The sequence below is a fragment of the Clostridioides sp. LIBA-7678 genome, from assembly GCF_056716065.1.
In genome coordinates this window covers 634,386-865,071 of the sequence record NZ_CP196987.1, presented here as the reverse complement: position 1 = coordinate 865,071, position 230,686 = coordinate 634,386, and the positions used below count along the sequence as shown (strand labels likewise).

Annotated in this window: 202 protein-coding genes, 1 tRNA gene, 2 pseudogenes and 2 other annotated features (2 of these 207 only partly in view); of the genes and pseudogenes, 56 read left to right on the top strand and 149 right to left on the bottom strand. The window is 29.0% G+C overall.

Going from position 1 to position 230,686, the window contains the following annotated elements; translation table 11 throughout:
* From ACTG46_RS04280 to ACTG46_RS04235, 10 genes and pseudogenes are all read right to left on the bottom strand, one after another.
* Positions 1–1,598, bottom strand: the 5' portion of a protein-coding gene (locus ACTG46_RS04280; RefSeq protein WP_479923671.1) for a molybdopterin-dependent oxidoreductase. 490 nt of this gene lie to the left of the window's left edge; only the first 1,598 of its 2,088 coding nucleotides appear in the window; the start codon lies at positions 1,596–1,598; its stop codon lies beyond the left edge, outside the window.
* Between the two features lie 266 nt (positions 1,599–1,864).
* Positions 1,865–2,638, bottom strand: coding sequence for a sorbitol-6-phosphate dehydrogenase (gene srlD, locus ACTG46_RS04275; protein WP_479923670.1), 774 nt, complete (start codon positions 2,636–2,638; stop codon positions 1,865–1,867).
* Between the two features lie 100 nt (positions 2,639–2,738).
* Entirely contained in the window at positions 2,739–3,104 is a 366-nt protein-coding gene (locus ACTG46_RS04270) for a PTS glucitol/sorbitol transporter subunit IIA (RefSeq protein WP_054269410.1), read from the bottom strand.
* 40 nt (positions 3,105–3,144) lie between these two features.
* Positions 3,145–3,564 carry a PTS glucitol/sorbitol transporter subunit IIB gene (locus tag ACTG46_RS04265; RefSeq protein WP_407813854.1) on the bottom strand — a complete coding sequence of 140 codons (420 nt, stop codon included), beginning with the start codon at positions 3,562–3,564 and terminating at the stop codon, positions 3,145–3,147.
* 39 nt (positions 3,565–3,603) lie between these two features.
* Positions 3,604–4,104: pseudogene (locus tag ACTG46_RS04260) on the bottom strand (PTS glucitol/sorbitol transporter subunit IIB); the annotation flags it as partial.
* 258 nt (positions 4,105–4,362) lie between these two features.
* Entirely contained in the window at positions 4,363–4,923 is a 561-nt protein-coding gene (gene srlA, locus ACTG46_RS04255; protein ID WP_054269409.1) for a PTS glucitol/sorbitol transporter subunit IIC, read from the bottom strand.
* 28 nt (positions 4,924–4,951) lie between these two features.
* The gene (locus ACTG46_RS04250; RefSeq protein WP_054269408.1) at positions 4,952–5,386 is read right to left on the bottom strand and encodes a transcriptional regulator GutM; all 435 of its coding nucleotides are present in this window, start codon (positions 5,384–5,386) and stop codon (positions 4,952–4,954) included.
* 4 nt (positions 5,387–5,390) lie between these two features.
* A complete protein-coding gene (locus ACTG46_RS04245) occupies positions 5,391–7,376 on the bottom strand; it encodes a BglG family transcription antiterminator (RefSeq protein WP_479923669.1) in 1,986 nt (661 codons plus the stop codon).
* A gap of 401 nt (positions 7,377–7,777) precedes the next feature.
* Positions 7,778–9,400: a DEAD/DEAH box helicase gene (locus ACTG46_RS04240; protein ID WP_054269406.1), complete on the bottom strand. Its 1,623-nt coding sequence runs from the start codon at positions 9,398–9,400 to the stop codon at positions 7,778–7,780.
* 90 nt (positions 9,401–9,490) lie between these two features.
* Positions 9,491–10,483, bottom strand: a complete 993-nt coding sequence (locus tag ACTG46_RS04235; RefSeq protein ID WP_054269405.1) for a calcium/sodium antiporter — start codon at positions 10,481–10,483, stop codon at positions 9,491–9,493.
* Positions 10,484–10,843: 360 nt separating this feature from the next.
* On the opposite strand from ACTG46_RS04235, the gene pflB reads away from it, so the two are divergent.
* Both pflB and pflA read left to right on the top strand, forming a co-directional pair.
* On the top strand, positions 10,844–13,075 hold the full coding sequence (pflB, locus tag ACTG46_RS04230; protein ID WP_407963459.1) for a formate C-acetyltransferase: 2,232 nt from the start codon (positions 10,844–10,846) through the stop codon (positions 13,073–13,075).
* Positions 13,076–13,234: 159 nt separating this feature from the next.
* Positions 13,235–13,969: a pyruvate formate-lyase-activating protein gene (gene pflA / locus ACTG46_RS04225; protein WP_407963458.1), complete on the top strand. Its 735-nt coding sequence runs from the start codon at positions 13,235–13,237 to the stop codon at positions 13,967–13,969.
* A 111-nt stretch (positions 13,970–14,080) separates the two neighbouring features.
* On the opposite strand, the gene ACTG46_RS04220 is transcribed toward pflA, so the two are convergent.
* The 16 genes from ACTG46_RS04220 to ACTG46_RS04145 form a co-directional block, all read right to left on the bottom strand.
* Positions 14,081–15,751, bottom strand: coding sequence for a bifunctional diguanylate cyclase/phosphodiesterase (locus tag ACTG46_RS04220; protein ID WP_054269402.1), 1,671 nt, complete (start codon positions 15,749–15,751; stop codon positions 14,081–14,083).
* Positions 15,752–16,578: 827 nt separating this feature from the next.
* Positions 16,579–17,217 (bottom strand): nitroreductase, encoded by a 639-nt coding sequence (locus tag ACTG46_RS04215; RefSeq protein WP_407813847.1) that lies wholly within the window; start codon positions 17,215–17,217, stop codon positions 16,579–16,581.
* A 242-nt stretch (positions 17,218–17,459) separates the two neighbouring features.
* Positions 17,460–18,242 carry a prepilin-type N-terminal cleavage/methylation domain-containing protein gene (locus ACTG46_RS04210; protein WP_054276068.1) on the bottom strand — a complete coding sequence of 261 codons (783 nt, stop codon included), beginning with the start codon at positions 18,240–18,242 and terminating at the stop codon, positions 17,460–17,462.
* Positions 18,243–18,288: 46 nt separating this feature from the next.
* Entirely contained in the window at positions 18,289–18,663 is a 375-nt protein-coding gene (gene crcB, locus ACTG46_RS04205) for a fluoride efflux transporter CrcB (RefSeq protein WP_054276067.1), read from the bottom strand.
* A gap of 39 nt (positions 18,664–18,702) precedes the next feature.
* Positions 18,703–19,875: a tRNA uracil 4-sulfurtransferase ThiI gene (gene thiI, locus ACTG46_RS04200; RefSeq protein ID WP_479923668.1), complete on the bottom strand. Its 1,173-nt coding sequence runs from the start codon at positions 19,873–19,875 to the stop codon at positions 18,703–18,705.
* 48 nt (positions 19,876–19,923) lie between these two features.
* Positions 19,924–21,075, bottom strand: coding sequence for a cysteine desulfurase family protein (locus tag ACTG46_RS04195; RefSeq protein WP_167640374.1), 1,152 nt, complete (start codon positions 21,073–21,075; stop codon positions 19,924–19,926).
* Between the two features lie 631 nt (positions 21,076–21,706).
* Positions 21,707–22,429: an amino acid ABC transporter ATP-binding protein gene (locus tag ACTG46_RS04190; RefSeq protein ID WP_054269277.1), complete on the bottom strand. Its 723-nt coding sequence runs from the start codon at positions 22,427–22,429 to the stop codon at positions 21,707–21,709.
* 58 nt (positions 22,430–22,487) lie between these two features.
* Positions 22,488–23,165 (bottom strand): amino acid ABC transporter permease, encoded by a 678-nt coding sequence (locus ACTG46_RS04185; protein ID WP_054269276.1) that lies wholly within the window; start codon positions 23,163–23,165, stop codon positions 22,488–22,490.
* Between the two features lie 27 nt (positions 23,166–23,192).
* A complete protein-coding gene (locus tag ACTG46_RS04180) occupies positions 23,193–24,008 on the bottom strand; it encodes a transporter substrate-binding domain-containing protein (RefSeq protein WP_054269275.1) in 816 nt (271 codons plus the stop codon).
* 225 nt (positions 24,009–24,233) lie between these two features.
* Positions 24,234–24,446 (bottom strand) — a binding site (T-box leader).
* 319 nt (positions 24,447–24,765) lie between these two features.
* Positions 24,766–26,832 (bottom strand): ATP-dependent helicase, encoded by a 2,067-nt coding sequence (locus tag ACTG46_RS04175; RefSeq protein WP_479923667.1) that lies wholly within the window; start codon positions 26,830–26,832, stop codon positions 24,766–24,768.
* A 76-nt stretch (positions 26,833–26,908) separates the two neighbouring features.
* A complete protein-coding gene (locus ACTG46_RS04170; RefSeq protein WP_479923666.1) occupies positions 26,909–29,938 on the bottom strand; it encodes an EAL domain-containing protein in 3,030 nt (1,009 codons plus the stop codon).
* A gap of 52 nt (positions 29,939–29,990) precedes the next feature.
* A complete protein-coding gene (locus tag ACTG46_RS04165) occupies positions 29,991–31,451 on the bottom strand; it encodes an extracellular solute-binding protein (protein WP_054269273.1) in 1,461 nt (486 codons plus the stop codon).
* Positions 31,452–31,543: 92 nt separating this feature from the next.
* Entirely contained in the window at positions 31,544–31,918 is a 375-nt protein-coding gene (locus ACTG46_RS04160; protein WP_054276063.1) for a hypothetical protein, read from the bottom strand.
* A 177-nt stretch (positions 31,919–32,095) separates the two neighbouring features.
* Complete coding sequence (locus tag ACTG46_RS04155) at positions 32,096–32,836, bottom strand: flagellar motor protein MotB (RefSeq protein WP_054269271.1); 741 nt, start codon at positions 32,834–32,836, stop codon at positions 32,096–32,098.
* Positions 32,837–32,857: 21 nt separating this feature from the next.
* Entirely contained in the window at positions 32,858–33,646 is a 789-nt protein-coding gene (locus ACTG46_RS04150; RefSeq protein WP_054269270.1) for a flagellar motor protein, read from the bottom strand.
* A 94-nt stretch (positions 33,647–33,740) separates the two neighbouring features.
* A tRNA-Ser gene (locus ACTG46_RS04145) sits at positions 33,741–33,831 on the bottom strand.
* Positions 33,832–34,091: 260 nt separating this feature from the next.
* Between ACTG46_RS04145 and ACTG46_RS04140 the strand changes: the two genes are divergently transcribed.
* A complete protein-coding gene (locus ACTG46_RS04140; RefSeq protein ID WP_054269269.1) occupies positions 34,092–34,856 on the top strand; it encodes a DeoR/GlpR family DNA-binding transcription regulator in 765 nt (254 codons plus the stop codon).
* A gap of 253 nt (positions 34,857–35,109) precedes the next feature.
* Here the strand turns inward: ACTG46_RS04140 and ACTG46_RS04135 are convergent, their stop codons facing one another.
* Together ACTG46_RS04135 and glpK are read right to left on the bottom strand one after the other, a co-directional pair.
* On the bottom strand, positions 35,110–36,225 hold the full coding sequence (locus ACTG46_RS04135) for an ethanolamine utilization protein EutH (protein ID WP_074179182.1): 1,116 nt from the start codon (positions 36,223–36,225) through the stop codon (positions 35,110–35,112).
* Between the two features lie 40 nt (positions 36,226–36,265).
* Positions 36,266–37,792, bottom strand: a complete 1,527-nt coding sequence (gene glpK, locus ACTG46_RS04130; RefSeq protein ID WP_054269267.1) for a glycerol kinase GlpK — start codon at positions 37,790–37,792, stop codon at positions 36,266–36,268.
* A gap of 290 nt (positions 37,793–38,082) precedes the next feature.
* On the opposite strand from glpK, the gene ACTG46_RS04125 reads away from it, so the two are divergent.
* Complete coding sequence (locus tag ACTG46_RS04125; RefSeq protein ID WP_479923665.1) at positions 38,083–39,180, top strand: pyridoxal-phosphate-dependent aminotransferase family protein; 1,098 nt, start codon at positions 38,083–38,085, stop codon at positions 39,178–39,180.
* 425 nt (positions 39,181–39,605) lie between these two features.
* Here the strand turns inward: ACTG46_RS04125 and ACTG46_RS04120 are convergent, their stop codons facing one another.
* A complete protein-coding gene (locus tag ACTG46_RS04120) occupies positions 39,606–40,118 on the bottom strand; it encodes a hypothetical protein (protein ID WP_479923664.1) in 513 nt (170 codons plus the stop codon).
* A gap of 544 nt (positions 40,119–40,662) precedes the next feature.
* Between ACTG46_RS04120 and ACTG46_RS04115 the strand changes: the two genes are divergently transcribed.
* Complete coding sequence (locus ACTG46_RS04115) at positions 40,663–41,529, top strand: DUF4300 family protein (protein WP_479923663.1); 867 nt, start codon at positions 40,663–40,665, stop codon at positions 41,527–41,529.
* 170 nt (positions 41,530–41,699) lie between these two features.
* Here ACTG46_RS04115 and hisJ read toward each other — a convergent pair whose 3' ends face one another.
* The 24 genes from hisJ to ACTG46_RS03995 all read right to left on the bottom strand — a co-directional run bounded on the left by hisJ (position 41,700) and on the right by ACTG46_RS03995 (position 67,229).
* Positions 41,700–42,479 (bottom strand): histidinol-phosphatase HisJ, encoded by a 780-nt coding sequence (gene hisJ / locus ACTG46_RS04110; protein ID WP_054269263.1) that lies wholly within the window; start codon positions 42,477–42,479, stop codon positions 41,700–41,702.
* Positions 42,480–42,790: 311 nt separating this feature from the next.
* Complete coding sequence (locus ACTG46_RS04105) at positions 42,791–43,141, bottom strand: DUF8180 domain-containing protein (RefSeq protein WP_054269262.1); 351 nt, start codon at positions 43,139–43,141, stop codon at positions 42,791–42,793.
* Positions 43,142–43,156: 15 nt separating this feature from the next.
* Positions 43,157–43,573 carry a DUF3842 family protein gene (locus ACTG46_RS04100; RefSeq protein ID WP_054269261.1) on the bottom strand — a complete coding sequence of 139 codons (417 nt, stop codon included), beginning with the start codon at positions 43,571–43,573 and terminating at the stop codon, positions 43,157–43,159.
* Between the two features lie 18 nt (positions 43,574–43,591).
* On the bottom strand, positions 43,592–43,783 hold the full coding sequence (locus ACTG46_RS04095; RefSeq protein WP_003418375.1) for a CooT family nickel-binding protein: 192 nt from the start codon (positions 43,781–43,783) through the stop codon (positions 43,592–43,594).
* A gap of 150 nt (positions 43,784–43,933) precedes the next feature.
* A complete protein-coding gene (locus tag ACTG46_RS04090; protein ID WP_054269260.1) occupies positions 43,934–44,749 on the bottom strand; it encodes a lipoate--protein ligase family protein in 816 nt (271 codons plus the stop codon).
* Between the two features lie 46 nt (positions 44,750–44,795).
* Complete coding sequence (lipS2, locus tag ACTG46_RS04085) at positions 44,796–45,734, bottom strand: LipS2 family lipoyl synthase (RefSeq protein WP_479923662.1); 939 nt, start codon at positions 45,732–45,734, stop codon at positions 44,796–44,798.
* Entirely contained in the window at positions 45,731–46,603 is an 873-nt protein-coding gene (gene lipS1, locus ACTG46_RS04080; RefSeq protein ID WP_407813841.1) for a LipS1 family lipoyl synthase, read from the bottom strand. Before lipS1 ends, lipS2 begins: the two co-directional genes overlap by 4 nt.
* A gap of 24 nt (positions 46,604–46,627) precedes the next feature.
* Entirely contained in the window at positions 46,628–48,556 is a 1,929-nt protein-coding gene (gene acsV / locus ACTG46_RS04075) for a corrinoid activation/regeneration protein AcsV (protein WP_054269257.1), read from the bottom strand.
* Between the two features lie 111 nt (positions 48,557–48,667).
* The gene (gene gcvH, locus ACTG46_RS04070) at positions 48,668–49,045 is read right to left on the bottom strand and encodes a glycine cleavage system protein GcvH (protein ID WP_003418363.1); all 378 of its coding nucleotides are present in this window, start codon (positions 49,043–49,045) and stop codon (positions 48,668–48,670) included.
* A gap of 86 nt (positions 49,046–49,131) precedes the next feature.
* On the bottom strand, positions 49,132–51,258 hold the full coding sequence (gene acsB / locus ACTG46_RS04065) for an acetyl-CoA decarbonylase/synthase complex subunit alpha/beta (protein ID WP_054269256.1): 2,127 nt from the start codon (positions 51,256–51,258) through the stop codon (positions 49,132–49,134).
* 56 nt (positions 51,259–51,314) lie between these two features.
* Positions 51,315–52,121, bottom strand: coding sequence for a carbon monoxide dehydrogenase/acetyl-CoA synthase methytransferase subunit (gene acsE, locus ACTG46_RS04060; protein ID WP_021383485.1), 807 nt, complete (start codon positions 52,119–52,121; stop codon positions 51,315–51,317).
* A gap of 49 nt (positions 52,122–52,170) precedes the next feature.
* On the bottom strand, positions 52,171–53,538 hold the full coding sequence (gene acsC / locus ACTG46_RS04055) for an acetyl-CoA decarbonylase/synthase complex subunit gamma (RefSeq protein ID WP_054269255.1): 1,368 nt from the start codon (positions 53,536–53,538) through the stop codon (positions 52,171–52,173).
* A 30-nt stretch (positions 53,539–53,568) separates the two neighbouring features.
* Positions 53,569–54,513 carry an acetyl-CoA decarbonylase/synthase complex subunit delta gene (acsD, locus tag ACTG46_RS04050; protein WP_054269254.1) on the bottom strand — a complete coding sequence of 315 codons (945 nt, stop codon included), beginning with the start codon at positions 54,511–54,513 and terminating at the stop codon, positions 53,569–53,571.
* A gap of 19 nt (positions 54,514–54,532) precedes the next feature.
* Positions 54,533–55,303: a carbon monoxide dehydrogenase accessory protein CooC gene (locus ACTG46_RS04045; protein ID WP_021383511.1), complete on the bottom strand. Its 771-nt coding sequence runs from the start codon at positions 55,301–55,303 to the stop codon at positions 54,533–54,535.
* Positions 55,304–55,357: 54 nt separating this feature from the next.
* Entirely contained in the window at positions 55,358–56,743 is a 1,386-nt protein-coding gene (lpdA, locus tag ACTG46_RS04040) for a dihydrolipoyl dehydrogenase (protein ID WP_021383534.1), read from the bottom strand.
* A gap of 43 nt (positions 56,744–56,786) precedes the next feature.
* On the bottom strand, positions 56,787–57,668 hold the full coding sequence (locus ACTG46_RS04035) for a methylenetetrahydrofolate reductase (RefSeq protein ID WP_021383473.1): 882 nt from the start codon (positions 57,666–57,668) through the stop codon (positions 56,787–56,789).
* A gap of 35 nt (positions 57,669–57,703) precedes the next feature.
* Positions 57,704–58,378, bottom strand: coding sequence for a methylenetetrahydrofolate reductase C-terminal domain-containing protein (locus tag ACTG46_RS04030; RefSeq protein WP_479923661.1), 675 nt, complete (start codon positions 58,376–58,378; stop codon positions 57,704–57,706).
* A 36-nt stretch (positions 58,379–58,414) separates the two neighbouring features.
* On the bottom strand, positions 58,415–59,287 hold the full coding sequence (locus ACTG46_RS04025) for a bifunctional 5,10-methylenetetrahydrofolate dehydrogenase/5,10-methenyltetrahydrofolate cyclohydrolase (protein ID WP_054276053.1): 873 nt from the start codon (positions 59,285–59,287) through the stop codon (positions 58,415–58,417).
* 91 nt (positions 59,288–59,378) lie between these two features.
* On the bottom strand, positions 59,379–60,011 hold the full coding sequence (locus ACTG46_RS04020; protein ID WP_054269252.1) for a cyclodeaminase/cyclohydrolase family protein: 633 nt from the start codon (positions 60,009–60,011) through the stop codon (positions 59,379–59,381).
* A gap of 104 nt (positions 60,012–60,115) precedes the next feature.
* Complete coding sequence (locus tag ACTG46_RS04015) at positions 60,116–61,792, bottom strand: formate--tetrahydrofolate ligase (RefSeq protein ID WP_021383446.1); 1,677 nt, start codon at positions 61,790–61,792, stop codon at positions 60,116–60,118.
* A 239-nt stretch (positions 61,793–62,031) separates the two neighbouring features.
* On the bottom strand, positions 62,032–62,811 hold the full coding sequence (locus tag ACTG46_RS04010) for an ATP-binding protein (protein WP_054269251.1): 780 nt from the start codon (positions 62,809–62,811) through the stop codon (positions 62,032–62,034).
* Positions 62,812–63,098: 287 nt separating this feature from the next.
* Entirely contained in the window at positions 63,099–65,018 is a 1,920-nt protein-coding gene (cooS, locus tag ACTG46_RS04005; protein WP_021383498.1) for an anaerobic carbon-monoxide dehydrogenase catalytic subunit, read from the bottom strand.
* A gap of 605 nt (positions 65,019–65,623) precedes the next feature.
* The gene (locus ACTG46_RS04000) at positions 65,624–66,535 is read right to left on the bottom strand and encodes a bifunctional enoyl-CoA hydratase/phosphate acetyltransferase (protein ID WP_479923660.1); all 912 of its coding nucleotides are present in this window, start codon (positions 66,533–66,535) and stop codon (positions 65,624–65,626) included.
* Positions 66,536–66,662: 127 nt separating this feature from the next.
* Positions 66,663–67,229, bottom strand: a complete 567-nt coding sequence (locus ACTG46_RS03995; protein ID WP_054269248.1) for a DapH/DapD/GlmU-related protein — start codon at positions 67,227–67,229, stop codon at positions 66,663–66,665.
* A 223-nt stretch (positions 67,230–67,452) separates the two neighbouring features.
* Between ACTG46_RS03995 and ACTG46_RS03990 the strand changes: the two genes are divergently transcribed.
* Positions 67,453–68,361: a LysR family transcriptional regulator gene (locus ACTG46_RS03990; protein ID WP_479923659.1), complete on the top strand. Its 909-nt coding sequence runs from the start codon at positions 67,453–67,455 to the stop codon at positions 68,359–68,361.
* A gap of 79 nt (positions 68,362–68,440) precedes the next feature.
* Here the strand turns inward: ACTG46_RS03990 and ACTG46_RS03985 are convergent, their stop codons facing one another.
* Both ACTG46_RS03985 and ACTG46_RS03980 read right to left on the bottom strand, forming a co-directional pair.
* The gene (locus tag ACTG46_RS03985) at positions 68,441–69,583 is read right to left on the bottom strand and encodes a tetratricopeptide repeat protein (protein WP_074179175.1); all 1,143 of its coding nucleotides are present in this window, start codon (positions 69,581–69,583) and stop codon (positions 68,441–68,443) included.
* A gap of 17 nt (positions 69,584–69,600) precedes the next feature.
* Positions 69,601–71,355 (bottom strand): B12-binding domain-containing radical SAM protein, encoded by a 1,755-nt coding sequence (locus tag ACTG46_RS03980; RefSeq protein WP_054276049.1) that lies wholly within the window; start codon positions 71,353–71,355, stop codon positions 69,601–69,603.
* A 135-nt stretch (positions 71,356–71,490) separates the two neighbouring features.
* On the opposite strand from ACTG46_RS03980, the gene ACTG46_RS03975 reads away from it, so the two are divergent.
* Positions 71,491–71,697: a hypothetical protein gene (locus ACTG46_RS03975; protein WP_003418305.1), complete on the top strand. Its 207-nt coding sequence runs from the start codon at positions 71,491–71,493 to the stop codon at positions 71,695–71,697.
* Positions 71,698–71,701: 4 nt separating this feature from the next.
* Here the strand turns inward: ACTG46_RS03975 and ACTG46_RS03970 are convergent, their stop codons facing one another.
* The 4 genes from ACTG46_RS03970 to ACTG46_RS03955 form a co-directional block, all read right to left on the bottom strand.
* On the bottom strand, positions 71,702–72,625 hold the full coding sequence (locus ACTG46_RS03970; protein ID WP_054276048.1) for a hypothetical protein: 924 nt from the start codon (positions 72,623–72,625) through the stop codon (positions 71,702–71,704).
* Positions 72,626–72,878: 253 nt separating this feature from the next.
* On the bottom strand, positions 72,879–74,579 hold the full coding sequence (gene argS, locus ACTG46_RS03965; RefSeq protein WP_074179173.1) for an arginine--tRNA ligase: 1,701 nt from the start codon (positions 74,577–74,579) through the stop codon (positions 72,879–72,881).
* 189 nt (positions 74,580–74,768) lie between these two features.
* Positions 74,769–75,182: a 2-thiouracil desulfurase family protein gene (locus ACTG46_RS03960; RefSeq protein ID WP_054269242.1), complete on the bottom strand. Its 414-nt coding sequence runs from the start codon at positions 75,180–75,182 to the stop codon at positions 74,769–74,771.
* 21 nt (positions 75,183–75,203) lie between these two features.
* A complete protein-coding gene (locus ACTG46_RS03955; RefSeq protein WP_054269241.1) occupies positions 75,204–77,582 on the bottom strand; it encodes an endonuclease MutS2 in 2,379 nt (792 codons plus the stop codon).
* A 319-nt stretch (positions 77,583–77,901) separates the two neighbouring features.
* Between ACTG46_RS03955 and ACTG46_RS03950 the strand changes: the two genes are divergently transcribed.
* On the top strand, positions 77,902–79,353 hold the full coding sequence (locus tag ACTG46_RS03950) for an aminoacyl-histidine dipeptidase (protein ID WP_074179172.1): 1,452 nt from the start codon (positions 77,902–77,904) through the stop codon (positions 79,351–79,353).
* 336 nt (positions 79,354–79,689) lie between these two features.
* On the opposite strand, the gene ACTG46_RS03945 is transcribed toward ACTG46_RS03950, so the two are convergent.
* The 12 genes from ACTG46_RS03945 to ACTG46_RS03890 form a co-directional block, all read right to left on the bottom strand.
* Entirely contained in the window at positions 79,690–82,164 is a 2,475-nt protein-coding gene (locus ACTG46_RS03945; protein WP_479923658.1) for a diguanylate cyclase domain-containing protein, read from the bottom strand.
* Positions 82,165–82,396: 232 nt separating this feature from the next.
* Entirely contained in the window at positions 82,397–83,218 is an 822-nt protein-coding gene (locus ACTG46_RS03940; RefSeq protein WP_479923657.1) for a nitroreductase family protein, read from the bottom strand.
* A 124-nt stretch (positions 83,219–83,342) separates the two neighbouring features.
* Positions 83,343–83,819, bottom strand: coding sequence for an NUDIX hydrolase (locus ACTG46_RS03935; protein WP_479923656.1), 477 nt, complete (start codon positions 83,817–83,819; stop codon positions 83,343–83,345).
* Positions 83,820–83,869: 50 nt separating this feature from the next.
* Entirely contained in the window at positions 83,870–84,448 is a 579-nt protein-coding gene (locus tag ACTG46_RS03930) for an HD domain-containing protein (RefSeq protein WP_074179169.1), read from the bottom strand.
* A 103-nt stretch (positions 84,449–84,551) separates the two neighbouring features.
* Positions 84,552–87,053 (bottom strand): U32 family peptidase, encoded by a 2,502-nt coding sequence (locus ACTG46_RS03925; RefSeq protein ID WP_479923655.1) that lies wholly within the window; start codon positions 87,051–87,053, stop codon positions 84,552–84,554.
* Between the two features lie 125 nt (positions 87,054–87,178).
* Positions 87,179–87,859, bottom strand: coding sequence for a YoaK family protein (locus ACTG46_RS03920; protein WP_054269235.1), 681 nt, complete (start codon positions 87,857–87,859; stop codon positions 87,179–87,181).
* Between the two features lie 161 nt (positions 87,860–88,020).
* On the bottom strand, positions 88,021–88,611 hold the full coding sequence (locus ACTG46_RS03915; RefSeq protein ID WP_070442131.1) for a cell division protein ZapA: 591 nt from the start codon (positions 88,609–88,611) through the stop codon (positions 88,021–88,023).
* 23 nt (positions 88,612–88,634) lie between these two features.
* Positions 88,635–91,028, bottom strand: a complete 2,394-nt coding sequence (gene pheT, locus ACTG46_RS03910; protein WP_479923654.1) for a phenylalanine--tRNA ligase subunit beta — start codon at positions 91,026–91,028, stop codon at positions 88,635–88,637.
* Positions 91,029–91,044: 16 nt separating this feature from the next.
* Positions 91,045–92,064, bottom strand: coding sequence for a phenylalanine--tRNA ligase subunit alpha (gene pheS, locus ACTG46_RS03905; RefSeq protein WP_054276039.1), 1,020 nt, complete (start codon positions 92,062–92,064; stop codon positions 91,045–91,047).
* 49 nt (positions 92,065–92,113) lie between these two features.
* Positions 92,114–92,348: a binding site (T-box leader), on the bottom strand.
* A gap of 174 nt (positions 92,349–92,522) precedes the next feature.
* Positions 92,523–93,320 (bottom strand): TrmH family RNA methyltransferase, encoded by a 798-nt coding sequence (locus ACTG46_RS03900; protein WP_054276038.1) that lies wholly within the window; start codon positions 93,318–93,320, stop codon positions 92,523–92,525.
* A 171-nt stretch (positions 93,321–93,491) separates the two neighbouring features.
* Positions 93,492–94,163, bottom strand: coding sequence for a potassium channel family protein (locus ACTG46_RS03895; protein ID WP_054269231.1), 672 nt, complete (start codon positions 94,161–94,163; stop codon positions 93,492–93,494).
* Between the two features lie 211 nt (positions 94,164–94,374).
* The gene (locus tag ACTG46_RS03890; protein WP_054269230.1) at positions 94,375–95,751 is read right to left on the bottom strand and encodes a TrkH family potassium uptake protein; all 1,377 of its coding nucleotides are present in this window, start codon (positions 95,749–95,751) and stop codon (positions 94,375–94,377) included.
* Between the two features lie 428 nt (positions 95,752–96,179).
* Between ACTG46_RS03890 and ACTG46_RS03885 the strand changes: the two genes are divergently transcribed.
* Positions 96,180–97,922, top strand: coding sequence for a gluzincin family metallopeptidase (locus tag ACTG46_RS03885; protein WP_223152679.1), 1,743 nt, complete (start codon positions 96,180–96,182; stop codon positions 97,920–97,922).
* Positions 97,923–98,158: 236 nt separating this feature from the next.
* Here the strand turns inward: ACTG46_RS03885 and ACTG46_RS03880 are convergent, their stop codons facing one another.
* Both ACTG46_RS03880 and ACTG46_RS03875 read right to left on the bottom strand, forming a co-directional pair.
* Positions 98,159–98,353, bottom strand: coding sequence for a hypothetical protein (locus ACTG46_RS03880; protein ID WP_054269228.1), 195 nt, complete (start codon positions 98,351–98,353; stop codon positions 98,159–98,161).
* Positions 98,350–98,931, bottom strand: a complete 582-nt coding sequence (locus tag ACTG46_RS03875) for a TetR/AcrR family transcriptional regulator (RefSeq protein ID WP_074179165.1) — start codon at positions 98,929–98,931, stop codon at positions 98,350–98,352. The genes ACTG46_RS03880 and ACTG46_RS03875 overlap by 4 nt, the downstream gene beginning before the upstream one ends.
* A 156-nt stretch (positions 98,932–99,087) precedes the next feature.
* Between ACTG46_RS03875 and ACTG46_RS03870 the strand changes: the two genes are divergently transcribed.
* Entirely contained in the window at positions 99,088–99,906 is an 819-nt protein-coding gene (locus tag ACTG46_RS03870; protein ID WP_479923653.1) for a MerR family transcriptional regulator, read from the top strand.
* Positions 99,907–99,948: 42 nt separating this feature from the next.
* Here the strand turns inward: ACTG46_RS03870 and ACTG46_RS03865 are convergent, their stop codons facing one another.
* On the bottom strand, positions 99,949–100,728 hold the full coding sequence (locus ACTG46_RS03865; RefSeq protein ID WP_479923652.1) for an SDR family NAD(P)-dependent oxidoreductase: 780 nt from the start codon (positions 100,726–100,728) through the stop codon (positions 99,949–99,951).
* A 194-nt stretch (positions 100,729–100,922) separates the two neighbouring features.
* On the opposite strand from ACTG46_RS03865, the gene ACTG46_RS03860 reads away from it, so the two are divergent.
* Together ACTG46_RS03860 and ACTG46_RS03855 are read left to right on the top strand one after the other, a co-directional pair.
* Positions 100,923–101,114 carry a DUF4177 domain-containing protein gene (locus ACTG46_RS03860; protein ID WP_054276032.1) on the top strand — a complete coding sequence of 64 codons (192 nt, stop codon included), beginning with the start codon at positions 100,923–100,925 and terminating at the stop codon, positions 101,112–101,114.
* 60 nt (positions 101,115–101,174) lie between these two features.
* A complete protein-coding gene (locus tag ACTG46_RS03855; protein ID WP_479923651.1) occupies positions 101,175–102,311 on the top strand; it encodes a Fic family protein in 1,137 nt (378 codons plus the stop codon).
* Between the two features lie 79 nt (positions 102,312–102,390).
* Here ACTG46_RS03855 and ACTG46_RS03850 read toward each other — a convergent pair whose 3' ends face one another.
* The 6 genes from ACTG46_RS03850 to ACTG46_RS03825 form a co-directional block, all read right to left on the bottom strand.
* Positions 102,391–103,797: a glycoside hydrolase family 55 protein gene (locus tag ACTG46_RS03850; RefSeq protein ID WP_479923650.1), complete on the bottom strand. Its 1,407-nt coding sequence runs from the start codon at positions 103,795–103,797 to the stop codon at positions 102,391–102,393.
* Between the two features lie 127 nt (positions 103,798–103,924).
* Positions 103,925–105,352 (bottom strand): glycoside hydrolase family 55 protein, encoded by a 1,428-nt coding sequence (locus ACTG46_RS03845; RefSeq protein ID WP_479923649.1) that lies wholly within the window; start codon positions 105,350–105,352, stop codon positions 103,925–103,927.
* Between the two features lie 25 nt (positions 105,353–105,377).
* Complete coding sequence (locus ACTG46_RS03840) at positions 105,378–106,721, bottom strand: glycosyl hydrolase family 28-related protein (RefSeq protein WP_479923648.1); 1,344 nt, start codon at positions 106,719–106,721, stop codon at positions 105,378–105,380.
* Between the two features lie 929 nt (positions 106,722–107,650).
* A complete protein-coding gene (locus ACTG46_RS03835; RefSeq protein ID WP_479923647.1) occupies positions 107,651–108,097 on the bottom strand; it encodes a hypothetical protein in 447 nt (148 codons plus the stop codon).
* Between the two features lie 516 nt (positions 108,098–108,613).
* Entirely contained in the window at positions 108,614–110,473 is a 1,860-nt protein-coding gene (locus ACTG46_RS03830; RefSeq protein WP_479923646.1) for an ABC transporter ATP-binding protein, read from the bottom strand.
* Positions 110,473–112,209: an ABC transporter ATP-binding protein gene (locus ACTG46_RS03825; RefSeq protein ID WP_054269216.1), complete on the bottom strand. Its 1,737-nt coding sequence runs from the start codon at positions 112,207–112,209 to the stop codon at positions 110,473–110,475. Before ACTG46_RS03825 ends, ACTG46_RS03830 begins: the two co-directional genes overlap by 1 nt.
* Before the next feature lie 267 nt (positions 112,210–112,476).
* Here ACTG46_RS03825 and ACTG46_RS03820 point away from each other — a divergent pair, with 267 nt between their 5' ends.
* Entirely contained in the window at positions 112,477–113,355 is an 879-nt protein-coding gene (locus ACTG46_RS03820; RefSeq protein ID WP_479923645.1) for a LysR family transcriptional regulator, read from the top strand.
* Between the two features lie 75 nt (positions 113,356–113,430).
* Here the strand turns inward: ACTG46_RS03820 and ACTG46_RS03815 are convergent, their stop codons facing one another.
* The 7 genes from ACTG46_RS03815 to infC all read right to left on the bottom strand — a co-directional run bounded on the left by ACTG46_RS03815 (position 113,431) and on the right by infC (position 121,548).
* Entirely contained in the window at positions 113,431–115,329 is a 1,899-nt protein-coding gene (locus ACTG46_RS03815; protein WP_479923644.1) for a metallophosphoesterase, read from the bottom strand.
* 306 nt (positions 115,330–115,635) lie between these two features.
* Positions 115,636–117,558, bottom strand: a complete 1,923-nt coding sequence (locus ACTG46_RS03810; protein WP_054269213.1) for a bifunctional metallophosphatase/5'-nucleotidase — start codon at positions 117,556–117,558, stop codon at positions 115,636–115,638.
* A gap of 1,009 nt (positions 117,559–118,567) precedes the next feature.
* Complete coding sequence (locus ACTG46_RS03805; protein ID WP_054269212.1) at positions 118,568–119,485, bottom strand: DHH family phosphoesterase; 918 nt, start codon at positions 119,483–119,485, stop codon at positions 118,568–118,570.
* Between the two features lie 172 nt (positions 119,486–119,657).
* Entirely contained in the window at positions 119,658–120,203 is a 546-nt protein-coding gene (locus ACTG46_RS03800; protein ID WP_054275921.1) for a helix-turn-helix domain-containing protein, read from the bottom strand.
* 220 nt (positions 120,204–120,423) lie between these two features.
* Positions 120,424–120,780 carry a 50S ribosomal protein L20 gene (gene rplT, locus ACTG46_RS03795; RefSeq protein WP_003423569.1) on the bottom strand — a complete coding sequence of 119 codons (357 nt, stop codon included), beginning with the start codon at positions 120,778–120,780 and terminating at the stop codon, positions 120,424–120,426.
* Between the two features lie 54 nt (positions 120,781–120,834).
* The gene (rpmI, locus tag ACTG46_RS03790) at positions 120,835–121,029 is read right to left on the bottom strand and encodes a 50S ribosomal protein L35 (protein WP_003418222.1); all 195 of its coding nucleotides are present in this window, start codon (positions 121,027–121,029) and stop codon (positions 120,835–120,837) included.
* A 27-nt stretch (positions 121,030–121,056) separates the two neighbouring features.
* Complete coding sequence (gene infC, locus ACTG46_RS03785; RefSeq protein WP_479924057.1) at positions 121,057–121,548, bottom strand: translation initiation factor IF-3; 492 nt, start codon at positions 121,546–121,548, stop codon at positions 121,057–121,059.
* 645 nt (positions 121,549–122,193) lie between these two features.
* Here infC and ACTG46_RS03780 point away from each other — a divergent pair.
* A complete protein-coding gene (locus ACTG46_RS03780) occupies positions 122,194–123,597 on the top strand; it encodes an ATP-dependent metallopeptidase FtsH/Yme1/Tma family protein (RefSeq protein WP_054269209.1) in 1,404 nt (467 codons plus the stop codon).
* Between the two features lie 380 nt (positions 123,598–123,977).
* On the opposite strand, the gene ACTG46_RS03775 is transcribed toward ACTG46_RS03780, so the two are convergent.
* Complete coding sequence (locus ACTG46_RS03775; RefSeq protein WP_479923643.1) at positions 123,978–124,952, bottom strand: hypothetical protein; 975 nt, start codon at positions 124,950–124,952, stop codon at positions 123,978–123,980.
* Positions 124,953–125,194: 242 nt separating this feature from the next.
* Between ACTG46_RS03775 and ACTG46_RS03770 the strand changes: the two genes are divergently transcribed.
* Positions 125,195–125,674, top strand: a complete 480-nt coding sequence (locus tag ACTG46_RS03770) for an RNA polymerase sigma factor (protein WP_479923642.1) — start codon at positions 125,195–125,197, stop codon at positions 125,672–125,674.
* The gene (locus ACTG46_RS03765) at positions 125,671–126,438 is read left to right on the top strand and encodes a hypothetical protein (RefSeq protein ID WP_479923641.1); all 768 of its coding nucleotides are present in this window, start codon (positions 125,671–125,673) and stop codon (positions 126,436–126,438) included. Before ACTG46_RS03770 ends, ACTG46_RS03765 begins: the two co-directional genes overlap by 4 nt.
* Positions 126,439–126,941: 503 nt before the next feature.
* Here the strand turns inward: ACTG46_RS03765 and helD are convergent.
* From helD to ACTG46_RS03720, 9 genes are all read right to left on the bottom strand, one after another.
* Positions 126,942–129,179 (bottom strand): RNA polymerase recycling motor HelD, encoded by a 2,238-nt coding sequence (helD, locus tag ACTG46_RS03760; protein WP_479923640.1) that lies wholly within the window; start codon positions 129,177–129,179, stop codon positions 126,942–126,944.
* Between the two features lie 238 nt (positions 129,180–129,417).
* The gene (locus ACTG46_RS03755; RefSeq protein WP_231300981.1) at positions 129,418–129,915 is read right to left on the bottom strand and encodes a GNAT family N-acetyltransferase; all 498 of its coding nucleotides are present in this window, start codon (positions 129,913–129,915) and stop codon (positions 129,418–129,420) included.
* Positions 129,916–130,191: 276 nt separating this feature from the next.
* Positions 130,192–130,929, bottom strand: coding sequence for a MarR family winged helix-turn-helix transcriptional regulator (locus ACTG46_RS03750; protein ID WP_479923639.1), 738 nt, complete (start codon positions 130,927–130,929; stop codon positions 130,192–130,194).
* A gap of 356 nt (positions 130,930–131,285) precedes the next feature.
* On the bottom strand, positions 131,286–132,005 hold the full coding sequence (locus ACTG46_RS03745) for an SAM-dependent methyltransferase (protein ID WP_479923638.1): 720 nt from the start codon (positions 132,003–132,005) through the stop codon (positions 131,286–131,288).
* Positions 132,006–132,693: 688 nt separating this feature from the next.
* A complete protein-coding gene (locus ACTG46_RS03740; RefSeq protein ID WP_479923637.1) occupies positions 132,694–133,563 on the bottom strand; it encodes a Nif3-like dinuclear metal center hexameric protein in 870 nt (289 codons plus the stop codon).
* A 99-nt stretch (positions 133,564–133,662) separates the two neighbouring features.
* Positions 133,663–134,130 (bottom strand): VOC family protein, encoded by a 468-nt coding sequence (locus ACTG46_RS03735; RefSeq protein WP_167640573.1) that lies wholly within the window; start codon positions 134,128–134,130, stop codon positions 133,663–133,665.
* A 351-nt stretch (positions 134,131–134,481) separates the two neighbouring features.
* Entirely contained in the window at positions 134,482–134,871 is a 390-nt protein-coding gene (locus ACTG46_RS03730; protein ID WP_167640574.1) for a BlaI/MecI/CopY family transcriptional regulator, read from the bottom strand.
* A 1,055-nt stretch (positions 134,872–135,926) separates the two neighbouring features.
* Positions 135,927–137,333 carry a sensor histidine kinase gene (locus tag ACTG46_RS03725; RefSeq protein WP_479923636.1) on the bottom strand — a complete coding sequence of 469 codons (1,407 nt, stop codon included), beginning with the start codon at positions 137,331–137,333 and terminating at the stop codon, positions 135,927–135,929.
* Between the two features lie 42 nt (positions 137,334–137,375).
* Complete coding sequence (locus ACTG46_RS03720) at positions 137,376–138,083, bottom strand: response regulator transcription factor (protein WP_479923635.1); 708 nt, start codon at positions 138,081–138,083, stop codon at positions 137,376–137,378.
* 172 nt (positions 138,084–138,255) lie between these two features.
* On the opposite strand from ACTG46_RS03720, the gene ACTG46_RS03715 reads away from it, so the two are divergent.
* The 11 genes from ACTG46_RS03715 (at position 138,256) to ACTG46_RS03665 (ending at position 148,552) form a co-directional block, all read left to right on the top strand.
* Entirely contained in the window at positions 138,256–139,170 is a 915-nt protein-coding gene (locus tag ACTG46_RS03715; protein ID WP_054269198.1) for an ABC transporter ATP-binding protein, read from the top strand.
* Positions 139,170–139,931: an ABC transporter permease gene (locus ACTG46_RS03710; protein WP_479923634.1), complete on the top strand. Its 762-nt coding sequence runs from the start codon at positions 139,170–139,172 to the stop codon at positions 139,929–139,931. The genes ACTG46_RS03715 and ACTG46_RS03710 overlap by 1 nt, the downstream gene beginning before the upstream one ends.
* Positions 139,932–139,942: 11 nt before the next feature.
* Positions 139,943–140,680: an ABC transporter permease gene (locus tag ACTG46_RS03705; protein ID WP_407811867.1), complete on the top strand. Its 738-nt coding sequence runs from the start codon at positions 139,943–139,945 to the stop codon at positions 140,678–140,680.
* Between the two features lie 320 nt (positions 140,681–141,000).
* The gene (locus ACTG46_RS03700; protein ID WP_153885125.1) at positions 141,001–141,177 is read left to right on the top strand and encodes a hypothetical protein; all 177 of its coding nucleotides are present in this window, start codon (positions 141,001–141,003) and stop codon (positions 141,175–141,177) included.
* A gap of 78 nt (positions 141,178–141,255) precedes the next feature.
* The gene (locus tag ACTG46_RS03695) at positions 141,256–141,963 is read left to right on the top strand and encodes a hypothetical protein (RefSeq protein ID WP_479923633.1); all 708 of its coding nucleotides are present in this window, start codon (positions 141,256–141,258) and stop codon (positions 141,961–141,963) included.
* Positions 141,964–142,311: 348 nt separating this feature from the next.
* On the top strand, positions 142,312–142,824 hold the full coding sequence (locus ACTG46_RS03690; protein WP_243194005.1) for a GNAT family N-acetyltransferase: 513 nt from the start codon (positions 142,312–142,314) through the stop codon (positions 142,822–142,824).
* 131 nt (positions 142,825–142,955) lie between these two features.
* Entirely contained in the window at positions 142,956–143,225 is a 270-nt protein-coding gene (locus ACTG46_RS03685) for a DUF3795 domain-containing protein (protein ID WP_054269193.1), read from the top strand.
* A 1,008-nt stretch (positions 143,226–144,233) separates the two neighbouring features.
* The gene (locus ACTG46_RS03680; protein ID WP_167640581.1) at positions 144,234–145,646 is read left to right on the top strand and encodes a DASS family sodium-coupled anion symporter; all 1,413 of its coding nucleotides are present in this window, start codon (positions 144,234–144,236) and stop codon (positions 145,644–145,646) included.
* Between the two features lie 36 nt (positions 145,647–145,682).
* Complete coding sequence (locus ACTG46_RS03675) at positions 145,683–146,822, top strand: amidohydrolase family protein (protein ID WP_074179135.1); 1,140 nt, start codon at positions 145,683–145,685, stop codon at positions 146,820–146,822.
* 14 nt (positions 146,823–146,836) lie between these two features.
* The gene (locus ACTG46_RS03670) at positions 146,837–147,820 is read left to right on the top strand and encodes a hydroxyacid dehydrogenase (RefSeq protein WP_054275905.1); all 984 of its coding nucleotides are present in this window, start codon (positions 146,837–146,839) and stop codon (positions 147,818–147,820) included.
* A gap of 33 nt (positions 147,821–147,853) precedes the next feature.
* Positions 147,854–148,552, top strand: coding sequence for an RraA family protein (locus ACTG46_RS03665; RefSeq protein WP_054269188.1), 699 nt, complete (start codon positions 147,854–147,856; stop codon positions 148,550–148,552).
* Between the two features lie 147 nt (positions 148,553–148,699).
* On the opposite strand, the gene ACTG46_RS03660 is transcribed toward ACTG46_RS03665, so the two are convergent.
* Both ACTG46_RS03660 and ACTG46_RS03655 read right to left on the bottom strand, forming a co-directional pair.
* A complete protein-coding gene (locus tag ACTG46_RS03660; RefSeq protein WP_479923632.1) occupies positions 148,700–150,589 on the bottom strand; it encodes a sigma 54-interacting transcriptional regulator in 1,890 nt (629 codons plus the stop codon).
* Between the two features lie 117 nt (positions 150,590–150,706).
* The gene (locus ACTG46_RS03655) at positions 150,707–151,087 is read right to left on the bottom strand and encodes a BlaI/MecI/CopY family transcriptional regulator (RefSeq protein ID WP_479923631.1); all 381 of its coding nucleotides are present in this window, start codon (positions 151,085–151,087) and stop codon (positions 150,707–150,709) included.
* A gap of 341 nt (positions 151,088–151,428) precedes the next feature.
* On the opposite strand from ACTG46_RS03655, the gene ACTG46_RS03650 reads away from it, so the two are divergent.
* From ACTG46_RS03650 to ACTG46_RS03635, 4 genes are all read left to right on the top strand, one after another.
* Positions 151,429–152,007 carry a hypothetical protein gene (locus ACTG46_RS03650; RefSeq protein WP_479923630.1) on the top strand — a complete coding sequence of 193 codons (579 nt, stop codon included), beginning with the start codon at positions 151,429–151,431 and terminating at the stop codon, positions 152,005–152,007.
* A gap of 72 nt (positions 152,008–152,079) precedes the next feature.
* Positions 152,080–152,757 (top strand): cysteine hydrolase family protein, encoded by a 678-nt coding sequence (locus tag ACTG46_RS03645; RefSeq protein WP_054275901.1) that lies wholly within the window; start codon positions 152,080–152,082, stop codon positions 152,755–152,757.
* Between the two features lie 351 nt (positions 152,758–153,108).
* The gene (locus ACTG46_RS03640) at positions 153,109–153,402 is read left to right on the top strand and encodes a YciI family protein (protein ID WP_054269183.1); all 294 of its coding nucleotides are present in this window, start codon (positions 153,109–153,111) and stop codon (positions 153,400–153,402) included.
* 369 nt (positions 153,403–153,771) lie between these two features.
* Positions 153,772–154,107 (top strand): arsenic resistance protein, encoded by a 336-nt coding sequence (locus ACTG46_RS03635; protein WP_479923629.1) that lies wholly within the window; start codon positions 153,772–153,774, stop codon positions 154,105–154,107.
* A gap of 256 nt (positions 154,108–154,363) precedes the next feature.
* Here ACTG46_RS03635 and ACTG46_RS03630 read toward each other — a convergent pair whose 3' ends face one another.
* From ACTG46_RS03630 to ACTG46_RS03605, 6 genes are all read right to left on the bottom strand, one after another.
* Entirely contained in the window at positions 154,364–155,098 is a 735-nt protein-coding gene (locus tag ACTG46_RS03630) for an MBL fold metallo-hydrolase (RefSeq protein ID WP_243194010.1), read from the bottom strand.
* A 415-nt stretch (positions 155,099–155,513) separates the two neighbouring features.
* On the bottom strand, positions 155,514–156,215 hold the full coding sequence (locus ACTG46_RS03625; RefSeq protein WP_479923628.1) for a DUF4405 domain-containing protein: 702 nt from the start codon (positions 156,213–156,215) through the stop codon (positions 155,514–155,516).
* 29 nt (positions 156,216–156,244) lie between these two features.
* Positions 156,245–156,820, bottom strand: a complete 576-nt coding sequence (locus ACTG46_RS03620; RefSeq protein ID WP_479923627.1) for a cyclophilin-like fold protein — start codon at positions 156,818–156,820, stop codon at positions 156,245–156,247.
* Between the two features lie 93 nt (positions 156,821–156,913).
* Entirely contained in the window at positions 156,914–157,456 is a 543-nt protein-coding gene (locus tag ACTG46_RS03615) for a flavodoxin family protein (RefSeq protein ID WP_243194012.1), read from the bottom strand.
* Positions 157,457–157,491: 35 nt separating this feature from the next.
* Positions 157,492–158,211 carry a flavodoxin gene (locus ACTG46_RS03610; protein WP_479923626.1) on the bottom strand — a complete coding sequence of 240 codons (720 nt, stop codon included), beginning with the start codon at positions 158,209–158,211 and terminating at the stop codon, positions 157,492–157,494.
* Between the two features lie 14 nt (positions 158,212–158,225).
* Positions 158,226–159,404: an iron-containing alcohol dehydrogenase gene (locus ACTG46_RS03605; RefSeq protein ID WP_479923625.1), complete on the bottom strand. Its 1,179-nt coding sequence runs from the start codon at positions 159,402–159,404 to the stop codon at positions 158,226–158,228.
* A 570-nt stretch (positions 159,405–159,974) separates the two neighbouring features.
* Between ACTG46_RS03605 and ACTG46_RS03600 the strand changes: the two genes are divergently transcribed.
* Both ACTG46_RS03600 and ACTG46_RS03595 read left to right on the top strand, forming a co-directional pair.
* Positions 159,975–160,145, top strand: coding sequence for a hypothetical protein (locus tag ACTG46_RS03600; RefSeq protein ID WP_479923624.1), 171 nt, complete (start codon positions 159,975–159,977; stop codon positions 160,143–160,145).
* Between the two features lie 3 nt (positions 160,146–160,148).
* On the top strand, positions 160,149–160,661 hold the full coding sequence (locus tag ACTG46_RS03595) for an adenylate kinase family protein (protein WP_074179123.1): 513 nt from the start codon (positions 160,149–160,151) through the stop codon (positions 160,659–160,661).
* A gap of 127 nt (positions 160,662–160,788) precedes the next feature.
* Here ACTG46_RS03595 and ACTG46_RS03590 read toward each other — a convergent pair whose 3' ends face one another.
* From ACTG46_RS03590 to ACTG46_RS03575, 4 genes are all read right to left on the bottom strand, one after another.
* A complete protein-coding gene (locus ACTG46_RS03590) occupies positions 160,789–161,979 on the bottom strand; it encodes a hypothetical protein (protein WP_054275892.1) in 1,191 nt (396 codons plus the stop codon).
* Positions 161,980–161,991: 12 nt separating this feature from the next.
* Complete coding sequence (locus ACTG46_RS03585; RefSeq protein ID WP_479923623.1) at positions 161,992–163,947, bottom strand: S9 family peptidase; 1,956 nt, start codon at positions 163,945–163,947, stop codon at positions 161,992–161,994.
* 146 nt (positions 163,948–164,093) lie between these two features.
* Complete coding sequence (locus ACTG46_RS03580) at positions 164,094–166,124, bottom strand: alpha/beta hydrolase family protein (protein ID WP_479923622.1); 2,031 nt, start codon at positions 166,122–166,124, stop codon at positions 164,094–164,096.
* A gap of 136 nt (positions 166,125–166,260) precedes the next feature.
* A complete protein-coding gene (locus tag ACTG46_RS03575; RefSeq protein ID WP_054269171.1) occupies positions 166,261–166,911 on the bottom strand; it encodes a GntR family transcriptional regulator in 651 nt (216 codons plus the stop codon).
* A 499-nt stretch (positions 166,912–167,410) separates the two neighbouring features.
* Here ACTG46_RS03575 and ACTG46_RS03570 point away from each other — a divergent pair, with 499 nt between their 5' ends.
* On the top strand, positions 167,411–167,875 hold the full coding sequence (locus ACTG46_RS03570; RefSeq protein ID WP_284181661.1) for a GNAT family N-acetyltransferase: 465 nt from the start codon (positions 167,411–167,413) through the stop codon (positions 167,873–167,875).
* 370 nt (positions 167,876–168,245) lie between these two features.
* Here the strand turns inward: ACTG46_RS03570 and ACTG46_RS03565 are convergent, their stop codons facing one another.
* From ACTG46_RS03565 to ACTG46_RS03540, 6 genes are all read right to left on the bottom strand, one after another.
* The gene (locus ACTG46_RS03565) at positions 168,246–168,704 is read right to left on the bottom strand and encodes a hypothetical protein (RefSeq protein WP_054275887.1); all 459 of its coding nucleotides are present in this window, start codon (positions 168,702–168,704) and stop codon (positions 168,246–168,248) included.
* Between the two features lie 928 nt (positions 168,705–169,632).
* The gene (locus tag ACTG46_RS03560) at positions 169,633–169,938 is read right to left on the bottom strand and encodes a hypothetical protein (RefSeq protein ID WP_479923621.1); all 306 of its coding nucleotides are present in this window, start codon (positions 169,936–169,938) and stop codon (positions 169,633–169,635) included.
* 232 nt (positions 169,939–170,170) lie between these two features.
* Entirely contained in the window at positions 170,171–170,389 is a 219-nt protein-coding gene (locus ACTG46_RS03555; protein WP_074179116.1) for a helix-turn-helix transcriptional regulator, read from the bottom strand.
* Positions 170,390–170,797: a DUF2178 domain-containing protein gene (locus ACTG46_RS03550; RefSeq protein ID WP_219673768.1), complete on the bottom strand. Its 408-nt coding sequence runs from the start codon at positions 170,795–170,797 to the stop codon at positions 170,390–170,392.
* A 99-nt stretch (positions 170,798–170,896) separates the two neighbouring features.
* A complete protein-coding gene (locus ACTG46_RS03545; protein WP_219673767.1) occupies positions 170,897–171,385 on the bottom strand; it encodes a DUF3841 domain-containing protein in 489 nt (162 codons plus the stop codon).
* A gap of 128 nt (positions 171,386–171,513) precedes the next feature.
* Positions 171,514–171,696, bottom strand: coding sequence for a hypothetical protein (locus tag ACTG46_RS03540; RefSeq protein ID WP_054269164.1), 183 nt, complete (start codon positions 171,694–171,696; stop codon positions 171,514–171,516).
* Positions 171,697–172,331: 635 nt separating this feature from the next.
* Here ACTG46_RS03540 and ACTG46_RS03535 point away from each other — a divergent pair.
* On the top strand, positions 172,332–173,027 hold the full coding sequence (locus ACTG46_RS03535) for a Crp/Fnr family transcriptional regulator (RefSeq protein WP_074179113.1): 696 nt from the start codon (positions 172,332–172,334) through the stop codon (positions 173,025–173,027).
* A 152-nt stretch (positions 173,028–173,179) separates the two neighbouring features.
* Here the strand turns inward: ACTG46_RS03535 and ACTG46_RS03530 are convergent, their stop codons facing one another.
* Genes ACTG46_RS03530 through ACTG46_RS03520 form a run of 3 tightly spaced genes read right to left on the bottom strand, consistent with a single transcriptional unit; the run spans position 173,180 to position 174,570 of the window.
* On the bottom strand, positions 173,180–173,734 hold the full coding sequence (locus ACTG46_RS03530; RefSeq protein ID WP_167641062.1) for a hemerythrin domain-containing protein: 555 nt from the start codon (positions 173,732–173,734) through the stop codon (positions 173,180–173,182).
* Positions 173,735–173,739: 5 nt separating this feature from the next.
* Positions 173,740–174,363: a hypothetical protein gene (locus ACTG46_RS03525; RefSeq protein ID WP_054269161.1), complete on the bottom strand. Its 624-nt coding sequence runs from the start codon at positions 174,361–174,363 to the stop codon at positions 173,740–173,742.
* Positions 174,364–174,375: 12 nt separating this feature from the next.
* Positions 174,376–174,570: a DUF1858 domain-containing protein gene (locus ACTG46_RS03520; protein WP_054269160.1), complete on the bottom strand. Its 195-nt coding sequence runs from the start codon at positions 174,568–174,570 to the stop codon at positions 174,376–174,378.
* Between the two features lie 258 nt (positions 174,571–174,828).
* On the opposite strand from ACTG46_RS03520, the gene ric reads away from it, so the two are divergent.
* The 3 genes from ric to hcp all read left to right on the top strand — a co-directional run bounded on the left by ric (position 174,829) and on the right by hcp (position 177,899).
* Complete coding sequence (ric, locus tag ACTG46_RS03515) at positions 174,829–175,524, top strand: iron-sulfur cluster repair di-iron protein (RefSeq protein WP_167641061.1); 696 nt, start codon at positions 174,829–174,831, stop codon at positions 175,522–175,524.
* Positions 175,525–175,892: 368 nt separating this feature from the next.
* Positions 175,893–176,204, top strand: coding sequence for a cupin domain-containing protein (locus tag ACTG46_RS03510; protein WP_054269158.1), 312 nt, complete (start codon positions 175,893–175,895; stop codon positions 176,202–176,204).
* A gap of 63 nt (positions 176,205–176,267) precedes the next feature.
* Positions 176,268–177,899, top strand: coding sequence for a hydroxylamine reductase (hcp, locus tag ACTG46_RS03505; protein ID WP_054269157.1), 1,632 nt, complete (start codon positions 176,268–176,270; stop codon positions 177,897–177,899).
* Positions 177,900–178,280: 381 nt separating this feature from the next.
* Here the strand turns inward: hcp and ACTG46_RS03500 are convergent, their stop codons facing one another.
* From ACTG46_RS03500 to ACTG46_RS03480, 5 genes are all read right to left on the bottom strand, one after another.
* Positions 178,281–178,898, bottom strand: coding sequence for a class I SAM-dependent methyltransferase (locus tag ACTG46_RS03500; protein WP_219673765.1), 618 nt, complete (start codon positions 178,896–178,898; stop codon positions 178,281–178,283).
* 399 nt (positions 178,899–179,297) lie between these two features.
* A complete protein-coding gene (locus tag ACTG46_RS03495) occupies positions 179,298–179,741 on the bottom strand; it encodes a GNAT family N-acetyltransferase (RefSeq protein WP_479923620.1) in 444 nt (147 codons plus the stop codon).
* A gap of 70 nt (positions 179,742–179,811) precedes the next feature.
* On the bottom strand, positions 179,812–180,702 hold the full coding sequence (locus tag ACTG46_RS03490; RefSeq protein ID WP_479923619.1) for an SPL family radical SAM protein: 891 nt from the start codon (positions 180,700–180,702) through the stop codon (positions 179,812–179,814).
* Between the two features lie 144 nt (positions 180,703–180,846).
* Positions 180,847–181,926 carry a DNA alkylation repair protein gene (locus ACTG46_RS03485; RefSeq protein WP_479923618.1) on the bottom strand — a complete coding sequence of 360 codons (1,080 nt, stop codon included), beginning with the start codon at positions 181,924–181,926 and terminating at the stop codon, positions 180,847–180,849.
* 295 nt (positions 181,927–182,221) lie between these two features.
* Complete coding sequence (locus ACTG46_RS03480; protein WP_074179107.1) at positions 182,222–182,746, bottom strand: PadR family transcriptional regulator; 525 nt, start codon at positions 182,744–182,746, stop codon at positions 182,222–182,224.
* Positions 182,747–182,871: 125 nt separating this feature from the next.
* Here ACTG46_RS03480 and ACTG46_RS03475 point away from each other — a divergent pair, with 125 nt between their 5' ends.
* Both ACTG46_RS03475 and ACTG46_RS03470 read left to right on the top strand, forming a co-directional pair.
* Entirely contained in the window at positions 182,872–184,236 is a 1,365-nt protein-coding gene (locus ACTG46_RS03475; protein WP_479923617.1) for an MATE family efflux transporter, read from the top strand.
* A 430-nt stretch (positions 184,237–184,666) separates the two neighbouring features.
* On the top strand, positions 184,667–185,344 hold the full coding sequence (locus tag ACTG46_RS03470) for a Crp/Fnr family transcriptional regulator (RefSeq protein WP_167640311.1): 678 nt from the start codon (positions 184,667–184,669) through the stop codon (positions 185,342–185,344).
* 410 nt (positions 185,345–185,754) lie between these two features.
* Here the strand turns inward: ACTG46_RS03470 and ACTG46_RS03465 are convergent, their stop codons facing one another.
* The 7 genes and pseudogenes from ACTG46_RS03465 to ACTG46_RS03435 all read right to left on the bottom strand — a co-directional run bounded on the left by ACTG46_RS03465 (position 185,755) and on the right by ACTG46_RS03435 (position 191,069).
* Positions 185,755–185,976 (bottom strand): hypothetical protein, encoded by a 222-nt coding sequence (locus ACTG46_RS03465; protein WP_479924056.1) that lies wholly within the window; start codon positions 185,974–185,976, stop codon positions 185,755–185,757.
* Between the two features lie 171 nt (positions 185,977–186,147).
* Positions 186,148–186,336 (bottom strand): annotated as a pseudogene (locus tag ACTG46_RS03460) (4Fe-4S binding protein); the annotation flags it as partial.
* Positions 186,329–186,559 (bottom strand): ATP-binding protein, encoded by a 231-nt coding sequence (locus tag ACTG46_RS03455; RefSeq protein ID WP_074179103.1) that lies wholly within the window; start codon positions 186,557–186,559, stop codon positions 186,329–186,331. The gene ACTG46_RS03455 and the pseudogene ACTG46_RS03460, both read right to left, overlap by 8 nt.
* 638 nt (positions 186,560–187,197) lie before the next feature.
* Positions 187,198–187,473, bottom strand: coding sequence for a Mor transcription activator family protein (locus tag ACTG46_RS03450; protein WP_167640313.1), 276 nt, complete (start codon positions 187,471–187,473; stop codon positions 187,198–187,200).
* A 75-nt stretch (positions 187,474–187,548) separates the two neighbouring features.
* Entirely contained in the window at positions 187,549–188,847 is a 1,299-nt protein-coding gene (locus tag ACTG46_RS03445) for a replicative DNA helicase (RefSeq protein ID WP_479923616.1), read from the bottom strand.
* A gap of 283 nt (positions 188,848–189,130) precedes the next feature.
* Positions 189,131–190,369, bottom strand: a complete 1,239-nt coding sequence (locus tag ACTG46_RS03440; protein ID WP_479923615.1) for a conserved phage C-terminal domain-containing protein — start codon at positions 190,367–190,369, stop codon at positions 189,131–189,133.
* Between the two features lie 442 nt (positions 190,370–190,811).
* On the bottom strand, positions 190,812–191,069 hold the full coding sequence (locus ACTG46_RS03435) for a Mor transcription activator family protein (protein WP_054269144.1): 258 nt from the start codon (positions 191,067–191,069) through the stop codon (positions 190,812–190,814).
* Positions 191,070–191,772: 703 nt separating this feature from the next.
* Between ACTG46_RS03435 and ACTG46_RS03430 the strand changes: the two genes are divergently transcribed.
* The 14 genes from ACTG46_RS03430 to ACTG46_RS03365 all read left to right on the top strand — a co-directional run bounded on the left by ACTG46_RS03430 (position 191,773) and on the right by ACTG46_RS03365 (position 204,687).
* Positions 191,773–191,994 carry a DUF1659 domain-containing protein gene (locus tag ACTG46_RS03430; RefSeq protein ID WP_054269143.1) on the top strand — a complete coding sequence of 74 codons (222 nt, stop codon included), beginning with the start codon at positions 191,773–191,775 and terminating at the stop codon, positions 191,992–191,994.
* 86 nt (positions 191,995–192,080) lie between these two features.
* Positions 192,081–192,311: a DUF2922 domain-containing protein gene (locus tag ACTG46_RS03425; RefSeq protein ID WP_054269142.1), complete on the top strand. Its 231-nt coding sequence runs from the start codon at positions 192,081–192,083 to the stop codon at positions 192,309–192,311.
* Positions 192,312–192,323: 12 nt separating this feature from the next.
* The gene (locus tag ACTG46_RS03420; protein WP_054269141.1) at positions 192,324–192,473 is read left to right on the top strand and encodes a YvrJ family protein; all 150 of its coding nucleotides are present in this window, start codon (positions 192,324–192,326) and stop codon (positions 192,471–192,473) included.
* 256 nt (positions 192,474–192,729) lie between these two features.
* Positions 192,730–193,167: a LytTR family DNA-binding domain-containing protein gene (locus ACTG46_RS03415; RefSeq protein ID WP_054269140.1), complete on the top strand. Its 438-nt coding sequence runs from the start codon at positions 192,730–192,732 to the stop codon at positions 193,165–193,167.
* Positions 193,168–193,416: 249 nt separating this feature from the next.
* On the top strand, positions 193,417–194,316 hold the full coding sequence (locus ACTG46_RS03410; protein ID WP_479923614.1) for a CPBP family intramembrane glutamic endopeptidase: 900 nt from the start codon (positions 193,417–193,419) through the stop codon (positions 194,314–194,316).
* Positions 194,317–194,392: 76 nt separating this feature from the next.
* The gene (locus ACTG46_RS03405) at positions 194,393–195,217 is read left to right on the top strand and encodes a MerR family transcriptional regulator (RefSeq protein ID WP_054275873.1); all 825 of its coding nucleotides are present in this window, start codon (positions 194,393–194,395) and stop codon (positions 195,215–195,217) included.
* A gap of 94 nt (positions 195,218–195,311) precedes the next feature.
* A complete protein-coding gene (locus ACTG46_RS03400; RefSeq protein ID WP_479923613.1) occupies positions 195,312–195,893 on the top strand; it encodes a TetR/AcrR family transcriptional regulator in 582 nt (193 codons plus the stop codon).
* Between the two features lie 95 nt (positions 195,894–195,988).
* The gene (locus ACTG46_RS03395) at positions 195,989–196,165 is read left to right on the top strand and encodes a hypothetical protein (RefSeq protein WP_054269136.1); all 177 of its coding nucleotides are present in this window, start codon (positions 195,989–195,991) and stop codon (positions 196,163–196,165) included.
* Positions 196,166–196,730: 565 nt separating this feature from the next.
* The gene (locus ACTG46_RS03390; protein WP_479923612.1) at positions 196,731–197,483 is read left to right on the top strand and encodes an ABC transporter ATP-binding protein; all 753 of its coding nucleotides are present in this window, start codon (positions 196,731–196,733) and stop codon (positions 197,481–197,483) included.
* Complete coding sequence (locus ACTG46_RS03385; RefSeq protein WP_479923611.1) at positions 197,473–199,593, top strand: FtsX-like permease family protein; 2,121 nt, start codon at positions 197,473–197,475, stop codon at positions 199,591–199,593. Before ACTG46_RS03390 ends, ACTG46_RS03385 begins: the two co-directional genes overlap by 11 nt.
* 179 nt (positions 199,594–199,772) lie before the next feature.
* On the top strand, positions 199,773–200,483 hold the full coding sequence (locus ACTG46_RS03380; protein WP_479923610.1) for a LytR/AlgR family response regulator transcription factor: 711 nt from the start codon (positions 199,773–199,775) through the stop codon (positions 200,481–200,483).
* 375 nt (positions 200,484–200,858) lie between these two features.
* Positions 200,859–201,968 (top strand): sensor histidine kinase, encoded by a 1,110-nt coding sequence (locus tag ACTG46_RS03375; RefSeq protein ID WP_479923609.1) that lies wholly within the window; start codon positions 200,859–200,861, stop codon positions 201,966–201,968.
* A gap of 625 nt (positions 201,969–202,593) precedes the next feature.
* Positions 202,594–202,968 carry a BlaI/MecI/CopY family transcriptional regulator gene (locus ACTG46_RS03370; protein WP_219673757.1) on the top strand — a complete coding sequence of 125 codons (375 nt, stop codon included), beginning with the start codon at positions 202,594–202,596 and terminating at the stop codon, positions 202,966–202,968.
* On the top strand, positions 202,969–204,687 hold the full coding sequence (locus tag ACTG46_RS03365; protein ID WP_479923608.1) for a M56 family metallopeptidase: 1,719 nt from the start codon (positions 202,969–202,971) through the stop codon (positions 204,685–204,687).
* Between the two features lie 223 nt (positions 204,688–204,910).
* On the opposite strand, the gene ACTG46_RS03360 is transcribed toward ACTG46_RS03365, so the two are convergent.
* The 16 genes from ACTG46_RS03360 to ACTG46_RS03285 all read right to left on the bottom strand — a co-directional run bounded on the left by ACTG46_RS03360 (position 204,911) and on the right by ACTG46_RS03285 (position 222,867).
* Positions 204,911–205,933 (bottom strand): LacI family DNA-binding transcriptional regulator, encoded by a 1,023-nt coding sequence (locus tag ACTG46_RS03360; protein ID WP_054269131.1) that lies wholly within the window; start codon positions 205,931–205,933, stop codon positions 204,911–204,913.
* A 34-nt stretch (positions 205,934–205,967) separates the two neighbouring features.
* On the bottom strand, positions 205,968–207,566 hold the full coding sequence (locus tag ACTG46_RS03355) for a sodium:solute symporter family protein (protein WP_054269130.1): 1,599 nt from the start codon (positions 207,564–207,566) through the stop codon (positions 205,968–205,970).
* 44 nt (positions 207,567–207,610) lie between these two features.
* The gene (locus ACTG46_RS03350; RefSeq protein WP_479923607.1) at positions 207,611–208,873 is read right to left on the bottom strand and encodes an MFS transporter; all 1,263 of its coding nucleotides are present in this window, start codon (positions 208,871–208,873) and stop codon (positions 207,611–207,613) included.
* 223 nt (positions 208,874–209,096) lie between these two features.
* Positions 209,097–210,557 (bottom strand): ester cyclase, encoded by a 1,461-nt coding sequence (locus ACTG46_RS03345; RefSeq protein WP_479923606.1) that lies wholly within the window; start codon positions 210,555–210,557, stop codon positions 209,097–209,099.
* Positions 210,558–210,596: 39 nt separating this feature from the next.
* Positions 210,597–211,604, bottom strand: coding sequence for a nuclear transport factor 2 family protein (locus ACTG46_RS03340; protein ID WP_054269128.1), 1,008 nt, complete (start codon positions 211,602–211,604; stop codon positions 210,597–210,599).
* 641 nt (positions 211,605–212,245) lie between these two features.
* Complete coding sequence (locus ACTG46_RS03335) at positions 212,246–212,815, bottom strand: GrpB family protein (protein ID WP_054275862.1); 570 nt, start codon at positions 212,813–212,815, stop codon at positions 212,246–212,248.
* Between the two features lie 292 nt (positions 212,816–213,107).
* Positions 213,108–214,118: a M56 family metallopeptidase gene (locus tag ACTG46_RS03330; RefSeq protein WP_479923605.1), complete on the bottom strand. Its 1,011-nt coding sequence runs from the start codon at positions 214,116–214,118 to the stop codon at positions 213,108–213,110.
* A gap of 276 nt (positions 214,119–214,394) precedes the next feature.
* Positions 214,395–215,144, bottom strand: a complete 750-nt coding sequence (locus ACTG46_RS03325) for a GNAT family N-acetyltransferase (protein ID WP_479923604.1) — start codon at positions 215,142–215,144, stop codon at positions 214,395–214,397.
* Positions 215,145–215,338: 194 nt separating this feature from the next.
* Positions 215,339–216,913, bottom strand: a complete 1,575-nt coding sequence (locus ACTG46_RS03320) for a ClC family H(+)/Cl(-) exchange transporter (protein WP_479923603.1) — start codon at positions 216,911–216,913, stop codon at positions 215,339–215,341.
* Between the two features lie 242 nt (positions 216,914–217,155).
* Positions 217,156–218,391 carry a beta-ketoacyl-ACP synthase II gene (gene fabF, locus ACTG46_RS03315; protein WP_054269124.1) on the bottom strand — a complete coding sequence of 412 codons (1,236 nt, stop codon included), beginning with the start codon at positions 218,389–218,391 and terminating at the stop codon, positions 217,156–217,158.
* Positions 218,384–218,722 carry a winged helix-turn-helix transcriptional regulator gene (locus tag ACTG46_RS03310; RefSeq protein ID WP_219673752.1) on the bottom strand — a complete coding sequence of 113 codons (339 nt, stop codon included), beginning with the start codon at positions 218,720–218,722 and terminating at the stop codon, positions 218,384–218,386. The genes fabF and ACTG46_RS03310 overlap by 8 nt, the downstream gene beginning before the upstream one ends.
* A 232-nt stretch (positions 218,723–218,954) precedes the next feature.
* The gene (locus ACTG46_RS03305) at positions 218,955–219,527 is read right to left on the bottom strand and encodes a manganese catalase family protein (RefSeq protein ID WP_054269122.1); all 573 of its coding nucleotides are present in this window, start codon (positions 219,525–219,527) and stop codon (positions 218,955–218,957) included.
* A 59-nt stretch (positions 219,528–219,586) separates the two neighbouring features.
* The gene (locus tag ACTG46_RS03300; RefSeq protein ID WP_054269121.1) at positions 219,587–219,850 is read right to left on the bottom strand and encodes a spore coat protein CotJB; all 264 of its coding nucleotides are present in this window, start codon (positions 219,848–219,850) and stop codon (positions 219,587–219,589) included.
* A complete protein-coding gene (locus tag ACTG46_RS03295) occupies positions 219,850–220,071 on the bottom strand; it encodes a spore coat associated protein CotJA (RefSeq protein WP_479923602.1) in 222 nt (73 codons plus the stop codon). Before ACTG46_RS03295 ends, ACTG46_RS03300 begins: the two co-directional genes overlap by 1 nt.
* A gap of 937 nt (positions 220,072–221,008) precedes the next feature.
* Positions 221,009–221,536 carry an IbrB-like domain-containing protein gene (locus ACTG46_RS03290; protein WP_074179088.1) on the bottom strand — a complete coding sequence of 176 codons (528 nt, stop codon included), beginning with the start codon at positions 221,534–221,536 and terminating at the stop codon, positions 221,009–221,011.
* Positions 221,533–222,867 (bottom strand): phosphoadenosine phosphosulfate reductase, encoded by a 1,335-nt coding sequence (locus ACTG46_RS03285; RefSeq protein ID WP_223152721.1) that lies wholly within the window; start codon positions 222,865–222,867, stop codon positions 221,533–221,535. Before ACTG46_RS03285 ends, ACTG46_RS03290 begins: the two co-directional genes overlap by 4 nt.
* A gap of 1,010 nt (positions 222,868–223,877) precedes the next feature.
* Here ACTG46_RS03285 and ACTG46_RS03280 point away from each other — a divergent pair.
* Both ACTG46_RS03280 and ACTG46_RS03275 read left to right on the top strand, forming a co-directional pair.
* Positions 223,878–224,507 (top strand): TetR/AcrR family transcriptional regulator, encoded by a 630-nt coding sequence (locus ACTG46_RS03280; RefSeq protein WP_479923601.1) that lies wholly within the window; start codon positions 223,878–223,880, stop codon positions 224,505–224,507.
* Between the two features lie 81 nt (positions 224,508–224,588).
* Positions 224,589–224,999, top strand: a complete 411-nt coding sequence (locus tag ACTG46_RS03275; protein ID WP_054269115.1) for an FMN-binding protein — start codon at positions 224,589–224,591, stop codon at positions 224,997–224,999.
* Between the two features lie 484 nt (positions 225,000–225,483).
* Here the strand turns inward: ACTG46_RS03275 and ACTG46_RS03270 are convergent, their stop codons facing one another.
* The 3 genes from ACTG46_RS03270 to ACTG46_RS03260 form a co-directional block, all read right to left on the bottom strand.
* A complete protein-coding gene (locus ACTG46_RS03270) occupies positions 225,484–226,824 on the bottom strand; it encodes a hypothetical protein (RefSeq protein ID WP_479923600.1) in 1,341 nt (446 codons plus the stop codon).
* A 177-nt stretch (positions 226,825–227,001) separates the two neighbouring features.
* A complete protein-coding gene (tnpB, locus tag ACTG46_RS03265; RefSeq protein WP_479923599.1) occupies positions 227,002–228,111 on the bottom strand; it encodes an IS200/IS605 family element RNA-guided endonuclease TnpB in 1,110 nt (369 codons plus the stop codon).
* A gap of 588 nt (positions 228,112–228,699) precedes the next feature.
* Positions 228,700–230,686 carry the 3' portion of a GTPase domain-containing protein gene (locus tag ACTG46_RS03260; protein WP_479923598.1) on the bottom strand. 1,826 nt of this gene lie beyond the right edge of the window, so only the last 1,987 of its 3,813 coding nucleotides appear in the window; the start codon falls outside the window, past its right edge — the gene reads right to left on this strand; its stop codon occupies positions 228,700–228,702.

Genomic DNA, 230,686 nt, shown 5'->3' with positions numbered 1-230,686 from the left:
GTGAAGTAGCTATTTTTAAGTTTTTCTATATTTAGATTTTTATCAAATTTTCTAAGTGGTTCAATTACTTTCTCTAGATATTCGCTCTTTCTAACAAATGGATAATCTTTAATCCCCATCTTTTTAGCTAACTCCATAAAGAAATAGTATTCATCCATCAATTTATGTTTTGGTTTTACTGCTATTTCATTATAAGTTATATATGGATTAGTCATTGAACTATAGATTATATCTTCACTTTCTAGTGTATTTGTACAAGGTATAAACAAGTCGCATAACGTGGCTGTATCAGTCATAAACATATCAAAACACACTTTAAATTCAATCTTTGAAAATACTTTCTCTAGCTTTACTAAATCTGGCAATTGATTCATCAGATTACTTTTGGTTATAATAGCCATCTTTATTGGAACATTAGTTTTTATTGATTTATTTGATAAGTTATTTAATTCACTTGATACAAGATTTGCTTTACTATCTTTATCATCAGACTCATTTAATGTATCTTTTAAAGATTTCTCTATAAATTCACTAATATTACTTACATAAAACTCCCTATCTTCTCCATATGACTGGCTATTATAAGGGTCAGAGTTTAGAATATTTGGATAAACCTTATTGGCATAGTTTATACCTCCACCACTAAAACCGATTTGACCTGTTATAGCTCCTAAAGCATCTATAGCTCTTATTGTATTTCCTCCACTTTTATATTTCTGAAGTCCATACCCAAGATTTATAGTTGAATATTTGTTGGTATATAAATCAACTAGTTCTCTTATATCCTTCTCTTTAACTCCACATTCATTAATTAAAAAACTTAATTCCAATGAATGCAAATATTCTTTGTACTCCTCAAAACCAATAACATATGAATTTATATATTCTTCATCATATAATTTATCTTCTACTATAACTTTTGCCATAGCTATAGCTAAAGCTCCATCTGTTCCAGGATTTACTTTTATGTACTTATCTGCTATTTGAGCTGTTTTTGTATATATGGGGTCAATTACTACTATCTGTATTCCTTTATCTTTAGCCTTTTTAATTATTTGCATAGTATGAATTGTAGTATATGCTGGATTTTTTCCCCATACAAATATGCTTTTACTATTTAACATGTCTTCTATGGCATTACTTTTAGCTTCTCCAAAATCATACTTTTGAGCATGCATTCCTGCACTCCAACATGGACCACCCTTGTGCCTACTAACTCCTCCATAAAAGTTAAAAAATATATCTCCTATGTATTTTAATACAGACCCACTTCCATATTGGTCATAATGCATAACAGACTTTGATGTGTACTTTTCTTTATAGTCTATAAGCTTTTCTGCCATTATCTCTATAGCTTCATCAAAAGAGATTTTCTTCCATACTCCATCAACTTTAAGCATTGGAGTCTCTATCCTCTCTTTATGATTTAGTCTATCTAAATGAGCCAATCCTTTTTTACATATAAATCCTTTTGTGTAAGGATGGTTTTTATCTCCTTCAATTTTTATTATGTTATTTCCTTTAATATAAACATTAAATTTGCAACAATCATGGCAATCTAGTGTACAGCCATGACTTAATTTTTTTATTGTATCCATAAAGTATCCTTCTTTCCTTATTAAGAACTATCATATTTCCTGTAATTTATTAAATTTTATATACTCAAAACTACTTTATATAAAACATAAATATATTTTATCAAATTAAATTTAAAAATACTTCATAAATATAATATTATTGAAAAATTCACTTCTAAAAACTGACTGACTTCTAATTTCGCTTGAAAACTATAGTTGTTAATAATAAAAATAACCTTTCAATTAATATATCTCTGATATACATAAATTGAAAGGTTATAAAAATTTTACATAACTTGTCCACCAGTAATATTTATAGATTGACCTGTACAATATTCAGCTTCCTTAGAAGCGTAAAATGTAAGCATATTTGCAACATCTATAAATCTACAACCTCTTTTTAGAGGTACTTTATCTATATAAACTTGCTTAACTTCTGATTCAGGTATCCCCAATTTTACTGCATATTGAGGAATTAAACTTTCAAACATGTCAGAATCAAGTAAATTTCCAAGCATCAACGCATTTACAGTTATCTTATGCTCTGCTAAATCTAATGCCAAACTTTGAGTAAGACCAACTCCAGCAAATTTACCTGCTGAATATCCTGAATTATGCTTGCTACCTACTCTACCTGATTTTGAATTTATCTGTATTATTCTACCTTCAATGCCTTTTGATATCATGACCTTAGATACTTCTCTTGCAAATAGAAAATACCCATTTAAATTTACATCTACAATAAATTTAAAATCTCTATATCCAAAATCAGTTATTTTTTTACTTACAGCCACTCCTGCATTGTATACCAATAAATCAATCCTATCAAAATCACTTTCAATCTTTTCAACAGTACTTATAACCTGTTCTTCATCAGTGGCATTACAGCCATATCCTATGGATTTACAATCAAACTCTTTTTCTATTTCTTCAGCTACTTTTTTTGCATTATCTTCATTTAAGTCCGCAACAGCAACATCATAACCTACTTTAGCTAGATGTTTAGATAAAAATTCACCTAAACTTCTTCCTCCTCCAACTACTAAAGCTACTTTTCTCATTTTCATTTCCCCTTTTATATCACATTAGAAGCTAACTTGATTAGTTAAATTGACTTTTATCTATAATTTACTTATAATATGATTAGATTAGTTTTAAATTTTATTTTCTAATTATTTTTAGTATAGTACCTACGCCAATAGGTGCTATTTCTTTTTTTTCAAGATATAAGGTCCCTCCAATTGCTCCATCTTTTTCACCTGTAAACTTAAATGTTATATGACCTAATTCTGAAAGATTTTGATTTACTAACTCACCAACAGAAGTAATTTTATAATCAACATTATTTATTGATAACACATCATTCGTAAGTATTTCTTTTACTAAATTATTTTCAGAATGTATATAACAGTAATTTTCTAATTCTTGAGGAGCATTATCCTTGAAAGTTACAAACATGTTATGTTCTAAAAATTCATTTGCATTATCTCCTATTTTATTTATTTGGGTACTGTATATTAATTCCATATCAACTGAACCTTTCTCTAATTATTTATAAAGTATTCTTTTATTTATATAATCCAAAGCTTGCTAACCATGCTAGTAGAACAGTTGGTGCACCTGTTAAAAATCTAGAATATAAAACTGATGGAACTCCTACTTGAACTGTATCAGGTTCAGCTTCTGCAAGACCAAGCCCTACTGGTATAAAGTCACATGCTGCTTGTGAATTTATTGCAAACAATGCTGGCAATGCTAAACTTGGTGGAATATTTCCTTTTCCTATTTCTGTCCCAACTAATACCCCTACTATCTGAGCTATAACGGCTCCTGGTCCAAGAAATGGAGACAACAATGGAAATGAACATATTATTGATAAAACAACCAGCCCTCCAACATTTCCTATTAATGGAGTAAGCAAGTTGGCTACCCAATTTCCTACACCTGATTGATTTATTATACCTATTAGGACTGCAACGAAAGCCATAAAAGGCAATATAGTGTGTATTAATGTATCTATAGTATCTCTACCAGCTTGAAAAAGAGTACTTGTCACATTACCTAGTGCTATACCTATTTTTGCGACAATTCCTTGACTCTGTTCACTTATCTTCTTTTTAGTATCATAAGCCATATTTTTTTCCTCCTACATCCACAATTATAATTGCTCTACATTGTTTGGTTTTACCCCTGAAACATATATATCTTCTTTTATAAACATTGCTAATGGTCCACTTTTACCTGTCTTCATTATATTTATAGTTGGTATTTTCTTTTGAGGATATATACCACATCTTAATGTACCACCACAATTTATTATTACACATGCTATTTCATCATCTTTAACTCCTTGCGAAAATCCATCTATTAATTCACATCCTGTAAGTTCAGCTATTCTTACTGCAGTTTCTGGTTTTGCTCCTCCAGTTACATATACTACCTTATTTTTCTTTTCTGTTGGCTCTATTATCAATGGTCCTCCCCATCCTCCAGAACCTTTTACTATTTTAACTTTATTAAATGACATACAAATGCTCCTCCTATATACACTATTTTTTTATTTAAGTTATTCTCTTAATCCTAATTCTATCCATTTCTTTCTTAGTTATCTTATTTTAAATCCTTTAATACTATTATTTATTTTCTTACATCTCATGTTAACTTTCTGCTATCTTATATGTAACCTTCTTATATTAATTTATTTAATTACTATTCAAAACAATCTACTTATTATATAAAACAATTTACTTTCACTTAGAATAAATTTAATTATATCTTAAAATAATTATCCAATATTTATATCTGAATTTAATGATATTCCTTGTTGCTTCTCTACAAATTTTGTCGTATAGTCAGTAACCACACCTTTAATAAAGTTTGCAATTATACCAACTAGTAAATATCTAACTGCTAAATCTGCTGTTGAAAATCCTAAAGTTGTTATACCATTTGCAATTCCTAGATATATAAATAGCTCTCCTGGATTAATGTGTGGAAATAATCCATTCATTGTATGGCATGAAAAACTTGCTGCTGCAAAATAACTAGGTTTAAATTTTTCTGGCAAAAATCTTCCAAGTGATAATGTCATTGGATTTGCAAATACGAATGTACCAAGTACTGGTAATATTAAATATCTAGTAAATATATTTGCAGAACATTTTTTTGCAAGCCTCTCGACTCTATCTGTACCTATAAAATTGATAATTGCATTCATCGTAACCAATAAAGCTACTAAAAGTGGAACTATATCTGTTACAAAACCTACAAATTGTTGACCTCCTGCCCTAAATAAATTCATAAAACTGTCTGCACCACTTGCTAATACTTGAAAAAATTGCGTCATATTAACTCCTCCTTATAAATATATATTTTTAAACTACTTCTGCATTGCATTCTTCATCAGTACTAGTACTATTTGTACTCTCACATCTATTTTTTTCAAATGTTATGTACTGTTTGACTGCATCTAGTATTGCTTTTTTTAGTAGTTTATTATACTCAGCTAAATCTGATTTTGTTATGTCCCCTAAGTCTTTTCCTACTAGCCCTTCAAACACTTTTACTCTTGCTAATACTGTAACACCTTGCATTTTCCTAGTTTCAACAATTGCACCATCCTCATCTATGAGTATTAGCACAATTGTACCTGATGATATTCTTCCTTTTTTTCTGCCTATTGCAACTCTCCCTTTTCTTTTTAATTCAATATAATTTTTATTAAAATCTTTAAGTTGTAAGTATCCAAGAAAAATATTTAATAAATAAACTGCAATAAGTGATACTATAATAAAAATTACTGGGTCCATATTATTACCTCCTCTTGGTAATTATTTTATAAAATTCATCAAATGATTTTACTTTAGCAAGTGCTTCTACCATTTTTTTATCTCTTCCTATTTCAAGTACCTCTTCATAGCTTTTTATTATCAAATCTGTACTTTCTACATTCTTATCTGGAATTATCATTAATATTATTATTCTAATTTCTTTTGTATCCCAAATTACTGGATTTTCTAATATACCAAATGCCAGATAAAGATTTTCTCCTTTAGAGCTAACTGAATGGGGTAATGCTATGTAATTATCTAGTGCTGTAGAAGATTTCTGTTCCCTTTTTAATACATTTTCCTTAAACTCCAAATCAATAATTCCTTTATGTACTAGCTTTACTAACATTTCTTCTAAATTTTCCATGAATGTGTCATTATTCAGTATAAAAAACTTATCTTCCTCAACTAATTTACCTATAAAAGGAATATTCTTTTCAATATGCTTTATAGATTTAAGATTTATACTATTTTTCAATAGTATGGCATTTTCTATTTCTTTTTTTATACTTTCTTCATTAAATAAGGCATTTACTCTAAATATTGGAACATCTAAGTCTGTCTTAAAGTCTACTGTTGTAAACACTAGGTCATAGTACTTTAATAACTCCAAATTAGCCTTGGCTTCTATATCAGAAAAAGTATTTACTTCAACACTTTCTCCAAGAATTTTTCCTATTTTTATCCTGATGAGTTGTGCAGTCCCAAGACCAGTTCCACAAACAACTGCCACTCTGTTTACATTTAGAATCTTTCTTGAACTTTTTTCGAAATAACTTCCAAAATGTAATGCTATATATCCTATTTCGTGTTCACATATCTTTAGGTCAAACTTTTCTTCAATTATCATTGCAGCTATCTTTGCTACACTGTATGGAAATGTATATCTCTCCTTTATTTCTTGCAATAATGGATTTTTTACCCTTATGTTAAACCTCATTCTATTAAGTGCAAAATACAAATGATATTCTAGGTTTTCTATGAGCTTCTTATCTTCTTTAAAATCAATCCCAGATGTCTCCAATAGAAAACTAGTTACTTCATCTACAACTTCTTTTACACTATCATTTATCTTTATGCTACTAAGTGCTAACTTTGTACTAGGAGCTTTTCTGCCTATTAATGGCATTGTCAAAAATATGGTTTCTTTTTCATTTAAAACTATATTAAATATCTTTTCCAACAAAGATTTAAGTTTTAATCCTAAAATATATTCATCTGAACATCTTATGACTTCAAATCTCTTATCTATCTTTTCAAATTTATATCCATTTAGATTTCTTAAAACAGATATTATTATATATCTTTCAACATCCATTAAGACCTGCTCTGTTATATAGAGTTCTTCTTGATTAAATAACTTCTTTAATTCGTCTCTAAGACATTCAATATCACCCTTTTTAATAACTCTTATGTGATTAACGTTTTCCAGTATATCAATATAATTTTCATATAACCTATCAAGGACTAATAACCTTATATCCATTTCTTCGCCAACTAAAATCATACCTATATTTGGTTTTCTTTTTAACTCCAAGTCGTAATCTGCTAAAATCTTATCTGCCTTTTTTAAATCTTTTATTAACGTTGTTCTTCCTATACATATCTCTTCAGCCAAATCATCTATAGTAATTGGATTGTTAGTCATAGTTAAAATATCAAGAACATAATTTACCCTTTCATCAGGTGAATTTAAATTTATAAAATTTGATGCTTTTCCTCTATTGAAATTTACAATTTCAATTAATTTACTTTCATCTTCAATTCTTATACTATATGTACCTTTTTCATTCTTAACTATTTTAGCAATACCATCTTTTAATTCTCGATTAATCTGGTTTATATAATTTCTGATAGTCCTAGTACTGACACCTAGAACACTTGAAAACTGTTCTAAAGTGTTTGTGTCTTCTTTTAACACCATTTCTAAAATCAAAAAAACCCTAGGGTCCATATAAGTCATTGACATCTTTTTCTCCCCTTTGTTATCTTACATTTTTTATTATAATCCAAACTGTATATATAATTAATATTCTCTTTTTCAAATAAGATTTGAAAAAGAGGAACTAATATACATTTTTTCACAACACACTGGAAAAATGTATATTAACATATTAAATCGTATTCTCAAATGAAAATCATATATTAATTTTTATTTTGTTATAGATTTTAATTTTTTTTACATCTACTAAGTCAAATTATAAATTATTTTTAAAATGCTCCTCATAATAATATTATATAAAACAATAAAAGCCTTATGTTGTTAACTATTACAGATTCTACACATCTGTTTTGAAAACACATTAGGCTTTTTAAATATTCAATATATTATTTTATATATTTTCTAATTATATTTTTACATGCTATAAATTATTTTTTCTTTTTATTCGCTTTTTCTATATTAATCTTATTACCTTTTATCTTAATATCTTTCATCTTTTCAATTACTGTCTTAGCATCTTTTTTAGGTATTTCAACAAAAGTATACTTATCATATATATCTATAGTTCCTACTACTTTACCTGGTATTCCAACCTCTCCAGCTATAGCACCAACTATATCCTTAGCTTGTACTCTTTGATTTCTACCAATATTGATAAATAATCTAATCATACCATCTTTAGCTCCAGTACTACCTTTTCTATCTCCACGTTCTCCACGCTCTCTTCTAGGTTTTTCTTCTATTATTTCTTCTTTCATTTCTTCACCTAGAGATAACTTCACAAGTGCAGCAGCTATATCAACCATTGCATAGTCTTCATCATTACAGAAGCTTTCTAACCATTGTAATTGTTTAGTTAAGTGTCCTTCTTCAATAGTTTGCTTAACTTGTGCGAAGAAAGTACCTACTTTTTTCTCTTCAACATCAGTTATTGTTGGTATGTTATGTTTTATCAATTTAGATTTAGTATATCTTTCTATATCTTTCATCTTTCTCATTTCTTTTCCAAATACAAAAGTAAATGACATACCTTCTCTACCAGCACGACCAGTTCTACCAATTCTGTGAACATAATACTCTTCATCTTGTGGTAAATCATAATTGAATACACATTCAACATCATCAACATCTATACCTCTAGCTGCAACATCAGTAGCAACAAGTATATCTATTGTACCATTTCTAAACTTATCCATTACTATATCCCTTTGAGTCTGCTTTAAATCACCATGTAAAGCATCTGCAAAGTATCCTCTTGCTTGTAAATCTCCTACTAATTCATCTGCTTTTCTTTTAGTGTTACAGAAAACAACAGATAACTTAGGGTCATATACATCAACTAATCTACATAATACTTCTAATTTATTTGATGACCTAGTTTCTATATAGTATTGCTTTGTATTTGAAACTGTAAGTTCTTTTCTAACAACTTTTATATGTTCTGGGTCTTTTTGATATCTCTTAGTTAATTCCAAAATTCCTTTTGGCATAGTAGCTGAAAAGAAAGTTGTTTGTCTTTCCTCAGGAATCTTGCTTAAAATCATTTCTATATCTTCTCTAAATCCCATATCTAGCATTTCGTCTGCTTCATCTAATATAATCATTTTTACATTATCCATTTTTAATGTTTTACGATTGATATGGTCTATTGTACGTCCTGGTGTACCTATTACAACTTGTACTCCACTCTTTAGAGATTTTATTTGTCTATCTATTGGTTGACCACCATATATAGGTAATGTCTTTATTCCGTGCGAATATTTAGCTAGCTTTCTTATTTCTGTTGATACTTGTATTGCAAGCTCTCTTGTTGGACAAAGTACTACAGCTTGTAAACTTCTATTATTTGGGTCTATTGTTTCTAGTATAGGTATACTAAAAGCTGCTGTTTTCCCCGTACCAGTTTGTGCTTGTCCTATAACGTCTTTACCTGACAAAATCGCAGGTATAGACTGTGCTTGTATAGGAGATGGCTCTTCAAACCCCATTTCAGCTATAGCTTTTTTTATTCCTTCACTTATTGGTAAATCTTCAAACTTTGTTATATTCATATATTATTCCTCTCCGTTATCAATTAATCTTAACCTATCCATTATATACTTTTTTAGGATATTCTGCAATTAATATTTTTAACAGTATAGTTAAATAATATACATGAAATACAAAATTGATATGTATAGAAAATATGTAAATAACATCAATATCCCTTGTATTCTGCTAAGTCTGTTTGATTTAAGCGTTGGTACTATGACTATTAATAATAATAATATCATAAATGGTATATCCAATTGCCTATTTTGGGATAATATTGGTATGTTATTTGGTATTGCTGATACGGCTATTACTGATACTATATTCAATATGTTTGCACCTAAAATATTTCCTACTGATATTTCATGATGATTTTTTCTTATAGCAGTAATCGACGAAACTATCTCTGGCAGAGAAGTTCCAAGTGCTATTATAGTTAAACTTACTATACCTTGAGGTATATTTAAAAAACTAGCTATTCTTACTCCACTCTCTATAAGAATCTGTGAACCAATTATCATCATTATCAAACCTGTAGCAAAAAGTGCTAGTATTTTTAAAATTTCTACTACAGAAAAACCTCTAAAATTCTTACTCTTTTTAGTAGGTATATCTTTAATAGTACTATTTTTAATATTTCTATTTTTAGTAGATTTTCCAACTACACTTCTATAATTATTAACCATATAAAAGATTAATATTATTATAAGTAATAACGAATCCCCTCTTGTTATAACTCCATCTAAACCCAATAAAATTAAAACTATAACAGATACTATTAATAGTAAAGACTTAGAAAAAAACATTTTTTTATCTACATTATATGGACTTATAAAAACAACTAATCCTAATGCTAACCCTGTATTACATATTATAGAACCAACTGCATTTCCTAAACTCATTGTAGTATGACCATCAATAGAAGCAAGTAAAGACACTGTAAATTCAGGTAATGTTGTCGCAAAACTAACGATAGTTGCTCCAAGTATGATTTCTGATATGTTTGTTTTTCTACCTATCTCTACAGTACAATTTATAAAGATATCTGCGCCTTTAGTAATTAATAGGAAACCTACTAAAAATAATATCACTGTGATAAACAATATATCACCTCCCCCTATTAAATAAATATTCAATTTATGAAGATGTATGCTTTTCTTTTTTTCATAATAAAATTTATTTATTTCAAGTTTAGGATTTAAAAAATATATTATTGTTAATTAATCATTTATCTGTTTCATTTTATTTATATATGGGTATAATTTCATCACATTAATAACATATAATTTGTTTTATACTTTAAAACGACAATTTTTTATTTTTTTGTGTATACAGGATACTGATAATATGTTATTATTATATTAGAAAATATATTTTTTAAAAAATATATAAAACAAATTAAGTATATAAAAATTAATTTTAATAGTATTATTTATCATTTAAATCTAAGGAGGAAATACTTAATGAATGCATGGCAAGGATTTAAAACAGGAAGATGGACTAAAGAAGTAAATGTTAGAGAGTTTATACAATTAAACTATTCTCCATATGAAGGAAATGACTCTTTCTTAGCTGGTGCTACTGAAAACACTAAAAAGCTATGGGACAAAGCTATGGTCTTATTTAAAAAAGAAAGAGAAAATGGTGGTACTTTAGATGTTGATACAAAAACTGTTTCTGGAATAGCTGCATATGCTCCAGGATATTTAGATAAAGGATTAGAAACAATAGTTGGGTTACAAACGGATGCCCCTTTAAAAAGAGCTGTTATGCCATATGGTGGTATAAAAATGGTTGAAAACTCATGTGATGCTTTTGGATATGAATTAGACTCAGAAATAAAAGATATATTCACTAAATACAGAAAAACACACAACCAAGGAGTTTTTGATGTTTACACTCCAGAAATGAGAGCTGCTAGAAAATCTGGTATAATAACAGGTCTTCCAGATGCTTATGGTAGAGGTAGAATAATTGGTGACTATAGAAGAGTTGCTTTATACGGTGTTGATGCCTTAATAGAAGATAAAAATAAGCAAAAGGAATCATTAGAAGTTTCTTGCATGGATGAGGAAGTTATCAGACTAAGAGAAGAAATAGCTGAGCAAATATCAGCTTTAAATGAACTTAAAAAGATGGCTCAGTCTTATGGATTTGATATATCAAAACCAGCGACTAACTCAAAAGAAGCTGTACAGTGGTTATACTTTGGTTATTTAGGTGCTGTTAAAGACCAAAATGGTGCTGCGATGTCTTTAGGTAGAACATCTACTTTCTTAGACATATACTTTGAAAGAGACTTAAAAGCAGGAATAGTAACAGAAGAAGAATTACAAGAATATATGGACCACTTTGTTATGAAATTAAGAATGGTTAAATTCCTAAGAACTCCTGATTACAATAACCTATTCTCTGGAGACCCAACTTGGGTAACTGAGTGTATAGGAGGTATGGGAATAGATGGTAGAACATTAGTTACTAAAAACTCATTTAGAATGTTAAATACTCTATATACATTAGGACCTTCTCCAGAACCAAACTTAACAGTTCTATGGTCAACTAAATTACCTCAAGGATTCAAAGATTTCTGTTCTAAAGTATCTATAGATACAAGTTCAGTACAGTATGAAAATGATGATTTAATGAGAGCATACTGGGGAGATGACTATGGTATAGCTTGTTGTGTATCTGCAATGAAAATTGGTAAGCAAATGCAGTTCTTTGGAGCTAGAGTTAACTTAGCAAAAACTTTATTATATGCTATAAATGGTGGTATAGATGAGAAATCTGGCGTTCAAGTTGGACCAAGATTTGAGCCTATAACTTCTGAGTACTTAGATTATGATGAAGTTATAAGTAAATTTGAACCATTCACTGATTGGTTAGCAACATTATATGTAAATACTTTAAATGTAATACATTACATGCATGATAAATATTCTTATGAAGCATTAGAAATGGCATTACATGATAGAGATATATTCAGAACTATGGCTTGTGGTATGGCTGGATTATCAGTTTGTGCAGACTCATTATCTGCTATAAAACATGCCAAAGTTAAAACTATTAGAAATGAACAAGGAATAGCTGTTGATTTTGAAATAGAAGGAGACTATCCAAAATACGGAAACAATGATGACAGAGTTGATAGTATAGCTGTAGAGTTAGTTGAAAGCTTTATGAATAAAATAAGAAAAAATAAAACTTATAGAAATTCTTATCCAACTCAATCTATACTTACAATAACTTCAAATGTTGTTTATGGTAAGAAAACTGGTAATACACCAGATGGTAGAAGAGCTGGTGCTCCATTTGCTCCTGGTGCTAACCCAATGCATGGTAGAGATACTAATGGTGCCTTAGCTTCATTATCTTCAGTTGCTAAATTACCATATGAGCATGCTCAAGATGGTATATCTAATACTTTCTCTATAGTACCAGCTGCTTTAGGAAAAGATATGAATGAAAGAATAAACAATCTTTCTGCAATGATGGATGGATACTTCTCTCAAAATGCTCATCACTTAAATGTAAATGTATTTGATAGAGCTACTTTAGAAGATGCTATGGAACATCCAGAAGAATATCCACAATTAACTATAAGAGTATCTGGATATGCTGTTAACTTCATAAAATTAACAAAAGAACAACAATTAGATGTTATAAACAGAACATTCCACGGTAAAATGGCTTAGTCTTTAAATTTTTATACTTTAGCTAAGATTACTACTGTGTAGAAAATAAAAATAAAAGGCCATCTTATATTTGAATTATTTCTGGTATAGGATGGCCTTTTTTAGACAAATATTATAACTATTAATAAAGTCATTAAAATATATTGTGAGGTGAACTCTATGATTAAGGGAAAGATACACTCTATAGAAACGTTTGGTACTGTAGATGGACCAGGAATAAGATATATATTATTTTTTCAGGGATGTCCACTTAGATGCAAGTACTGCCATAACAGAGATACATGGGATACTAAGTCAGGGAAAGAATATACAGTTGATGAGATAATAACTGATGCTCTTAAGTATACTTCTTTTATGAAGTTTTCTGGTGGTGGTATAACTGCTTCTGGTGGAGAATCTACTCTTCAGCCAGAATTTTTGAGTGAATTATTTAAAAAAGCAAAAGAAAATGATATACACACTTGTTTGGATACATCTGGATTTGTAGATATAAAAACCATAGACCCAATTCTAGATAATACTGATTTAGTTTTGCTTGATTTAAAACATATGGTTGAAGAGAAATCTATTGATTTGACTGGTGTTGGTATGGATAAAGCTCTAAAACTTGCTAGATACTTAGACTCAAGAAATATCCCTGTGTGGATAAGACATGTTTTAGTTCCTGGTATTACTGATGATACAGATAACCTAGAAAAACTAGGTCAATTTGTAGCTACATTAAAAAATGTAGAAAGATTTGAATTACTACCATACCATTCTATGGGAATACACAAATGGGAGAATCTAGGAATAGATTATGAACTAAAAGATGTCCCTGATGCTAGTAAAGAAGATATTAAAAAAGCTAGTGAAATAATATCTAAATTTGGGGTAAAAGTATATAATAGTTAATATATATTTGCACAATGAAATAGGGTAAAGTATAAGCTTTTTAAAAACTTGTACTTTACCCTATTTTAATATACTACTACATTATCTTCTATACCTAGCATTTTTATATATTTACTTTGACAATTGAAGTTTATAAAACTCAGATGCGCTCACAGGTCTTCCAAATAAAAATCCTTGAATAATATCTACACCTAGACTCTTTACTATATCATATTCTTCATAAGACTCTATACCTTCAACACAAACTTTTAAGTTGATGATGTGAGCCAATTTAATGATATATTCAAGGAAAGTATGTTCATAGCTATTATATGTAATATTCTTAACAAAACTTCTTTCAATTTTTATTATATTAACAGACAGTTCTTTAAGGTAATTTAAAGATGAATATCCTGTACCAAAATCATCTATTGCAATATGTACTCCTATACCCTTTAAGCTAATAAACTTATCATTCAGTAAATTTATATCTGGTATCCAACAATTCTCTGTTAACTCCAAAATTAAAAATTCAGGTCTTAATTGATACTCTATTAAACATTCAACTATAAAATCTCTAAAAAAATCTTCTTTTAATTGAATGTACGATACGTTTACAGATATCTTGAAGTCTGGATTTATTTTATGCCATTCTTTACACTGTTTTACAGCTTCTTTTATAATCCACTTCCCCACTGGTATAATCAAATTGCTTTGCTCCAAGATTGGTATAAATTCAATAGGAGATACTTCTCCATAAGTACTTGAATGCCATCTTAGAAGTGCCTCGGCTCCTATTACTTCTCTTGTGGCCGCATCTATTTGTGGCTGAAAAAATAGTTCAAGGTCATTAAAGTTATTTTCAATACTTTCTCTTAGCTTATGTTGCATTGAAATTACCTTTAGTTTGTTTTCGTATAATTCTGGTGAAAAAAACTTAATTCTATTCTTTCCATTTATTTTTGCTATATCTAGTGCAATATCGGCATGTTTGAATAAGTCCAAATAAGTATCTCCATCCTGTGGATACATAGCAACCCCCGCAGTTACTGTGCAATAATACTTATTCGATTCAATCTCATGTTGGGTATTGGTATACATCTGTATCTTTTCATAGATTTTATTTATAGTCTCTTTAGTACACATAGGGTAAAAAAATGCAAATTCATCTCCATCTAATCTATACAATCGAACATCTTTTGGTAAATATTCTAACACTTCGGTGGCAATTGCACGCAAGACCTTGTCACCATAAGAGTGACCATATTTTTCATTTATATTTTTGAAATTGTCTATATCCATAATAAATATAGCTCCACTTTCATAGGTCTTTTCTTTTATGATATAATTCATCCAGTACTCGAACTGTTCTCTATTCCATGTTCCAGTGATAGAATCAAACTTATTTTTTTCACCAATATTCTTTATCCTTCCAACCAAAACTATAGTTTTTTTATCTTCTGATATATAAGCCTTCCCTCTACAAGAAATCCATACTACTTCCCCATATTTATTAATTAATCGATATTCTAGATTATGTTCATCTTTTTTTCCATCTATCAACGCTTGTATATCATCTTCCCACACTTGAACATCATCTGGATAAATAATTTTACTCCAACAATTTACTACATCAGAATCTACATCTTTACTTAAGTTAAATTCATCAAAAACTGCTGAAGAAATTTTAAATTTATTCCTGTTTATGTCCCAAAAAAATATATAGTCTTCTGTACTTTGAGACAAAAGTTCAAAGAAAATTTCTATATGATTTAAATTTAAAGAGTTCGATTCTTCTCTCATCTTTTCCCCCTACAATATAATTAATATAGTAATATTATAACCCTACTTATAATAAAAATAATTTTAAAGTAGGGTTATAGTTTACAGTTGGTGTAATTTATCAATAAAATATTATTATCTAAATTATTCTATTTTACTATTTCTTTTATCTTCATTATTTCTAAGCCACTTACTCTTAATTATTATTTGTCCTTATTGATTTGATAGAAATATTTAAATGTATAATTATATAATATACTTAATCCATTAATATTTTTTAATTAAAAAGATATTTTTATTATAATTATCATTATTTTTCACTTCCAATAGTTTCCATTTGTTATAAAAAAGTTACTATTCAAAAAATTGGAACTTTTCTTCAATTTTATACATAATTTTTCAAAGAAAATGCACTTAATTAACAATCAAATTTATAAATATTTTACTGTTTTTAGGTTTAATTTTATTTTATTGATGTGTACTTGTTTATTAGAAATGAAAAATTTTTTAGATTGGTTTTTAAGTGTAATATTTTTAGATTTTTATAGGTATAAAAAAAAGCCCTTTTATAACTAAGGGTTACTTTCATTTTATTTTAACATTCTTTTTTCTTCATTTCAATGTTTTGCTATTTATTTCCAAAATATTATAAAGTGCTTATTTATACTTCTCAACTTTATAATTTTTATTTTATATACTTAGACTAACAAATCTACTTCACTTTTTTTTCATTTATAAATATAAAATAATAAAAAATAAGACTAAAAATAAACAAATTTTTATTTTCAGTCTTATGTTATCTTTTTTAATCATATAAATTTATATAGTCATTTGATTAATCTGATATTCTAAGCTCTAGAAACTTTATAAACAACATCTCTAGCTTTTGGTAGATTTCCATCTGGGACACCTATAGCAATACCAAAAGGTACAGAATACCCTTCTGGTATATTCAACAATTCTCTATATTTTTTATTTGTATCAAACATCATCTTTATTGAATCTGATTCTTTTACATCATTGTCATCTAATACACTCACAAGACCTGCTATATCCCCTTGTTCAACAGGTGTAAATAAGCCCCTAACCATTCCTATTATGCAACTTCCTAATCCTAATGCTTGTGCAGCTGTAGTTACATTTCCTGTAAGTATTCCTACATCATATGGAGCCCATGAATTTTCTTCATCATAAGAAATAAATAAAACAGTTGGTGCACCATAAAATAATTTAAAATTCTTATTTATCTCAACATTACTAACTTCATGAATTCTGGATAAGGTATCATCACTAATCTCTTTTAAAAGTTTCTGGTCTTGCACAACACTTATATGCCAAGGTTGTTTATTACATCCCGAAGGTGCTGCAAATGCACAGTGTAACAATGTATCTAGTTGCTCGTTTGTAATTTGCTCCGTTGTAAATTTTCGTATACTTCTACGACTTTGTATTAAGTTTATTGTTTGATTATCTTGTAAATTATTCATATATCTATTCCCCTTTTATGTATTACTTAGTATAAATACTAAATTTGATAAAAATTTAGTATTTAACTAATATTCTTTATATTCTTATTATAGTTATTTTTAGTTTATATGTGAAGACTTTAAAATAGTAAATATTCAATAATCATACTGCACCAATAAAATATTCAAAATAAAATCTGGTATTAATTAACTATAGAGAATATTATTCTATAGTCTAATCAATACCAGTAATATATATCATATTAATTTAAAGGACCCCAACCAGATTTAGTATGGATTTCTTCTTTTAAAACTTCCCATGTTTTATTTGCTACAGAAATACCACTTTTACCTTTATACCATTTAGCTTCATCGTAATCATAAATTAAAGAAGCATACCAATTACCTTTAGTTGAAGTGTTTGCAAATACAACTACATTAGCTTCATTTGTATTAGGCTTATTTGCATATGGTTGTATATACAATGGCTCTTTTCCTAAATCATACTTTTTCTTAAATTCCTCTGGAATTTTAGGCCAACCATTTTTATACTTATTATCCAACAAATAATTTCTAAAATCATCATTATTTTTTGAATTTCCTGGTATTATAGAAGGGTCTTGTGCAAATGATGCAATTAAATCTGTCATACTTTGATATACATCTCTAGCCATCTCAACACCATCTGGATGTTCTGTACAAGTAACATACACTTTTGCTATACTTTCTTCTCCAGTTATTCCATCATAACCATTATCAAATTCTGCTGAATATGTTCCACCTGATTTACACTTTGGCTCTGTTTCAAAGTATTTTCCATCTTTATTTTTTAATACATCTTTTATAAGTTCCTTCTTGTCTTTACTTGTTTCCTCAGCCATTGCAATAACAATTTGAGTCTTTATATTCTCCCTATTTGAAAGACATGTAACTGCTTTACTTTTTTCTATATTTCTAAATAGTGCTGGAACTGCGACTATAACTAAAATTCCTATTATAGATATAACTACCAATAATTCAATTAGTGTAAAACCCTTTTTATTCATAATAATCATTCCCATTAAATAAAATTATAGTACTTACTTTAAAATACTACATATTAACAAATTGTCTACATAGAGTTCTTCCAATAAAAACTCCTAAAATACTTAACGTTAAATTTAAGAATATATTTAACGCAAATAACATATAATTGCCACTATCAAAAAACTTTACATTTTCAAAACTAAATGTGGAAAATGTAGTAAGACCTCCCATTAGACCAGTTACTAAAAATAATTTCAAATTATCAGAAATATAATTTGTTCTTGTACTCATTTCCATGATAAAACCAATCAAAACTCCACCCATAACATTGACGATTAGAGTTCCAAATGGAAACTTAGCTTCTGCAAATCTTAAAGATATTAAATATCTTAATATAGCACCAGAAAATCCTCCAATACCAACACACAATATATGAATCACATATAACACCTCCCCCGAGAGGCTAAAATCACTTGTATATTAGAATTCTATATCTTCAACCTCTATTCTATCAATTGCATCTTGTACTAATCCATCAATATCAAGTGCTGTTTCAGATTTTTCTATCTTTTCTAACCTAGGTTTAGTAACAGGCTTTCTAGGAGAAAATACGCTACAACAATCTTCTTCAGGAATTATAGATGTTTCAAAAGTTCCTATTTTTTTGGCTATATCAACTATATCTGATTTATCCATTGCTATAAGTGGTCTAAATACTGGTAAATCTACAACAGCATTAGTACAAGTAAGACCTTGTATTGTTTGAGATGCAACCTGGCCGATACTTTCACCTGTAACTAAAGCATCACAATGTCTTTTTTCAGAAAGTTTCTGTGCTATTCTCATCATGAATCTTCTTGAAAGAATAGTAGCTTCTTCTTCATTACAATTCTCGCCAATTGCTTTTTGTATTTCTAATATGTTAACTTTATGAAGTCTTACTCTTCCACAATACTTTGCCAATATCTTAGCTAAGTCTTTAACTTTTTCTTGTGACCTTTCGCTTGTAAACGGATAACTATGGAAGTGTACTGCCTCTACTTCCATACCTCTTTTTGCAACCATCCATGTTGCTACTGGACTATCTATACCTCCTGATAAAAGAGACATAGCTCTACCATTTGTTCCAAGTGGTAATCCACCATATCCAGGTATAGTATCACTATAGACCATAGTATGGAATTCTCTGTATTCACATTTTATTTTAATTTCTGGATTTCTTACATCAACATCAATCTTATCTCCTACCTTTGATAATAAGTATCCACCTATATCCATACTCATTTCTTGAGAAGTCAATCTAAAAGATTTATCTCCTCTTCTTGACTCTACTTTGAACGTTTTATAACCAGCTTCTATTTTTTCCTCTAACATTTTTAAAGCTATTTCTTTTAATGTATCATAATCTTTTTTAGCTCTTACTCCAGGGCATACACCCACTATTCCAAATACTTTTCTAACTTCTTCAATTACTTCTTCATAATCATAATCTTCTAAATCAACATATATTCTTCCATATTCTTTATATACATTAAATTTACCAATTGGTTTTAACATATTTCTTATATTTCTTATAAGTCTATTTTCAAATATATATCTATTTTTCCCTTTTACTCCAATTTCTCCATACTTTACTATTAATATATTATACACCATTTCACCTCTTAAACTAATTTATTCTCATTATTTATACTGTATTCTTTATTTCCTTCTCATTATTGACCTTAAGTCGCAAATTGATTCTTTCAATACTTCTACAACTTCTGATATTTCTTCTTCTGTATTCATATCAGATAAACTAAATCTTATTGTTCCATTTATTTCTTCATTTGTAAGACCTATAGCATTTAAAACATGGCTACCCTTCTTCTTAGAAGAACATGCAGAGCCAGTTGATACATAAATACCTTTTTGTTCTAAGTAATGAAGTAATACCTCTCCTTTTGTACCTCTAAATGATATATTTAATATATGACATACACCATCTTCTGGAGAATTAACTTTTATATCTTCTATATTATCAATTATTTTATTTTTAAATGTATCTTTTAAATTATTTACTTTTGAAATAACTGCATCTAAATCTTTATTTAGTATTCTGACAGCTTCTCCAAGCCCATATATACCAGGTACATTTTCTGTTCCAGACCTAATTCCTATTTCCTGTCCTCCACCTGTTAACATAGGCTTAAGACGATTATTTTCTTTTATATACATAAATCCAATTCCTTTTGGTCCATGAAATTTATGTGCACTCACGCTCATAAAATCTATATTGTATTTAGATGGTCTAAAATTAATTTTTCCATATGATTGAATAGCATCCACATGAAAATATATCTTTTCTTTTAAAGACTTCAAATACTTTCCGACTTCGTCGATTGGCTGTATAGTTCCTATTTCGTTATTAACATGCATCATACTTACTAAACATGTAGTTGACTTTATTGCATTCTTTAAATCTTCTATATTTATCTTTCCATCTTTTCCGACCTCTAAGTAAGTTACTTCAAAACCATCTTCTTCTAAATCCTTCAATGTATTTAAAACAGAAGGATGTTCTATGTTAGTAGATATTATATGATTTTTTCGCTTTTTATTTAAGTTTGCAACTCCTCTTATTATAGTATTATTGCATTCTGTACCACCTGATGTAAAATAAATCTCCTTTTCTTTCGCTCCTAGAGATTTAGCTATAACCTGTCTTACTTCTTTTATTCCTTTTTCAACGTCTACACCTTTTCTGTGAACAGAAGAAGGATTTCCATAATCCGTACTAAGTGCATACACCATTTTATCTATAACTTCTTGATAAGGTTTTGTAGTTGCGCTATTGTCTAAGTATATTTCCAACTTAATTACACCTACCTTTATTTAAAATTTCAGCTCTAACTATTATACCACTAATTATAGTATTTTTTTTGTTAATCTTTATTAAAAAGACAATCTTAAATTTACAAAATATTCTTTCATAAAAAATTAGTTTTTTCACTTTATTATAAAGTTTTATAGTAAAATATAATATGCTTATATTATATCCTACAAAAATACGTTATAAAATACAATATATGATAAAATAATATATTATATAAAATAAATATATTATATTATACATATGCTTATTTTTACTATAAAAGTTATTTTTATAAGCTTACTTGTTATAAAAATAACTTTTATAATTTATATCAAAAAAAATATTGATTTTTGTGTCGCATTTTGTTATAATAAATTAAGGTTATCCCCCTGGTAACCCTAGTTAGTTAATATATCTATTCCCAATACCCTTTCATAAGGATATATTTTATATTTATTAAAAATCGGATTGATAACGGAAATTGATTCGGTGGAAAAAAAGAGCTTACCCCGAGCTCTTTTTTTCTGCAAAAATTTAGCAAAATAAGATTAATATAATTTTAAATTATATTAATCATCATAAAAAAAGGATGTATTGAATTTCTAATATCAATAACATCCTTTTTACATATTATAATACTTTTGCTAAGAATGATTTAGTTCTTTCATGTTTTGGGTTTCCAAAAACTTCTTCTGGAGTATTGTCTTCTAGTACACTTCCTCCATCTATAAAAATAACTCTATCTGCTACTTCTTTCGCAAATCCCATCTCATGAGTTACAATTGCCATTGTCATCCCTTCTTTTGCAAGTTCCTTTATAACATCAAGAACCTCGTTTACCATTTCTGGGTCAAGAGCGGATGTTGGCTCATCGAACAACATCATATCGGGTTCCATAGCAAGCGCTCTAGCTATTGCTATTCTCTGCTTCTGACCTCCAGATAATTGTGATGGATAAGAATCTTTTTTATCTAAAAGACCAACTCTACTTAACAAAACTTCTGCTTTTTTTTCTGCTTCTTCTTTAGTCATCTTTTTTAATTTAATTGGTGCTAATGTTATATTATCTAAAATAGTCTTATGTGGGAATAAATTAAAGTTTTGAAACACCATACCTATATTTTGTCTAATTTCATCAATATTAGTTTTTTTATCAACCAAATTTTTTCCTTCAAATATTATATCTCCACCTGTAGGTATTTCTAGTAAATTCATACATCTAAGAAGTGTACTTTTACCAGAACCACTAGGACCTACTATAACCATTATTTCGCCTTTAGCGATTTCTAAGTCTATATTTTTTAATACATTTAAATCTCCAAAAGATTTACTTAAATTTTTTATTGTAATCATATTATCACTTTCCTTTTTACTATTCTATGTTTTCCCTAAATGCTAAACACGCTCTCATCTAGTTAGACACAGACAGTTTCTTTTCTAATAATCCAACTAATCTTGATAGAGTAAATGTTATAACAAAGTAAATTGCTGCTGCTACTATTAATGGCTCTAATGCTTTGAATGCTGCATTTTTTACTATATCAGCAGTACGCATTATTTCAACAACTCCTATTACAGAGATTATTGAAGATTCTTTTACAAGTGTAATAAACTCATTTGCTAATGAAGGTAGTATATTTTTTATAGCCTGAGGTATTATTATATATCTCATAGTTGACCAGTAATTTAATCCTAGTGATCTACTTGCTTCCATTTGTCCATTATCAACTGATTGTATACCTGATCTAAGTATCTCTGCCACATATGCTCCAGAGTTTACTGATAATGCAAATGCACTAGCTATAAATTCACTTGGTATACCAAATAACATAGGGAATCTTATTCCTAATTGAGGTAATCCAAACCATACTATATATATCTGTACTAATAATGGTGTTCCTCTTAAAATCTCAATATAGATTGATGATATTGCTCTTAATACTTTACTCTTGGATATTCTTGCCATACAGATGATTATACCTATTATAAATCCAAAGCATAATGCCACAAGAGAAATTCCTACTGTCACACCTGTTCCTTCCAGAAAAGAAGTTCCAAATCTACTTAAAAAACTAAAATCTAAACTCATAATTTCATCTCCCACATAACTTTCTTACTAATTTGAAGCAGCTTCAGTAGATGCTTCATTTAAAAATTCTTCTATTTTTTTACCATCTTGTAATTCTTTTATCTTTTTATTCAATAATTCTATAAAGTCTTTGTTGTTATCAGCTTTTTTGATTGCTGCTGCCATACCTTCTGTTACATCTTTACCAACTTCAGTATTTGCCATTTTGATTCCATCATATTTTTTAACATTTATTAAAGAAACTGCTTCATTAGTAACAACAGCATCTATGTTTCCATTTTTTAATTCTGTAATTAAATCAGGTATTGCTTTTAAAGATTTAGTAGTTGTCATTTTTAGAGTATTAACTACATATTCTTCTTGGATACTTCCTGCTTGTACTCCAACTTTAAGTTTCTTTAAATCATCTTCAGTCTTTACTTTATCTATATCTGCATCTTTAACTATAACTGCATTTCTACTTAAATAATATAACTCTGAGAAATCAACACTCTTTTCTCTTTCTGGTGTTGGTGACATACCTGCAAGAACTATGTCAACTTGGTCTGCATTTAAAGCACCTATTAATCCATCAAATGACATATCTTTAATTTCAACTTTTACACCAAGCTCCTTTGCAAATTCTTCAGCTAACATTACATCGAATCCTTTTATTGAATCTTTACCATCTACTACTTTATGAAATTCAAATGGTGGGAATTCTGCACTAGTACCTACAACTAATTTTCCATTTTCTTTTATTTGCTCTAATTTTGTTTTTTCTTCTCCACCACTACATCCTACTAGTGATAAAGTTAATCCTAATACTAATCCTAAACTTAATAATTTTTTAAATACTTTCATTTTTATTACCCCTCTCTTTTAATTATAATTTCCCTCAAATTTTAATACTTTCATGTTTCAAGTTACAAAAAAAGTCTCTCAGTCTTTAATGACTAAGAGACGACTTTACCGCGTTACCACTCTTATTGATAAATACTCTTACAACTTTCAAAATTTGTGAATTTTAGCTTTTAAGCTATGTGGATATTTTAATTTTAAAATCAAAAAAGTCCCTTAGCTTTACAGCTAAGAGACGAATTATATCCGCGTTACCACTCTTTTTGATAAGTAAGTACTTATCCTCTCAATCCCTTAAGGCGGGCAGACCAATTATCATACTAAAAAACTTCTGATAATCTCCTCCAGAGCTCTCTTCACATAGACTTCATTGCTAGGCTTACACCAAACCCTAACTCGCTGTAAATCCATATATGCTACTTTCTCTATCACTGGATTTGTTTCCTTAAATTGTTAATACAATTGTACTTCCTTATAATATTTTTGTCAATAAGTTTTTTATTTTTTTAATAATTTTATTTGTAAATTATTTAAACACTACGATGTATATTTGGCTCTACTCTTTAGATAATCATACATAGAATCTTTTAGATTTATTTATATTCTTTGGATATTAATAAATAATATTTTTCATATTTTGAGCTATTTTTTTAATAATACATTTTATATCTATATCTTTGCCCTAAATATCATACATAAATAATATAATTCTTTCTTACCTATAAAATAATACATTTTATATCTAATTTTGCTTTCTAAATTAAATAATATAAATTATATTCTTCAATAAGCAAGTTTTCAGGTCTAAAATTCGCTCCCTATCTTTAAACTTTATTGTAAACATAATTCCATCTTTTTTAATTATTTCTCCTTCATGAAATTTTTTATGGTATACCTTATCACCTACACCAATACTATCAATTTCTTTTTTGGTTGGAGATTTTATGTCATTAATAAACAGTGATTTATCAACTTTTTTACCATATTTATTTAACGTAGAACTTATACACAATTTTTCTTCAGCTCTTGTAATAGCAACATACATAAGTCGTCTTTCTTCTTCTAATTGTTCTTCTTTTTTCTCTTCCTTACAAATATCATATGACTTTTCATGAGGTATTGTTCCTTCATTTACGCCTATAATATAAACATTTCTAAATTCTAATCCTTTTGCACTATGCATAGTTGTAAATATGACACCATCAGTCTGTTTATTCTTATTGTTTTCCATTAACTCAGTATTTACTCTCTCAATATGCTCTAAAAACTCTGTCACAGTATTAAAGTTTGTCGCTGAACTCTCAAGCTCATTTAATATCTCTACAAGACCATTAGTCTTTATTTTTCTGTTACTACAATAATCTAAGACATATCTATCATAATCAAGACTAGTTCTAATATAAGATATTGCATTTTTAGGATTTAAAGTGTTTAAATAACTTAAATCTATTTCCAAATCAGTTATTGTTTTGATTTGTTTAGGATGAAGATTACATTTGTTTATTAATGCTGTTATAAAATCATTTTCATCTTTAGCCATACTTACACTATCCTTAGATATATATCTAAATGGCTTATTTATGATTCTTAACCAATCTTTATTTGACTTTGGATTAATGCCTATTCTTAAATACGATAGTATATCTTGACTCGCCCAATGATCATATATTGTGATTACTGAATCTTTTACCACAAATGGAATTCTCATATCCATAAATACATCCACCAATGCTCTTGACTGTATATTGGTTCTATAAATCACTGCAAAGTCTGAATACTCTACATAATCTTTTTTTATTTCGTCAATTATTTCCTTGGCAATATGTAAAGCTTCCTCCTCTGAATCATGTGGACAAATATAACTCACACTTCCTCCAGTACCCTGACTACATTTAATGTTTTTTTCATATCTATTTTTATTTTTTTCTATAAGCCTGTTTGCAGTATGTACTATCTCACTTTTAGACCTATAATTTACATCTAATATTATTTTTTTAGTATTATTGAAATACTTTTCAAATTCAAGCAAAAAGTCTGGTCTTGCTCCTCTAAAACCATATATACTTTGGTCTTCATCTCCAACAGCAAATATGTTATTTAAAGGATTTGAGATTAATTTTAAAACTTCAAATTGTACTTTATTTATATCCTGAAATTCATCTATCAATATATATTTATATACATTTCTAACCATTTCTAATGCAGACTTATTGTTCAAAAGTAAATAATAAGTTTTTATAAGCATATCATCAAAGTCAATTTTATTAACTTTAGATTTTTGTTCTTCATATAAATTATATACCTTCAAAAACTCATCTTTTGTCAATACCTCTGAATTAAAGTCGTTCTTATCCATAAGTTCATTTTTTACATAAGAAATTTCATTTATAACTTGTCCTACATTCTCATCATCATCAGCATTTTCTATATTTAAGCTCTTTAGTATTGCCTTGATTGTTATTCGCTTTGATTTCTCATCAAATATACTATCTAGATTATACCTTTCAAAGTATCTTAGGATTTTAAAAAATACAGAGTGAAAAGTACCATAAGTTACCTTATTGAGTCTTATATCATCACTTAAACTTAAAGCTCTATTTTTCATTTCTATTGAAGATGCCTTTGTAAAGCTTATTGCTAAGATTCTTGTTGGCGCTATATTTTTATTTACTACCATATTAGCTATTCTATATGTAATTACTCTTGTCTTACCTGAACCAGGCCCTGCAAGTATCATGCAAGGCCCATCTATATGTTCAACTGCTTCTAATTGATTTTCATTTAACTTTCTTATATCTATATTTGTTGTGATTATTAGCTCCACCACCCTAATTTATAATTATATTATTTTCTTTTTAATTATAAACCAAAAGTTCATAAAAATACATGTAATTTTTCCTCTATTAAATCACATCATTCCTATTTTCATGACACATCTTGAGCTCTTTCTTAATTTTATCACTTACATCTTCAGGGATAAATGATGGTTTACTAATATAATACCCCTGCATATAATCTATTCCAAGATTAATTAATGTTTCCATCTCACTTTTAGTCTCTACACCTTCTGCTATTACTTTAATATCTCTTTCATTAGAATATGAAATAAGGTTTTTTAATATTTTCTGTCTGTCTTCATCTTTATCAATACCTCTTACAATGGACATATCAATCTTTACGTAATTTGGCATTATATATAACAGTACAGCATCTCCATTGTAACCTGTTCCAAAATCATCCAAAGCAATCTCTATATTCCAATGGCTTATATAAGATTTCTTTTTCTCAATAAAATCTTCATTAATTTTATCATTTTCTGTTATTTCTAATACAACTCTATTTAAATATCTACCATATAAATCTTCAATTTCTTCAAAATCAACTCTTGATAAGTTATTATTTGGAATAGAATTTAAAAACAATTTACAATCTCCAAACTTATCTCTGTATTTTTTAAAGGATTTAAGTGCTTTGAACCATGTAATACGCTCAATTTGATAGAGTTTAGATTGTGAACGAGCCAATCTAATAACATCTACTGGAGAACTGAAAGTCTTTATTTTAGGTCTCATAAGCGCCTCATATGCAAAAACTTCTCCTTTACAATCTACAATAGCTTGAAATGCATATTCAACAAGTTGTCCATCAATCAATTTATTTAACTCTTCTCTATTACTCAGTAAGAATGAATCTTTATTATATACATTAATATCAAACTCACTCACTTCGCCCTTGATTGTATTTTTAATTTGATACATAGCAAAATCTGCATATCTCATTAATTCATCATAATTACATGAGTCATAAGGATACCAAGAAACCCCAGCTGATGCCCTTATTTTAAATTCTGTTCCATCATGAAGTTTTAGTAATGTATTGCTCATCTGTATCTTAACAGAATTGATAATATCTCTTATACTCTCTTTACTCTCATATCCATATATAAACACATAAAACTCATCACCTGAAAGCCTAGAAACTATACCATTCCATGATATAAACTTTTTAAGTATACCTGCTGCACATCTAATGTATTCATCACCAGCATCATGTCCATATGTATCATTGATATATTTTAAATTATCTAAGTCCCACATAATAAAGGCTGCTACCTTAAGTTCATCTTTATTTTTAAATTTCTCTTGAATCTGTGAGTAAAATGCTCTTCTATTTAAAAGATTAGTTAAAATATCAAAATCTCTTTCATATTCTATCTTCCTTTTCTCAATGAACTCTTTGGTTACATCTACAACAACACCAAGAACCTTTAGCTCATCTTCAACAATATTTAGTCTTACCCACTTAGACCTTTTATCTTCAGATTCAAATTTATATATGTACGTATTTTCTGTTTCATAACTTTCTTGTAAATATTCATCTAGCTCTTTTAGTTTTTTAAGAAACTTATCTTTTCTCACATAACCATATTCTTGAAATTCTTTTTCTGTAATAAATACATTAAAAAATTCTTTTGTACAAAAAACGCTCTCTGTATTTTTATACAATTCAAAAGCCCCAATAGGCATATCTACCATCTCAATAATCTGTGATAATTTTGAAGAAGAGTCTGCAACATTTGCACTAAGTATCTCTATAGCCGAAGATAATTCATCTATTTCAGATATATTTATCTTATCAAGATTTACTGGTTTTGATGGGTTACTATTTCTAACTTTTTTAGCTAGAAGAACAATTGGTTTTGTAAATAATCTTGATGCTATATAAATACCTACAAGTCCTATTGCTAAAGAAATTGCAATAGAAATTATAACTAACCTCTCAACTCTTTTTGAAAAAGACAAAAGACTTTTTTCCTCAATAATACCCAAAAGTGCCCAACGTTCATTTTCAAATGGAGTATTAGAGTTGTATAAATCTATATATTGTACACTAGCATAAATATTACCACAACTATAATCATCCTCTTCATTTTTAATCTTATATACATTCTTATAAGATTCTTTCTGTTCTAAATTAGAATGTAAACCATCCCAAAATTTTTCTTTTAGTGAATATCCATTTGAAACTACATTTTCAAATGCCATATCATCATTCCTGTCTACACCTAAAATGTAATTACCTTTTTTATTACTATGTATCTCTGTATATGGCAGTAATTCACTTAAATAGTTTATACTTAAATCTATTCCAAGCACTCCATATACAGTTCCATCTTCATAAATAAGAGGAACTGAATATGTCATTACCTTATCTCCTGCATTTGTCAATAGAAACTGGCTTCCCCAGTAACCTAAATTAGAACTTGATACATTTGGGTTATCAATCGCCGCTCTAAATGGCTTGTAAAAAAAATTATCTCCCTTTCGTGTATTTTCACCTTTAAATGAAAATTTTGGAGCCCAATAACTATCCATAGATATTCCAAAGTTTCTTGCTATATCTGATGAACCTCTCTCAATTAACAAATCAGAATTGTCATTTGGGTTAAATTTAGGGTCTAAATCTCTTATGTACAATCCAGTCTTGCTTACTTCACCTTTATTATTCATAGAATCATTTTCAATATTTTTATTACTTAAGATTATAAAAGAACCTGTCACAGAGTTTTTTCTCAAAAGATATATCAAATTGCTTGATATATTTTTTATAATCTCTTTGTTAATTTCTTCATTGTCACCCACATCCTTGATTGAAGCATTATTTTCATCCAAGATCTTCTTTACAGATGAATTAATTGCGGATTCTGTTTCACTTGTTTTTGACCATCTTTGCAACATCTCATTTTGTATATAGTTTTTGCGATTAATTACTCTTTCATTTAAAATATCAAATGAGTTGTCATTTAACTTCTGAATAGTTCCTCCCCATAAAATTGTGGCACAAAATAAACTTGTTTGAATTAGCATAACAATAATTAGGGGAAATATCATCTTTTTCATTATTGAATTATTTTTTCTTAGATTGTTTTCCATACTTATTCCACCTATACCTTTGTGCATGTCGACACATTAACCGCCAATTCACCTACTCTTTTGTAGCATTTTCAAGCTCAGCCTTAAAATTTTTGAACCAAGTTTCAAAATTCTTGTCATTATTAAATTGTGTTACTGCATCCTTTTTAGAAGTTCCATTTTTTATTAATTCATTTATTTTATTTAAATCTTCTTTAGCTTTATCAAGCATTGAATATTCAAGAACTTGTCTAGCTTTAGTTCCACCATCAAAGGCTTTATTCGTATATAAATTACAACTATTAATTTGTTCAATAGATGAGACTAATGAGCCCTCAACTTTATCTGATACCTTTAAATCATCTTTTTTCATAACTTCTTTTATAACATCTAAATCATTTGTTTTTTTCTTCACTGGTAAGTATCCAGAAGAAATAGAGAATTTTATATTAGGTTCTTTATCTGTAAACCATTTTAAGAATTCTACTGATGCAAATTCTTCTTCTTTAGTGGATTTTGTTACAGCCATTCCTGCACCTTGTTGTACCGCATATTTTTCTTTTCCTTTAAAACGTGGAGCTTGAAAAACAGATGTTTCAATCTTATAACTCTCATTGTCATTTAACATTACTCTATCTGGGAAGTATGCTGCTCCTGAGCTAGAACCCACAAGAGCTAATATATCTCCTGTTTTTGCATCATCAGAACGAAACTTACCATAAGATGCGAAATACCCATTTATATATGGGACATAAAAATTATCCCATAATTTTCTCATAACTTTTTCATCAATATTTAATGTAACTTTTCCATCTTTAACAGAAAAAAGTTCTACTCCTAATTGTTTACTTCCTATAATAATATAATTTGCTAAAGCATCTCTTCCAAAAAATGCTTTACCATCATTAGGTTCTTTTGTTAAACTATCTGTCCATTCATAATATTTTTTTGATATTTCTGTTAATCCCTCTATTGTTTTTATATCATCTATATTTGAATTTGTAGCTTTGGCAAATTTATCCCAATCAGTCTTATTTATCATCAAAACCTCAGTCGATTTTGCAATTGGAAAAAGTTTAAATTCATCATTAGAATTTATTCTACCCTCTTCTACATATTCTTCTATATATTCATTTAATTCCTCTTTACTTATATACTTGTCCATGTCCACTAGTAATCCTAATTTGTCCATTTCATAGGCAGTATCTGAGTATGCTGCAAATATATTTGGTACATCTTCAGAACCAACTTTTTTATTTGCAGAATCTAAAACCTTTTCTGATAAATCAACTACATTACCTTGACTAAACGCTTCAATAATAATTCCTTTTTCAGCACCTACAGTATCATTAAATTCCTTAACAAGCTTATCAAAAGCCATTTTTTGCTGTCCATTATAATAATGCCAAATTTCTATCGATGTCGGATTCTCTGGATCTAGCTTATAATTATCTTCCTTTTTCAAACTACACCCTGTAAGTAATAAAACAATCATTGATGTGATAATTAATTTCGCAAACTTACGCCTATTCATAAAATCTACTCCTTCAAATTTATAAAATTTATAATAGCATTAAAACTGCAACTTCACTATTTATATTAATTATAGAACGTTTACTGATATATTTAAACAGGATTAACAACATATTTAAAAGCAATTAAGAAACATATAATTACAAATATTGAAAATAAAGCTTTTACATAATTTTTATTTCTAAATGCCCCAAACGATACTAAACCTTGTTGAATAGCTACTGTAATCACTAAAAGTATCATTATTACATTAAGTTGAACTAACTTAAACAAATAAAGTAAAGAAAATATTACTAAAAGGACACATAACACAATACTAGACTTATTGATAATATCATCAATTTTATCTACCTTTTTAGAATTTTTATTAGTTTCCTTTAATTTTTCTTTATTTAAAGTCTCAACTTTTTTATTATACCTTTGTCTCGTTTTATCTTTATACTTTGTGTTTTTATTCTTATTACTCATTTGTTTCCTCACCCTCTATAAAATTTTTTAAATTGAGTTTTTATTGTTTAAACATTATATATTTAAGATACCATATATTCTTCAAAAAAGGTAACTTACTGTTCATCTATTTTTAATTTTAACACAAAAAAACTATCTCTTTTTAGAAATAATTCTATATTGAGATAGTTTGTTTAACTATTTATTTTCACCAACATTTTCTACATTATCATATTTACTATCAACTAAGACTATATCAACTCTCCTATTTTTTGACCTACCATCTTGAGATGAATTTTCTGCTATTGGTCTAAATTCGCCATATCCTACAGCAGACAACTTATCTGGTGCTATACCTGCACTATCAATAAGAAGTTGAACAACATTAGTTGCTCTCATAACTGATAAATCCCAATTCGACTTAAATTCAGAATTTTTTATAGACATATTGTCCGTGTGACCTTCTACTCTTATGTAACTGTTCATTTCATTTAGCATCTTACCTATTTGGATAATCTTATCTCTAGAATTACTCTTTACAATTGCTTTTCCAGTATCAAATAATATAGTATCTTTAAGACTTATTACCAACCCTCTATCTTGAGCTTTTAATGATACTGAATTTGCCATACCATTTTCGTTTAAATACTTTTGAATTTCCTCTCCTACTTTTTTAAACTCAGCATTTTGTAAACTATCTAAATTACTACTACCTGGTTCAACTACTGGTTCCATTTGGCTTTTACCACCTTCAATAACTCCTGAAGAACCACCAAAAGCAGAATTTAGAGATTCAGATAATTGTTTATATTTCTCTGCATCAACATTACTCATAGAATACATTATGACAAAGAAAATCATAAGTAGTGTTATGAGGTCTGAATAAGTTAAAAGCCATCGCTCATTGTTTTCTTCTTTTTCATCTTCATCATGTAACATAAATATTCCATCCTTATTATATTATTCAGTTCTACCATCAGTTTCTTCAAGTTCAATTAATTCTTTTGAATTTAAAAATATTTTTAATTTTTCTGTCATTAAATTAGAATTATCACCCTCAAGTATAGATAATATTGCTTCTATTACCAAAAGTCTTTCATTTATTTCTTGTTGATTTATAGCCTTAAGTTTTGATGCTACTGGTATCCATATTAAATTGGCAGAACCAACACCATACAATGTAGCTAGAAATGCAACAGATATTTGAGGTCCCAGTGCATCTGGGTTACTCGAAAGATTACCTAAAATATGTACTAATCCCATAACTGTACCTATTATCCCCAGTGTAGGTGCAAATCCCCCTGCTGAATCAAATATTGATATACCTTCTTTATGTCGTTTTGATGTTACTTGTATCTGCGATTCCAAGATATTTCTTATAGTAGCTGAATCGACTCCATCTACCATAAGTTCAAGCCCCTTTCTAATAAAAGGGTCTAAGTCATCATTCTCACTTATTTCTTTATCAATGCTAAGAAGCCCCTCTTTTCTAGCTTTAATTGCAATTTCTTTAAAATAGATTATATTTTCTACATTATTAGGTTTTTTATTTTTAAAAGCTAATAACATTATCTTTATGGACTTTTTAAATACAGGGAATGGTGTTGAGGCTCCAACGGCACCTATAGTTCCACCAAAAACAACAAGTGCTGATGAAAATACAAATAGTGCTCCAACGTGTCCTCCATCAATAACAAAAGCAACCACTAAAGACGCTATTCCCACTATGAAAAAAATTAAAGTTGTCATCTATTTCCTCCTTTCTTTAGTTTTACTTGATAAATTACTTTTATTAATAGACACTACAAAAAGACTACCTTTAACAAGAATAGCCTTTAATAATTGGCGGAGAAGGAGGGATTCGAACCCTCGCACCGGTTACCCAGCCTAATCCCTTAGCAGGGGATCCTCTTGAGCCACTTGAGTACTTCTCCAGATTGTCTGTACTAGTAAATTATATAATAAAATTATATTTTAGTCAATTATTTTGTAAAATTTAAGTTATTTTGAATTATTAAATATCTATTTTTACTTTTTTGCTTAAATGTAAGTTTCAAATATGGTAAAATTATCTTGCATAATACTTATAATATTATTTGATAACTATACATACATTAATAAATATACATAAATCCTGACTTAATCATAAGTTATGCCAAAATCTAAAATAATATTAACCCAAGGAGGATATTCCATGCTACCACAAGAAAGATACGAGAAGATTTTAAGTATTCTCGAATCAGATAATATAATTAAAATAAATGACATCGTTCAAATGTTTGACATATCAATAGAAACTGCACGAAGAGATTTAGCTCATATGGAAAGTATCGGGCTTTTAAAAAGAGTCTATGGTGGTGCTATACCAGTTATAGCAAGTAGTGTAGAACTCAACTATGTTAAAAGAAAAAAAATAAACTCAAATGATAAAAAACAAATTGCCATAAAATGCAGTGAGTTTATAAATACAAATGATACTATTTTTATGGATACTGGAACTACTGTCCTTGAAGTTTCAAAAAATTTAAAAGATAAAAAAAATCTAACTGTAATAACCAACTCAATTTTAGTGGCAAATGAACTTATGAATACTAATATAAAAGTATACGTGCTTGGTGGTTATCTTAGAGAAACTGAAGGTTCTTTTTCTGGTCCACTTACACTGTCAGCTATTGAACAGTTTAATGTTGATAAAGCTATTTTAGGTGCTGGAGGTATCACTCTTGAAAATGGTATTTCTGACTATCATTTAGAAGAGGCACTTGTTAGAAAAAAAATGATTGAAAGGTCTAGAAAATCCATAGTGGTTGTTGAACCTCCTAAGTTTGGTATAAATTCATTTGCATCAGTTGCTCCTATAGAACATATAGATACTATTATTACATCTTCTAGTATAGACCATGATATAATAATAGAATTTTCTCAGAGAGGAATACCTTTAGTCATAGCTGATAATTAGTTCATATGATTGGTTTTTGATTCCTTGATATAATAGATTAAAGTTAAGGAGCCAAATAATTATTTATTTAGCTCCATTTATATCTAAACAATACTTTATGTTTTTTATTATGTTACTATTTTGAGATTAGTTTAATACTTTCAATTACTTCAATGTTTATGCTACTTTATTATTTTGAACTATTTAATTATGTTATTAGTCATTTGATTTTTTAATTTAAAGTGACTTAAATTCTGTTTAAGTACTACTCGTTTCATACAACATCTTTCTTCACTCTAATATTTTGTTCTTCTTCTAAAGTTAAATCTTTTGTCATCACCATAGCAAGTGCAATTGCCAATACTCCACCAATCAACTTTCCAATTACGACAGGTGTAATCATCTCTGGTACTACTCCTGCTGTAAATCCTAAATGGTCTCCTAGAGCTGCTGTAGCACAAACCAACCATGCAGTATTTACTACTTTCCCTTTTGGACTCATATCCTTCATCATTTTATATACTGGAATACTATTAGCTAAAGTAAACACTAATCCTGCTGCACTAGTTGCATCCATGCCTAATTTTTCACCCACCATTGTAAGTGGTTTATTAAGAACTTTAACTAACAAATGCAATATTGGAAAAGTACCTAATAATACTATTGCAATACTTCCAATAACTTGAATCCCTTCTCTTATTGGTGTCATTCCTTTTATGAGTACTATACCTGTTATTTCTTGAAATGCAGCTGCTCCCAATCCTACTGTTATCAATATTGATATAAACTTCCCAAAGACTAATGACCCATTTATCATGAGTGTAGAATTAAATTTTAATCCTATAGCTAGTACCATTGCCAATATTATCACTGGTATCATATTTATAATTACCATTGATAAATTAAACCCTGCTATTAATCCTCCTACAACACCTCCAAAAGGTATTGTTATTAACCCTATTAGTAATCCTTTTGCAAAAAAGGGTCTATCTTCATATTCTATAAGACCTAATCCTACTGGGATTGAAAATACCAAAGTACATCCAAGCATAGATGACACAACTAATCCCGCAAGCATTCCTGCCTCTTTATTATGTGCAAGTTCCATAGCTAATGGATACCCTCCCATATCATTTGCTAAAATAGTAGCAAACATAGATGGGTCTGCTCCACAAAGGTTGAAGATTGGTATTATCATAGGACCTAACACATCTGAAATGACTGGAGCTAAACAAACTATACCAACCATTCCTAAAGCTAATGGCCCCATTGAATTAAATCCTTCTTCAAATTGCTCTCCAAGCCCAAACTTATTCCCAATTATTCTATCTAACGCTCCTAAAAGCACACCCACAGCCATTATGTATAATATAATTTTATCAAAGGGCATATTTAGTTCCTCCTGTATATGTAAAATTTTCTGTTGCGCCTTAATTAGCACACAATCTTTTGGTATCGTTTTCCCAATTCATAGCTCTTTTTACTGCCTGATTCCAGCCAATTAATATTTCTTCTCTTTTTTGTTCAGTCATATTTGGTATATATTTTTTACTTATTGTAAATTCGCTTCTAATCTCATCAATACTATTCCAAACACCACATGAAAGACCTGCCATATAGCCTACACCAAGTACTGTTGTTTCAGTGTTTTCTGCAATTTCAATTGGTATATCTAATATGTCAGATTGAAATTGCATGGTAAAATTATTCTTAGTAATTCCACCATCTACTCTCAACATTTTTATATTTTTACCTGAAGCTAAATTCATGGAATCAACAACATCCTTAACTTGAAGTGCAACAGATTCAAGAGTTGCCCTTACTATATGCTCTTTTTTAGTACTTCCTGTTATTCCAACCATTGTACCTCTAGCATATTGGTCCCAATAAGGTGCTGCAATACCTGCAAACGCTGGCACAAAATATACACCACCAGTACTTGTGATTGAATTTGCCATATCATCAGTTTCAGAATAATTTTTTATGACTCCAATTCCATCTCTAAGCCATTGTATCGCCGCACCTGCTATATATACACCTCCATCATAAGCATATGTAACTTTATCACCTATCTTCCAAGCAACAGTTGTCAATATACCATTACCTGCTATATTTAACTCCTCACCTATATTCATATATAAGAAACATCCTGTGCCATAAGTATTTTTTACCATACCTGGTTCAAAACATCCATTACCAAATAAAGCTGCTGGTTGGTCAACCATTGATGCAGTGATTTTTATAGAGACACCACAAAATGCCTCCTTATTTGTAGTTCCAAAATCTCCACTGGTAGGCATTATATCTGCTAAAATATTTCTAGGTATCCCTATAATATCAAGTAACTCTCTATCCCAATCCATATCTCTTATATTAAAAAGCATTGTTCTTGCTGCTGTGGATACATCAGTTAAAAAAGATTTTCCTCCTGTCATTTTCCAAATTAGCCAACTATCTAATGTTCCTGCAAGCACTTCTCCATTTTTTATTTTTTCCTTTACACCTTTTACATTGTCTATTACCCATCTAATTTTTGTGCCTGAGAAATATGGGTCTATAATTAGCCCAGTCTTATCTATTATTTTATTTTCTAGACCTGGCACCCTCTTTAAATTTTCCACATAATCATAAGTTCTCCTACACTGCCATACAATAGCATTATAAAGAGGCATACCTGTATTTTTATCCCATAGCATTACTGTTTCACCTTGATTATCTATACCAATTCCTTTTATGTCACTTTCATTGATTCCACTTTTAAAAGCTTGCTGTAATACATTATTACTTACAGTCTTTGTATTATTCCAAATTTCTATAGGGTCATGTTCGACGTATCCAGATTGTGGATATATTTGAGTATGTTCCATATAATCACTAAAAACAAACTCTGATTTTTCATTTATTAATACTGCTCTTGTTCCTGTTGTTCCTTGGTCAATTGCTAATACATATTTCACTTTAAACGTCCCCCTTATTTTTCAGAATTAATAAATTCTTTTTTATTTTTTGAATATAAAATCTATTCAAGTTATTTATATTTTATATCATTCTGTGGATTTATACAATATTTATTACAATATTTTTTGTATTTTTTAATTAAAATGATTTTAAAAGTATTTTAATTAAAATATTATTGCAATATTTACTATTTTATTCTATAATCTAGTTAAATTAACACATAAACTTATAACATATACACACAAACAGTCATAAAGAAATTAAAATTAAACTTTGAGGAGGATTTACAATGAAAAAAACATATCTATTTAGTCCTGGACCAGTAATGGTTACAGATAGGGTTAGAAATTCACTTCTTCACTATGATATATGCCATAGAGGGGATGAGTTTATGGATTTATTCAAGGATACGCAGAAGAAAATCAATAAATTATATAACGCAACTTCTGATTACTACTCATTAGTTGTATCTGGCTCTGGAACATCTGTAAATGAATGTGTATTGTCTTCTATATTCAATAAAGAAGATGCTGTTTTATTAGTTAGCAATGGTGTTTTTGGGGAAAGACTAGAAGAAATATTATCTGCTTATAATGTCAAAACATATAAGCCAAAATTTGAATGGGCAGAATATCCAGATATAGATATTTTAGAAAAATACATAATTGAGAACCCTGATATAAAAGTAATTGCCATGGTATTTCATGAAACTAGCTCAGGTATGATAAATCCAGTTCCTGAACTAGGAAAACTTGCTAAAAAGTACAATAAAATATTCTTTGTGGATGCAATAAGTGCTTCTGCAGGAGAATATATTGATGTGGATGAGTTCAATATAGATATAATAACTGGTGTTGGTGGTAAAGCCCTTGGTGCATTTCCAGGATCTGCATACATTTGTGCTAAAGAAAACATTTTACAAAATATTAAAGAATATCAATGTAAAAATGTGTACCTTAGTCTTTATAAACACTACAAACTTGCAAAATCATCCTCTCAAACACCAAATACACCTAATGTCACTTTAATATTTGCTCTTAATGAAGCTTTAACTGAGTTTTTAGAAGATGACAATAAAATAGAAAGATATAGAGAATGTTCTGCTATTTTAAGAAATGGAATGGAAGAACTAGGTCTAACATTTTTACTTCCAGATAAGTATATGTCTAATACAGTTACCTCTGTGTTTTTGCCTAAAGAAATAGATATAAATAAGTTTATATTGGATTTAGAAAGGGAAAATGGTTATGTAGTATATCCTGGAAAAGGCAAATTCTTAGATGCTAATATCTTCCAAGTCGCAAACATGGGAGAAATATATCCAGAAGATTGTTACAAATTTTTAGATGTCTTAAAATCAAAACTAGAAATTAAAAAAGCTATGTAAATATTTATAAAATTGACTTATATTACTGTTTAGAATTATTGCAAAATCCTGTTTTATCATAATAGAAAAATTTATTTCAGCATGGAGTAAACATTTAATACCATTTCGTTTTAATGCTCTTTAATCTTTACTGATTAAATTCTATAGGATATCAGTACGAATCAAATAGACTTACTTTTTTAAATTTTCATTTAATAAATTAGATTTTATATTTTCTATAAGGGTGAACTCTAAATATATAAAGTTCACCCTCATATTAAATTTTATATTGATGCAATTTTATATTTTTAATACAATCATTTTTAGATTTAGTTATCTTATGTTTTTAATACAATCGTTTTAGATTTGGTTATCCTATATTTTTGATACAACATTTTTACATTTAACTATTTTATATTTTAATATAATCGTGTTTACATTTAATGTTATTTTTCAAGCTCATCAAAGTAATTATATACAACAACTTCACCTGTTTCTTTATCTGTTGTCTTTATAATTCCTTTCGCTCCATTTACTTCTTCTTTTGTAAATTCATCATCTAACACAACTTTAAATTTATCTTCCTTCCCATATCCTTGTTGGAATTCGTCTCTTAAAATTGCATTTTTTTCTTCTTTTGGCTTCAATTCAAATTCGATTCCAGATTTCATCTCATCGAAATAGTTTAATACTACTACTTCATTATTCACTTTATTAGTAGTCTTTATAATCCCTTTTGCTCCATTCACTTCTTCTTTTGTAAATTCATCATCTAATGTTATATTGAATTTGTCTTCTTTTCCATACTCCTCTTGAAAATCTCTTTTCATCTCATTGTATTTAGTCTCAAATTCCTTATTATCATTTAATTCCATAGCTGATACATTTGTCAATGATACTCCTATCATCATAATTGTTAATGCTGAGACTACACCAGTTTTAAATTTTTTTACTTTCATATCTTACCTCCTAAATTAAATATTCTCAATGCAATTATATAAAGAAAGTCATAAGTTTTACAGTTTCATTCTTGTAACTAAAATTACTATTATGTAACCAAACTTTTCATTTCAACTATTCCTTAAAAATCACTTTTTTGAGGAATAGTTGAAATGAAATAATAAGATTTTTATGTTTATTAATAGCCTTAAAATTAGATTAATCAAATATCTTTTTAATAAAATAAAAAGTTTGTATATACTTCAAGCCAACTTATTTACTTAAAATCTTATAATAATCAACTCTAAAATATCTATCTATTCTGGCAACAGTTCATTTATTTTTACTATACAAAATATATCAAACATACTAAGCATAATTTTCTAAATATTCATAAAATACATACCCCATCTTAGTATATATATTTATATTTTCAAAAAAAGTTTTAAATAACGTTATATTTTTTACAACAGTTTTGTAATTAAAAACATATTGAAGCTAAAATTAAATGTACTATATACTATAAATATGTCGACAAAATAAATTAAAAAAGGAGAGATAGAAGTGAAAAAAAATCTATTAATAGTAATATGCTCAGTTGTCTTAGTGTTATCAAGTATAATTGCATACTCCAATATCAAGAATAATAAACTAGTTTATTCTAATATGGTAGATAAGAAAATTCAAAATAATATAAAAGAAGTTTTAGAAGAAAATAAGGTTAGTAAACAAGACATAGATACATTCATTAAAGCGATTAATAATTATAACAAACATCAAGTTAAAATACTCCAAAATAATATAAACATATCTAAATCAGGATATTCTTCAACTGATGAAAAACAAGTTCCATACAACCTTGAAAAACTACAAGATAATTGGATGAAAAAATACACTGATTATATGGACGTAAATTGTAGAATAACAGCTTTTAGACTTTTCAAAGATTTTATAAATTCAAATAAGAAATTTACTGGAGACTCTATTGATTTAAATATAGACTTAGATACTATAACGAACAATAAAGATGCTAAATTTAGTCCCAAAGATGTAGAAAAATTTATTAACTTTTTTTCTGCAATACCAACTAAAGACACAGATGACATAAGCAAAAATGCAGAACAAATAAAAAGTGAATGGAAAAAGAGAAAAATATCTTTTAGAGATAATAAAAATATGTCTATTATATGTGGATTTATTCGCTATCCAGAAACTAAAAATGTATTTATAGGTCATACAGGTATATGTATTAAGACTAGTAATGATATTTTATTTATAGAAAAGTATGGAGTTACAGCTCCTTATCAAGTTACTAAATTTAAAAGTAAAAAAGATGTAAAGAATTATATGTTCAATAGATTGAAAATGTCAGAAGGAGGAGGAGAATTACTTGACCCAATAATAATGGAAAATGATAAACTTATGAAGTAATTGCTTTAAACACAAAATAACATTTCTAATTACTAAATTAACATAAGAACATACAAATAAAATATATTAGTTTTAATTTCCATTATTATTTTAAATTAGTCAAACTTACAAAAGACTGTAGATAAATTTATTTTATACAAACTTATCTACAGTCTTTTATGTGAATATCGCTAAAAAATATTATAGTTATTTATTTCCTCTGCACAATGAGAATCTGACCCTAGAACTAGCGGAATATCATATTCTTTTACTAATTTTAATAAGTATCCATCTATATAAGGTTCTTTACAGTACTCTTTTCTATTACCAGAAACATTGTAGTCAAGCTCATATCCTTTTTCTTTGACTAACTTTATTAAATCTTCAAGAATCTTATTTCCTTCATAATCATATGGGAATACTTGATTAAACTTTCTAACTAAATTTAAATGCCCTATTCTTCTTGGCTTATATATTCCTAAATCCGAATTTACAGCTTTTATCAACGTCTCATAATACTTATTATAAACATCTTCAATACTTCCTAGTTTGTCAATCAAATTTTGAAACTCTTCCACACTATAATCCACACAATAATAACCATCATCAATCTTAATTATATGTACTGATAAAAGAGAATCCTCTAATTCTTCTCCATATTTATCTAAGTTTTGTTTTATTCCTTCTTCATACCCTTCTATAAAATCTACTTCCGACCCTACATTTATCTTAATTTCATCCTTATATTTTTCCTTCAATTTCTTAACATCATTGAGATACTTTGGTAAGTCTTCAATACTCATACAACTATCATTTTCAGGAGCAGGGTCTTTAAATCCATCTGCATATGGAAAATGCTCTGTAAATGTCATTTCTGTTATGCCAACAGCAATTGCTCTTTGTATATATTTTTTAAAATCATCCTTACTTCCATGAGGACAATAAGGTGAATGTATATGACCGTCTTTCATAAATAACTCATCTCCTTTTTAAATAAAAACTTCTTATAAACATATAAATTCTTTAAACTCTAAAGTAAAATCTTTTAATCATACTAATCTTTATTATATCTAATATCGAAGTAATTTTAAACAGTCTTAAGAGTATCTTAACATTAATATTCGTTTTAAATAGTAATACACAGTATATTAACATTGAACACCCCAATTTTACAGTAAAATTTACTCATTAAGATATATTACAAATTTAACAGAAATTTCAATAATTAAATAGCAAAAACGTAAAAATCGCCTATATCAAATATATAAGCGATTAATCATATTTACATATGTTTTTTGGCCTCTAGCAACATCTTATTAGCTTCTTCCATACACTCTATAGCTTTTTCAATACTCTTTGCTGTCTCTTCTTTTCCAATTGCTCTAGCCTTTTCAACCCACTCTCTAAATCCTTCTTCATGAGTTTCATTGTGATTTATCCAATGTACTAAAAGTATTTTTAAAGTTTTTTCATCCTTAGACTCTGATGATTCCTCATGACTATGTTCGTGGTCGTGGTCATGAGCATGGTCATGTGGATGTTCATGACATATATCTCCATGAATATGTTCGTGGCAGTGGTCATGGTCATGATTGCCATGATGATATCTTACAATCTCTCTATCAAAAATCATTAGTTATTCCCCCTGTTATTTTATATTAAATTCTTTCTTTATAAGACTTACAGAATCTTTTACAAGTAGTGCTAATGGTTTACCTTCTAATCCAACTAACTCTATATTTTCAGGCATAATAGGTAACAGTATCTTTAGTGCCTCACTATCTGCAATAGCTTCACTTATATTACAAGTAACTTCTCCCATCATAGAATTAGGTATTATTACAGAAATAGGTGCAACTACTATATTTGCTTTTTTGGCTGACACTACTATAGCATTTTCCCCTGTAGCTCCTTTATTAGCATGAGCTTTCATCATAGAACTAGTTGCTATAGAATTAGTCCCTAGTGCATAAATTTCTACATATGTAGGTAATTCTTCTCTCAGAGAAGAAACTATCTGGGCTCCAATACCTCCACCCATTCCATCTATCACTGCTATTATCATATGAAATTCCCCTATTAATTAATTTTCTTGTATTATTATCTTATGGTCCATCAATCTTATTTCTTTAATTATCCCATCTATTATCTTTTGCTCTCCTAATAAATCAGTTAAATAAATCTTTCCATCACAAGGGTCTATATTAACCACATTTTCCATAACCTTTTCTAACTCATTATTACTTTTACAAATGAAAGCTGATGATTCACACATATAAATCTCCTCCTAATATGATTTTTATTAAAAATCAAAAAAAGATTTCCTTAGGTATTTCAATACACCAAAGAAATCTTCATGATTTCAATTTTCGTATATTATTATACCTTAAGTATAGCACTTTAATTTATATAAAGTCAATTAAAGTTAACGCTTTTTATTGTACTCTTCATTCTTATATTTTTCATATAATTCTTTAGCTAATTGCTTCTCATAATCAGTCAAATCTTCCTCTACAAATTCAACATTAAATTGGTCAGCTAATCCTTTTACTATGTTTTCTTGCAGAGTATCTATGTCTATTTTTTTGCCAAGTTCATTTTCTATTCCACTAGCCTTCTTAGCTGTAAACTTCATAGCCCTTTCCTTGAGTTCTGGTGTTTTAGTTTTTATTAATTTGAATAATTTTTCTACATCGAAATTCAATATTATTGAACCATGTTGCAATAAAACTCCATCTTTTCTGCTTTGAGCACTTCCAATAACCTTCTTATTATTAATGGTAACTTCATATGATGCATGTGCATTAAAACATGCAGCTGATATATTTTCCCTACTTATTCTCTCGCCTTTATTTAAATTATCAGTTTCTATACCACCCAAATTCAAGCCTTTAACTAGACCTTCACTTATATATCTATAAGATAGATTAATACTCTTATCTATTAAAGGGTTCTCTTCTCCTATAATTATACTATAAGTTAGCTCATTATCATGTAATACAGCCCTTCCCCCTGTAATTCTTCTGGTGTAATCTATATTCATACATCTACACTTATCCAAATCTATCTCATCTTCCAATTTCTGAAAATATCCTATACTTAAACAAGCTGGCTTCCATGTATAAAATCTAAGTGTCGGCTTATTATGTCCTTTCTTATATGCAGTAAATATAGCTTCATCAATTGCCATATTCATTGCACCATCATATGATTTATTATGTATAACTCTCCACTGATTCATGATTATTACGCCTCCATCTTTAGTACAAATATATCCTAGAAATCATTTATAAATTTATTTCTTTTATAGCTAAATCTATCTCACTTTGATTTAAAGGTCTTGAATAGTTGTATATAGTACTTCCTGGTCTTTCATTATAATATGGTCTATTGCAATCCTTACATCCTCTTATTTCAAAAGGATAACCTTTGTTTATGTCTTTTATAATATCATTATCAAGTTTGATATTATCTAAATATCCATTTTTAAATTCAAAACATTCTTTTGAATAGCCTTTATTTATCATATAAGACATTAATTGTACTCTTCTATAACTTTCTATATTTGGTTGGCTTATTTTTTCCATTTTAGTTCCTCTAACTGGAGTAAATGCAAATAAGCTAATCGTTATGTTATTTTCATTTAAATAATTATATAGATTATATATATCCTCATGACTTTCACCCATCCCAACTATTATATGAGTACTTATTTTATTAGGATATGATTTTGACATCTCAGTTATAAACTTTAACTTCTCATCATAATTATTTCCTTTTATTTTTTCATACAATTCTTTATTTGCTGCATCTATTGCTATTCCTATTTTATCTACTCCTGCTGAAAAAAACTTATTTATTTCTTCATCACTCTCTAACTTTGCAGACAATGAAATCGGCATATCTATTTTTTCATTTATATAATTTATAAAATCTAAAACAGACTTATGAGCTTCTTCACTTGCCATTGATTGAATACATATTCTCTTTATATTTTTTTTTTTATAAATTCTTAAAGCATCCAATATTTCTTCTTTAGGAAACTCTGGCCAAACTACTCTTGATAACTTATCTTTTCTAGTGCTACTTTCTATTGATTGAGAGCAAAAACTGCATTTGTTTATACATTTTTCTCCAATCATTATATATGCTGTAGTAGGAGGTATATCGCTTTTTTTGTTTAATATCCCAAGTTCTATCGCTGTCCCAGATGATAGTCTAATCATAAAACGCAACACTCCTTACATTCAGTTATTATCATATTCATTTCTATAGCCTTATTCTTAGCAGATTTTGATGGTAATACTATTCTATTAACTCCACACACTATAGATAACTGGTCTAACTCTTTTCTATATGTTCCTCTTGGTCTCATACAACCTAGATTAATTTCAGTATATGGCAAATTAATTCTAGCTTCACATAAGATATCTGCTACTTCTTCTAGCTCAGGAGGCTCTACATTCTCATACTCAGTCCCTTTTGTTGGAATAAGTACTATAAATGTAAGTTTATTAGGAGGATTTTTTTGTAGGTATTCTATAATTTCATATTCGCCCTTTATTTGCCCTCCTTTTAAACCAATACATATATGTGGTGCTACTTCTGTATTTTCTCTTATTGTATTGTAAGCTTCAATGTAGTCTTCTTTACTCTTTTCAATCTTATAAACTTCTCTTATTGTTTCTCTATCAAATACTAAATCAAAAGAAACTACATCTAAATACTTACACAACTCTATAATTCTATCTTTGTCCATAAGCCCTAAATGAGCATTCAATCTATATCCCTGCTCTTTTAAATCTTTAATAGCCTTGATATGAGTATTTATTGGTACATCTCCTTCATAGCTACAACCACCACTTAATAAAAAACTAGTTATATTTCTTGATTGTACTTTTTCTTTATAATCTTCTATTGGCACCATATTGTTTAAGTAGTGACCATTACAATGAGCACACTTTAAGCTACATTTATTACTTGTAGTACTAAGTGCTAATGTCTGATTAGGATAAGCAAAATCTATTTTATTACCAAAATTATTTAGTCTAATATCAAAAGCGATTTTCATTTTTTCAGATAAATTTTTATTCATAATTTATTCCTTTTAAGTTATGTTTTACTCTTCAAGTAATCTTTTTGCTGTTGGGAACTGCTCTATATTTGTATGTGGTAAGAAGCATGCAGATATAAATTCATCCATATAGCTTGGATATACACTAAGTTCAACATAAGTCATCTGATTACCTATTTCTTCAAGCTTATTTTTTGCATCTTTGCTTATAAGAGCTAAGTAGGAACCAACAAGCGAACTATTTCCAATATAAGTGAATTTTTCTCTGTCAATATCAGGAAGTAATCCTATAATTATTGAGTTTTCTATGTCTAAGTTATTTCCTATACCACCTGCTATATAAACTCTATCTAATATGCTAAAGTCCATACCTAAGCTATCTACAAGAGTATATGCACCTGAATATATAGCTCCTTTAGCTCTTATAAAGTTATCTATATCAACTTCATTTACTACTATATCATTTTCTAAGTCAAATTCTTCTTTAAATGCTAATACATATTCTCCTATCTCATGCTCATTAAATCTAACTCTCTTATTATCTAAATCTCTGTATATCTTACCTCTTCTATCTATTACACCTTTAGTAATCATTTGGCAAATTAAATCAATTATACCAGAACCACATATACCAACTGGAGCACATTCATCAATAATCTTTAGTGTTGGCTCTAGAGTTTCTTTATCAATAGCTACTTTTTCTATTGCTCCTGCTGATGCTCTCATTCCACAGCTTATACCTCCACCCTCAAAGGCAGGTCCTGCTGAACATGCACAACTCATCATATAGTCTTGATTACCAAATACTATCTCTCCATTAGTTCCTAAATCTATAAATAAAACATTTTCTTCACTTGACCATATACCTGCTGATAATACACCTGCTGTTATATCTCCTCCTACATAACTTGCAACAGATGGAGCTAAGTACACATATGCACTATCATTTACGAAAAGACCCACATTTTCACCCATAAGTTTTGGAGATTTTAAAAATGGAGGTATGTAAGGCTCTTGTCTTAAGAAGTCTGTATACACACCTAAGAATAAGCTTGTCATGGTTGTATTTCCAGCAGCTACTAATGTAACTACATCCTCTTTATTTATGCCATTTCTTTCGTATATTGTTTTCAATAGAGGATTTATAGTTTCTTCAACTATAGCCTTATTAAGTGTCTCTAACCCATTTTTCTTAGTTGAATATATAATTCTATTTATAACATCTGCCCCATATTTTATCTGTGCATTTCCAGAAGAAGCTTTATCTACTACTTCTTTTGAATATAAGTCAACTAGGCATACAACTACTGAAGTTGTACCAATATCTATTGCAACTCCATACAATGAATTTTCTTTGTTGCCTTCTTCTATATTTATAATTGTAAGCTTCTTTTGTTTTTGGACATAAGTTATTGTAACTTTAAAATCACTCTTTCTAAATATTGTTGGCATCTTTCTAAGTATATCTAGTCTAAAATCGATTTCATTATATCCTAAATTATTTCTAACATATCTCTCTAATCTATCTACATCACTTATATTATCGTCTAAGTTTGGTTCTTCCATTTCTATGTATTTCTTTTTTATATTTGTTTTAAATTGAAGATTATGCTCTTCAATTATCTTTTTAGCTCTTTCAAAAATTTCTCTATCTTCTTTTTTATTACTACCTTCTATCTTCATACCATGCATAGAAGATGATAGTTTAGAAGGAACTTCAATTTCTATATCTGAGACTACTTTTGTACAACAAGCTAATATATAACCTTGCTCCCACTCGTCATCCGTTATATGTCTTGTTTTTTCTGTATCAACTTTCCCATTCAATAATTTTACCTTACATTTACCACAGGATACATTTCCATTACAAGGAGCATCTATAAATACATCTGCATTTCTTGCAACCTCTAATAACACATCCCCCTCATTGCAATAAACTTCTTTATTGTTTGGTGTAAAAGTTACTTTTATCATACTATCCCTCCCAATTTGTTCTATATATTATAAAAGGAAAGTATAGCTAAATTTGCGTGCACTCAAATTTTACTATACTTTCCCCAATTATAATAATATACTAATCTTTAATTATTCTAATCCAGCCTCGTATTCTTTATCACTTAATAACGTATCAAGTTCAGCAACATCAGCTAGTTTTACTTTTAATATCCAGTTTTCATATGGGTCTTCATTTATACATTCTGGCTCATCTTCTAATTTTTCATTAACTTCTAATACCTCACCATTAACAGGAGATATTAAGTCAGAAGCTACTTTAGAAGATTCAACTACTCCAAAATCTACTCCCTTAGTTACAGTATCTTCTACTTCTGGTGTTTCAACAAATAATATTTCTCCTAATTGATCTTGAGCATAATCTGTTATACCTATATATACAACATCTCCATCAATTACTTTCACCCACTCATGATCTTTAGAGTATTTTAATTCTGGTAATAATTTCATTTCGATAGACCCCCAATATTATATTATTGATTAAATTATTTAAATCATATTAATATTATATCACACTATTTTAAATTTTCCATCAATTACATTACACTTTCCATAGCTAATGCTGGATGACCTTTTTCTTCTAAGAAAGCTAATACGCCTTCAGAATCGTCAGCTATAGTTTCATCACAAACCATATCACAGAAGTTTTCTATTCCAGTCATTTCTTTAACTGTAGCATTTAATTTATCAGCTACATAATCTTTTAATTCTTTTGGCATCCAAACTATTCTTTCTGGTCCACCTTCTGCATAAGCAAACTTTTTAGAAGATATGAAATGTCTTCCATGTCCCATGAATCCTGGAGTTTGAACTCCTCCACCTGTCATAGAAGCAAGTTCTCCGAAAGTCATACCAACTGGAGTAACACTTGGGAACTCTCTATTAACTACAACAAATCCATTTGCTTCTGGCATTATACCACAGATACACTCGAAGCATCCACAAGAAGTCATAGGGTCTTCTAATATAGAGTATAATGTAACAGCTTCAACTGCACCTTGAGATATTTGGTTTACAGTTTCATTTACTGAATTCCATACACCTGTTCTATCGTCTAAGCACTCGCCTTTTTCTATTGGTTGACAAGGACCTGTTGGGTCTAGTTCTTTAGTAGCCTTAGCATCTAACCAGCTAACTGCTCCACAAAGACCAAGTCTTTCAGGAGTAACAACACAAACGTGAGCTGGTGCAAATGATTGACATAAGTTACAAGAATAGAAAGTATCAACACTTTCATCAATTAATGAAGCTAATCTTTCATCTCTAGCATTGTACTTAGCTATTGCTTCACCTTTTAATTCAGAAACTTTTTCAGCATCTGTAATTATAGTTATTTCACACTTATCAACTACTGATTCAAATTCATCTAACATTTTAGCATATAAAACTTCTCCTATATGCTCAAGTCTAAATCCTTTATCAAATGCATCTTTAGAGATTCTTACCCAAGCCATATCTCTTTGTCCAACGTGCATTACACCTTCTATATAGTTTAAGAAGTAGTGGAAACGTCTCTCAAGAACTGGCTCGAAATCTTCTTGCATGTTTTTACCAGCTATCTTAACTATTACAGCAAGTGGTAATCTCAATACACCATCTGCCTCAACTTCATCTATATTTGGTCCTATTATTTCTATCTTATGGTCTTCAACTTCTGCTGCTTCTTTCTTAACAACAAGTTCCCAAGCTTCAGTTCTATTTCCACCAAACTCAGCAAACATATCGCTCTTTCTAATTCTCTCACCTTCAAATGCTGCTGCAAATGAAACTGGTATAGGTATTTCAGTAACTTTTATTTTTATTCCTCTAGCTTCTAATGAAGTAGCTACTATCTTATCGTAATCTTTTTGAGTTAATAAGTTCATTGGAACTTCAAGAACTGTTTGGTCAGTTACAACTGGGAATCCTAAAGCTATTGCTCCAGCACCAGCAGATACAACTAATTCACTTAATGGTCCAAATGCATTAACAAATGCAGGAACTCTATTAGATGTGTACTCTAATAATCCATTTAAATCACCAGGAGTTAATCCACCGAATATTAATGCTGCTCTTACTGCAACAGATACAACGTGTATAACAGAAGTTACATCGTATCCTAGAGGTATAACTCTTAGTTCAAGACCCATTTTTACTCCAGCTTCTATAGCTTGGTCTATAACTTTACCAACTAAGAAAGTTAATAAACCTTTAGATTGGTAATCTTTTATAACTTTTGCTGCTGATTCAGCATCAGGACATTCACCAAGAACAACTGCAACACCAGGTATATCTCCTGTAACTAGTGGTACACCAAGTGATCTGATTATAGGGTCAGTTATATGACCTGCACATGGCTCACTATATGGAGCATCCATAGTTGAGTATTTTAATGCTTCAATTACTTCTGCGGCTAAAGCTGTAGCTAAACCAGCATTAAAAGCATGTTCTAATAAATGAGTTCTGTTTATTAAAGATTTTACTACTTCTAAAGCAGCTTCTAAGTCCCCTAAAGTGTTCATTTTTTGTCCTGTTGCAGCATATATACAAGGTAATGAATATGCTGTATCAGGGAAAGCAACTTTATGTTCTTTTCCGTTTTTTTCTATAGCTTCAGCTAGCATAGCTTGAGCTGCACCTAAAGCTTGTTCTGACCCTGTAAAGATTATATTATATAGATTCATTCTATTTCCCCCTTTAATATTTACACCTATTTTTTATTAACTATACCCTAAAAACCCTAGAAAGCAAATCCACCTTCATTTAACTCTAAGAAAGAGTCTGCATATAAAGATGCCCCATTGATTATGTCACAAGATTTTACAGTTTTCATTAATTCTGGGTCACATGGATTCATTATAGCTGAACTAAATCCATTAGCCATTGCCATTGCTAAGAATGCACTATCTAAAACAGGTCTAACATGTTTAGGACATCCATTAGATACGTTAGATAATCCTCCTGTAGTTAAAAGTCCCATTTCAGTCATCATTTTTATAGCTTCTAAAACTTCTACTTGTTTTTCTTGCATACCTTTTATAACTAAGCATAATGGGTCGAATAATATATCAGTTGGTTCCATTCCTAACATTAAGCCTTTTTCTAATATTTCTTGGCAGTAAGCCATACGCTCATCATTATCTCTTGGGATACCTTCTTTTGCACATAAACCTATAACCATTGATTCATATTCAGCTGCTATATCTATTAAATCAAATCTTGAGCCAGCATCAGCAGAGTTTATTATTGGTTTTGCATTAGTTCTATCATAAACTTTAAGTCCAGCTTCGATAGCTTTTTTATTAGCTGTATCTAGAGCTATAGGAACATTGTTGAACTCAGATTGAAGTAATTTGATTCCCCATGTCATTATTTCTTCGCCATCTCTTTCAGCAGGTCCTATGTTGAAATCTATATAATGTGCTCCTGCTTCTAATTGTTCTTTTGCTCTTTTTAATATTGGAGCTGGATCTCTTTCTGCTAATGCCTTTCTTATTGAAGGTGAGATACAGTGTATTCTTTCACCTATAATCATAAATTTTTCCATTTATAATGTCCCCCTTTAAATTTAATATTAATAGTTAGTTAATATTTTATTAGTTTGTTTGGCATGCTTTTTCTTGGTATCCTTTTAAGAACTTAGGTAATTCCATAGATTCTTCTGGTCCTATAACTACACTCCATCCTGGTAAGTTGTCTTCTATATCACCTTTAAGTACTGCAACTTTTCCTGGAATGATAAGGTCTTTACAATTAGTTACTTCTTCTACTTTACTTTCTTTAATGAAAGCAGAGATTGAATTTCCACCAAATTTACCAGCAGCCCAAGATGTAAGAACTGAATATCCACCTGCATCTGGTATTACTAACCATACTGGAACTTTTGATCTTTCTATGTCTCCAGCAACTATGAAGTAAGTTAATGCAAAGTCAACAGTAACTAATACTGGAGAATTTTCATCTGGGTTATTGATTGGGTAAATCTTTGGTTCAACTCTCATTGGTCTTTGTGGGTCAGTGTATATATTTTGTCTTAGTGCAAATAATGGTAATGCCTTAGCGTAACTGATATCATCTATTACTATTATAGAACCGTATTTTATAGTAAATATTGATGATAAGGCAATTTCCATCATAGGGTTAGAATTAGATAATCTATTTGCAAATACTATTGAAGGATATCCAAATGTTCTATCTTGCTCTTTTAAAGCTATTCTTCTAACTTGTATAGCATTAGTGTAAGTATCTTTTATGTTTTCTCCAGTTACATCTAATACTAATTCTTTATATCCAGCAGCTTGAACTAATTCAACTGTTTCATATAATTCTTCTAGGCTACCAGCTTTTACACCTAATGGTAAACTTGCTCCTTTAACTACTTCTATCATATCTTTGTAGTTCTCTTTAGTTGCTCCATATACCATTGGTCTAGCATCTTTTAATACTTCAGCAGCTTCTTTAACTACTTGCGCATCATCACAAGCTAAAATGTAAGCTACTTCTAATCCACTGCCTTTTATCTTATCTATTAATTTTAAGTATGCATCTTTATCTCCACAGTACTCTAAAACAACCATTTCAACTTTCATTTGTTCACCAATTCTTACATAGTCAACTTTTTTCATGTTAGCTATTTTAGAATCTACTGCCTCATCACTCATACAAGTACAGAATGAAACTGCATATCTATTTCTACTTACTAATGTTTTTTCATGTCTAAATAATACTGTTTCTCCACCTAGTTCATATTCAGATGCACCAGTACCAACTTTTAAAGCTTTCATTAAAGGTGCTGTAGCTTCTGATAATTTCGCTATAGCGTCATCAGACATGTGTGGGCATTTACCTACTTCTACAGCTCCTGAAGCAACCTTCATAGAGAAAGCCATACAAGTTGGGAATCCACAATCCTTACAGTTTTTCTTTGGTGTTAATTTAAATATATCTAAAGCTTTTAATGCCATTATTTTTTCCCCCTAACCTTAACAATTTAATTAAGCTAATGCGTTAACCAATTCTTTTATAGTTTCTATTGATTTTGGATGACGAAGTATAACTGCGTTTGAACCACCTACTAAAACACTTGCTGCAGTTGAAACTTCCATTGCTATAGTTCTTTCTTCTGGACAACCCCAATCTGGCTCATCTTCTATTGGAGCTATAGCTTCTTTAACATGACCTACTTCAAAAGCTACTGGTGTTATGATAGGCATTTGTAATGTCTTATCATTTTGACCAAATGCTGCAAGTCTAATTCTATCCATAGTAGATGCAACATACTCATATCCATAACCAACTGCTGAACATCCAACATTCATAACTATATTTTCACCTTTAACGCCTAATTGAGTTAACAGTACGTTTAATTGTTTAGCTAGGTTTATATCAACAGAAGATTCAGCTCCAACTTTGTGTGCATAAGCCATACCAGCTGATGCTCCTACTCCTTTGTAGTTATCTTCTACTGCTGACATAAATAAGCAGTTATGCCCATCTAATGTTTGAGCTAATTTTTCAAACAATTTACCATCTTTTTCATGATTTCCTGAACCTGCTACAACTAAAGGTAATTCTATTGCTTCAATTACTGCTTTAGCTACATCAGCACATTCATCAACTGACTTATCTAATCCATTTGGGTCAGAACCATCAAATTTTAAGCAAATAAAGTCTGCTTGTGTATTAGCTTCAACATATTTAGCCCATTCTACCGGACACTTAGCTACATCTTTGTATAACTCTTTATATGAATCAGTCCAGCTTTCAGGATAAACGTCTGATATTTCTATACCTATTTTTGGAGAATGCCCTACTTCTCCATCAAAACTATAAAAAGGTAATACATTTTCCCCACCTAATTTAATTGCCTTTTCCCCTATTCCTACTTCAACTTCTGATATTTTTCCAGAATATTTTTGAGTAGACATTTTAAATGCCATATTTTTTTCCCCCTTAAACCTATTTTAATTCTAATTTAGCAAAAATCTCTTTCATAGCCACTTTAGATTTTGAATCTTCAGGTAAATTAACTAAAGGAATACCTGTAGAATCATATTCATATATCAATTCATCCATAGGTACAACACCGATTAACTCTAGGTTATGTTTTTCAATTTCTTCTTTAACACCATCATTCATAACCCCATTTGGAACTTTATTTACAATTAGAAGTATTCTTCCAACATTTAACTTTAGTTCCTCAGCTAAATCTCTTATTCTAGCAACAGCTTGTATGCTACGTCTTGAGCAATCACTAACCAATAAAAGTGTATCAACATGTCTAGTGACTTTTCTACTTAGATGTTCCATACCAGCTTCGTTGTCCATGACTAAGTATTTGTAATGACCAGATATTTTATTTACTTGTTCTCTAAGTATTCCATTTACAAAACAGTAACATCCTTCACCTTCTGATCTACCCATTACTAATAAGTCATATCCTTCGCCTTCTTCAATTATAGAGTTCAATCTAAATTGTAGATATTGTGCTTTTGTCATACCACCAGGGAATGCATTGCCTAACTTTTCTCTTTGATTTACTTCTTCTCTTATTTCTCCTATCGTTGCTTCAACTTCGATACCTAATACTTCATTTATGTTAGCATTAGCATCAGCATCTACAACTAATACTGGTCCCTTATTGTCCTTAACCAAATAATCAATCAAAAGCCCTGTGAGACTTGTTTTACCAGTTCCACCTTTTCCTGCAACAGCTATATTGTATCCCATTTTAAGACTTCCCCCTTAAATCAGCCACAGAGCCTTATGTACTCTGTTTACGTATTATAATTTAGGTACAGAATGAACACATTCACCATGTACATCATGAAGAGCTTCCATTAGTCCTTCTGATAAACTTGGATGTGGATGTATTGCATCCCCTACTTGTTCTACTGTTAATCCTAGATGAACAGCTAGTGACAACTCAGTTAATAAATCTGTAGCATGAGGTCCTACTACTGCTGCACCTATTATTTTATCTGTTTCTTTATCAGCTATAATCTTTACAAATCCTTGGAAATGTCCTATAGCTTGTGCTTTTCCAAGACCTCTAAAGTCAAATTGACCTACATTGTATTCTACACCTTCAGCTTCAAGTTGCTTTTCAGTTTTACCAACACCAGCAACTTCAGGCTCTGTATAAACACATCTTGGAATTGCTCTATAATCTACTACTTTAGTCTTACCTAAGGCATTTTCAACTGCTACGATACCTTCCTTAGAAGCAACATGTGCTAAGAAAGGAGTATCTATTATATCACCTATTGCGTATATACCTTCTACATTAGTTTCAAGATGCTCATTAACTACTACTTTTCCTCTTTCCATTTCAATTCCTATATCTTCTACTCCAGAATTATCAAGGTTAGGTCTTCTACCAACACATACTAGTGCATATTGTGCTTCTATAACCTTTCCATTAGAAAGAGTTGCAACAGCTTTGCCATCAACTACTTCACAAGTTTGTACTCCAATACCTGTGATAACTTTAATTTTATCTTTCTTAAATTGTCTAAGCAGTTGTTTAGCTACATCTTTATCTTCATTTAATAGTATTTGGTCAACCATCTCAACTATAGTTACTTCTGTTCCTAAGGCTCTAAAGAACTGCCCTATTTCACATCCTATAACTCCACCACCTACTATTAACATAGATTCAGGTATCTCTTCAAGTCCAAGAACTTCATCACTAGTTATTACTATTTTTCCATCATATGGGAACATTCTTGGTACAACTGGAACAGAACCATTTGCTAGTATTATCTTGTCAGCTTTTATAGTCTCTACTGTTCCATCTTCTTTTGTTACCTCTATAGTATTCTTATCAATTAATTTTCCAAAACCATTAACTAGTTTTACTCCTCTTTTTTCAAATAGGAATTCTATACCACTTATTAATTGATTTACAACTTTATTTTTTCTTTCCATTATGGCAGTGAAGTTTGGTGTAACTGTTCCATCTATTTCTATACCAAAATCTTTTGCTTCTCTTACAGTGTTTAATACTCCAGAAGAAGCAAGAAGTGCTTTAGTTGGTATACATCCTGCATTTAAACAAGTTCCTCCAACTCTTCTTTTTTCAATAACTGTTACCTCTGCACCAAGCATAGAAGCTTTTATAGCTGCTACATATCCACCTGGTCCACCACCTACTACTACTATCTTCATCCTTAATTCCCCCAAACCTTATATAATCTATAATATTACAATACTATAAACCTGCGGCATCTAGTATAGCAGGTATATTCTCTTCTGCCCCAATTGCCATTATATGAACACCATCACATAAATCTTCTTCTTTTAATTGTTTGATAAGTTCTCCTGCCATTTTTATTCCTTCACTTACCCAGTTTTCTTTTCCAACTGCTCTTAATCTTTCGATTTGTTCATCTGGAACAAATATTCCTGGTACATTTGCAGTCATAAATTTGGCCATTCCTGGTGATTTTAAAGGTACTATCCCTGCTAATACCTTGCAATCCATATCCCTTGTTAATTCTCTAAACTTTCTCATTGTATTTATGTCATAAAGTGCTTGAGTTTGGAAAAATTTAGCTCCTGCTTTTATTTTCTTTTGCATTTTTAATAATTGAACTTCTATTGGAGAATATTCTGGAGTTACTGATGCTCCTAGATAAAAATCTGGAGAACCCTTTAATTTATTACCAGCCATGTCCGTACCTGCCATTAAAGTCTCAGCAGTTTGAAGTATCCCTACAGAGTCTAAATCAAAGACTCCCTTAGCTTGTGGATGGTCTCCTACGCTAGTATGGTCTCCTGTTAGTGCCAACAGATTGTTTATCCCAAATACACCTGCTGACAACATTTCCCCTTGTATAGCTATTCTATTTCTATCTCTCCCTGTTATTTGAATAACTGGCTCTAATCCAGCATCTTTTAGTAATTTACATGTAGCAAGAGAAGTTGCTCTCATAACTGCTGATTGAAAGTCTGTTACATTTGCTGCATGAACCCTTCCAACTAATGGCTTTGCACATTCTATTAAATGTGAAAGGTCAGTCCCTTTTGGAGGAGCCATTTCAGTAGTAACTGCAAATTTTCCACTTTCTAATGTTTCTCTTAATAAGCTCATCTCTAATCCCCCTTTTAACCTTCTAAAAAAAACTTTTATGAATTTGCTGCTGCTTCTTTCTTTTTCTTTGCACTTAAACTTCTTGGATTATTTTGCTTAGAATAGTCTTTTGGTGGTCTTATTTCTGCTAAGTTGCCTATTTGTCCTATAGATTCTAATCTTTCATATATCTTTATCCAAGCACAATCATTCTCTGCATTTACTTCACACTTACCATTTTTAGCTCCACCACAAGCTCCATTCATAAGACCTTTAGCACACATAGTTACTGGACATATCCCACCTGTCCAACCAAGTTCGCAGTCTCCACAAGCTTTACAAGCTTCTTCGTATTCTCCAACCCTTTGTACTTCCCCTATGAACAAAGTATTGTTCGCTGGATAAACTGGTTTATCTTTTAGGTTCTTAACTATTGTCTGTGTACCATCTCCACATGCTAAAGATAAAACTGCATCAGCTTCTTTAGTCTCTTCTTTTAGAGCCTTTAAATCCTTTTTAGACTTTAAAAGGTTACAAGCAGGGTCAAGCATTACATATCCTAAGATTTTTTTGCCTTCACCTTCAAGAGTTTCTTTCATTTTTAGAACTTCTTCTTCTCCACCACTTTTACAAGTCGCTGCACATTGATTACAACCCACTAAAACTAGCTTGTCAAAATTCTTTAAGTACCCTAGTACTTCTTCTAATGGTTTATTTTCAGAAATTATCATATCTACTTCCCCCCTAAACCTTCCACTTATATATATCTATTTATTATTTTGTAATTTACAAGCTTTAACTACATGTTTTGCAAGTATAGATGTTGTAACTGAACCAACCCCTGCTGGAACTGGAGTTATCATTGATACTTTATCTAAAACTGCATTTGTATCAACATCTCCACATAAATTTCCTTCTTCATCAACATTTATACCAACGTCTATAACTACTGCCCCATCTTTAACAAAAGTTTCATCAACCATCTTAGCTCTACCAATAGCTGCTATTAATACATCCGCGTCTGCTGCTACACCTGATAAATTTTTAGTCTTTGAGTGACATATTGTAACAGTTGCATGTTCACTTAATAAAAGCATTGATACTGGCTTCCCAACAACCATTGATCTTCCAAGAACTGTTACCTTACTTCCTTTTAAATCAACATTATAATGTTTTAATATTTCTACTACTGCTGTAGGAGTACATGGTGGGAATCCACTCTTATCACCTTCCATGACTTTAGCAGAGTTTATTGGACTAAAACAGTCTACATCTTTTTCTGGTGCAATAACATATTTTATAACTTCTTCATTTAAGTGTTTTGGAAGAGGTCTAAAACATAATATACCATTAACATTTTTGTCATCATTAACTCTCTTTAATACATCAATGTATTCTTCTTGAGTTATATCTTCAGCTAACTCTAACACTTCTGTTGTTATACCAATGTTTTGACATCTTTTTAATGCGCCTCTTTCATATGATAAATCGTCACTTCTTGCTCCAACTCTAACTATTGTTAGTTTAGGATTTATACCTTCTTTAACTAATAACTCAACTTCTTTTATTAACTCTTCACTAATCTTATCAGCTACAGGTTTTCCTTTTATAATTTGTCCTTTAGTTGACATTCCTTCCATATATTCACAACTCCCCTACAAGCAAACTTAAATTAATTTATTCTATATACTACATATTAACAACATAGTATTTACTTTCGTCATTTAAAAATTATTTTCCAAGAGCTTTTTCAACCTTAGCATAAACTTCATCACAAGTTTTTACGCCTTCTTCAACTAATTTATCTACTTCTGTTTTTACTTTATCAACATATTCCTTGTCTTGTATAGAATTTATATTTATAACTACATTTAATTGTCCACCAAGTATAGCAGCTCTTAGACATTGAACTCCTACACCAACATCGCTTATAGCAAGTCTTGAACCTTTATCAACTAAATCTTCATGTAACTTAATAGCTTCATAGCAAACTCTTACTATATTTAATGGTACTTCACAAGCAACTTTAAGCGCTTTTTCCATTGTCTCTGCTTTTATTCTTTTTTCTTCTTCTGTTTCTTTAGGAAGCCCATAAGCTTTTGATAATGGTAAGAAACATTCTGCATCATCATCTATCATTTTTAACAAATCTTTTTCTAGTTTTCCAGCTTTACTTAATATCTCTTTTACGCTTTCTTCATACTCAGCATACTTTTTCTTTCCTATTGTAAGATTACATACCATACTGCCTAGAGCCATACCAATTGCACCAACTAGTGCAGCAGCTCCACCGCCACCTGGTACTGCTTCTTTAGAAGATAGTACCTCTACAAAATCAACACAAGTTTTATCTGCTATTTTCATGATAATCCTCCTTAAAAGGATGTAGGAAAATATCTCAAATTATTCGAGATATTTTACGAACTATTTTAAGATATCTCCTACTCTTTATTTATAAATTAATGTGCTTAGAATAATCCAGCTATTACTCCATTTTCATCAACATCTATTTTTTCTGCTGCTGGAACTTTTGGTAATCCTGGCATCTTCATGATTTCTCCAGTAAGTGCAACTATAAATCCAGCTCCTGCTGAGATTGCTGCTTGTCTTACAGTTATTCTAAATCCTGTTGGTCTACCTAATTTAGTTTGGTCATCAGTTAAAGAATACTGAGTCTTAGCCATACATACTGGAACCTTAGTAAATCCAAGTTTTTCTAAGTTAGCTATTTCTTTATCAGCTTCTGGAGTATAATCTACACCATCTGCTCCATAAATCTTAGTAGCTATAGCATTTATCTTGTCTTTTATAGATAAATCATCTTCATAGCAGAATCTAAAGTTATTTTCTTCTTCATCTAATAATCTTAGAACTTCTTTAGCTACTGCAACTCCACCTTCTCCACCTTTTGCCCATACTTCAGAAAGAGCAACATTTACACCTAACTCTTTACACTTGTCTTCAACAAGTTTAAGTTCAGCTTCAGTGTCAAGTGGGAATCTGTTTATTGCAACAACTGCTGGTAATCCATATACTTGAGTTATGTTTTCAACATGTTTTAATAAGTTTGGAAGTCCTTTTTCAAGAGCTTCTAGGTTTTCGTTATTTAAGTCTGCTTTAGCAACTCCACCATTGTATTTTAATGCTCTTACAGTAGCAACTATTATAACAGCATCTGGTTTTAAGTTTGCCATTCTACATTTTATATCTAAGAATTTTTCTGCTCCAAGGTCAGCACCGAAACCAGCCTCAGTTATTACATAGTCTGCAAAGTGCATAGCCATTCTTGTAGCTATAACAGAGTTACATCCATGAGCGATATTTGCGAATGGTCCACCATGTACAAATGATGGTGTTCCTTCAAGAGTTTGAACTAAGTTTGGTTTTAAAGCATCTTTTAATAATGCAGCCATAGCACCATTAGCTTTTAATTGTCTAGCTGTTACAGGGTCACCCTCATAGCTATATCCTACTATTATGTTTCCTAATCTTTCTTTTAAGTCAGATATATCACTTGCCAAACAGAATGCTGCCATTATCTCAGAAGCAACAGTTATATCAAATCCGTCTTGTCTAACTGCTCCATCACCTTTTTTACCCATACCATCAACGATATTTCTAAGTTGTCTATCGTTCATGTCTACACATCTTCTCCAAGTTATTTTCTTAGGGTCTATTCTAAGAGCATTTCCTTGGTGAATATGGTTATCAAGCATAGCAGCTAAAAGGTTATTAGCAGCTCCTATAGCATGGAAATCACCTGTAAAGTGTAAGTTTATATCTTCCATAGGAACAACTTGTGCATATCCTCCACCAGCTGCTCCACCTTTAACACCAAATACTGGTCCTAGAGATGGTTCTCTTAAAGCAACTAATACATTTTTATCTAATTTTGCAAATGCATCAGCTACACCTATAGTAGTAGTAGTTTTTCCTTCACCTGCTGGAGTTGGGTTTATAGCTGTAGTTAATATTAACTTAGCTTTTTTACCAGTGTCTCTTTTTAGTAGATTGTAGTCAACTTTGGCTTTGTATTTACCATAAAGTTCTACATCATCTTCACCTAGTCCTAATTTTTTTGCAACCTCTCTAATATCTTGAGGTTTAGCTTCTTGAGCTATTTCAATATCAGATTTAAATCCCATAACTGAATCTCCTCCCACAACCTAAATAGATTTAAAATATAATTTTTGTAAAAATTGTATTAATATGTAAAAATTATATTTTATAAGATAATTATACATGTAAAATTGCTTAAAAACTAGCTACTAAGCTATTAAAATATTCAAACTTAATAGCTAGTTATTTATCTAATTACTTATTTATTACCTATCTATTACCTATGTCTAACCTTTAACCAACCTAAAAATCCCAAATCAAAATTCTATTTATCTTTAAGTGACATTAATTTATCTTTTATTGCTTTAATTTGTGCTTTTGTTGTTTCACTAGAATCATATGGAGATTGATTTGCTCTATCAGAATCTATAACATCTTGATTGTAATAAATAAATCCTAAAGATTCTCCATCTTCTAAGTTTTTGATTATAAATTCTTCATCTTCTTTGTTTCTAATTTTATTTCCTACAACAAATACCTTATTTACTCCTATATCATGTCCAAGTTTTTTTACTTTTCTATAAGTCTGTAAACTTCTTTCTCCTGGTTCTACAACTACTATAAAAGCATCTACACCTTGGGCTGTTCCTCTTCCTAAGTGTTCAATTCCCGCTTCCATATCCATAACAACTACATCTTTATTTTGTAGTATTAAATGTGAACATAATCTTTTTAAAAGAACATGCTCTGGACATACACATCCAGTGCCACCAGAATCTACTGTCCCTAATGTAAGTAATCTTACTCCATTATATTCTTTACAGAAATTTTCAGGGATATCGTCAACTTTAGGATTCATCTTAAACATTTTTCCAAATGAACCTACAGAAGCAGCTGTTCTATCTGAAACTAATTTTTTCATTTCTGATATAGGTACTATTGATTCATATACTTCTTTTGGAAAACCTAGTGCTAAAGCTAAATTAGCATCTGGGTCAGCGTCAACAGCAACAACTCTGTATCCGTCTTCAGCAAACATTCTAGAGAGCATTGAAGAAAAAGTCGTTTTACCTACTCCACCTTTACCTGTTATTGCTATCTTCATAATCCCTACCACCTTTATTACTATTTGCTTTTTATGCAGTTAATTTTATAGTTGTTTATTTTTTGTACACTAAAAATAAACTACAGCTAGTCCTTACAGGAACCAATTACATTTACCTTACTAGCTTTTCAAAGCAGCATGTATAGTTTTATTATTCTTCATTATATTGTTTATATTTTATTTATTCAGTATATTCGTTATATTTCGATGTTCTTTGCCTTAACATTTGACTTTATTCATCCATAAAATTTCTTATAAAATCGTTTTTTCTATGGTTTCTATCTCTCTTAAGCTTCAGCCTTTTCTGCCATTTTTTCTTCAACTAATGCTTCAAAGTGAACACGTTTTTTCTCTATATCCTCTATTATTGTAGCTGCTAATTCTTTTGGATTAGTATTTACAGTAAATGTCGCTCCAACTTTATCTTTTAATTCGCTAGTTAATATGTCTACTGCTCTTGAAGAACCAGTTATTGGAGGCATTATTCCTAAATAAGTGTCTATACCAGAAGCTACAACATAACATCCTATAGCAACCGCTTTCTCTGACATCCACTCTGGAGCTATACCTACAACTGGAAGGTCACACATATCCATATCTAAGTAATTAGCTGCTGCTCCAACTAAATCTAATATACGGCTTATATCAACGCAAGAACCCATATGTAGTACTGGTGGGATTCCTACTAGTTTACAAACAGTTGCAAGACCTTTACCTGCATATTTTTCTGCTGCATCAGTTTCCATTAAACCAAATTTAGCTGCTGCTGAAGCACCACATCCTGTAGTAACTACTATTATGTCATTTTTAATTAATTCTTTCATTATTGTTACGTGAGCCTCATTTGAAACTCCTTTAGCATTGTTACATCCAACTACACCAGCTGCTCCTCTTAATACTCCAGATTTTAAACAGTCTGTTAATGGCTTAACTGTTCCTGCTGGGTCTATATGAGAGTTTACAACTCTATCTAATTGGTTTACTACTGCTTCTACACTATACCCAACTGTTGCCCCTGATTTTAATTCAGGTATAAGTACTTTTGATTTATCTCTATTTTTAAAGTTTAAAATAGCTTCTTTAACTATTGCTTTAGCATCATCAAGTGCTTGTTCTTCTCTAAATTCAATATAAGTTGAACCTGTTATTTTAGCTTTTGGAGAAGTTGTTACAAATTTAGTATGGTAACAATCTGCAACTCTAGCTAATGCAGGGAATATACATTGAACGTCAACTATTACAGCTTCTACTGCTCCAGTTATTATTGCAAGTTCTTGTTGATGGAAGTCTCCTGCTATTCTTACACCATGTCTCATTGTAATCTCATTACCTGTACAACACATACCAGCTAAGTTTATTCCATCAGCTCCAACTTCTTTAGCTAAAGCTACTAAGTCTGGCTCTTCTGAAGCTAAAACTATCATTTCAGATAATGCTGGCTCATGTCCATGTAATATTATATTAACTTTATTTTCTTCTAATACTGCTAAGTTAGCCTCTGTTCTTCTTGGCACTGGAGTTCCAAATAAGATATCGCTTAGACGAGTACCTATCATAGAACCTCCCCAACCATCAGCCATAGAAGTTCTAAGACTCATGTGTATTAAACTATCTATATCACCAGTACATCCTATATGAGTAGAGTGCATTATTGTTGCAATTTCTCTATCTATAGCTCTTGGTTCTATAGCGTATTCTTTCCATATTTTTTGTCTTGGTTCTGGTGCATTTTTTATAAATCTTAATGTTCCAAAAGGCTTCCCAAACTCCATTAATGCAATTTCTGCCACTTCATGTGCTACATCATAGATATCTCTACCTTCTGTCTCTACATCCCATTCTTTAGCTAAAGTTATTAACTTAGCTTCATCTCTTATTTTATAGTTTCCATTTGGATCAGCTAATGCTAATGTATGTGCAATATCTCTAGCATGGTCTGAATGGGCAGCTGTCCCACCAGCAACCATTCTTGCAAAGTTTCTACCTACTATAGTGTGTTCATCTGCTCCACATAACCCTCTTGGAGTCTTAGGACTTATTCTACATGGTCCCATTCCACATATTCTACAGCAAACACCTTGAAGACCAAAACCACATTGTGCCTTGAAGCCTTCTTTTCTATCATACATTGTTTCTACGCCTTCTTCTCTAGCTTTTGCTATCATCTTCTGGCTGTTTAAATCAATTGTTAACATTTTTTCATCCATATTCCTATCCCCTTTTTTTGATTTTTAAAATCCCCCAGGTGACTGACTTCATGTCATAAAATAATAAAATAAATGCTTTCTAAGTTGATTATATACTAATTTCCAACACTTTGCTTTAGATTTAAATATTTTTTTAACAAAATTAGATAATACATAAAAATTTAATTTTTGGTACCTAATTTAAGTTAATTTTACTTACTGTTTTTGGCTATTTTTTAATACTTAAACCTATTTTTTGATACTTTAGTTTAATTAAATTATGTTTTGATTTTTTTTAAATCAAGTTTGAATTATTTCTAGTCATTTTTTCGTTTTTATATGTTGATTGTGTATTTATTATTTTTCATTACTTTTAGACTTGTTACAGATTTTTACTCCCTAAACTTAATTAGTAAAAATTTCTTAGAATAGCATTTTTTGGACTAATTTTTTTGAATTTTTTTATTTTTCCTACTTTAATATTAATTATAGCTTCAAATTGAACATTTGTATATATTCATTTGAAGCCATAATTATTTTTTATATAAAATTTTTTTAATATTGCATTAATTTAGACATTTTGACTGTTTTTTCTATTTTTATTCATTTATTTCATACTCTTGATTTTATTTCATACTCTTAGCCACAATAGCACCATATGCAATAGAATATAATTTAGATTCATGTGAATCGGCTCTTGATACTAAAACTATAGGAGCTTTTGCACCCATAATTATACCTGCTGATTTAGAGTCCGCCATATATGTAAAGGCTTTCCCTATTCCATTACCAACCTCAATTGTTGGAACCAACATAATATCTACATCACCAGATACTTCACTCTTAAATCCTTTTATTTCACTAGCTTCTTTTGAAACAGCTAAATCAAAAGCTAAAGGTCCTTCTACAATTACATTCTCTCCAAACTCTCCTTCTTTACAAGCTTTTGCTAACATATCTGCATCTACAGTTGCTTGCATCTTAGGATTTACTTTTTCTTTAGCTGCTAAGCATGCAACTTTTACAGTTTCCATACCTAAAGCTTTTGCGGCCTTTATTGAATTTTTTAATATTTTTGCCTTTTGCTCATAATCAGGAGCTATGTTCATACCTCCATCTGTAGTTATAAGTAATTTATGGTATCTTTCTAACTCATATACCATTACATGACTTAATAAACTATCAGTTCTAAGACCATAGTCTTTATTTAACACCTCTTTTAAGATAACTGATGTATCTAATAATCCTTTCATTACAAAATCAGCTTCTTTACTTGATACTAGTTTAACTGCTATTTCTGCACAATCTTTGATATCATCCTTATCCACTATTTTGATACCATTTAAATCAAATCCTATTTCTTTTGATATATCTCTTATCTTTTCTTCATTTCCAACTAATATAGGAGTAATTATATTTCTCTCTACAGCATCCTTTATTGCCATCAAAACCTCTTTGTCATGAGCTGCTGCTACAGAAAGTACTATTTTCTCTCCTCCCTTAAGTTGCTCTAAAATATCATCTAATTTTTTTATCAAAAGTAACCCCTCCCTTATATATATTTAACTAAATAATACCATATTTGCTATACCTTTTCTCAATTTATTTTTTATGTTATAAAAAATTTGTATAACTAAATAATAGTTTAATATTTTATTCTGGGATTTAATCAATAACCCTTAAAAGCTTTGCGGGAACACCACCTACAATAGTATTTTCTGCAACATTTTTGGTTACAACTGCTCCAGCAGCAATAATTGCATTATCGCCAATAGTAACCCCTGAAACAATAGTTACATTAGCACCAATCCATACATTTTTTCCTATTATGATTGGAGAAGGATAGGTTGTACTGCGTTTATCTGGCATAATACCATGGTTAAGTGTAGCCAATACCACATTATGCCCTATTTGAGTATTATCTCCAATCTCAATACCTCCTTGGTCTTGAAAATGACAACTGCTGTTTATAAAAACATTTTTTCCTATGGTAATATTCTTTCCACAATCTGTATAAAATGGTGGAAACATAAAAAATGATTCATCTACTTTCTTTCCAATCAACTCAGAAAATAAACTACGCACTTCTTCTGGTTCATGATAAGAGGAATTTAGCCTGCTTGTGATTTTCATTGCCTCATTACTTAACTTAACCATAAATTCATGTATTTCTGATTCACTAGAAACAGGTTTTCTTTGATTCACATGCTTTAAAAATTCATTGATATTCATTTTATACATCCTTTCAATATACATTTTAGTTTATTTGTATTTTCTAAATAACATTTTAATAAAAATTAACTTAATTAATTTTATAAGTAATATGATTACTACTTTTAGTGTAATATACTAATTTTTTTATATCAAATACCTATATTAAATACTTACATATACTTAAAAGGCATAAAAATTGATATAATTATATAATAAATAAGTTAGTAAAGGATGATTAACTATGGAATTAAGAGTATTAAGATATTTTTTAGCAATCGCAAGAGAGGAAAGTATATCTGGTGCAGCAACCTTTTTACATATAACACAACCAACACTTTCTAGACAGATTATAGAACTTGAAGAAGAGTTGGGAGTTAAATTATTGGTTAGAGGAAATAGAAAAGTTTCCTTAACAAATGAAGGTAGACTTTTACATAAAAGAGCAGAGGAAATTATATCATTAGTTGATAAGGTAGAATTGGAATTTGATAATCCCAATGAAATTATTAGTGGTGATATATATATAGGTGGTGGAGAAACTGAGGCTATGCGACTTATAGCTAGAACTGCATATCATTTTCATAAAAAATACCCTAATGTAAGATACCACCTTTTTAGTGGAAATGCTGATGATGTAACTGAAAAATTAGACAAAGGACTTCTTGATTTTGGTATTTTAATTGAACCTGCAAATATACAGAAGTATGATTACATACAAATCCCTGCTACTGATGTTTGGGGCTTACTAATACATAAAGACAGTGTCCTTGCCTCACAAAATGCGATAAATCCAAAAGATTTATGTAATATACCACTTATTATTTCAAGACAAACACTAGTTGATAAAGCAATCTCTAAATGGCTTGAAGATAGTACTGAAAAACTAAATATTGTTGCAACATATAATTTAGTTTATAATGCTTCTCTTATGGTAGAAGAAGGGCTAGGTTATGCTTTATGTTTAGATAGACTTGTTAATACTACAGAAAATAGTAATCTTTGTTTTAGACCTCTATATCCCCCTTTAGAAGCTAAATTAAATATTATATGGAAAAAACATCAAATATTTTCAAAAGCATCAGAAAAATTTTTACTTCAAATACAAAAAGATTTTTCTTCTATCACGTTGAATACATCTGAAGAAAAATAAGTAAAAAATAAAAAACGGTATAACATGATAAATGTTATACCGCCTAACCAATAAAATCAAATACAACTTAACAATATTCTTACTTATTTATTCCAAGCTCTTTTAAACAAGCAATTGTAATCTCATCTTGTGGATTCAATTCATAAGCTCTTTCTATATAATAAGTTGCATCATCAATATCACCATTATTTAAATAAGCCATCCCTAAATTACAAAGTATCTCTGGGTCTTCCTTTATCTTAGCAGCTTGTTCAAAATATTCTATTGCTTTATCTAAATTATTTTTATAAGCCTCACAAAGCCCTAATTCCACTATAGCATCCACTTGCTCAGGCTTTATTATCAATATCTTCTCCAAATACATCTCAGCCTGTTCTATCTCGCCCATACCCTTATATCCAAGTGCTATCATGAACAATAAGTTCCACCAATCCATATGTTCTTCTTCTAATGGCAGTAGTTTCTCTAATCCTTCTTTAAATTTACCTTGGAATACAAGTGTATATCCTTCTTCATACTGAACTTTAAAGTCCATCTTTCCTAAGTTATCTTGTATCTCAGCTACCAAATCAGCATCTAGCCCAAGTCTTAATGCATCTTCCCAAGTTAGCTTAGTCTTTAGATATTGACCTTGATTATAGTAATGGTAACCTAAATGGTAATAACCTAATGCAAAACTCTCATCAACATCAATTATCTTTTCAAGCTTGGCCATTGCTTCAAGTAAAAAGGCATTCATTGCCTTCTCATCCATATCTTTTTGATACTGTTTTGCTATCTCTTGGCAAACTATTGCATAATTATACATGGCATCTAAATCATCTGGATACATTGTTATAAATGCTTTTATATATATTAAAGCATCTGTATGTTCCCCAATCTCAAAGTATTTTCTTGACATATATCCCATGTATGCCTTTAAATCCAGATTAATATCTTCAGATAAAGCATTTAAAAACTTTTCATATTCTCCATTGTTTTTAAATTTACTATCTATACCAATTATATATATCATAGCATCTGCTATAGACATTGAATTTAACTTATCCTGAGCAGTCTTTTCTTTTATTCCTTTTACCAATACCTCATTTTTTATAGGTACATCTAATCCACCTTTTGGCACATCATAGCTCTTTAATTTAAACTCGCCACCATGCTTTATAGTAATAAAAGCTAGTTCCTCTGCCTTTTTCAGCAAATATTTTTCTATTTTAAAATCCATTTTTCCCTCCTAAATATTTAAATCTCTACTTTATGAGTTTTAGATTTCTCAAATACTTTTTTATCATCATATTCAAATAATACTACATTTTTTTCTTCTCTTATTTCTATATTTATATCACTTTTTAAATCAACAACATTGAATTTAAATGGCTCGAAATGAACATATTTTATTATATGTTTAGCTGGCTTATCAACAAAACTAGGTAAATATGTTGATAAATTACCATTATCCTGTAAAAATACATGGCATCTATTCTTAAAATCATCCACATCTAACTTATTAAAAAACTGTGGTATATTCGATGTTTTACCAAGTGATATATAGTCATACTTTAATATATCATTGAATACATCATTATCCATATTTATATTTTCATTATAAAAATCCATCAATATTTTATACAGTTGATTCTTTCCTTGTGCCAAATCAAAATATCCATTTTCATCAAAATACTTAGCAAAAGTCTCAAAGAATTTAAAAGGACTTTGTTTATAAAATCTACCTATAATATATCTCATGGACAACACAAAGTTTTTAGAATTATAGTACCTCTCCAATATATCTTCTATATCCTTTAGCTTCAATGTTTCCTCATAACTTATATAATTATTATATAAAAATTCATATGGAGCATAATCTTTATATTTAAAACCATGTTCATCTGCCACTTTTCTCATGCCTGTACCTTTAATCATCTTTAAAAAACCTAATTGTAGATGCTCTATACCTAGATTAAATACATCATTAAAGGAATTCTCAAAACTCTTATAATCTTCATAAGGAAGCCCTGCAATTAAGTCTAAGTGCTGATGTATATTTCTATACGATGCTACAGTCTGAACAACATGAGACAATTTTTTAAAATCATCCCTTCTACCTACTGCATCAAGTGTTTTTTCATTTGTCGATTGCACTCCTATTTCAAACTGAAAAAGGCCTTCTTTACAATCAGCTAAAAATTCAAGCATCTTATCATCTATCAAATACGCTGTAACTTCAAAATGATAAGTAGTATATCCATTATCATTTTTCATAAGAAAATCCATAATTTCCATAGCCACTTTTTTATTTGCATTAAAGGTTCTATCAATAAACTTTATCTGTGATACTCTTGCATCTATTAAAGCTTTTAAATCACTCTTTATTCTATCTAAGCTAAAATATCTTAGACCTGGAATAGTGGATGATAAGCAGTACTGACAGTTAAAAGGACAACCTCTTGATGATTCATAATACACTATTCTATTTTCATATTCTTTTGGATTTAAATTTTCATAAGGACTAGGAATCTCGTCCAGGTTTTGAAGTAATTCCATTGGCTTATTCACGATTATCTCATTGCCTTGTCTATATACAAGTCCATTTACATCATTTATGTCTTTTTTACCTTGTAAATGAAGTACCAAGTCTTTAAAAATTAATTCTCCTTCTCCATAAAGTATATAATCCACAAAATCGTACTTTTTCATTGCCTCATAACTATCATAACTAACTTCTGGTCCGCCCAAAGCTATTTTAGTATTAGGTCTAATTTTCTTTAGATTATCACAAAGCTTAACTATATCCCCCACATTCCAAATATATGTGGAGAATAATATTATATCATACTCGTTTTTGTATATATCCTTCAAAATATAGTCCAAATCATTATTTATCGTATATTCTTTCATATCAACTTCTATCAAATCTCTTACAAATTCTTTTAGGTATCTTATAGCTAAATTTGTATGAATAAACTTAGAATTTAATGTTGTTAATAAAATTTTCAAATATTTCTCACCTCTTTTTAATATTATACTGTCTTTTTGTACCCCTTATAGGTTAGAATAGTATATGTAAAGTTTTAATAATATCTATATAATTAATTTATTAATTTCAAGTAATGTGAGGAAAGGAAGTTTTTTATGGAATTAATTGAAAAAGTATCTATCAACTCTTTATCAAAAAGAGATCTACTACTTATTATAAAGTCTCTTGAATACACTAATGAAAATACTCAAATTAGTGATTTCATCGACCTTAGAAATAATATTGTAAAGGAATTATGTTTTTTAACTGACACTAAGGAAAAAGATTTTTTGGATTATCTAGAGAAAAATAGCACACTCTGATAGCCTAAACTTTTTTAAATTTCAATATATGAATACCTGATTTAGAATTTATTTTTATGCTTAATATGTTATCATTAAAAGTTTTTGATATAACTGTTATTTGATTAAATATGGGGTCTATTAAAGTATTCCCTTCTTCAAGTCTTATAAAACTTCTTGGGTCTATTTTTTTATTGTATGCCTTGACTCCAATTTTATATTTTCTCAATTTAACAACATATTCTGACATAGAAAAAATAAAATCTATATTATCTTCATTTAATTCACTATCTTCACCCAAAATGGATAATATAGATTTTTTTATGCTCTTAATTCCTTCATTTTCTACAATCCTATCTTCCATATATACATCGTATAAGACGTTTAACACGTTTAATAGAACACTTTCTTCATCATACTCTTCAAACTTTGAATCAATATATTTATCAATTAATTGTATTGCTTTAATCCTTGCCATCTGAAACTTTACAATATCTGATTTGTCTAATTCTATAGAAAATCCTATTATCTTGTCTTTGATACTCTGTAGTAATTCGACATATTCTATTTTACTATTATTTATAAGATTGTGCATAACAGAATTATACGCTACAGAACCTAATAAATAATCAAATAAAGATTCTTCTTTTTTAAAATAATTCACATATTTTTTTATTAGTCTAACAACCTCGTCTTCACTTTTTTGGATATTAGTATTTGATAAAATTAATGGTAATAAAATATTTAAAAAATTAATATTCCCTATTTTCTCTCCATAAAATCTATAGTAAATAAGTTCATCTCTCAGTCTATTTTCGTCTATATATACACATCTTTGTGTTTTATCATCTATTAAGGATTTCGTATTTATTATAATTAAATCTTTAAGAGCCCTACTTGCACTACTAAAAGAAGATGTATAGACTTTTTTTAGTAATTCATCATTCATAAATATATCCTTTCTAAAAAATTGAATCTAAATATCTTGCTATTAAAAAAAAAGAGACAGCCCGTTTAAGAAGCTGTCATATATAGGGGGATAGTAGTGTACAAAAATCATTGTAATCTACTATCTATATATTATTATACGATACTACTTTTTTATATGTAAAGCATCAGTTTTCGACATCCCTATATTTTACAGTTATACAAATTGCGTACTAAGTTCAATTTTATTCTTTTTATTTCAACATTTTATCGTATTACATTCTTTCCGGAGCGTGCATTCCCAACAGTTTCAGAGAATTTTCTAAAGTTTGTTTTGTAGCTAGAACTAATGCAAGTCTAGCTTTTCTAATTTCCAAATTTTCTACTAAAATTGGATTGTCATGATAAAATTTATTAAACGCTTGAGCCAAATCTAACATAAATCTAGTCACTATATGTGGTTCATTTTTCTTTAGAGCAAGTAAAATATTTTTATTAAATGATTCTATAACTCTAAGAACTTCTGCACTATCTTCATCAGCTAATAGACTATAATCTATATCAGAAGTTATTTCTTCTTCTGCTTTTCTTAAAACTGCACAACATCTAGCATGTGTATATTGAACATATGGTCCAGTCTCACCATCAAAGCTCAATGTTCTTTCCCATGAGAATGTGTAATCTTTAATTCTACTATTAGACAATTCTTGGAATACTACTGCACCAACACCTACTTGTTTAGATATTTCATCTACATTTTTGGCATTTGGATTTTTAGCTAGTATAATATCCTTAGTCTTATCTATAGCTTGATTTAAAGCATCTTCTAAAAATACTACTCTTCCTTTTCTAGTTGACATAGTCCCTTCTTCAAGAGCCACCATACCAAACCCAACATGAACTAAATCTTTTGCCCAATCGTATCCCATAAGCTCAATTACTTTAAACCATTGTTGGAAATGTAAGTTTTGTTGAGAACCAACTACATATATACACTTGTCAAAATTATAAGTTTCTTTTCTATATATTGCAGCAGCTAAATCTCTTGTCATATATAATGTTGAACCATCATTCTTAGTAATAAGTGCTGGTGGCATTTTATATTCTTCTAAATCAACAATCTTTGCACCTTTAGACTCTATTAGAAGATTTTTCTCTTCTAATAACTCAATAACTTTACCCATCTTATCAGAATAGAAACTTTCCCCTGCCAAAGAATCAAATTCTATATCTAAAAGTTTATACACTCTATTAAATTCTTTTAAACTCTCATCTCTAAACCATTGCCACAATTCTTTTGCTTCTTCATCACCATTTTCTAATTTAGTAAACCACGCTCTTGCTTCATCTTCCATTTCTGGATATTGTTCAGCTTCATCGTGGAATCTTACATATAATTTTAGTAATTCTGGAATTGGATTAGATTCTACTACTTCCTTTTCTCCCCACTTTTTAAAGGCCACTATTAACTTACCAAATTGAGTTCCATAGTCACCTAAATGATTTATTCTTATAGTCTTGTATCCTTGTGAGTCATATATCTTATATAAGGCATTACCTATCACTGTAGTTCTTATATGTCCTATATGGAAAGGTTTTGCTATATTTGGAGAAGAATACTCAACTATTACAGTTTTATCTTTACCAAAATCACTATGACCATAATTTTCTTTTTCCTCTAATACTTTTTTGATTACAGTTTCTGCCAATTGAGACTTATTTACAAAAAAGTTTACATATCCGCCTAATTGTATCACCTTTGTTATCTCTCCACTTGGCTCTATACTTTCTGCCAATTCATTTGCTATCATGTTTGGAGCTTTTCTAAACACTTTAGCTAATTTAAAGCATGGAAAAGCATAGTCACCCATGTCCTTGTTTGGTGGAACTTCTATAAGTGCCTCTATCTCTTCTTTCGATAAATCTTCTATTTTTTCTTTAAGGCAATTTGATATTGCTACCTTGAAATCTTGCATCTTGTTGCTCCTCTCTACATTGTACCTGGTTTATATTGTGCTTATCTCTTTATGTTAAATCAAATTTCGTGTTTTTTCAAGTATTTCATTATGTGATAAAGTACTTTAAAAATTGTACCTTTTATACAAATTCTGCATACATTAAAAATACTATTTTTACATGCAATTTTTTATTCCTGTATTGGTTTTCTACAAATCTTTTTCACTTTTAACTTTTATGCCTTCTTCCTCAAGTAGTTTTGCTGTGACACCTTTTCCTGAAATTTTTTTACCAGAAAAACTTCCATCATAAATTAAATTACATCCACAAGATGGACTACCTTCTTTTAATATTGCTTCGCTACATACATATAATTTTGCTATTTTTAAGGTCTCTTTAGCACCCTTTACGAAGTTTTCTGTCACATCCTTATTATCTTTGGTAATTACCTTATTATCGACTATTTCAGCAGGTGGTCTTGGTGTAGATAGACCACCTAACTGTTCTGGGCATACAAGTGTAAATTCTTTGTCTTTTAAATATTCCTTAACTTTTTCATTTTCATTATTATCGCCACTATATTTACAATTTATTCCTATTAAACATGCAGATACTAATATCATAAAAATGTGCTCCCATACAAATTATTTTAGTTTAACAATTGTTACTCCTGCTCCACCTTCTCCATATTGACCACCTCTTTGTGATTTTACATGTCTATTCCTTCTTAATACATCTTGTAGTCCTGCTTTTAGTACTCCTGTACCAATTCCATGTATTACTGTTACAGATTCCAATCCTGCCACATATGCATCGTCAAGATATTTTTCAACTTCCATTATAGCTTCTTCTAGATTTAACCCTCTAAGGTCAACTTCATTTTTTATATTACCAGATTTTGACCTTATTATATTTCTTGTTGATTTAGTTACATTTGTTGAAACATCCTTGCGAGTTTTTTGTAAAGATTTAAAAGGTAGGGTCATCTTCATTATACCAATTTGCACTACTGCTTCTTTTCTCTTTTTATCCACTGACACTACACTACCATTTTGGTTTAGAGTTATTACCTTGACTTCTTCTCCTGGCTTTAGGTCTTTTATCTCTTTATTTGAAACCTTTGGAACTATCATGCTTTTTACTGTTGGTTGAAGACTTCCCATAGAACTAGTCAATTCTTTTCTAAGTTCTTCTATCTTACGATTCTTTTCTTTTGAAGCTCTTTCCTGTTCAAGATTTCTAAGTTCCTTTATTATAATGTCTACTTCTTCTTTAGCTTGTCTTATAATTGAAAACGCTTCTGACTTAGCTTTTTCAACCATCTTATCTCTTTGGCTAATCAATTTTTCAAGCTTTTCATCATATTCTACCTTTAGTCTTTCAATCTCTTCTTTTAATCTTTCCGCTTCTTCTCTGTCTTCTACTGCTTTGATTCTATTCTTTTCAACATTCTGTAATACATCTTCTAAAGCTATGTTATCTGTATTTATATATTCTTTAGCACGTGAAATTACATAGTCACTTAGTCCAAGTTTTCTAGAAATCTCAAAAGCATTCGATTTTCCTGGAACACCTATAAGTAGTTTATATGTTGGACTTAATGTTTCTATATCAAATTCAACTGCTGCATTTTCTACACCAGATTTAGTAAGAGCATAGTTTTTAAGCTCACTATAGTGAGTGGTTGCTATACATTTAGCTCCTACAGAATTTATATCTTCTAATACTGCTATTGCAAGGGCAGCTCCTTCAACAGGGTCTGTCCCTGCTCCTAATTCGTCAAATATAACTAAAGAGTCTGCTGTTACGTTTTGTAGTATTGATACTATATTCGTCATATGAGATGAAAATGTCGATAGACTCTGCTCAATACTTTGTTCATCTCCTATATCTGCAAATACATTATCATATACACACATACTACTTCCATAATCAGCAGGTATATGAAGTCCACTTTGTGTCATAAGTGCAAATAGACCCACAGTTTTTATTGTAACAGTCTTACCACCTGTGTTTGGACCTGTTATTACTAATGTATGGAAGTCTCTTCCTAAATAAATTGTATTTGCTACTACTTTTTTCTTATCTAACAAAGGATGTCTTCCATTTTTTATATTTAAATATTTATCCTCATTTAAAGTTGGTTCTATACCTCTCATTTGTATCGAAAGTTTTCCTTTTGAAAATGCAAAATCCAATCTTCCTAGTATCTCCTGATTAGAAATTAAGTGTTCACTCACTTCTCCAACCATAGCAGAAAGCTCCGATAAAATTCTTTCTATCTCTTCTTGTTCTCCTAATTTCAACTGTCTCAATTCATTGTTCATTTCTACTATAGTCATTGGCTCTATAAAAAGTGTCGCACCAGAAGATGACTGGTCATGTACTATGCCAGCAACTTGCGACCTATATTCAGCTTTTACAGGCACTACAAATCTATCACCTCTTAGAGAAATTATGGCATCTTGTAAGTATTTTTGATAAGTAGTTGAACTTATTATTGAATTTAGTTTTGACCTAATGGATTGATTTTTCTGAGATATTCTTCTTCTGATATCTCTAAGTGTACTTGAGGCATTGTCAGATATCTCTACTTCACTAATTATCGCATTGTATATCTGGTCTTCTATGTCTTTATACACATATAGAGAATTTGATAGAGATTGTATTATTGGATAATTGAAATCTTCTTCATCACTGCTAGATAGACTATTTTTCAATCTCCTAGCTACTCTTAGAGTATCTGCTATCATAATTAGACTTCCTGGGTCAAGAGATGCTCCTATATACGCTCTCTTTACTTTGTCTTCTATATCATGGATACCTTCCAAACCTACTGAACCTCTCTTTATAATAATTGATTGAGCTTCACTAGTTTCTTCTAGCATAGATTTTACTTCTATAAAATCAGTATTTGGGACTAAACTTTCTATATATTTTAGACCTAAAGAAGATGAGGCTTTCTTCTTTAATAAGTCTATTATTTTATTGTATTCTAGAACTCTTAACGATTTCTCATTCATTTTCTATATTCACCATCCTCGATATTTTAACTTTTTTATTTAATTTTAAAAATGTATGTTTTCAAGCATTTCCAATAAAAACTGCAAGTTTTATTTCTTTTTCATTTCTAAAATTATTATATTTTTTCTCTTTTAGATATATTTTACACATATTTTGTATTATACTATGTATGTAGCTATCTATATATTATACATAAACATGCTTTATTTGTAATATAATCTGTTAAAAAATCTTCTTTAATATTTTTAAAGTAGTTTGTTTTAGCATGTTTTTAAAGAATAGCTACTTATATAGATAAACTAAGGAGGAACATAAGTCATGGGAAACGTATTAGAAGGATTAAAACCAGAAAATGTTTTTAAAAACTTTGAGAAAATATCTCAAATTCCTAGAGGTTCTGGAAATGAAAAAGGTATAAGTGATTATTTACTTAACTTTGGTAAAGATTTAGGTCTTGAAACTATTCAAGATGAAAGCTTAAACATAATAATAAGAAAGCCTGCTACAAAAGGATATGAGAATTGTCCAGGCGTAGTTCTTCAAGGACACATGGACATGGTTTGTGAAAAAGAAAAGAATGTTGAACATGATTTTCTTAAAGACCCTATAAAATTAAGAATCGATGGTGACATGATATATGCTACTGGAACTACTTTAGGAGCTGACAATGGTATAGCTGTTGCTATGGGTATGGCTATATTAGAAGACAACACTTTAGAACATCCAGCATTAGAAGTTTTAGTTACTGTTAATGAAGAAGATGGTATGAATGGTGCTGATGCATTAGACCCTAGCTTAATTAAAGGTCAATATATCCTAAATATGGACTCCGAGGAGGAAGGATACTTATTAGTTAGTTGTGCTGGTGGTAAAACTTGTGTTGTTAGTTTACCTGTTGAATACAAAGAAGTTGAAGCTGACAAGCAAGGTTTATTAGTTGAAGTTACTGGACTATTAGGTGGACACTCTGGTATGGAAATTGTTTTACAAAGAGCAAATGCTAATAAAGCAATAGCTAGAGTATTAAGCGTATTAGATGTTGACTATGATTTAGCTTCTGTTGATGGTGGAACTAAGCACAATGCTATACCTCGTGAAGCTAAGTGTGTAATAGCTGTTAATAAAGCTGATGTTGAAGTTGCTAAAAAACAAATAAATGAAATTTTAACTGCATTTAAACATGAGTTCACTACTTCTGACCCTGGTATGACTTATTCAGTAGCTGAAACTTCTGTAGAAAAAGTTCTTGCTAAAGATTGTAAAGAAAAAGTTGTTCAAATGTCAAGTTTAACTCCTCATGGTGTTCAATCTGTAAGCCTTGATATAGAAGGATTAGTTGAAAGTTCTACTAATTTCGCTATAATTGAAACTAAAGAATCTACTATTGAATTCTTAACTTCTGTTAGAAGTTCTGTTATGTCTATTAGAGATGAGATAGCTGATAGAATAAGACTTTTAGCTCAAGCTTTAGGTGCTGATTATGGTCTTACTTCTCAATATCCAGCTTGGGAGTTCAAAAAAGGTTCTAAATTAGAAAAAATATGTAGTGAAACTTATGAAAAATTAACTGGTAAAGTTCCTACTGTTATGGCTCTACACGCTGGTCTTGAGTGTGGATTATTACTTGATAAACTTCCTCATGCTGAAGCTATATCTATAGGACCAGATATGTTTGATGTTCATACTCCAAATGAACATGTTAGTATCCCTTCTATAGCTAATGTTTGGGATTATGTTATAGAAATATTAAAATCTATGAACCAATATTAAATCTAAAGTTTATTTGGATTGAGTCTTGGATACAATTATAGATTATAAATAAATCTATATTACACTTAGTCTATAAATTAACATTATAAAAGTTTATAGGAATAAAGCCTAATGATGCATTTTTATATTTGTCATTAGGCTTTATTATTTTACTATATATTTTTATTTGATAGATTTTTTTCTTTAAACTTATGTAATTCTCTACAATCAAGATATTAAATTATACTACTTAATATCTTGTACATATGTAGATTAACTCCATTCATTTTCTGGTAAACACATACTTATATGTTCTTTCATTATATAGATTATATAAAATGTATATAAAAAATTTTCCTATTCAGTAATTTTAAATCGATTTCTACCTTGCTTCTTCGAATTATAAAGTGCATCATCTGCCATTTTGTATATCTCATCATATGTATGTCCTTGCTTTGATATTACACCGCCCATACTTACAGATATACTATTACCATTTGGTAATTTAATGCCATGGATTTTATCATATAAAATATTACACTTTTCTATAAGACTTCCCATATCCTTTACATTTTTAACATATATGCTAAATTCGTCACCCCCTAGGCGACCTACTATGTCACATTCATCAAAACATTTAACAAGAACATTTGCAACTGCAATCAGCATCTTATCTCCAACAAGATGACCATAAGTATCATTTATATCTTTAAAATAGTCAATATCTAAGATAAGTAAAGCTCCCCTTTCATTATGAGATAAATCATCTAAACTTTTTGTAGCCATATCCCTTATAGAAGCAGCATTAAAAATATTTGTTAAACTATCTCTTTGAGCTTTATCTAACAGCCTCATTTTTTCCTCTTTTTCACAATCAATATTATGTAATTTGCCTATTGAATACACAGGAACATTCTTTTCATTATGAATTATCTTTGATGTAATTCTAACCCAATGAAACTCTCCATCAGGACAAACACAATACATTTCTGTTGAACCATTTTCTTGTTCCCTAATCAACTTAAAAAATTGTTCCCTATACTCTTTTTCAATTTCATTTTCATGTTCATCCTTACTATGACTTAAACCATTAAAAACATTAACTCCATTTTCCTGCATAGCAATCGTAATTTTATCTGCTTGATAATCATATTCAAAGAAATACTCACTTGCCATCTCATATACTTCAGTATGTTTTTTAAGTTCTAAAGAAATTCTCTGATTCATACTTGTACGAGTACGAAGACTCCAAGCCATAATTATAATAATACATAATGATATACTAGAGACTATAAGAATAGTTTGAATTGGATTTTCCTGCATAATTTGAACTAGAGAAAAATCTGATATATATGTAGTGTTATTATAAATAATTGATTGCATCTCTTCAGTCTGTATACTAATTACAGCCTTATTTAATATACTAAACAATTCCTGTTCATTCTGTTTAGCTACACCAAAACAGAAGAGATGTTGTTCGTAGTTTTGTTGAATTAAACGAACATACTTATACTTAGGTTGATTTACATAATACTGTATGGAATAACCTTCACCATATGTATAATCTGCTTTTCCACTATTCACAGCATCAATACATTCTTCTAGTGTATCATACCAAATTATATTTTTAGCAGAATAACCTTTATAAGAAGTACCTTTTTCAAGAGCTAAACGTTTATTTTCTAAGCTATCTTCGTTTACCTTATTGTTAATCATCATCATATACTGTGTAGAAATAAATGGCCGAGTCATAGCTACATGCTGTTTACGTGCCTTTTCATAATCGTAGGTCATGCCTGCTACAATATCAACCTTAGAATTTTTTATCATACTTTCTAAATCCTTCTGAGATTCTACAGGCACCATATCTAATTTCAAACCAGTCTTCTTTGCCAGGTAATTCAATAAATCTATTGAAATACCTTTTAATTTTCCTGTTTTATCATCTACATATTGAAATGGCGGATTGTTTAGTAAAACACCTGCTTTTAAAGTTTTTGTATTTTTAATGTACTCAGATTCTTTCTTAGATAAAATCATCTCCTTATTCTCTGGTGTAAAATATTTCTCATATAATGTAGGTGAAAAATAAGGGTCTGTTTGTTCAATGTTAGATATTGCTGAATTAAGCTTTTTAGATAATTCTGTATTGCCTTTGCTTGTAGCAAAATAGAATGGCTTAGGAGAAAACTTAGCTATTGTGCGCAAATCATCTCTAGGATTCATACTGACATTAAGCATTGCATCTGCTTTTCCATCCTTTAGAGCTTGTATTTGCTCTTCCATTGTTTTACAAGGTATTAATTCAGAGGATATTTGATTCATTTCACAATATCTATCTAGCTCTTTAATTTTACTAGTAGAATTTTCTATTACAGCAATACGCATGTTTCTTGTCACTTGTGAGCTTACACTGTCAATATCTGCATTATCATGAAGTACTTGTAATACTGTATTTACAGTTCCATAACTATATCCGACATAATCATATACTTTCTCTAATGGTTCATCATACAAAAAGGCACCCATTAAATCAATTTCACCATTTTTTAACATATCCATTAACTTAATAAGAGACTCATTTATATCTCCTTCAACTTGAACAAACTCATAGTTCCACCCAGTATATTGGGCAATTTCTTGTAAATATTCATAGGTATACCCAGAGTATCTACCTTTTTCATCTATCTCACTTAAACCTTTTTGAATGGGATAAGCAACACGTATGGTACGATTATCATTATTCATAGCATTACTCTTAAAGGGAAATATGCAGAAAGTGAATATGGACATAATTACAAAAACTAATGAAAGTAATTTTTTCAAATTCACTATAAAATCCTCCATATAATAATATTTACAGTATAGTATACTGTATAAATTCTTAGACTTGAAAAATAGATTAGTACAAAAAAGGACATAAAATTTTTGTAAAAATTTAACATCCTCATTCATACATAATATATTTTGATTATACTCTATTTACCTTGTGTTTACAATAAATTTGATGTATTAATTATATAGCATTATCTATTTTAATTTAGCATAGAACACAATCCGAGTACTACTTTATATCAAATTTAGCAACATTTCGATTTACAGTTCTCTTATATTTTACATTTGGATAGCCTAATATAAATGAAGTTATAACTGCTTCATTGTCATTCATTCCTAATATCTCTTTTATCTTTGGCTCTATATTTGATGCCATAACAAAGAATCCATTATAGCACATTCCTAATCCTTGAGAGTAAGCCATAAGCTCCATATTAGATGCAGCTAATCCTCCATCTACATATACACTTCCACCTAAAGAAATATCACCAACAACTACCATAAGTAATGGTGCATCGTAAAATAAAGAATCAATTCCCTTTTCTTTATATCCTTTATACATTCTCTTAAATGTGTTTTTGTATATAGAACGAACAGGGTCTTCATCATCAGTATTTAGTGCCATATTGTAAAGCCCTTCTATTGCCAATTCTTTTACTTCTTTTAATTTATCTTTTACCAATATGTATCTTAGAGGCTGTCTATTTCCACCTGTTGGCGTATATCTACCAGCTTCTACTATATTTCTTATTTTTTCTTCTTCTACTTCTATGTCTTTGTAGTCTCTTATACTTCTTCTAAATTTTATGAAATTCATTAAGTTTTCAGGTTCTAAGTCAAAAGTCTCATGATTGTATTCTAATACTTCACTCTTATCAAATCCCTGCATTTCTATAGAGTCTGTTGGGCAAATTGCCATACAGTGACCACAATTAATACAGAGAATATTTTTTACCTTTGCTTTATTTTCTCTAACTTTTATTGCATTTACAAGGCAGTCTGATTCACACAAGCCACAACCTACGCATGTTTCTAAATTTATGTCTATCATTCTAGATTTTTCCTCCATTTAAAAATTTTACTTTAGTATAAAGCAAATAGTTGTCTAAGTCAATTTTTATTTTTTTAACAATATTAACTCCAAATCAAGTCTAAATTGAAAATATGTATACAAATTAAGTTAAGAAATTTACACTATAATCTTCCAATTTTCCGTTATTGTATATTATCTTTGCACTAAAAACTTTATCAGTCTTAGCCCAATTCAAAAACAATCTGTCACCTTCCCACATATTTAAGTCAAATATTTTATCATTGTCTACCCAAATTAATTTTCCTTCTTTACAATCATCCAAATCTTTTTCGGATAAGTCACCTTCAAAATCATCTGAAAAATATAAGAACATGTACCAGTCCTCATCATTCTTAAACTTTGGAAAAGTTATCAATCCTTTATATGTTAGCGAGTTAAGAGTAAGCCCAGTTTCTTCTTTAACTTCTCTAATTACACAATCTTCAGGAGTCTCTCCTTGCTCAAACTTTCCTCCAACTCCTACATATTTACCTTCATGTATATCATCTTTCTTTTTATTTCTATATAACATTAAAGTCTTTCCATCTTTTTCTATATAACAAATAGTTGTAAGCTTCATACATCCCGCCTTACTTTCTTTTCCTATTTTTTATTCGTATATTATTGGTATTATTCATTTTCATTACTCTCAAGAACATCACTGATATTCTTCATTGCATTAAGAGAAAGCTCTGCAAATTCATCAAATGGAATCCCTATATCTTCTATACTTCTCATTGCATCTCTATTTACATTTGAAGCAAATCTTGTTTCTTTCATTCTTTTAATTACAGACTTTGTTTTTACACTAGTAAGCTTTTTATCTGGATAAACTAACGCTATAGCAGTTATAAAACCAGTTATAGGGTCTGCTGCATATATAGCTTTTTCCATTAGACTAGTTCTTGTAACTCCCATTCCATCATGATGACCAAGTATTGCTCTATACATCTCTTCATCACCAAAGTTTTCTTTTTTAAGCAGTTCCACTGTTGTTGTAGCATGTCCTTCACAGATTTCCCCTGGCTTTCTTCCAACTATATCTGAATCCAAATCATGTAAAAGGCCTGCAACTGCCCACTCTTCTTCTTTTTCTGGCTCTAATCTTTTAGCTAAGTCTCTCATAACTGCTTCAACAGCATAACAATGTTTTCTCATTCTATCAGTCTCTAAATACTTAAATAAAATTTCTAAAGCTTCTTCTCTCATTTTCATTATTCCCCCTATTTTTTCATGTATATGATATTTTTATATTTTAATACACATAAATTTAAGTTTATTTATATATTTATGTATATTTTTCATATTATATCTATTCTACACCTTTATAGTAGTGTCCTGCAACTGTTCCAATTTCATCCAATTTCTTATATAAATTAGTAGCCTTTTCTCCAAGTTTAAAATCATTACTCAAAACCTCAATATGGGCTTCAATAACCTTTTTAACCATATCACTATCTTCTACTGTAAAATCTATTCTAAACACATCTATTCCAATTTCATCTAACTCATATAAATTATCCAACATACAAGTTACCTTTGAATTGTAAATCGTACTTCTACAGAATATATCTTGTGTTATTCTATAACTTGCATCTGTAAAATCTCTTAAGGCATAGCTACTTTCCTTACATTTAGCAACTCTCTTGTCCTTTTTACAATCCCTAACAACAACTCCCATAGGGCAGTATTCCGTAATCATCATAGGAGTATATCCATATATTACTGCTTCAATTTCTACATCTGTATATTTTAAAGTTTGTTTGATTTCATTTAGATTTAATTCTTGTGATAAACAAACTGTACCTGCTCCCTCATCTTTGAAGTGATTTATACTTTCACTATTAAATGCATTTAAATAGCAATCTATATTTAAATCTTTTCCTATAAAATATTCCATAGAACCCCAGTTACCAATTTGAACCTTATTGATTCCTTTTATATTATCTAATGTTTCAAATTGCTTATATTCCTTATTTCTAATAATTCGTGGTACTGAATATATTAATCTACTTTCAGTATTTTCAACACTAGAACTCTTTTCACCAGAAGTATTTATGTTATTTATATTTGAAACTATTGATTCTTTAGAAATATTTGATACCATTTCTAAGGCTTTTGATAATGTATTTATATCTTCATAATAAATTAAATCCACATTGTACTTTAATACTGCTTCTAATTGCTCTAAATTCTTGACTTTAACTCTAATTTTAGGGACTGTATTAAGTTTTTTCTGTTTATTTACTCTGTCTGGTTGGTATTTTAATCTATTCTCCTTAAACTTTCTACCTTTTATTTTTATTCTTTCTTGGTCTAAAAGCTCAATGCAATCTCTTCTCATTTGATTTAGAACACTTATAGGCATACTTACACCTTCATCCAAATCAATTTCTATATCTTTTGATGTATAAGGAGTATTACCAAGCTTTTGGATTTGTGTCTCTATTTTCTCCTTGCTTAAAGCTACTTTTATAGCTTTTTCAACTATCTTTTCTCCCTCTACAATTGATGTATTCCCACAGAAATCACTTATAGAAAGCACAGGCTTTTTACCTAGTTTAATACTTGCTTTTGCTTTTATATTAGTTTTTATTAACTCCTTATCTTGTTGGAATGTAGCTTGTACTCTATCCATCAACTCACTATCTGAAGTTTTAAATATAAGCTGATTTCTCTTTGCTTCTCCAACAAAATCTAATTCTATCAAATCGCCTTTATGGGCTATTGTAGTTATATCTCCATCTTTTATTATCCTTCCAATAGTACCTCCACCTAGATTGATTCCATCACCTTTTTTAAGTGTGTTTTCTAATATGACTCTAAGCCTTTTGCTTCTTCTATTGTAATCTAAAACTTTTCCAACATATAGACCTTGATTATTGGGTCTATTGGAGTTCATTACATCCTTACCAACTTCACCTAGTATATATCCTTTTGTAAACTTTCTATTAAATATAGTATACAAATTATTTATTATTTCATCAGAAATACTTATTTTATTCTTATCTACAAATTCATTAATTGCTTCTCTATATCCTGAAACTACAGTAGCTACATATTCAGGCTTTTTCATTCTTCCTTCTATTTTTAGAGATAATACACCTGCTTCAATTATTTTATCTAATTCCTCTATAGTACTTAAATCTCTAGGACTCAACAAATAATCTCCATCACTCTTTACTACTTCACCTGTATTTATATCTATCAACTCATATTTTTGTCTACATGGTTGTGCACATCTACCCCTATTTCCAGACCTATTCCCTATCATACTACTCATAAGGCACTGACCTGAGTAACATACACATAAAGCCCCATGCACAAAGACCTCTATATCTACAGTCGTATTCTCACAAATCCATTTTATCTCATCCACATTTAATTCTCTTGCTAAAACAACTCTATCAAAGCCAACACTTTGAAGATACTTAACATCTTCTAATGAATGAGCTACCATTTGAGTACTTGCATGTAGTTCAAAATCAGGTAATAGTTTTTTTATAAGCCTTGCCATTCCTATATCTTGCACTATTAAAGCATCAATATCTATATCATATAAAAATTTTACATATTCTACAAAATCCTCTATTTCATACTGTTTTATCAATGTATTCACTGTGACAAAAACTTGTACTCCCCTTATATGAGAGTATTTAACAGCATCAATTAGCTCATTTCTATCAAAGTTGTTTGCAGATGCTCTTGCACTAAAGTCTTTACCACCTAAGTACACAGCATTTGCTCCATTTTGTACTGCTGCTTTTAATGAATCAAAAGAGCCAACTGGTGCAAGTAATTCTATTTTTTTCATATTTTTCTCCTCTATTTATACTTATTAGATTAATATAATTATCTATAACACACACACTTACAATATACTATTTACCATATACAGTATATCAAATAATAACTCATTTTTTATCAATTTACACTAAGTTAGTTTTCGTTAAATGAATCATCCTTATTGATAAACATAACTCCAAAGACTACTGCCAAAATAAAGAAACATACTAGGATTGACTTTTCCACAAAAATCTTTGTAAAAAAAGTTCCTAAAATAGCCCCAGATATAAAGAATACAATAATTGCATAGTACTGCAAACTCTTTTTTATCATAAAAACATTCTTGGTCTGTATATAATGAAATAATGTTTCTGTAGCGCTTCTTAAATTTCCAGTACACATTGTAGTTGCAAAACTGTTTCCATTTACTTTTCTAAAACTCTCTACCTGCATTGAACAAATAAAAGATATAGCAACATTTACAAACATATTGAATCGTCCTCTAGGTACAAAAGAAACTACAAGTATTGTAATCATTTCAATTATAATGATAACTTGACGCCAATGAATCTTAGAGTTATCTTTAAAGTACTTTCTTATCTTCTCTGCTATAAATACACCTAACATAAATGCCAAAATAGGAATCAAGTAATAAAAAGATTTTTTTATATTCCCTTCTGCTATATTAAGCCCTAATAAAACTATGTTTCCAGTCTGTGCATTAGCAAAGACCTTTCCTCTTACTACATAAGTATAAATATCTAAAAATCCTCCTGTTATTGCCAATAAAGAACATAAGAAGAATGATTCAGACATCTGGCTCTGGCTTGTCATATATAAAACATCTCACTTTCTAATGATAGATACCAAATCAAAATTATTTTAGATACTATTTTTTATTAATATTAAAAAAACTTTTATCTGTATAAATATTCGTATTTATACATTAAAAGAAGCTGTCTCAACAAACAATAGAGACAGCAAATCTTTTAATTTTATTTCACATTTTTTTCATCATTATTTAACCCTGTACATTTTAGCTGTAAATCATAAGCTTTGTTTTGAAACTCAGAAGCTAAATTCTCAGCTATTGTAGCTCTCTCATTTGCCTCTTCAAGTTGAGCACTTAGTTCCTCAATCTTGCTTTTATAAGCATCTAACTCGGCTCTAGAACCTTCTGTCGTATTACTAAGTTCGAATATTTCTTGCTTTTTATTTTCTATAATATCAATTAACTCTTTCATCTTAGCCTCAGTTTCACGACTTTCTGCTTCTTTTTCTGCTATTGTAAGCTTTAGAGACTTGATTTCTAATTGAAGTTCTTCATTAGATGCCCCAACTTTTTTACTCAATTCTTCATTAGCTTTAATCAACTTTTCATTCTCATCTGAACATTCAAATAAAAGGTCTGATATATTTAATGCAGTTAGTATCGCAGCAACTGATAAGCTTAATTTCGGGTTTTGACGTGTTATTTTATCCATTTCTTTGTCAACAAAATCAGCAATACTAATCATAAACTTCTCTGACTTATCTCCAACCATTGGATATTCAGCGCCATGGATTTTAACCATTACTTTGTTCATCCTAACCTCCCCGACATTAGTTGTTAATTTGATCTTAAGTTAGCATTCAATTTTTCGCTTAATTCACTTAATATCTTATCATGCACCTTAGCCACATCTTCGTCTGTTAGAGTTTTATCCTTACTTCTATAAGTTATTGAATATGCAATTGACTTGTATCCAGCCTCTATTTGAGAACCTTTGTAAACGTCAAATAACTTGTAACTTTCTACTAATCCTTGACCATTTTCCTTTATTATATCTTCTATTTGTTTTACAAATACATCCTCTTTAACAATAAGAGCTATATCTCTTGATGTAGATGGATATTTTGGTAATGGTACATAATTCTTTGTTCTATCAGAATTATCAAATACAAAGTCAATATCTATTTCAGCGACATAAACTCTTTGACCTAGATTGTAATTTTCTATAACATCTGGATGCAATTCACCTAATGTACCTACATATTTATTATTATACACTATTTTAGCACATCTACCAGGGTGGAAGGTAGTATTATTATCTTGAGGTTCAATTTCATATCCTTCAAATCCTACATTTACAAGTATTGTTTCTATAGCACCTTTTAATGCAAAGAAATCAACATCTTTACCATACATACCTACACACATTCTATTTTCTTCTTTAGGTAACTCTGAATCTTGTGGTATGAATATATGTCCACACTCAAATGCATATACTTCTTCTATTTTATGAGATACATTAGTTGATAAAACATCTAACATGTTTGGTATTAAAGTAGTTCTCATTACAGAAGTTTCTTCTCCTAATGGGTTAAGTAATTTAACAAAGTTTCTCTTAGCATTACCTTCTGGTACTCTTATCTTATCTACTCCCTTAGGGCTTACAAATGAATATGTTAATATTTCGTTTAATCCTACAGCAGTTGAATTATCTTTTAAAGAGTCCATAAATTTTTGTTTTGAAGTTTTGATTCCTGCTGTTGTATTTCCTTCTAATTGTACAGAAGGTATGTTTTCAAATCCATAAATTCTAGCTATTTCTTCCCATACATCAGCTTCTTGCTCCATATCTGTTCTAAAACTTGGTACATCTATTTCTAATTTATCATTAGCTATTAAATTACATTTAAATTCTAATGATTCTAAAATTCCCACAAACTGTTCCATTGGTACATCTACACCTAGAAGATGATTAATTCTTTGAGGATTTACTACCAATTTTTTAGGCTCTGGTTTATTTGGATATACATCTACAACACCTTTTAAAACTTTACCTGCTCCTAACATCTCAACAAGTTGTACAGCTCTATTTGCTGCTATCTCTGCAATATTAGGGTCTAAATCTTTTTCATTTCTTGAAGATGCTTCTGATCTAATTCCAACTTTTTTAGCTGTCATTCTTATGTTTTCTGGTTTGAAATTAGCACTCTCGAAAAGTACAGTTTTTGTACTGTTAGTTATTTCTGAGTTAGCTCCACCCATTACACCAGCTATACCAAGCGATTTTTCTCCATTTGTTATAACTAGCACATCTTTATCTAAAGTTCTTTCAACATCATCTAATGTTACAAGTTTTTCTCCATCTTTAGCAGTTCTTACTACTATTCTTCCAGTCTCTACTTGATTTATATCAAAAGCATGAAGTGGTTGACCAAGCTCTAACATTACGAAGTTTGTTATATCAACTATGTTACTTATAGGTCTTACACCTGCTTCTGTAAGTCTTCTTTGCATCCAATATGGAGAAGGTTCTATTTTTACATCAGTAACCATTCTAGCAAAATATCTTCTACATAAGTCTGGATTGTCTATTTCAACTTTGAAGTCTATCTCTTCATCACTTTCTTTTACTTCAATTTCAGGATATTTTACTTTTGTTCCTATAGTTGCAGCTGCTTCTCTAGCTATACCTATCATACATTTGCAGTCAGGTCTATTTGAAGTTAATTCAAAATCTATTAAAGCATCTTTTAATCCTAAAACATCTTTTATATCTTTTCCCAATTCATATGAATCTTCGTGGTCTAAAATATATATACCACCTCTTTTGTACTCTTCAATGTAATGTTCATCTATGCCTAATTCAGCTGCTGAACACATCATACCATCTGATAATTCACCTCTGAAGTCAGTTTGTTTGATTTCAACTCCTCCAGGTAATTTAGAACCATTTACAGCTACTGGAATATAATCTCCTTCTGATATATTTGTAGCTCCTGTAACTATTTGAACAACTTTATCTCCAATATCTACCTTAGTTATAACTAACTTATCAGCATTTGGATGTTGTTTTATTTCTAAAATCTTTCCAACCAATATATTTTCTATCTCTTCACCATAATAATCTATTGTTTCAACTTTAGTTCCTGTCATTGTCATTTTATCAGCGAACTCTTTTATATCCATGTCTATATCAACATAGTCTCTAAGCCATTTTAAAGATACTAACATCTACATACCCTCCTAATTAAAATTGATTTAAGAATCTCATATCATTTTCGAATAATAATCTAATATCATCTATTTCATATTTAAGCATTGCAAGTCTTTCAACCCCAACTCCAAATGCAAATCCACTGTAAACCTCTGGGTCTATTCCACAATTTCTAAGAACATTTGGATGAACCATACCTGAACCTAATATTTCTATCCAACCTTCATACTTACACATTGGGCAACCTTTACCGCCACATTTGAAACAAGTAACATCAACTTCTGCACTTGGCTCTGTAAATGGGAAGTTGTGAGGTCTAAACTTCGTTTTGATATCAGAACCAAACAATTTTTCAACGAAGATATCCATAGTTCCTTTAAATTCTGCCATAGTAACATCTTTCCCAACAACAAGCCCTTCTATTTGATGGAACATTGGTGAATGTGTTGCATCTGGCGAATCTGATCTAAAGCATCTACCTGGTGCAATTACTTTTATTGGTAACTCTTGACTTCTCATAGTTCTTACTTGAACTGGAGATGTTTGAGTTCTAAGTAATACACCATCATTGATATAGAATGTATCACTCATATCTCTTGATGGATGGTCTTTAGGAGCATTTAAAGCATCAAAGTTATTATCAACAGTCTCAACTTCTGGCCCTTCTGCTACAGAGAATCCCATTCCAATAAATATGTCTGTTACTTCATCTATGATTTGAGTTATTGGATGTCTCTTTCCAACCTTTAGAATTTTTCCTGGTTGAGTAACATCTATTACTTCTTCTTTTAATTTTCTTTCTTTTTCAATAGCATTTAATTCTTCTTTCTTAGAATTTATGCTAAGTTCAATATTCTCTCTTACATCATTAGCAACCTTACCAACTACTGGTCTTTCTTCAGCAGATAATTTTCCCATCTCTTTAAGTATGGCAGTTATCTCACCTTTTTTTCCTAAGTACTTAACTCTTAAACTTTCTACACTTTCTATGCTTTGTGCCTCTTTTATTTCAGCTAAAGCTGCTTCACGTAAAGCAAGTAATTTTTCTTGCACACATATCACCCTTTCGTTTTTTTGTATAAAAAAAGCCCCTCAATCCCTGTCTAGGGACGAAAGGCTATAGTTTCGCGGTACCACCCTAGTAGTTTAACAATTAAAAAATCATCAAACCACCTCTAACAAACTTAACGCGTTTTTCACGTCAAAGCCTACTATCAAGTTTCAGCTCTGTTACTCCAGAGGGAACTTCTCCTGACCTCTTAGAAAACACTCCCAGCCTAGGTGTTTATCTCTTTACTAAGTTTAATCAAAATACTTTCCTCTTTCATTGTATCTACAATATTATATTGTTTATTTTAGTATTATATCATTTCCATTCAAATTATGTGACTATTTTTAATATACATCTAATACATAATTAATTCAATTATTTTTTTAAATATATTGACTATTTTTGATACTCTACTATTTAATTCAAGATTATAACATGACATTATATTTATTACAATACATTAAATCAAGTATTTTTTTATTTCATACATCAATATAGCAGAGCTTATTGCTGCATTTAACGACTCAGCTTTACCATATATAGGTATCTTAACCAAAATATCAGACTTTGATACAAGTTCTTCATTTATTCCATTAGCTTCATTTCCTATCACCAAAGCAACTTTTGAACCATAATCTATTTTATCATAAAAATTATCTGTATTTAGATAGCTTGAAACTATATTAAAACCCAATGATTTAAGCATGTCCACAGTATCATCTTGAGAGGCATTAATTATATTCATATCAAAAATAGAGCCCATAGTCGACCTAATTACCTTTGGATTATATATATCAACACATCCCTTTAGTGCTATTATGGCATCCACTCCAGCAGAATCAGCAGTTCTTATTATAGTTCCCATATTTCCTGGGTCCTGTATTCTGTCCAAAATCAACACAAATTTATCTTTGTTATTTATATTTTCTTTTAAATTTTTTTCTTTAAATGAAACCACACCTATTATACCTTGGGTGTTTTCTGTATCTATAAGTTCCTTAAAGTTTTTATTACTAGTCTTATATATCTTTGTGTTTTTTTTATCTAAATCTTCTAATAGTTCCACATGTTCCTTCTTATTTTCAAAGTCATCATTGATAAATACATAATCAAGACTTGCCCCACATTCAAGTGCAAGTACTACTATTCTATATCCTTCTATTATGAACTTCGATTCTTTATTTCTGTTTTTTGACTTCAATAGTGCTTTTGTATACTTTAACTTTTCATTATCCTTACTGCTTATATTCGTAATCATTTTATCTAAATGCTAAACTTATCTTAGCACAACCTCCTTACTTTACTTTTAATTAAAATCCTACTCTTCCAAATCCTACTTTTGATTAAATAAAAATAGTATCATATAACTATTCATAATTATATGATACTATCTACTTTTATTGCAATTAAATATATATTAAATAATAAATTATCTTCTTCTAATTATCCCCTTATTTCCAGATGTTATGGCTGTTATACTAGTATTTTGACCAATTATAACTAGAATACTTCCAGCTGTAAGTTCTTCATCTGGAGAAGGTGTAACATTTATATTTTTACCTGTTTTTATAGCAAGTACAGTTATCTCATATCTAGCTCTTAATTCAAGCTCTACTAAAGTCTTACCAACCCAACCATTTGGAGTTACGATTTCAACAATTGAGTACTCTGGGTCAAGCTCTATATGGTCTAATATGTTATCAGAAACTAAATTGTGTGCAACTCTTACTCCCATATCTCTTTCTGGGAATACAACTCTATCTGCACCAATTTTATAAAGCACTTTAGCTTGTAATTCATCCTTTGCCTTGCATATTATCAGCTCTACACCCATTTCTTTAGCTATAAGAGTCGCCATTATAGATGCTCTTATATCAGAACCTATTGCAACTACTGCCACATCAAAGTTACCTAAACCTAATGATCTTAATGCTTGTTCATCAGTAACATCTACTATAAGTGAGTGAGTTACCTTATCAGATACACTTTGAACGGAATCTTCATTTTTGTCTATTGCCATTACTTGATGTCCTAAAAGATGCATAGTAGATGCAACAGAACTTCCAAATCTCCCACACCCAATGACTATATATTGCTTCATCTCGAAACTTCCTCCCTAATACACAATTTGTATAATATCATTTAAATTACTTGTTATGCATATAAATTTTATATATAACGTATAAATTTTATATATACATATATTAATTTAATTTTAATTTACTATTTTTATTTATGTTTTAATTATTAATCAAACTTATTTGTTCACACTACTATATCTAATTCCATTACTTTACTAATAAATTTATATTTTAACCAACCATAATCTTACCTTCTGCATATCTGACTGGTTGGCTCTTTCTTCTACCTCCAGAAAGTATTGCCATAAATAAAGTAAGAGAACCAACTCTACCCATAAACATAAAGATTATTATTATAATCTTTCCTAAAGCATTTAGGTTTGGACTTCCAGCTAAACTTGAACCTACTGTAGCAAGTGCTGATGTAACCTCAAATGCTGATTGAACTAATGTAAAATTAGGCTGAGTTATTGAAATAATCAAAGTTCCAAAAATAACTGCTGATATACTAATTACAAATATACCCAGAGATTTTTTTATAGTTGCTGGAGCTAATCTTCTTTCAAAGGCTTCTATATCTGATTTTCCTGATAGAAAACTTCTAACAGTAATTATCAAAACAGCCAGTGTTGTAGTTTTTATACCTCCACCAGTAGATGCAGGTGATGCTCCAATAAACATCAAAATTATCATTATAAATATACTACTTTCTTGTAAAGTAGCTAAATCAAGTGTATTAAATCCAGCAGTTCTTGCCGTTACTGATTGAAATATTGCTGATAATACTTTTCCCTTTAGAGGCAAGTCCGCCATAGTGGCTTTTTGATTAAATTCTATAATAAAAATGAATAATGCACCTACTATAATAAGTGTCGCAGTTGAAAATAAGACAACTTTAGAATGCACATTTAATTTTGATAATCTTCTTTTTCTTACAATATCAAGCACGACTGGGAATCCTAGCCCCCCAAACACTATAAGTGTAGAAATAGTCATTGATATTGTGAAGTTATTTACATATGAATTTAGTGATGTAAATGGTCCACTTACACTTCCCATCAAATCAAATCCGGCATTACAAAATGCTGATATTGCGTGAAATACACTATACCATATTCCTCTAGATAAACCAAATTGTGGAATAAAGACAGTTGATAAAATCAATGCACCTATTCCTTCTATTGTTATGGTTATTATTAATACAAATCTTGTAAGTTTTACAAGACCTGACAAATCAGCTTGATTCAGTGATTCTTGTATTAATAACCTTTCTCTTAGTTGTATTTTTTTTCGTGCCATAAGTGAAAACATTGTGGCTACAGTCATAAATCCAAGTCCACCAATTTGTATCAACGTTATTATAACTATCTGTCCAAATAAACTCCAATAAGTTGCCGTATCTACCATAACTAGACCAGTGACACAAACCGCTGAGGTAGCCGTAAATAGAGCATTCAATAACCCTATACTTTCTCTACTCTGCGACGCTATCGGGAGTGTCAACAACAATGCTCCAATTACAATAATCGCTGCAAACCCAGATACCATTATTTGAGTAGGTCGCATTCCATCTGCGTAGAGAATAAGTCTTCTAACTATTGTTTTCAACTTTCTTTATACCTCCTTAACATAAAATCACTACTGTTAAGACCCTTAATTTGTTTATTTTTAGAGCTTTCCTCTAAATTATTATTCTATTATAGTATAAATATTGTATAAAGACAATGATATGAATCTTTATAATTCTTGTTTGGAATATTGCAAATTTTTATATATATCTTTTAATTTGAATTTTACCAAAAACATCCATATTTTTCAAATATAATAGGTCTAAGACTATCATAGTTTTTACTATTTTGTACTTAAAATTTATTTATCATTTTATTAATATAAATTTCATATACTTTTTTGAAGTTAAATTTTTTATATTATTTATAAGCTTGTATATATTTTTATGTTAAATTTTCTTAACATGCATTTTTTATATTTAATATAGTAAAATAACTAATAACTATATCCATGATTGGAGGATTTTTATGATTAAATCCAAGAAGAAAATATTTGTTTCTCTAATTTTAATTGCAGTTTTTATTATATTTGCATCATACATAAGAAATTATACTAATAACTCAAAAAAAGATTCAGCTAGAGGAACTATTCCCTTTGAAAAAATGGAATATAATCGTCCAGATATAAAGTCAATTTGCGAAAATATTAACACATATAACGACAAACTTTTAACATCTAAGACTGCTAAAGAACAATTAAATTTATTTAAAGATGTTGATAAGATTTATCAGGATTTTTACAGTACACTTACTATAGCAAAAATTAGAAACAATATAGATTCATCAGATGAATTTTACTCTAAAGAATATAAATATCTTATGAGTAAATCAGTAGATGTTGACATGGCATACAAAGATTTCCAGGATATATTTGTAACTTCTAAGTTTTCTAAAGAACTAGAAAAGGAGCTTGGGAAAGATACATTTAATTATTTAAAAAACATTGGAAAACTTAATTCTAAAGAAGTTGAAAGTCTACTTAAAAAAGAGCAAGACTTAGTTGTAAAATATGAAGACCTTTTATCTAAGTCTACAGTACCAATAGATGGTATAGAGACAGACTTTGAAGAGGCTTTATCAACACCAAATCTTAGACCTGAAGAATATGTAAAGATTTATTCAGATTACTTAAAAAAATACAACCCTATATTTGGCAATATATTTTTAGAGCTTGTTCAGACGAGAACTGAGATAGCAAGCAAGTTAGGATTTAAGAATTATATAGATTATGCTTATATGAACTTAAATAAAGATTATTCTCAAGAAGAAGCAAAGAAATTTAGAAAAGATGTCAAAGAGTACATAGTTCCACTATATAGAGAGATTTCATCAGTACCTTCTGATTCTTCTATATATACTAAGGTATATAAAAATCGTTCATTTAGGAAATTTGACAATGTACTTGAAGACATATCTCCAAAATTAAAAGAGAGTTTTAGCTATATGAAAAAATATGACTTATATGATTATTCTTCTGGAAAGAATAAATCGCCTGGAGGATACACTACTTATATAAATAAGTACAATGCACCTTTTTTATTCAATACATGGGACAATTCTTTTTTGGGCGTTACTAGCTTTGCTCATGAGTTTGGTCATTTTTATAACTATTACAATAGCATTAATCTAAATAACAAAATACAACCAAGTATAGATATATGCGAAGTCCATTCAACATCTTTAGAGATTTTGTTTTACAAGTATTTTGATGACTTTTTTGGTAAGAAATCTGAGGCTATAAAAAAAGAACATTTATCGATTGTTCTAAATACTATTATTGATGCTTGTCTTTATGATGAATTTCAAGAGATTATATACAAAAATCCATATATGAGCTTAAATGATATAAATAAATTATTTTTTGACTTAGAAGAAGAATATGGAGTGTCCAATAATGTACTTAAAGAGAAGAATGCTCCTTTTTGGATACTTGTATCTCATAACTTCCAAGTTCCTTTTTATTACTTGAGTTATGGTCTTGCATCTGATATATCACTTCAAATATGGCAATTGTCACAAGATGATTATAGAAAAGCAGTTAATGTGTATATGGATTTTTTAAATCAAAATACAGATGCTGGTTTTAAAGATGTAGTAGAAAAAGTAAACTTACAATTACCCTTCCAAAATGGAAATTTAGAAGAAATAAGTTCTACTTTATATGATTATTTTGGTATAGATAATCCACTTGAACTAAAAAATGCTTCTTAATCTGAAGTACTCAATTTATAATACTAAATTTATAATATTCAGTTTGATATTCATTTTGATGTTCATTAATACTGACCACACAATTACTATTTAATAATTAACACTAAACATCTAATTACAGTGTAATAAAATAAACTGATAAAACATCAGAAATTCCAAGCTCTCTAGCCTTTAGATTTTCTGATGTTTTATCTATTAACAATAATTGATTGTATTATTTATTTTTAATGATTGTATTATTTTTTTACATACATAATTAAAAGAACTATTGAAATCACTAAAAATACACCTGTAATAATAGCACTATTCATATGAAATTTAATAGAACTTGCATCGGTCACCTTATTATTCTTAATCCAAAATCCACAAATCATTGTTGAAAAAAAAAGTAAAGCAGTAATAATACTTGAACCAATAGTTATAATTTTCATTTTACATCACCATTCCCTCTAATAATATTTTCTACTAAAATATCAATAAAGCTATCTCGCTGATGTTTATTCTTTACATCTATACCACTATACAATTGAAATGACTCTGGTGATAAAGCAGCAATCTGTATTGGCGAAATAATTTGTAAAGCAATAGTTCTCAAACTCATCTCATCTTTTTCACTTCCAAAAATTTTACGAAGCATAGGTATAATAGAAAGTTCTGCTTGCATATCACCATTAGATATACATTGATTCAACATAAAGGTAAGCATCTTTTCATAATGCAATCCAATATCACACAGTTTCTTTAATAAACTTTTCAAATCTTCAATAGGTTTTAAAGTATATACATTGTCATCATATAACTCTTCTATAACATTTGACATTACCTCCCCGATTGCAATGCTCAACAAATTATCCTTCGTTTTAAAATGATAATTTATTAAACCAACCCCTACATTTGCACGCTCAGCGATTTGTCGAACTGTAACCTTATCAATATCATCTACTTCATCCAAAATATTCAGTGTAACTTCAATTATACGTTCTCTTGCATCCTTATCATTACTTTTCATAGTAGACCTCCAAAACAATCAACATTTTTAGTTCTGAACATGTTCAGTATAATATTTTTTTTAATATATGTCAACAAAATTTTAATTGACTCTAACACTATGACATAGTTTATATTAATAGTAAGACACAAACATCTTTATAAAGGAGGCACAAGCATGTTTAAGATAGGCGATTTTTCAAAACTAAGTAAAATTAGCATTCGTATGCTACGTCATTATGATGAAATTGGACTTTTAAAACCAAGTCATACAAATAAATCTAATGGATATAGATACTATAGTGTAGACCAACTTTCAACTACAAATCGAATCCATGCACTAAAAGATATGGGATTTAGCTTGTATTCTATAAAAGAAATTTTGACAGAATACAACGATAAAGAAAGCCTAATAAAATACCTAAATATCCATCACTCACAAGTAAAAGAACAATTAGAAGATATACAGAGAAAGATACTTAAAATAGAAAATACTATTAAAAGAATTGGAGGTAACGATAATATGGACAATTATGATGTAACTATAAAGAATTTTTCCCAAAAATATATGATGACTCTTAGAAAAGTTATATCAACTTATAAAGATGAAGGACTATTATGGCATCAGTCGTTTTTAGAGACAAAAGAACAAAATATCCAACTTGAATATCCCAATCATTCTAAGGCAGTCTTTTATGATACAGGATATCAAGAAGATTATGTAGATGTTGAAGTACAGGTTGCTGTATCTGGAAAATATAAGGATACTGAACATGTTAGATTTAAGACTGTCCCAAGCGTGACTGCTGCAACTGCTATAGTTAAAGGAGATTTCAATCAACTTACAGATACTTGTGAGGCTATTGGTAATTGGATATCAGACAATAATTATGAAATGGATGGTCCTATGTTTAATATTTATCATATAGGTCCTGATAAGGACAATAATCCTGATAATTGGGTAACAGAGGTGTGCTTCCCAGTTAAAAAGATATAAATCTATATTATATTTTAATTGGGATTAACAAAAACAAACCTATTATGCCTTGATATGTTGTTGTTTTAACCAAACCTTCATCACCATCTTTTGTGGTAATAGTTTTGCTAGTACATGACTTGACTTTGTATTGATGCCATACACAGAAATATCTTTATTTTTCTTTGCATCTTTCAAAGCTTTTATGGCAACAACATCTGGAGTTACTATACCTGAGAATTTTTTTGTTCCTTTTTCAGCCTTAACTATCCCTCTTTCAAATAGATTTGTACTCATCCATCCTGGACATACAGCAATTGCATTTATGCCTTTATCCTTAAGCTCAACATTTAATGCTCTTGTATAATTTCTTACGAATGCTTTAGTTGAACTATAAATATTTTGATATGGTAATGGCTGGAATGATGCTTGAGAAGAAACATTTATAATATGGCTACCCCTTTTCATATATGGGATACATACAAGACCCATTGCTACAACAGCAGTAATATTTAAATCAATCATATTAATAGATTCATCTATACTCAAATCATTATATGAACAGAATTTTGCAAAGCCTGCATTATTTACAAGGTACTTTATACATATATCTTCTTTATCTAAAAAGGTACCAAGTTCTTTTACTTCTTCTAGTTTTGACAAATCTTTCGAAAAAATTTTTATCTTACTTCCAAATTCATCTATTAATTGATTTAATCGCTCTTTGTTTCTTGCAATTGCCCATATTTCTGTTATTTCTTTTTCATTTACTAATAATTTCAGAAATTCTTTGCCAAACCCACTATTCGCACCAGTTACAATTGCAATGTTCTTCTGACTCATAATTTGTCTCCTTTTCTATTAAGTTTATATATTTAGACTTATATTTTGCAAATTAAACTTGCTCTATTCAAGAGTTATATAAATACTTATTGCAAAAGTGCTATTGAGTAGTCAGTTGACCATTTTATTGCTTTTGTTTGAAACTAAATGTATGATATATATAAATATAAATTTAACTCAAGGAGATAATAAAAATGAAAAAGTATGAATATGTTACTTTAAGCTATGAATCTCAATTTCTTGTAACTGGTGTAATGAAAGAACATCGCACAATTATCGAAGAATATGCAAAAAAAGGTTATCGTTATATTGGATTTATTCCCATAGAAATAAATGCCCATGGGTTCACAAGAAAAATTGATTTAGTTTTTGAAATCGAGGAATAAATACGTAAAATAGTGTGAAAAATAATACTTTTCGCTAATATTAATAGATAATCTAAGGTGGTGATTAAACTGACAATAGAAGAATACAATAACAAATACTCTATTGGAAATAAAATTTTACTTACTCTAAATAGTTTTGATAATAAAGAACTATACTATCATGAAACTGAAAACATATTAAATTTAATAAATGAAATAGATAAATTAACATCAAATAAGATATTTAGAACTATAGAAGACAAAAATGATTTAGCCTTAGAGTCTTATTATTCTAGTGTAATTGAAGGTGCTTTTTCAACTAGAAAGATTGCAAAATCTATAATTAGAGGAAAGATGAAACCAAGTAATAAAAGTGAGTATATGATTTACAATAATCATAGAGCCTTAGAATATGGATTATATAATTTAGATAAGTTATATAGTCACAAATTTATATATAATTTACATCATATATTGGGCGAAAACTGCTTAGATTCAGAAGAATATGAGTACAGAACTGAAAAAGTATATGTATGTAATTCAAAAGGTGAGATTATACATACAGGACTTGATCCTTTGAAAATATATGACTTTATAGATGAATTAATAACTTTTATGGAAAATGGTAAAGTAAATGATTTAGTAAAGAGTGCAATAATTCATTTCTATTTTGTATATGTTCACCCTTTTAGTGATGGTAATGGAAGAACATCAAGAGCCTTATCCTATCTATATTTAATTAATAAAGGATATGATACTTTTAAAGAATTTTCAATATCATATATGATATCTAAAAACAGAACTAAGTATTATAAGGCTATACTAGATGTAGAGAATAAGGGATATAATTTAACTGTATTTATAGAGTTTATGCTCAAGTCTATAATACAATCTATCAATGAAATGCGTGATATGCATGATAGAAAGTCTTTAGAGAGTATACTAAAAGAGGAATTATTTGAAAATGACATAACTCTATCAGCAACAGAAGAACATATATTAAAATATGTTTGTAATAAAGATAACTATTCTATGACATTAGAAAACTATATTAAAAAGAATAAAAGTAGATACTTAAAGGCTGGAATAAAGGAAATCGAGTTAGTTGACCAGTTGATGGAAGTGTTTAATAATCTTGAAGAAATAGAACTTTTATCAAGAGAAAAGGATGTATATAAAGTTAATGAGAAGTACTTGAAAATGCTTGATATATATTAAAAATTTATCATAAAATATTTTAATAAAGAAATGAATCCCATTATAAGGATTCATTTCTTCATGTTATTTATAATATATTTTAAGAAGTGTATTTATAATAATATACAGTTTCTTTTCCGATACGCTCAGAGCCAATATTCGCCCATTTTTCTCCATAGGTAGATTTTATCTGAGAAATATCTGAATCTGTTGATTTAACAATCAAGCCAGCCTGAGATTTAAATATGCCCTTTTTCTTATTAACATCTCCAAATCTCAATGTACCTCCATTCAATAGTAATAAATTTCCGTTTTCATGGTGTTGCATTGTGCTAATTCCATTGACAATTTCTGGTTTAGAGGAATCAATAAATATATAATCATTAAAGTTATTTTGTAATCTTAAATTTCCACCTCCATTTTCTGCTTTTATTATATAATCCTCGGCATCTATATTACATTTCAATGTAGCATTTGGTATTTGAAGAATTTCAAATACATAAACTTTGTGCTCATATTCTAATTCATCATCCCAGTTATCTTTATTATCACTAACTAAATTAATATGGCAATTAGTAAAATAATTTCCACTAAACAGAGAATATGCTTTTTCATCTTTATCTTTTATTTTTAAATAAGTATCATAATCAGTGTTATAATAACGTTGACCACATCTTCTTATAATACCAGATATACAAGTATCTCTTATTGAATCAAATAAAAAGCCACAATGACCACATTGATCGATTGTAATATTATTGATTTTATAACTACCATATCCTTCAAGATTCTCAATTTGACTACTTTCTAGACCAACTTCTTGTATTTTTTCAATATTTACATTATTTATGCTAGTACCAGTCATAATTCTCATTCCATTTTTACATTTATATATTCTACTGTTAGAGATAATTGCATCAATACCTGCATCAACACCTAATCCACAAGAAGAAACTGTAATGTCATTTGAAATTGCATAATATGGTATCTGAATTCCTATACCTGAGAAACCACTTATATGAAGATTTTCATAATGACCAAGACCTCTAGTATTATCCCTTAGACCATCAGTTGTAATCGCTGATACACACTCTAAGTCTTCACCATTATCATTTTTCTTAATTAGCATTTCATAATGATAATGTGGATTTCCTTTTGTTGGGGGTTCATCGTGAACAAGTACCTCACAGCTATCAGAATAAAAACTTATATTTTTAATACATTGTTTTCTTTTTACTAATGTAATAATACTCATGTTAGGGATTCCACTTGTTATAAATTGTGTAGCAGATGTTGATGAATCAGAATCTCCTAGTAATGTAATTTCTTTATTAATAGTAATACCAGTTTTAAATAAATATTTACCTTTTGGAAAGTATAAAACACAAAAGTCCAGTTCATTAATAATCTTCTGTATAAGAAGTCCTACATCTTCTGAACCATCGTTTTTAATATCAGGCTCTCTTTCTAATACATTAATCCATTTTTCATACTTAAATTCTTCCATAATATCATCTATTCCTTTCTTATTCACTTTCAATGTTACATGATTTTTTTAGTTATCAGTTTGACTATATTAAACTCATTAAAACTAGAATTTTAGAAAACTACCTCGTTGAGCTTAATAAATTTGCTTATTTATCTATCATTTTATGATAATGAACCGTATTTTCAAACTCTACCTTTTTACCAATTTTTTCCCATTTTCCACCATAAGAACTAGCAACTTCATCACTTGTTACTTTTGTTGTTGTTAGTATATCGCCTATCTGTGGACTATACATTTTAAGCTCTTTATTATTGCTATTTATATACATATCACCCTTTTTTATCTTGATTTTATCACCATAATCCTCTTCAGATACACCAATCCCATTGATGCTACTAATCTCACCATCATGGAATATAACTGTTTGTCCTTTGTTATTGTATATTAAATTTCCTTTTTCTGACTCAAGAACCATATCAGTAGCATCTATAGTGCATCTTAATAATACGTTTTTGGTTTCAAATGCCTTTATGAGATATACAGTGTGATTTTCTTTTCCTTTATCTTCCCAATTGTCTGTATTATCATTTGGTATTGCTATATTACTTGCTTCTATTGAATTTCCATATAATAAATAATATGCTTCCTCAACCTTTTCATCTAACTTTAAGTAGTCATCATAGCTAAAATTAAAATAATATTGCCCACATCTTGAGACATTGCCTAATATTTGGGTATTAGATATTGAATCAAATTTGAATCCACAATAGCCACATTGGTCAATTGTGATATTTGTAATAAAGTTTGAGCCCTTACCAACATTGTTAATAGCAATCTTACCTACTTCTTCAACTCTCATACCATTGATAAATGTTCCAGTAGAAATTTCCATTCCATAATCACATCCCCAAGTCTTTCCATTAGTAATTATCGAATTTTCCCCTGCACTAATACCATGATTACATGAAAAAACAGTGATATCATTTACTGTAGAATTATTAGACATTTTAAGTGCAATTTCACCAAAACCACCAAAATCTACATTTTCATAGTGACCAGACCCTTCTGGTGCATTTTCACATACAATTGCTGATATACATTTCCCTTTGTGTTCGCTTTTGAATGTTATTTCATGATGAAATCCTGGTTTACCATTTGCAGGAGGCGCACTATAACTATTGGTATTACAGTTATTTGATTGAAAAGAAATACTTTTAATACAATGCTTTACTCCCTTTACTGTTATTATTGTGAAACTTTCCATTGTCCCATTTTCTATCTCTTTTTCATCAAATTTACCAGAAAATTGTGTCGCTCCTGAATAAAAATCTTTATGATTTGGATTATTCGACCTAAAATAGGTATCTCCACATAGTGTTAAGCGCTTATTAATCTCTATACCACTTGTAAATAGGTATTTCCCTCTTGGAAAATATATAATGGAATCTTCTGGTGCAGCATTTATGATTTCTTGCACTCTATAACTTACATTTTCTTTTTCAGTATTACAAACTCCATAATCTAAAACATTAATCCACCCATCTGTTTCTTTAATTATTATAGGTTCTCCCATAATTCACTACCTCCTAATTTTAGAATTATTCTTCTATTTTTTTATAATAGTACATAGGATTACCAGCAAGTGTTTTTACACCTATTTGTTCCCATGTTCCACTGTGTAATTTACTTATTTCTTCTTCAGAATCTAATATTGATGATATGACAGTATTCTTTCTTAATCTAGGAACTATTAAGTCCTGTACACCATTTTTTATACTAAGTGTATTGTCACTTATCTTAAGTAAATCACCCTGATTTGTATCAGAAATCTGAACGCCACCTACAGAACAAAGTTCACCATCATAAAACTTATAAGTATTTCTACCATTTTCCAATAATAAGTTACCTTTTGCACATTGTACAAAACTATCTGCCTCAGCATCACATTCTAGCATTACATTAGTTGTCTCATTTGCTTTGATTACATGTATCTTACGCTCTAAACCATTTTCTAGAGTATCAACATTATTATTCATTAATACAATATTACAGTTCTCTAAAGAGTCTCCATAAAATATTGAATAAGCATCTTCTTTTCTATCTGTAATATTCTTGTAAGTATCATAGTCAACATTTTTATAATATTGAGCACACTTAGTAAATCTTGCATTTACTCGGCTATGAGCCATCTTGTCAAACTTAAATCCACAGTATCCACAATTATCAACTGAAAGGTTCATCATAAGATTGAAACCAATCCCTTTATTATTAATACCTATTTCTTGAATGTCTTCTATTTTTACGTTGTTTACACTGACACCAGTCGTAATCTCCATTCCGTTTTTACATCTATAAACCTTACTACTAGAAAGCATGGATTTCTCTCCAAGTTTTATACCAAGTCCACATGAAGTAACAGTGATATCATTTGCAGTAGCGTAAAATGGGACTTCTATTCCTGTTTTTGAAAAGCCAGAAATATATAAATGCTCAAAATGTGATAGACCTTGTACTCTTTCTCCTTCTGTGATAGCAGATACATTTTCAGGTAATTTACCTTCTATTTCTCTATTATCATAATAAAAGTTAATATTTTTGATTGTTTGATTTGTTTCTGTCAATGTAATAATGCTTATATTAGAAACTCCTCGAGTTATAAAATTTGTTGCTCCTACAAGAGATGGTTGTTCTTTACCTTCTACTTGCTTTGGAACATCCCCTCCATAATAAGAATTTCCTTGAAGTGTTATTTGTTGACTAATTTTAATACCTTTTTCAAATAAGTAGTCCCCATTTGGAAAGTATATAACAGAATCTTTTAGTGATTCATCAGAAACAATCTCTTGTATCATATCACTTACATCTTCTTTTCCAGTAATGTCTATGTTGTTGTTTAGTTCCAGCACATTAACCCAGTCTGGAGTTTTAGTTTCAATTGCCATAATTAATTCCCCTTTTTAAAATTTAAATTATTTGTATCTACAGGAATAAGTGTATTTTTACTATAACTAGAGCAAGTAAGTATATTTTTATGATATTTGAGACAATCGTTATAATGAAATATCTTGGATTTCAATAATTAAGATATTGAATAAACGGATTGAACATTGCATTCATAAATAAGTTGATAGGTTTTCTCTTTTTGTAATAACACAATTCCTGTTATCTTATAGTACTATGAGATAACCTCTTAAAAGTAGTCAATTCGTTTATAAAATGATTATATTTTGTTTATAAATTGATTATATATAAATAATTTGTAATTCTAAGATTACTAGAATTAACTAGTCCAAAACTACTTATATACAAGATATTTACAAATACCCTTAGCATATAAAACGAGATGTATCTTATTTTGAACTTTCTATGATGATAAATCTAAAAATATTAAATATTCCATCATAATTAAGTGTTCTGTAAAAAAATAATTACTTCTTTATGAATGGTAATTCTATATATTTGTTTTATTTTATGTATGAGATAATCAATAAAAACAAAGAAAATGATTGATGAAGAATTATTGTAATGAAAGAATTAGCTATCAAAATTTTAAAAAGTCTTGACGGTTTAAAGGTATAATCATTTAACACAAGTTATGAGTGTTCTCAGAAATGATAAAGCACTATTACATACTGTTTATAATATATGGCTGGTTGTTTGTGGTATTATTCTTTTAATAAGGTAGATGTTGTATTTTATGAAAACTTAAATAAACTAGAGGCTAAAGGTTATATAAAAGAGAACCAAATAAACCAAGAGAAATTCAAATCTTGCATAATTAATTAAAAATGAGTTATCTGAATATGATATATACTATATCACCTTTAGATAACTCATTGTTTTAATCTTCTTAATTTAAACGTTTCAATTATTAAAATACATCATTTTCTATTTCTACACATTTAGTATTCTTTTTCATGTCATCCAGTACCTTTAGTGCACTAAAATCAATTAAATTATGTTGTTTATATTTAAATCCGATTTCTCTTAATTTTGAATTTAATAAAATAGCGAGCAATAGTATTCCAAAAGAAAATAAATATTTCGAGGATATGTTAGAAGCATTATAAATACTAAAGCTCAGAAATAAACATATGAATATACCAACAATAGCCAAACTGATACACATTACTTTATATTTTAATCTTCTATCTTTAATACAAACTCTTATAAATAAATCTTCATTTAATATTTCTTTAGCTATTTGATAATCTTCCATATTGCAATACATCTTCTCATATTTTTTCTTATTTAGTTTATCATATTCTTCTACTAATTTTCTTTCAATCTCGTTTTTAGGTTCATATATATAAGACAATTTATCTCCTCCACTCTATTTATTTGCTTCTATATTTTTAATATAAACAAATTTAGACTCATACAATTTAAATTTATCATTTTCTATAACTATTTTATCATTAAATGCCTTAAAATGTTTTGATATTTTTATAAATATGCATCGTACTATATTTATGTATAACACTTTCATCGTTCTCCATTTAGCACAACATCCATTATAAAATGTGTTACAACACGCAAAATATCATCACATATTCTTGATTAAATTTGTAATTGAGATAAATTATTTAGAAATAAATAGTAGTAAAGACTTGCAAATCATACAATATATGCAATATGTAATACTAAGGTAGCATAGATTTGCAGATTAAATTCCAATTCTACTCTTCTACTCCATATAAAAACAATGTAACAAAAGCTAAAAATGAACAAATAACTCCAACAAAACAAAAAAGATAAAAAAGCAAAGTACTTATGTTATGACTTAAAGTACCTTGCTTTGCCTATATCTTAAAAAAAATTTACAACCTACAATCTATTCCAACTCAAATGCCCCTGTATAAAGACTATAATAAACGCCTTTTTGATTGATTAAATCATCATGAGTACCTCTTTCTATTATACGTCCCTGCTCAAGAACTATAATTGAATCTGAGTTTCTAACAGTAGACAACCTATGTGCTATTACAAAAACAGTTCTACCCTTCATAAGATTATCCATACCTTGCTGTACCAACACTTCTGTACGTGTATCAATAGAAGATGTAGCTTCATCAAGAATCATTACTGGTGGATTTGCAACTGCTGCGCGGGCAATCGAGATTAATTGTCGTTGACCTTGTGAAAGACTAGCACCATTTTGTGTCAATATAGTCTGATATCCGTTTGGTAGCCTAGTAATAAAATCATGTGCATTTGATAATTTAGATGCCTCAATGCACTCTTTATCTGTAGCATCCATTTTACCATATCTTATATTATCCATAATTGTACCTGTAAACAGGTTGACATCTTGTAATACAACCCCCAATGAATGGCGTAAATCTGTCTTTTTAATTTTATTGATGTTAATACCATCATATCGAATTTTTCCATCTGCCAAATCATAAAAACGGTTAATCAAATTTGTGATGGTAGTTTTTCCAGCTCCAGTTGCACCGACAAATGCTATTTTTTCTCCTGCTGTTGCTTCCAATACTATGTTTTGTAGCACTAATTTCTTTTCTGTATATCCAAAATCTACATCAGAGAACTGAATATTTCCTTTTAAAGGAGTGTATGTTATTGTACCATCATGATGAGGATGTTTCCATGCCCACACCCCTGTATTGTCAGTTGTTTCTATTGCTTCACTATTATTAAATCTAGCATGTACTAGTGTAACATATCCATTATCTTGTTCAGGTTCTTCATCAATTAATTCAAATATACGTTCTGCACCTGCCAATGCCATAGCCATCATACTAATCTGTTGCGCAATCTGTGATACAGGCATACAAAATGTCTTTGACAAGTTTAAGAAAGCCACAATCATTCCAACTGTAATAGAGCCTACATTATGCAGTGCCATAAGACCTCCCAAAAGAGCAATTAACACATATTGCAAATTACCAAGTTGCATAACAGTTGGCATAAGTATGTTACCATATTTATTTGCTTGTGTAGAATCTAAACATAAATCTTTATTCTTTTTATCAAATTGCTGTTTTGCATCTTCTTCATGGCAGAATACTTTAATTACTTTTTGACCATTTATCATTTCTTCAATATAACCTGTAATGTTTCCTAAAGTTTCTTGTTGCTTTATAAAGTATTTTGCACTTGCACCACCAATTTTTTTAGTAGCTATACTCATAATGACTGTTACTATTAAAACTAGAATTGTCAGAGGTACATTACTTATAAACATAGAAATCAATATAACAACTACTGTAATAATAGCCGAAATAAATTGTGGTAATGCCTGTGAAATAAACTGACGCAATGTGTCTGTATCATTGGTATAATGGCTCATAACATCTCCATGTGTATGAGTATCAAAATAACGAATAGGAAGTTTTTGCATATGTACAAACATATCATCTCTAATCTCTTTCAACGTTCCTTGAGAAATTTTTACCATAATTCTATTATAGAGAAATGTTGCAACAACTCCGAAGACATAAATACATGCCATTAAAACAATTGTATATAATAATCCACTAAATGATGGATTCTCTTCAAGTAAAAGTGGAGTTATATAGTCATCAATCAATGTTTGCAAAAACAAAGAACTTATAACAACTGTACAAGAGCTGAAAAGAATACATACAACAACTGTACCAAACAAAACTTTATGTCGTCCTACAATGTAAGATAGAAGTCGTTTCCATACACTGAATACTTTTATTTCCATTACTTATCATCTCCCTTCGTTTGTGAATCATAGATTTCTCTATAAATTACATTTGTTTTCAGCAATTCCTCATGTGTACCATATCCATTGATTTTACCGCCTTCCATAACGATAATATAATCAGCATCTTCCACTGAAGAAATACGTTGTGCAATTATAATTTTTGTAGTATCTGGTATCTCCTCACTGAATGACTTTCTAATCATCGAATCAGTTTTTGTATCTACTGCACTAGTAGAATCATCCAGTATTAAAATCTTTGGTTTTTTTAGCAAGGCTCTTGCAATACACAGTCTTTGCTTTTGACCACCAGAGACATTTGTACCTCCCTGTTCAATATAAGTGTCGTATTTATCTGGAAATGTATCAATAAAAGGACTTGCCTGTGCCAATTTACAAGCATGTATTATTTCTTCTTCACTAGCATGTTTATTTCCCCAAAGTAGATTTTCTTTAATTGTTCCAGAAAATAACTCATTTTTTTGGAGAACCATTGCTACTTCATTACGAAGTGTAAATAAATCATAATCTTTTACATTTACACCTCCTATTGTAATTTTTCCCTCTGTAACATCATAAAGTCGTGGTATTAACTGAACCAACGAGCTTTTTCCACTTCCAGTTCCACCTATAATCCCCAATGTTGAACCAGTCTCTATATGAAATGAAATATTTTTTAGACATTCTTTTTCTTTATCATCTACATAACTGAACGACACATTATCAAAACTTATATCTCCATTTTCCATATGATATACAGGATTATCGCCGTTTTTTAAGGAACTTTCTTCATCTACTATTTCTATAATTCGTTCAGAAGAAGCTCTTGCCATATTAATCATAACCATAACCATAGATAACATCATAAGACAATTAAGAATGTTCATGGCATATGCAATTAAACTTGAAAGTTCCCCTGTAGTCATTGTGGTTGCATTGCTTGAGACTATCATCTTTGAACCAAACCAACAAAGCAGTAGTGTACAGCAATATATGGAAAACTGCATTAATGGCATATTATATGCAACAATTTCTTCAGCTTTTCCAAACGTCTTGTATATTTTTTCTGAGATACTCTTAAACTTCTTGATTTCAAATTTCTCTCTTACAAAAGATTTAACTACTCGTATACCTGTGAGATTCTCTTGCACAACACCATTTAAATCATCATAAATATTGAACACTCTTTCAAAATAAGGATGGGAACGGTTTACAATGAGATATAAACCCACTCCAAGAATTGGAACTGCAATCAAAAATATAAATGATAAACTTGTATTAACCATAAATGCTGCAACCAATGAAAATACAAGCATAAGTGGAGCACGCACAGCCACACGAATAATCATCATATAAGCATTTTGAACATTTGTAACATCTGTGGTTAATCTTGTTACAATACTTGAACTTGAGAACTTATCAATATTAGCAAAAGAATAGCCTTGTATTTTGTAATACATATCCTTTCTTAAATTTTGTGCAAACCCAGCAGATGCAGTAGCACAAAAACTTCCAGACAGGATTCCAAAACATAATCCTAAAAGTACACAAACAATCAAAATAGTGCCAAGTCGTACTAGCGTCTGTGTATTGTTTCCACTGATTCCTACATCAATCATTTGTGCCATAATTAGAGGAATCAAAATTTCCATCAAAACTTCCAATATAACAAACACTGATGTTAGTATGGAAGCAGTTTTATACTCTTTAATAGAACGAGCTAATTTTTTAATCATACTCTATCTCCTTTTCTAAATAAATTTTAAGATGTTGACTTATTCTAGGTTTTATCAGACAACTTCAATTATCTATAATTTTCTTACTTAACTTTTCTTTATTTCGTATAGAAATGGATATACTTAGATGCCTAATATTTAGAATTTTATCATTATATCTTTTGAATGAGAATTTCAAAAAACGCAATAACATTAGATAAAATCTAATGTTATATTGAAATTATATTATCTTACAATTATACTTTTGATATGGAAGGAAGGTGCTCTATGAATACTCAACAATTAGAATGTTTCGTATGTGTTGCTGACAAGTTAAATTTTACAAAAGCTGCAGAAGAACTTTTTTTATCTACTCCTACAGTTACTCACCATATCAAAAATCTAGAAGAAGAATTAGGAGCAAAATTATTTATACGAAATTCAAAAATGGTTAGACTGACAGAAATTGGAACTATGTTTTATAGTGATGCCAAAGATATACTCAACAAAATAGAAGTATCACAGAAAAGGATATCAAAAGCTACTTCTCAGAACACTTCTTTTTTGCGTATTGGATGTTCTAGTCATGCTGAACTCAATAAATTAAAAAATGTATTGTCAGACTTACGAATCGTCTTCCCACAGGTATACCCTTTAATCTTTATGGAGGATTATTTTAAGCTTAAAAATTTATTCAATAATAAACATTTAGACATTATGCTCTCAACAAGAGAAATGATTAGAGATATGAAAGAGTGTTCTTTTAAAAAATTAAAGGATGCTAAAAATTATGCTATTATGTCATCACAATCCACACTCGCTGAGAAAGATAGTCTAACTTTTGATGATTTAAAGACAAATTGCTTGATTATATTAAATCCTAAATTTATACCATTTCAACATGGAAATATATTGCAGGAAAAGATAGCATTACATTCTCAAAGCCACTTTAATATTGTATGTGAAAATGACCAAGCAAGTATCCTTCTTGCAAATTGTGGGTATGGTATAGCAATATTGCCTGAACATTGTATTCCAATAGAAAATGATGGCTTTGTTATTCGACCAATCATTGAACGAGCTATCATCGAATACGGTATTGCATATCAAAAAAACGTAAAAGAAAAATATATTCGATTCTTTATAGACAATTTTAATTGCTTGTAAATAAAAAAGAAGAGCCTTATATAAAGGTTCTTCTCTTTTATTTCAATATATATTATTACCTTACTTCATTATTACCTACTTCATTTTTATTGACTTACTATATTTATTGATTACATTCCATTTACCATTTTCTTTTCTTAATTCAAGGCTTATTTTTGAATAACAATCTTCTCCAGATTGTGTTACTATGACCTTATCTCCAAACTCATTCTTATAACTATGTTCTTCTATCTTATTTTTCGTATGACCTACCACAATAGCATCTATTCCGTCTACTGACATTGCAAGTTTTTTTATTTCGCTACTTGGATTTTTCAGTGCCATATTATTATCTGAATGAACAACTGCAACGATTACATCTGGATTTTCCTTTTGCATAACTCTTATCCATTCTTCTGCATCTTTTACTAAATTGTTGGTATACAATTCTTCTATTTTTTCAGGAGTATTTAAAGTTTTTGAATCTTTTTCTGAATTTAAATCACTAGAATCTTTTTTATCTTTGTCTACGGTAAGACCCAATACTCCAACCTTTATACTCCCCTCCCTAGTTTCCACTTTATGCATTATATATGGTTTTACATAATTGTCTCCAGACTCATTGTATATATTAGCTGACAAAACTGGTATCTTCATTTCCTCAAAATTTTCTATAATAGAATCTAAGATAGATTTTTTTTCTTTAAAATTCTTTTTATCCGATGTAAGCTCATGGCTACCAAGTACTACAGCATCATAACCAAGGTATACAATTGGCCATTCATTTATTTTTTTATGGATACCTTTCTTTGAATTGTACTGCCACTCTTTAGACCACTTAGTCATTTCCTTTGCATTGGTATCCAGAAAATCCCCAGTATCAATAAATATAGGTTGGACATCCCTATCTCTTTCATTAAACAGACTGACTGTCATTTCATCTGAAAAATTTTGATGTAGACCAGATGTTGTGATTATATTTACTTCCTTTCCAAATATTTTTAACTCACTGTACTTATCTTTTATATACCACTTATCATTCTTCTTATCCAACTTAAAATTAATTTTTGATATACTATTACCATGAGCTCCAGGTTGTGTTACTATTACTTCTTCACCCGACTTATTTTTATATGTATGCTGTTCTATTTTTTCATGTGTATGCCCTGCTACAATAGCATCTATACCATCTAAAGTAGTTGCTAATTCCTTTATTTTATTTCCTGGGTTTTTAGGATTTTTAGGTTCTTCACCTGAATGCACTATCGCAATTATTACATCTGGTTTCTCCTTTTCCATAACTTTTACCCACTTTTTAGCATCTTCTACTAAATCATTTGCATAGAGCTCTCCTTTATATTGTTCCTGTTCTCCAAGTTCTCTAGCTTTTTTATCTTCCTCAAAATTTTTAAATCTTGAACGCTCACCTACTTCCTTTATAGTCAGACCCAGTATTCCAACCTTTACATCTCCCTTATCAGTCTGTACACTTTTCATTACATATGGTTTTACATAGTTTTCTCCAGATTGTTTATATACATTTGCCGACACTAATGGTATGTTATTATTTTCAAAATCAGAAACCAGTTTATCAAGGCTTTGTTTATCATTAGAAACAAATTCATGATTTCCAAATGTAACTGCATCATATTTTAGTTTTGCCATTTCTTTAGCTAAAGGAACCTCTCCTTCACGTGGTTCAGCTATTTTTTTATACTCTGGTATTCCATCTTTAAATCTTACCAGTTTTTGTCCAGTAAACCACTTATTCATTTCACCACTTTGCATATCAAAAAAATCGCCTGCATCTACCATGAGTAGATTCTCATCATATTTTCTTTCTTCCTCCACATAAGATACCAAATTATCTGGAATAATTGAATGTAAATCACTTGTAGCAAGTACATTAATTTCTGTATCTTTAGTACTTTGACATCCTGTGAGTAATACTATTAAAAATATTATTGATGCCACTATAATAAATTTTATTTTCATAAAAGCCTCCCCCTTAGATTTTGGATGATAATAAAATTTAATACCATGCTTTATCTTTACTATATAAGTTTGTACTATTTATTATACTAAAAGAACTATATGTAAATTCCTTTTTAATCAAATCTACATATAGTTCTCAATATTTTTTATTCGTAAAACAAAACCTACTCTAGTAAACTCAGATTATCAATTAAGATTTCTACTAGTATACTCACATATATTTACCACATTTAAATACTCTTATCTACTCATCTTATCCATACCACTAATATTAGCTACTTTACTGTATCTATAAGTTTTATAAAATTATTCAACTGCTACTGTTTTACTAGACTTATCATTAATAACCCATGAACCTTTTTCTTTATTTACTTTAAAAGTAATTTTAGAATAGTATTTACCATGTTCACCTGGTTGCGTCACTATAACTTTATCTCCAGCTTTATTTTTATAGTCATGTTCATCTATTTTTTCATGAGTATGACTAGCTACAATCGCATCAATTCCATCTACTGTAGTTGCTAGTTCCTTTACTCTATTCCCAGGATGTTTTGGGTTTTTAGGTTCTTCCCCTGAGTGCACTACTGCAACTATTATATCTGGTTTCTCTTTTTCCATCACTTTTACCCATTTCTTTGCTTCTTCCACTAAATCATTTGCGTACAATTTATCTTTGTATTGAAATTGCTCTTGTAAATTTACATTTTTAAGACCTTTCCCTACTTCTTTTATAGTAAGCCCTAATACTCCTACTTTTAAGTTTCCTTCTTTTGTCTTTAAATCTTTTATAATGTATGGCTTTACATAATTTTCACCAGATTGCTCATATATATTTGCTGATACTACAGGAATATTCACCTGCTCAAAATCCTTTATAACAGCATCTACAAGACGTTTATCTGACCAAAACTCATCTTTTTCGGATACAAACTCATGATTTCCAAATACTACTGCATCATACCTACCCTGACTCATAGATTTAACCATTGGACACTTACCAATCGGTTTTCCAGTATTGTTATCTCTTATATTTTTCCACTCTTTATACCACTTAGTCATTTCATCTGTTTGAGGGTCTAAAAAGTCACCTGCATCTACTACAACAGGTTCAATCAGATTATTTCGCTCCTTAAGAAGACTAGTTGTTAATTTATCAGAGAAGTGTGAATGTAAATCTGCTGTAGCAATTATATTTACATCTTTATCAATTAAGTTTAATTTGCTAGACTTATCCTTTATCTCCCACTTACCATTCTTCTTATCTAACTTAAAATTAATCTCTGACACACTATCTGCATGTGGACCAGGTTGTGTGACAATGACTTCCTCACCAGAGTTATTTTTATAAGTATGTTGTTCTATTTTTTCATGAGTATGCCCTGCTACGATAGCATCTATGCCATCTACAGTAGTTGCCAATTCTTTTACTCTATTTCCTGGGTTTTTAGGATTTTTAGGTTCTTCACCTGAATGTACAGTGGCAATTATTATATCAGGCTTCTCTTTTTCCATCACTTTTACCCATTTTTTAGCATCTTCTACTAAATCATTTGCATATAATTTTCCTTTATAATCCTCTTGTTCCCCAAGTTCTCTAGCTTTTTTATCTTCTTCAAAATTTTTAGATTCTGAGCCTTCACCTACCTCATTTATAGTTAGACCTAGTATTCCAACTTTTACGTCTCCCTTGTTAGTCTTTACACTTTTCATTATGTATGGCTTTACATAGTTTTCTCCAGATTGTTTATATATATTTGCTGACACTAATGGTATGTTATTATTTTCAAAATCAGAAACCAGTTTGTCAAGACTTTGCTTATCATTAGAAATAAATTCATGATTTCCAAATGTAACTGCATCATATTTCAGCTTTGCCATTTCTTTAGCTAAAGGAACTTCACCTTCACGTGGCTCAGCTATTTTTTTGTACTCTGGCATACCATCTTTAATTCTAACCAGTTTTTGTCCAGTAAACCACTCTTTCATTTCGTCACTTTTCATATCAAAGAAATCTCCTGCATCCACCATAAGTAGATTCTTGTTCTTTGCTCTTTCTTCTTTTACATATGAAACTAGAGAATCTGTTACCATTGAATGTAAGTCAGTTGTCCCTAATATTTTAACTTCTATGTCTGATGTGGCTTTTTCCATATTTTTAGTACTTTGACATGATACAAGTAATACCATTAAAAACATCATTGATGATATTATGACAGATTTTATTTTCATAAAAACCTCCCTCTTAAATTTTAAGATTACAACAAAATTTAACATAATAATTTATTTTAGTTATAGTAGCTTATATGATTATAAGCAATATTCACTTAAGCAACAAATTCTTATCTTTAAGTTTACATGATAACTTCCGAGATTACTTTATTCTATCTAAATCTAATTACTAAACGCTTCTTAAGATAGTAGCAATACCTACAAAGTAATATGACAAGAATTATGCTCAAAGCAATTGATAAAGACCTATTTTTATAACTTTCTATGTACCTTAATACTGTTTATAAATTATTTTTCATATTTGCCACTTTCTCTCTTAACTAAATCAATTATATGTGTTTCTAGAATATATGGCAAAGTGCATATTTTCAAGTTTTAAGCATCTACTTGTACAAATTTACATACTTTTTTGCAAGTTTAATTGAGGTATATGTAAATTTCGACTTTTTACATAATTTTTCTAAAATAATATAATTATAGTATAAATTATAGAAACTATTGATATTTTGAAGAATAATCTTTTATTTCCTATAAAATCTATTTATATTTCTAATCTTACGATGAATGGATATAAGTTTTATAAAGAATCCTCCATATTAAAAAGAGAATCATTGACATTTTTTATACAGTGTTTTATATGGATTTTATTTATGGAAGGTATTTAGTGTATATAATTAAACTTAAGATATAATTTTTTATTTAAAGAGCTATTAAATATTATATGTTCTTTAACTTTAATTATTTCAAATTTTTATATAGGATTTAAATTTATAAAATTGACAAATAATAGCAATGAACAAGAATACAAGCTACAAAATTAGATAGTAAAATAAATCATAAGAATAATATAATAGACAAATCAAAAAGTCAAAAAACATGCCTATTTGAAAGTAACATGTTCCCTATTAAAGTAAAGAACTGCATTGTACCACTCCACATCCTTGTGTGAAAGGGTACAAAGAAGTTCGATTTTATTTATACTAATCTTTATAACTTACAAATTCATTCATTATTTTTTAGGATTTACAAGTTCATCAAGTAACTTTGGAAGTAGTTCATCTATTTGCTCATCACTAAACTGGCAAGTTCCAACAGCTTTATGTCCCCCACCACCATACTTAAGCATTAGACTACCAACATCCACACTAGAAGTTCTATTTAAAATACTATATCCAACGGCTACAGAGCATCCTTTTCCACCTTTACCATTTACAATCCAAGCAGATATATTTTGTTCTGGATACATACTGTAAATCATAAAACGATTCCCTGTGTAGATTGTCTCAACTCCACGTAAATCAGAAATGATAACATCGCCTTCTACACGTGTATATTTGGCAACCATCTCTTTAAATTTACTTGTTTGTTCAAAATAAACGTCTATACGTTCTTTTACATCTGGTAAATCTAAAATTTCTTTTGTACTTAAAGTTCTACATGCATCAATTAACTTCTCCATTAATTGATAGTTAGATATAGTAAAGTTTCTCCAACGACCAAGACCAGTTCTTGGGTCCATAAGGTAACCAATCAAAATCCATCCAGTTGGATTTTGTACTTCTTCTATTGTAAGATTTCCTGAATCAACTTTATCTACTGCCTCTAACATTTCATTAAAATGAGGAAATCTTTCACTTCCACCATAATACTCATAAATAATTCTTGCACAAGAAGGAGCAATACGACTTTCGCCTTTGTACTTTCCTAGAAGTTCATTTCTCTCAAACTCACTAGAATGATGGTCAAACCAAAGACCACACCCCTCAACAAATGGTACATTTGCAAGACAATCATCTTCTGTTACCTCAACCAGGCCATCCTGTAAGTCTTTAGGATGAGCAAATTTCCAATTATCAATAATACCTGCTTCTTTTAATAGTGCACCACATACCAATCCATCAAAATCAGAACGTGTAATTAACCTCATAATTTTCATCCCCTTTACTTTAAATATGTCATATATACAACAATCTTTTCCTTAGATATATCATATCACTTTATATGTCACCTTGATATACATTTTATTACATACAGTGAAATAAAAATACTAAAAAAATAACAGCTTGGTATAAAGATTAAACTGTTATTTTTTTAGTATTTTATTGCTCTTCATCTTCTTTAGGTGGTGTAATTATTAACCCTATAGAGTGCATTTTTCTTCCCTCTCCATTTGAATTATTTCTAAGAGGTTCTAGTATACTAGCAATCTTTTTACTTGCTTCAGTTATCTCATCAACACTAGCATATACTGGACAGACAGAAAATCCTGAACCATCTTTTAGAATATCCTTTTCCTCTCTTTTGCCATACTCATAAAACTCTTTTAAAAATACCATCATATATTGAGTAAATAGTTGTGCATACTCTTCTCCAGAATTTTCATTTATAATAGTCTTTACATCATCAGCTATGTCTAACTTCATAGCATATACTTTTTCAACAGTTCCTCTTATTTTATGCTCTTCAACTACCTTTATAATGTCATCTTCTAGCATTTTATTAAGATAGCGATAAAGTGTAGCTTTTGATATATCTTGAAATTTTTCTCCTAATTGTTTTGCTGTAGTTCTATTATTTGAAAAAATCTCAAGTACCAACTTACATTTAGTTGGATTTACAAAGCAATCCATCAACTTATCATTCATATTATATACCTCCTATAATATTATTAATAAGATAATATTATCATGTTGATAATGTTAATTCAATATTGACTGGAAATTTTATACACTAGTTTAAGATATCATATTTTATAGTAAATTAAGAACAGTAACACCACTTTCATAGACAGTTTCTTTTTAAAAAATAAAAAAAGCCCTTGAATTATTCACATAACTCAAAGACTTTACGTTTCATGATTTAATACTAAGCTAATTTTGCTTTAGCAACTTCTGCTAATTTTGCAAATCCTTCTGGGTCTTGTATAGCCATTTCAGATAACATCTTTCTGTTAACTTCAATACCAGATAATTTTAATCCATTCATTAATCTTGAATAAGATATTCCATTCATTCTAGCAGCTGCATTTATTCTTTGTATCCAAAGTTTTCTGAAGTCTCTCTTCTTTAATTTTCTTCCTATATAAGCATTTTTTAATGCTTTCATTACGAATGTATTTGCTGGTCTATATAATTTGCTTCTAGATCCTCTGAATCCTTTTGCAAGTTTTAATATTTTCTTATGCTTTTTACGAGCGTTCATAGCTTTTTTAACTCTTGCCATCGTTATGACCTCCTTTATATCCCTCTTCTATAGTTATTATTTATAATCTGTATCTTAGTATGGTAATAATTGTGCTATTCTCTTAGCATCTCCATCACTTACTAAAGTTGATTTTCTTAAGTTCATTTTAGTTTTTGCAGATTTTTTAGTTAATATATGTTTTTTATAAGCTTTAGCTCTCTTTAACTTTCCAGTTCCTGTTTTCTTTAATCTCTTTGCTGCACCTCTATGAGTTTTCATTTTAGGCATGACAAATTCCTCCTCTCAGTTAATCATCTATTTTTTTGGATCTATAATTACAACCATATTATTACCCTCAAATGCAGGGGCTTTTGTTGGTTCTCCAAACTCTTTTATTATATCTAAAAACTTAAGCATAACTTCTTTGCCTATGTCTTTATGTCCTAATTCTCTTCCTCTAAATCTAAGTTCAACTTTGACTTTATCCCCTTTTTTAAGGAACTTTATAGCATTATTAGCTTTCGTATTTAAATCATTTTGTTCAATACCTGGTCTAAGTCTTACTTCCTTTACAACTATATTTTTTTGCTTTTTCTTAGCTTCTTTGTCTTTTCTCGCCTGTTCATATCTAAACTTTCCATAATCCATTATCTTACATACTGGTGGATTTGCATTTGGCGAGATTTGAACTAAATCTAAGTTTTTGCTAGTAGCCATCGCTTGAGCTTCTTTAGTAGGCATTACTCCAAGTTGTTCACCTGTTGATGAAAGGACTCTTATTTCCTTGTCTTTTATTTGTTCATTGATTGCTAATTCTTTGCTAATTGTAGGACACCTCCAAATTTTTTATAAAATAAAAAGCGAATGATATAATCATCCGCCATATAAGTTACCAAACTTAAACAAGCTTAAACTAATATTAAGCTTTAACTTATATTTACCTTACTAACTTTCGTTGTAAGGTGAGAAGCGGACTTCTTCTTTGTTTTATTCTTACCTTATTTACTATATCACTTAATCAAATTATTTGCAACTACTTTTTTTAGTTTATTAAAATTTAATTACTTCTTCCTAATAATCATTATATGTACATGCTTCCTATTTTGCTATTAATTTTTAGATTTCTACTCTAACTCCTAAATTAATATTATTTTAAAACTACAACTGAAAAACTTACTTAGCCAATTTCATACATAATACTATACTCCACATCGCTTAATCTATACAATATAACATTTTTTATCATATTTATTTTATCTTGATTTGTCGTATTTTATTAAACATCTAAAAACAATCTGCATATATACATAAATTCACTTTTTCATACATTTCGCAAATTTATTTTTCTTTGGATAACATGTATATTTTTTCCATTAAAAATAAATAATAAAAAATAGTAAATATGGAAAATATAAAATTGATTAACAATAATTAATTACCTGAGGTGTGAATATGAAAATGCTAAACAACTTTTTTAAGAAAATCAACAATCCAGTTCCTGTCTTTGCACAAACAAAAATGGAAAGAGAAAATCAAACAGATGATTCACTTTCTACAAAACCAAAGACTACATTCAGAGATGTTGCTGGATTAGACGAAGTAAAAGAAGAACTATTTGAAATAGTCGATTTTATGAAGTCACCACAAAAATATCAAAAAATGGGTGCTAAGATACCTAAAGGGGTATTATTTTATGGCCCTCCAGGAACAGGAAAGACTTTACTTGCGTCTGCTGTAGCTGGTGAAACAAACTCATCATTTTTCAATGTTACAGGTTCAGAGTTCGTTGAGAAATATGTAGGTGTAGGAGCAAAAAGGGTTAGAACTTTATTTGAAAAAGCTAGAAAAGAAGCTCCAAGTATAATATTTATAGACGAAATAGATGCTGTAGGAGCAAAAAGACATCTTGAGAGCAACAACGAAAAGGACCAAACATTAAACCAACTTTTAGTTGAAATGGATGGATTTAATAAAGATTCCAATGTATTAATAATAGGTGCTACCAATAGACTTGACTTATTAGATGAAGCTTTACTTAGACCAGGAAGATTTGACAGACACATTCATATAGGTGCACCAAATTATCACACTAGATTTGAAATTCTAAAGGTACATACAGATGACAAGCCTATAGACAAATCTGTAAATCTAGAACTTTTAGCTAAAAAAACTCATGGTTTCAATGGGGCCCATCTTTCAAATATAGCAAATGAAGCAGCTATATTTGCAGTTAGAGATGACAGTGAATACATTACATCAGAACACTTTGACAAGGCACTTGAAAGAGTCATTGCAGGGCTAGAGTCTAAAAACTCTGCACTAGTTGAGAAAGAGAAAAAAATAGTAGCTTATCACGAAGCTGGACATGCTCTTGTAAGTGATATAGTAGGAATTTGCCCTATACAAAAAATATCTATAGTTCCTAGAGGACAAGCATTAGGTTATGTTCTTCAATTACCTGATGAAGATAGATATATTTATACTAGAGATGAATTAATTGGAAAGATAAAAATACTACTTGCAGGAAAAGCATCAGAAGAATTAATATTTAACCACAAATCTACTGGTGCAAAAGATGACTTAAAGAAAGTTACTGAAATAGCTAATCAAATGGTTTGTGAATATGGTATGAGTAACTTAGGATTTATGACTATTGATGGAAATGATAAAACTTTCTTATGTGATAAAATCCAAAAGGAAGCAAATCGTATAGTTGAGGTTTGTTATAAAGAGACTTTAGAGATATTAAAGGATAACCTTGAAGATTTACATTCTGTTTCTAAATTCCTATTTGAAAAAGAAACAATGACTCATGAAGAGTTAAAAGATTTAATAGGAAAAGAAGCTGTAAACTAGTATAAGACAATTTAATAGTTTTTTCAAAAGTAATTATATTAGATTTAAATGACTTTTAAAGTCAAAATATTTCAAATTAATTATATTAAAATAAAAAAGCTATAGGTTTAATTTTATATTATTAAACTTATAGCTTTTTTTATTTTATATATTAATGTACTCTATACTAATTTATAAAGCATTTATTTAACACAAAACAAGCACATATAATTATCACTTCTCTTTCTCAAATAAATACAATAAAATAATTTAAAAAACCTTCTATACAAAAGCAAAATATAAAACAAATCTACTTACAACCTCATCTCTTTCTAACTTTAATATTATTTTCTAATATTTATTTCTTCTATTTACTATTAAATTTTATTTAATTTATAATCTTACTTTTTATCAGTATCTTTATTTTCTTCTTTAGTGTTACTTTTTTGACCTTCTTGTACTGATTCATTTCTTATTACCTTTGATTCAGCCATATTTTTATTTTCTTCTGTATTATTTTTCTTAGCATCTTCTTTGCTTTCAGCTTCTATTTCTTCACCTGTATTTTGATTTTCAAATCTTTCATGTTCTCTATACTCACCATCTATTTTACAATCTTTAGCACCAAATTCTTCATGCCCTTTATGCTTCATATGGTTTCTTTCATCACATTTTGGTTCAAATCCTTCATAACCTTTTCTGCAATATCCATGTTCATATGCTCCTTCAAATCCTCTTGGGTCAGCGCCTCCATGACTTCTACACTCTTCATGACTATGCTCTCTTTGGGCAAAACTTCCTTGACCTCTACATTCTCTGTGACCATTCTCTCTTGGCTCAAAGCCTTCATGACTTCTACACTCTTCATGGCTATATCCTCTTGGCTCAAATCCTCTATGACCTCTGAAGTCTCCTTGGTCATACTCTCTTGATTCAAAGTTCCCATGACCTCTAAAGTCTCCTTGTCCATGCTCTCTTGATTCAAAATTTCCATGACCTCTAAAGTCTTCTTGACCATATACCCTTGATTCAAAATCCTTATGACCTCTGAAGTTTCCTTGACCATGTTCTCTTTGCTCAAATCCTTCATAACCTCTGAAGTTCCCTTGACCATATCCTCTTGGTTCAAATCCTTCATAACCTCTGAAGTTCCCTTGACCATATCCTCTTGATTCAAAACTTCCATGTCCTCTAAATTCACCCTGACCATGTCCTCTTGAACCATATCCTTCATGACCTCTACACTCTCCATAACCAAATCCTTCACGATGCATCATTTCAAATACTCTGCATCCTTCACACATATGATTCCATGGATTACTATGATGACCTTCAAATCCTCTAAAGTTTTCTTTTTTATCTCTGTAATAATTCATATTAACTCCTCCTAATTAATTCGATTTTTTTATTAATCTATCTTCCCTCTTTTACTAAGGTACCTTATCTATTTTTAATTATAAAGGTACCTTAATGTTTTGTCAACATTATTTTTAAGGTACCTTATGTTTATTCATTTAATTTTTTTCAAAAAAAGTGAACCATTTATAGTAAAATCTTATCTAATAAGTGAAAGGCAAAAAAGTAGCGCTACAATTTGCATAGAAAGGTAGGAATTCCTTTGAATAAAACTACATTTATAAATAATATCCTTGAATCAGAACAGACTTTGTATCGTGTATCTAAGTCTATTTTAGGAAACGACCAGGATTGTGAAGATGCCGTCAACAATGCTATTTTAAAAGCATATGAAAAGTTAGATTCTCTTAAGGAAGAACAATATTTTAAAACTTGGTTGATTAGAATAGTGATAAATGAATGTAACTCATTAAGACGTAAACAATTGAAATTTCTATCATTTGAAGACGTATTTAAAAATAAAAAAATCGATGAAAAAGAAGATTATAATGATTTGTATATTGCTATTCAAAGTCTACCTCAAAAGATTAAAGTTCCAATAGTCCTTTACTATATTGAGGGTTATTCAGTTGATGAAATTAAGGAAATATTGGATATACCTCAGGGGACTGTAAAAAGTAGATTATCGAGAGGAAGAAAATTATTAAAAACTAAATTAGAAAATATGGAGGTAATCATATGAATAAAAATAGCTTAAATAATTCGTTTCCAAAAGCTCCAGAAAGCTTTCATAATAGTTTAAATAAAACGCTAAATAGTTTACCAGAAAGAGAGGAAAATTATAAAATGAATAATAATAAAACACATAAATTACCATTTGGAAGGGGTTTAGTGGCAACTTTAGCTATCACTTTAGTATTAGGTACAACAGCTCTTGCAGTGGGAGAAATATATAGTATAGTTGGAAAATCAAGCATTAAGCCTACCTATACATCGATTCCAACTACTGAACAGGTAAAAAAAGACTTTAACTTTACCCCTAATCTAATTTCCGAATTTAGTAATGGATATAAATTTAAAGGGGCATATACTATAAAAGAAAAAGCACTTGATAAAAAAGATAATGTTTTAGGAGAATTAAAAGCACTTGAGTTTGAGTATAAAAATGGTAATGATGAAATATCTCTTGAAACAGCAAATAATGTGCTTGAAAAAGATTCTGATAAAATGAAAATTGTAGATACTTACAAAGATATAAATATTTCTTATGAAACATCAATGTACAAGTTTGTGCCAGAAGATTATAAAATGACAGAACAGGATAAACTTGATGAAAAATCAGGTAAATATACATTTAGTGAAGGAACAGATAAAGTAGAAGTTAATGAATTTAAGTCCTTGACTTGGGAGCAAGATGGAGTTTACTACTCTTTTACAATTCAAGATTCAAATTTATCTATGGATGACTTAGTTAAGATGGCTCATGAAGTAATAGATGCAAAATAAGTATAATTAACAATAAAGTGTTCATGAGTTTATTGTATATAACTTTAGTTTTCTTATTAGTAAATATAGTTGTATCTTCCATCTTTATATTTTCTTTAGATTTAATATATAAAATTTTAGATATTTAACTAATCTAAAAATTTAACTAATCTACAAAAGTTATTACTAATATTAAAAAGCCCTTAAAAAGTCCATTCATATGGAATTTTAAGGGCTTTGACTTCATTATAAATTGTTGTATCAATTCTATTTGTAAAGACACAATAAACTACCCAGTTTAGATTTTAAAAACTTTAACTTCATTATAATTTTATATATGAATTTTACTTGCAAATATACAACAGGCTACCCAGTTTAGATTTTAAAATACTTAACTTTATAATAACTTATTTTATAAATTTTAATTACAAATATATAATAAATTCATAAAAAACAGATAAATAAGATAGATTATAAGTATCTGATATTCTTAAAATAAAAATCAAACTATAATTAAAAGCCTGTTATTTTAATAAAGGAGTTATTTCACCTAAATAGTATATATTTAGCACATGAAGAGCTCTTGTACAACAAGTGTAAAGAAGCAATCTTTCATCTTCACTATTGTACCTTTCCTCACTTGCATCGTATATTACAACTATATCAAATTCAAGTCCCTTAGATAAATATGAAGGTATTACTAATACACCATTCACATACTCATCATCATCTTTTATTATAGCCTCTACATTAATATGATTTTCCTTTAAAAACTCATACACTTCCTTAGCTTCATGGGCTGTCTTTGTTATAATACCAATAGACTTATAATTTTTATGTTTATAAGCTTTTATGTCTTCAATAAGCTTTTCATTCATATAATCTTTTTCTTTAAAACCAGTAACTCTAGGCTCATCACCATGTCTCTCAACATACTCATCATCTATCGCTTTTGTAAGAAGTTTTCTTGAGAATCTAGTAATTTCCATTGTAGAACGATATGTTTTACTTAGATTTATTATACAAGTATCATTCTTCAATACATTAGGAATATTATTATAGTCTCCAACATTCATGAATGGGTTAATTGATTGATTAATATCTCCTAATATAGTCATATTGGCAGATTTAAAAAGTTTATAAAATATTTCATATTGTAAAGGAGTATAGTCCTGTGCCTCATCTATAATTACATATTTAATCTGTGATGTATTTGGAATACCTCCAAGAGCTCCCTTTAGATATAGAAGTATCACTTGGTCTTCATAATAAAGACTCTTTACACTTAAATTATCCATTGTATAAGTTTTTATATTATCTATAATATTCTTATCATACTCAACATTCGCCTTTTCTAAAAACATATCTAAATTCTTAAATAAGTTTTTATAAGTGTCTATCAAATCTAACTCTGTCATTCTTGAAATTTTAGAATAAACTTCTTTCAGATGTTTTTTTACAATAAAAGTACTTTTCTCTATCATTTCTTCTTTTTCTATATAATCGCCAGATGCTTGAAGCTCTTTAAATATTTCATCAATCCAAGCTTTTTCATATGGCTCAATTAAAAATATTATTCTTGCTTTTATTTTCTCTAATCTTTTCTTAATTGGTAAATTTGAATAGTCATTAGAAAACAGTGTTTGTAACTCCTTAGATGAAATTATCAACTCACCTCTTACAATAATATCTTCAAAACATCTATCATCTGTTTCTAAATAATTTAGATACTCTTTTAATATATTTGTGAACTCTAAAGAAGTTTTAAACTCTATATTTTCTATCCTGTCCTTATATGTGATTTTCCCATTGTTATTAAGAATATACTCCATCATTTCAGCTGGGCTTTCTTTTTTAAATTCATCACCCAGTTCTTTATGCATATAGTCTTTAAATGTTGTCTGACAAATGTTATCTTCGCCAAGTTGTGGCAGTACGTTTGATATATAATCATTAAATATGTTATTTGGAGAAAATATCATTATATTTTCAGAAGTTATTTTATCTTTATGTTTATACAATAAATATGCTATTCTATGAAGTGCTATAGATGTCTTTCCGCTTCCTGCTGCACCTTGTACAATTAAGTTCTTATATTTCTCATTACGAATTACTTGATTTTGCTCTCTTTGAATGGAAGTAACTATAGTTTTCATTTTCTCATCAGAATTTTTACCTAAAAGCTCTTGCAAGACATCATCATCTATATTTAGATTACTATCAAACATATACTCAATTTTGCCATCTTTTATCTTATACTGTCTTTTTTTAGTAATTTTTCCAGAGATTATCCCCTCTGGACACTCATAGCTTGCTTGTCCAATTTCATAATCATAAAACATACTTGAAATAGGAGCTCTCCAATCATATACAAGAAAATCATAATCATCATTAATAAGATTTGACAATCCAATATAACACTTTTGAGACTCAGTTTCACAAGCTTCTGTAAAGTCAATTCTTCCAAAATAAGGAGATTCAATCATTCTTTCATACTTATCTTTGAGTTTCTTAGTAAATTCATGGCTCCTTTTTTGATGTTTCATAACATCCATAAATGACATAAATTCTGAAAGTTGTTCTAATCCATTTTCCGCAGAAATAGAACCTAAGTCATTCCATAGTTCCCTTTGAGTTTCTATAGCATCTTTTTTTAGCTTATCTTCTTCATTACGCTTTTCCTCAAGTTGTCTATTGGCCTCTTTAAGAGTTTTTTGTAACCATTGATTTTCAAGATTTGACTCAAAATCATTTAGATTCATATTATAATCCTCCTCAATTGAAATTAACATTTAATCCACTATATCAATTATATAGAAATGAGGATATATTCACAGTCTTAAAAAAAATTTTTATTTATGATATAATTATAGTGGGAAAGAAAATAAAAATTTCTCTAAAAGCATCTAAAAACAACTTACTTAACTGCAAAACCACTATTTTTAAACAATAAAATAGGATAGTATTTTTTATCACCATCCTATTAATTCTCAATAAGTTTTACATTAATACAAGCTCCATTTGTATAACTTCTTCTTTTACAGGTCTATCATTCCATGTAAATCCACTAGCTATTGTATTTACCTCAACAAACCCTAAAGATTTATAAACATGAATAGCTCTACTATTACTTTTTAACACATCTAGCTCAATTTTTTTATATCCATATTCTTTTGATAAATCAATAATTTGTTTTAGAAGGCTACTCCCAATACCTTTTTCTCTATACTCTTTAAGAATACCCATACCTAAGTAACCAACAGTTTTGGTTTTAGGCAAAACATCACACCAACCAATACATGTATCTGATTTTACCTCAATTATAAATAGTTGTGGAAAATTTTTAGTTATAACATTCTTTATAAATTCAACTGTTTCTTCAAAAGGAAATGCTTCGTCCATAGCTAGATATTTCCTCTCTTTTGCAATTTTATCAAAAGTTTGCCAATATGACCAAATATACTTTTCTTCTGACTTTATAAATTTTATTCCTTCCATCAACTCAACATTTCCCCTTTTTAATTTATTATTATAGTTAAATAATTTTTTCTTATTCTAATTTATAGTGATATATAAATTACTATATATGATAATATATTAGATTAAAATAGCTTTGTATATTTCTATTTATGTGTATCTATTAAAATAAGTTCTTTGATAGTTAAAGTAATATAGATGTACTAGCCTTTTGACTATATACTTAAACATCTCACAGTTTAATTTAAAGTATAATAAAATATATAGAAAAAATTATCAAATAATACTATAAAATTTTTAATCTTCATCAATATCCTGTTCGCTTTCATTCTTAGAGCTATTTTTTCTATCAAGTTCTTTTTCCGTAAAGAACTCTGGATGCTGTTTCATCAATTGCTCTATAAGTTCTGGGTGTTGTTTTACCATTTGTTCAAATAAAGCTTCTCTATTTGGAAAATCTGGATATCCTTCATGTGAATTAAATAAGTTTTGAATTGCATCTCTACCAGCAAATCCACCTAAATACTGTCCATGATGTGGTCTTGGTGGTGGTTGCATATGTGCCTCATCAAAGTTATTACCATCCTCACTTTTTATAGTTCTTTCTAGTTCATTAGTAATCTTTGTAAGAATATAACTTAAAGTACTCTTTTCTTCTGGTTCTAATACATTAAATATTTGATTAGTTGGGTCTTCTCTCTGCTCATTCTTATTAATTTCATCCATTCCTTTTGATGTCAATTTTACTACCATTACTCTACGGTCTTTTTCTGAGTGTGTACGAGTGATAAATTGTTGATTTTCTAATTTCGAAAGCAACTCACCTAAAGATTGAGGTCTCATATCAAGTAAGTATGACAGTTCTTTTTGAGTTATTTCTGGCTTTATTTTTAACATGGATAATACTCTACCTTGTCCTCTATGCGTCGCTCTAAAAAATCCATGTGATTTATGATTTTGAAGGTGAAATTTATGTAGCAATGATTGCACTTTAAAAAATTGTTCTAGTAAATTTTCTTCTTTTGTTTCACTCATTATTGTTCCTCCTAAATTAATTTATTTTATAATTACATATTCTTATTCGTTATGTTATTTATTTTATAATTTCATATGTTGTTTATTTTAAATCTATAATTTTAAAGCTACTTTGCTTGTATCGAGTATAAAAGCAACCCTTTAATTTGTCAATGTTAGTTTATAATAAATTATAAATTTCCTACAACTGGCACATCTTCATTTAACTATATTATATCCTATTCAAAGTTTATATCCTATACTTGTGCTTTTTGTATCATACCGTCATATTTTTTAAATAAAAATACCCAATTGACATAAATAATCTAATTGGGCATAAACAATTTAAAAAACTACTTTAGATTTAAATTTTTCATCTAACTTTTACTATTATTAACTCTCGCTATCAAGGAAATTGTATTAAAATACTTACCTGCCTCTACTTCCAGCATTTTTTTATCATTCTTAGCATAAGAATTATCACAGTTTAACCAATCATTCCAAGCTTCATCATGACAACTTAAAGCTTCACATTTTTCTACAGTTACAGACTCAGATTCTGACCAAAGCTCATTCCACCATTCAATTGAATGGAAATTCATATTATCTTGCCAAAATGGAATAAGTTCATCTGGTATACAATTCACAAAATCTTGTTTTAATCCAGGCATTGCCATAGCAATTACTCCTCCATCTTTTACAAGAGGTGATATGTGGTTTTCTAAAAATCCTTCTTTATTACCAAAATAGTGATAAGAGTGTACACTTATCACTGCATCAAAAAAACCTTCTGCATAAGGTAATTCATGTGCCTCAGCTTGTATAGGAAATATTTTATCGTCTAATTTAAATTGCTTAAATCTTTCATAGTTCTCAGTTGGCTCTATCCATAAATCAGTTGCAAATACAGTAGCATCAAATTCATTTGCTAAAAATATAGAAGATATCCCTCTCCCACATCCTAAGTCTAAAATACGCATTCCTTTTTCTAGTTTTATCTTACTTGTCAATTCTTCCAATATCTTTATACAATTAGGTCCCATCATATTTTCCATGAGAAATTTCTTATTGTATTTATTACTTTTTGTAAATATCATGCTATCTTTCCCTTCCCTATCAATTATTATTTATTAAATTTCATATCTGATTTTCTATTTTTTAGATGAGTAATAATAAGTCATCTTTTTGTCCATTTTGGGATAGTTACTTTAATGAATAATCATCCTCTTTTTTTAGATAACTACTTTTTTAAAATAACCACTTTGTCTAAACAACTATTTTTTTATGTCTTTTTATATAACTACTTTGATAAGCAGTCATGTTTTGATACTTAATAAGTTTTAATTACTTCTACTTTAATCTATATACTAATTAACTTATTTAATTTAGTGTATATTTGACACTTTACCTTTTATTATACCATTTATTCTCATAAATATAATAATTCTATTTTTTCAAAATAAATATTTATAATAATCCGAAATAAATATTTATAAAATCTAATTAATTGTAAATAATATCAGAAAAATATCGAAAAATAAACATTATAAATAGTAATTGTAAGTTTGTTTCTAAATTCATAAGACTATAATCAACTGTAATATTGCCAAGTATTATTACGAAATATCTATCTAAAAAAGCATAAAAATAAGCAGTCAGTAAACATAAACTTTTACCAACTGCTTGCTTTTATTGTTTTATATACTATTAACTTTATATCTGTTATATACTATTAACTTTCTACACATATACTATCAAGCTTCTATATATTCTATAAATTATATCCTATAAATCTTCTAAATAATTTTTTCCTTCCAAGAATTCTGCTTCTATCCCTAGTTTTTTAAAATAATTAACCATAGACATACAGGCAAATTTTTCTGTAGAGTAATGAGTAGCACCTATAACATTAATTAAATTATCCTTTGCTATTCTATGGAACTCTAATGCTGGTTCAAAATGCTTTAAAGGTTTAGTAAATCCAGTTATATATAAATTTATACCAAGTTCAGCAACTTCACTTGCTACAAATGGATAGCTTCCTCCTCCTGCTGCAATAGCAACTAGACCATCTTTTAGTTCCGATTCTCCATAATCATACAATTTCACATCATGACCAACAGTTTTTTTAACTAGCTCTTTAATCTCTTCAATTGATTTTAAGGATGTCTTACATATAACTCCTACCTTGATTTTATCATCATACTTACAAAATGGTTCGACGATTTCTAAACCTAGAGCCTTTGCAAAACTGACAGAAGTTGAATATTCACTATAATTGTCTAATGGAGAATGTAACACATAAAAAGATATTCTACGATTTTTCATTTCTTCCATATAAGATAATGGTATGTCGTGAAATGGAAAACCTTCATCTGATGCTATATATTCCATTGCATGATGTGAAAAAATCAAGACATCTTTTTCACCTTTATCTATAATCTGCTTAATTATGTATTTATCAGGAAAAGTAGTTGTATATACTTTATTGATTTTTTTGGCATTGTCTAGTACTAAGCCTATATATTTTGTTTTAAATTCTGGAGTAATAAAATCATTGTCAAAATTCATAAAACTCCAATCATCATCAATATTTTTAATATCAAACTCCAATGCTAATTTATTATAAATTTCAATTGCTTTAATAATAACCACTCCTTTTCAACAATATTTGACTGATATGTATTGAACATAAATTTATACAATTACATTATCATCTTACTTAAAATTTAATAAAATAAAACATAAAAAATATTATTTAGTACTTTCACACTGCTTTACAAATTCAATTGGATGTTGAATTATCTTAGAAGTTTCTTCTACAGAATAGCCTTCAGATAAATACCTTCTAGCTATTACTTCCATAGACTCTCCTATCTCAATAATATGCTTATCAGGGTCATAAATACGGACTACTCTCTGTTGCCACTCATGTTTTAATGGCTGATGAACAAACTCTATATCTTTATAAGAATTTAATTTTTCAATAAACTTATCAAAATCATCAACTTCAAAATAAAGCTCCATATTATTTGATTTTCGTACAATTGTATCTGGATTAATCCCTGTAAGCCATGCAAAATCTTCTTGTATAGCAAACCCTCCACTAAATGTTACATTTTTACCTAAATCTAATTCAACTTCTTGTTCAAATATCTCTTTATAAAACTTTTTTGACACTTCTACATCATTTACTGCTAATAATGAAACTTGATATTTCATAAGTTCTCCTCCTGATTTTTAGTACGCTTTTATTTTATCAATATTTTTATTATTTATTATATCAGTTTAAATACGAAAATTGCATGTCATATTTGTAAAACTTATATAATACATTCTAAAACTTAGTATTTTATATTTAAAAAGCTACCTCAATTACACTTATCTAGTTTAAGTAGAGGTAGCTTTTTTAAATTATCAGAATATCAATTATTAGTTTACGCTTATATTTAATCTGATTTGGATTTATATTGTAATCTTATTATAGATTTTATCTATATTACTTAAGTAGTCACATAGATTATATAAATATACCATATGTCTCAGATTGATAATCTAAAGAAATATGTTAATCTATACTTTTTTTTCATTTTTTTGTAGACTCTTTATCCATTCTTCAATAAATAATAGCTCATCTTTACTCAAATTAACATTATCATGTAATGATAACAATAAGCTTTTCATAGAGGAATCATGAACATTTTTAAAGAACTCTCTTGTTTCAACATTTATATATTCTTTTTCTTTAATTAAAACTTCATAATGTGTATATTTATCTATCTTTTGAGAATTTAGAAATCCTTTTACTACCAATCTAGATAAAAGAGTCAAAGTCGTTGTTTGCTTCCACTGATATTTTTGCTCCATCCCTAAAACAATATCTTTTGATGTTACTTTGGAATCTAGTTTCCATATAAATTTCATTATCTTTAATTCTGATTGTGGCAACTTTTTTATAGGCATAATAAACCTTTGCTACTCAGAATACAGACAAGCAATATCCGTAATAAATTTTTTATATTAAAAAATCTTATACTGATTTATATAAACTTGATTTATAAGATATTTTTAAATTTTAAATTTAGCTATTTGTACACAGTAAATATATATAAATAGTGTCAAATTTCTTTTGTGTTATATTGCTTAATGTTATGAAATATTTTGTACTCAGCTATCTATTTTTGGATACTTGCCCAGTAGCTCTCCTTTCTTTTGTATTTTTTAGTTTTAAATATTTGTATTTCAGCAAATCTCATTTCCTTTAGTCTTTGGCTTCTTAACTTTTAAACCTTCAAAAAATAATGTCTATTCTAATCTTAAGACTATAATTTCAGTTTCAATTAAAAAATTTTATATAATTGTATTTGACTACTTTGGTAGTTTTTTTATTTGTATCTTAACTTTTTCAAATTATTACATTAATTATGTTATAAATAATTAATATATTTCAACATATATATACATTTATGTAAAATATATATGAAAATAACACATAAAAACTCTACTTTAGTAGAACTTTCGAACACAAATTATGACAATTAAAAATACTTCTCTTTTTTTAAATAAATAAGTATGTTAAAATAGATTCAAAATAATTGTATAAAGACTATGACAATTACACAAAACATCCTATAATTAAAACCTTCTTCAGCATCTCATTATGTTTTTCTTAAAATTAAAAAACACTATACTCTAATTCTATTTTAGTAGAATTTTTTTGTCAATAATAATATTAAATATTAGGTAAAAAATGGTAAAAAATATAAAAAAAAGGAATTATATAAAGAGTTTAACAACCTTACAATAATCCCAAAATATTATTTCTATGAAAATTTTGATACCATAAGTAACTAAGCTTTAAGCGCATAAAGCAAAAGTTACTCTTTATTTAATAAAACTTGACAAGAAAAGAATTTATCATTATTCTACTCTAATAGAGTTTCTTTGTCAATAAAGAATAAACTTATTTTCAAAATATTTTCATTTTTCATTCTTATCTATTATTATTTTATAAAATTTTACTTAATCAAAGGTAATTTTAAGATTGTTTTTATTCCTTGAGAATCAATACTTGTGATATCTAGCTTACCATCATGTGCATTGATAATGCCTGCAACAATCAAAAGACCTAGACCATGATTTTGACCTTTAGCATATGCTTCACTTAATCCATTTTGAGCTTTTAATAAATAATTAATCTTCTCTTGACTCATTCCTTTTCCATCGTCTTCAACAATTATATAGCAAAAATCCAAATCCGATTTAGAAATCACCTTTATATTACATCCTTGCTGGTTATGAGTTATACTATTTTGTATTAAATTACTAATAGCTCTCTTTAACAATTTTTTATCTGCATTGATAGTAATATCTTCATTCAATATATCAAGCTCTATATAAAAATCATTATCCAAATTATTATTTATAAATTCAGAAACGAGCTCTCTCAAAAACACAGAAACTCTAATCTTGTTACAATCTAATGGTTGCATATTATATTCAAGTTTAGACACCAAATTAAGGTCATTTACCAATTCTCTAATCTTAATGCCTTGATTACATATGATAGATGCTTGCTCCTGTTCTCTTTGAGAAAGGCTACTGCTTTCTTCAAGTTCTCCAGAGTATCCAATTATCATTGAAAGTGGTGTTCTTATATCATGGGATATTCCTGCAATCCAGTTAGTCCTAGCTTCTTCTTTTTTTCTAAGTCTTTCATTCTTCATTTGCAACTCTTTAGATACAGTATTAATAGATTTTGAGATATCACTCAGTATTCCTTTTTCTTGGAGAACTACTGGCTCTCCCTTTGACATAAGCTTTATACCAGTAATAATTGGCTTTATAGATTTGACCATTTTTAATCCTATAAATGAAGCTAGTAAAAATGTAATTATTGCATTAAATAAAAGCATACCTATTATTAGCATAGGAAATTGACTTATTTCATCGATAGTATAGGTAAGGTTAAATTTAGTATACTTATCCTTTGGATACCCTGTTACTAAGGTTCCACTTGGATGTTCCCATACATACACAGGATAATCTTTTAAAAAGAATCTTGAAAACTTAGCTACATCCGTCAAAGTATAATGGCTTGGGATTTCTTTTGGCAAATCAAAGCCCCATACCCTATCTCCATTGTTATCAATTAGCATTGCCCAGACTTTATTACTATGTAAAACTTCCTTACTAGAATCATCTAGAGTAAACTTTCCACCTTTTAAGATTACTTTATCCTCAAGCATCATCAAAGTTGCTCTTATTTCCTTACTCTCACTTGCATCCAAATCACCAGAATATTTAGATACAAATGTCACATATGAAAATGCAAATAAACCTAATATATTTAATATAATAAAAAGTAATGAAATCAAGATACTTGAACCTATAAATCTCCTTAATATATACTTTATACTATCCAAAATTAAATCACTCCTCTTGACTTCCTTCATTCTTATCTGAAATTAATTAATCATCAACTTATATCCAAGACCTCTTACTGTAAGAAGATGTTTAGGAGAAGATGGAGTATTTTCTATCTTTTCTCTAACTCTTCTGATATGAACCATAAGAGTATTTTCATATCCATACATATCATCTCCCCAAATAGCTTGACACAATGAGTCACTGGTAACAATTCTACCTTTATTTTCATACAACTTTAAAAGCAATGAATGCTCTTTAGCTGTTAAAGAAATCTCTTGTCCATCTTTTTCAACACATGCACTATTTAAATTCACAACAACAGAATCTCCCAATCTAAATACTGGCAACTCCTCTTCTTCTATAGGAACATATACACGATTTAATATACCTATGAGTCTTAATGTAAGTTCCTTTGGTAAAAATGGTTTTACTATATAATCATCAGCCCCTAGACCTAAACCAATCAATCTATCCTCGTCTTCACCTCTTGCAGAAAGAAAAATAACGGGTATCTTAGATGTCTCTCTGATTTTTCTCATAATAGAAAAACCATCTCCATCTGGTAATACAACATCTAAAATCGCACAGTCGGGCTTTATTTTTTTAAATACTCTAACAGCCTCCTCATAACTTGATGCTAAAAATATTCTATTAAACCCCTCTTTTCTTAGGATTTCATCTATCATTTTTAATAATTCTTTATGGTCATCCACTACAAGTATTTTTTTATCTTTTATTGATTCCATAATCATCACCCTTTTTTAGTATATCACATCCCTTTTTTCATGACTTTCCCTCAATGAACTATTTAAGGTTATTGTAAGGTAAACGTCAGCTATCTGAAATGTAGTCAAGTTATTATACTAATACAAGCTAAAAAAAAACAATAAACACAGATTAAAAAAGGGGATGAAATATATGGAAATGATAATTAAGACACACAGACTTTCAAAGGAATACAACAAAATATTTAGGGTAAGGGATATAGACCTAAGAGTTCCAAAAGGTGCTGTATATGGCTTTCTAGGCCCTAATGGAGCAGGTAAATCTACCACACTTAAAATGTTACTTGGACTGGCAAAGCCTACACAAGGAAACATTAATATTTTAAATAAGGAGTTAAATGAAAAAAACAGAATATCGATTTTGAAGGATATTGGCTCATTGATAGAATCTCCGTCATACTATGGACATTTAACAGGTCTTGAAAACATGACTATCATGCAAAAACTCTTGGACTTGCCTAAAAAAAATGTAAATGAAGCACTGAAAATAGTAAGACTAGAAAATCAAAAGGACAAAAAGGTTAGTCAGTACTCTTTAGGTATGAAACAACGTCTTGGTATTGCTATGGCTATAATGAAGTTTCCTAAATTATTAATACTTGATGAACCTACAAATGGGCTTGACCCAGCAGGAATTGAAGAGATTAGAGAATTAATAAAGTCACTTCCAGAAAAATATGGTATGACAGTTCTAATCTCTAGCCATCTTTTGAGTGAAATTGACCAGATTGCTACATCAATAGGAATAATAAATCATGGTGAACTTGTTTTTCAAGATAGCATAAAAGAACTTCATGATAGAGGTCAAAGTCATATCGCTATCAAAACACAAAACCTTATATCTTCACAGAAATTATTGAACAATAAAGGATATATGTCACTTATACAAAACGGATACTTGACTATTGAAAATTTAAACGACTCAGATGTAGCTAAAGTAAATAACATACTTGTCAATTCAAATATTGATGTATTCAGAATAGAAGAACATAAAAAGAGCTTAGAAGATATATTCCTAGAACTTACTGGTAAGGCGGTGACTTTATAATGAAATATCTTGGTCTAGAGTTTTACAAACTTAGAAGAAAGAAACTTTTTCTTATGACATTTTTATTTGTAGTTGTTGAAATATTGTGGTGTATTATGAACTCAAATAGAACCATTACACGTAATCCAGATATGTTAAGTGGATTTGAATATTCATATATTATCATGAATTTTGTAAGTCTAAATGGCTTATTCTTTCCTATTTTAATATCAATAATTACATCACGTATAAGCGATATAGAGCATAAAGGAGATACGTGGAAACTTCTAAAATCTTCTGTAGCTCCTTTAAATAGTATCTATTTCTCTAAATTCTTATGCACTACTATCTTAATATCTGTATCTGTGTTAATGCAATTGTTATCTATTATACTATTTGGATGTTTTAGAGATATGATTGAACCCTTCTCTTTAATTTTACTTCTAAAATATACATTTGGAACAATACTTGTAAGTACTGCTATAATTGCACTACACCTGTGGATTGCAACTGTAATTCCAAATCAAATGATTGCAATTACATTTGGTATGGTAGGTAGTTTTATAGGTTTAACATCAGGACTATTTTATCAAGGTATTCGTAGATTATTTATATGGTCTTATTACTTGGAATTGTCACCTTTAAACTATGCATATGATAATGCCAGTGGACCATCCGTCTACAGAATTGATATGAATCTTTTAATTACTATTATAATCTTCTTAATTGGAATGTTAATTTATTATATTGGAAGAAATCATCTATTAAAAAAAGAATTATAGGAGGGGTTTAAATGTTAAGGAAAGCAGTCTTGGGAGAAATCCTAAAGTTAAAAAATTCTTTTATATGGTATGTATTGATAGCTTTACCACTTATAAGTGTCTTAATTGGTTGTGGTAATTTTTATCTAAATCAAGGTATTCTTACAAAACAATGGTATAGCTTATGGACTCAAGTTAGTCTTTTTTATGGGGAATTTTTCTTTCCTATCTTAATAGCAATCTTTTGTGCATATATTTGTAGGCTTGAACATATGAATCATAACTGGAACAATATAATGACATTACCAATCAATCTAAAAAATATATTTTTATCTAAGCTTGCAGTAATTTCAGTACTTACGGCTATTACACAAATTGTTTTTGTTATCTTTTATATAGTTGCAGGAAATATGTTTGCTTTTCCTGATAGTATACCTAAAGAACTTACTGGTTGGATTGTTAAAGGTTGGATTATTTCTATTTCAATAGCTTCTATACAGCTATATATGTCTATTAAGATTAGAAGTTTTGCAACTCCTATTGGAATTAGCCTTTGTCTTTCTTTATTTGGTATGGGATTACTGATAGCTAAGCCTTCTATTGGTATCTTTTTCCCTTACTCTATGCTAGGAAGTGCAATGGGAATTATAAAGCAGTCTGCTTTAAGTATTAATGATACTATGGTTTCAATATTTGTTGCATTCATTACTACTCTAGTATTTTCTGAAATTGCAAATAGAAATTTTAAGAAAAATGATGTCATTTCTTAATGGTCAATATATTAGAATCAAATATATTAATAATAAGGATTTATAATAAAAACCATCTATTAAAATTCAAATATTTATTTTACCTAATTATATTTGAATTATAATTAGATGGTTTACTTATTATATATTATATTTATTTATATATTGTATATTTATTTTTGTAAAGTAATTATTATCTTAAGGTTATATAATCTTATTTTTTATCGTGATTATTTGTATGTCACCTTAAAATATTTAGTGTTAGAAAATGACTTTCATCATGTAATATGGTAAAATACAGGAGAAGCCTATATATATTTTTATGAGGAGGGCATATAAATATGTTTGCATTTGGATTTAATTTAGTAATCCTTTTATTAGTACTACTGTTAACAGTAGGTATATTTGTGGGTATTATAAAAAAAAATAAGCCAATATTAGTTACATCATCAGTTACTTTATCAATAATACTTATTACTATAATTGTAATCTGGAATCTGATTCCCGATACATGGTAATAGGCTTATTTACATAATTATAATTTAGACATAATTATATAACTCGCAAAGAGTTTTAATATTATTTGGAGGCAATTAATGAATATCATAGATTATGAAGATAAGCAAATAACAACACTTTGGAATGAATATGCAAACACAAGAAATAGTGGCCTTAAGAAGTTAGCAAACAAAAAGCTAGACCTTATGATTGAGTACATATTGACATTACCTGAAATTAAACAGAAACACTTTATTACATATATTTGCAAAGAACGTTTTGATAATAATAATATAAAAACATTCCAGCAACCTCTAGTTGTTAAGTTGATTTTTCCAATAGTCAAAGAGGCTATTTTAAATGAGGAGATGCCTTTTCTTAGATGGGGATACCAGTTAGATATTCCTATTTCTTTGAATAGTGAAGAATATATATACTACTCTTCTGAAAACATGTTAAAAGATGCTTTAAAGTTAGATAGTAAAGATATTAAATCCGTAGAATTATTATTAAATAAGTATATAGATGAACTATGGTTTGCTTCTCATCATATACAAGAAAGCGTTATTTTAAGTACTAAAGCAAATATTAAGTATGATTTAGATGAGATGGACAAGTTACTTACAAAGTATGAAGAAAACTTAGATTCATATAGTGAATACTTAAAGGAAAAGACTTATTATCAAGAGTTGTATAACTTATGGTTTCAATATGATGAAACTAATAAAGATATTTCATTCCCTGAGTGGTTAGAAGTTAGAGGATATAATTATTCTTGGTGTAATGTCTTTTATTATAAAAAATAATATATACTTACTACTCTACTACTTATTTAGATGTTATGTGTTTTTTATTTAATAATTATGTACCTATCAGTTAAAGGCTATATGTTTTTTATCTAATAGTTATATGTATGTTATTTAAAAGTTGTGTGCTTTTTATTTAAGAATAATATGTATGTTATTTAAAAACTATATGCTTGATATACTTAAATGTATAAATGTACATAATAATATTATTATTTAAATTTATTTAACAATATACTAAAGATTTAGTGTGAAACTAACTATTATATTATATAATGAAAGTTAATTAAATATAGCTAAAAAATTATTGAATATAATAAATATTTGACCTTGAGAGGTGTAATTAAAATGATAATTAGACAGGAAAAAGAAAGTGATAAAAGTAAAGTGTATGATGTTATTAAGTCTGCCTTTGAAAATGAAGAAGTTTCTGACCATGATGAGCATAATCTTGTTAATCGTTTAAGAAATAGCGATAACTTTGTTCCAGAACTTTCAATAGTAGCTGAGTATGATGGAGATATAGTTGGTCATATCTTATTTACAGAAATAAAAGTTGGAAATGATGTACTTTTAACATTAGCACCTGTATCGGTTTCTCCTAGTATGCAAGGTAAAAAAATCGGTACAAAGCTAATTGAAGAAGGACATAAAATAGCAAAGGAAAAAGGATATAGAGGTTGTGTTGTCTTAGGTCATGACAAGTATTATCCTAAATTTGGTTATCAGGTAGCAAGTAAATTTAATATAATGGCTCCATTTGAAGTACCAGATGAAAACTTCATGGCTATAGAATTATTAGAAGGTGGGTTTAAAGGAGTCTCTGGTGTTGTAGAATATGCAAAAGAATTTTTTGAATAGTCTTTATAATTTAGTATAGCAAATACAATAACTTTATGTGTGATATTTAGATGACTCAAAATCAATTATTTGAAGCTACAGAGTCATCTAAATTTATTTTATAATACTAGTACTAGAAAGGATGTTTGAATATGTTTGAATCAAGATGTGGTGTCTGTTGTAACAGTTGTACAAGAAAAGAGCAAGTAAATTGCACTGGTTGTCCAAATATGGAAAAGCCATTTTGGGGTGGAGAATGTAAGGTTAAAACTTGTTGTGAAGATAAGAAGCTTAATCATTGTGGTGAATGTGACACTTTCCCTTGTGATATGCTTTTAAATAAGGGTAAAGACCAAGGTTTCGACCCTATGATAAATATTGAACAGTGCAGAAAATGGCTTGAAGAAGCAGTTTCTAATTAATTATCTCAATCTATTTTGTTGAATAGTATATTTAACTAGATTGATAGATATTTAGATTGATAGATTTACATAAAATTTACAACTAAGAAAGAGTTAAATATTCGTTCTTATCAATATTTAAAACGAATTTTTAACTCTTTTATTGATTCTTAAATTTTTAAAAGTTTTTTTAATCTTTCCAATACCACCACTTTAATTTTTCTGATTCTGGATTTTCAGTTACTTTCCCTACCCCTGGAATTTTTTGTAACTCACCCATAATACACCATCTTTCTGAAGTTTACTCTTCATATAAAATTTTCAGTCTCTAAAAGTTTTTCACTATTCTTTTTTTTAAGAAAATATCTTCCAGAGCATCCCATTATGTAACATTTTGATTCTATAAAATCTTCATAAGATTTACCCATATATTTTAAATTTTTTCTACTTTATCATATTATATTTATTGTATCATATTAATGATTTCCCTTAATAAATATATCCCAGTATTATTATTTATCAGCCTTCTTTCAACGACTTATGCACCTTATAATCTTTAAAACTACATTTCCAAAGTCCTCTTCCCTATTTATCCAAACTACATTTTCTTATTTATTTCTAAAGATAGTATATAGATATTCTTTTTCTAACTTATATAGTGATACGTGTAACTATTTATACAATTATATATATAATAAAATTTAGATTTAATGTTTTCTTTAATTGTCACATATTATTTATGTCTTTGTTTAAATATATACTTTGTATCGTTTTATTAATAATTGAAATATTACATTTCATTTTAGAACTATTATATTTCATTTTGAAATGCAACATCGTAAAATAAAGCACTACTACTGATACTATCTAAGAAAAGGTTTTTATAAATTCTTATTGAATCGATTCAATTCTCAATTAAATCGTAATAAATTACACAAAAAAATAAAAAAATAGTATTAATCTGAAAAGTTGGCATATTTTGTGCTTTTATAACTTAGTATAAATCTAAAATCAAATAAGGAGAAAAAAATGAATAAAAAACAGTTGATGAAATTCTTACTTGTTGCAGCTATACCAATAATCGTATGGAGCTTACCTGCACCACAAGGATTAAAAAAAGAAACTTGGGATATTGTTGCTTTATATCTAGGTTTACTAGCAGGTCTTGTTATTAAACCATTTAAAGAACCAATCATCACTTTAATCATTGTAGGTGTAGCACTTATGTTTATGGACGAGTCAATACTACTTCATGGATATTCAGATAAGATGACTTGGTTTTTAGTTGTTGTAACTATTGTTTGTACAGCTTTTGTAAAGACAGGATTAGGAAAACGTATGGCATATAACCTTTTACTAAGAGCAGGAGATTCTACCTTAGGGCTTGGATACCTAATGATGATAAGTGATTTAATACTTAGCCCTGCTACAGGTTCAAATTCATCTAGAACAACTATTATATACCCTATATTTAGAAATATAGCAGAAGGTGCAGGTTCTAAACCTGATGATGAGCCTAAAAAATTAGGTGCATATTTAACAGTATTAACATATGTAGTATCTCAGGGTACAGCAGCATTATTTTTGACAGGTATGGCAACCAATGCGATAACAGTTTCTTTGGCATCAAGTATGTTAGGTGTTAACTTAACTTGGGGAACTTGGTTTATGGCATCAGTCGTACCAGCAGGTTTATTCTTACTAGTAGCACCACTTATAGTATATAAGATATACAAACCAGGTTTAACTCATTTAACAGATATTAAACCACAGATAAGAAAAGATTTGGAATCATTAGGTACTATTACAAAACAAGAAAAGATACTAGTTGTATTCTTTATTCTTGCAATTCTTGGATGGATGTTTGGTGAAAAAATACCTTTTATAAACTTAAATATGCAGGTAGTAGGATTTGTATTCTTAGCATTAGTCCTTATAGCAGGTATTTTAGATTGGGATGATGTTATTGGTGCTAAAGGAGCATGGAATATCTTTATATGGTATGGTGCATTTTATGGTATTGCTGGTTCATTAGCTGATGCAGGGTTTTACAATTGGTTAGCTGATAAATTGGGGACTGTACTTAATCTATCAGATGTAAATGGATTATTAGTTACAATAGTTCTATTATTAGTAAGTTTAGCAGTTAGATATTTCTTTGTATCAAATAGTGCTTTTGTAGCATCTTTTTATCCTGTACTATTTGCAATAGTTTTATCTACTAAAGCAAACCCAATGATAGTTACATTATTATTAGCATTCTTTGCAAGTTATGGAGCTTTATTGACTCATTATGGAAATGGAGCTGGTCTTATAGCCTTTGCATCAGGATATGTATCTCAAAAGGACTTCTGGAAAGTAGGTACTATCATGGTAATGGTTGCATTAGCAATATTCTTAGTAATAGGTTTACCTTACTGGAAAATAATTGGATTATGGTAAGTACACATTAAATTTATATATTGGAGATGAATAATTATGCTAGATTTACTTATTGTAAATGGTCATGTAATAGACCCTAAAAACAATGTAAATGGAAATAAAACAATTGCTATATACAACGGAAAAGTAACTGAATATAAACATGGTGATAAAGCAAAACACACAATAGATGCAAGAGGTAAATTTGTTTTTCCTGGGTTGATTGATGCACATGCTCATATGTTTGCAGATGGAACTGAAATTGGCATATATCCAGATAGTACATATCTTCCAACAGGTGTTACTAGTGCAATTGATTGTTCAGCAGGAGTAGCAAATTACCAACTATTTAAATCTTCAATTGTGGCTAGAAGTAAAGTTAATATAAAAAGTTTCTTGCAAGTTTGCTCAGCAGGTTTGGTAACTACTAGCTACCATGAATGTATTGACCCAAAATATTTTAATCATGAAAAAATAGAACGAATATACAATGAAAATAAAGATAATATACTAGGTCTAAAAATAAGATTAAGTGAAAATTTAGTAGAAGGTCTAGGAATAGAACCGTTAAAAGAAACTATTAAAATAGCTGAAAAAATAGGATGTCCTGTTGAAGTTCATTGTACAAATTTACCAGTTCCTACAGAAGAAGTATTAAACATATTAAGACCAGGAGATATATTTGAACATGTATATCAAGGCGTTCAAAATACTATCCTCGACTCAGATGGAAATTTATATGAATGTGTGAAGAAAGCAAGGGAAAGAGGAATCATATTTGATACAGGAGAAGGTCGAAAACATGGGGATTTTGAAGTCATGTTAAAAGCAAAGGAACAAGGGTTTATAGCTGATATTTGTAGCACAGATTTGGTGTTGGCAAGCATGTTTAGAAGACCTATATTCTCTCTGCCAAACCTTATGTCTAGATACATATGTATGGGAATAAGTCTATATGATGTTGTAAAAATGACAACACAGAATCCAGCTAAACTTATGAAGATGGAAAATCAGATAGGATGCTTATCAGAAGGTGCAAATGCAGATGTAGCAATATTTGACATCATGAATATTAAACAAATTTATACAGATTGGAAAGGTAGTAAATTCGAGGCAGATAAATTATTAAAAACAGAAATGACCATAAAAGATGGATTTATAGTATATTGTGCCCCAGATTACATATATGAAAATTAATTAGGAGGAAGAAAATGGGTTGGAAAATATTATTACCACAAGAAATAATGCAAGAAGGAAGAGATTACTTAGAAAGTAGAGGACATGAACTAATAACTGGTTCAGGTATGGATACTAAAGATATAATAAATGATATAAAAGGTATTGATGCAATTATAGTTAGGTTATCTAAAATAACAAGAGAGGTATTTGAAGCTGCTGATAACTTAAAAGTAATAGTACGTCATGGTGCAGGATTTGATACTGTAGACTTGGAAGCTGCAAAAGAATTTGGTGTTCAAGTATTGTATTGTCCAGTAGCAAATAGTACTTCTGTTGCAGAAGTAACACTAATGTATATGTTATATTGCTCTAGAAATTATACAAAAGTAAGAAAAAGCTTTATAGAGGACTATTATAAAGCTAAATTAAGAACTCCTAAATGTGAGCTTGATGGAAAAACTGTAGGAATTATTGGATGTGGAAACATAGGTTCAAGAGTTGCTAAGATGTGTATGGATGGATTTAATATGAAAGTGGTTGCATATGACCCATATAAATCATCTAAAGATTTCCCAAAAGGCATAGAAGTAACTAGGGATATAGACAAGATATATAAAGAAAGTGATTTTGTTTCTGTTCACTGTCCAACAACTTCTATTACTAAAAACTTTATAGGAAAAGAACAGTTTAATATGATGAAAGAAACAGCGTTTTTTATAAATTCAGCAAGAGGAAGTGTTGTAGATGAACAAGCCTTATATGAAGCATGTAGAGATAATATTATAGCAGGCGCTGGTTTAGATGTATTACAACAAGAACCAGTTGATTCAAAAAATCCTATATTGTATTTAGATAATGTTGTGGTATCTCCTCATATAGGAGCAGCAACTAAAGAAGCTACTAATAGAGCCTCTTTACACTCTGCAATTGGAGTTAATGAAGTATTTGAAGGTAAAAATCCTACATGGCCAGTAAAATCAATAGATTGGGATAATGCAACTATATACAATGATTAGTAAACAATAAACACTTATTAGGAGGAATTTAAAATGACAATAGGAAATAGAGTATATTTAAAAAGAGACTTACCAGATAAAGAACTTGTAAAAAGATTCAGTGTATTACCAGCAGCAAATGTGGGAGATTGCATGTATAGGTCAAGTGCATTAAGTTCAGAAATAAAGTTAATGTCTTCACCACAAAACAAAATGTGTGGAGTTGCATTAACAGTAAAATCAAGACCAGGAGATAATTTAATGCTTCATCAAGCTCTTAATATAGCTCAAGAGGGAGATATAATAATACTATCTAATAATGGAGATAGAACACAAGCTATTATGGGAGAAATAATGTACAAATATCTTGCAGATTTCAAAAAAGTAGCTGGAATAGTAATAGATGGTCCAATAAGAGATATTGATGTTATATCAAAGTCTAATTGTCCAATATATGCTACAGGAACTACTCCAGGTGGTCCATATAAAGAAGGTCCTGGTGAAGTAAATGTTCCTATATCTATAGGTGGGATTGCTGTTAATCCAGGTGATATAATACTGGGAGACCAAGATGGTGTAATCGTAATTCCTAAAAATGATGCAGTAGACCTTATTGAGAAAGCAGAAGCAAATGCTCAGCAAGACCATGCTAAAGTGGTAAAGGCTTCTGAAGGAACTGCAAATAGAGATTGGGTAAAAGAAACGTTAGAAAAAAAAGGTGTAGAAATTATAGATGATGTTTACAGAGCATAATAATAAATGACCTCTACTCTATATCTATAAAATATTTATACATATAAATTTCAAAATACGATTAACTATCAATTTAGTTAATCGTATTTTTATTTTATTTAATTATTATTTTACTTATAAAATACTAGTACTTAATTATTATTTTATTTAATTAGAGAGCTCATATTTTTTAAGTTTACGCCAAAGAGTAGTAGTACTAATCCCTAGTTGACTTGCAGTGGCAGATTTTACTCCATTATTTTTCTCCAGTGTTTCAAGAATTAATTTTTTTTCATAATTTACAATCTTATTATCCACCAAAGTATGAGAATAATCGGTTGTTGGTGCTGAATTTGTATCCTTTCTAAAATGTGGTTCAGAAATTAATATGTCAGAAACCAAGTATTCATCTATAAAATTATCATCACACATAACGACCAATCTCTCCACTATATTTTTTAACTGTCTTATATTACCAGGAAAATCATATCTACTTAATAGTTTAAGTGCAGAATCAGATATTGAAACTGGTTTATTATATTGAGATATAATAGCATATGCCAGTTGCTCTATATCTTCTTTTCTCTCTCTAAGAGGAGGCAAATCCAATTTCAACACACAAAGCCTGTAAAATAAATCTTCTCTAAAGTTATTATTGTCAATCTGCTCTACTAAATTTTTATTAGTAGCTGTTATAACCCTTACATTAATAGGTACAACTTTAGTATCACCTATTCTAGTAACTTCTCTCTCCTGCAATACTCTAAGCAGTTTGACTTGTACATCTTTAGAAATCTCTCCTATTTCATCTAAAAATATAGTTCCATTATGTGCTAATTCAAATACACCTGCTTTGCCTTCGTTTCTTGCACCTGTAAAAGCACCTTTTACATACCCAAACAGTTCACTTTCAAGTATGTTCTCAGGTATCGCTGCACAGTTTATAGCCACAAAAGGTCCATCAAATCTATTACTGTAATTATGGATACTTTGAGCAAATATTTCTTTACCAGTACCAGATTCTCCAGTAATTATAATTGTGGAATCAGATTTAGCAAATTTCTTTGCCATGTTTACTGAGTGCATTAATGCATCACTCGAACCTAATATATCATTAAAAGAACTCTTTGCACAATGAGATTTTGAAATCAGACTTTCTCTTATTTCTTTTTCTGTAGATTGAATATTTTCTATGTCTTGTATAATTGCAACACATCCAAAATGTAAATTATCAATTATAATCGGAAAACAGTCAAATGTAAGAGAAGAACCTTTAAAATTAATTATGTTGTTGCATAGAGAGTGTCCATTTTTAAGTGAATCTAAAATATCACTAGAGGTTAAATAATCTTTTATAAATTTATCAACTTGGTTAAATAGTAATCTTTTTGCTTGATTATTTATAAAAAGTTGTGAGTGATTTTTATCAATGGCGATTATCCCACTATGAGTACATTCTAAAATTTCCTCTGTAATAGAGTTATTTATTCTCTTTTCAATTCCTATGTTATATAGATGAATTGCTTCATTGATAGATGCATGAATAGAAGACTTTTCTACTTCAGTTTCTATACAAGGTTTATTATATTTAGAAGTGATTTCTTTTGTTGTTTTACCACCTATGAAAATTTCAATACCATCATCAATTAATTCTTTTATTGTATGCTCAAACTCATAAAGAGAATTTAACTTAGGTATTTCTAAATCAAAATTTGAGATTTCTTTGAATCGTTTAGCTGTCTTATATGATGATTCTAGACCTATAAATCCTATTTTTGAGGAATACTTAAGTGCTTTTTTATATGAATAAAATATATCTTCGTATTTGTATCCAATATCTACTATTGGTATTGAAACATGTTTACGCAATAAATCAACATTTTGACCACGAGTAATTATTACTTTAGTACCTAAGTTAATTAGATTGTCTGCTAGTTCTATGGTTTCTTTACCTGTAGCAATATATGATGGAATTTTTATGTGTAATTCTTCAAGCACTTCATATACAGTATCTGAAAATAGCTTAGAAGGAGCAATAACTACTATCTCATTTTTCATATTACAAAACCTCCTTTTATTGATTCCTATATAACTGGTTTCTTATTTTATATTAAATTTACACAGTTAAAAAGAGCTTTATAACTGTAAATAAACCATTATAAAACTCTTTTTAGATTATATACAAACTTCTTCCCAGTTTATCACCCAATTTTCCAATGAGTCTATCTTCTCTGCTGTTAACTCCTCTTCATGAAATGACACTAATAAATTCTTTATAAAAATATTCTTCAAAAGGCTTTGTACATTTCTTGATATAAATTCAAAGTACGAATTTTCTTTGATTGCAACGGTATAGTATGTACATTTACTCGTTTCTTGTACGTATAAGAATTTTTTCTTTGATAATTTTGATAGAGTTTTTAAAGCTACTTTCTCTAGTAAATTATGCTCTTCTTGCATATAATCAATAACCTCATATGAATTTGTTTTTATATCTAAATTCCAAATAAATTTCATAATAACTAACTCTAATTTTGATAATTTTTTTAAACACATAGTTATCACTCCACTTCCTTATCTATATAATTAGATATTACAGTAATAATTTCACAAAATCAATTACAATAATTATTATATATCGTAAAAATAATAAAAAAATATTTATAAGGTAACAAAGTTCACAATTATTATATTTTTCAACTTAAGTATTATAAAACTTTCAAATTGTAGTATATAAACTATTATCTAAAATACTTGTAATGCTATATTTAATATCTAAATCAAAGATACAATTTAGAATAAATTATATCTTTTACTATGTTTACTTGACAGTGTTTTTTTTAGAGTATAAAATAGTACTTGTTAGATAACAATTACTATTTTAAGGAGTTGAGCTTATGCCACCTAAAATAAAAACAGATAGAGATGCAATCATAAATGCAGGATTTGAAGTAGCCAGAAATGAAGGTGTTACTGTCATCACTGCTCAGAAAGTTGCACTAGTACTAGGTACATCAGTTGCCCCAATTTTTCGAGAATTCCAGACAGTTGAAGATTTGCGTGTTTCTGTAGAGGAAAAAATCCATACATTTCATACTCAATATATCAGTGATTATCCTTCTCAATATATCGGTGATTACTCTTTAGATGATTCTGCTTTTTTAACTTATGGACTTGGATATATTAACTTTGCCAAAGAATACCCAAATTTGTTTGAAGCTATTATGCAACATAGTACTATAAATTATAATTTAAATGAACAAGAATCTAAACAACTTGATTTTGTGGTGAATAGTGCTGCTAGTGAAGGTTCGCTTAGTTTTGAACAGGCAAAAGAATTATTTTATAATATATGGATTTATACTCATGGTATTGCTTGTTTAGTCTACAAAGGAAGTCTAATTCTTACAGTTGAAGAAGAAAAACAACTACTTATTACTGCTTTCAATGCTTTTATTACAAAGTACCAAAAGTAAGAGCACATATCATTAAAAATAAAAGTAATATTATCCAAATATTAAAAATATAAACTAAAAGGAGACTTATTTATGAAAGGTTTCTATACTTTTGTACAACTATGTAGTATTATCATATTTGCTGCATTGTGTTCTTTTACGCCCACTGCCATATCATACTTTCTTCTTATAATTTTGATTATTAGAATGATTGTATTTATACGCCCTACAAAAGGAGAAAAAATACAAGATTTTCAAGAACCTCAAAAGATTTTGTTGGTTATTGATATGCAAGAAGCTATGTGTGGAAAAGATGGAATTTATCCTCAAAAAGAGGAATTTGTAAGTAGTGTAAATAGAATTATCATTGAAGCTAAAGAACAAGGACAAAAAATAGTATATATCTGTCAAGAATTTCATCACTTTGATTTTCTATTTTGCCTTATTTCAATGGGTGGTTGCCTTTTTCAAGGGTCAAAGGGAGCTTCCATTTGTAGTGATTTAAAGGTCGAAAATAATGAAGTGTTTGTTAAACATCAGCAAGATTCCTTTACATCCAAAAGTTTTAGTGAATCTCTAAAAGAAAATAAAGTTGATACAATCTCAATTGTTGGATTAGACTCTTCAGCTTGTGTTTATAAGACAGCATTAGGAGCAATAAACAGAGGGTACCATGTTAATATCATAAAGAATGGTGTTCTTGGTAAAAGTGTAAATTCTACAGAAAAGGCTTTAAAAAAATTATCAACAAAGGGTGTTTCAATTTATTAGCCCAGAAATAGTAAGTTTTAATTAATGGCAATTAGTGAACTAAACTAATTGTCATTAATTCTATAAAATCATAATTAGACTAATTTGTTAACTCAAAATACTAATATAGTATTATACCACATTTCCCAAAGCTTACCTACCTTAGTTGCAAAATGTGTTACACCTAAACATCCAATGACTTTGACCAATACTTCTTGAATGATTACCTTTTTTATCACATTATACTTTGTTTTATTTTTTAATAAAATTTAACATCATACAATCGTATTACATTAGCTTTATATTTGACTTTGTAACTTAGAAGTGATAGTTTAAATGTATTAAATATACTTTATCTAAGGAGATGTACATATGGTAATAGTAAATATAACATATACAGTTGAACTAAATAAAATTGAAGAAAAACTAGATGCACATATAGAATTTTTAAATAAATATTATGCAAATAATAAATTCATATGCTCTGGAAGAAAAAATCCTAGAATAGGTGGAATAATTTTATGCAATGCTGATAAAGAAGAAGTTAATAAAATTATCCAAGAAGACCCTTTTTATATTAACAAACTTGGTGATTACGAGATTATTGAGTTTGAACCATCAAAGATTAATAATAAATTAATAGTTGAAAAGTTAAAAGATTTATAGATTACATAAATGAGTACATTAATTTAATATTAAAATTAACTACTAAAATGCCCTTATAATTCTAATGAATGATTATATGGGCATTTATTTTGTGCAAAATCCACAATACGTAATTATTTTTTAAATGAGTTTTTAAAAATCAATTATCGTGTTATAATTCAATAATTGATATGAGTTTTCAATTAAAATTAATTTTCGAATAAAGGAAGTCTACATGGAAGAAGTAAATAAGTTTCAGAGTTTTATTATTTTAGGAATGGTACTTCTAGGTATCTTAATGGGTCAAATAGAATTCATACAAATATATTCAGAATAACTTCAAAGGCATGTGATTTCCAAGGATATTTTTTAAACATAGCTATAGTTGCAATGTTCACATCTCAAGGAAAAATACTACTAGAAAATTATCAAATCTTATTTATTTTACTAGTACCAATATTAATATTTTTTATTATAAACTTTATTTTTGTTAGAGTTATAAGTAAAGCAATTAATCTAAGTTATGAGGATAGTGTATCCCTAAATTTAACTACACTTGCTAGAAACTCTCCAATAGCATTAGCTATTGCAGTAGCTACTTTTCCAGATAAACCTTTAATATCATTAGCACTTATAATCGGTCCTTTGATAGAGTTACCTATATTATTTTTAGTTACTAGAATTTTATTAAAAATAAAAGGTATGAACAATGTGATTAGCAACTAACTTCGACTTTAGAGATATGTTTGTAATAAATTTAATATCCTTAGAACTTAAAGATTTAATATCAAAATTAATATCCTTACAACTTAATAACATCTTTAGAACTTAAAAAAATCCTTAGAATTTAAATAAATAGATTCTAAGGATTTTTTTATTACTTATCTTTAATTTTCCTGCTTCCTATTCAGACATTATTTTAAGTAATTTAAGAAATTATTGTAGATTATTTTAAATCACATAATACTATTTGATAATAATACTATTCAATAACTATATTTTTTAATGCCTCAGTTATATTGTTTTGAAACAATCCGCCATGACTAAAAACTACTTCCTCTATATCATAATTACTTATGTTTTTGATAGCATCTTCCAACTCTTGTTTGTTGCTATGCATCACATCAACTGGCTCGAGTTCCCCATCCTTTATCTGTAACAAATCACCAGCAATAAGTACTTTAGATTTCTTTAAATAAAGGCATATATGACCTCTAGTGTGACCACCTGTATGTATGACTTCTACTTCCTCGCCTAAATTTAAAACTTCATGGTCATCCAAAGATACATCTACTTTAGTATATGATGACTTAAACCCAAGTCCCATAACATTTAACATACTAAGCATCTTATCATCAATATTATTCACCATTTGTTCTAGCATATAAAGTTTATAAGGAGTCTCTTCCCCTGTTATATAGCTAATTTCACTTTTGTATGCGTATACTTTGATATTATTTTCAGACTTTTCTCTTAAGTAATTTATGTTTCCTATATGGTCTATATCATGATGAGTGATTATTATATTTTTTAATTTATCGAAGCTTGTATTACTTTTGTTAAGAGCCTCAATTATCAACTCTCCTTGACCTGGAAGACCAGTATCAACAAGAGTTGCCTCATCTTCTGTATAGATTACAGGAATATACATAACTTTATTTTCTCCCAATACATGTGATGAAACTTTTAAAACATCTAATCCTTTTGTTAAGTTCATAATATTTCTCCTTATAATTACTTAATTAGAGGTTAATTTAATTAAAGAAATTGAAAAAACATAGATTAGCCTCTAGTTATATTTTATTAATAAAAAATTGTTAATACCTAGTATATCACTTAAGTTGAGGGATTACTCGACTTGATTTTTTTGTTATTTTGTGGTATAGTAATTAGTATAGAAGCAAGTGATTACAAGCTTTTCAACTACTTTTATTTTTTCTTATTATCCTTTGATTTACTCTAGTATTGATATTATTAAAACTAAAAGTACATTAAAATAATATGAAAAAAGATTACACTACATTATAGATGATTATTTATAAAGAACAGAATATTATTTAATTAATAAAATTTAATTAATAAAAAACATTAGCCATATGACTAATGTTTTTTTAATTTATATGCATATTGATTCAATTATTTAATGCTTTAGATTTCTGTTTTAATAAGGCAATTTTTTGAAAATAATTTGAAATACAGCTCACAATACACACAATCATCCCCATAATTGACAAATAATCAATAAAAAACAAAATTATTGAGCGTTCTTTATCAAAGAATACAAATTGATTAACAAGAAACATATAATCTATAATGTTTTGCTGTACAAATGCATAAATACCATAAACAACTACCACAGTAGAAATGCTTCTTAAAATACAAACTCTAATTTTTGAATTTTTAATATAAAACATACTATTTACAGTATTTATCATGATTCTCCAGTGAAGACCGAGATGTATTGACATCAGCACAAACCCCCAATAAGAAGCAAGTAAATGTACTATTCTGGCTAATGATATACCATTATGTATTGGCAGAAAAACAAAAACATGATTTGAGAGAATTATTCCACTGAGCATTAAACATACCATACAAACAAGTAATAGAATATTTACTATGAGTAGGATAATTCTAGTACATGAATACCGACCTTTTAGTATATTTTTATACCACCTATAATTTAAAATATTATGTAGAATGAATATAATAAATATCGTTAATCCTAGCCATTCGTGTGTAGATTCGCCAACCAGTTCATATGCCATTATAATTGGTAACATTCCAATCATTCCAGCATCAAGAAGGATTTGTAAGGTTCTTTTTGGGGACATATTTAAGCACTCCTTTAAAGTATATAACTTTACATTTTTTCTATAGTAACTCTAACTCCCTTCTCCATATTACTCAACTCTTCTAAACCAGATTCAAAATACCCCATAGGAATCAATCCATTGGCATAAGGTTGGTCTTTGTAATATATTGCTAGATTGCCCCAAGGACCATAACATGTAATATCTCCAATATCTGGGTTATAGCCACTAGGTGCTTCTTTTTGAGAAAGTTCTGTTGGAGTATAGGCAATTTTTTCTGCACCTGCAAAGTCGTCAAAGGAAACTGTTATTGGAAGCTGAACAATCAAACTTTGCGTGGTTGGATTATTTTCAAGCACAGCAATTGCTTCTTTATCATCAAATGTTAACTTAATACGGATTTCATGTTCATTTACTTTGTCATTAGAATTTACTTTATTAGTAGCATTTATTTTATTAGTAGTATTTATTTTATCAGTTGCATTTGTACTTTGATTATTTGGGACTTGAGATACATTTAAATCATTCGCCTTTGTCTTCGCTGATGATGTATTGTTACATGCTGATAAAACAAAGCTACTAGTTAATATAGCCAAAAATATAATCCATTTTCTTATTTTACGCATACAAAATTCTCCTTTTATCGATAAGTAAATCTTATTTGCTAATCAATGAGTTTCACGTTTTTCAACAATTTATTTTCTTATATGTTAGTTTTCTTAAATAGATTTTCCCATTTCGTAAGCTTGTTTCAGTATATCTGTATCATTTTTAATTGCACCAATTTGGTCTAACCCAGTTCCTCTTACTACACCAGCCAATCTTGCTTTTTCAAAACAGTCAATCCATCCCTGCAACCCTTTAAGTGCACCATCCATGGCACTTTCATTAACATCTGCTGCTGTTGCAAGTAAATAAATATCACTAAAAGTATACTCAGCTGGAAAAATTGGATTCGTTCTATCCAAAAGTGTTTTCATTTGTCCAGTCATTTCATAAAAATATATTGGACTAGCAAATACAAGTACATCAGAATTACACATTTTTTTAATGATGTCATTTGCATCATCTTTTAGTACACATTGACACGTTGTTTGGCAAGCAAGACAGCCAATACAAAAATTAATATTTTTATCATACAGAGTAATCTTTTCCACTTCATTACCTTGCTCTCTTACCCCTCTTGCAAATTCATCTGCTAGTTCTTCAGAATTTCCATTTTTTCGTGGACTAGTAGATATTATACAAACATTTTTTCCCATACTTTTATTCCCCTTTTCGATTAATTATTATATATTTATTTTGTTAATCCAAGATTAGACAACCATGTGTTTATCTCATCTTCTGTACCATCTGGAAGTGTTTGACTAATAGCTAGACCATCTTTAATTGTCGCTTGAGGCTGTTCTTTTCTGATATTCTCAATACTGTTTGAAAATCCACTACCACCACTAGTACAAAATGGTATGATAATTTTATTTGAGAAATCATATTCTTCTAAAAAACTGTACACTGCCATTGGCATGTCACCCCACCAATTAGGATATCCAAGGAAAATTATGTCATAAGAGTCTATATCACTTCTATTATTTAAAAGTACTGGACGAATGTTATCATTTCGTTCATCACGACCTTGATTTTCAATAACACTATAATCAGATGGATATTTATTTTCCATTTCTATAAGAGATATATCACCACCAGTTTTACTTTGAATCATCTTTGCAACAATTTCAGTATTTCCTTCAATTACATTGTTTCTAATATTTACACTTGCAGAGGATACAGCTTCTGTTTCATTTGGAGTATCTGAATTACCAATACGAGAAAAATAAGCAATTAAGATACGTGAATCTTCTATTTTAATTTTTTCATTATCAGATTTTAACGATTCACTCGTTTCAGGTGTTTTACTTTGAGTAGATTCTGATTCTTGTTGTTTTTCACATGCAACAAGAAAAAATATCAATGTAGAACAAAGAACCACACCTATTAGCTTTTTGTAATAATTTATCATTTGTATATCACTCCTTAATGGTATGCTTTTTCAAAAACTGCAACACATTCTTCATGACTCATTTCACAAGGGTTTGCAAGGAATAGACCACCCATGGTATCACGAGCATTTTTTGCTAAGACATCAAGTTCTTCATAAACAATCCCATAGTCACTCATCTTCAGGTTATCAACGCCACATGCTTTTTGTAAGTTTACTAGTGCTGTGATGAAATCTTCTGGCTTTGAAGCATTCTCCATACCCATAGCCTGTGCCATTCGTATAAACCTTTCATCACAAGCATGTTTGTCAATAAAAAATTCATAAAATGCTTTTGATATCATAATTAGACCTGCTCCATGAGGAAGATTCTGATGATATGCACTCATAGCATGTTCCATTGAATGTTTGGCTGTAGTGCTAGTGATTACCATTGCTTGACCAGATAATGTATTAGCAAAAGCAACATGTTCTCTTGCTTTCATATCTTTTCCATTTTTCACTGCACGAGCAAGATAATTTGCAATATTTTCGATAGCAGTTAAAGCAATCATATCACTCATAGGATTTGCAAATTTACTAATATATACTTCTGTTGAATGAAAGAGAGCATCAAAACCTTGGTATGCAGTGTACTCTGAAGGCACAGTTACCATAAGCTCAGGGTCTACAATCGCTAATACAGGAAAAAGTCTATCATCTCCACCAAATCCCATCTTCTCATTTGTTTTATCATTGGTAATAACGCCCCATTGGTCAACTTCTGAACCAGTTCCAGCAGTAGTAGTAATACATACAATTGGAAGAGGATTTTTTGCAATCATTTTTTCTCCACCTGTGCCACCAAACATATAATCCCATATATCTCCATCATTTGTGGCCATTGCAGCCATTGCTTTTGAGGCATCCATTACACTACCACCACCTAGAGCAACTATAAAATCACATTTATTGTCACGTGCTACTTTAGCCCCCTCCATGATAGTAGATTTAATGGGATTTGCCTGTACTTTGTCAAACAGTACAAATTCTACTCCAGCAATTTTAAGCTGTTCTTGTGTTCGATTAAGAGCTCCACTAGTATGTGTAGATTTCCCATTTGATATGACAAGCAATGCTTTTTTCCCTGGTAACCCCTCACTATGGAGTTTATTTAGTTGCCCACATCCAAACTTTACACGTGTTGGTATAAAAAAATTAAAGTTAGTATTCATTTTATTCACCTTTCCTTTTTGTATTTTAATTTTTATTTTCGGTGTTAAAAATCAAGTAACAAAGTTTTTGATTTTTATTAATTTTACTAAGAAACACATACCTATAATTTAAGGAGCATCTACCCATAATTTGATAATATGATGTACTCACTTTAAATTTTAGATAATAAAACTATATTGATTTTGTTTATCAATTATAGTATCATCCCTTTAAACTACATTATAGAATCTGACTATTTAAATATCAAATACCTATATTAAATCTGTTGTTATGCTTTATAAGCATAGTTTTTATTTCTATTTAATTATCACTCACTTTACAACCCTTTCACTTTTGATGAATCATGTCATAAAAGTAACCTAATCAAAGTAGAAAAAATGACTAGAATATGAAACCATAGTATAATCTATTACAAGAAGTTAGCTGATAAATTTTGACTTTGAAAGGAGAATAAGGAATATGATATTCAAAAATACTCCTGAACTAAAAACAGAAAGACTCATATTAAGAAGGTTTACTGAGAATGACATAGGAGCTTTGTTCACAATTTACAGTGATAAAGATATGTAATGAAACAATTAGGTATGAGTTATCAATATTCTTATGAAGAACAATGGCAACCAAAAGATATATTAGTTACATTTAGAATGTATCAACTAAATCTTGATGGTAGGAATGATAGAGTATATAAAAAATACTGGGATAATTCAGCAGTTCACTTTATTGAAAGAGGTGTTTAAATTATGATTATTTTAATTGCAGGTGCTTCTCATACTGGAAAAACTTTATTTGCACAGAAAATATTAGAAAAATACAAATATACATATTTATCTATTGACCTGTTAAAAATGGGACTTATACGAAGTGGAAACACTAAGTTAACACCAGAAGATGATGAAGAACTTGTACCCTATCTATGGTCTATCGTTAAAGAAATTATAAAAACAGCTATTGAAAATAATCAGAACCTTGTAGTTGAGGGATGCTATATTCCATTTGATTGGCAAAAAGATTTTGATAGTAAATATATAAAAGAAATTCAGTATTATTGCCTTGTTATGACTAAAGATTATATAGAAAGGTATTTTTCAGATATTAAAAAATATGCAAATGCTATTGAAAGTCGATTGGATGATTCATTCTGCACAATGGAATCCACTATTGAAGAAAATACTAAAAATCTACAAATGTGTAAAAAGTATGACTGTAATTATATCTTAATAGAAGATGAATATACTGTAGATATTAGTTTTTAAGATTATATTTTTGTTAATTTTAAAATATAACGAGATGAAAAAGGAAAAGCGGTATAACATAAAGTAGATGTTATACCACAAAACCTTAAAAAGAGATATTCTTATTATTACATTATTACAAACCCCTCTACAACATAGGTACCATAATACCAGCTACTACAATCGAAATCATACAAGCCATACCACCAACTACTAATTTAGGCATTATTTTAGACATCAAATATGCTTTTTCTTCTTCCGTTTCTCCAATAGCATTACACACTTCATTTGAAATCAAATATGTAGTCGGAAATCCCAACATTTGACAGAACCCTACTCCAAAAGCAAGAGGCTTAGAACCAATAATTTTCCAACCTGGAAGTACCTTCATCACAAGGAATATACCGATAATAGAAACTGCGAACATACCTACAATTGGTACAAACAGACTAATTAAATCTCCCAAAGAAACTTTTGCTAAAGAAGGAATAACAGCTGCAAATACAACCATGTTTATAAAACCTTTAATTTTCCCTTTTTCTAAAATATCTTTTGGTACAATACCAATACGAGTTACAAGAACACCAACTATAAGACATACAATAGAATAATTCACATGGATAAGCTCTGAAAGCTCATATCCCAAATAAGAAAATATAGCTATGAAAAATATACAAACATTTGTAGAATAATATTTATCATACTTCTCACAGAATACTTGCTTTACTTTTTCCCCTGTACTTTCTGCTTCTTTCTTATCATTATCGACATTGGCTAAATCAATCCCCTTTGCCTTTGCTTCATGATACTCTACCAAAAGACGATTTGCTTCTTGTAGTGCAGCTCTAGAGGCAATTGGTGTCCCAACAAACTTCTGGATTGCAAATACAACTGTTGCTGTAGCTGCTGCAAGTGTCAATCCTTTTTCTAATGCTGCTTGTGTCATGATAGTAGTGGCAGGTAATGCCCCATTTATAACTGGTATACTTGTCAACACTGTTGCTTTTCCAAACAAAGGAATACAAAGTGAAACACAAACTATAACTGCAACAATCCCAAGCCATGCTGTCAACACAGTTCTCCATTCATCTATAAACTGTCTAACATTCAACATTGTTCCCATACTAAACATAATCATTGGAACACTCCAACTTGCAGCTGCTGTCATACCTGCTCTTTCAATAATATCCCCTGGTATTACCTTTGTAACAAACAGAATCAAAAATAAAAGTAATGTCACAAATACAGCTGAAACTTTTGCTTTTGTTTTACTTGCAATCAAATCCCCAATAGCAAATAAGATTAATACAACACTAAACCATAATAACATATCACTCATAGAATAACCCCCTTATAAATATCTTTCAAACCAATCTACAATGGCATTGGCACGTACAACTCTATTAGATGGTCTTCCGTTTCTAGACAATCCATGTGTATCCCCGTGGAATAAATACATTTCCGTATCTACACCAATCTGTTTTAATGCTGTAAACATCTGGAAGGTATCTCCCATAAAACATCTATAATCCCTATCACTATGTAAGAATAAAGTTGGTGTCTTTACATTTTTTACATACTTAATAGGTGAATGGTTCCAAAGAACTTCTTCATGATTCCAAGGTGTCTTATCTCCACAAGTTTGCTTCATAATTCTATCCCCAAAGTCGATAATTAGGGAAGCTGTAATCAAGTTACTAATACCTCTTTGAGAAGCAACTGCCTTGAAACGGTCTGTATGACCAATTATCCAGTTTGTCATATAACCACCATAACTTCCACCTGCAACACCTAAACGGTCTGCATCAATCCCAGGGTATCTCTCAATACAAGTATCTACAAATTCCATAAGATGGTCATAATCAACATATCCCCATCTTTCTACCATTTCCAAAAACTCTTCACCATAACCGTCACCACCATGAGGATTACAATAAATAACATACATTCCTTTTGCAGCTACACACTGCTTTAAGTGTGTAAACATGTAACCATATGCCCACTTAGGTCCACCATGAATGAACAATACAGCAGGATATTTTTCACCTTCTTTTGCATCTATTGGTGGTATAACAAAACCATCAACTTCTTCTTTATTTTTTGCTACAAATGTTAATTTCTCAGGTAGTGAAACCTTATGACTATCCAAATATAGCTTAGAAAAAGAAGTCATTTTTTTCATTGCACCAGTAGCCATATCAATGCTATATATTTCTGCCAACTCATAATCTTTCAGCATGATTGTGTACATAGTGTTGTCATAAATATCAAAAGATGTAAAAGCATCCACTTTTGTGATGATACGTATATTACCTGTTTTTGTATCAAACTCATCAAACTCTGTCATAGTTCTGCAAATTCTTGCTCCAATAAACTTATCTCCTACGACTTTATTACTACGTCCACCACCATATACTGCATCTACATCCAGTAATGTAGCATACATCCCATCTGGGCTGGCAATCATATTTATTTCGCCAGTATTCAAGTCAAGCATGAAAATATCATGATTTTGTGTAATAGAACGGTCTAATATAGACGCTTGTAACATTACTCTATCTTCACCAATATATTTAACTAAGCTGATTTGATATTTTCCTTGTGGTATGAGTTCTCTTGTTTCACCACTATCTACATGGTACTCCCAAAGACCAGAGAAAGGTGTTGCACAATCTTCATAAATCTGACCTGAATATAAAATTCTTTTTTTATCAGGAGAAACATCTACACCTGCTACCTCACAATACTTTGGTGTAATAGCTTTTGTTTCTTTTTTTCCTTCTTGATACAATTCTAATGTTACACGTCTTCTTTGAGAGAAGTTTTCCCCATCTCTTATAAAAGGTTTATCTGTAAATGTCCAGTAATCTACTCCTTCTACTGCTCTGTCTAGTTCTGCTTTTTTTATATCTGTTGGATTTTTTGTTGTAAATAACCATAATTTATTTCCAAGTGATATGGGTATGCTACAAGTTTTTGGAATAGAAAATGCTTTCTTTGCTTCTCCTCCTTTTATAGAAATAGTATAAAAATCTGTTGTACCTGCTTTTGGTTTATCTCTTTTAGATGTAAAAAGAAGCTCTGTATCAGAAATCCAGCTAAATGATGTTACATCTTTTGTTTGTGTCATATGTATTTGTTTTTCTGTTTTGACATCCATAGCATATAGGTCATGTTCATAGCAATCTTTTTCCTCATTGATATTTGATATAATATAAGCAATATGACTTCCATCAGGTGAACAAGAAATATCATGTGGGAATATATATTCAAAAATATCTGAACTTTCAATCTTTAGTTTTTCCATTTTTCTATTCTCCTTTCTTTATTGTCTTTCTTTCTGTATCATTTTCTTTTTTTCTTTGCTATTCTCTTTATCTAGAAGTACTTTTTAATTTATATTATTGTTTTTCCTTAATACTCATTTTTGTCTTTCATTAATGCATATTACTTCTATTCTTTTATGTACATTGAAAACCAATCCATCATTTCAACTAGTCTTTGTAGCTTTTGTTTTGGTCTACCTGAACGAGATAACTCGTGATTTTCTCCTTCAAAGAGACAAAGTTTTGTAGGACATCCATGAATTTTTAGTGCAGAAAACATTTGGAATGCTTCTTGCATATAACATCTATAATCTTTTTCACCATGTAAAAATAAAGTTGGTGTAACACACTTATCAGCATAAGCGAGAGGAGATTGTTTCCATTGCAATTCGTGGTCTTCCATATGAGAAGCACCTGTTTGTCCTTTGCAGAAATAGTAACCAATGTCTGTTGTACCTTCCATACCACTCCAGTTTGCAATAGAACGCTGAGCACAAGCAGCAGCAAAGCGGTTTGTATGACCAATTATCCAATTTGTCATAAATCCACCATAGCTTCCACCTTCCACAGCTAATTTTGTTTCATCAATATCTGTGTATTTTTCAAGCACTGTATCTGTAAATTCCATAAAATCTATATAATCAATATCCCCAAATTGTTTTCTAATATCTGCAAAATCATTGCCTCTACCTTCAGACCCCCTTGGGTTACAGAAGAAAACAAAGTAACCTTGACTTGCAAATACTTGCATCTCATGCATAAAATATGGTCCATATGTTAATCTTGGCCCACCATGAATCGCCAATATAGCTGGATATTTTTTCCCTACTTCATAATCTACTGGTTTATATACATATCCTTGTATTGCCCAGTTAGAACTTCCTTTTGATTCGATATATTCTGGTACAGAAATTTTATATTCCTCTAAAATATGGTCATTTAAATGTGTTTTCTTACACAATGCTCCATTTTCTACTGTATAAACTTCAGGTAAACTGTTTTCTGAACAACCTATACATACAATGTTTCCATCTTTTACGTCTATAAATTCAACTGAACCTGTTTGTGTAACTCTTTCCTGTTTTCCTGTTGGAATATGTATTCTTTCAATAATGCAATCCATATTTACTGTAGAAGTATAATAAATATATTCACCATCTACCTTGCTTGTCTGACCAGCACCCATTTTAACATCAGATGTTACTGTGTTTCCAATACAATGATGCTGATGTTTTGAAAGTAACTTCATTTCTTTTGTATCAATATTTACTGTATAAAAATCTCCATTTTCTCCATTTCCATAAGATAAAGCATCAGTCAAATTTAGTACTGCTTGATTTTTGTATAATTCAAAACCTTTTACAATATACTTATCTTTTTCTAAGATACAAACATTCTCATCAGTATTTGTATCAAATACATAAACACCATTCTTTAAACCTTTTACATCTTCAAATTCTTGACCCACATATAAGATTTTGCCATCATTTATTTTTATACCTACAACATTAAACATAGGTGCTGTGATTGGTTTCAAATCTTTAGTGTTACTGTTGTATATGTATAGACGCTTTCTTTTTCTACTAATATATCCTTCACCATTAACAGCATAAGGAATTTCTTTGAAGTGCTCATAGTGTCTATTGTTATAAGCATTTATTTTTTTCTGCTTCTCTTCTTCTGACAATCCTTCTACAACAGGTCTATCATTATCATAGGAGTCAATAACTGCGTACAAACCTTTTCCTATAGGGTTTAATTTACCACCTTTAATGGGTAAAGTAAAAAGTTCCTTTGCTTCTCCACCATGTAAAGATAAAGCATAATAACTCATACATTGCTTACCATTTTTGATAGCTTCTTTTACTTTTTCATTTCTCAAAGCAGGAAATAAAATAGTATTTTCATCTTCCCAAGCATATGCTCCTACAGAGTTTATAGATGTTAATTGTTTTAGTTCACCACTCTTATTGTCTAATACATAGATTTGGCTTGTGTAATTATTCTCTTTGATATCTGCTTTTTTTACAACGAATGCTGTATATCCTCCATCTGGCGATAACTGGCAATCACTCACAAATTGATATTCCAAAAATGTTTCATTTGTAAATAGCTTCTTCATAGTCTTTTCTATCCTTTCTGTAATAATTTTATTCAAACTCTCTACCACCTCTTTCATTTTTTATTTTAAATTTAAAATAAAAAATTTTAAATTTAAAATAAAAAATTTTATAAAGGCTATTTTTTTAGGAAGCCTTATGGCTTCCTGTAATATATAGAAATCTCTAAGTACATTATTCATCTTCACAAAAGCGTTTAATAGTTCCTTGAATATGACTTCTTAATTTCTCCACTGCTTTTTTTGTATCTCTGCTTTCAATAAACTTCAATATTTCAAAATGGTCTTGCACTGTTCCCTCATAATTACGATTTTTTAATGGTCGTATCAGATAATTAACTACTACAAATCTTCCTTGTATACCAACATATACATCATTTAAAATCTCATTATTAGCACCTTCAACAATAGCCTTATGTAATTTTAAATCTGTCAATGCAAGTTCTACAGATTTTTCTTGTTTATAGAACTCTTCACATTTAGCCGAATATCTTTTTATCACTTCTAGCTTTTGTTGAAATACTTCTTCTTCCTCTTGCATCATTTTTTCTAAGGCATATGTTTCAATCAGTGTTCTTGTTTCACAAACTTGCTTTACCATATCGTATTCATACTCTGGTACATACACTTTTCCATTTGTCATAATAGTAAGCACACCATCTTTATTTAACATTTTTACTGCTTGTACTACTGGTGTTCTGCTTACTTCAAATTTTTCACAAAGGTCATTTAGTAAGATTTTTTGACCTACAGAGTATTCACCACGAATAAGACTTTCAATAATCTTATGATATAAAATTTCATCTAAATTTGATTTTACTTTCACTACTATCACCTTATTTCTATTCTTTTGCCATATTATAATAAAAACATAATTTCTAAAATAGTATTAGACAAATTACACTATAAAAGCTTATTATGTCTTAATAATTGGAATAATATGTTACAAAAAGTATAGCATCTTTTTATTCTTTCCGCAATAAATAAAAAATAAAAAATTTTAAATTTAAAATTTTTTATTTTTCTATTTTTAATTTAGATTTTTAATATGTTTATATTATCATTAATATATTTTAAATTTTATACTGCATAAGTTTTATATTTATGAGTTTTATATTTGATTAATATGTATTTTGGTACTCGCCCAAGATACTTTTATTTTATTAAATAAGTCTTTGCTAATTTTAATACTTTTATTTGATTTTCTAATGAAAATTTTTTATAATAAAAACTTATACATTATGATTATACTCTACTTTAAGTACGCATACAGAAGAAAAATAGATGCATAAATATTAAAATTTGATTTGAAATTAGGAGAATATATGAAACTAAATAAAGTTATATTTACAGAAGAACATGTTATAGAAATTACTAATTGGAAATATGAGGGGGAATATTCAATATACAATCTGCCTTCATGGAATGAGATTAAAAAGAATAATTTATCACTAGCAAAAGAAGATAAGAGAAAAAATTTTATAAGTTTTATAGATGACAATAAAGAATTGATAGGTTTTATAAACTTATTAGATAAAGGAAGCTCTGTATACTTTGGTATTGGTATAAAACCAGATTATTGTGGAATGGGAATTGGTAAAGAAATAATTAGTTTAAGCTTAGAAGAATGTAGAAATAAATATAGTACTAAACCTGTTGTATTAGAAGTAAGAACCTGGAATAAGAGAGCTGTAAAATGTTATGAGTCCCAAGGATTTAAAATAGTTGAGACTAAGATACAAAAAACGTATTTAGGGGATGGAGAATTTTTTGTTATGAGGTATAAATAGTTTCAAAATTAAGTGACCTATTTTTGCAACTCTAAGATACTGAATATCTAACAAATTCTTTTAAATTCATTATATATTTTTATTTCTAGGTGAAATCTGCTACTATGTATATATAGTTTTAAAGTTTAAGATAAGGAGAATTAATATGTCAAATGATATTAAATTAATAAAAAAAGAAATAAATAAAAACCAAATAAAAAATGGTTCTTATTTTTAAATATATATGATTAAATTAGATACAATGAAACAGTTAATCTTATAATTCTTAACTATTGAATTAAACTAAAAAAAGCAATTAATCTTATAAGATTAACTGCTTTAAAAATCAGAATTTTAGATTTTGATGATTAATATTTAATTATAACTCTCATTATAATGTAATTGACAATCTTTCAAATGCAGACTTTGCCTCTTCTTCTCCAGACAAGCTACCTATCACTACACCTGTATTTGAGTCCTTAACCCAAAGAACAAAGTTATTTTCTGTACCAGCTTTACCTTCAAATTCGTAAAAGAAATACTTATTTTCATCTTTCTCTTTATCTTCAAGAACTTTTACTCCTTTAGCAGTCTTTATACTTTGATATTTTTCATAACCTTCTTTTGTAGTAAATATCCCTTGTAATACTTCCTCATCATCTTTTTTTACAGTAAACTTTCCATCTTTCTGTGTCAATGAATAGCCATCTGAAGTGTCTAATTTTACCTTTATCTTATCACCAGTTTCAACCTCAAATGTATATGACATTGCAGAGCCAGAACAAGAAGTTAACATTATAGTAAATAAAAGCATTAGAAACAAAAGTTGTATCTTTTTATGTAATTTCATATTATACTTACCTCTCCATTAGAATAAATATCAATTATTTTTTAAAATTTTAACTTTATAAAATCTAAAAATATGTTTATTTATCCTAATATTTATTTTATTAATAAAATAGACTTTAAAAACTTTCTCTATTAGTTTTGTACATCATACTTGCTTAAAATAGATTATTTAAGTGTAAAATTTAGTAAAAATATACTTTGACTATATTTAATTTTGTCATCAAATCATCATTACAATTATAATATCTACTTCCAAATTCCGATTTGGTTGTATTGTAGCATATCCATATATCAAAGTCATTGTTTTATTTTTAAATATACCCCCAAGCAAATACTTTATCAGTATTTACACTACTTAATAATAACTTACAACTAAAATATAATGGCCTATAAATTAAGCTATACGTCACCAATTTTATCTGTATCTTCAATTTTTAATGTACAAATAAACGCATCTTTCATAAAATCAATTAAAGATACTATATAATCTTTAATATTTTCTTTCGGCATCTCTTCATGAAAGGTATGAATAATACCAAACACCAAAAACTTAGTATCAAGAGTCACATTTGTATAATGAAATACATTTTCTCTTACACCTTACTCTATAATTGGAATCATAACATCAACCAGTTACTTAACAATATTGTCTAGTCTACTTGCTCTTATATCAGAATTTTCATTATATCTTTATTCAAATTCATGGTGCTTCATTTTGTATTCAAACATACGCTTTATAATGGTATTTACCTTACATAATATATTATGACTTTTATTTCTAAAAATTATATTACATATAAAAAAGAAACTACATTCCAGCTTTATACAGAACATAGTTTCTCTAAAAATAATCGAATTTGGATTTTAAATAACTAAAAACAAAACCTTACTTGTTTTTAATCTTCCAATTTTTATAGTAGATAATTTAGTTAATTAACTCTTAAATGTTTGTCTTCTTTAACAAATTTTCTTCTTATTAAGAAATATGCAACTATTACAACAAGCTCTATAGCTAAAAACATGCCGAAAGTAGCTATAGAATCTACACTCTCTATGCCATTTCTGAAGAAAATTAAAGCCACTCCTGCTACTATAATACCTACAGCATTTTTTCTTACAGCATTTTGACCAAATCCATAAAAAGAAGGAAGACCTCCTTTTATCTCAATGAATGTCAAAATTAATCCAATAGCTATAAATAATACTCCTACAACTTCCATAATCATACTAGGCATTTTGCACCCTCCTTATTAGAAAATTAACTACTACTATAAAAATATTCATTATTTTTATAATTACATTATATCTACGATTAGATAATTTTGGAAGTATATCTGATATTAATTTTATATTTATTTAACTTAATTTTTTTATGATAAAAATGCACTTATTTTTATGCGAATCTTAATACATATTTTCAATTTTATAAAACCGTCCCTCTTCTAATATATAAGTACACTCTGAAATTTAAATGCTATCTTCTTCAACAAATTCAAATAAATCTTCTACAGTTGTATTAAATATCTTAGCAATATCCATCGCTAATTTTAAAGAAGGATTATATCGACCATTTTCTAAATGTACGATAGTCTCACGTCTTACCCCTACTGACTTTGCAAGTTCTCCTTGTGTCATAAGGTGCTTTTCTCTATAGTATTTAATTTTTGTCTTTAGTGATACTGACACCTAATTGTATATCCCCCTTCTATCAAAATATATAAATAAAAATAACTTCAACAAAGATTGAATAAACAAAATGACTAATAAAAACATCCCTAAATTTAAATTCGATACATTTATATCCAGTGTTGCAAGGCATACAGAGATTATAACCATAGAATAAAACAATACTTTTATCGCAATCCCATTAACTCTTGATAGTATGTATTTAGATGCTTCATCAACCAAATCATCATTCTTTTGGTCATAAATCCATTGACATACTACAGCTACTACCCAAATAATTATAGGAATATACTCAATATTACTTCCTTTAAAAAAATACTTGTTTACCAACGTTGCTCCAAGACAATAGGCAACTGCTATTGTTTCTGAAATAAGTGTTGATTTAATACCAATTTGTTGTTTAGACATATAAAATCACCCCTTAAAAAAGTTATGTATTTATAACACCTCTTGTTATAAATATATAACTTTTTGGAATAAATTTCAATGGAAATATCAATATAAATATCATTTTGCAACAAATTCTTTTATTAATTTGACTTTGGATAGAGAAACTTTGGATGTTACTCCTTGAAGAGTCAAGTCTTCTATATTCACTTCATTGAATTTTGAACATAATTCTAAGTCAAATATTCTTTGCCAACTTATCTCTTTTTCAATCTGTTCATCTTCATAAATCTCTACAGCAATATCCATCAAAGGTAAATGCCATAGGTCAAAATCCGATAACAGTACATTATCTCTGCTTATTTCTATTTCAAGTAAGACACCTTTTGTACCTTTTTCTAAGTATCCACTACATCTTAAATCAGGTCTATTCAACCAAACCCATATCATACTATCATCAAATCTAGGTATTCTATTTATCATTTGAGCATACATCCATCTATATGGAATATCAAAACCTTCTACTATAAGAGAATAATTATTTAATAGATATTTATTATTCTTATTATTATTCCAAAATTTTAAAGTCTGTATAGTATAAAACTTCATATATAATACAACTCCTTTTCAATATATTTATACTATTTGATTATACATATTTTTAAAAAATATAAATATATCTAAATATTGATTAATAGGTATATTATAAAAAAGTCTACAAAATATACATAACTTGTTTAATTTAAATTAATTTTACATAGCAAAATCATTATATTATGCATACAAGACTCAACAACATCCTCTCCATACTTTGTAATAAAATCCTCAACTTGAGTTTCTATAAATAAATCATATTCTTCCAAACTAAAAATATAGGCTGTCATTGTATGAACACATTCGTCCATCATGTCTTTAAACATAATTTAGCCCCCCATAAATAAAAAATATTAAGTAGATATAAAATATCTAATATACAATTAACTAACAACTTTAGGTATTTAACATTCATTAAAAGTCAATTACATTAATAAATATAAAAAAGTTTAATTATTATTGTAAATAGTTATGTATATTATGTGTTAATTATTAATCTTTTTATAAAATTGTTTAACGCTCTTTTAACCAGTTTTTTTGTTTCTGACAATTGTTAGTTCCTGTGACACCTCTATTTACCACAATAAATTAAATATTATCATTTTTCTGCTAATTCAAGTGTTTTTAAATAATCTTTTCATCTTTTAACTTTATCTTCAACTTAATTTTTATAATTACTTATAATACAAATATATGTATCATATAAAATCTCTCTCTATTGATTAATTTAAAATTTATTGTTAAATACAAAATAATCAATATAATTATACTTAATATTTATTAAATTACATTATTAAATAAATATTTACTTTATTTTACATTTTAAAGTATTGTATATTTATTTAAAATATATTATTTCTACAAAAAATAATTTTTATAAACTACTTGTTATTCTTTATCAATTATACTATATTTATTATAGCGATTGCGTAACCACAGATACAAAGGAGAAAATAACAATATGATTAACTTGTATATTGATTTAATTAAAAAAGCGGAATTATTTAAAGATATGAATGAAGTTGATATTGTGAATGTTTTAAAATGTTTAAATCCAAGTATTCATAAATACAAAAAAGATGAACATATTATAAATCTTGGAGATAAAATTAGTAAAATTGGCTTGGTTGTAGAAGGTGAAGTAATTGTTCTAAAGGAAAGTATTGAGGGAAACAGTGCAATCATATCTATAATCAAATCGGGTGACATATTTGGAGGAACATTTATATTTTCTGCTCTTGATTTATGGCCTGTCACTGTCAAATCACAAAAAAATTGTACAATTTTATTTTTTGAAGGTTTTAATGTAATACCTAGATGTACAAAATCATGTTCTTGTCACACAAAAATGTTAGAAAATTTTATAAAAATACTATCAAACAAGACACTTGTACTGAATAAAAGAATTGAATATTTGTCAATAAAGAGTGTGCGTAGTAAAATTGCAACATACATACTAGAGCAATATAGTTACAAAAAAAACAATAACATAGACTTAGCATTAAATCGTAACGAACTTGCTGATTTTTTAAATATATCTAGACCTTCTCTATCAAGAGAAATATGCCGAATGAGAGATGAAGGAACAATTGATTTCCATCTATCAACGTTTAAAATAAAAAATATGGAAGCTTTAAAAAAAGATATCCTTTTCTAATAAATATAAAATCATTTAATTGGATAATATTTCAGATATATAAGTCTTATTAATTGGATAATTTTAATTATATTTGATAATAAACTTGTTTTAGTTTTGTTCAATGAAAAAGAGGCTTATCTCTATTTTGAGATAGCCTCTTTCTTGTAAGTTTACATATATTTATGTTCAAGTAATTCTAACATCTGAATATATTTATTTTGAAGTCCAACATTTTCCATATCCTTTTCAAAAGTTTCACATTCAGAGTTGATTTTGCATAAAGTTTCTTCACAAAGTTCCCTTCTTGCAAATGAATATGCAACATTATTTTCTCTATCTATGTGTCTTGATAATAAATTTGCATATGACATAGAATTGGCTAATATATCGAGCCTTGCATCCTTATTTCCATCTAAAAATTTTTTAAGTGATTCATCAAGTTCTTTTATATATAATCTTCCAAGGTCATGTTCAACAAGCATACCAAATTTAACTAGTTTTTCAGCTGGACCACCAATTTCATCAACCATTCTTGTAAACAAAAATTTTTCTTCCTTTTCATGATGGTGTTTATCTGCATAATGTTTTACAAAATCAATAATTTTGTAGAAATCATTGTAATCAACATTGTTTCCATCTAAAATATTTAAACATATGCGTCTTATAACTTTTAACATTCTTTCTATGTTTTTATGTTCTTCAATCATTAATGTGATTGCATCCAATGTATTTACACCCTCTTTATTATACTTAGATTTTTATTTCTAACATAAACATAATTTACATCTTTTTTACTTAACAACCCATTAATCCATGCATCTCTAAGAAGGTGGAAGTTGTTTATATCACCATCTACAGCCTTCCAATATTCTTCATGAATGTCAATCGAACTTCTCCATTTGACTAAATTATCATCACTTTCAATCACTTCATTTATTCTATCACATGGCATACCTTCAAGCATGTAGTCAAATATCAATTTGAAAATTTCTTGTGGTGAATATCCTTCTATATCAACATCTTCAGCTAAAGTTACTGCATTTTTATAGAATATTTCTGATATCTCATCCATGTTAATAACATTTTGATGTAATAATTTAGTAATAATATATGCCAAACGTTTTTCAACACTTATTATCCTTTCTTGAAGCCATCCATGAATATTTGAATTATCTATCTCATTTTCTAGAGAACCCACTATAGGATGTCCAAATTTCAAGTAAGACTCTTCTACAAGTAAATTACAATCAAAGCCCTTTTTTTCTGCTAGACTTAGAATTTCTTTTAAGAGTTTTTCATGCAATTGAATTTTATTGTATAACCAAAAATGAATTTTTCCTAAAAAAGCACTCATATTTATAACTCCTTAAATAAGATTTTCATTTAATGATTTAATAACTTTATCTACATCTATATCATGTACTTTACAAGCCTCTTCTATTGTTTCTGCTTGTGCAGAAGGGCATCCTACACACCCAAATCCGAAACCTGCTAGAATATCTATGCTATTAGGATATTCTCTAATTAATTCTCCTATAACCATTTGTTTTGAAATTTTCATTTTTATTTACCTCCAAACATAATTTGTATTTTCTAAATTTATTATATTATTATCTTTTTTTACATTCGGTATCCAAAGTTACAAATTTAAATTATTATGAAAAGCATTATATTAGTTATTTGTATCTAAAACTTCAATTTGTAATTCAGGTTACATAATATTTACAGTATCTATGATAGATTATAACAATAAACACTTTATATCCACTAAAAAATAATGCACAAAGTTTCCTATAAATAAAAAGGAGGTAAGACTTACATGAAGATTTTAACTAAAGAACAAAGAATAGGTGACATAGTAACACAATATCCAGAATCTGCAAGGATATTCAACAATCTAAAAATAGATTATTGTTGCCATGGTGACCAATATCTTGAAAAAGTATTGAAAGAAAAAGGAATTAATGTTTTTGAGTTTCTAGAAAATTTGAATAATAAATACAAAGAATTTTTAAATTCAAAAGAGACATACATAGATTGGAAAAATGAAAATCCATTAAAATTAATTGACAATATAATCAAACAACATCACCATTTTACCTTTAAAGAACTTGATGAAATTGACCAATTGTTGCTTAAAGTTTTTAGTGTACATTATCAACACAGTAGTGCAGAATTAAAATCTGTCTATAAATTATTTTGTAACCTTAAAGCTGAATTAGAAGGACATTTAATAAAAGAAGAAGAAGAGTTATTTCCCATGATTAAAGAATATTTAGAAGAACCTTCAGTGTACTTAAGGGATGAAATAATGAAAATGATAGGTGTAATCGAATATGAACACACAGTAGCAGGCGAAATATTACAGTCTCTATATAGGGAAACCAATGGATATAATATCCCTAATTGGGGATGCACTACTTACAAATTAGTATATGACAAATTGGATAATTTAGAAAAAGATTTATTCATCCATATTCATAAAGAGAATAGTATATTGTTTAAATTAATATAGACATAAATTAAAAAACATAACTTATTATACTAAATTATTGTTAGGTAATATGAATCAAATAGATAGTAATATAGCTTTTTAGTATAAACAATATACATAAAAAATTTAACTATATACTTAAATACACCATTAGAATAAACCCATAAATGATTTTATATAAAAATAGTGTGATAAAATAAATAATTCATCATTGTCATACAAAATCTAAAAAGATATTTTTAAGAAAATTTTCCTATTGTTGCAATTGCAACATACTAAATATAGTTATCCATATTATAATAACACTATAGTTACAACTTCAAATTTAATAAGATATTTTTAACTTATTTTGGCAAGATATTATGAACTTATTTTAGGAGGTACTCATTATGGTTGAACAAATATTTAAGTTATCTGTTCCTAACAATGAAAGAGTTGTAAAAAAGGTTATTTCTCATGAAGATTTTAGTTACCTTCAAATAGTTCTTAATAAAGGTGATAAGTTGGCAAAATATCTATCTAATGCAAATACTTATATTACAGTTGTAAGAGGAACACTTTCTATAGGTTTAGGAAAACAAGAGATTCATCAATATAATGCTGGTATTCTTTTAAAAATTCCAATTAATACAAAAATAGATGTGAAAAATTTACACGATGATGTATTAGAATTAATTGTTATAAAGGTTCCAGTATCGTAGTAATGATAGTGCATTATTTTTTAAAAATTTAAAACAATTATAAAATAATTAGGAGGAAAATATATGAGTATGTTTTGTTATCAATGTCAAGAAACAGCTAAAGGTACAGGTTGTGAAATAAGAGGTGTATGTGGTAAAAGTGAGGAAGTTGCAAAATTGCAAGATTTACTCGTTTATGTTACAAAAAACATCTCTGAAATAGTAGTTAAAGGAAAAATAGACGTAAACTCTATAAATGAAATAAACCACCAAGTAATAAAAAGTCTTTTTATTACTATCACAAATGCTAATTTTGATGATAATGCAATTGAAAAACAGATTTACAAAATGATTGATTTAAGAACTGAATTAAATAAACAAGTATCTGATATTATATTAGATAATAAAATAAACTTTGAAATAAATGATAGGGTTTCAATGTTAGAACAGGCATCAAAAGTGGGTATTCTTTCAACTGAAAATGAAGATATTCGTTCTCTTAGAGAGCTGATAACTTATGGAATTAAGGGAATGGCTGCATATGCTCATCATGCTCTAAATATTGGTAGAGAAGATTTTAGTATATATGAATTTATATATGAAGCTCTTGCTGGCACTATTGATGATTCCTTAACAGCAGATGCTCTTGTGGCATTAACACTTAAGACAGGTGAATTTGGGGTAAAAGCGATGGCTCTTTTAGACGAAGCTAATACTTCAAGATATGGAAATCCAGAGATAACAACTGTTGATATTGGAGTAAGAAACAATCCTGCAATATTAATATCAGGACATGACCTTACAGACCTAGAACAATTATTAGAGCAAACAAAAGGCACAGGTGTTGATGTATATACTCATAGTGAAATGTTACCAGCTCACTATTATCCTAAATTTAAGAAATATGATAATTTTGTAGGAAATTATGGTGGAGCTTGGTGGAAACAAGTTACAGAATTTGAAACATTCAATGGTCCAATATTATTCACTACAAATTGTATTGTACCACCAAGAAGTGAAGAAGTAAAAGAAAGAATATTTACATCAGGCGCAACAGGATATCCTGGTTGTACACATATTAAAGCTGATAAAAATGGTAAAAAAGATTTTTCATCAATAATTGAGATGGCAAAAAAATGCAAACCACCAGTAGAAATTGAAACTGGTAATATTATTGGTGGATTCGCACATAATCAAGTATTTGAATTGGCAGATAAAGTTGTTGATGCAGTAAAATCAGGTGCAATAAAAAAATTCTTTGTTATGGCTGGATGCGATGGTAGAATGAAGTCTCGTGAATATTATACTGAATTTGCTGAAAAACTTCCAAAAGATACAGTTATTCTTACTGCAGGTTGTGCAAAATATCGTTACAATAAACTTAATCTTGGAGATATTGGTGGTATACCAAGAGTACTTGATGCAGGTCAATGTAATGACTCATATTCTCTTGTTGTAATAGCTTTAAAACTTAAAGAAATATTTGGACTTGAAGATGTTAATGAACTTCCAATTGCATTTAATATTGCTTGGTATGAACAAAAAGCAGTAATTGTATTGCTTGCACTACTTTACTTAGGAGTTAAAAACATCCATCTTGGACCAACATTACCAGGATTTTTATCACCTAATGTTGCAAATATTTTAGTTGATAATTTTGGTATATCAGGTATTGGTCAAGTTGATGATGACATCAAATTATTTATGGAAAGATAAATTATATTAATCATATATAAGAGCGAAGTTTCTATTCAATTTTAATTGAGATACTTCGCTCATTTTATAAACAATTATAATCTACTATTTGTAAATTATTTAAATTAATTATGTTCCTTATGAATTTTATTAAATTAATCTATGTATAAATTACTTAGCAGAATATATATTTTAATAAAGAGATATGTATAGTTTCTTTTTATGAATGAATATCATTCATTTGCTATTTAAAAAAATATTCCTCATTTAATTTATTATATCTCTACTATCTCCCACTTCTCTACACCTATCTATATATATTTCTCTACTATTTACCTCATCCCTATTTCTATTTCTCTGATATGTATACTCATCTATATATCCCTCTCTATATTAATTACATTATTGCTTTTTATTTTTAGCTGTTACAATATATGAAGTATTATTTACATTCTTCCACACAATATCATTAAAATCTACAGATAACAATCCACAGATTTCTTTCTCTGAGTACATTTTTACATCTCCATTTTTACTGTATTTCATAAAGACATTCATTATATCTCTAAACAAAAATGGTTGCCAACAATCACAAATTATTAAATTCCCTTTTGGTTTCAGTACTCTACTTAGTTCTGATAATACTCTATCTGGTCTAGGATAATGATGAAAAGAATCATTACAGTACACAACATCAAAAAAATCATTTTCAAAAGGAAGATACTCAGAATCTCCTAAAACTAAAGTAGCACTTTCCTTTAACTTACCTCTTGCCACTTTCAACATGTTTTCAGAAATATCAATTCCATATGCCTTCTTTTTACAGTCCTCATTTAAAATAGCTTGTAATACGGCTCCTGTTCCACACCCTAAATCTAAAATAGTGTCATATGAAATTTTTGAAAGTTCTTCAATTAATACTGGATAGAGATTTCTAGCATGTTGTCCTTTTATATCTTGGTCATAAGTATTTGCTTGATTATTAAATGCCTGTTTTGATTTTGATTTTATATCTTTCATATTCAATCCCCCTTCTTCTTGCCCATAGTATAGCACAAGGTATTTTGCATGTCAATGAATGATATTCATTCATATTTTAATTCCAATATGTTTTAATGCTAGTTTTATTCTAGCTTTGTTTTAGTTTTATATTAAAATGACATATTTATATTTTTAATGTCAATTTGACCTTTTCAGAAAATTTATTTACCTTATCTACAACTTTAAATCTCCACAAAAAAAGAAAGTATCATGATAAATACTCACATCTATCACAATGCCTTCTTTTACTATCTAATCAAGACTAATATACAAATCTACAAAATAGCCTCTAACCTTCTACATACTTAAATTAAACTAAATTAAAACCAATACACTTACATCATAAAACCATTATAACTATCTAAAAATACTGTTTATCTAAAAGCTATATGATAAATACAACATATCAACACACTGTAATTCCCCTTCAAAGATTGGCTCTGGATAATTATCTACAAAAAAGTTTTTGATTTTATGTGAATAAACAAAGCCAAATCTCTCATAAAATGGTATCCCACTTTCAGCTGTACCAACGATTATTGATGAATATTTTTTACTATACACATCTAAAATATGATTTATCATCTTTGATGCATAGCCCTTATTCTGAAAACACTCATATGTGGCAATATTTTTTAGCTCACAGATTTCTTTAGAAACCTCATTTACAACTGCTATACAAGTAATCCCTTCATTATCATACAAAGCATACATAGTACCTTTTTCAAGATATTTATCAATCATTTCCTCATATGGGTCAGCTAACATCAAAAGGTCAATTTGACTTTTTTTGTTTTCTTTTATAGTTTTTATTTCTATCATAAGTTCTTCACCTCGTTTTATGTAGATTTTATTTTAATATGCTTCTATAATATCATACCTAGAACTCATCTTAGAAAAATTTCATTTGAGTATATGATTCTGACCTCTTGTAAGCTTTTACAATATCTTTCATATCTGTCAAAATACCATAACGTCTACATTCTTCTTTGAATAACTTCTCACAATAATCTTTATTAGGAATACTACAAAAATAGTTTAAACCATATAACCTTTGATATTTAAGCACTAGTTCTGGAGATATATTTTTTAAATGCTTATAAAAAAACTCTCTCTGACCACTACGCATTGTCACTCCATACATACAATAAATAAATTTTGCATTAGCCTTATGTGCTTTTTCTACAATTGCTCGTATTTCATCTTTATTATCAGTCAAAAATGGTAACATAGGAGTCAATAATATACCACAGAAAATTCCAGCATCATTAAGTTCTTTTACTGCTTCAAATCGCTCAGAACTTGGATTTACATTGGGTTCTATTTTCTTTGATAATTCATCATTTGCAGTGGTTATAGTTAGCTTTACAATAGCAGAGTTATTTGTTTTGATTTTCTGTAAAATCGGTATATCTCTAACTACCAAGCTACTTTTGGTATCAATAGACACTCCAAAGTGATTTTCTGCAAGTAAATTCAATGCTTGCTTAGTAATACAAAGCTCCTTTTCAAAAGGATTATATGTATCAGACATGGCACCAATACCTACCACCCCTTTTTTTCTTTTTGAACGCAATTCCTTACTTAAAATTTCTATCACATTTTCCTTATATCTAACTTGGTCAAAGTTTTCTATGTTGTATATTGTGCTACGGCTATCACAGTATATACAACCATGAGGACAACCACGATAGAGATTCATATTATAATCTATTCCAAACCATCTTGTATTTTCAAATTTAACTTTCTGTAAAATTTGTTTTGCTGGTATACTCTCAATCATTCTCTTATACCTGATTCCTTTATATAATTTTTTAATATAAAAACCATAGTAGTTTTCAGATTATCTTTTTATAAGTTATTAAACACACACTTATAATTTCCTGCTAATTTTTTGCAATGACTGCTATGTCTTACTAAAATAAAATTATACACCTAGGTCAAAATCCAGTTTACCTTGTTCGACACCATTAACAATAAGTGTAATCGAATGTACCCCTGGGTAATGTTTCCTTACACTTACATCTGCAAATGAATGCTTTTTCTTGTACAACTTCTTCTCATTTTCTTTTAATGAAACTTCTGATATTTTAAATATCTTCCTGTTCCTTTTTCCATTGGATTTCACATAATCAATCCCATATTCAAGTCTTGTTTTTGTAGATTTTTTAGCTAAAATAGTAAATGAAAAAATTAAATTTTCTCCAATAGAAATAGGTGTTGTGTCTAATGCAAAGTCCTGAACATCTATTGAAGTGGTATCATCGTACCCAAAAAGGGCTAATACATCACGATTCCCCTTTTTTAGTAGAGTTCTGCAACCATGTTTTAAAATCCAGTTAGTGTATTCATTTTTTCCATACCAATTCTGTGCGAGATTGATAACTAAATCTGGATGTGTTTTGGATATATCGTTTAGATTATTAGCCACACTCTTTCGTACATATAGTGATGTATCAGTCTTGAGCTGTTCCAAGATAGGTAGAATAGGTGTGGGGTCTTTTTTAAAGCTTGTTATTGCTTGTGCCCAAGGCAATTGAGGACGACAACCCTCACTTGAGAGTCTTCTAATATGTTCATTTTCATGTTTAGACCATTTATACATCTGTTCCATCATACGCTTTTCATCCTTGATGATAAATACCCTTACAGCAAACTCCGAAGACCAGTACTCAGTATTTCGTTCTAACACACTTATAGATAAATCCCAATCTGCATCGTTCTGTCCATAAACCTCAACAAAATCTGGAAGGAAAAATGCAAAAGGAAATCTTCTGACAGATTGTTCAAGAATGGAAATAGCATCCTTGTAGTTTGATGGTAAATACTTTCCTAAATTCATACTTATTTTTCTACATCTAGATTTTAACTCTAAATTATCCCACGTCTCATCTATTGTCGATTTTATAAACTCATCCACTTGAAATGGGTTATAGACTGATTGGATAGCCAATGCAACCTCATAAAGTGACTTGTGATTAAACTTATTTTTTAGTAAGTCTGGCATATAACTATTCCTCCTTCTATGTTTGATTTATTAATCATATACCACAGAACAAGACACCAGTGTGTCATATTACTAAATCTTCATCATAAAATATAAATAATCCTCACTCTTTTTATATAAATAATATTTCATTATCTTTTATTCTAATTTTTATTCAATAAATTAAGCCCGATTTTCTAATTATTATCCATATTTCTTTGGAATAGCTTTTGTCCTATGATTAAACCAGTTTTTCTAATTAGTTTACATACTTTCTTTTATGCTAGATTTTATTCAATAAATTAAATCCAACTCTCTAATTATTGTCCATACTCTCTTTTAAAGAATTTATCCACGTTTCTAGTGACTGAGCTAGTACTAACTGTTGGTCCAACACTGCTTTTGCTATATCAGGTACATCCGTCTTTATACTTATGTTTTCTTCAATAGTTTTCTTTAGCTCTTGTATATTTTCTTCAATGTTTTTAAGGCATAGTTTCTGTTTTTCTGGTGTAAGGCTATTTAAATTTACTATGACAGCATTAAAATCTAAAAATATGTTTATTGGCTTAGAAGCCGTATCAAACATTAAATCTAAAAAATGTTCTTCTCCCAATTTAGTTAATGAATAAACTGATTTCTCTGCCATTTTACCCTTCTTCACAGATGTACTTTCAATATATCCCTTTTCTTCTAATTGAATTACTTTTTTATAAATTGATGGTGTACTTATTTTAACCCAACGTGATATTTTTCTATATTCTACTGCTTTTTGAATATCATAAGCACTCTGAGGCTCTTGCTTTACTATACCTAATACAATTAAATCTATTGTAGCCATAAAAATTCTCCTCTCATTTTCTTTCTATTGACAAATACTATAAATTATAGTACTATTTTCCATACTTACTATAATTTATAGTATTATAATTTAGAGTTAATGTCAATAGAAAAGGGGTGTTTAACATGAAAGAAAGTAACAAGAAAATTGAATTATTGGGGTCTGCTCCAATACCAAAAGCATTATTAGCTATGGGGTTACCTACTATGATAGGTATGATGATAACTGCATTGTACAATCTAGTAGATGGGTACTTTGTAGGTGGACTGGGAACCAGTCAGATGGGTGCTATATCTGTTGCATTTCCATTAGGTCAGCTTGTGGTTGGATTAGGTCTATTGTTTGGAAATGGAGCTGCTTCATACATTGCAAGACTTTTAGGTCATGGTGATAATGAAAAGGCAAGTAAAGTAGCTAGTACATCTATTTACAGTAGCATTATAGTAGGTGCATTAGTCATTATTGTTATTATAATTTTTCTAAATCCTATTTTAAAATTATTAGGAGCTACAAAAAGTATCATGCCTTATGCAGTATCTTATGCAAGTATTTATATAGTATCCTCTATTTTCAATGTATTCAATGTCACTATGACTAATATTGTCACAAGTGAAGGAGCTGCTAAAACAAGTATGTGTGCAATGTTATCAGGTGCATTGCTTAATATGATTTTAGACCCTATATTCATTTATACTTTTGGTATGGGAGTAAGGGGTGCTGCTATTGCAACAGCTATCTCTCAGATAGTTTCAACACTTGTTTATATACGATATATTTTCAGCAAGAAAAGTATGTTTAGTTTTAGAATTAATGAATGTTGTTTTTCAAAAGATGTCATGTCAGAAATTTTAAAGATTGGTATCCCTACCTTGATATTTCAATTATTAACTAGTCTTGCTATCACATTAACTAATATGGAGGCTGCAAAATATGGTGATTTTGCTATAGCTGGTATGGGTGCAGTGACACGAATAATATCTTTAGGTAGTCTTATAGTGTTTGGCTTTATAAAAGGATTTCAACCAATTGCTGGCTATAATTTTGGTTCAAAGAACTACGATAGATTGCATAGTGCAATAAAAACATCCATACTATGGACTACAGTATTTTGTGTAGTGCTTGGTCTTGTAATGATAATCTTCCCAAAGGTTATAATCTCACAATTTACAAGTGGTGATATGCTATTGATTGAATGTGGAAGTAAGTCACTTAGAGCAAATGGACTTTCATTTATGTTATTTGGTTTTTATACAGTGTATTCTACATTATTCCTTGCACTAGGAAAAGCAAAGGAAGGTGGATTTTTAGGTATGTGTAGACAGGGTGTGTGTTTTATTCCTACAATTTTGATTCTTCCTGTATTTTATGGATTAAATGGTATTTTATATGCACAGCCAATAGCTGATTTGGTGGCTGCAATAATTGCAGGTTTCATGGCAATCAAGCTACATAAAGAGCTTAAACTTTTAAAAACAAACTCTATCTTTTAAAATATATATATATTTTAAATCTATTTTTAATATCTATTGTATAGATTCTTCATATATGTCCTTTTATCAAATAGTTATCGTGTAGATTCTTCATATATATTTTTATTCAATAAATAAAACTATTGTATATCTTTCGTAAGCTCAAAGAATTATACAGTAAGTACACTATCAAATAGTTCTTTTAGCTTACTAGATATACCTAAACTCATGTATTTATCACTTCATATAATAACTGCAATCTATAAATATATTAATACTCTCCTTTATATAATTTACTCATTAATAGGCAAGAATATAGGTATTATCATATTTTTTCTACACAAATCATACTATTAATATCCACTTAAACAATCCTACTAATAAACTACTTGTTATTTTATTAATTCACTTGTATCATGGGATTATAAGATTTTAAGAAAGGAGCGCTTATATGATTTCACAAAATGATATTGATATACTTACACACAGTTTGCCTTTTTGGGATAAACTCACTGACCCACAAAAAGAGCTACTAATTGCCTCAGCAGATATCTCCCATTATAAAAAAGGAAATCCCATACACTGTGGCGATAGTGACTGTATTGGTGTTTTAATCATAAAAACTGGAACAATACGTACTTACATACTTTCAGATGAAGGTCGTGAGGTTACACTCTTCCGCCTTGATAATGGTGATGTATGTATCTTATCAGCTTCATGTATTCTGAAAACAATAACTTTTGATGTATATGTAAATGCTGAAACGGATTGTGATATTATACAGATTAGTTCCTCTGTTTTTTCAAAGTTGTCTACTGAAAATATCCATGTAGAATTATTTTCATATAAATTAGCTACTGAACGTTTTTCTGATGTTATGTGGGCAATGCAACAAATTCTTTTTATGAGTTTTGATAAGCGTTTGGCATCTTTTTTAATTGATGAAATAGCTAAGGATAACAGTACTACTATAAAGATGACTCATGAGCAAATTGCTAAGTACATGGGTAGTGCCAGAGAAGTTGTGTCTAGAATGTTAAAATATTTTGCTAGGGAAGGTATTGTGTCTTTATCTCGTGGTGGGATAAAAGTATTGGATAAGGATAAGCTTCGTTCTTTGACATTATAAGTACAAGAGATTCTTTTTTAGAATGTCATAAAGAATTAATAATTGATTTTAAAATACTTTCAATATAAAAAGTATTTCTATGTGGTATTAGTTATATCTACTTAATAGTTGTATATACTAGAAACTTTCCCATCCTAATTTCTAATAATTGCTAAATAATATATTTAAATAATTATTGTACATTTTAACATAAATATAAACATGCTTAGTTGCAAGTAATTCTAAGTTCATACAAACTTACTTGCAACCAAGTCTCTTATTCATTTTTTTATTCTTTCACTTGCAATATCATAGACTAAACCATCTTCCCTAAATGATATAACTTATTATCTTCATAACATTATTCAAAATCTACCTCAATATTTTCAAGGTCTTTTTCACTGATATTTAAATCTGCACAAAACCTCTTTCTATACAGATTTACTCTTTGCCTTACATATCATCTGAGTCATAGTCCCCATAGGACAATAAACACACCATGAACGAGGCTTAAACAATACCATTGTAATCAATCCAAGTACAGTCGATGTAAGCATAACACTATAAAAACCAAAAGCAAACTGTACCACCCAAGGTGAAACTAAAGTTCCATGATACGCCCACTGCCAAGGCATTTTTATAGTCCATAGCAAAGTCACTACCTCTTTAAGACTTCTACTCCCTTCAAATACTAAATAAGTTGAGAAAAGCATATTAATAAACATCACCATAAAAAACGTCAAAAACCCATATCTAAACCACTTACTTCTAATAAATCTCGGAATATCTTTATTTCTTGACAGATTTAATTTATTTCCAAGCAGATTAAACAGTTGCCCTCTTCCACAATACTTATTACAATAGGCCTTATTCCCCTTGATAATAGAAATAATTAGTGGTACAAAGAAGCAAATTAATCCAATCCAAGCAAAAATAATATTTACAAATCCTAATATTAAATATATTGAGGAAAAAATCCATAAATAGTCATACCAATGTTTTTTATTATTCATGACACTTACCTTCTTCCTCTTTTAATATTGTTATAATCTCAATCACAGATGCTGGACATATCTTTTCACAAATACCACATCCAACACATAAATCTCTATCAATTTTTGCACTAATACCCTGTGGAACTGAGATTGCCCCTCTTGGGCATACTTTTATACAGCTTCCACAAGCTACGCACTCATTTTCTAAAATATTTGCATACTTCTTTTTTTTGTTAGACATAATAACCTCCCTATATTATTAATCTATAAGAATTATATCAATATATTTGCTTTTTATCTGTGACTTAATCACATAAAATATCAATATTAAAATTGTACTCTATCTAGGGAAGAAATTTAATTAATCACAAACCTATCTATTAGTTTCTAACCTTACACACATTTTTACTCTATTACTCACAATCTCACCTATCTATTACTTATAACTTTATACACATTCCTACTCTATTATTCACAGCTTAGACCTGTCTATGCTCGTAATTTTATACACATATTTCTTTATTAATCACACATCATACTCTTATACAAACTTTAACTACACACGCACATTTACCTTATTAGTATAGTTTAATGCCTTAAAATCTTGCATATTCTTAACTATACATCCCATTTTACCTTACTAATTATAATTCATTCCTTTACATACTCATAATCTTATACACAGTTTTACCTTGTTAGCCAGACATTTAACCCAAGTATAACTCCAACTTTATTCACAAAATCATGTTATTAATCACACTTAGATTCCTCTATATCCTTAAACTTATACACATTCTTAATCTATTAATCACAATTTAACCCCAACTACATTAACCTATATTTTATGAACACCTCAAAATTGCCTTCTCCAAATCAACTCTATTTTTTTCTTACAATATACCTGACATTAATAACACTCATATCGAACATTCTTGCTAACTCCATATAATTTTTTCCATTAAACAATTTAATCATAAGCTCATTTCTAGCATCTTTTAAAGCACCTTCCATTGTCTTAATATAAAAATAGGTTCCCCCGCTTTTTTGACACAACTTAAGATATTCCAGCAAACTATACTTATGTAACTCCTTTGGAATACTCACTTCTATCTTGTGTTCTTCAAGTAATTCTATAATTTTCTCTAATTCTAGCATATTTTCACCTCATATTTTATATTATATTTCCTGTTTCTTACCTTTCAATAAGCTTATTATAGCTATCCTACTGACCTAATACTTTAGCTCCTGAAAATGCAACTTATCCCCAAAATAGCAAAAGTGCTTATGCTTGGTCTGTCCATCTCTACACTTTGCAACGATTAAATCAACCATCTTAATTCCCCTGTACTCTGATTCCCTAACTGCTTCCTCACTTTCTCCTATATCTTTAACTGCTTTTTCATAATCACTCCCTTTTAATTGATGTATATAAACCACATTGTTGCTATCGTGGTAAATAGCCTTACTATCCCTCATGGGTCTATCTCCATAAGGTCTTGAATCTTTCATTTCATCATTTAACTGACTTAATTGAATTATTGGTATATCAAAATCCAAAGTCATATTTTTAAGCTCTCTAGAAAATGTAGCTACTTCTCTTTCCCTTTTATCCATACTTTTCTGAGATGTAAGTAGTTGCACATAATCCACTATTAATAAATCTGGCTTTACCTGCCTTATCCTCTTTCTAATTGAACTAATTGTATCTATCTTGTCATTTATGTAAATTAAGTTATTCTCACTCAAATCGCCTATTGCACTTACAATAAGCTTCCAATCATTTTCACTTATCTCTTTAGACTTCATATTTCTTGTACTTACACCTGTCATCCTACATATATTTCTCATAAACACTTGCTCGCTAGTCATCTCTCTACTTATAAATAAAGTCTTTTTTCCTTGCTTAACTGAATTTAGCATTATTTGAAGTGCCAAAGCAGTCTTTCCAACCCCAGACTTAGCTGCTATTGTAGTCAGTTCCCCTTTAAAAAGACCACCTATAGTTGCATCAAGTAACTTTATTCCAAATTTAAAACCAACTTCTTTATCATTTTCCAAGAAATCTAGTACCTTTTCTGCAATACTATTTACATCATCATTTTCATGGGTATCTCTGTCTAAAATTTCTTTTATATTATTTTCAAACTTGTATATACAGGTGTCGATATTTTCTCCAAGGTTTAGACTTTGTAAAAGTCTTTGACAGTTTTGATTTATACTTCTTCTAGCTAAGTTTTCTTTTAAAATCTTAATATGGCTATCAATCCCAAAATTCTGTCCCCAAGTGATTAGACTAGTTAAGTCACTCGTTTTTATCGCTAGAGATTTTCTATCTATCCTAGACTTTACAGTAGCTACATCAATCACTATGTTTTCTTTTTTAAGCTCTTTCATAATTTTAAATATCTCAAGACATGTATTTTCCATAAACATGTCCTCACTTAATTCATCTAACTTATAGTTTAATTTATTGTCTAAAAGAATTGTGCCTAAAATAGATTTTTCTATTTCAACATCTGATTTACCCATATAAATTAATCTCACTTTCTTCATAAGTTTTTTATATTTTAATTTTTAAGTACATTATCGGTTATAAATACATTATTCATTATGATATGTTGTTTGTTATGAATATATTGTTAGTTACAATACTATTGGCTATGAATACATTATTAGAATAAAAATACATTGCTAGTTATAGATACATTACTAATTATGACGTGATACACTGTTTATTATGAATACATTGTCAGTTACAATATGATTATTAGTTATAATACGACAATTAGCTACGAATACATTATTATACTAATTAAATTTCACATATAGGATTCCAGTACCTTACATTCTCATGTTTTTTTCTCTCACGACTACTATTGTCATATGTTGTATAGTTAGAATGTCCATAATTACAGTTGTGATGACTATTACCCTCTTTACACTGATAAACATTGTTTTGACTTTTTATAGATATGTTTTCATTCACATATGATTCAAATTTATAGCTAAATAAAGTCTCTGGTCTTATATACATTTCCATTATGGTATTCTTCCACTTAGCTACTTTTACCTCAATAACTCTGTAGAAATCTTCTAAGACATAACCTTCCTTTAGCCTTTCATTGATAAGTTTTATACTTATTGGAGAATTGATTTTAAAATTCTTTCCTGATTTTTTGTTTAGCATGTTTATAATATTTTGTTGTATATTTTTTTTATTAAATTTATTTAAAGATTCTTTTTTACTTGTTACAGATTTAGTTTCTTTTTGTATATTATGAATGTGATTAAAGTAATTATTTTTACTTGTGATACCTATATCACTGGATATTTTGCTATTGCTGGATTTTATGACATTTTTAACTTGATTATTTTCTATACTATTATTAACTCTTTTATATATGTCATTGTACGTATCGTTAAGGTTTAGATTTATTGGTTTTGATAGTAGATTAGAGTTGTTCTCTTTTGATTTTTTTATATTAAAGGATTCATTGATATAGTTTTTGATAGTGTTAATATTAGAAATGGATTTATTAATTATAGTGTCTTTGCTATGGAAATTATCACGACTATACTCTGTATCGTTAGACAAATCCTTATTATCTTTATACTCAAGCTCTACATTCACGCCACTATTAAAGGATTCCTCTTTATCATCATAATCAAATTCTATATCACTATCAATATCAACTAAATCCCCATTAACATCACCTTCCATGTGAGTGTTTTCAGATAAGTTTCCATCAAATTCTACACTTACGTAACTATATATAGAATGGTTTTTACCTTTTACACCTTTAGATACCAACCTTATTATTCCTAAATCCAAAAACTCTCTTACAAGCCTACTTATAGTAGAAATAGACAGATGTAAGTCTGTAGCAGTTCTTCTCACTGTCATATAAAATTGACCCATTGGTAAAGTACCTTGAAACCTTTGTATATTTTCTTTTCTCATTATATAGTGATTAAATCTTATTTTGTTAATATCATTCTTTATATCAAAACCCAATACTGCTGAATTCAATTTGTAAAATCCATTACTCATCTCTATTTCCCCCATTTCTATTAATAAGTGCTTGTAACAAGTTAATTATTATTTTTATATAAATAACACAATAGTTTAAATATAAATATATATTTTTTTTAATTACATAACTTATTCCTTAAAATATCTATTTATATCCTTAAAAATACAAATATATTATGTCATATTAATTTATATTTTTTTATTTATATGGCTTATTTACTGTTTTTTCCCCTTTGTACAAGCAATTGTATCATTTTATCTATTTTTTAGCCAACAAATATTTTCGACTATTTTCTTTATATTCTCAATATATCTCCAGTATCTAACAAATTCTTTTATAGAATATACAATGTATTTAAATTAAAAAGCAGTAATTTTAGTTTTTTTGTCTAAAAAAATTTTGCAAAATGTCTTTTCTGTCTTTTATCTTTAGACTTTATGAGACATTTTGTATTATATTTTATATTCCATTTTCATTTAATATTCGCTTAAGATTACTTACACACATATTATACTTAATAGCCAACTCGTTGTAATTTACTCCATTAAACTGTTTTACTATCTCCCTATCTCTTGCATATCTAAAAAGGCCCTTACATGTTGGTATATAGGTGTTTGTCCCTCCATACAACTTAGCAATCTCTATGAATTTATCAATCCCCACTATTTCTATCATTGCATGAAACTGAACTGGTATATCCTCTAATTTTATTTTCATAAACTACATTCCCCCTTAAAATATTTTTTATAGCCTCAACAAAGTTTTTATTCAGTATATTATTAAATCAATTAACTTTATTGATTTTCAATCAGCTCTATTGACTCAATCAGTTCTATTAAATCAATTAACTTTATTGATTTTCAATCAACCCTATTGACTCAATTAACACTATTTACTAAAAAAAATGCTTATTAATTTGACACTTTCATTAGCTCCAGTATAAATCTTCTTAATATAATAACTTTATTTATCTGAACAAAAAATTTACTCCTTTTAATAAACTTAATAAAATTTTTCATAACATAATAACTTTGTTGGCTTTAATAAAGATTTTAATGGTTTAAAGGTAAAATGTTAATATTGGACTTTTAACTTTTTTATTTACAGATTAAATTTAATAATTTTTTAAACACTCCCCAATCTTTGAGTATTTAATTTTAGACACACACAATTTCAAACAGCAATAGCTCAAAATCCTAGAAAAACACACAAATACCACATCAAAAATATTGAAAATAAGTCTTCAAATATAACATATAAATTAAATAAATATACCTACATCAAAATTTTTCCAATAAAAATTTACACAAATAATCTTAAGAAATTACTGTTTAACTCCGATATTATCTTAGATGATAGTATTATAGTTACCAAAGAAAGTCGACAAATCTTTGAAATTAAATTTTTAGGAGGTAATTTTATGGCAGTTGTTTCAACAAAAAATTTATCTAGTATAAAATTAAAATTGGATGCTGGTTTTGATGATAAGGGTAAGGCGGTTATTAAAAGTAAGTCATTTGCAAACGTAAAGGCAGAAGCATTAGATGATGATGTTTATACTGTTGCAGAAGCAATAGCAGGGCTTCAAGAAAACCCTATTGTAGATATTTTAAAATTAGACAGTACATCATTATCTAAATAATATCTTTTAAATATACCAACAACAATTAAAATCAACCACTAATAGTAACAATTAAAAATATAAATTATTATAACGGAGGTAACTGTATGGAGATTAAGAAAAAATTAGTCATGAGTTTTAAAAATATAAAGGATAAGCAAGTTTCTTTTTCTATAGAAAATCCAAAAGATAACTTAACTGAAGAAGATATAAAATCTGTTATGGATTTAATAATATCTAAAAATATTTTTTCAGTTGGAGGATTCGACCTTGCTTCTGCTGTTGAAGCTAAGGTTGTAGAAACAAATACCACTCCTTATGACTTAGTTATAGAATAGGAGGTTAATTTCATGGACGATAGTTTACAGCTGTTAATAACAAATGTTGGTTTCCCTATAGCCCTATCCATGTATTTATTGGTTAGAATTGAAGGTAAATTAAATACTTTATCAAACAGTATTGATACACTATCCAAAAATATTTTGGTATTTAAGAAATAATTTTGACAATATATAAAATCATAAAATAGGTCCATTTGTAAGATAATTAGATATATTCTATGAAAAATACTATGATATTTGGAAAAATAATCCAAATATCTATAGTATTTTTTTGAATTTTGCCACCTCAAATTTGAATTTCACTATTTTATTTTTGAATTTCACTATACTTAATTTGAAATTCAGAACGCATCTAGTTGGACTCAATAAGATATAATGCTATTCTAATGACAGTAATAAAATGAGGTGATGATTAATGAAAATACATGTCGAACAAGCTACTAATTGCGACGATATTGAGATAACTATAAAATGCTCTACCTTAGATAATAACATAGAGAAAATAATTTCATTATTAAGTACACCACTACTTGATATAAAAGGGAAAAAATCAGGAGAGATTTATAAACTTAATGTCTGTGATATTTTATATTTTGAGACAGTAGGAAACAAGACATTTGCTTATTATGAGGACGATGTGTTTGAAATTGATTTAAAGATATATAAATTATCAAAATTATTAGTTAATACGTCCTTCTCACGAATATCTAAATCCATGATTTTAAATAGGGACTACATAGAAAGCATAAAAATAATATCACATAATCGTATGCAAGCCACTTTAACAAATAATGAAAAGGTTATTATTAATCGCCGTTACATAAAAAATATTAGAGAAAAGCTAAACATTTAATAACTCTTAAAGTATTTTATTAATATAACTAATTTTATATTTATTGACCTATATTATAATCAAAACAGTACAACATATTTGGTCAGTGTTAAATGCTAACTACTCATGTTTAGTGTAGAAACAATTAGCAAAAATATAAGAAATAATATATTATCATAACTGAGAGTTGCTACTAGATTATATCTTAGTATAAAAAAATCAACTAATACAAATTAAAACACTCTTATAAAATGAAAGGATAATGAAAAGATGCAAATATATAATACCCCTTTTAATACAAATAAACACTTAAGCTATTTTTTTACATTTACTTTACTATTAAATTGGATATTCAGTCTTACACCTGTACTGCTCGGGATTACTGGTACTATACTTGGAGAACTTATTTTTTATCTTGGATATACATCGCCAGCTATTGTAGGTCTATTTTTTATCTCTACCATATATCCAAATGATGCAAAAAAAGATTTTTCTTATAGAGCTTTTAGCTTTAAAGAAATGGGCATAAAATGGCCATTATTTACAATACTATTCTTTGCCTCAATCTTTATAGTTTCTTTAATAATAGGTAATCATTTTAATGAGAAAACTTCTAATATAAATTTGATGCATATGGCAATATATGAGCCTTCTAAAATTGCATTCATGCTATTATCAAGTTTTATATTAAGTATACTTAGTCAAGAAGCAGGATGGAGAGGATACTGTATTGACAAACTCTTAGTAAGATTTGGATTTACAACTTCTTCAATTATTTTAGGAATTATTTGTGGAATTTGGTATATAGGGTCTTATTTTACTTTTGGTCAAATGCCCTATAATCTAGCACAATATTCTTTATTTAATGCAGTTTTATTTATACCAAACATTGTACTTTTAACCTTTATAATTAATTTTGTATATATAAATACCAATAGAAGCATTTTAGCAGCTGGATTTGTCCATATGATGTACAATTTTTTTAATATCCAATTGTTATCTCAATACTCTATTAAATTATGTGTAATATCTCAATATGTACAAATAGTATTTGGACTAGTATTTGTTGTATACATACTTTATTCTAATAAATTTAAACAAAAAGTAGATTCTGAAATTGAACAGATAAAGTCAAATGATTTTGAATTTGAGCTAGATTTGCAACCTTAACGTATTTTCCTAAATGCTTGAAGTATATAAAAACAAAATATATACTGATTATAAGTGAAAAGGAGGTCGCATTTTCATGTTTAAAATTGGAGAAGTTTCAAAATTGACACAGATATCTATTCGTATGTTACGTTATTATGATGAACTTGGTATTTTAAAACCAGCAGAAATAGATAAATATACAGGTTATCGCCTATACTCAGTTGAACAGATTTCAACTTTGCAAAAAATCGTCTTATTAAGAGATTCAAAGTTTAGTGTTGCAGAAATATCAAATATATTACATAACTGGGATGATGAATTTGTAATTCAGGAATTAAATCGAAAAAAGAATGAAATACAAAAGGAAATACAACAAGAGAAACAGAGAATAAATAAAATTGATAAATTTATAGAAGCCTTAAAATGTGATAAAGATGAGATTCGTCATAATGTTGTCTTTAAGAAAATTCCAAGTTATAAAATCATATCTCTTAGAGAAATAATACCAGACTACTTCTATGAAGGTATCCTCTGGAAAAAGTTATCTGATTTTATTAATGAGGAACATATAGAAGTATCACGTCAATCCAACAATAATATAGCGTTTTATCATGATGAAGAGCTTACAGGTAATGGCGTAGATGTTGAGGTTGGAATGGTTGTAAAGAAGTTTGGAAAGAATAAGTCCAAATTTACATATCGCGAGACAGAAGAAGTTGATATAATGGCATGCACCATGGTATATGGACCATATGAAAATATAGCTGGTGCATATGAATCCTTTTGTTATTGGTTGGATAAGAATAGTGATTATAAGATGTCAGGTGTAAATAGACAGCTTGGTCATAAAGGTGAGCATAATGAATCAAATCCTGAGAATTATCTTACAGAAGTTCAAATCCCCCTTATAAAGGTCTAAGCACCCATTGACATCCCAAAATTTTCATGATAGTATCTAAACGTGTATTAAACACGTTTAATTTTTTTATAGGGAAATTTTTAAGGGGAAAATTATGAGAACAGATTCTACAAAAGAACAGCTAATTAATGCCACAATCCAGTTATTATCTTCGCATAAAGATATTTCAAGCATTACAGCTAGAGAAATTGTAGCTAAGGCAAATGTCAATTTAGCTATGATTAACTATTGTTTTAAATCTAAAGAAGCATTAGTTAATACTGCTATTAAAAAGTTTTTAAAGTGTCATATGGATGAGTATAAAGCCTCACATGATATTAAAGATTTAGTGCCTAAACAGCAGTTACGAGAAATAATAATTGCATTTTTTGAATTTATAGACGCACATAGTCAATTTATAAGAGTTTCTGTACCCTACATATTGGTACAAGAGGAAATTATTTATCCATTTGAGATACTTCCTTTAGTTAAAGCTCATTATGAAAATCAGAACAATAAAAAAACTGAGGCTGAATACAGAACTATTGCTTATCAAATAACTTCATTTATTCAGTTGCTTATCCTTCGTTCTGATGCTTTTTTTAAGTATAGTGGTATTGATATTATGAATGTTGAACAAAGGAATAGTCTAATAGATTTTCAGTTAGATTTACTTCTAGTAGATACTATAAAATAATGATATATTAGCTTTTTTGCTGTATAGCCCTGGTAATGGTTGAAAATATTCTCATTGACTAAAAGATATTTACATTAAATAGGGAGGGAGTTTTAATGTTTTTTACATTTATAGGAGTAATATCAGCAATTTTATTATTGTTCACAATTATATGTGGTTTATGGATAAAACTTAATAACCGTAATAATGACTCAAATTCTCACTTTACTTTTTCGATACTTTCAATTGTTTTTTCATTGTTGATTGTAGTATCTTTTTTGGTAAGAAATTAATGTCTTTATTATAATAATTTACGATGATATGGAGATTATTTGACTATCTTAAAAGTGTTTCTATCGCTTTTTAGGATATTTTTAAATCTCTATTTATATTTTCTATAGGCTCATTATGATTTTTATATTAGTAGTACTTTTATATTTTTAACACCAAACTTTAAATTTTTTAGCAATTTATTTCGTTTAATACTATAGTATCCCTTTCCAATTCTATAACATTTATATTTTTTAAAATCTTTTCTAAATACTACTTCACTACTCCATGACCCCTTTTCTCAATATATTATCTTACTCTACCATGATAATTGATACCTATAAACACACTTATAAACTTTCTCACTATCGCTACTCAACATAACCATAAACTATACTACCTCTAACACTTTGAACCTACCATGACTGAAATCACATAGTTCCTACTTCATAGAATTTTGCATAATCAATAATACATTTTCAAGTATTACAAAAAAACATCCAATTCTTACAATAGGGCTGGTATTTCTCTACCCCTTTAAAATGCTATCATTGACTTACAAGATAAATGAAAGCGAGGATGGTATATATGCTTAAAGTAAACCACTTATGTAAATCATACAAAACAGGTAATAAAACATATCCAGTATTAAAAAATATTTCTTTTGAAATCAGCAAAGGTGAATTTGTAGCAATTATGGGTTCATCAGGAAGTGGAAAAACCACTCTCCTAAATTGTATCTCATGCTTTATTCCAATTGACGATGGCGAAATAACTCTTGGAAACAATAATATAAAAAATTTACAAGAAAAAGAACTTTCTGAAGTTAGAAACCAGCAATTAGGATTTGTATTCCAGGACTTCATGCTATTTGATGGTCTTAGCGTCTTTGAAAATATATGTGTTCCACAAATTATCAAAGGTGGTCAAGTCTTGCAAATGGAAAACCGTGCCATTAGTCTATGCGAACTATTCAGTATTGAACATATTAGAAAAAAATACCCCGCTGAAATATCTGGTGGAGAAAAGCAACGTACAGCAGTAGCGAGAGCACTTATGAACAACCCTGACTTAATATTAGCAGATGAGCCAACTGGTAACCTTGATAGTAAGTCTTGTCGTACAGTTATTGATTCGTTTCTAAAAGCAAAACAGGAGTTAGATGCTACTATACTTATGGTTACACACGATAGCTTTGCAGCAAGCTTCTGTGACCGTGTTATTGTCCTTAAAGATGGAACAGTTTATAAGGAGGTTGTAAAATCAAATTCAAGACGTGAATTTCTAGATGAATTACTAGCACTTTTAAAAGAAATGGGAGGCGCTCAAGATGACAATTAATAAGTTATATGGAAAACTTCGAGCCTACAATTGGAAGAACTATACTACCCTATTCTTTTGTATAATACTTTCTGTAGTATTAGTTACTTCATATGCTCTAATTTATTTTAGCCCAACAGTACAAAATATCCTCCCAACTGGTGGAGATAGTAGAAAACAAGCTACAATGATATTCTCAGTTGCTATATTAGGATGTGCTGTCTTTACTACATATGCTTCTTCCCTATTTTTAAAATTTAAAAGTAAAGAAATTGGTATTTTCATGGCTCTAGGAGCAGATAAGAAAAAATTAAAAAAACTTTTATTCTCAGAAATATTGTTGATTTCTATAATATGCTGTTTTTTAGGTATTTTATTGAGTGTACCTGTGTCTTTTGGAATCTGGAAGATATTCCAATTAGTGATTATTGACACTAGAGAAATGACATATCATTTTGGGACTCAAGGATTCATATATGGATTTATATTCTGTATATTTGTTACATTTTGTATATTTATGCTTTCATCAAGATTTATCAATCGTACAAATATAATTGATATACTAAATGACCAGAGAATATCTGAACCAATACAGGATGTAAAGGAATGGTATGGTATATTAGGCATGATTTTTGTTATACTAGGTATTATTTTAGGTTATATTGTACCTTCAATAGTTATAGATAAATTAAATTATGTATTACCATCTATATGGAGTATTACCTACCTATTCTCTGCTATTGGAATCTACATGGTTATGACATATATAGTAGTACATGCAAAAAGAGGAAAACATCCTGAAAAATACTACAAAAATATCATATCAACTAGTATGATGAGATTTATGGGAAGACAGACAGTAAAAAATATGTGTGTTATTTCGTTTTTAATTGCAGGAGCATTATTTGCTATATTCTATATTCCTAATATGGTCACAGGAATTTATGATAATATTAAAAACAACCCTATCGATTACACTTTTACCTACAATCAAAGAGATAAACAGGTATCAAAAAAAGATATTGAACAATTAGCAGATAAATACAATATAGATATTCACAACTATATGGAACTTCCTTCTATTGAATTGATTGTTGATGGTGTGGAGTCAACACGTCATAAAAATGGAACTATTGACAATGTATACCTGAAAAAAAGTTCCTATGACATGTTCTTTAATTCTAAAGATTTTTCTAAATTAATTGGAAAACCAATAAATATAAAAAATGGTGAATATCTTGCTGTTGTAAATAAAGAGAATGAAAATCAAGACTACGATTATACCAAATTTATATCAAGTCCAGTAACAGAAAAAGAAATGCCTTTTAGACATGCTGGAAATCTAATCTTTAATGGCTCTTTTTTTCAAAACAAAAGTATGAATGTTTATGTTCTTAATGAAAATGATTATAAAGCATTTACTAAAGATTTATCTATAAAAAATTACAATAATTCTGTACTATTTAATGTAGATAATTCTAAAGATACTTATGCTTTTGCTAATGATTTAAAGGCAGAGATTATAAAAAGAACATCTAAAGAACTGGGTATGTTTACTGGTTATGATGAGTATGTAAAAAAACGTTATGAATCAACTGGAGAAAAGTATTTTATGGATGAGAGATATACAAGTGGAGAAGGGCCTCTAAAGCTAGAACCAGACAATAATCAACTGTACCTTAATTGGAAATACTATCCCAACTTTAAAATTTTACAAAGCCAAGATATGATAAAAAATATGGCAGTCTTTTTGATGTTATTTATATATGTGGCAATCATCTGTTTCGCAGCAGTTGGAATCATTGCATATACAAGAGGTGTCACTATAGCTATGAATCATAAGCAAGTTTTTATGGACTTAAGTCGATTAGGAGCTAATAACGACTATATAAAATTCTGTATTAAAAATCAATTAAAGAAAGTATTTTCATACCCTCTTATTGTAGGAAGTTTTGTAATCTATCTATTTAATTTTATGATTATGATTAACAATGATAGTAGAATTGTCAACAGCGAGGTGCATGCTCTTTTGATAAACTTAGGTCTTATAGGGATTTGTGGTATCTATATGTACCTTGTATATCTGTTAACTTATAAGAAATTCAAAAATATTATTGGGATTTCAAAGTAAGAAAAACCACTGGAATCTTAAAATAAGTTTAATAAAATAGTTTTAGGTATCATCTATACTGATATAGAAAACTTATTTTGCTACTTGGATATATTTGTTATCTCATTATATATATCTAGGTAGCAAGATATATTATATACTTAATTATATAAACATAAAACTTGAAAGGAGATTACACATTGATTTCGATTTGTATTTGTGATGATGAAAAACAACAAAGAAATATGTTAAATAAAATCATTACAAGGGAAATGGATTTGTGGGGTTACCCATGCCAAATAAAAGAGTATTCAAATGGTGAAAGCCTAATATACAACCTAGAGCAAGAAAGCTATTATATGGATATTATTTTTTTAGATATTGAACTTGGAGAAAGCAATGGTGTTGATATAGCAAAGACTATACGAAGATACTCAGAAGATACTATAATTATCTTTGTCACAGGTTTTTCTGATTATGTGTTTCATGGGTATGATGTAGGTGCTTTGAACTATATCTTAAAGCCTTACAAAAGTGAAAAAATATCTGAGGTACTAAAAGAGGCACTAAAAAAATTAGAACAATGGAAAGAAAACTTTATTACAGTTCAAATTGGAACTAACCTTTGTAAAATCAATCTGAAAGACATTATCTACTTTAAAAGTGAGCTAAGAAAATTGACTGTAGTGACCTCTGATAGAGCTTTAGAATATTATGGGAAGTTAAACGATATGGAAACTGTTCTTCCATCTAACTTTGTACGCACACATCAAAGGTATATTGTTAATCTAAACCATGTAGATAGTGTAAATCAAACTTATGCTAAAGTTCATAATGAAAAAATTCCTATAAGCCGTCAAAAGTATCAAGAAGTTGTAGGAAAATTTACAAGGTATATATTGGAAACTTAATTTTAAAAATGATATTAAAAACTTAAACTCAAGAATGAGTTAGAATCTTTATTTTTAAAGATATATTAAAAATTTAAATTCAAGATAATATATTAAAATCTTAGTTTTAAAATACATATTAGAATACGATTTTTTAGAAAGGTATCTTAGATGAACTCTTATTCTTTACTTAATAATGGCACAACTTTTATCATCGTTTTAATTAATATTTACATAGCTTTTTTTCTTTATAAGTTGACTTCTTATTTTATAGACTTTAGAAACCATTGGATTTTTAAAGTCATATTGATTTTTGGTTACTCTATTATCAGCCAGATGATAATATGGGCTTCCGACCCTGTAAATATTTTATTTACATTACTTGGGTATATGATAATGCTTATAATCTGTAGTAAAAGTAGATTGATTCCCATAGTATCAATTATCATGATACTCTACCCTATTATAGTTGGTATCAATTTTCTTTTTATAAACAACCCTCTATATAGGGAACTTATCTGTTCAAGTGAGTATCTTTTAATACTTTCAATTGTTAAGATAGTCTCTGCTATAATAAAATTATTGTTTTGGTTTTTTATACACATGTTCTTAAAAAATAGATTAGTCAACATAAAACAGTACCTATCAAACAAGATATGGATTTTTATAGACATGGTCTGTATAGCTTCATTTTTATCAATATTAATTGCTATTATTCTGCCACCAACTAACTTAATTCCTATGGGTAGTAAAAACAATATTATCTTAGGTGATTCTTATGGCACTTATATAATCATTTTATCAGCAATTATAGCAAATATTGGTGTAATACTTCTTTTACAACCATTAATTGAAAATGTAAAGATGAAGATAGAAAATCAAGCAAATCACATAAAAGAAAAATACTACAACTTACTAGAAAATCAACAGATTCAAATACGTAAAATACGTCATGATATGAATAACCACTTTCAAATGATTGAATCGTATTTAGAGGTGGAAGATATTGATGGAGCTAAAGAATATTTTAATCAGTTGAAAATAGGACTTGGCACTCTTAGTGGCAAGCGATTTTGTAAAAATCAAGCTCTTAATTCAATTTTAAATCTTCGTCATACAAAGTTAGAAGAAAATGGAGTTGATGTCCATTTTAATATAGATATAGACAATCACTTAGGTATAGAGCCTATAGACTTGTGTACTATTTTTTCAAATTCTTTGGATAATGCTATAGAAGCATCTTTAAAAATATCAGATTTATCAAATAGAAAAGTGGTGTTAAAGGCTCGTTGTGAGAAAGAGTATTTTAGCTATTTGTTGACAAATAATAAAGTAAATCCTATTAATAAAAAACATGAATTATTTGTTTCAGATAAAAAAGATAGTAATTCTCATGGATATGGTATTGAGAATATTAGAGGAATTGTCGATAAGTATAATGGAGAGTTGAACATCTCTTATACAGATAATGAATTTTCTTTATTTCTTTATATTAGATTATTTTAGTTTGTTAGCATAAGACTCATATACAAATCACATAAAAAACTTGCATATATATAAGAATCAATAACCGTATTTATTAGTTATTGGTTCTATATTTTTATAATTACTTCTTTTTTCTTGTTATTTATTTTTGTAATTACTTCTTTATTTTCATAATTACTTCTTTATTATTGTTATTTACTTTTATAATCACTTCTTTATTTTCATAATTACTTCTTTATTATTGTTATTTACTTTTATAATCACTTCTTTATTTTCATAATTACTTCTTTATTATTGTTATTTACTTTTATAATCACTTCTTTATTTTTATAATTACACCTTTCCTCTTGTTATTTATTTTTGTAATTACTCATTTTTCTTTATTACCTCCTTTCGTAATTGTGCTCTTCTTCCCACATCTATTTACTATTACCTCTTTTTATTAACTTTTCCATATCCCTCTTATATTAGTTTTTTCTATCTACCATTCTATTCTTCTAACAAGCATAGTTTGATTATTTCACCAACAAATCCTCACTTCCAACTATCACTCCTTCTAAGTTAAATAAGTTTGTTGACAAATGTATGACATAGCATTATACTAAAATAAAATGATATAATGTCATACAATAGGAGGTAGATTTAGGTGATTCAACAACTATCAGATGCTGAACTTGAAATTATGAAAATTATTTGGACACATGATAAACCAGTACTTTTTGCATCTCTTTTAGACGAGCTAACATCAATAGGCAAAACATGGCAAAAAAACACTCTAATAACGCTCTTAGCTCGACTTATGGATAAAGGGTATCTAAAAGCAAAAAAATTAGGACGCCGAAATGAATACTCTCCCCTTATATCAGAATCTGAATATCAAACAAGTCAAACAAAAAAATTACTCGATAAAATCTATGAAGGAAATGTTAAAGGACTTGTCTCTAATTTAATTCAAAGTGATTTGTTGACTGATGAAGAATACGATGAGCTAAAGGAACTTTTGGAGGGGGGAAAAAGATAAATGAATAATGTACTGAAAGTATTCTTATCAATGTCCCTTTCTGGTTCACTGCTTATTCTCATTCTTTTTTCATGCAAGCAAATTTTTAAAGACAAAATAAGCAGGCAGTGGCAGTATTATATCTGGTTAATTGTCATTATGAGACTACTATTACCATTTACACCAGAAACAAACTTAATGGGAACCATTTTTCAAACATTCGACAATACTACATATCATACTGAAAAATATCCACCTGCACAACAAAATCAAGATATTTTGAATGATGATAAAAATACCCCAACTATAAATAATGAACGAAGCAATCAAAAATATATAAATAAAATGGAGCTATTCACCAGTAACCAAGCAGTACAGGACATAATTACTTTGCTAGTAAATAATATCTGGATAATTTGGTTGGTAATTGCCCTTATCCTATTCATACGAAAAATAACAATTTACCAAAGCTTCGTGCAATACATAAAAGCTGGACAAGCTCCTGTCTCAGACACAAAACTCTTAGACAGACTTGCAATTCTTGGAAGTCAAATAAGAATAAAAAAAGTCATAGAACTTTGCATCAACCCACTTATTTCTTCTCCATTACTGATTGGATTTTTCCGACCATGTATTGTACTGCCGAGGGTCGATATTGCAGAAAAAGATTTTCAATATATTGTTCTACATGAACTTACACATTATCGCCGATTTGATATGCTCTATAAATGGCTAGTACAAATTACAGTCTGCTTACACTGGTTTAATCCTCTTGTATATCTTATGGGAAAAGAAATTAACAAAGCATGTGAGTTTGCATGTGATGAAGCAATTGTCAAAAAACTTGATTCAAGTAATGTACAAGACTATGGAAAGACTCTACTAAACTCTATAGCCACTGTTGGAAAATATAAAGAGTCTCTTGCTTCTGTCACTCTAAGTGAAAGCAAGAAATTACTCAAAGAAAGGTTAGGTGCGATTATGAATTTTAGAAAAAAATCAAATTTAGTAGTCTTTTTTACAATTGTAATAACTGTTTTATTTACAGTTGGAGCAACGGCTATTGGAGCATATACAGTACTACAAATTCCAGTTGATAACAATAAAAACAAAAATATAAATTCTAATCCTACTAATAATAACTCGAATTTAGACACACAGAAAAACAACAATAAAGTAACAGACAATACACAGAATATCGATACTTCTAGTAGTGGTAAATTACCAGACAATATACAAAATCTCGATATGTCTTTTGATATTTATAATGGAGGTTTGGAGATACTCCCTTCTTCTTCAAATGAAATAAAAGCTAGTTATGATGGTGAATACTATGATGTTCATATTACAAAAGAGAATGGTAAATGGATTGTTCGTATATCTGGTAAAGTTTCATTAATGGGTAAGACAGACTTTGTTAAGCTTTATGTTCCAAATGTAAAACGTGTTATGAATGTCAAAGTTCGTAATGGTGACTTTAGTTATAATTTGCCAGCTAATTGTACAGATATAATAAATATTAACGCTGCAAATGCAGGCATTCAATTTACTTCAAAAAATAAGTATGATAATAGCAAGATTTCCCTAATAGCTACAGATAAAAACTTCTTAATATATGATTTATTGGTTTATCCTAATTATTTTACTAAAACAAATACTGGATTTAAGTATAAAAAAGGTACAGAAGCGACTCAAATCGCTATTTCTCTAACGGGGTATACTGATGTTGAATTTAAGTAAAATTTTATGACAGAAATAGTTTAGCAATAATTCTTATTAATAAGATTCTCTTTGGCATACTAAAATAATAGTAAACAAAAAAATACTATTAAAATCTAATATCTAATTGCCTTACAAAATATATAAATAATTAAAACTGTTATTAATTGATTATAAAAATCATTTTAATAACAGTTTTTTGATTTCTTATAAAACTATGTTATATATTTAAACTAACTCCTATTTAAATCGTAGAATCCCTTTCAATTAATTCAGGCTTAAGCATCTCAACTATTGGTTCACATTTATCCTCATTTAGCAAAACTTTAAGTATATTAATAGTCTTGTCAATCAATAAATTTAATGGTTGTCTAATTGTTGTTAAACTATAGCTTTTCCATGAAGCCATCTGAATATCATCGTATCCTATTACTGATAAATCCTCTGGTATCCTCAATTTATATTCAAATCTCGCTGCATCCATCACACCAGTAGCTATTAAGTCACTTGTACAAAAAATTGCTGTTGGAGGGTTTGATAATGCTAACATTCTTTTCCCTGCCTCATAACCAGATTCATAATCATAGTTTGCTGATTCCTCTTTAAGGCTATGAATCCCATTTTGTCTTAACTTAGAATAAAATCCAATCTTCTTTTCCATTTCTTCACTAGTTTCTCTTGTAAATTGAATATATCCTATATTGCTATGCCCCTTGTTAATAAGATACTCAGCAGCCATTCCACCACCTTCAATTGGGTCTACATAGACTGTACTTATTTTTATACCTGGTATAAAACGATTAAAAAGTATAACAGGAATATTATTTTCTTCACATGTCTCAGCCATAACCTTATTCATAGCTGAAGCGGTAATAACTACTGCTTCCACTTGAAACTGAATTACTTTTGAGATTATACTGTCTATACTTTCTTGTCTAGGAACTTTAAAAACAAGACATTGCTTACCAATTTCTTGAATTTTTTCTACAAATAGGTCAATAATCCTATTGTAAAACGGACCTAAGCTATCTCCCACTATCAACCCTATGACATTTGTTTTTCCACTAATCATTCCTCTTGCAACTAGATTAGGGACATATCCAATTTCATCCGCTATACGAAAAATTTTTTCTCTTACCTCAGGTTTTACACCCTTTCCATTTGCACTACCAAATGCTCTTGAAACAGATGATTGAGATACTCCTGCCAATCTTGCAACATCTTTTGATGTAGCTGATTTATTATAATGAACTTTCTTTTGATTCATTTAGTATTTCTCCTTAAATATCTAGTATTTCTTCTTAAAATTGTATTAAAAATAAGATAATATATTGGATAATGAAAAAAGCTAATACAATTAATTCTTGCTTACCTAAAGAAAATGGTAGTATGGACACTCCATCTACTTTATCCATCCCTTTAGAAATAAGTTCTTTTCTCATACCAAGTACAGTATATTTTTTAATATCCTCTACATTATTATTGTTTTTTAAGATGATACTAAAAATATATCCAAATATCAATGTTATTGTAGCACCTATTGCTGGATTCCACAACCAGCTCACGTTATATTTATTAGAAATAAAAAACCCTAAAACTAATCCTACAATAAAACCAATAGATACTCCTTTATCATGAGCCTTATATGTAAACATTGCTAGTACAAATGCACCTGTAGCTGGTCCAGCAAAGTATGAGATATAGTTACCAACAAGGTCAAGAATTGACTTAATGCTTCCTCCAAACCCCATAATAATGAAACCTGTCATAACAACACCTATAACTATGGTTATAATCATTGTTACTTTTAATGATGATTCTTTACCATCTTTTTTAAAATAAAACTCATAAATATCTTTTGTAAAAACAGTTGTCATACTATTTAATATAGAGTCAATACTAGACATTGCTGCTGCAAACACACCTGCAATAATAATTCCAATCGCTCCTACTGGAAGTTCATTCAAAATAAAAGTAATCATTATTTCATTTGAAGTTTCAAATGCTCTTCCATCATAGAAGACAAATAAAATCACTCCTACCAATAGCATAAAGTAATAAACTAGATTCATAACAAATGCACTGACTACAAAAGAATTTTTTGCACTGTTTAAAGATTTAGATGTTAAAACTCTTTGTACTTGAGCTTGGTCAAAACAGAAGTATCTTATCCACATTATAGTTCCACCAATTAAAGTAGCCCAAAAAGTATTTGTAACTGAGAAATCTGTGCTAAAATCAAATGTATTTAATTTACCACTCTGTTGTGCAATTTGTAGGGTATCAAAAAAGCTAAGATTCATTCCTTTTAAAGCTACAATAATTACTATAAATACAGCACTTATTACTACTAGCATTTGAATACTATCAGTCCATATAACTGCTTTAATTCCCCCTAATAACGTGTATATAATTGATACAAGTACAACAATTGGAACTAAAATATAAAGCGACCAACCAGTAATCATCTGAATAATAAGCACTGGTATATATACCATAGAGCTCGCTTGAATCAATGAATTAATAAAAAATTGAATAATAGTTAACCCTCTTGAATAATTTCCCAAACGAAATCCCATGTATTCATATACAGATGTTATCTTTAATCTATAAATAACTGGGGTGGTAATGCTCAGTGCAAAAAATATTGCTAAAGGTACTGTAATATTAACCATTACTGGATACATCCCATCCATATATGCCCATCCAGGACCACCTATAAAGCCATTTGCACTAATCATAGTAGCTGCAACTGATAAAGCAATCGGAATCCACGGCATTGACCTACCTGCTAAGAAATAATCTTCTTGATTTTTATTATCTTTTCCTGAATAATAACCAATAACTAACATTAACAGCAAATATCCTATTATAATACACACATCAATTGATGAAATCATAAGCCACCCCTTTCTAAGTAACAAAAAAATTTGTCAGTATTTTATTACTTCTTATTTAATGTTTCTGGTAAGAATAACCATACAATAGCACCTGCTACAAATACTGCTATTGATATATAAAAAATAGTTATCATACCTAAAGCACCAGAAGCTGTCCCAGCTATTGCAGGTATTGCAAAGGTAGATATAATTCTTCCTCCATTAAACGACATCCCAGATGACAGTGAGCGATATTTACTTGGGAACAGTTCTGTATAGTATGCTCCCCATGCCCCAGAATATCCAACAGCAAGACCTAACAATACTGATATCATGTAGAATGTTGTTATATTGTCTCCTCCTAATTTTGTATATATAAAAACAAATACTGCTGCTAATGCCATACCTATAAAAGGTACTTTTCTCCCAAATTTATCTGCTATAGAGCCCCAGAATAAATATCCTACTAATTGACCAATTCCTTGTAAACTATATAGAGAACCAGCTACTACTGATGTCATTCCTAGTCCTGTTACTAAGTATGTAGTTGCATTATTTGAAAATGCTGAATATGCTGTAAAATTAGCCCCTGATAAAAGAATTGTTCCTATACCAATCCATAAGTATTTTCCCTTGTACATACTTATATAACTAATTTTTTCGCCAGTTTCTTTTCCCTTTTTAACTAATTCTTTTGTATACTCCAAATCATCTGGTACAAAGAAAATTGCTAAGATACCTCCAACTATAGGTGGTATAATTGCAGTATACATCAATATTTGCCAATTTGGATCACCCAATACTCCATACACTTTTCCACCAAAAATCATAGCTAATGAAAATAAGGCAGTCAATATAGCAGCTAACTTACCACGATATTTACTTGGGAACATATCTGCAACCAAAGGCATAGCTGTTCCAAATACACCACCTAGTACTACTCCTGTGCACAAACGTGCAATTTTCCATAACATGATATTTGTAGGAGACAACATTGGTATAAATGTTGTCAATCCAATTAATAAAGCAACACTAATTAAAGTTCTCTTTTTTCCGATTTTTGTTGAAATCACTCCAAAAATAAACGTTCCTGGAATTGTACCAAAAGACATCACAGCAAATATTTCTTCTGTTTGTTTCAATGAAAAACCAAATCCACCCTCTGCTAGGGCATAAATCATTGTTGGTTTAATAAAAGTACCTACCATAAAGTTGTAGCAATAAAAAAAGTATATTAAAGCAATTGAAAAAAATGCAATTCCTCTTTTTAGGTTTGAATAGTCCTTTCCTAATATGATATCATTTTCTATTCCAACTGTTGTTTTCATATTCTTTATAAATCCCCCTTTTTAATATTAATCATAGTCCATCTAAGAATTTACCCTGTTATTCGTTATATACCATAGTCCATCTAAGAATTTATCCTGTTATTCGTTATATACCATAGTACATCTAAGAATTTATCCATTATTTGCTATATACATCTATTTCTCAAATTTATAAAAAAATACTCATTATATAGATTTCAAGACTATTTATACTCTAATAAACTTACTCTTCCACACCCATATACATTTGCTTTAGAACATCCATGCCATCAAAAGTTATCCATTCTTCCTTTACTTTACCTTGTAATACATGATAATGATTGATTCCCATTACTTCCACAGGCTTTCCAGAAGGTTGTCCAAAGAAACCTATCCCTTCATTTATTCCACGTAATCTCCATCTTACAGATACATCATATCCTTCATTTTTTTCCCTCTGATTGCAGGTTACTCTTTCTACTTCATAACTTCCATTTGGAATTGAAGCAAGTAAACTTACAATCATGCCTTGTATCTCATCATATCCATTTAAATCTTTATCACATATAAAATGGACTACTGCATTATCATGATAGTATTTTTTAACTTCATTTATATATTTATAATTATAAATACGACTTGTCATTTCAAGCATCATTTCACCAACAGACTCATCTTTTGCTTGATACTTAGCTGGCATGAATTGACCATCCATAGATTCACAGATACCATATGTTGATTGTAAACTAAGTACTTTAGATGCACTTGCTTTTGCCATACCTTTTGCTACTTCTTGAGGGTCTAATCCTAATTGAGTGACAATCCATAAATTATCTCTAACTAACCATTCTTCATGAATTCTATTGTTTGTTGTAGCACAATCAATCACAGTTCTAAAGTTTATTTTTCTACCTGTTGCTGGTCCAAAATTACTATCACCTAGATTAGTTGCTGTAGATAAAACACGGTGAGAAGATAAAAAACCATCAGCACCAAAGTTAGACCATATTACATTTTGCCCAATTAATCTTCTATCAGGAAACGCATGTAATGTTTGAAGAGTATTGGAAATAACATCTTTAATACCGACTAAATTAGAAGAACCACAGTGCATTGTAACATTATTGTGATATGTATCATAAATAACCCCTATACCTTTTTCTTCCCAAATATTATGTGTTATTTTCATAATATAATCTACAAAATCCCTATACTTAGAATCAAATCCAGGTATTTCTTGCTCCCTTTTTGTCTGTTTTGAAAAATCATTGTAGTCCATCACTCCAACAGGTGTTACTTCTAGTGAATCTCCATAGTAAATTTTTGTAGACTCCATATTATATTCCCCCTTAAATACAACTTTTTCATTTTTTTCAGTAGTAATATTTATATTAGATTTATCTTCCTCAGTTTTATGTATGCCTGTTTTATTATCAGTAATTTGATTTTTAGTAGTTTTATTATCAGTCGTTTTATTATTATTAATTTGATTTTTAGTAGTTTTATTATCAGTGGTTTCATTATTAGTAATTTGATTTTTAGTAATTTCATTATCAGTAGCTTCATTTTTATCCATATTACTAAAATTAGTTTGATTTACTTTAGATTTATGTTTTCCCTTAACTTTTTCTGATTCAAGCTCACTTATAGAACTTTCTTTTTCTTGCGCTTTTACTATTCCATCATTTTTATTATTGGATGTCATTTTATATTCCTCCACCTCTTTAAGCATACGTATGCATAATTAAGCATTAAAAATACTTTTAGTTCTCTCAAGAATATCAAGACCTTGTTGTTTTAGCCAATAAGGAATATCAATTAGTACCCAGTTTTCTTGAAGCTTATCCCCTTTACGATAATACACATCAACTACCTGCATATCTGCTTTAACCTCACCACCTGGCAATCCTAAAAAACCTCCACATGGTATATTAGTCAAATTAGGCCATCCAAAGAAACAAGCAAAGTTTCCTTCTGCAAATCTACATGCATGTCCATTAAAAGTCTTTCCTTTTAAATTGTTTCTAAATGGTAATTGGTGTTGTTCTTGATATCTAGGTATAGTATAAGAAGCACCAATCCCTCCTGGCCCATACCAAATCATATCTTTAGCCCATGATTTTTCAAGTACTTCTGGAGGACATCCCATAGCACCACTTTCATTTAACTCAGATAAATCATCTACCATTTTATTCACTAATGCCAAAGTTTTCACTCCTTCAATTTCATCAGCATCTTCAAAAAGTAATCCATTATGGTCAATTGGTCCTGGATATACAAAATATGAACCAGTTTGTGGAGGTAATGGATTTACTCCTGCTTGAATCATAAATCCGATTATGTCTACAAATAATCCAGTTTTAGAAATTTTTCCATCCTGTACACAGTTAAATTCTGCATATCTTAAACTAATCATTTTACGAGTATGCTTAATCCCAAGCCAGTCATTATCAAAAAGTCCCATAAAGTGTCCCATACTCATGACCCACTCACTATTGTCAATTTCATTAGTCCCTGCAATAAAGATATCCTGTCTCCTTTGCATATTACTTAATGAATTTTTTAAAGGTTTCCAAAATACATCTGCTACATTTTCAATTCCTTCTTGTTCACGAAATGGATATACACCTTTCCAATTATAGTCTGATTTCATGTATTCATTTAAAACATTCTTAACTCCATCTACATTTGCATTTTCTAATGCTTCGAAGTAGTTTCTTACAACTTGTTTTGAACCTTGATATTTTCCCATAACTATATCCTCCCAAATTTATCAATTTTAAATTTTGCTTATTTTATGCATACGTTATCTATTTTTTCATATTTTAAGCGTTTTCCAGTAATTATTGTGAATACATATGCACTTTTCTAAATATTATCACATCTCTAAAAACTTGTAAAGAAAATGTTATTATAAAGATGTAAATTATTGTATATATTTGCTTAAATATATATATTTCTTATATCTTTTAACAAAAATTATACTTTATCGTTTTATAATATTGCATTTTTTATTTCATCTAATTTTAAAAAATTTGCTTGTTAACTATGTATAGATTAAATCCTCATTTTAAATATTAAAGATTTTAAAACAAAAAAGACAATCAATCTGACTGTCCTTTTTGTTTTAAATTCATATAGTCTAATCAATATGTTTAAACATTTTGATTTACATTTATATAATCTTAAAGCTAATTTTTCTTTTTGATTTAAGTTCATATGCCCTAAGTAATCTGACTACCATTTTTTATTTAAATTCATATAATCTAAACAATCTAACATCCCTTTGTATATAACTTCATACAATTTAATAAACTTAATCTTTCTACCCTTATATAACTTACCTACATTAAAAATCAATAAGTAACCTAATAAAAATATATAAATAAATCTCTAAATATACCTATTAGAATACAATACCTTTGCTTTTTCAGTAAATTCTTTAATAAAATCTGACTTACTATCTGTATAAGCATCACGATTATGCTCATACTTCTTCCATAGATTTAACTTAAGTTCTTCATACTCCTTAGCTACACTTGTATTGTCAATTAAATAATCTCTAAAAAACAACTCATCATTATCACCTGCATACCTTATATGTAAATGAAAAACTCGTTCTTCAAAACCATCTATTGTATATCCTTTATTAAGTGAAATCCTGCTACTACTCTCAGACATACAAACATATCCCATTGATTCAATTAACTTTTTAATCTCTTTTATGCTACAATCATTCATTATCTCAATAAGTATATCAACAATTGGCTTGGCATAGATTGTGCTCACAGCAGTGCTTCCAATATGACTTATTCTAACAATATTTTGCATAGGTAATACCCCAGTTAATCTACATTCTTCTTCTTTGAACCAATCTTTCCAACATTCCTTATGAACAGTTAAAACTATTGGGAACAACTCCCATAATTCTTCTAAAGTCATTTCTTCCAATTGCTTTCTCATAAATATTTCTCCTTATAAACTAATTATTTTAAATACTCTATTTATCCATTTGATTACTATAACTAACACCTTTATAGACAATAATGTATTATACAACTAAAATACCATAATCAAAGAAAATATCTAAAAATATGATTTATATTGTCACAGGTAAGAATAAAACTCTTTATAATCAAAATTACTTAATTTATATAATAAATTAATAAATACTTCTTCATAATTACTTAATGCACAAAAAAACTGATTATCAATTTTATATGCCTAAAACCTCTTTATATGATAATTTTATATATTAATCATCTACATGAATATTAAACTCATATGTTGGTTTTGAATTAGCTCTATTTTCAATAGGTGACTGCTTATGCATTGGATAAATCAATGGATTATAACAGATTGTATCAAATCTAAAATATGTAATAGAAGATAACAAACATAAAATTACCACCATAAAAACACCATTTCTATATCTTTCATTAAACATATTAGACACTCTTTTTCTAATATCTGACTCCTTATGTAAACCAGCCACAAACTTATTTGAATGACTTGAACCTTTCCTCATCGCACTTATTATAGTAAGCGCATAGTCCTGTCTCTCCTCTACAGTACGGTTCTTTAAAACCCTTTCATCACAATAAAATTCGCAATCCAAATCTATAAACTTCTCCATTATATATATAAAAGGATTAAACCAATAAACACATTTTAAAAATAGCACCAAATACTTAACATAAAGGTCTTTACTCTTAAAATGCATAAGCTCATGTCTAAATATCCAATCCAGCTCCTTTAATGTATAATCATAAGGAGGTAAAATGACACTTGAATTAAAAAACACTGGTGTTTCAACTTCATAAGAATATTTAAGTTGTATCTTTTTATTTATACTAAGCTCCTTTAATAAATTCTCATAAAGATTTTTTATCTCATTATCCTCAACATCATAGGATAAATCATTTATAAAAATTTTAATCTTAATGTATCTACAACTAATATAAACCAAATATACTATTATACTAGCAATCCAAATAAATAATAAAATACTGTTTTTCGAAGTAAAGATAGTATTAAAATTTTCTAAATACACCTTACTAATAGTATATTGATATTCACTCCTATTAAATGTAAAAGTATAGTATGTAAATGGTAGTAATAACTTAATAATCACAATCAACCAAACATAATAATTAAATCTTTTGCTAAACCTTTTAAATATAGTCATTCTAAAACTCAATAGGATAACTATACACAAATCACTTAATACAACAGTCCTAAGAATATCATTCAAAATCAAATTCATATAGCCACCTCTCTTCTTTTAAATCTAGAATAACTAAATACGTCAATATAAGTCAATCTTATCTGTACAATACTTGAATTTCTAAAAAATCATGTCTTATTTATAAGATATAAAAAATGAATACATACTCTAAATTAAAATTATAAGATTTCTAAAATAACCCTCTTAATTATGTTATTTTAAGTCATCATTAGAACCATCCATTTGTCTGCACACAAATATGGCGGAAAATCAAAAGACTTCCGCCACTACATTGATATAGAATATTATTCTCTATCATTTATTTAGCATTTTTTTCAAATACGCAACATCTATTAAATTTACTGTTTCAAACTTCCCCTTGTAAAATAATGCGAAGTTATTAAAAACACAAGGTAATTCCTTTGATTTTTGTAATGTGTCTATTTGAATAAATGAAGCTGGAACATCATGTGTTGTGCAATAATCTCTTAATCGTTCAATATTTTGATAGATAAATGGACATTGCATATCATAATAAATAGTTAGTTCCTCACTCTCGATTTCACACGATTTTGCATTTTGCTTGAACACTGGTGTTGTTCCGTCAAAAGAAAGTGCAAGTAGCTCATATCCATTATCAGTAGTATCGACGACCTCGAATCCAAATTTTTTCGCAAATGATTGGTCTGAAAGCCATGCTTTTTGTTTTTTTGCCCCAAGCATACAAACGCCAGATTTTCCATTCTTTTTAGCATCTTCCACACAATACTCCATTAACGATTTCGCATACCCTTTTCCTTTATAATCACCCAATACCCATAAGCAATAGATATAATAATAGTTATCGCCAGTAATTGGAACCCATGCAGTCTCAAGGGGTGCATACTCAATAAATACAGTCCCTTTGACATTCAATTTTCTAAAGGTATGCCCTTCTCTTAATCTTTCAGAAATCCATTGCTTTTTGGCTTCAATACCTTGATGTAGCTTTCTTGTACGGATAATACAACATAAATGTTCATTGGCAAGATTTTCTACTGTCAAGTTTACAAATTCATCACACATACTTAAATCTTCCTTTTTCTAAATTTATTTTTTTAGTTCAATAAACTTTAATTTACTATTTCAATAAAATGTAATCTACCATTTTACATACAATCAATTTATTTTTCAAACTCTTTACATCTAAAATCCTACACTTTCATTTTCTCATACCACTCAATAACTAACTCTTTACTCAATTTAATATTATCACTTATCTATAAAATATGGGAAGTATTCTCTTTACACAAATTCTCCATCCTATCATACACAACACCACTGTCTCTCTCATCTGTCATAGTCACAATTATATCACTTGGCTTAAGAATAGTTTTCCCTCTAGGAATAATCTCTTCGCCACCTCTTTGAATAGCTACCAGAAGACAATTCTCTGGCCATTGTATATCCTGAATTTTTTTGTTTGCAACAGGAGAACCAAACATAACAGAAAACTGGTCTAGTATCTTTTCTCCCCTCTCTTTAGGAGCAGGTTCTCCATTTTTCTCAAGTAATCGCTCCAAAAGACTTTCATAAATAGGTTTTGATTTCATAAGAGTAGCCACAATATATGCCACAATCGAAATTACAGATAGTGAAAGCATTTGACTAACAGAACCCGTCATTTCAAAAATTAATATAATACCAGTCAAAGGTGCACGTACAATAGCTGTAAAATATCCTGCCATAGCCAAAAGCACAAAATTATTTATATAATCTGGGTTCATTCCAAAAACCTTAACACCTATCATTCCAAATATTCCACCTATAAATGCTCCTAAAACAAGCAACGGAAAAAAGATGCCACCTGGTGCACCTGACCCAAAACTAACAGCTGAAAATATAAAGCGTACGACAAAAATCAAAACAACCATCCCAAAAAGATATTCATGACTTGTAAGTGACTCCACCAAATTGTGCCCACTTCCTAGCACTTGAGGCATCATAAGTCCAAGAATACCAGCCATACTGAATGGAATCATCAGTTTACCAAATGTACCGATTTTAGGAATCTTTTTATATAAAGACTGCACATATAAAGTAAACCAGTTATAAAATGCTCCCATAACTCCAAGAATCACACCTAGAATCACTATCAATCCATAATAATTCTGTGGCAATACATGACCAATGTCAAACTGGAACACAGACTCAATCCCTAGAAAATTAGCTGAGATATAATCTGCCGTCAAAGATGCTGTCATCACAGAAATTAAAACAGACACTGAAAAGTTCTTATGAACTTCTTCAAGTGAAAACATAACACCTGCTAATGGTGCATGAAATGCTGCTGACAATCCAGCACTTGCCCCACAGGTTAACAGAAATTTTTCCTCTGTCTTACCTCTATCAAGCGCTCTAGAGATACCTTTCCCTGCCATAGCACCAAGCTGAATAGAAGGTCCTTCTCTTCCCAATGCAAGACCTCCCATAAGTGCCAAAAATCCTCCAATAAATTTAGTTGGCAACACACGCCACCATACCTGCTTGATTTTTCCTGTCATTTCTCCCTCAAGCTGAGGAATACCACTTCCAGAAATCATTGGCTCTAAGTCTACAAGCTTTGCTACAATCCAAGCAAGTAGTGCAAGCACTGCAAACCAAGCTATTATTTTTATTGTAGAACCTTCTACAAACGTCAAAATTTGGCTAAGCCAGATACCAGCTCGCCCCAAAAGTATCCTATATAAAAGTACAATCAAACCAGCCACAGCACCAACTATCAGTCCTTCTCCAATCAAAATTACCTGAAAGTTCTCTGCCCGTTTGATAACATGAGATGTATCTTTTTTCATGCTTTTCCTCCTTCTCCCAATAATTCTGTACAATATCAACAAATATAGCTCTTAATTCACTAAATATATAATCTTTATTATTTACTCTTTATATTTAATAAATATAACTAAATGATACTATAATGCAAATACTAAATGATTATTGATATATGATTTCATTGCATTTACTACTGAATCAATAATACAATACATTTTTGGAAAAATAAAGGAAAGTCTTATTTTAATTTTGCTTATTCTTACTACTATTCCTCAAACTTCTTTATACAAATAGTAGCATTATGCCCACCAAATCCTAATGAATTAGAAATAGTGTATTTCACTTCTTTCTCAATTCCACCATTAACAACATAATTCAAATCACAATCTGGGTCAAAATTCTTATAACCTACAGTCATAGGAACAAAATTATCATCTATAGCTTTTACACAAACTATTGCTTCCAATGCCCCTGCTGCTCCCAACAAATGCCCTGTCATTGACTTTGTAGAACTTATAAGTACATCGTTAGCTGAATCTTTTAATGCCAGTTTTATCGCATTCGTCTCGTATTTATCATTAATTGGAGTAGAAGTACCATGAGCATTAATATAATCAATCTCACTTGGATTAATTCCACCCTCATTACATGCAATCAAGATAGCCTGACAAGCTGCTTCTCCTGTAGGGTCTGGACTAGTAATATGGTATGCATCTTCTGTAGCACCATACCCGATTACCTCTGCATAAATCTTTGCATTTCTTTTCTTTGCATTTTCTAAACTCTCTAGTATTAAAATAGCTCCTCCCTCACCCATGACAAATCCATTTCTATCTTTATCAAAAGGAATTGATGCTCTGTCAGGGTCGTCACTATCACTCAATGCTTTCATATTATTGAATCCAGCTAATGTAAATTCAGTTATAGCTGCTTCAGAACCACCAGCTACACAGACATCTAATCTTCCACATTTAATAGCCTCAAATGCTTCCCCTATTGTATGAGTAGATGTCGCACAAGCAGATACTAAAGCATAATTGATTCCCTTAAATCCATATTTAATAGCAATCGTTCCAGCAGCCATATTTGAGATTAGCATTGGTATCGTAAATGGTGAAACTCGTCTACTTCCCTTCTCAATAAATTTTCCATATTCACTTTCCAAAGTATTTATTCCACCTATCCCACTACCAACTATAACTCCTATACGATAAGGGTCTAATTCCTTAAAATCAGTTCCACAGTCAGAAATAGCCTGTCTTGTAGCTTCTACTGCATATTGGCAATACAAGTCATTATGTCTAAGTTCCTTCTTAGAGAATGATAATAAAGGATTAAAACCTTTTACTTGCCCTGCTACTTTTACAGGAAAATCTTTAGTATCAAACCTATCTATCATCTGTATACCATGATTACCTGCTTTTACATTACTCCAAAATTCTTCAATATTATTTCCTATAGGGGATACTATTCCAATCCCAGTGATTACTACTCTATTCATCTTTACTCTCCTTTTCACTATACTCTTTATACATATTGCCCCATTCAAACAGAGAAACTAATATAGGTCGTAAAGTCATCCCTAATTCAGTCAAAGAATATTCAACTTTAGGTGGAAATTGTTCATATACTTCACGATGCACTAGACCATCTTCTTCCATACTTTTTAGATTTTGAGACAACATTTTTTGACTTATATTATCAATTGATTCACTTAATTCTCCAAAACGTTTTTTATCTCTTATTAATTCTCTTAATATCAAAAACTTCCATTTGTCACCTATCATTTGTAGCGTTATTTCTACTGGACAAGCAGGTAAATATTTTTCCATATTCTCCTCCTTAATTAGCTCGAAATCATATACTTACTTTTAGTAAGTATTATATTCTATCATAATTATCATGTCAAGTTGACATATTTTAATTCTTAAATTTTTTATATTTATTTAATTATTTATAAGACTAATTTATATATAAAGAGATTGATTTATTTTATTTCATACAAAAAGAAGATGCCTCATAAACTAAAAGCTCATTTTGAAGCACCTTCCTTTTATTATTTTATTAGAACTGATGTTTACATTCTGTAAACTCGTAAACATCCATTAGTGCTTCACCAAATCTTTGATAATGCACTACTTCTCTCTCACCTAAAAATCTTAAGATATCCTTCAAATCTGGGTCATCAGTTAAATTTATTAATTGATAGTACGTAGCCAATGCTTTTTGTTCAGCAGCCATATCCTCATGTAAATCAGTTACAGCATCGCCAAAGACATTAATATAACTTGTAGTAAAGTTTACTCCATTAGAATCAACTGGCTGAAGACCATGTCCAAAAGTAGCATAATTAGTTCCAAGTCCAGCAGCTTTAAGCTCTTCTGGAGTACAGCTACTTATTAATTGATATAACATTGAAGAAATTATCTCAACATGAGCCATTTCTTCTGTACCTATATCAGTTAAAAGTGCACGAGATTTTCCTGTTGGCATAGTGTATCTTTGTTGAAGATATCTAGTTGCAGCTGCCAGCTCACCATTAGGTCCTCCCAACTGAGTCATTATATATTTTGCCATTCTAGGGTCTGCTTGTCTTATGTTAACTGGATGTTCCAGTGTTTTTTGGTAAATCCACATATTATCTTACTCCTCCTTAATATATTTAATAGTAAATCTAATCTTAATACTGTATAATTTTATTTATAAAATGACTTATCCCATGGCCAAGGCTCTGATACCCATGACCAAGGATATTCACTTGATTCATAACCAAAATTAATTAATGCCCCATACTTAGACTCATAATCACACATAGCTTGTGTAAATTTATCGCAGTATCTACTGTATGAATCAAGAGCTTCCTCATCTCTTGGATTGTTATCCAAATATAAATTTAATTCTATACAAGCAAATTGATATTCTGAAATTCTCTCTAAAAGTTCTCTTCTATTTAATGACATTAGTACATACTACCCCCTTTTTTCTCTCTAACTCTATTTTTAGGATTTTTATATAACCAATCATTGTAGTTATTTGACTCTATTAAATCCAACTCAGGAAATAAAGTACCTCTTATTAATGCTGTTTTTGGATTGTATGTGTCATCATAAATTTGACGATTAATGTATGGTCTAGCAAATTCATAACAATAATCTTGTTTATCCTCTTTTAAATATTCCATTAATTATCCTCCTTAATTTTTCGAATTTTAAAATAGTATTATTTTTAATAATTTTATACTTGTGTTATATTATAATCAGTGGTTTTAATAGAACTTTAACAGAAATAAACGAGTATCTTTTTTGTTCCTCTTTTATTCTTAAAATTTGTCTACTCAACTAATTTTGTATAAATATTCATTCTAAATAATCAGTATAGAATTTATACAATTTCTTATAACACAATTACTATTTACTATATAATATTTATTTCTCGTCAAAATGTTACTTTTTATTACTTAAATCCTTATAAACAGATATTTTAATGCTATTTTTTCTATCAAATAAATTATTTTTAAAATTTATCAAACCTTATATTTTTATTTTATAAAATCTAAATCTAGCTTAAATAAAACAAGTCTATTTATTTTATAATTTTATTTAGTTGCATTATAAAAGCATGCTTCATATATGATTTTAATAATTACATTTTCATTATCTAGTCTTAAAATTCATATCTTCATATATAGTATTAAGACTTCTATATTCATGTATGGTATTAGCATTTATACAAATATAATATTAAGACTTCTACATTCATATGTGATATTAACATTTATACAAATATAGTATTAAGACTTCTACATTCGTATATGATATTAGCATTTATACAAATATAATATTAAGACTTCTACGTTCATATATGGTATTAGCATTTATACAAATATCGTATTAAGACTTCTACATTCATATATGGTATTAACATTTATACAAATAAAAAAGAGGCTATCTCAAAATATAGATAAGCCTCTTTTTCATTATTAAAATGATGAAAATATATTTAATTTCATAAAAAAAAGAGTGTCTCATGAACCAAAAAATTCATTTTGAGACAACCCTTTCTCTGTATTTATATATAAACTTAAAACTCTTAATTTTTAATGTATACTTTTAATTTTCTTACATATTATCAGAATCAGACGGAATCCATGAATTATTAAACTCTTTATCCTTAAACAAATAAGATAATCCAGTTATTTGCTTTAATCTAAGAATTTCATCAATCTCCATACCTAGATGCTTTGATATCCATTCATCAGATTTTCCAATTTCACACAGTTCAGTTATAATACTACTCATTAAATCCACATTATGTGAGCCCCTTGCACGATTATGTCGAATAGTACTTGCCATTCTCTCATCAAGAGATTTATCAATTATTGAAACAGGAAGAAGTCCATTCTCTCTATCATAGATATCCTTATTTTCAAGCATTACTCTATAACGATGGAAACCATCTACAATAACATACTTGTCTTTTTCCTGATTATAATAACAAACAATTGGCATTGTATACCCATCTTCTTTAATACTTTTATATAACAACTGCATTTCTGGTGGGGCTACTGTATTTGGATTATAGTCGTTAGATTCTATCTTTTCAATGGGTACTGCAATGATTCCATATACGGGACTTTTCTGTTTCATAGCACCTTAACTCCTATCTCATGAATTTTTTCATATTTTTTCTTAATATATTCTGTCCTAACTCTTTGTTCTTTTGTAGGACTAAATCCCATAAATTTACACATATGGTCATTTTTTAAAATACAATAGCACATTCTCTTCCAACTTGGAATATCTTTGGTAAACTTGATATCATCTGTATCATCAGGTATATCACCTAAAAATTTAACTCTAATTTTTTTATCTTTTGTATAATTTGAAACTCCATTTAATTCTATTTTATATCCTTTCATTATCAATTCATGTATAACGATTTCTGGCAAGCCTCCTCCTCTATTGTGCCAAAAATCAATAGATGTTGAAAATTTCTTAATATAATTTTTTCTTATATTTTCAGGTAAAGTGTCAAGTAAAAAATAAGTGAAGCTTTTCCAAGTATGTCCATCTGGCAATGAAATACTTCGGTACCCCATAGCTTTTGTTTTTCCATAAATAGAGGTGAAATTGACTCCTTGTACTCTAGCAACCAATTTCATCCATACATCTGGGTCCAATACCCTATATAAATTTAGACTATCCTTCGCTGAATCATTAAATGGAGATGCTACTCTCATACTTCTTGGAGCTACACCAGCTTTATAAAATAAATCATAAATTTTATTGTAATCATAGTTGAACTTATAGTTAGCTAGCCAAACATCTTCTATTTCCCAATCATATATAGGAGATGCTGTCCATACATTTTTAAATTGATTCGTTATCCAGCACTTTCCTTTATATCCATGCTGTTTATTTACAATAGCACAGTAGCGTTGTAATGATTCCGACGCTCTTGTTCCTAATAAACAAGCAACTTTTGCACCTTTATGCTTGTCCCTCATCCATCTGCCAAATTGTTTTGCCAAACTTTCTTGCCTCATCTTATATTTATAATAGACAAATGGGTTATTTTCTTGATTTATTATGTATTCTTTGACTGGCATTTTTCTTACCCATAACTCTTCTTTCTCATCATCCCATGGATACCAAAACATTTCATAATTTCCTACAGCCGTTCTTGTGGCCATCGGCAAACACACCCAATATGGCTCAATATCTTCAAGATTCTCTTCAAATGTTTTTTCAACATACTCAGTTGTCATACTGTATTGAGCTTCAAAATCCTGATGAAATACTCCAATTTTGGAACTTATATTATGCTTTCTCTTATAATCCAAAACTAAATTCAATAATAAACCACTATCTTTTCCTCCACTGAAAGACACATAGACATAATCAAATTCACTGAAAATATAAGAAAGTCTATCTTGAAAAGCTTCAAACACATTGGATTTTAAGTATCTTTTATCCATTTGAATTCTCCCCTTTCAATTAGAAGTTTATAAAACCTTACACCGTAGTATTATGCTTTTTTAGCGATAATTAACATAAATTCTACAGTATTTAAATACATAAATCCAACAAATACATATAATTATAATATAATTTTACTTTTATATTATAAACTCTATTTTATCATTCTTTTACATTATTTTCCAACAAATATAAATATAATATTTTCTAGCCATCAATATTATTATTAATATTAACTACTTTGTATTTTATACATATCATATAGACAATACTTACAAAACATGACAGACTGTTGTCATAATTACTTTGTTATACTAGTTATCATAATTACTTTGTTATACTAAAAGTAAAAATAAGATACTTTATGAAAATGTATATAAAAAATAGCCCTCAGCTTACTTACAAACTTAACAAGGACTTAAACTTATACTATAAATTATCACTAGGATATTAATTCTAATTACAAATTACATGTTTAGGGAGTGAAATCTAATGTACGAACGTATGCTTGAAAAAAACAATAAACCTAGCTTGTCTCAAATAATTGAATACATGGGTAAAGATGGGTATACACGCTTGTGCAAAAATTTTTACCTCACCCACCTCCAGATGAAAATGATGGTGGTGCTGAAGTACTTGATATGTACGGGTATACTTGGTATTTGAGTACATAGACAAAACAAAAAACCTACAACTAATAAATATAATGTAACTCAGACAAATTTAAATTTAATACTTTAATATGAGCCGTTAGTCCAACAATGTTAACGGCTTTTTTCATATTTATAAAAGAAGAAAACAGAATTTTTTTATCCATATTTCATGATATAAAAAAACTCTAAAAACATAAAATAAATTAACATAAATGGCATCAATAATGATAAACCATAAATCATCATTCTTTGGTGCTTTCTATTATACAATAACTCCCAAATACTGATTGACAAAATAACTAACCCTAATTATAATTAAACTACCAGTTTAATTAATTTTAAGGAAGGATTATATCATGGGAAGAAGAAAAAAAGAACCAAGAAGTGTACATCGTGAAAACATTGCTTCATCAGCCCAAACTTTATTTATGAAAAAAGGGATTGAGGCTACTTCAATGGATGATATTGCAAAAGAAGCTGGCTATAGTAAAGCTACCATATATGTATATTTCAAAAACAAAGAAGAAATTGTAGGTGTACTAGTACTTGAAAGCATGAAAAAACTACATACATACATTACCCACTCTTTAGAAGAACAAGAAAGTACGAGAGCAAGATATGATTTTATCTGCAATTCTCTACTAAGATACCAAGAAGAATTTCCATTTTACTTCAAAATAGCTCTTGACGAAATAAACATTGACTTTGAAAATACAGACTATTTACCTGAAGAAAAAGAAACTTTCCGTGTTGGTGAGGAAATCAACGATAAAATAAAGCAATTTGTAAGTTATGGTATCCTATCAGGCGAGCTTAGAGACGATATTAAAATTATGCCTACTATTTTTTCATTTTGGGGAATGTTATCTGGTTTGATACAAACAGCAACTAATAAAGAAGCTTATATAAAACAAGAACTCAAACTCTCTAAAGAAGAATTTCTAAAATATGGATTTGACACACTCTATCGCTCTATCTCAAAATAATTCCATCATCAAATAAGTGATTATATATATTAAAAATAAAGAAATACAAATATTTTAACTAAAAAATTGAGAGGTATTAAAATGAAAATTAAAAGTAAAAAAATCATTTATCGTACTATTGTTGTTGTTTTATTGATAGGTTTTATATGTTTTGGAATCTATATGAAACGAGTACATGACTATCAACAGACAGTAAAGAATATGACCTTTGAAAATATAAAGCTTTCTGATGTTAAAGATGGAACTTATATTGGGAATTGCAATGTAAATCTTATCTCTGCTAAGGTAGAAGTTGTTGTAAACAGTGGTAAAATTACAAACATCAATATATTGGAACATAAAAATGAAAGAGGTCAAAAAGCTGAGAAAGTCATTGATGAAGTACTCAATGAGCAAAAAATAGATGTAGATGCTATATCAGGTGCTACAAACTCAAGCAAAGTTATAAAAAAAGCAATAGAAGATGCACTTAAACAAGGGTTAATCAAGTAAGTGCATCTTGTTGTGTATGTTGTGTGTAGATATACCATATTTCTACAATAGAATCAAAAATAGTAAATTAATTTAGAGGTGATGTTTAACATTACCGAAAAGTTTACCTTTAATGAATATGTTATAAAATATTCTAAGAATAATTATAATTTTGCAAATCTATCAATAATCATTATTATTGAGTTTTAAGTTTTTGAAATGGATATCAAGAATTTTCTAAAATAGAAAATAAATATAGAAAATTTGTATCATCTACATAAGAGCTACTATATTAAAAAAAGCACTTTTAAACAAAATATTTAAAAGTGCTTTTATAAATTTCTTCAAGGTCGTTTCACATTTTTTAGACTTATTTTACTTCTCTTAATTTCTTTAACTTAATTTGACTTCCTTAGACTTATTTTACTTTTCTTAATTTCTCTAACTTACTTTGACTTCCTTAGACTTATTTTACTTCTTCAAATTTTTCATACCTATTTAAAGACTATTCCTCAACTGTATTTTTAACTAATCTTTGCTCATAACATCTTAACTCATTTTGCTTTAGATAATTAAATTCAGACTCTACATAAATACCACACCCTACAAATTCAATCGTCAAGTCAGGTATATTTGCTTTTAATATACTAGTCTGCTCATAAATAATTCTTTCCAACAAATCAGCCTGTAATATTGAAAAATGCTTCATAATCTCTCCATCATTATCTATATCTTTCTTGATTTCAGACCAATTTTTTGCTAAAACACCTTTCAAATCAACATATCCAAGACTTTTCAATATATCTATACTCTCACTCCATGCGTATTTACTAGATGTATTAAAATACGATTCTAGTTTCTTCTTCTGTTCATTCGTCAATAAATCATAAGAAAGTTTTTTATTAAAATGAGACTTCAAAGAAACCTTAGCCATAGAGTATGGGCTTCTCCCAGAATTTAATCCTGCATTCTTGAACTTTTCTATTCCTTTATCTTCTACTGAAGACCATATTGAGTTTATTGAGTCTGAATCATTGTACTTAACATCAAGACCATGTGTGATATCAATATAGTTTTGTGGAAATACATATTGATAATAGACGTCTTTTCTATCATCATACAGTGAAAAATATCCACTATCGTATAAACGCATATGCACGTTTACTTTTGCACTATCATCTAAAATATTTCGTCTAAGATTAGGTATATTAGCATAAATAGTTACATATTTCATAGCATCAAAGTTTTGATTTACTGGAATCTCAAAGTTAATTTCCTCCCCAGTCAAAAGCTTCTTCACTTCTTCTTCACTACAAGTATATAAAGAATATGTATTTTCAAATCCTACTTTACTCTTTCCACCTAAACTTCCTACCAATGGTACTTTTAGAATATGATTATCTGTTCTTTGCCATTGATAAGTATCTTGGTCTAGAAAATCTTTAATCTGTCTATTTTGCTCTTTAGCTTGATTTACAACCTCATTTTCATCTTCTGTAATCCCTACATGGCATCTATTTAAGATATTTACTATATTACTTCCAAATGGGAATGTCCACAATTGAAAAGCAGCTGCCTCTAGCTGACATAAGTATCTAACTTGATTTAATTCAATTTGATGAATAAGTTTTTTCTGATATTCATTCATTTGATTACCACTATCCGACATTTGATAAATTAATTCTCCCATTGCAAGGTTATCTTTTTTCTTGTCAATCTTATCAGTAATGATAATCTGAGTTTCCATTATATCTTGTACCTTTTTAAATATTCCAGAAATCTCTGCTGAGTTTTCCATTTTTAGACCTTCAAATTTTGTAATTAACTCAGTTAAAACTTCCTTCATCTTTAACTTACTTATCTCATTTTGGAAAATATCTTGATTTTTAACTGTACTCTGAACCTCCCATGACTAAAGTCACAGGGTTCCTGTTTCATAGAATCTTGCATACTGAAATATGTCTTACCAATTCTCCACAGGCTATCCCCGTAGTTCCTACGGTTCTTACATAAGTTATTTATTTTAAACTGTTATTAGTCTTAGTCCTTCTTTTAGTATATTTATACTTGCATTTATATCTCTATCGTGAGTTTCATTACAACAAGGACAAATCCATTCTCTTATACTTAAATTCTTCATTTCCTCGTTTTTGTACCCACATTTATTGCATATTTGTGAACTTGCAAAGAATTTACCTACCCTTACAATTTGTCTACCATACCAATTAGCCTTATATTCTAATTGACGAACAAATTCTGACCATGACACATCAGAAATTAAGCGAGATAGTTTACTATTTCTAGTCATATTCTTTACTTGTAAATCCTCTATGCAAATAATATCATTCTCTTGTATTAATTTAGTAGATAGTTTTTGTAGAAAATCCTTCCTTTGATTAGCTATATGTTCTTGAAGTCTTGCAACTTTTAATCTTGCTTTATTTCTATTTAAACTACCAATTGTTTTTCTCGATAGTTTTCTTTGTGATTTAGCAAGTCTATTTAATGACTTCTTAAGATACTTAGGATTTTCTATAAAGTCTCCACAACTTGAGATACAAAATTCTTTAATTCCTAAATCTAAACCTATCTGATTATTAGTATTTTCAAATGCTTTAATATCTATATCAGTACAACATAATGATACATAATATTTACCACTTGGTTCTTTGGATATAGTAGCATTAAGTATTCTTCCTTGAGGTATTTGTTTATCCCTTACTTTAACCATACCAAGTTTAGGTAATTTTATATATTGACTACAGTACATAATATTTCCATTTGTAAAGTTAGTTCTATATGAAAATCTATTAGTTTTTTTTGATTTAAATTTAGGAAATCCTGTATTTTCCTTAAAGAATTTTTTATATGCGTTTTCTAAATCTTTTAAGGTGTTTTGTAGTGAAAATTTATCAGGTTCTTTAAGCCACTCTAATTCTTTTTTTAAATTGGTCAAATCAGAACTGCACTGTTTATAAGTAAAAGTTTCTTTATCGCTTTCATAAACTTCTATTTTTTTAGCAAGATATTTATTATATACAAATCTACAACATCCAAAAGTTTTGTTAATTAACTCTTGCTGTTTTTTATTTGGATACATTCTAAACTTATATGCTTTTTCCACTACTATCACCTCACTTTACTTGTTTTTCTGATTTTTCCACCCATCCTAATATTAACAAGTGCAATTTTTTTAAACAAGTATTTTAAAGGTTTTTATATTTATTTTTAAATAACATATGTAAGAACCGTAAGTCCTAACTTTTATCATTTTTGAGGTTGTCGTTCACATAAGTTCGCTACTACCTATGCAGTTCTCTTATGAACTTCTTACACTTTCATGTAAGCACAGACTATATCTTATCCTTCGGCGTTATCCGTTAAGGTCTACCCACTTCCACTACCAATGGCTTGTAGTGTACTTCCCTCAAGAGGAATAGTCGTTGAAGTTTCTCCTACTTAGGAGCTTACCTGCTGATTGCCCATTTTAAAGTACTTAGGGTTTAACCTTATACCATCTAACCAATTTTTTCTACTTTCGTAACTTTCACACTTAGGTTTATTTCATCCTTATGTTTTAGTTTGGTTAGCTTTAGGGGTTTCCAGCAATTCAAGTAGTATTGGATAGGTTCTATCCTATCTCTACATATAAGTTTCCCTATATGCTGACTATTTTAGCTACTAACTCACGACTAAAGTCACAAGTGTGCGTAGCTATTTTTTAATCAAATTTTTCTACAAATGGCGCAATAGATTCTTTAAAAGTTTTATCTTTAAACTCTACCATCTGAGTATTTAATTCATCCAATTTTTTAATATTATTTTCTTTATCCTTAATTGCATCTTTTACAACCTCTATCTTACTTTCAAAACTAGACTTTACATTAAGACAATTATTAACACCGCTAATTGCTGTATTAACAAGAGAACAAGCAGAACTACCAATACTTAAGGCATTTTTAATAGCAGCTGTCTTTTGTTGTCTTTCAACAGCTTGTTTGCTCTTTTCTAGTGCAGCTAATTTATCTTTTTGTTGTTTATTGCTATAATTTGCTTCTAGCATGCCTATTTGTTTCTTCTCAATTTTTGTGTAGATTTCTTTATATTCGTCTTCACTTAATCCATTTCTTGCCGCTTGAATATCACTATCTCTTTCTGCATATGCAGGATTATCTACAGACTTAACTATAATATCTTTAATCTGGTCAAACTTCTCTCTTTTTCCTTCATCAACACCTGCTAAGTTATGTGTCATTTTTTCTAAAACATTCTTTCTATCATCCTTCAATTGAGCTCCAAGAACAACATTAATACCCTCAGAACTTAATTTAAAATCTGAGAACTCAACCATTCTGTTAGTCCAGTTATATTCTTCTTCTTTAGCTGAAAGATTTTCACTCAAAGATTTTGCACTATCAAATGCCCCTAAACAAGCTTGACCAATGCCACTAAATGCTGTTAATAAGCTCAACGCACTCTGTATCCCTGAAAGAATTAACTGTGTTTTCATCTGTTCCTCAAGTTTTTTCTGTTTCTCTTTTAGTTTCTCTATATCTTCTTTTTCATCTTCTTTTATCTTTAGAATCTCTTGAATCAATAGATTCATTTTTGCAGAAACAGAAATCATTTTATTCTCAAGTTCATTTCTTAAAACTTCTATTTGCTGATTTCCAGATTCAATTTGAGTCAGTATACCTTCTTTATATGTGTTGAAATATCCCTCTTTTAATTTGTCCTTCTGCCCTTGTTCCAATTCTTTTAAGGTCTTATCTAGGTAATTTGTTAAAGCACGAATATCGGTAACACGATTTCCTCCAATTTCATTTTCCTCTATCATTTGCACATAGAACGCAGTCTTTTGCTCAAGTGCAAATAAAATCATACTCCATTCACTAAAATTCTGTTTTTCTGCTACAAAAGATTCTATTTTATCAGACTGCATCAATTTATTTATAAGATATTCATAAATCTCTTTTGCCTCTTGATAAAATTCTTTCTTTATATTCATATCTTCTATAGAAAGTGGTTCTTTCTTTTTGCTCTCAAATTTAAAGTACTTTTGAAGTATTTCTTTATTTAACTGCATCTCTACTTTCTCAACGGCATGAAAAATCTCATAAATATGTGAAAGTTCTAAAATATCAGCTTCTAAGATTCCTACAGCACATAACAGTTTAAGGTTTCTATATCCCTTACTTCCAGTAAAACCAAATCTATCAAAGAACTCATAGAAGAACATATCCATTGATAAAGAATACTCTTGCTTTAATAATTCCTTTTCTTTTAGTGCATTTCCAAAACGCCCTTCTTTTCCCTCTGCTCCATCTGAACCTGAATCTTCACGTTTGCTAATTTTCCAATCTTTATGTTTTTCATAAAGAGCATTTAGTTTTACTCCATCATCTGCTACCTCTGTTGAGTCTGAGGCGTAACTTAATACATATCTATCAAAATAATAATAGTTTCTATCACTATAATCGCCCCCTTCTCCACGTCTTATTGTTTCTTCATATATTCCTCTAATTCCTCCAAGACCTCCAGAGCCTCCTTTTCCTCCAGAACCTCCTTTTCCTGCCATACCATGATGTCCATCTTTTGTACTTATAGCACCTTTTAGTACAGATGCTTTTCCAAGAAGATAAATCTGTCCAGATTTACTTCCAAGACCAGCATTTCCACCGTCTCCACCTGTACCTCCAATTCCACCC

Excerpts from the sequence above, each read along its gene's own strand:
- srlD (WP_479923670.1), bottom strand. The coding sequence starts at position 2,638 with ATGAGAAAAGTAGCTTTAGTAGTTGGAGGAGGAAGAAGTTTAGGTGAA.
- ACTG46_RS04270 (WP_054269410.1), bottom strand. The coding sequence starts at position 3,104 with ATGGAATTAATATACAGTACCCAAATAAATAAAATAGGAGATAATGCA.
- ACTG46_RS04265 (WP_407813854.1), bottom strand. The coding sequence starts at position 3,564 with ATGGCTTTCGTTGCAGTCCTAATAGGTATAATAAATCAATCAGGTGTA.
- srlA (WP_054269409.1), bottom strand. The coding sequence starts at position 4,923 with ATGACGCAATTTTTTCAAGTATTAGCAAGTGGTGCAGACAGTTTTATG.
- ACTG46_RS04250 (WP_054269408.1), bottom strand. The coding sequence starts at position 5,386 with ATGGACCCAGTAATTTTTATTATAGTATCACTTATTGCAGTTTATTTA.
- ACTG46_RS04245 (WP_479923669.1), bottom strand. The coding sequence starts at position 7,376 with ATGTCAATGACTTATATGGACCCTAGGGTTTTTTTGATTTTAGAAATG.
- ACTG46_RS04240 (WP_054269406.1), bottom strand. The coding sequence starts at position 9,400 with ATGAATATAACAAAGTTTGAAGATTTACCAATAAGTGAAGGAATAAAA.
- pflB (WP_407963459.1), top strand. The coding sequence starts at position 10,844 with ATGAATGCATGGCAAGGATTTAAAACAGGAAGATGGACTAAAGAAGTA.
- pflA (WP_407963458.1), top strand. The coding sequence starts at position 13,235 with ATGATTAAGGGAAAGATACACTCTATAGAAACGTTTGGTACTGTAGAT.
- ACTG46_RS04220 (WP_054269402.1), bottom strand. The coding sequence starts at position 15,751 with ATGAGAGAAGAATCGAACTCTTTAAATTTAAATCATATAGAAATTTTC.
- ACTG46_RS04215 (WP_407813847.1), bottom strand. The coding sequence starts at position 17,217 with ATGAATAATTTACAAGATAATCAAACAATAAACTTAATACAAAGTCGT.
- ACTG46_RS04210 (WP_054276068.1), bottom strand. The coding sequence starts at position 18,242 with ATGAATAAAAAGGGTTTTACACTAATTGAATTATTGGTAGTTATATCT.
- ACTG46_RS04190 (WP_054269277.1), bottom strand. The coding sequence starts at position 22,429 with ATGATTACAATAAAAAATTTAAGTAAATCTTTTGGAGATTTAAATGTA.
- ACTG46_RS04185 (WP_054269276.1), bottom strand. The coding sequence starts at position 23,165 with ATGAGTTTAGATTTTAGTTTTTTAAGTAGATTTGGAACTTCTTTTCTG.
- ACTG46_RS04180 (WP_054269275.1), bottom strand. The coding sequence starts at position 24,008 with ATGAAAGTATTTAAAAAATTATTAAGTTTAGGATTAGTATTAGGATTA.
- ACTG46_RS04170 (WP_479923666.1), bottom strand. The coding sequence starts at position 29,938 with ATGGAAAACAATCTAAGAAAAAATAATTCAATAATGAAAAAGATGATA.
- ACTG46_RS04165 (WP_054269273.1), bottom strand. The coding sequence starts at position 31,451 with ATGAATAGGCGTAAGTTTGCGAAATTAATTATCACATCAATGATTGTT.
- ACTG46_RS04160 (WP_054276063.1), bottom strand. The coding sequence starts at position 31,918 with ATGAGTAATAAGAATAAAAACACAAAGTATAAAGATAAAACGAGACAA.
- ACTG46_RS04155 (WP_054269271.1), bottom strand. The coding sequence starts at position 32,836 with ATGTTACATGATGAAGATGAAAAAGAAGAAAACAATGAGCGATGGCTT.
- ACTG46_RS04150 (WP_054269270.1), bottom strand. The coding sequence starts at position 33,646 with ATGACAACTTTAATTTTTTTCATAGTGGGAATAGCGTCTTTAGTGGTT.
- ACTG46_RS04140 (WP_054269269.1), top strand. The coding sequence starts at position 34,092 with ATGCTACCACAAGAAAGATACGAGAAGATTTTAAGTATTCTCGAATCA.
- ACTG46_RS04135 (WP_074179182.1), bottom strand. The coding sequence starts at position 36,225 with ATGCCCTTTGATAAAATTATATTATACATAATGGCTGTGGGTGTGCTT.
- ACTG46_RS04125 (WP_479923665.1), top strand. The coding sequence starts at position 38,083 with ATGAAAAAAACATATCTATTTAGTCCTGGACCAGTAATGGTTACAGAT.
- ACTG46_RS04120 (WP_479923664.1), bottom strand. The coding sequence starts at position 40,118 with ATGAAAGTAAAAAAATTTAAAACTGGTGTAGTCTCAGCATTAACAATT.
- hisJ (WP_054269263.1), bottom strand. The coding sequence starts at position 42,479 with ATGAAAGACGGTCATATACATTCACCTTATTGTCCTCATGGAAGTAAG.
- ACTG46_RS04105 (WP_054269262.1), bottom strand. The coding sequence starts at position 43,141 with ATGATTTTTGATAGAGAGATTGTAAGATATCATCATGGCAATCATGAC.
- ACTG46_RS04100 (WP_054269261.1), bottom strand. The coding sequence starts at position 43,573 with ATGATAATAGCAGTGATAGATGGAATGGGTGGAGGTATTGGAGCCCAG.
- ACTG46_RS04095 (WP_003418375.1), bottom strand. The coding sequence starts at position 43,783 with ATGTGTGAATCATCAGCTTTCATTTGTAAAAGTAATAATGAGTTAGAA.
- ACTG46_RS04090 (WP_054269260.1), bottom strand. The coding sequence starts at position 44,749 with ATGAATCAGTGGAGAGTTATACATAATAAATCATATGATGGTGCAATG.
- lipS2 (WP_479923662.1), bottom strand. The coding sequence starts at position 45,734 with ATGATTAGACTATCATCTGGGACAGCGATAGAACTTGGGATATTAAAC.
- lipS1 (WP_407813841.1), bottom strand. The coding sequence starts at position 46,603 with ATGAATAAAAATTTATCTGAAAAAATGAAAATCGCTTTTGATATTAGA.
- acsV (WP_054269257.1), bottom strand. The coding sequence starts at position 48,556 with ATGATAAAAGTAACTTTTACACCAAACAATAAAGAAGTTTATTGCAAT.
- gcvH (WP_003418363.1), bottom strand. The coding sequence starts at position 49,045 with ATGAAATTATTACCAGAATTAAAATACTCTAAAGATCATGAGTGGGTG.
- acsB (WP_054269256.1), bottom strand. The coding sequence starts at position 51,258 with ATGAATCTATATAATATAATCTTTACAGGGTCAGAACAAGCTTTAGGT.
- acsE (WP_021383485.1), bottom strand. The coding sequence starts at position 52,121 with ATGGAAAAATTTATGATTATAGGTGAAAGAATACACTGTATCTCACCT.
- acsC (WP_054269255.1), bottom strand. The coding sequence starts at position 53,538 with ATGGCATTAAAAGCTTTAGATATATTTAAATTAACACCAAAGAAAAAC.
- acsD (WP_054269254.1), bottom strand. The coding sequence starts at position 54,513 with ATGGCATTTAAAATGTCTACTCAAAAATATTCTGGAAAAATATCAGAA.
- ACTG46_RS04045 (WP_021383511.1), bottom strand. The coding sequence starts at position 55,303 with ATGGGATACAATATAGCTGTTGCAGGAAAAGGTGGAACTGGTAAAACA.
- lpdA (WP_021383534.1), bottom strand. The coding sequence starts at position 56,743 with ATGAAGATAGTAGTAGTAGGTGGTGGACCAGGTGGATATGTAGCAGCT.
- ACTG46_RS04035 (WP_021383473.1), bottom strand. The coding sequence starts at position 57,668 with ATGAGCTTATTAAGAGAAACATTAGAAAGTGGAAAATTTGCAGTTACT.
- ACTG46_RS04030 (WP_479923661.1), bottom strand. The coding sequence starts at position 58,378 with ATGATAATTTCTGAAAATAAACCATTAGAAGAAGTACTAGGGTACTTA.
- ACTG46_RS04025 (WP_054276053.1), bottom strand. The coding sequence starts at position 59,287 with ATGGAAGGAATGTCAACTAAAGGACAAATTATAAAAGGAAAACCTGTA.
- ACTG46_RS04020 (WP_054269252.1), bottom strand. The coding sequence starts at position 60,011 with ATGAAAATAGCAGATAAAACTTGTGTTGATTTTGTAGAGGTACTATCT.
- ACTG46_RS04015 (WP_021383446.1), bottom strand. The coding sequence starts at position 61,792 with ATGGGATTTAAATCTGATATTGAAATAGCTCAAGAAGCTAAACCTCAA.
- ACTG46_RS04010 (WP_054269251.1), bottom strand. The coding sequence starts at position 62,811 with ATGAAGATAGCAATAACAGGTAAAGGTGGAGTAGGTAAAACGACTTTT.
- cooS (WP_021383498.1), bottom strand. The coding sequence starts at position 65,018 with ATGGATGAAAAAATGTTAACAATTGATTTAAACAGCCAGAAGATGATA.
- ACTG46_RS03995 (WP_054269248.1), bottom strand. The coding sequence starts at position 67,229 with ATGAATATCAATGAATTTTTAAAGCATGTGAATCAAAGAAAACCTGTT.
- ACTG46_RS03990 (WP_479923659.1), top strand. The coding sequence starts at position 67,453 with ATGGAATTAAGAGTATTAAGATATTTTTTAGCAATCGCAAGAGAGGAA.
- ACTG46_RS03985 (WP_074179175.1), bottom strand. The coding sequence starts at position 69,583 with ATGGATTTTAAAATAGAAAAATATTTGCTGAAAAAGGCAGAGGAACTA.
- ACTG46_RS03975 (WP_003418305.1), top strand. The coding sequence starts at position 71,491 with ATGGAATTAATTGAAAAAGTATCTATCAACTCTTTATCAAAAAGAGAT.
- ACTG46_RS03970 (WP_054276048.1), bottom strand. The coding sequence starts at position 72,625 with ATGAATGATGAATTACTAAAAAAAGTCTATACATCTTCTTTTAGTAGT.
- argS (WP_074179173.1), bottom strand. The coding sequence starts at position 74,579 with ATGCAAGATTTCAAGGTAGCAATATCAAATTGCCTTAAAGAAAAAATA.
- ACTG46_RS03960 (WP_054269242.1), bottom strand. The coding sequence starts at position 75,182 with ATGATATTAGTATCTGCATGTTTAATAGGAATAAATTGTAAATATAGT.
- ACTG46_RS03955 (WP_054269241.1), bottom strand. The coding sequence starts at position 77,582 with ATGAATGAGAAATCGTTAAGAGTTCTAGAATACAATAAAATAATAGAC.
- ACTG46_RS03950 (WP_074179172.1), top strand. The coding sequence starts at position 77,902 with ATGGGAAACGTATTAGAAGGATTAAAACCAGAAAATGTTTTTAAAAAC.
- ACTG46_RS03940 (WP_479923657.1), bottom strand. The coding sequence starts at position 83,218 with ATGATAGACATAAATTTAGAAACATGCGTAGGTTGTGGCTTGTGTGAA.
- ACTG46_RS03935 (WP_479923656.1), bottom strand. The coding sequence starts at position 83,819 with ATGAAGCTTACAACTATTTGTTATATAGAAAAAGATGGAAAGACTTTA.
- ACTG46_RS03930 (WP_074179169.1), bottom strand. The coding sequence starts at position 84,448 with ATGAGAGAAGAAGCTTTAGAAATTTTATTTAAGTATTTAGAGACTGAT.
- ACTG46_RS03925 (WP_479923655.1), bottom strand. The coding sequence starts at position 87,053 with ATGAAAAAAATAGAATTACTTGCACCAGTTGGCTCTTTTGATTCATTA.
- ACTG46_RS03920 (WP_054269235.1), bottom strand. The coding sequence starts at position 87,859 with ATGACAAGCCAGAGCCAGATGTCTGAATCATTCTTCTTATGTTCTTTA.
- ACTG46_RS03915 (WP_070442131.1), bottom strand. The coding sequence starts at position 88,611 with ATGAACAAAGTAATGGTTAAAATCCATGGCGCTGAATATCCAATGGTT.
- pheT (WP_479923654.1), bottom strand. The coding sequence starts at position 91,028 with ATGTTAGTATCTTTAAAATGGCTTAGAGACTATGTTGATATAGACATG.
- ACTG46_RS03900 (WP_054276038.1), bottom strand. The coding sequence starts at position 93,320 with ATGATTACGAATATAAGCAGTAAGGATAATGAAAAGTTAAAGTATACA.
- ACTG46_RS03895 (WP_054269231.1), bottom strand. The coding sequence starts at position 94,163 with ATGAAGCAATATATAGTCATTGGGTGTGGGAGATTTGGAAGTTCTGTT.
- ACTG46_RS03885 (WP_223152679.1), top strand. The coding sequence starts at position 96,180 with ATGATTAAATCCAAGAAGAAAATATTTGTTTCTCTAATTTTAATTGCA.
- ACTG46_RS03880 (WP_054269228.1), bottom strand. The coding sequence starts at position 98,353 with ATGAAAATTATAACTATTGGTTCAAGTATTATTACTGCTTTACTTTTT.
- ACTG46_RS03875 (WP_074179165.1), bottom strand. The coding sequence starts at position 98,931 with ATGAAAAGTAATGATAAGGATGCAAGAGAACGTATAATTGAAGTTACA.
- ACTG46_RS03870 (WP_479923653.1), top strand. The coding sequence starts at position 99,088 with ATGTTTAAGATAGGCGATTTTTCAAAACTAAGTAAAATTAGCATTCGT.
- ACTG46_RS03865 (WP_479923652.1), bottom strand. The coding sequence starts at position 100,728 with ATGAGTCAGAAGAACATTGCAATTGTAACTGGTGCGAATAGTGGGTTT.
- ACTG46_RS03860 (WP_054276032.1), top strand. The coding sequence starts at position 100,923 with ATGAAAAAGTATGAATATGTTACTTTAAGCTATGAATCTCAATTTCTT.
- ACTG46_RS03850 (WP_479923650.1), bottom strand. The coding sequence starts at position 103,797 with ATGGAAGAATTTAAGTATGAAAAATGGATTAATGTATTAGAAAGAGAG.
- ACTG46_RS03845 (WP_479923649.1), bottom strand. The coding sequence starts at position 105,352 with ATGGGAGAACCTATAATAATTAAAGAAACAGATGGGTGGATTAATGTT.
- ACTG46_RS03840 (WP_479923648.1), bottom strand. The coding sequence starts at position 106,721 with ATGGCAATTGAAACTAAAACTCCAGACTGGGTTAATGTGCTGGAACTA.
- ACTG46_RS03830 (WP_479923646.1), bottom strand. The coding sequence starts at position 110,473 with ATGGAAATAAAAGTATTCAGTGTATGGAAACGACTTCTATCTTACATT.
- ACTG46_RS03825 (WP_054269216.1), bottom strand. The coding sequence starts at position 112,209 with ATGATTAAAAAATTAGCTCGTTCTATTAAAGAGTATAAAACTGCTTCC.
- ACTG46_RS03820 (WP_479923645.1), top strand. The coding sequence starts at position 112,477 with ATGAATACTCAACAATTAGAATGTTTCGTATGTGTTGCTGACAAGTTA.
- ACTG46_RS03815 (WP_479923644.1), bottom strand. The coding sequence starts at position 115,329 with ATGAAAATAAAATTTATTATAGTGGCATCAATAATATTTTTAATAGTA.
- ACTG46_RS03810 (WP_054269213.1), bottom strand. The coding sequence starts at position 117,558 with ATGAAAATAAAATCTGTCATAATATCATCAATGATGTTTTTAATGGTA.
- ACTG46_RS03805 (WP_054269212.1), bottom strand. The coding sequence starts at position 119,485 with ATGAGGTTAATTACACGTTCTGATTTTGATGGATTGGTATGTGGTGCA.
- ACTG46_RS03800 (WP_054275921.1), bottom strand. The coding sequence starts at position 120,203 with ATGAATGATAAGTTGATGGATTGCTTTGTAAATCCAACTAAATGTAAG.
- rplT (WP_003423569.1), bottom strand. The coding sequence starts at position 120,780 with ATGGCAAGAGTTAAAAAAGCTATGAACGCTCGTAAAAAGCATAAGAAA.
- rpmI (WP_003418222.1), bottom strand. The coding sequence starts at position 121,029 with ATGCCTAAAATGAAAACTCATAGAGGTGCAGCAAAGAGATTAAAGAAA.
- ACTG46_RS03780 (WP_054269209.1), top strand. The coding sequence starts at position 122,194 with ATGAAAATGCTAAACAACTTTTTTAAGAAAATCAACAATCCAGTTCCT.
- ACTG46_RS03775 (WP_479923643.1), bottom strand. The coding sequence starts at position 124,952 with ATGAATTATTACAGAGATAAAAAAGAAAACTTTAGAGGATTTGAAGGT.
- ACTG46_RS03765 (WP_479923641.1), top strand. The coding sequence starts at position 125,671 with ATGAATAAAAATAGCTTAAATAATTCGTTTCCAAAAGCTCCAGAAAGC.
- helD (WP_479923640.1), bottom strand. The coding sequence starts at position 129,179 with ATGAATCTAAATGATTTTGAGTCAAATCTTGAAAATCAATGGTTACAA.
- ACTG46_RS03755 (WP_231300981.1), bottom strand. The coding sequence starts at position 129,915 with ATGGAAGGAATAAAATTTATAAAGTCAGAAGAAAAGTATATTTGGTCA.
- ACTG46_RS03750 (WP_479923639.1), bottom strand. The coding sequence starts at position 130,929 with ATGAGTGAAACAAAAGAAGAAAATTTACTAGAACAATTTTTTAAAGTG.
- ACTG46_RS03745 (WP_479923638.1), bottom strand. The coding sequence starts at position 132,005 with ATGATATTTACAAAAAGTAATAAATACAATAAGAAATTTCTCATGGAA.
- ACTG46_RS03735 (WP_167640573.1), bottom strand. The coding sequence starts at position 134,130 with ATGAAATATCAAGTTTCATTATTAGCAGTAAATGATGTAGAAGTGTCA.
- ACTG46_RS03730 (WP_167640574.1), bottom strand. The coding sequence starts at position 134,871 with ATGCCTATAAAAAAGTTGCCACAATCAGAATTAAAGATAATGAAATTT.
- ACTG46_RS03720 (WP_479923635.1), bottom strand. The coding sequence starts at position 138,083 with ATGGAATCAATAAAAGATAAAAAAATACTTGTAGTGGATGACCATAAA.
- ACTG46_RS03715 (WP_054269198.1), top strand. The coding sequence starts at position 138,256 with ATGGAAATGATAATTAAGACACACAGACTTTCAAAGGAATACAACAAA.
- ACTG46_RS03710 (WP_479923634.1), top strand. The coding sequence starts at position 139,170 with ATGAAATATCTTGGTCTAGAGTTTTACAAACTTAGAAGAAAGAAACTT.
- ACTG46_RS03705 (WP_407811867.1), top strand. The coding sequence starts at position 139,943 with ATGTTAAGGAAAGCAGTCTTGGGAGAAATCCTAAAGTTAAAAAATTCT.
- ACTG46_RS03700 (WP_153885125.1), top strand. The coding sequence starts at position 141,001 with ATGTTTGCATTTGGATTTAATTTAGTAATCCTTTTATTAGTACTACTG.
- ACTG46_RS03695 (WP_479923633.1), top strand. The coding sequence starts at position 141,256 with ATGAATATCATAGATTATGAAGATAAGCAAATAACAACACTTTGGAAT.
- ACTG46_RS03690 (WP_243194005.1), top strand. The coding sequence starts at position 142,312 with ATGATAATTAGACAGGAAAAAGAAAGTGATAAAAGTAAAGTGTATGAT.
- ACTG46_RS03685 (WP_054269193.1), top strand. The coding sequence starts at position 142,956 with ATGTTTGAATCAAGATGTGGTGTCTGTTGTAACAGTTGTACAAGAAAA.
- ACTG46_RS03680 (WP_167640581.1), top strand. The coding sequence starts at position 144,234 with ATGAATAAAAAACAGTTGATGAAATTCTTACTTGTTGCAGCTATACCA.
- ACTG46_RS03675 (WP_074179135.1), top strand. The coding sequence starts at position 145,683 with ATGCTAGATTTACTTATTGTAAATGGTCATGTAATAGACCCTAAAAAC.
- ACTG46_RS03670 (WP_054275905.1), top strand. The coding sequence starts at position 146,837 with ATGGGTTGGAAAATATTATTACCACAAGAAATAATGCAAGAAGGAAGA.
- ACTG46_RS03665 (WP_054269188.1), top strand. The coding sequence starts at position 147,854 with ATGACAATAGGAAATAGAGTATATTTAAAAAGAGACTTACCAGATAAA.
- ACTG46_RS03660 (WP_479923632.1), bottom strand. The coding sequence starts at position 150,589 with ATGAAAAATGAGATAGTAGTTATTGCTCCTTCTAAGCTATTTTCAGAT.
- ACTG46_RS03655 (WP_479923631.1), bottom strand. The coding sequence starts at position 151,087 with ATGTGTTTAAAAAAATTATCAAAATTAGAGTTAGTTATTATGAAATTT.
- ACTG46_RS03650 (WP_479923630.1), top strand. The coding sequence starts at position 151,429 with ATGCCACCTAAAATAAAAACAGATAGAGATGCAATCATAAATGCAGGA.
- ACTG46_RS03645 (WP_054275901.1), top strand. The coding sequence starts at position 152,080 with ATGAAAGGTTTCTATACTTTTGTACAACTATGTAGTATTATCATATTT.
- ACTG46_RS03640 (WP_054269183.1), top strand. The coding sequence starts at position 153,109 with ATGGTAATAGTAAATATAACATATACAGTTGAACTAAATAAAATTGAA.
- ACTG46_RS03635 (WP_479923629.1), top strand. The coding sequence starts at position 153,772 with ATGTTCACATCTCAAGGAAAAATACTACTAGAAAATTATCAAATCTTA.
- ACTG46_RS03630 (WP_243194010.1), bottom strand. The coding sequence starts at position 155,098 with ATGAACTTAACAAAAGGATTAGATGTTTTAAAAGTTTCATCACATGTA.
- ACTG46_RS03625 (WP_479923628.1), bottom strand. The coding sequence starts at position 156,215 with ATGTCCCCAAAAAGAACCTTACAAATCCTTCTTGATGCTGGAATGATT.
- ACTG46_RS03620 (WP_479923627.1), bottom strand. The coding sequence starts at position 156,820 with ATGCGTAAAATAAGAAAATGGATTATATTTTTGGCTATATTAACTAGT.
- ACTG46_RS03615 (WP_243194012.1), bottom strand. The coding sequence starts at position 157,456 with ATGGGAAAAAATGTTTGTATAATATCTACTAGTCCACGAAAAAATGGA.
- ACTG46_RS03610 (WP_479923626.1), bottom strand. The coding sequence starts at position 158,211 with ATGATAAATTATTACAAAAAGCTAATAGGTGTGGTTCTTTGTTCTACA.
- ACTG46_RS03605 (WP_479923625.1), bottom strand. The coding sequence starts at position 159,404 with ATGAATACTAACTTTAATTTTTTTATACCAACACGTGTAAAGTTTGGA.
- ACTG46_RS03600 (WP_479923624.1), top strand. The coding sequence starts at position 159,975 with ATGAAACAATTAGGTATGAGTTATCAATATTCTTATGAAGAACAATGG.
- ACTG46_RS03595 (WP_074179123.1), top strand. The coding sequence starts at position 160,149 with ATGATTATTTTAATTGCAGGTGCTTCTCATACTGGAAAAACTTTATTT.
- ACTG46_RS03590 (WP_054275892.1), bottom strand. The coding sequence starts at position 161,979 with ATGAGTGATATGTTATTATGGTTTAGTGTTGTATTAATCTTATTTGCT.
- ACTG46_RS03585 (WP_479923623.1), bottom strand. The coding sequence starts at position 163,947 with ATGGAAAAACTAAAGATTGAAAGTTCAGATATTTTTGAATATATATTC.
- ACTG46_RS03570 (WP_284181661.1), top strand. The coding sequence starts at position 167,411 with ATGAAACTAAATAAAGTTATATTTACAGAAGAACATGTTATAGAAATT.
- ACTG46_RS03565 (WP_054275887.1), bottom strand. The coding sequence starts at position 168,704 with ATGAAATTACATAAAAAGATACAACTTTTGTTTCTAATGCTTTTATTT.
- ACTG46_RS03560 (WP_479923621.1), bottom strand. The coding sequence starts at position 169,938 with ATGCCTAGTATGATTATGGAAGTTGTAGGAGTATTATTTATAGCTATT.
- ACTG46_RS03550 (WP_219673768.1), bottom strand. The coding sequence starts at position 170,797 with ATGTCTAAACAACAAATTGGTATTAAATCAACACTTATTTCAGAAACA.
- ACTG46_RS03545 (WP_219673767.1), bottom strand. The coding sequence starts at position 171,385 with ATGAAGTTTTATACTATACAGACTTTAAAATTTTGGAATAATAATAAG.
- ACTG46_RS03540 (WP_054269164.1), bottom strand. The coding sequence starts at position 171,696 with ATGTTTAAAGACATGATGGACGAATGTGTTCATACAATGACAGCCTAT.
- ACTG46_RS03535 (WP_074179113.1), top strand. The coding sequence starts at position 172,332 with ATGATTAACTTGTATATTGATTTAATTAAAAAAGCGGAATTATTTAAA.
- ACTG46_RS03525 (WP_054269161.1), bottom strand. The coding sequence starts at position 174,363 with ATGAGTGCTTTTTTAGGAAAAATTCATTTTTGGTTATACAATAAAATT.
- ACTG46_RS03520 (WP_054269160.1), bottom strand. The coding sequence starts at position 174,570 with ATGAAAATTTCAAAACAAATGGTTATAGGAGAATTAATTAGAGAATAT.
- ric (WP_167641061.1), top strand. The coding sequence starts at position 174,829 with ATGAAGATTTTAACTAAAGAACAAAGAATAGGTGACATAGTAACACAA.
- ACTG46_RS03510 (WP_054269158.1), top strand. The coding sequence starts at position 175,893 with ATGGTTGAACAAATATTTAAGTTATCTGTTCCTAACAATGAAAGAGTT.
- hcp (WP_054269157.1), top strand. The coding sequence starts at position 176,268 with ATGAGTATGTTTTGTTATCAATGTCAAGAAACAGCTAAAGGTACAGGT.
- ACTG46_RS03500 (WP_219673765.1), bottom strand. The coding sequence starts at position 178,898 with ATGAAAGATATAAAATCAAAATCAAAACAGGCATTTAATAATCAAGCA.
- ACTG46_RS03495 (WP_479923620.1), bottom strand. The coding sequence starts at position 179,741 with ATGATAGAAATAAAAACTATAAAAGAAAACAAAAAAAGTCAAATTGAC.
- ACTG46_RS03490 (WP_479923619.1), bottom strand. The coding sequence starts at position 180,702 with ATGATTGAGAGTATACCAGCAAAACAAATTTTACAGAAAGTTAAATTT.
- ACTG46_RS03485 (WP_479923618.1), bottom strand. The coding sequence starts at position 181,926 with ATGCCAGACTTACTAAAAAATAAGTTTAATCACAAGTCACTTTATGAG.
- ACTG46_RS03480 (WP_074179107.1), bottom strand. The coding sequence starts at position 182,746 with ATGGCTACAATAGATTTAATTGTATTAGGTATAGTAAAGCAAGAGCCT.
- ACTG46_RS03475 (WP_479923617.1), top strand. The coding sequence starts at position 182,872 with ATGAAAGAAAGTAACAAGAAAATTGAATTATTGGGGTCTGCTCCAATA.
- ACTG46_RS03470 (WP_167640311.1), top strand. The coding sequence starts at position 184,667 with ATGATTTCACAAAATGATATTGATATACTTACACACAGTTTGCCTTTT.
- ACTG46_RS03455 (WP_074179103.1), bottom strand. The coding sequence starts at position 186,559 with ATGTCTAACAAAAAAAAGAAGTATGCAAATATTTTAGAAAATGAGTGC.
- ACTG46_RS03450 (WP_167640313.1), bottom strand. The coding sequence starts at position 187,473 with ATGCTAGAATTAGAGAAAATTATAGAATTACTTGAAGAACACAAGATA.
- ACTG46_RS03445 (WP_479923616.1), bottom strand. The coding sequence starts at position 188,847 with ATGGGTAAATCAGATGTTGAAATAGAAAAATCTATTTTAGGCACAATT.
- ACTG46_RS03440 (WP_479923615.1), bottom strand. The coding sequence starts at position 190,369 with ATGAGTAATGGATTTTACAAATTGAATTCAGCAGTATTGGGTTTTGAT.
- ACTG46_RS03435 (WP_054269144.1), bottom strand. The coding sequence starts at position 191,069 with ATGAAAATAAAATTAGAGGATATACCAGTTCAGTTTCATGCAATGATA.
- ACTG46_RS03430 (WP_054269143.1), top strand. The coding sequence starts at position 191,773 with ATGGCAGTTGTTTCAACAAAAAATTTATCTAGTATAAAATTAAAATTG.
- ACTG46_RS03425 (WP_054269142.1), top strand. The coding sequence starts at position 192,081 with ATGGAGATTAAGAAAAAATTAGTCATGAGTTTTAAAAATATAAAGGAT.
- ACTG46_RS03420 (WP_054269141.1), top strand. The coding sequence starts at position 192,324 with ATGGACGATAGTTTACAGCTGTTAATAACAAATGTTGGTTTCCCTATA.
- ACTG46_RS03415 (WP_054269140.1), top strand. The coding sequence starts at position 192,730 with ATGAAAATACATGTCGAACAAGCTACTAATTGCGACGATATTGAGATA.
- ACTG46_RS03410 (WP_479923614.1), top strand. The coding sequence starts at position 193,417 with ATGCAAATATATAATACCCCTTTTAATACAAATAAACACTTAAGCTAT.
- ACTG46_RS03405 (WP_054275873.1), top strand. The coding sequence starts at position 194,393 with ATGTTTAAAATTGGAGAAGTTTCAAAATTGACACAGATATCTATTCGT.
- ACTG46_RS03400 (WP_479923613.1), top strand. The coding sequence starts at position 195,312 with ATGAGAACAGATTCTACAAAAGAACAGCTAATTAATGCCACAATCCAG.
- ACTG46_RS03395 (WP_054269136.1), top strand. The coding sequence starts at position 195,989 with ATGTTTTTTACATTTATAGGAGTAATATCAGCAATTTTATTATTGTTC.
- ACTG46_RS03390 (WP_479923612.1), top strand. The coding sequence starts at position 196,731 with ATGCTTAAAGTAAACCACTTATGTAAATCATACAAAACAGGTAATAAA.
- ACTG46_RS03385 (WP_479923611.1), top strand. The coding sequence starts at position 197,473 with ATGACAATTAATAAGTTATATGGAAAACTTCGAGCCTACAATTGGAAG.
- ACTG46_RS03375 (WP_479923609.1), top strand. The coding sequence starts at position 200,859 with ATGCTTATAATCTGTAGTAAAAGTAGATTGATTCCCATAGTATCAATT.
- ACTG46_RS03365 (WP_479923608.1), top strand. The coding sequence starts at position 202,969 with ATGAATAATGTACTGAAAGTATTCTTATCAATGTCCCTTTCTGGTTCA.
- ACTG46_RS03360 (WP_054269131.1), bottom strand. The coding sequence starts at position 205,933 with ATGAATCAAAAGAAAGTTCATTATAATAAATCAGCTACATCAAAAGAT.
- ACTG46_RS03355 (WP_054269130.1), bottom strand. The coding sequence starts at position 207,566 with ATGATTTCATCAATTGATGTGTGTATTATAATAGGATATTTGCTGTTA.
- ACTG46_RS03350 (WP_479923607.1), bottom strand. The coding sequence starts at position 208,873 with ATGAAAACAACAGTTGGAATAGAAAATGATATCATATTAGGAAAGGAC.
- ACTG46_RS03345 (WP_479923606.1), bottom strand. The coding sequence starts at position 210,557 with ATGACATCCAATAATAAAAATGATGGAATAGTAAAAGCGCAAGAAAAA.
- ACTG46_RS03340 (WP_054269128.1), bottom strand. The coding sequence starts at position 211,604 with ATGGGAAAATATCAAGGTTCAAAACAAGTTGTAAGAAACTACTTCGAA.
- ACTG46_RS03335 (WP_054275862.1), bottom strand. The coding sequence starts at position 212,815 with ATGAGAAAGCAATTGGAAGAAATGACTTTAGAAGAATTATGGGAGTTG.
- ACTG46_RS03330 (WP_479923605.1), bottom strand. The coding sequence starts at position 214,118 with ATGAATTTGATTTTGAATGATATTCTTAGGACTGTTGTATTAAGTGAT.
- ACTG46_RS03325 (WP_479923604.1), bottom strand. The coding sequence starts at position 215,144 with ATGTGTGATGAATTTGTAAACTTGACAGTAGAAAATCTTGCCAATGAA.
- ACTG46_RS03320 (WP_479923603.1), bottom strand. The coding sequence starts at position 216,913 with ATGAAAAAAGATACATCTCATGTTATCAAACGGGCAGAGAACTTTCAG.
- fabF (WP_054269124.1), bottom strand. The coding sequence starts at position 218,391 with ATGAATAGAGTAGTAATCACTGGGATTGGAATAGTATCCCCTATAGGA.
- ACTG46_RS03310 (WP_219673752.1), bottom strand. The coding sequence starts at position 218,722 with ATGGAAAAATATTTACCTGCTTGTCCAGTAGAAATAACGCTACAAATG.
- ACTG46_RS03305 (WP_054269122.1), bottom strand. The coding sequence starts at position 219,527 with ATGTGGATTTACCAAAAAACACTGGAACATCCAGTTAACATAAGACAA.
- ACTG46_RS03300 (WP_054269121.1), bottom strand. The coding sequence starts at position 219,850 with ATGTCATTAAATAGAAGAGAACTTTTAGAGAGAATTTCAGAATATCAA.
- ACTG46_RS03295 (WP_479923602.1), bottom strand. The coding sequence starts at position 220,071 with ATGGAATATTTAAAAGAGGATAAACAAGATTATTGTTATGAATTTGCT.
- ACTG46_RS03290 (WP_074179088.1), bottom strand. The coding sequence starts at position 221,536 with ATGAAACAGAAAAGTCCCGTATATGGAATCATTGCAGTACCCATTGAA.
- ACTG46_RS03285 (WP_223152721.1), bottom strand. The coding sequence starts at position 222,867 with ATGGATAAAAGATACTTAAAATCCAATGTGTTTGAAGCTTTTCAAGAT.
- ACTG46_RS03280 (WP_479923601.1), top strand. The coding sequence starts at position 223,878 with ATGGGAAGAAGAAAAAAAGAACCAAGAAGTGTACATCGTGAAAACATT.
- ACTG46_RS03275 (WP_054269115.1), top strand. The coding sequence starts at position 224,589 with ATGAAAATTAAAAGTAAAAAAATCATTTATCGTACTATTGTTGTTGTT.
- ACTG46_RS03270 (WP_479923600.1), bottom strand. The coding sequence starts at position 226,824 with ATGAAGGAAGTTTTAACTGAGTTAATTACAAAATTTGAAGGTCTAAAA.